Consider the following 208827-nt stretch of genomic DNA (forward strand, 5'->3'; position numbering starts at 1 on the left):
ACGCTGGAGTTCAGGGGGCCGACGACGCCGACGACGGTCTTGTCGCCGATGAACTTGGTGGCGTTCTGCTGGCCGACGGACGGCTGGGCCTGGTCGTCGAGGGGCTGGGTCTTGAACTCGACGCCGGGGACGAGGTTCTGCTTGTTCGCCGTCTGGGCGGCGAGGTCGGCGGAGTTCTTGATGCCCAGGCCGAGGGCGGACAGGTCACCCGTGAGGGGTGCGTCGACGCCTATGACGACGGTCTGCTTCTTGCCGCTGCTGGTGTCGCCGCCTTTGTCGCGCGAACCGCAGGCGGTGAGTGTGAGTGCGCCTGTGGTGAGCACTGTGGTGAGGATGAGCAAGGAACGGTGTCGCACGATGGGTCCTTTCCCTGGCGCGGCCTCCTCGTGTACGAGGTGCCGTGTCGGTCGCCGGGGCGTACTGGGGGGTAGGTGTCGTGCAGCAGTCGCACCCGGCGGCGCGGTGACTGGCCGTGACTCTAAGCGCAGCTGAGGGGGGTGGGGAGCGGCCGGGACAGGATGTGACTTTCTTGTTATGCCAAGGCCAAACCTTGGTGGTGCAGGGCGGACAATTTGTACATTTCGGTGCAGGGTGATTTCTCGCATGATGAGAACGCCCAGTTCCGCTAAGGGGCTTGAGGGGATCATGGTGCTGACAGGCCCTGGTGTGTCCGGAAGTCGGGCAGTGGCCGGGAGGGTGCAAAGGGGTGGCCGGAATTCGCCCTCGCCGCCTCCGGTGCCGATTACGCAGCGTTATGCCGATCCGGACGGGGTGGGCTGCTTCGTCTGGGCCCAAGGGTCGGTCGTCGGGGGCCCGTTGCGGTAGCGCTCGGCGCAACCGCGCTGTGCCCGCTGGTCGATGACCCGGTCGCCGGCGGCCGCGCCGTGGGCCGCGCGTTCGGTGCGGGCCGCGCTCAGCGCCGCCAGGAGGATCTCGTTCTGCCCGTCGGACAGGCCCTTCTCCTGGTAGTCCAGGCCGGAGCCCTGCCCCGCGTCGAGCTCCTGCCGCGCCCAGTACGTGATCAGGTGGACGCAGAGCTGCTCGGGTGAAGTGGCCCCGGGCGAGGGCGAGTTGGCGGCCGAGGCGCTGAGGGTGGCGGTGCCCGCGGGTTCGGAGTGTCCGGAGGTGCAGCCGCCGAGCAGCGACGCCGCGGCGAGCGCGCCCGCCAGGGCGAGGGGAACCCGCGGTCGTCCTGGGAGCCTCATGACTCGACGTTAGGGCGCGGGCCCGCACCTGACAATGGCCGGTGAGTTGTCAACTCACCGGCCGGGAAACGGACTTGACCCGTCCGCGGGGCACCGCGGGAGGGTTCTGGCGGGTCAGCCGTTGAGGCCCTCGGCGTCGCGCAGCAGGCAGGTCAGCCGGGCCGTGCAGACCCGCTTGTCGTGTTCGTCGGTGATGACGATCTCGTACGTCGCTGTGGAGCGCCCGCGGTGCACGGGGGTGGCGACGCCGGTGACCAGGCCGCTGCGCACCCCGCGGTGGTGGGTGCAGTTCAGGTCGACGCCGACGGCGATCTTGGTGCTGCCGCCGTGCAGCATCGAGCCGACCGAGCCGAGCGTCTCGGCGAGGACCGCGGAGGCGCCGCCGTGCAACAGGCCGTAGGGCTGGGTGTTGCCTTCGACGGGCATGGTGCCCACGACCCGGTCCGCCGAGGCCTCCACGATCTGCACGCCCATGCGGTCGCCCAGGTGTCCGGCGGAGAACATCGCGGGCAGGTCGACGCCGAGGGCCGCGTACTCGTCGACGACTTCCTGCGGGAACTTCACGCTGCTCTGTTCGCCCATGGGCTCCGGCTCCGTTCATCTGCGGTCACTGTGCTGTGTCCGCACCGTCATACCAGATGCCTGAGCGAACGCTTAGGATCCAGCTCTCATTCCCGCACCCCGTCCTGCGGGCTCGTCGGCTCGAAGCGCACCACGACCGACTTGCTGGCCGGGGTGTTGCTGACGTCGGCCGTCGCGCCCAGCGGCACCAGGACGTTGGTCTCGGGGTAGTAGGCGGCCGCGCAGCCGCGCGCCGTCGGGTAGTGCACGACGCGGAAGCCGGGTGCGCGGCGCTCCACGCCGTCCTTCCACTCGCTGACCAGATCCGTGTACGAGCCGTCGGCCAGGCCGAGTTCGCGCGCGTCGTCCGGGTTGACCAGGACGATGCGGCGGCCGCCCTTGATGCCGCGGTAGCGGTCGTCGAGGCCGTAGATGGTGGTGTTGTACTGGTCGTGCGAGCGCAGGGTCTGGAGCAGCAGCCGGCCCGCGGGCAGTTCGGGGAACTCGACGGGGGCGGCCGTGAAGTTGGCCTTCCCGGTGGCGGTGGGGAAGCGGCGCTCGTCGCGCGGGGCGTGCGCCAGCTGGAAGCCGCCGGGGCGGGCGACCTTGGCGTTGAAGTCCTCGAAGCCGGGCACGACGCGGGCGATGCGGTCGCGGATGGCGGCGTAGTCGTGCTCGAATCCGGCCCAGTCGACCGCGGACCTGGCGCCGAGGGTCGCCCGGGCCATGCGGGCCACGATGGCCGGCTCGGACAGCAGGTGGGGGCCGGCGGGGGTGAGGTTGCCGCGGGAGGCGTGCACCATGCCCATGGAGTCCTCGACGGTCACGAACTGGCGGCCGCTCTTCTGCACGTCCTTGTCGGTGCGGCCCAGGGTGGGCAGGATCAGGGCGCGCCGGCCGGTCACCGCGTGTGAGCGGTTGAGCTTGGTGGAGACGTGCACGGTGAGCGAGGCCCGGCGCATGGCGGCCTCGGTGACCTCGGTGTCGGGGGTGGCGCCCACGAAGTTGCCGCCCATCGCGAAGAACACCTTGGCCCTGCCGTCGCGCAGCGCCTCGATGGACCGCACGACGTCGTAGCCGTGGTGGCGGGGCGGGGCGAAGCCGAACTCCTTCTCCAGGGCGTCGAGGAAGGCGGGCGCGGGCCGCTCGAAGATGCCCATGGTGCGGTCGCCCTGCACGTTGGAGTGGCCGCGCACCGGGCAGACGCCGGCGCCGGGGCGGCCGATGTTGCCGCGCAGCAGCAGGAAGTTGACGACCTCGCGGATGGTGGGCACGGCGTGCTTGTGCTGGGTCAGGCCCATCGCCCAGCACACGATGGTGCGCCGGGAGGCGAGCACCAGCGACAGGGCCTGCTCGATCTCGGTGCGGCTCAGGCCGGTCGCGGCCAGGGTGCGCTCCCAGTCCGCCTCCAGGGCCGCGGCCTTGAACTCCTCGAATCCGTGGGTGTGTTCGCGGACGAACAGCTCGTCGACGGCGCCCTCGGTCTCCAGGATCAGCTTGTTGAGGAGGCGGAAGAGGGCCTGGTCGCCGCCGATGCGGATCTGCAGGAACAGGTCGGTCAGGGCGGCGCCCTTGATCATGCCCTGCGGGGTCTGCGGGTTCTTGAACTTCTCCAGGCCCGCCTCGGGCAGCGGATTCACCGAGATGATCTTCGCTCCGGCGGCCTTCGCCTTCTCCAGGGCGGACAGCATCCGGGGGTGGTTGGTGCCCGGGTTCTGCCCGGCCACCACGATCAGGTCGGCCTGGTGCAGGTCCTCCAGGGACACGCTGCCCTTGCCGACGCCGAGGGTCTCCGTCAGGGCCGAACCGGACGACTCGTGGCACATGTTGGAGCAGTCGGGCAGGTTGTTGGTGCCGAACTCGCGGGCGAAGAGCTGGAGCAGGAACGCCGCCTCGTTGCTGGTGCGCCCCGAGGTGTAGAAGAGGGCCTCGTCGGGCGAGGCGAGCGCGTTGAGCTCCTCCGCGATGATCTCGAAGGCGCGCTCCCAGGTGACCGCCTCGTACCGCTCGGCGCCCTCGGGCAGGTACATCGGCTGGGTGATGCGGCCCTGCTGGCCCAGCCAGTACCCGCTGCGGGTGGCGAGGTCGGCCAGCGGGTGCGCGGCGAAGAAGTCGGGGGTGACCCGGCGCAGCGTGGCCTCCTCGGCGACGGCCTTCGCGCCGTTCTCGCAGAACTCCGCCGTGTGCCGCTTGTCGCCCTCCGGCCAGGCGCAGCCGGGGCAGTCGAAGCCGTCCTTCTGGTTGACCTTCAGCAGGGTCTGCGCGGTGCGCCGCAGGCCCATCTGCTGCTGGGCCATGAGCAGGGTGTGGCCGATGGCGGGGAGGCCGGCGGCGGCGTGCTTGGGCGCGGCGACCTGCGGCGCGTCCTGGACCGGATCACCTGCGGGCGGCTTGCTGGCCATGGCGCTGCTCCCCTTCGAGCGAACACGAGATGCGTACGCCTTCGATCCTGTCACGCCGTACCGACAGCCGTGCGGTCCAGGCTCCGGCCGGGGACTGGCCGGGATTGTCAGTGGGGCGTGGCAGGATCGTGGGCATGGCTGAGACAGCATCGAAGAAGTCCCCGGACAACCGACCGCGCCTGCTCCTCATGGACGGGCACTCCCTGGCGTACCGGGCGTTCTTCGCGCTGCCCGCGGAGAATTTCACGACCGCGACGGGCCAGCCGACCAACGCGGTGTACGGCTTCATGTCCATGCTGGCGAACACGCTGCGTGACGAGGCGCCCACGCACTTCGCGGTGGCGTTCGACGTGTCCCGCAAGACGTGGCGCTCCACGGAGTTCCCGGACTACAAGGCGAACCGCTCCAAGACCCCGGACGAGTTCAAGGGCCAGGTCGAGCTGATCGGCGAGCTGCTCGACGCGATGCACGTCGACCGGTTCGCGACGGACGGCTTCGAGGCCGACGACGTCATCGCGACGCTGGCCACCCAGGCCGAGGCGGCCGGCTTCGAGGTCCTGATCGTCACGGGCGACCGGGACTCCTTCCAGCTGGTCTCCGAGCACGTCACGGTCCTGTACCCGACGAAGGGCGTGTCCGAGCTGACCCGCTTCACACCGGAGAAGGTCGAGGAGAAGTACGGCCTGACCCCGCAGCAGTACCCGGACTTCGCGGCGCTGCGCGGCGACCCGTCGGACAACCTGCCGGGCATCCCCGGGGTCGGCGAGAAGACGGCCGCGAAGTGGATCAACCAGTTCGGTTCGTTCGCGGAGCTCGTCGAGCGCGCCGACGAGGTCAAGGGCAAGGCCGGGCAGAACCTCCGCGACCATCTGGAGGCGGTGAAGCTGAACCGCCGCCTCACCGAGATGGTCAAGGACGTCGAGCTTCCCAAGGGCCCGGCGGAGCTGGAGCGGGCCGCCTACGACCGCTCGGCGGTGACGGGCGTGCTGGACGTCCTGGAGATCCGCAACCCGTCGTTGCGCGAGCGGCTGCTGGCCGTCGACCCGGGTGCGGGCGAGGCCGAGGCTCCGGCGCCGGCCGCCGGGGTGGAGGTCGACGGCGCGGTGCTCGGCGCGGGCGAGCTCGCCCCGTGGCTCGCCGAGCACGGCGCGCAGCCGCTGGGCGTGGCCACCGTCGACACGTGGGCGCTGGGCTCGGGCAGCGTCACCGAGATCGCGCTGGCCGCGGCGGACGGGGCGGCCGGCTGGTTCGACCCGGCGCTGATCGACGAGGCCGACGAGCGGGCCTTCGCCGCCTGGATCGCGGATCCGTCCCGGCCGAAGGTCATGCACAACGCCAAGGCCGCGATGCGGGTCTTCCCCGAGCACGGCTGGAGCATCGCCGGGGTCGCCATGGACACCGCGCTCGCCGCCTACCTGGTCAAGCCGGGCCGCCGCTCCTTCGCGCTGGACGCGCTGTCGGTCGAGTACCTGGGCCGGGAGCTGGCCCCGGCGGGCGCCGCCGACGGGCAGCTCGCCTTCGGCGCCGACGACGAGGCCGAGGCGGACGCCCTGATGACGCAGGCGCGGGCCGTCCTCGACCTGGGCGGCGCGTTCACGGAGCGGTTGAAGGAGGTCGGCGCGGCCGAGCTGCTGCACGACGTGGAGCTGCCCACCTCCCTCCTGCTCGCCCGCATGGAGCGCTACGGCATCGCGGCCGACCGGGCCCATCTGGAGGCCATGGAGCAGCAGTTCGCGGGCGCCGTGCAGCAAGCTGTGAAGGAGGCGCACGCCTCGGTGGGGCACGAGTTCAACCTGGGCTCGCCCAAGCAGCTCCAGGAAGTCCTCTTCGGCGAGCTGGCCCTGCCCAAGACGAAGAAGACGAAGACGGGCTACACCACGGACGCGGACGCGCTGGCGTGGCTGGCCGCGCAGACCGAGCACGAGCTGCCGGTCATCATGCTGCGCCACCGCGAGCAGGCGAAGCTGCGGGTCACGGTCGAGGGCCTGATCAAGACGATCGCGGCGGACGGCCGCATCCACACCACGTTCAACCAGACCGTCGCGGCGACCGGCCGCCTGTCCTCGACCGACCCCAACCTGCAGAACATCCCGGTGCGGACCGATGAGGGCCGCGCCATCCGGCGGGGCTTCGTGGTCGGTGAGGGCTACGAGTCGCTGCTCACGGCGGACTACAGCCAGATCGAACTGCGCGTGATGGCCCACCTGTCCGAGGACGAGGGCCTCATCGAGGCGTTCACCTCCGGCGAGGACCTGCACACCACGGTCGCCTCCCAGGTCTTCGGCGTCGACAAGTCGAAGGTCGACCCGGAGATGCGGCGCAAGATCAAGGCGATGTCGTACGGCCTGGCGTACGGCCTGTCCGCCTTCGGGCTCTCGCAGCAGCTGAACATCGAGGCGGGCGAGGCGCGCGGCCTGATGGACACGTTCTTCGAGCGCTTCGGCGGGGTGCGGGACTACCTCCAGCGCGCGGTCGAGGAAGCCCGTGCCACGGGCTACACGGAGACCATGCTGGGGCGCCGGCGCTACCTGCCCGACCTCAACAGCGACAACCGCCAGCGCCGCGAGATGGCCGAACGGATGGCGCTCAACGCCCCGATCCAGGGCACGGCGGCGGACATCGTCAAGGTCGCGATGCTCAACGTGGACCGCGCCCTGACGGAGGCGGGCCTGGCCTCGCGCCTCCTGCTCCAGGTGCACGACGAAATCGTCCTGGAGGTAGCGCCGGGCGAGCGCGAGCGGGTGGAGACGCTCGTGCGCCGCGAGATGGCGGGCGCGGTGCAGCTGCGTGCCCCGCTGGACGTCTCGGTGGGCGCGGGCCAGGACTGGGAGTCGGCGGCGCACTAGCCCGTCCCCCCCCGCCGGGCCCGGGCTCGGGTCCGGCGGGGGAGGGGGTGCCCAACCGCCTTGTCCGGCTGGGGAGTCGGGCCTTACGGGCTCGCCCGCTGGGGCCCGCTGTGAGCGGGAGCGGCGGGTTCGGGGGTGGCGGGGTTCTCGGTCCGGCCCAGGCGGCCCGAGCGCCAGGCCCCCGCGTAGACGAGCAGCCCCAGGGCCAGCCCCGTGCCGCCGCCGAAGCACGCGCTCGGGATGAGGCCGAGCACGGAGGCGTCGCCGTAGAAGGCGTACCACCGCAGGCAGCGGTACAGCGCGACCGCCGCCCCGCACCCCGCCAGCAGCACCAGAACCGTCCTGCGCAGGCGCGGGGCGAGGCCGGGCGGGGCCGCCGTCGCGGTGGCGGGGGCCCGGCGCAGCGCGGTCACCGTGAACCAGCCGATTCCCGCCAGCGCCAGCGCCGACCCCCCGTACTGGGCGTACCAGTACAAAGGGAACCCGGCGAGCTCGTCTCCCAGCGCGGGCACCAGCCGCATTCCCCAGCGGTCGAGGTGGGTGAACGCGTCCCACACCACATGGGTGGCCGAGCCGATCGCCGCCGACAGCGCGAACCAGCCCGCCAGGGCCCAGGACCCGGGCCGCCGCCACACCTGACCCCGCGCGAGGGCATGCACCCGGGAGCGCCAGGACGCCCTGGGCAGCAGCGCGATCAGCGGTTCGCGCAGCAGCACCCACCACGCGACCAGGAGGCAGGCCGTCGCGACGTCCACGGTGACGACGGCGAGCGCGGAATGCGTGACCCGGCCGAACGGCATCGCGGCGGGCACGACCGTCGCCACGTAGTACGTCACGTCCGGGGCGAAGGAGCCCGCGACCAGAGCGGAGGCGACCAGCCGGCCGCGGGCCGTGCCGTCCCTCCGGATCCCCGGCAGCACCGCCGCGGCGTGGCTCAGCGTGAACGGCATGCATGTCCTCTCGACCGATCGGCCTGTATGTCAGCAGTTGTCATGGTTCGTCAGTTGTCGGTCGTCGGCCGATAGTGGTTGGCCGCGCGTTAGCCGTTGGCGGTTAGATGGCAGTCGTCACCTGATAGATGGCAGTCGTCACCTGACATCTGATGGCCTGTGACTCGCGGACTCTGTGCCCGGGCTGACGGCAGAGGGCCGATGGTCACTGGCCGACGCCGGACAACCGATGACAGACAGCGGATGACAGACACCGGATGACAGGCGACAGATGACAGATGACCGATTTCAACCGTCGGCTGACGGGCGTCATTTACCCGTCAGCGATCAACAACGTTCGGTATTCGGGACCGGTTCCCCACCACCAGCCGGCAACGCGCAGGTGGCGAATCAGTGAAAACCGGTCAGCCCGCGGTGTCATGGCGCCATGGGTTGCCGTAGTGTCACGGGAGTTCTCGCGCTGGGGAGCGCGGGCAGCCGAGTACGGGGAGGGACTTGACGTATGGCACCGCACATGGGCCGACGACTGCGCAAGGGAGCGGGCACCACGGCGGTGGCCGCGCTGGCGGTGGCGGCGCTTTCCGCATCGCAGGCGCCGGGAGTCGTGCACGCGAGCAGCCCGACCGATCAGGCGGCCTCCGATGTGACGCCGACCCCCACCCCCGACGCCCCCGCGTCCGGCAACTCCCCGTACTACACGGACCTTCCGCCGCTCGTGTCGCCGACGCCGCCGCCGAACGCGTCGGTGGGCCAACTGCCCTCCGGTGACCTGCAGGGCATACCCGCCACCGTGCTCGACGCCTACAAGAAGGCCGAGGCGGCGCTCGCGAAGGACCGGCCGAACTGCCACCTCCCCTGGCAGCTGCTCGGCGGCATCGGCAAGGTCGAGTCGGGGCACGCGAACGGCGGCCGGGTCGACGTCAACGGCACCACGCTGACCCCGATCCTCGGCCCGGTGCTCAACGGGGCCGGGTTCGCCAACATCCCCGACACCGACGGCGGCGCCTACGACGGTGACAAGGTGCACGACCGGGCGGTCGGGCCGATGCAGTTCATCCCGTCGACCTGGGCGACCGCGGGCCAGGACGGCAACGGCGACGGCGTCAAGGACCCGAACAACGTCTACGACGCGGCGCTCGCCGCCGGGTTCTACCTCTGCGGTAACCACCGCGACCTCGCGGTCAAGGACGACCTGGACAAGGCGATCCTGAGCTACAACCAGTCGCAGGAATACCTGACCACCGTCCTGACGTGGTTCGACTTCTACCGGCGCGGCACCCACGAGGTCCCCGACGGCATGGGCTCGCTGCCCGGCCGCCGCAGCGACCAGACCCCCGTCAAGCAGCCGCCGGTCCCCCACGAGGCGCCGCCCAGCAAGAAGCCGGCCCCCAAGCCGACGCCGACCCCGCCCGCCCCGCCGGTCAAGCCGACGGTGCCGCCCACCAAGCCCGACGGCGGCGGCACCCCGACGCCGACCGTGCCGCGGGCGACCACGTTCGAGGGCGTGGGCGCCAAGGAGCTGACGGCGTTCGCCGGCGGCGCGTTCGGCGGGCAGCCCACGGCGCGGGTGAAGGACGCCTCCGGCAAGGCGATGGCGAAGGTGTCGGTCAAGTTCGAGATCGTCGGCGACACCGACACCCGCTTCGCCGACGGTGCCACCACCGCGACCGTGCCCACCGTGGGCGACGGCACGGCCATCGCCCCGGCGCTCAAGGCGGGCGAGAAGACTGGCACGTTCACGGTGCGGGCCACCGTCGCCGAGGCGAGCCTGTCCGCCGTCGAGTGGAAGGCGACGGTCGTCGCCCGGCAGGCCGACGTCCTGACCCGGGGCGAGGTCAAGGAGCCGACGGCCGCGCCCGGCGGCGAGTTCGCCGACCAGGTCTCGGTCAAGGCCACCTACAAGGGCGCCGCCGCCCCCGACGTGGCGGCCTCCGCGACCATGATCGTGACCCCGGCCGCCGGCGCCGACCCGAAGGCCGCGCCCAAGGTCAACGACAAGGGCCCGTACTTCAAGGACGCCAAGGGCAAGCCGGTCCGTGAGCTCACGGACCTGAAGACGGACGCGCACGGCGTCCTGGTCCTGCCGAAGATGTACGCGGACGGCCAGACCGGCACGTTCCTGCTCCGCCTCACCACGGAGGGCGGCGCCGCGCTCACCATCACGCTCAAGGTGGCGGCCGCCTCCTGAGCGGTCCCTGACGCCGCCGTTCCCAGCAGCCCCTCTGCCGCCCGTCGGCAGAGGGGCTGTTCGACGTGTTCTCATCTTCGCCGGGCATTGCTACGGTGCGCACTCCTGACGACCCATCAGCTCCACGGAGGCCGAGCATGCGCGCCCTCATAGCCGCCGCGATCGGGCTGGCCGCCGCCCTCGCCCTCGTTCTGACCGTCTCGGCCATCGGTGCCCCCGCCGGCACGACCTCGCCCAAGCCGCTGCTCACCACTGTGCCCAGCGCCCCCGGGAAGATCATCCAGACCAAGTAGAGGAAGAGCGGGTCCATGCGACGCAAAGCCAGTCTCGTCCTGCTCGCCCTCGCCGTGTTCTTCGGCGCCCTGTCGCCCCTGCTGCGCTGGTACGCCTTCCCCCGCCTGGCCAAGATCCCGCCCAGCCAGTACCAGGAGGCGGTCCTCGAAGCGAAGAACGCCACCCTCATCGACTACGGCACCATGCAGTCCAGGACGGTGCCGAAGGTGACGGTCGTCCAGACGCTGAAGGGCAACGTGGAGGCCGCCAAGGAGATCGGGAAGAGCGCGGGCAAGGACGTCGTGGTGTGGGACACCCTCTCCTACGTCCAGGGCCCCGACGGCAAGATGGTCTCCCAGATACCCGAGCGCTACATCTTCGACGCCCACAGCCAGGCACCCGTCCACGCCACCGGCGAGATGGTCGACGGCGATCCGGTGCAGCGCAAGGGCATCGAGTTCAAGTGGCCGTTCCTGACCGAGAAACGGGACTACGAGTACTTCGACTTCCAGGCCCGCACCTCAGCGCCCATCCACTACAAGGGCACCCAGACGTTCCACGGCCTCGACGTGTACTACTTCGAGCAGACCATCCCGTGGACCAAGGTGCCCTACCCCAAGAAGATGCCGCTGCCCGGGATCGACTCCTCCACCCTGGAGAAGACCACCGGCACCTCCCTCTGGTACACCACCACGCGGAAGTTCTGGGTCGACCCGGTCACCGGCGCCCCGGTCAACGGCGAGGAACTCAACCAGGAGGAGATGCGCGGCGGCACCCTGCTGGGAGGCCGCGACAAGGTCACCGTGTTCGCGGGCGACGTCAAGATGCGTGACGACTACGTCGCCCACACCGTCGACCTCGTCAAGAAGAACCGCGTCCTGATCCTGCTGCTCACCTCCTATCTCCCCTGGGGCTTCCTCGGCCTCGCCCTCGCCCTGCTCGCCCTGTCCCTGTGGCTGGAGGCGCGCGGTCGCCGCCCCAGCGACCCTCCGCCCGCCGTCACTGAGCGCCTCGATCCCGTCGTCGCCTGAACCGCCCCTCCTGCGTGAGCCGAGCCCTACCGTGTGAGCCGCGCCTTCGTGAACCGTGTCGCCTCGGCCGACGTCGGATCCTCCGGCCACGGATGCTTGGGGTAGCGGCCGCGCAGCTCGGCGCGGACCGCCCGGTAGCCCTCGCGCCAGAAGTTCGCAAGGTCCGCGGTGACGGCGGCGGGCCGCCCGGCGGGCGAGAGCAGATGGACCAGGACGGGCACCCCGGCCACCTCCGGCGTGCCGTCCAGGCCGAACATCTCCTGCAACTTGACGGCCAGGACGGGCTGTTCACCCCCGTACTCCACCCGTATCCGCGATCCACTGGGGACCTGGATGCGCTCGGGGGCCAGCTCGTCGAGCCGGGCCGCCTCCCCGGTCGCCCACGGGAGGAGCCGGCCCAGGGCCGCCCCCGCCTCGATCCGGCCGAGGTCGGCCCGGCGCCGGGCCCGCGAGAGCTCGGGCTCCAGCCACTGCGCGGCCCGGTCGAGCAGCGCCTCGTCGCCGACATCGGGCCAGGGCTCCCCGAGCACCCGGTGCAGGAACGCCAGCCGCTCCCGCAGGCCCCGCGCCTCGCGCGTCCAGCGCAGCAGGCCGAGCCCGTCCCGCGCCAGGCCGTCGAGCAGCGCGGCCCGCACGAGCTCCGGATCGGGGCTCTTCAGCGGCCGCACGGACAGCTCGACCGCGCCGAGCCTGGTCACCCGGCGGGCCACCACCTCGCCGTCCTCCCAGTGCACCTCCTCGCCCTCGCGGAGCAGATGGTCCGCGGCGAGGCGGGCGGTCGCCTCGTCGACGACGGCGGCCAGGCGGATACGGGCGGACGCCGCCTGCACGGGCCGGTCCGCGACGGCCACCGCCAGCCAGTCCGCCGTAGCCAGCCCGGAGCCCGCCGCCGCCTCGGCGCCGGTGCCGGACGCCATGAGGAACGCGCCGCCGCCGCGGGCCCGTGCCACCCGCTCGGGAAACGCCAGGGCCGCCACCAGCCCCGCCGCGGCCTCGGCGGAGCCCTTCTCGGGATGGTTCCCGGCGAACGAGGCCAGCCGCCGCACCTCCTGGAGCCAGCGCGCCGCGTACCCGTCGCCGCCCCGGCGGGCCGTGCGCCAGGCCGCCGCGAGGTCGTCCCCGTACTCGCGGGGAGGCTCCTCGCTGAGCAGCGCCACCACTTCGGCGGCCCGCCGGGCGCCCACCTCGGCTGCGCCGTCCACCAGGGCCCGGCCGAGCCGTGGATGCAGGCCCAGCCGGGCCATGCGGGCACCGCGCCCGGTGGCCCGGCCCTGTTCGTCCACGGCGCCGATCGCCGTCAGCACGGACCGGGCCGCGGCCATCGCACCCGTCGGCGGCGCGTCGAGCAGGGCGAGGCCCTCGGCCGACGGGTCGCCCCAGCAGGCGGCCTGGAGGGCGAAGGCGGCCAGGTCGGCCACCTTGATCTCGGGGGCCGGGAAGCGCGGCAGACGGCTGTGCTCCGCCTCGGTCCAGCACCGGTAGACCACGCCCGGCGCCTCGCGCCCGGCCCGGCCCGCGCGCTGGCGGGCCGCCGCCTGCGAGGCCCGCACGGTCGTCAGGGCGCCGAGACCCCGGGCGTGGTCCACCCTCGGCTCGCGGGCCAGACCGCAGTCGACGACCGCCCGCACCCCGGGCACGGTCAGCGAGGACTCGGCGACCGAGGTGGCGAGGACCACGCGCCGGCCCTGCGAACCGGCGAGCACCGCGTCCTGCACGGAGGCCGGGGCCCGCCCGTGCACCTGGAGTACCTCGATGCCCGAAAGCTCGCCCAACTGCCGTGCCACGCGGGCGATTTCTCCCACGCCGGGCAGGAAGCAGAGCACGTCCCCGTCCCGCTCGGCCAGCGCCCGGCGCACGGTGGCCGCCACATGCGCGAGCAGCGCCGGATCCACCCGCAGGCCGTGCGGCGGCCGGACCGGCTGCGCGGGCGGCGCCCACACCACGTCCACCGGGTGGGCCACCCCGGCCGCCTCCACGACCGGCGCGTCCCCCAGGAGCTGGGCCCAGCCCTGCGCGTCCGTGGTCGCGGAGGCCGCCACCAGGCGCAGCTCGGGCCGCAGCGCGGCCCTGACGTCGAGGAGGAAGGCGGCGACCGTGTCCGCGTCGAGATGGCGCTCGTGGCACTCGTCGAGCACGACGACGTCGACCCCGGCCAACTCCTGGTCGCGCTGCAGGCGTTGGAGGAGCACTCCGGTGGTGACGACCTCGACGACGGTGTCGGGGCCGACGGACCGCTCGCCCCGCACGGTGAAGCCGACCCGCCCGCCCGTCCGCTCGCCGAGCAGCCAGGCCATCCGCCGCGCGGCCGCCCTGGCCGCGATCCGGCGCGGCTCGGCGACTATGACCCGCCGCACCGGGCCGCCCCCGACCAGGCCCGCGAGGACCAGCGGCACGAGTGTCGTCTTGCCGGTGCCGGGCGGCGCGCACAGCACCGCCGTCCCGTGCCCGTCGAGCGCGGCGAGCAGCTCGGGCACGGCCTCGCGGACGGGGAGGGCGTCGAGTGCGTCGGTTCGGATCATGCGCTCAGTGTCGTACGTCCCGCCGGGCGGCGTGACGCTCTGTCCACAGGGGCGGTGGGCTTGTATGACTAATCCCGGGTTCGGGGCGCCTGCCCGTCAGCCCGTCCCGTCGCGTTCAGTCCCGTACGCACACGAAGATCGCGGTCCCGGGGATCAGGTTGCCCCGCAGCGGGGACCAGCCGCCCCACTCCTGCGCGTTCCAGGCCGGCCACTCCGGCTCGACCAGGTCCTCCAGTCGGAAGCCGCCCGCGACCACGTCCCGCACCCGGTCGCCCAGGGTGCGGTGGTGCTCCACGTAGACGGCGTGGCCACTCTCGTCCTGCTCGACGTAGGGGGTGCGGTCGAAATAGGAGGCGGCGACGGAGAGGCCCTCGGGGCCCGGCTCGTCCGGGAACGCCCAGCGGATGGGATGGGTGACCGAGAAGACCCAGCGTCCGCCGGGGCGCAGCACCCGGCGCACCTCGCGGAAGACCTTCACCGGGTCGGCCACGAAGGGGACGGCGCCGTAGGCCGAGCAGGCCAGGTCGAAGGAGGCGTCCGCGAAGGGCAGCGCGCCCGCGTCCGCCTCGATCAGCGGAAACGTGCCTCCGTCGATGCGCAGCGCGTGCTGGAGCTGGCGGTGCGAGAGGTCCAGGGCCACCGGGCGGGCGCCCTGGGCGGCCAGCCAGCGCGAGCACTGGGCGGCGCCCGCGCCGATCTCCAGGACGGCGAGACCCTTCAGGGACTCCGCCGGGCCGAGGAGGCGGGCGTCCGCCTCGTCCAGGCCCTCGGGGCCCCAGACGAACCGGTCGTCCCCGAGGAACGCTCCGTGATCGGTCTGGTACTCGTCGGCGTTGCGGTCCCACCAGCCGCGGCTGGCCCGGCTGCTCTCCGTGTCCCCGGCGGCACGCCGGGTCGCCTCGGGGCCGGAATCGGCCCCGCCCTCGGACTCGTACGCTTGGATCTCTTGGCTCATCGTGTCCGTCGTTGTAGTTTGCGCGGGACGCGACCTCGTGTTCTCGAAGGTCTCGAAAAGAGGTCTGCGGGGCCCATCGTGGCCTCGGGGAACCTTAGTTGTGCCGGGAATGCGGGGATCCGCCCCGGGTGTGCGCCTTCGCGCATTGACCGTGTCCGGCTGCCCCCGTATGCTACAAGTTGCGCTGCGAGCCTGCGCACCTCAGACATAGCAGGCGCGCTTCCATCTGTTGTATGTCCCCTCGGTTGTCGAGGCGCCATCCGGACCGACCCGGAGAGGCGCTTCCCAGGCTGTCCGGCTTCTGCAGAGGCGATACGGGCTCTCGGCGTGGCAGTACCTACGACTTTCTGTCCGTAACCGGAGCCCTTTCCCACATGACGAGCAGCACCGAGACCACCGCCACCACCCCGCAGGTTGCGGTCAACGACATCGGTAACGAGGAAGCCTTCCTCGCCGCGATCGACGAGACGATCAAGTACTTCAACGACGGCGACATCGTCGACGGCGTCATCGTGAAGGTCGACCGGGACGAGGTCCTGCTCGACATCGGTTACAAGACCGAAGGTGTCATCCCGAGCCGCGAGCTCTCGATCAAGCACGACGTCGACCCGAACGAGGTCGTCAAGGTCGGCGACGAGATCGAGGCCCTGGTTCTCCAGAAGGAGGACAAGGAAGGCCGCCTGATCCTCTCGAAGAAGCGCGCTCAGTACGAGCGTGCCTGGGGCACCATCGAGAAGATCAAGGAAGAGGACGGCATCGTCACCGGCACCGTCATCGAGGTTGTCAAGGGTGGTCTCATCCTCGACATCGGCCTCCGTGGCTTCCTGCCGGCCTCCCTCGTCGAGATGCGCCGCGTCCGCGACCTCCAGCCCTACGTGGGCAAGGAGCTCGAGGCGAAGATCATCGAGCTGGACAAGAACCGCAACAACGTGGTCCTGTCCCGCCGTGCCTGGCTCGAGCAGACCCAGTCCGAGGTTCGCCAGACGTTCCTCACCACCCTGCAGAAGGGTCAGGTCCGCTCCGGCGTCGTTTCCTCGATCGTCAACTTCGGTGCCTTCGTGGACCTGGGTGGCGTCGACGGTCTCGTCCACGTCTCCGAGCTCTCCTGGAAGCACATCGACCACCCGTCCGAGGTTGTCGAGGTCGGCCAGGAAGTCACCGTCGAGGTCCTCGACGTCGACATGGACCGCGAGCGTGTCTCCCTGTCGCTGAAGGCGACGCAGGAGGACCCGTGGCAGCAGTTCGCCCGTACGCACCAGATCGGGCAGGTCGTCCCCGGTAAGGTCACCAAGCTCGTTCCGTTCGGTGCGTTCGTGCGCGTCGACGAGGGCATCGAGGGCCTGGTCCACATCTCCGAGCTGGCCGAGCGCCACGTGGAGATCCCGGAGCAGGTTGTCCAGGTCAACGACGAGATCTTCGTCAAGGTCATCGACATCGACCTCGAGCGTCGCCGGATCTCGCTGTCCCTGAAGCAGGCCAACGAGTCCTTCGGTGCCGACCCGGCGTCGGTCGAGTTCGACCCGACCCTGTACGGCATGGCCGCGTCCTACGACGACCAGGGCAACTACATCTACCCCGAGGGCTTCGACCCCGAGACCAACGACTGGCTCGAGGGCTACGAGACCCAGCGCGAGGCGTGGGAGGGCCAGTACGCCGAGGCGCAGTCGCGCTTCGAGCAGCACCAGGCCCAGGTCATCAAGTCCCGCGAGGCCGACGAGGCCGCCGCTGCCGAGGGCGCTGCCGCCCCGGCCGGTGCCCCGGCGGGCGTCTCCGGCGGTTCGTACTCCTCGGAGTCGGACGACAACTCCGGCGCCCTGGCGTCGGACGAGGCGCTGGCTGCCCTGCGCGAGAAGCTGGCGGGCGGCCAGAGCTGACGCTCTGACCCCAGCTGGTAGATAGCTGAACGTAAGGCCCGTTCCCCTGGGGAGCGGGCCTTACTGCATGTCCCGGGTGGCCGTCCCCCGGCCCGGGTGTCAACCCGGTTCACCCGAAGCCGAGTTGGCCGGTGTTCCCGCGGCGGCCGGGTGGCGCCCGGCAGACTGGGCGCGTGCCCCGCGACCGTTCACCGGGCCGTGCACGGCTTTCTGTGAAAGCGGCGGGGACGGGAATGCCCGCGTCCTGGCGGTCGTTCTTCCTGATGAACACGAGGAGGAGCGGTAATCGTGCTTGATCCGCAGGATTTGTACGAATGGGAGCCGAAGGGCCTCGCCGTCGTCGACATGGCGCTCGCGCAGGAGTCGGCAGGCCTGGTCATGCTGTACCACTTCGACGGCTACATCGACGCGGGTGAGACCGGCGAGCAGATCGTCGAGAAGCTGCTGGACACGCTGCCCCACCAGGTGGTGGCCCGCTTCGACCACGACCGCCTCGTCGACTACCGCGCCCGGCGCCCGCTGCTGACGTTCCGGCGCGACCGCTGGACCGACTTCGAGGTGCCCGCGCTGGAGGTCCGCCTGGTGCAGGACGCCACGGGCGCGCCCTTCCTGCTGATGTCGGGCCCCGAGCCGGACGTCGAATGGGAGCGCTTCGCGCTGGCCGTGCGCCAGATCGTCGAGCGGCTCGGCGTGCGTCTCTCGGTCAACTTCCACGGCATCCCCATGGGCGTGCCGCACACCCGTCCCGTCGGCATAACGCCGCACGGCAACCGCACGGACCTGATGCCCGGCCACCGCTCGCCGTTCGACGAGGCGCAGGTGCCCGGAAGCGCCGAGTCGCTGATCGAGTACCGCCTGATGGAGTCCGGCCACGACGTCCTGGGAGTGGCCGCCCATGTACCGCACTACGTGGCCCGCTCGGCCTACCCGGACGCGGCGCTGACCGCCCTGGAGGCAGTCACGGCGGCAACGGGCCTGGTCCTGCCCAGCGTTGCGCACGGTCTCCGTACCGAGGCCCAGCGCACCCAGACCGAGATCGAGCGCCAGATCGGCGAGGGCGACGAGGAACTGGTCAGCCTGGTCCAGGGCCTTGAGCACCAGTACGACGCAGTGGCGGGCGCCGAATCGCGCGGCAACCTGGTCGCCGAACCGGCGGACCTGCCCTCGGCGGAGGAGCTGGGCCGCGAGTTCGAGCGCTTCCTGGCCGAACGGGAGGGCGACGCCTAGCGGCGGGCGCCTAAGCTTCCGCTCATGCTGAAGGTGGGCCTGACCGGCGGTATCGGCGCCGGCAAGAGCGAAGTGTCACGGCTGCTCGTCTCCTACGGGGCCGTGCTGATCGACGCGGACAGGATCGCGCGCGAGGTCGTCGAGCCCGGGACCCCGGGCCTGGCGGCCGTGGTCGAGGCGTTCGGCCCCGGCATCCTGTCCGCGGACGGCACCCTGGACCGCCCCAAGCTGGGCGGCATCGTCTTCTCCGACCCGGACAGGCTCGCGATCCTGAACAAGATCGTGCATCCGCTGGTCGGCGCGCGCTCCGCCGAACTGGAGTCGGCGGCGGGTCCCGACGCGGTCGTCGTCCACGACGTACCCCTCCTGACCGAGAACGGCCTGGCGGCGCTGTACGACCTCGTGGTCGTGGTCGACGCGACCCCCGAGACCCAGCTCGACCGGCTGGTGCGGCTGCGCGGCATGAAGCCCGAGGAGGCCCGGGCGCGGATGGCCGCCCAGGCCGACCGCGCCCAGCGGCTGGCCGTCGCCGACCTGGTGGTCGACAACGACGGCCCCCTGGAGGCGCTGGAGCCGCAGGTACGCAAGGTGTGGGCGGAGCTGGTGGAGCGGGCGGGACGGTAGGGGCGAAGCCCTGTCCGGCGGCTCCGAGGCGGAGAGCGGGGCGCGCTCGTCAAGAGCGCCCGGGGCTCCGCTGCCGCGCCCCCGCGCGCCGGGGGAGCGCGAGCCCCACCGCGCCGTCGCACCGGCGCGTATCAAAGCCGTAGGGGATTCGCCCGTCGTGCTGGGTTTCCGCGACTTGGCCCGCCGCAGGTCACCGGGGCGGATTACGATCCGGGCGTGCTCTTCGTACTGGCGGGTTTCACGGTGCTCGGCGGTCTGGTGGCGCTCCTCGCCGGGGCGTACGGGCTGCGGGAGAGTCGGCGGGTCCAGCGGGCCGGCGCGTTCGCCTGGGCGCTCGTGAAACCCGCGCCGCAGGGCGCCGCGCGGCCCCTCCTGCAGTTCGCGACGGATGACGGCCACGTCCTCGAACTTCCCTCCCCGGTCCCGCCCAGCCGCCGCGAGCCGCTCCCGCCGGGCAGCACGGTCCGCGTGTCCTACGATCCGGCCGACCCGCGCACCGTCGTCGTCCTGGGGCGTGAACGCACCGCCGTGGACCGGGCGTTCGTGGCGGCCGGCGCGGCGATCGTGCTGCTGGGGCTGACGCTGGCCGCGGCCGCCCTCTGAGGCGTACGCCACGCGGGCGCGATCGTCTTCGGAGGCGTACGGAATACCCGGGCTGGGCATGGCGTTGTCAACGCCCAGCGAGGGAAAGGACAGGCAGGTGGCGGAGAGCACCCCCGAGACGCACGTCATCGACTACCGCGCGGCCGAGCAACTCCTGGCCGCCCGGGACCCGCGTGGCGCCGTCAAACTTCTCGACTCGGTCATCGCGGCCCACCCCGAGAACACCGCGGCGCGTCTGCTGCGGGCCCGCGCCTTCTTCGCCGCGGCCCAACTCCGCTCCGCCGAGCTGGAGTTCCAGCTGGTCCTGGAGCGAGAGCCGGACAATGCCTTCGCCCACTTCGCCCTGGCCCGCACCTACGAGCGCGAGGCCCGGCCCGACCAGGCCAAGCGCCACTTCCGGCTGGCCGCGGCCCTCGACCCGAAGCCGGAGTACCTGGCGGCGGCGCGCTTCGAGGACGACACCGAGTAGCGGGGCGCACACAGGGCCGGAGTTCACGGCCAGCGGGTGCGCGGCGGCTCGTACGGCGGCACGTCGCGGCCCGGCTGGTAGTGGGGGCCCTGCCGGATGTGGCGGATGATCACGAAGAGGTCGACGACGACCACCGCCGTCAGGGCCGCGCAGGCCGCCATCCACCCCGGCCGACCCTCCAGCGCGAAGCCGACCGTGCCTCCGGCGGCCCAGATCAGGCCCCAGATGCTCAGCCAGAGCCGCATCCGCAGGGGGCTGCGGGCGGTGATCGGTTCGTTACCGGTGCGCAGCATGGTGATCGCCTCTACAGGAGGTGTACCCGCTGGGCCGGAGGTGAAAGCCGCAGGACACGGGGGATCCGGACGGCACGCCGGTGCCGGGCGCGTCCGCGAATGCGGCGGCGCGGGCCGATCCGGGTGGCTAGGGTGGCGCGCATGCTGCTCCTCGACGATCTCCCCGAGACGCTGCTCGACCTCGCCGTACCCCACGAGGACATCAACGAACTGACCTCGCTGTCCGCCCGGTTCGCCGCCGAGCCCGAGCTCGCCGAGCTCCTGGAGCGTTCGGCGCGGATCCTCGTCCACGACATCGGGGCGGTCGGCGTCCACCCCGAACTGTCGGCCCTGCCCGAGGGGTTGGGCGATTTGGAGCGCTGGTTCCCCGTGTACGTCGCGGTCGCCGCGCTGCCGCACGTCAGGGCCTACCACCGCGAGCGGGGCATCCCCGAGGACATCGCCCGCCATACGCTCGCCGACCTCGGTCGGCACATCGCGCTGCACCACCGGCGGCGCGGAGTCGGCGGCCTCGCGGTGCCCGGCTGGCTGCGGTTGCACTTCCGGGGCGAGATCTACCAGCTCGGGCGGCTCCAGTTCCAGCGCTCACGGCTCGGGGAGCGCACGAGCCGGGCCATCGCGGCGGCCGGGCTCGACGTGGAACCGGGCGAGCCCTGCCTGGACCTGCACATTCCGGACTACCGGGGCCCGTTGACGCCCGCCGCGTGTGCGGACTCCATCGACCGGGCCAAGGAGTTCTTCGCCCGCCACTTCCCCGAGGAGCGCTACCGGGTCGGCGCGTGCCACTCCTGGCTGCTCGACGACCAACTGCGCGGCTACCTCCCCGAGCACTCCAACATTCTCGGCTTCCAGGACCTGTTCCGTACCGCCTACAAGGACGACGAGCCGTCCGACCGCGAACCCGTCGGCTTCGTCTTCGGCGACCCGGAACTGCCCGTGGCGGGCCTTCCGCAGGACACCGCCGTGCAGCGGGCCGTCACCCGGCACCTGCTGGAGGGCGGGCACTGGTATCTGGGCCACGGCTGGTTCGAGCTGTAGGCGCAGCCGGGCCGTCCTCGGGCGGGGCGGCTCAGTGCACGAAGCTGAAGCTGCGCCAGGGTGCGGCCTTCGGCGCGACGTTGTTGGCGAGCCTGCTGCCGATGTACGTGGTGTCCTTGCCGGTGCAGTCGGGCGTCCTGTACATGACCATGTCGACCAGCGTGTTGTTGGAGAGCTCGGTCGTGCCGGACGGCGGGAGCCGGTGGCAGCCCCGCACCTTGGGGCTGGTCAGGGTGACGGTCGTCTCGGGACCGATCGAGTAGGAGACGGTGCCGACCGACGTCCGCCCGAGGCTGGAGCAGGCCGTGGTGGCGAGGGCGAGCAGCGCGGCACCGGCGGCGATCCGCGTCCGGCGACGGCGGCGCGCGGGGCGGGCGGGGGACTGGGACGCGGGCACGGACATGAGTGGTCCTCGTCTGTACGGCATGGCTGCGGCGGTCAGTGCCGCCAGCCTGCCTTCTGGCCGCCCTTCCGGCATCCGGTGTGCGCCGCGGCTAGCCCGGCCGGGCGACGGAGTGCCGGAGCCCCACAGTTCCTCTTCGTCTTGTGTGGTGCGCACACATCACCGCTCCGGCCGTGTGCTGCCTAGCGTCTACGCGGACGGGGACAGGGCGTCCGCGGTTCGTCGAGACAAGCCGAGACAGGACAACAGGACAAAGGGGGATGGGGCGTGCGCTACAGACAGCGGACCGGATGGGGAGTGGTCGGCGCCGTCACGGCGGTGCTGGCGGGGCTGCTCGGCGCAGGCGGCGCCGCGAGCGCCGCTGGGGCCGCCGCGTACCCCTCCTACCTCGCGTTGGAGGCGAGTTACGGCGCCGGGACGGTGACCAACGGCTGGGAGAAGGTCGAGCGCTTCCGTGACACCACCGCCGGATTCGCGGCGAGTGCCGCCGAGGGCTATCCGCCGGACGGCCGCGGTGACCAGGACGGCGTGCGCGTGACGTACTTCGGAGGCGTCTCGCGGCCGAGCTCCGACCGGTTCCTGCTGTACTCGGCGCCCGGCTGGAACACCGCCGCCCAGAGCGTTCCCGTGCTGCTCGTGCACGGTGCCAACGACACCGCCGACCGGGCCTGGGCCAATCCGGGGGAGTCCGGCGGCTACGGCTGCGGCGCGCCGTCCTGCCCCTCCACCGGCCTGATGCAGTACCTGTCCGCGCGCGGCCGGCGCGTCTTCGCCATCGGCTTCGCCCACAAGCAGGGCGGCAACCTCATGCAGGCCCAGGCCGTGGGGGACGCCGTCGCCGCCATCAAGGCCAAGCTGGGCGTCGCCAAGGTCGACCTGGTGGGCTGGAGCAAGGGCGAGATGTCGACCCGCGCCTATGTGTCGTCGGTGAAGCCGTCCTGGGGGCGGGCCTACGCCGGTGACGTACGGAAACTGATCACGCTGGGCGGGCCCAACGGCGGCTACGACTACCCCTACGCGCACGGCTGGGCGCACGACTTCTCCATCTGGCCGGAGTGCGGCGGCAAGATCAACGCGCCGTCGCCGCACTCCCGGATGACCTGCTACGGCACGTACACGGCGCACCCCGAGTTCTCCATGACGCCGTCCGGCGGCTACGACGACTACCCCGGGCAGCGCCAGATGCTGGCCCGCTGGGACGGGGTGTACGGCGTCGACCAGTCCGCCCAGGACTGGTACACGACCTACTACGGCGGCCAGGGCTTCTACACCGCGGGGGACGGCATCCAGTCGGCCGTGGACGCGGGCTCACTGGTCGCGCCGTTGCGGCGCGCCGGGGTCCCCACCTCCGTCGCCGCCTATCTGCTGGCGGGAGGCTCGCCGAACGTCGTGGGCATCTTCAACGAGAACCGGGGCCCCAGCGACGGAGTCGTCTTCGTCTCCAGCGCGCTCGACACCACCGGGTTCGCCACCGTCGGCGGCACGGCCACCGTGGCCGGCGCCAACCACCTCGAACTCGGCTGGGACAGCACGTCCGCCGCCCAGGTCGCCGCCTGGCTCGCACTCCCGTGAGGACACCCCGATGCGCACCCTGACCACCCGGCGTGTCCCCACCGCCCGCCTCACTCAGCAGATCCTTCAGGCGGCTCCGGCCCCCGGGGGCTCCGCGGAAACCGTCGTCTTCGTCCACGGCAACGTGTCGTCCTCGGTGTTCTGGCACGACACCCTGCTCCAACTCCCCGATCGCTACCTCGCGTTGGCGGTCGACCTGCGCGGCTTCGGCGGCACCGACCCGCTGCCGGTCGACGCGACCCGGGGACTGCGCGACTACGCGGACGACCTCGCGGCACTGCTCGACGCCCTGCATGTGGACCGCGCACACCTGGTGGGCTGGTCCATGGGGGGAGGCGTGGTGCTGCAGTATCTGCGGGACCGGCCCGCGTCCGTCCGCTCCGTCACCCTGGTCAACCCGGTCTCGCCGTACGGCTTCGGCGGCACCCACGGCGCGGACGGGCGGCTCAACTCGCCCGACGGGGCCGGGTCCGGAGGCGGCACCGCCCACCCCGAGTTCGTACGGCTCCTCGGGGCGGGCGACCGGGGCGACGACTCCCCGCTCTCGCCCCGGCACGTCCTCGCGACCTGCTACGTCAAGCCTCCGGCGCGCCCGGCCCGCGAGGACGAATTGGTCGCGTCGATGCTGACGACCCATGTGGGCGACGACCACTATCCGGGCGACAGCCGTGTCTGTGACACCTGGCCCGGTGTGGCCCCCGGCACCCGCGGAGTGCTCAACTGCCTCGCCCCGACGCACTTCCGCCTCGACGACCTGCACACCCTGCCCGTCCTGCCGCCGGTGACCTGGATCCGGGGCGAGGAGGACGTCATCGTCTCCGACACCTCGCTGTTCGACCTCGCCCACCTCGGCGCGCTCGGCGCGGTGCCGGGCTGGGACGGCACCCCGGCCCAGCCGATGCTCGCCCAGACCCGCCATGTTCTGGCCCTTTACGCCCGGGCCGGCGGCAGGGTACGAGAGATTGCGGTGCCCACAGCCGGGCATGCGGTCCATGTCGAACGTCCCGAGGAATTCGGCGCGGCCCTGCTCGCCACCCTGTCGGAAGGCGCACGAACCTGATGGAACCCATCCGCACGACCCACCAGGGCGCGGTCCGAGGACGGCTCGTCACCGAGGACGTGGCCGCCTTCCTCGGCATCCCGTTCGCCGCGCCCCCCTTCGGGGAGGCACGCTTCCAGGCACCGGGACCGGCCGCCCCCTGGGACGGCGTGCGCGACGCGCTCTCCCGCGGAGCGAGCGTGCCCCGGGCCCGCTACGCGCCGCCCTTCGACGCCCTCATCCCCGACGACGGCCCCCAGGGCGAGGACTGCCTCAACCTCAACGTCTGGACCCCGCACCCGGCGTCCGGCGGCGGCCTCCCGGTGATGGTGTGGATCCACGGCGGTGCCTTCGCCAACGGCTCCGGATCGGTGTCCGCGTACGACGGCAGCACCTTCGCGCGCGACGGCGTGGTGTACGTGAGCATCAACTACCGGCTCGGCGCCGACGGCTTCCTGAGGCTGCCCGACCGGCCGGACAACCGGGGGCTGCTCGATCAGATCGCCGCCCTGGAGTGGGTCCGCGACAACATCGAGGCGTTCGGCGGCGACCCCGGGCAGGTGACCGTCTTCGGCGAGTCGGCGGGCGCCATGAGCATCGGCGCCCTGCTGTCGATGCCCCGCGCCCGGGGCCTGTTCCGGCGCGCCATCCTGCAGAGCGGCGCCGCCCACCACTTCCTGCGGCCCGCCTCCGCCGAACGGATCACGGCCAGGCTCGCCGAGAAGCTCGGCATCGGCGCGACCGCGGAGGAGTTCGCCGCCGTCCCCCTCGAAACACTGCTGCCCGCGCAGGCGGAGCTGAGGGGCGAGATCGGGGCCCGCCCGGACCCGGCTCTGTGGGGCGAGGCGGCGCTCAACATGATGCCGTTCGAGCCCGTCCTCGACGAGCTGCCGCTGCCCGGCGCGGACTGCGGGGTGCAGTTCCTGGTGGGCAGCAACCGCGAGGAGTACCGCCTGTTCCTGGTGCCCACCGAGCGCCTCGACGTGCTGCCGCAGGACAAACTGCGCGCCGCGACGGCCGCGTACGGCCTCGACCCGGACAAGGCGCTGCCCCTGTACGCCGGACACCGCCCGGGCGCGGTGCCCGGCGAACTGTTCGACGCGGTCACCACCGACTGGTTCTACCGGATCCCCGCCCTGCGCGTGGCCGAGTCGGTGCCGGGCTCGTACGTGTACGAGTTCGCCCGGCGCTCCCCGGCTCTCGGCGGCCGGCTCGGCGCCTGCCACGCCTCGGAGCTGGCCTACGTCTTCGACCGGCTCGACGACCCGACGTACGCGGCGATGCTCGGTGAGGGGCCCCCGCAGGCCCTCGCCGACGCGATGCACGGAGCCTGGGTGGCCTTCGCGAAGACCGGCGACCCGGGCTGGGCGCCCTACGACCGGGAGACCCGCGCCACCATGGTCCTCGACACCGTTCCGAGCATCGAGAATGATCTTCGCGGCGAGGAACGTGCCTTGTGGGAGGGGGTGCGCTGAGGTCGCGGGGCCCATTGTCAGACCTCGCCCGTAAGGTCGTAGATCAGTCGCGGACCACGCGGCGATCCTGACCGTGCGGACGAAGGGAGGTGACCGGCCGATGGACCAGCCGACACCTGTGCGCCACCTCGAGCGGGGGCCGGTGGCCTCGCCGGGCGCCGGGCCCGCCTGGCGTGAGCGGCCCGCCCCCGTCTTCGGGACGCCTGCCCTGCGTGGCGCTCCCGCGTCCGCCCATGAAGCCGGTCCGGAGCCAGATCCCCTGCGGTGGCCCGCCGTGTCGACGGCCGCCGTGTTCCTGCCAGCGGGCCTGCCGCGCGACGGGAAGGTCGCCTTCTGGGACCCGGGCCAGGGACCGGTGCCCCCCGGGCCGCCCGGTGCCGAGGTGACGGAGCTGACCGTGGTGCGCCGCCACGGCGCGGGCGCCCGCAGCCGCAAGGTCGCCGCCCTCCTCGTGCCGGTCGCCGAAGCCCTCCCGGTGCTGGTCAGGGCCCGCCGCCACCCCGCCGCCCATCCGGCGGCCGCCTGCTGGGGCGCCGCCGCGCTGCACGCCCTGCACCTCGTCGCGCGCGGCCGCCTGCTGCCCGGCCTCACCGCCACCCAGCACGACGCCTGGCGCGCCGGACCGCTCGACGCCGACGACATCGCCCAGCTGCGCGCCATCGCCGCCGCCATGCCGTACGAGGCGTACGGCGTCCCCGTCCCGGGCCGTGGCGCACTCCGGCTGCCCGAGCCCGAGGCCCTGGTCCGGGCGTTCCTCGACGCCGTCGCCGACACCCTGCCGCGCACCCCGGCCGCCGCCCACGCGGCGGGCGCGCCGTTCGCCGCGGCCGCCGCCCAGCACCTGCCCGCCGCCCGAGCCTGGGCAGCGGAGGCGGCCGCGGGCATGGACGCGGGCGTGCGGGTCTCGCTGCGCCTGGACCTCTCCGGATACGAGCTGTTCGACACCGCGTCCGAAGAGGAGGGCGAGGCCCGGCGCGCGGGCTCGGCCATCGTCCAGGTGCACAGCCTGGCCGACCCCACCCTGGTCGTCGACGCCGGACGCCTGTGGTCGGACGGCGCCACCGAAAGCCGGGGGGCCACGGGAAGCGGGTCCGGACGGCGCAGGACGCGCGCTGCGGAGACCCGTACCGCGACGGAAGCCATGGCCTCAGCGGGCGGGACGGTCGCGGCAGCAGCCGCCACCGGCGGCGCAGTTGAAGCCTTCGGCCCGCGCGCCCGGATCGACGCGCTGCTCGCGCTGCGCCGCGCCGCGCGCGTCTGGCCGCCGCTCGGGCTGCTCCTGGAGCGCAGCGTCCCGGACGTCCTGCCGCTCACCGAGACCGAGCTGTACGAACTGCTCGGCGAGGCGTCGGCGCGGCTGGCCGCGGCGGGCATCGCCGTCCACTGGCCGCGCGAGCTGGCCCGCACCCTCAGCGCCACCGCCGTGGTGCGGCCCGCACCCGGGTCCGCGACCGACGGCACGTCGTTCTTCGACGCCGAGGAACTCCTCACCTTCAACTGGCAGTTGGCGCTCGGCGGCGAACCGCTCAGCAACGCCGAGATGGACGCGCTCGCCGAGGCCCACCGCCCGATCGTGCGCCTGCGCGACCAGTGGGTGGTGGCCGACCCCGAGCTCGTGCGCAAGGCGAGAAAGCGCGACTTGGGCCTGCTCGACCCCGTGGACGCGCTGTCCGTCGCGCTCACCGGCACCGCGGAGGTCGACGGCGAGACGGTCGAGGCCGTCCCCGCCGGAGCGCTCGCGGTGCTCCGTGACCGGCTCCTGGAGGGGCCCGCCACGGCCGAACAACCGCCGGGCCTCGACGCGACCCTGCGCGACTACCAACTGCGCGGCCTCGCCTGGCTGGAGCTGATGACCTCGATGGGTCTCGGCGGCTGCCTCGCCGACGACATGGGGCTCGGTAAGACCATCACCGTGATCGCCCTGCACCTGCGCCGGGCCCGTACCGAGCCCACCCTGGTGGTCTGCCCGGCCTCGCTGCTCGGCAACTGGCAGCGCGAGATCGCCCGGTTCGCGCCGGGCGTCCCGGTGCGCCGCTTCCACGGCAGCAGTCGCAGCCTCGCGGGCAGCGAAGGCGGCTTCGTCCTCACCACGTACGGCACGATGCGCGGCAGCGCGCCCCAACTGGCCGCGCACAGCTGGAACATGGTGGTCGCCGACGAGGCGCAGCACGTCAAGAACCCGTTCTCGGCCACCGCCAAGGCGCTGCGCGCCATCCCGGCCCCCGCCAGGATCGCGCTCACCGGCACCCCGGTGGAGAACAACCTCTCCGAGCTGTGGGCGCTGCTCGACTGGACGACGCCCGGGCTGCTCGGCCCCCTGAAGGCGTTCCGTTCCCGGCACGCCCGGCTGGTGGAGAACGGCGAGGACGAGGACGCCGCGGTCCGCCTGTCGCGCCTGGTCCGTCCCTTCCTCCTGCGCAGGAAGAAGTCCGACCCGGGGATCGTGCCCGAGCTGCCTCCGAAGACGGAGACCGACCACCCCGTGCCGCTCACCCGGGAACAGGCCTCCCTCTACGAGGCGGTGGTCCGCGAGGTGATGGCGGCCGTCGAGGCCTCCGAGGGCATCGCCCGCCGCGCCCAGATCATGAAGCTGCTCACCGCCCTGAAGCAGATCTGCAACCACCCCGCGCAGTACCTCAAAGAGGAGTCGCCACGGCTCCCGGCCCGCTCGGGGAAGCTGGCCCTGCTCGACGAACTCGTGGACACCATCCTCAGCGAGGACGGCTCGGTGCTCGTCTTCACCCAGTACGTCGCCATGGCCCGCCTGCTCTCCACCCACCTCACCGCCCGCGGCGTGCCCTCCCAACTGCTGCACGGGGGAACGCCGGTGAGCGAGCGGGACCGGCTGGTCGACGCCTTCCAGAGCGGTGAGGTGCCCGTGTTCATCCTCTCCCTCAAGGCCGCGGGTACCGGCCTCAACCTCACCCGCGCGGGCCATGTCATCCACTACGACCGGTGGTGGAACCCGGCGGTGGAGGAGCAGGCCACCGACCGCGCCTACCGGATCGGACAGACCCAGCCGGTCCAGGTCCACCGCTTGATCGCGGAGGGCACGGTGGAGGACCGCATCGCCGACATGCTGGAACAGAAACGCCGGCTGGCCGAGGCGGTCCTCGGCTCCGGGGAGAGCGCCCTGACCGAACTCACCGACCGCGAACTGGCGGACCTGATCTCCCTGCGGAGGGCCTCATGAGTCCTCGTGCGCCCATCGGCGCCCCGCGCCACGACGACCGCCGCCGCACCTACCCCGCGCTGGGCGCCCGCTCGCAGCGGACCGGGACCTGGTGGGGCGACGCCTGGGTGGAGGCCCTGGAGGAGCTCGCCCTGGACTCCGCCCGGTTGGCCCGCGGACGCGCCTACGCCGAAGCCGGTCACGTGGACGCGATCACGGTCACGCCGGGCAAAATCACGGCGTACGTCCACGGCTCCCGCCCGCGCCCCTACCGTACGGAGCTGCGGCTGCGCACGCTGCCCGACCAGGCGTGGGAGGACTTCCTCGACACCGCGGCCCGGGCCCCGGCCCACATCGCCGCGCTGCTCGACAAGGACCTTCCGCACGCGCTGGCCGACGAGGCGGCACTGCTGCCCGGTTCGGGCGACCTCATCCCCGACTGCTCCTGCCCCGACGACGGCTACCCGTGCAAGCACGCGGCGGCGCTCTGCTACCAGGCGGCCCGGCTCCTGGACGAGGATCCGTTCGTGCTGCTGCTGATGCGGGGGCGCGGCGAGCAGGAGGTGCTCGCCGCGCTCACCCGGCGCAACGCCGCCCGCATGGCCGTGGAGCGGGTGGCCCCGCTGCCCCAACTGCCCACCGTGCAGGCCCGTACGGCGGTCCAGCCGCGTACGCTGCCGCCCCTGCCGCCGCCGTTCCCCACGCCGCCCCGGCCGGGCCACCCGCCCGCCTTCCCGGAGGTGCACGGCGGCCCCGACCCGCTCTCCCTCGACCTCCTCGCCACCGAGGCGGCCATCCGCGCCCACACGCTCCTGGCCACCGGCGAGGACCCGATCGCCCCGCTGTCCCCGTGGCAGGACGCGGTCCGGCTGGCCGCCGCGCACCCCGGCTCCGGCCTCACCTCGGCGACCCGCGCCCTCTACACCTCCCTGACCCGGGCCACCGACCGCACCCCCACCGACCTGGCCCGGGCGGTGGCCGCCTGGCGGCAGGGCGGCATCGAGGCACTCGCCGTACTCGAAACCCCCTGGGACCCGCCCGCGGGCCCCTTCGACCGGGCCCGCCCGGCACTGAGCGCCGCCGGGTTCCCCGACTTCCGCCCCAGCCGCAACCGCCTCACCACCCCCACCACCCAGCTCCGCTACGGACGCGACGGACTCTGGTACGGCTACGAGTCGGACCCCGGAAGAGAGGACTGGTGGCCCCGCGGCGCCCCGGACCCCGACCCGGTGGGCGCCCTCACAGCCCGCCTCGGCGGCTGACCCGGGGGCGAGGGGTACTGGGGGCACGGCCGCGCTTTCGGGGCACGGGGCCGGTGGTGGCGAAGCCGGTTGGCCCTCGCCGAAGACGTCGGACGATGAGCAGGAAAGGCGGAGCAGAAGCGCAAGCCAGAACCCGCGGGGCTCAGGTGCTCGCCGCCCACTCGGTCAGCCTTTTGAAGTCGGTCTCCCGCAAGCCCCGGCGCGGGTGTACCCGGATCAGCAGGGCTCGCGCGTCGTGGGTGTCGCGCACATAGGTCTCGTCCAGATCGGTGATCATGTCGTCGACCCAGGCGAACGGGCGTCCCGCGGCCCACTTCAGCAGCGGTCTGGTCTTCCAGTACAGGCCGTCCGGGTCGGTGGCGAAGAGTTCGGGCCAGGCGATGAAGGGGAGGTCGGGCGGGAGGCCGATGGCGGGGGCGATCATCTCGTTCGCCTCGTTCATCCACGTGGTGGCCCAGGCCAGTTCGTACGGCAGGGATTGGAGGCGGGGTCCGTGGGCCGGGTTGAGGTAGACGCGCAGTCCGCGCCGGTGCGGGCGGGAGCCCGGGGTCTGGCGGGAGAGCCAGTTCGACGGGTGGAGCCGGTGGGTGCGGTAGCCGCGCAGGCGGGGGAGGCGGGCCGCATACGGGTTGAGGGGGCCGTCCACGTCGAGGAGCAGCAAGGGGCGGTCCTGCGCAGTCGTCATGGGGGAGGGATACCCACGCCGGTGCGCCAAGTGGCGTGAAGCGGAGGGCAGTTGCGGAGGCCCGGCGTCCGCTCGCGTCGCAGGTGAGGGGCGCGTTCCCTCGTGTCGCCCAGCGCTCCCCGGCCGGTCTCGGCCGCCCGAGGTCGTCACCGACGCGACTCCTCCCGCGCCCACGAAGCCAGCACCGCATCGATCGCCGCAGCCACCCGGGCCCGCGCCCGATTGTGCGGGACCCGCGCCATGAGTAGCGCGTCGTACTCCGTGTCGAGATGGCGGACAGAAGCGCGGACGGCGGCCGTCACCGCCGCTTCGTCCAGCGCCCGGCCCGCCGCCGACCGGCCCACCCTGCCGCTGCCGCGCACCGAGGTGTGCTCGGCGATGTCGCGGGCCCGCTCGGCCGGGCAGCCGGGGAAGAGCCGCAGGATCTCGGCGGTCAGCTCGGCGGTGAACCGTACGTCCTGCGCGGCCCGGCGCTCCGCGTCGCGCGCCCGTCTACGGGCCCGGGCCTCCGCGTCGGCCAGGCACGCGGTCTCCGCCGCGGCGAGCGCGGCCTCTTCGACGAAGACGCCCTGGCGTTCGTAGCGCCGTCGGCGCCGGTTGAAGCGGACCACGACGGCGGACAGCGAACTGCCCACGCGGGCGCGGCGGGTGAGTGCGGTGTCGCCGCGCGGCAGGAAGACCAGATGCCCCAGGTCCGCACAGTCCAGGCAGCGCGGCGAACCGGACTCCAGGACGAGCCGTCTGAGCGGACCGCGATCGCATGCGGCGCACCGGTGATGGCGCCGGGGTTCTATGACGAGAATGGCGACAGCCTCCTCCTTGTGCGCGACCCTGCGGACGGTCGCTCGTACGTGCGGAGTCTTGTTCGTGATCGCGCGCGGCCGCGCGTGCCGCCTGCGCGCAGTCGTTCCTGCGACCGGGCCCGTCGGCCGCCCAGGTTCGACCGTGGGGGCCGTCGCTCGGCGTGGCACGGCCGACTGCCGCTCGCGGTAGGCCCGTCAACCCGTCAACCCGTCAACCCGCGGGCCCGCAGACCCATCGACACGCCGTCGCCGGACGCACGGCGCCTTCCGCGCGCCTTCCCCTCTCTCTGCTGTCTCTCTGATGCCCCGCCCAATCGCCCTTCGAACAGCGAGGGTTGGGTGGGAGGGGCTGTCGGCGTGCGAGCTCTCGCGGCCTCGACGGCGGGCCAGAAGACGCGTATGGAGAAGGCACCGCGCATGATGGGGGCGTGCGATTCGAAGCGATCACCTGGGAACGGCTGACCGATGCCCTCGTGGAACGGGCCATGGGCCTGAAGGCCCCCGACGGCGGGTCATGGCTGCGCATCGGCGTCGACGGCGCCCCGGCGGCCCGTCCCGACGAGCTGTCCCAGCGCGTAGCGGAATCGCTCCGCCTGCACGGCAGGTCCGTCCTCGCCGTCTCCACCGAGGGATTCCTGCGCCCCGCCTCGCTGCGGTACGAATTCGGCCGCGAGGACCCGGACACGTACTACGACGGCTGGTTCGACACGGGCGCGCTGTGGCGGGAGGTCTTCGGGCCGCTTGACCCGGGCGGCACCGGGCGCGTGCTGCCCGATCTGTGGGACCCGGCGACCGATCGGGCCACCCGGAGCCCCTACCAACTGCTTCCGGAGGGCGGGGTGTTGCTCGTGCACGGCCCCATGCTCCTGGGTCGCTGGTTCCCCTTCGACTTCACCGTGCACCTCCGCCTGTCACCGTCCGCCCTGCGCCGCCGAACCGACGAGAGTGCGCGGTGGACGCTTCCCGCCTTCGCACGGTACGACGCGGAGGTGCGACCGGCCGAAGCCGCCGATGTGGTGGTACGGGTCGACGACGTTCGGCATCCCGCCTGGGGAGTGACGGAGGGGCGGAGTGACGGAGGTGCGGTGACAAATGGCAAATGACAGATGGGGGATGACGAATGGCGGCCCCGGCTGGCGAATGACGGGCCCGAGATGACGTAAGACGTACGACGGACGGCGAATGACTACTGACGGATGGCCAACGACAGACGGCGGATGACAGGCGGCGGATGACAAAGGGCGGATGACTAACGACGGATGACAGAGGCCAGCTGACAGACTTCGTCGGCGCTCACTCCAAACCCAGCGGCGGCCGTCCTCCCACCACCCCAACGGCCAGAGCCCCTGCCCGGCACCCTGCCTCCGCCGCCTCGGCAGGGGACGCGCCCCCCAGGCGGGCGGCGAGGAAGGCGCCCGTGAAGGCGTCGCCCGCGCCCGTGGAGTCCAGGGCCGTCACCTCCGGTGCGGCGACCCTCGCGATGACCTTCCCGGCGGCCGCCACCAGCGCCCCGGCCGCCCCCAGCGTGACCGCCACCAGCGGGAACCGGCGGCTCAACTTGGCCGCCGCGTCCGCGGGTTCCGGCAGCCCGGTCAGGAAGGCGGCCTCGTCCGCGTTGGGCAGCAGGAGGTCCGCGCCCTCGGTCATGTCCAGGAACCGCTCGATGCCCAGGGCTCCGATGAAGCCGGTCGACGCCGGGTCCAGACTGACGGTGACCCCGGCGCGGCGGGCCGACTCCCTTGCTTTAAGGGCGAGTTGACGGCTCTGGTCGGCGAACAGGAGGTAGCCCGAGAGGTGGAGGTGGGCTATGCCGTCCAGGAGGTCCGGTGACCAGTCGGTGGGGTTCATGCGGTGCACGGCGCCGCTGTCGGTCAAGAACGTGCGCTCCGCCGTCGCCGTGTCGACCAGGGCGATCACGGTCGCGGTGGGCGCGTCGGCGTCCGGGATCAGCAGCGGGCGCACGCCGCAGCGGCGCAGCCGGAGGTCGTGCCAGCCGGCCGCGTCCTGCCCGACCCGGGCGAGCAGCCGCACGTCGGGGCAGCCCGAACGGGCCGCCCAGCAGGCCGCGTTGGCGCCCGCTCCGCCCGGCACCGTACGGATGTCGGCCACGGTGTCCGTGGCCGTGGCGAGCGGGCCGCGGTGGCGGGCGACCACGTCGGTGACCACGTCCCCGACGACGAGTAGCCCACCGCCCGCGCCGCCGAATCCGGCACCGGTCACAGCGCGGCCGCGATGTCCGCGGCCAGCTGGACGTTCCCGCGGACCGCCGCCACGTTCGCCTCCAGGGAGGCCCCGTCCGTGTGCTCGACCAGGTAGTCGAGGAGGAAGGGGGTGACCGCCTGGCCCGTGAGGCCCACGGCACGGCAGGCGGCGAGGCCCGCCGCGAGCACCTCGTCGTGCAGCCGAGGATCGAGCTGCTCGGCCTCGGGGACGGGATTGGCCACGATCACCGCCGAGTCGAGCGCGAGCGAGCGGTGTGCGCGCAGCACGTCCGCGGCCTCGCCGGGCGTGCGCACCGTCCAGTCGACGGGCTCGCCGGAGCTGGCGAGGTAGAACCCGGGGAAATGGTCCGTGCCGTAGCCCAGCACGCCGATGCCGAGCGTCTCCAGGCGCTGGAGCGTGGCCGGTACATCGAGGATGGACTTCACGCCCGCGCACACCACCGCGATCGGCGTCCTGGCGAGCAGTCGCAGGTCCGCCGACTCGTCCTGCGTCTCGGTCCACCCCCGGTGGACGCCGCCGAGGCCGCCGGTCGCGAAGACGCGCAGGCCCGCCCGCGCGGCCAGGAACGCGGTGCCCGACACGGTCGTCGCCCCGCTCGCGCCGGTCGCCAGCGCCATCGGCAGGTCGCGGTGCCCGAGCTTGCGCAGCTCCTCGTTGGCGACCCGCTCCAGCTGCGCCTTGTCGAGACCCACCCGGGGACGCCCGTCGAGCACGGCGATGGTCGCGGGAACGGCACCCCGGGCCCGTACCAGTTGCTCCAGCTCGGTGGCGACCCGCAGATTGCGCGGCCGGGGGAGGCCGTGAGAGATGATCGTCGACTCCAGAGCGACGACCGGTCGGCCCTCGGCCAGCGCCGTCCGCACTTCTTCCGACACCGAGGTCTCATCAGGTACGTCGTCAAAGGGCATGTCCCATCCCTGGCACGCCCGGAAGCCGGGTAAACGTTCTGCCGCACGGGCCGGACCCTCGGGAGGCCGGAACCGCGAAGCACGAACCAGCGGCCCAACTCCGCGCCGGGCGGGACGGTTTGCCCGCTCGGGTACGGGACGCGCTGGACAGACTGTCGCGCCGGAGGGTCCGGACCTGGCCGGACTGTCGGTCAACGTCCGGTCCCGGCCCGGCTAGATTTACCGGCCATGAGCCCCCTGGACCACCCCTCTGTCATGCCCCTCGGCGACGCACCGCTGGGCCGGGCCCCGCTCGGGCCCGCCTCCTTCGCCGTGCGGGTCGGCGACGCCGAACTGGAACCGGAGCCGCTCGCTCCCGAACAGATCGTCTCCGGTGCGCCGGAGGTGACGGGGAAGGTGCTGTGGGAGTCGCCGGACGGGAAGCAGATCCGGGGCATCTGGCAGATCACGCCCGGCGTGGTGACCGACACCGAGGCCGACGAGCTGTTCGTGGTCGTCAGCGGACGCGCCACCGTCGAGGTGGAGGGCGGCGACACCCTGGAGATCGGCCCGGGAGACGCCTGCGTGCTGCGCGCGGGCGACCGCACCACCTGGACCGTCCACGAGACGCTGCGCAAGGCCTACCACATCAGTCTGTAGCGGCGGCCCCGCCCGGCCGTCGCTCCGCGTGCCGCCGGGAGGTGAACAGCCACAGGGCCGCCATCGGCAGCAGCAGCGAGGCACCGGCCGCGTTCAGCCAGCCGTAGCCCGCACGCGCCACGACCAGACCGGCCGCCAGGCCGCCGAACCCCGCCGCCACGTTCATGGTCAGATCGCACAGACCCTGCACGGCGGCGCGGGCAGGCCCCGGCACCGAGTCGGTCAGCAGGGCCGAACCGGACACGAGCCCCGCCGACCAGCCGAGACCGAGCAGGAAGAGCCCGGCCACGGTCTGCCCGTGGCTCCCGCCCGCGGTGCCCGCCAACAGGGCGGCGCAGCACAGCAGTCCGGCCGCCAGACCGATCACGGTCAACCGCCCGAGCCGGTCCGCGAGCCACCCCATCACCGGCGAGAACGCGTACATCCCCGCGATGTGCAGGCTGATGACCAGGCCGATCAGCTCGATGTCCGCGCCGTGCCGGGTCAGCGCGACCGGCGTCATCGACATGATCGACACCATGGCGGTGTGCGACACGGCGACGGTGACGAGCGCCAGGCGGGCCCGCGGCGACTGCCTGACCGCCGTGACCCCGGCCCGCAGCGAGCGGGCCGCGGCGGGCTGCGCGCCGCCGTCCAGCGCGCGGGCGGTGAGCAGCGGGTCCGGCCGCAGCAGCACGCCGACGAGCACGGCCGCCAGCAGGAACACCCCGGCCGCCCACACGAAGGGGCCCGCGGCCGCCGGTATGCCGAAGCGGGCGACACTGCGGCCGGCGGGCGCGGCTATGTTCGGGCCGAGCACGGCACCGATCGTCGTCGCCCACACCACGGTGGAGATGGCCCGCGCGCGCCGCTCGGGCTCGGCGAGGTCGGCGGCGGCGTACCGGGCCTGGAGGTTGCCCAGCGAGCCGGCGCCGAAGACGGCCATGCCGGTCAGCAGCAGCGGGAAACTGGCGAGCACCGCTCCGGTGACCACGACCACGGCGCCGACCGTCGCGAGGAGATAGGCGAGCAGCAGCCCCGGGCGGCGGCCGCGCCGGGTCATCAGCGCGGCCAGCGGCAGCGCGAGCAGCGCGGGCCCGGCCACCATGGATGCCGAGGCGAGTCCCGACAGGGCCTGGCTGCCGCTGACCTCTGCGGCCAGTACGGCGGCCAGCGCGATCCCCGTGCCGTTCGCGAGACCGCCGAGGATCTGGCTCGCGAACAGGACGGCGGTGATGCGGCGCCGCAGCGCGGGCAGGGCCGCCGGATCGGGCGCCGCACAGCCGGTGTCGAAGGCGTCGGGGAGCGCAGTCACCGGCGCAGTGTGCCAGCTCGTACGTCCGTCCGAAATGGGTGGGCCCGGGGAGCTCCGTCGCTCAGAACAGGGGCTGCGGCAGCACTCCTTCGAGTGCGAGCAGTTGCCGCTTGGTCTCCAGTCCGCCGCCGAATCCGCCGAGCCCGCCGCCGCTCTCCACCACGCGGTGGCAGGGCACGACGACCGGCAGCGGGTTGGACCCCATGGCCGCGCCCACGGCCTGGGCCGCCCCGGGCTGGCCGACGCGGCGGGCCAGATCCCCGTACCCCACCACGGTTCCGTAGGGCACGCCCGCTGCCAGCTCGCGCAGGACCTGCCGGTTGAAGCCGGACGACAGCGACCAGTCGAGCGGCAGCGTGAACTCGCGCAGCCCGCCCGCGAAGTAGGCCTCGACCTGGCGTATGGGCTCCTCCAGCGGGCCCGCCCGGCCGGGCACGGCCGGGACGGGCTCGGTGGCGAACCGGGCGGCCAGCGCGCGCACGGCCCGCCCGCGCACCGCCTCATCGGCGTGGAACACCACGTTCACCAGGCCCTGGTCCGTCGCGGCCAGGAGCAGCGGGCCGATGCCGCTCTCGACGACCGACCATTCGACGCACCGCGCATCGCTGTTCATGCCGACCACCGTACGACCCCCCTCTGACAACGCGGCCAACGCGGCCCGCCCGGTCCGGCGGGCTCGCGGAAGGGGCGCCCAAAGCGAACGGATCCACCCAGATGGGAACGGACCGGCCGCCCGGAGTCGATAAATTGCCCGGAAAATGTTTGCCTGTCGCCCAGCGAGCCCTAATGTCGCCCCGAACCAGGGCCGCAAAAACAGCAGGGCCTCTTCAGTCGGTACGGGGTGAAGGGCACACGGGTATGCACGGGACGGTCGACGGATTCAGCTATGGCCTGGTGACGCCGGTGGCGGCGTTCATCATGGCCTGCCTCGGCGGAGCGCTGGGACTGCGCTGCACCGCCCGGTCCGTGCGCAGCGAGCGCTCCTTCAAGGCCGCCTGGCTGGCACTGGGCGCCACCTCCATAGGGTCCGGGATCTGGACCATGCACTTCATCGCGATGATGGGCTTCACGGTCCACGAGGTGCCGCTGGGCTACGACCGGGGCATCACCTTCGCCAGCCTGGCCGTCGCGATCGTGATGGTGGGCATCGGCATCTTCATCGTGGGCTACCGGGGTGCGACCCCGATGGCGCTGGTCACCGGGGGCACGATCACCGGGCTCGGGGTGGCGACCATGCACTACCTGGGCATGGCCGGGATCACGATGAACGGGGAGTTCGAGTACAACACCCTGGTCGTCAGCGTCTCCGTGGTGATCGCGGTGGTCGCCGCCACCGCCGCGCTGTGGGCCGCCGTCTCGGTGCACGGTTTCCTGGCCAGCCTGGGCGCCAGCCTCGTGATGGGCGTCGCGGTCAGCGGCATGCACTACACCGGGATGGCCGCGCTCAGCGTCCAGCTGCACGGCACCGCGGGCACCGCCGTGGCGGGCGGGGAGTCGCCCGCCACCCTGCTCGCGCCCATGCTGATCGGACCCGTCGCCTTCCTGGTCCTGGCCGGGGTGGTGGTGATGTTCGACCCGCTGGTGGTGATGGGCAAGCCGGACTGGGAGAAGCGGCCGCCGCGGGCGATCCCCGCCCCCCGGCACCGCCCGTCCTTCCCGGAGCGCACCAGCTGGGCGGCGTCCGAGACCCCGCGCGAGGGCTCCGCCTCCCCGCACGACTGGTGACCGCGCCCGCGATCGGACCGCGGTTGTCAGTGGCGGGTCGTACGGTGGTTGCATGCGGCCCGTTTCCAAGATCGAACGTACGGTGGCGCCCTTCGAGGTCGTCAGTCCCTACCAGCCCAGCGGCGACCAGCCGGCGGCCATCGCCGAGCTGGAGAAGCGCATCCGCGCAGGTGAGAAGGATGTCGTCCTGCTCGGCGCCACCGGCACCGGAAAGTCGGCGACGACTGCCTGGATGATCGAGAAGCTCCAGCGGCCCACGCTCGTCATGGCGCCGAACAAGACCCTGGCCGCCCAGCTGGCCAACGAGTTCCGCGAGCTGCTGCCGAACAACGCGGTCGAGTACTTCGTGTCGTACTACGACTACTACCAGCCCGAGGCCTACGTCCCGCAGTCGGACACCTACATCGAGAAGGACTCCTCGATCAACGAGGAGGTCGAGCGGCTGCGCCACTCGGCGACCAACTCGCTGCTGACCCGGCGCGACGTGATCGTGGTCGCGTCCGTGTCCTGCATCTACGGCCTGGGCACCCCGCAGGAGTACGTCGACCGGATGGTGCCGCTCAAGGTCGGCGACGAGATCGACCGCGACCAGCTGCTGCGCCGCTTCGTCGACATCCAGTACACCCGCAACGACCTGGCGTTCACCCGCGGCACCTTCCGGGTGCGCGGCGACACCATCGAGATCTTCCCGGTGTACGAGGAACTGGCCGTCCGCATCGAGATGTTCGGGGACGAGATCGAGGCGCTGTCCACGCTGCACCCGATCACCGGCGAGATCATCAGCGAGGACCAGTCGCTCTACGTGTTCCCCGCGAGCCACTACGTGGCGGGCCCGGAGCGCATGGAGAAGGCCGTCAACGGCATCGAGAAGGAGCTGGAGCAGCGCCTGGCCGAGCTGGAGAAGCAGGGCAAGCTCCTGGAGGCCCAGCGGCTGCGCATGCGCACCACGTACGACCTGGAGATGCTCCGCCAGATCGGCAGCTGCTCGGGCGTGGAGAACTACTCGATGCACTTCGACGGCCGCGAGCCCGGCACCGCGCCCAACACCCTGCTCGACTACTTCCCCGAGGACTTCCTGCTGGTCCTCGACGAGTCGCACGTGACCGTGCCGCAGATCGGCGCGATGTACGAGGGCGACGCCTCCCGCAAGCGGACGCTGGTCGACCACGGCTTCCGGCTGCCGTCCGCGCTGGACAACCGGCCGCTGAAGTGGGAGGAGTTCCTCGGCCGCATCGGCCAGACCGTCTACCTGTCGGCCACCCCCGGCAAGTACGAGCTCTCCCGCGGCGACGGCTTCGTGGAGCAGATCATCCGCCCCACCGGCCTGGTCGACCCGGAGGTCGTGGTCAAGCCCACCGAGGGCCAGATCGACGACCTGGTGCACGAGATCCGCAAGCGCACCGAGAAGGACGAGCGCGTCCTGGTCACCACCCTCACCAAGAAGATGGCCGAGGACCTCACCGACTACTTCCTCGAACTGGGCATCCAGGTGCGGTACTTGCACAGCGACGTCGACACGCTGCGCCGCATCGAGCTGCTGCGCGAGCTGCGCGCCGGTGAGTACGACGTGCTGGTCGGCATCAACCTGCTGCGCGAGGGCCTCGACCTGCCCGAGGTCTCCCTGGTGTCGATCCTCGACGCCGACAAGGAGGGCTTCCTGCGCTCGGGCACCTCCCTGATCCAGACCATCGGCCGTGCGGCGCGCAACGTCTCCGGCCAGGTCCACATGTACGCCGACCGCGTCACCCCGGCGATGGAGAAGGCCATCGAGGAGACCAACCGGCGCCGCGAGAAGCAGATCGCGTACAACAAGGAGAAGGGGATCGACCCCCAGCCGCTGCGCAAGAAGATCAACGACATCGTCGCGACCATCGCGCGCGAGGAGGTCGACACCGAGGAGCTGCTCGGCACCGGGTACCGCAAGGGCAAGGACGGCAAGGCGGCCAAGGCGCCCGTGCCCTCGCTCGGCGGCAAGGCGGCCAAGGGCGCCAAGAAGGAGCTCACCGACCGGCCCGCGGCCGAACTGGCGGGAATCATCGAGGAGATGACCGACCGGATGCGGGCCGCGGCGGCGGACCTGCAGTTCGAGGTGGCGGCCCGGCTGCGCGACGAGGTCGGCGAGCTGAAGAAGGAGCTCCGGCAGATGAAGGAGGCGGGGCTCGCCTGACCGGCCGCTCGCGGGGGCGGTGTGTTGCAACACCGCCACAAAATGCCCCCGCACGGCCACCGGCCCCGCCGCGCTGCGTAGGGTCGGGCCCGAGAACGTACAACGACGCAAAGCATGTCAAGAACGACACATGGGGAGAGGGGACAGCGCGTGACGGTCAATCTGTCCAAGGGTCAGGCCATCAGCCTGGAGAAGCAGGGTGGCGGCACCCTGACCGCGGTGCGGATGGGGCTCGGCTGGCAGGCGGCACCGCGCCGGGGCCTGTTCGGCAAGCGGACGCAGGAGATCGACCTGGACGCGTCGGCGGTGCTCTTCGCCGACAAGCAGCCCGTCGACGTGGTCTTCTTCCGCCACCTCGTCAGCGACGACGGCTCGGTGAGGCATACCGGCGACAACCTCGTGGGCGGTGCGGGCCAGGGCGGTGACGACGAGTCGATCCTGGTCGACCTCTCGCGCGTGCCGGTCCACATCGACCAGATCGTCTTCACGGTGAACTCGTTCACCGGCCAGACGTTCCAGGAGGTGCAGAACGCGTTCTGCCGCCTCGTCGACGAGACCAACGGCCAGGAGCTGGCCCGCTACACGCTGGACGGCGGCGGCCAGTACACCGCGCAGATCATGGCCAAGGTGCACCGCGTGGGTGCCGGCTGGCAGATGACGGCGATCGGCAACGCCGCCAATGGCCGCACCTTCCAGGACCTGATGCCGGCGATCCTGCCGCAGCTCTGACCGCGCCGGATCACCGACACCGCAGCTCCCGGAGGCCCGAGGCCGCCGGGAGCTGCACCACAACCGCACAGGCACCACCATCAACTCGACGAGGGGGCAGAGGCGATGACGGTCGAGCTGGTACGGGGACAGAACCATCCCCTGCCCCGGACCCGGCTGGAGATCCGGGTGTCGGCCGGCACGCCCGTCGTGGCCGGAGCCTCGCTCACTGACGAGCAGGGCCGGGTGCACGGGGAGGAGCGGGTCGCCCACCCCGGCTCGCCGACCCTGCCCGGCGTCGAGGTCTCCCGGCAGGCCGCCGCCGACCACCGCCTCGCCGTGGACCTGGAGGCGCTTGCGGAGGACGTGCACCGGGTCGACGTGTTCCTCGCGCTGCCGCTCGGGACGCCCGGGCCCAGCCGGTTCGCCGCCGTGGCCGCGCCCTTCGTCGCCGTGACCGGCCTGGACGGCACGGAGATCGCCAGCTACACCATCACCGGCCTCGGCGCCGAGACCGCGGTCGTGGCCCTGGAGCTCTACCGCCGCCAGGGCCTCTGGAAGATCCGCGCCAACGGGCAGGGGTACGCGGGCGGTCTCGTCGACCTGCTCGCCGACCAGGGCCTGACCGAGGCCCGGCAGCTGTCCGCCGCGATCCAGGACGCGATCGCGCTCGGGGTCTCCCGCTCGGTGGCGGCGCCCCCGCCCCGTACGAGCGACGAGACCCGGGTGCGGGCGGCCGCCGGTGGGCCGGCACCGGGCGACGCCGGGCCGCCCGGCGTCGCGCCCCAGCAGGCGGTCGGTGACGGCGGCCCGATCGACTACGCCCACCCCAGGCGCCGGACCAGCACACCACCGCCCCCCGCCCCGGCCGCACCGGCCACGAACCCCGGCGAGCCCGCGCGGCCCGTCGCGGGCGACGCCACCGGCTGGTCCCTGGACGAGCGGCTCTACAACCAGGTGTGGGGCATGTTCGAGGACCTGGCCCGCGCCGTGGCCGCCTATCGCAGCGCCGTCGACTTCGCGGACTCCCGGATGGAGCAGGAGCTGGACCGCGCCCTGTCCGACCCGCGCGGCCGCCTGGGCGCCGCCGGTGACCAGGCGCGCGAGCGGGCCCGCGCCAAGCGGGAGGAACTGGTCGCCCGGGCCAGGGAGGCCCTCGACCGCGAGCTCGCCCAGCTGACCGCGGAGTCCGACGTCGTCGAGCCCGCCCTGCCGCCCGCGTACGCCCGCTGGGACAACCCCGTATGGCACGCCTACCGCGTCCCCATGGAGCTCCCCATGGCCCTGCGGGTCGGGGATCTCCACCTGCCCGAACAGCCGGAGCTGCGCATTCCGATGCTGGTCAGGCTGCCGCTTGAGCGCGGCCTGTGGATCGACTCGGGCCGCGGCGGGTCCGAGGCGGCCGCGTTCCTGGACACCGAGCAGATCAAGGCACTGGCGATGGACACGGCCGTGGCGGTCGCGGTCCGGCTGCTCGCGGTCTACCCGGCCCATGAGTTCGCCGTCCACGTCATCGATCCGGCGGGTTCGGCCGCGGCCCGGCTCGCCCCGCTGGCTCGGTCCGGGGTGCTGGCCGCACCGCCCGCGGCGGGCGCGGCCGGGGTGGCCGAGGTGCTGGCCCGGCTCACCGAGCGCGTCGACCTCGTACAGATGGCGGTGCGGGGCGGCGCGGGGGCGGACGCGCTGCCGCCGGGCATGGACACCGCCGAACAGCTCCTGATCGTCAACGACTTCCCGCACGGCTTCGACGACCGCGCCCTGAACCAGCTGCGCTACCTCGCCGACGAGGGGCCCTCGGTGGGGGTCCACCTCCTGATGGTCGCCGACCGCGAGGAGGCCAGCGCGTACGGGCCGGTCCTCCAGCCGCTGTGGCGTTCGCTGCTGCGCCTGACCCCGGTGCCCGACGATCACCTCGCCGACCCGTGGGTGGGCCACGCCTGGACGTACGAGCCGCCGCTCGCGCCGCCGGGCAGCCGCATCCTTGAGCAGGTGCTCGGACAGGTCGGCGAGGCCCGCGCGGGGTGGCCCCGCTAGCCGCCGAACGGCGCGGGAGGCTCCTCCGAAAGGACCAGGAGAGCCGCCGCTGACCTGGTCATTTGATTGATCTTTACCAATCTCTTTACCTGCTCTTGGTCATTCGGGTAGGCTCACTCCCAGCGGAGGGGAGTACTCCCGGCTGCGGCGTTCCCGTCAATACGGACCCACGGGACGGGTCCCGGGGCGTCGGCCCGCGGCGCGAGGGAAGGCGCCCGGGTGGAAGAGACCTCCGGCAGCGACGACGCTGATCAGTAGCCGTACGACGCCGGAGGCGCAGTGGACGTTTCAATGACCCTGTGGGTAGTGACCATTCTTGGTCTGTGTGCCCTCATCGCGGCCGACTTCTTCATCGGGCGCAAGCCCCATGACGTGTCGGTCAAGGAAGCCGGCGTCTGGACCGTGGTCTGGATCGTGCTGGCCGCGCTCTTCGGCCTCGGCCTGCTGTTCTTCGGCAACAGCCAGGCGTCGGGCGAGTTCTTCGCGGGCTTCATCACCGAGAAGTCGCTCTCCGTCGACAACCTCTTCGTCTTCATCCTGATCATGGCGAAGTTCTCGGTGCCCTCGCACCTCCAGCAACGGGTGCTGCTCTTCGGCGTGTTGATCGCCTTGGTGCTGCGCGCCATCTTCATCGCGGCCGGTGCCGCGGTGATCGCCAACTTCTCGTGGGTCTTCTACATCTTCGGCGCGTTCCTGATCTACACCGCCTGGAAGCTCATCCAGGAGGCGCGCTCGGGTGAGGAGGAAGAGGAGTTCGAGGAGAACCGCCTCCTGAAGTCCGTCGAGAAGAAGTTCGGTGTCGCCGACAGGTACCACGGCACCAAGCTGTTCGTGGAGAAGAACGGCAAGAAGATCCTGACGCCGCTCATGGTCGTCATGCTCGCCATCGGCACCACCGACGTGCTCTTCGCGATGGACTCGATCCCCGCGATCTTCGGCCTCACCCAGGACCCGTACATCGTCTTCACCGCCAACGCCTTCGCGCTGATGGGCCTGCGCCAGCTGTACTTCCTGATCGGCGGCCTGCTCAAGAAGCTGGTGCACCTCAGCTACGGCCTGTCGGTGATCCTCGGCTTCATCGGCGTGAAGCTGGTCCTGCACGCCCTGCACGAGAACGGGGTGAACGTCCCCGAGATCTCCATCCCGCTCTCGCTGGGCGTGATCTGCGGCGTGCTGGTCATCACCACCGTCACCAGCCTCATAGCCGCCAGGAAGCAGACCGCGGACGAAGAGCCCCAGAAGGACAGCATCGGCGCCTGACGGACGGGCGGCCCCTCACACCGGGGCCGCCTCCGGCTCGGCCCCGGGCTCGTGCCGCACCGCCGACGCGGGACGGGTCTCGGGAAGCAGCGCGAAACAGCCCAGGCTCAGCAGTCCGAGCCCGGTCAGATACGCGGCGACGCCCCACGGCGGACCGTCGCCGCGGGACAGGGCCGTCGCCACGATCGGGGTCAGCGCCCCGCCGAGCACCCCGCCGAGGTTGTAGCCGACCGCGGCGCCCGTGCACCGCACCCTCGGCTCGTAGAGCTCCGGCAGATACGCCGCGATCACCGCGAACATCGAGATGAACGCCAGCATGGCGCCCAGGAACCCGGTGAACATCCAGAGCGGCTCGGCGGTCGAGAGCAGGGCCACCATCGGGAACATCCACACCACCATCGCCGCGCACCCCGCCAGGCAGAGCGGCCGCCGCCCGTAGCGGTCGCCCAGCAGCGCCGCGAACGGCGTCAGCACGCCCATGATCGCGACGGCTCCCATGACGCAGCCGAGCATCACCGTGCGGTCGACCCCCAGCCGCTGCGTCGCGTACGCGAGCGACCAGGTGGACACCGTGTAGAAGACCGCGTACCCGATCGCCAGGGCCCCCGCGGTCAGCAGGACCAACCGGCCGTGCCCGCGCGCCACTTCGAGCAGCGGCAGCCTGGCCGGCTCGCCCATCTCGCGGAACTGCGGCGTCTCGGCGAGCGAGGTCCGCAGCAGCAGCCCGGCCAGCGCGAGCAGCCCCGCACCCCAGAACGGCACCCGCCACCCCCACGCGCGGAACTCGGCGTCGGTCAGTCCGGCGGACAGGGCGAGGACCACCCCGTTGGCCAGCAGGAAGCCCGCGGTGGGCCCGATCTGCGGAAAGCTCGTCCACAGTCCGCGCCGGTGGGCGGGCGCGTGCTCGGCCGTGAGGAGCACCGCGCCGCCCCACTCGCCGCCGAGCCCGAGCCCCTGGAGGAAGCGCAGCACCAGCAGGAGCCAGGGCGCGGCGATGCCGATCGAGGCGTACGAGGGGACGCAGCCGACCGCCACCGTCGCGAACCCGGTCAGGGCGAGCGAGGCGAACATGACCGGGCGGCGCCCGTGGCGGTCGCCGATGTGCCCGAAGACGACCGAGCCCAGGGGGCGGGCGAGGAATCCGGCCCCGAAGGTGCCGAAGGCGGCCAGGGTGCCCGCGAGCGCGGAGAACGTCGGAAAGAACAGCGGGCCGAGCACGAGAGCGGCCGCCGTCCCGTACACGAAGAAGTCGTAGAACTCGATGGCCGTGCCCGCGAGCGAGGCGGCCGCGAGCCGGATCATCGAGGGGGCGGCCGGAGCGGTGGGGGTGCGCATGTCGCGCCAACTACCAGGGGCGATCTTCCGTTACGGGGCGCGCGGAAGCTCACCGGACGGCGGGTGGGCGCACGGGCGGAGCGTCGATTGTCAGTGGCGGATGCCACGATCGAGGCATGGACATCTTCGGCGCTCCGAACGGCCCGGCTCCCTCGGCGGGACCGGCGGCGGATCACGCCGCCGGCCGGCGGCTACCAGCCGCGTGCGTGCCACTCCGGCAGGTGCGGGCGCTCGTCGCCGAGCGTGGTGTCGTTGCCGTGGCCGGGATAGACCCAGGTCTCGTCCGGCAGGGTGTCGAAGAGCTTGGTCTCGACATCGCGGATGAGGCTGGCGAAGGCCTCCGGGTCCTTCCAGGTGTTGCCCACGCCGCCGGGGAAGAGGCAGTCGCCGGTGAACACATGGGGGTGGCCGTGCGGGTCGTCGTAGACCAGCGCGATCGAGCCCGGCGTGTGCCCGACGAGGTGGCGCGCGGTCAGCTCGACGCGGCCGACCCTGATCGTGTCCCCGTCCTCGACCAGGACATCGGTGGGCACCGGGATGCCCTCGGCGTCGAAGCGGCCCGCATAGGTGCGCGCGCCCGTCGCGGCGACGACCTCGGCGAGCGCCTGCCAGTGGTCGCCGTGGCGATGGGTGGTGACGACGGACGCGATGCCGTCGTCACCGATCAGCGTGAGCAGCGTGCCGGGGTCGGCGGCCGCGTCGATGAGCAACTGCTCGCCCGTGCCGCGGCAGCGCAGCAGGTAGGCGTTGTTGCCCATCGCCCCGACCTCGACCTTGGAGATCATCAGGTCCGTCAGCTCGTGCACATCGGCCGGACCGCCGACCTTCACCGCTCCGCTGTACGTCATGGGCTCAGCCTATCGCCGGGATCACAGCGGGGGCAGGGCGGGCAGCGTTCCGCCGGTCACCTTCAGGGCGGCGCCGTCGCGCCGTCCCGCGAGCCAGCCGACGAGGTCGGCGGCCGGGCCGCTCACCTGGACCGGGCCGGCCTCGGCACCGCCGCCGGTGGTCCACGTCCTGCCGGTGTCGTCGCTCAGGGCGATCGCGGGAAGGTCCTTGTGCCCGGCGAAGCGCTCGGCGAGGAAGTCCGTCTCGCGGCTCACGAAGTCCGCGGGGAGGTCCTCCAGCTCATAGCCGATGCCGAGGTCCACGTGGTGCAGCTCGACCTCGACGAGCCGCCGGAAGGGCACCCGGGCCGCGGTGTCCGTCACGCCGTTGCGCAGCTCGACCGTGCGCGACCAGTCGGCGGGCCGCGCGCCCTCCGCCTGGAAGGCGGCCGCACTGTCGCGTACGTCCGCGAGCTGGACGTCCAGCGGACGGGGCGCGTCGCGGTCGATGTCCGCGTCCCGGGCCTCGGGGCTCGGATACATGGGCCGCCCGGCCAGCACGTTGACGAGCGCGTCCGCGTTCCGTGCGATATGGGCCAGTACATGGCCGCGGGTCCAGCCGGGCAGCCGTGACGGCTCGGCCACGGCGGCGTTGTCCAATGCGGCCGCTGCGGTGAGCAGTCGCTCGGTGGCTTCGTGTACAGAGGCCAGGTCGCGTACGTGATCAATCATGGCGCCGACGATAGCCCGGCCACTCGTCCGGGTGAAGGTGGCCGGACGAGTCCGTAAATCGAATGCGCGTGCTATACGCTCGGGAATGGGTTCCCGCCCAGAACCGTTGTGGAACCTGTCCGGATTCATCCAAGAATCAACGACATCCCCGAGGCGCCCCCCATACCCTGGGACGGGGGCTCCTGCAGCTCCCTCGCTCTCTCTAGAAAGGTGCGGACCGGCGTGGCCGACCGTCTCATCGTCCGTGGCGCGCGCGAGCACAATCTCAAGAACGTCTCGCTCGACCTCCCGCGTGACTCCCTCATCGTCTTCACGGGTCTGTCCGGGTCGGGCAAGTCCTCGCTCGCCTTCGACACGATCTTCGCGGAGGGACAGCGGCGGTACGTCGAGTCGCTGTCGTCCTACGCCCGCCAGTTCCTCGGCCAGATGGACAAGCCGGACGTCGACTTCATCGAAGGTCTGTCGCCCGCCGTCTCGATCGACCAGAAGTCGACCTCGCGCAACCCGCGCTCGACGGTCGGCACCATCACCGAGGTCTACGACTACCTGCGTCTGCTCTTCGCGCGCATCGGCAAGCCGCATTGCCCCGAGTGCGCCCGGCCCATCTCGCGCCAGTCGCCGCAGGCCATCGTCGACAAGGTGCTCGAACTGCCAGAGGGCAGCCGCTTCCAGGTGCTCTCGCCGCTGGTGCGCGAGCGCAAGGGCGAGTTCGTCGACCTGTTCGCCGACCTCCAGACCAAGGGCTACAGCCGCGCCCGGGTCGACGGCGAGACCATCCAGCTCGCCGAGCCGCCCAAGCTCAAGAAGCAGGAGAAGCACACCATCGAGGTGGTCATCGACCGCCTCACGGTGAAGGACTCCGCCAAGCGCCGGCTCACCGACTCCGTGGAGACCGCGCTCGGCCTCTCCGGCGGCATGGTCGTGCTCGACTTCGTCGACCTGGCGGCCGACGACCCCGAGCGCGAGCGGATGTACTCGGAGCACCTCTACTGCCCGTACGACGACCTGTCCTTCGAGGAGCTGGAGCCGCGCTCCTTCTCCTTCAACTCGCCGTTCGGCGCCTGCCCCGACTGCACGGGCATCGGCACCCGCATGGAGGTCGACGCCGACCTGATCATCCCGGACGAGGACAAGTCCCTCGACGAGGGCGCGGTCTCGCCGTGGTCGCTCGGCCACACCAAGGACTACTTCGCCCGCCTGGTGGGCGCGCTCGCCGACGAGCTGGGCTTCCGCACCGACATCCCCTGGGCCGGGCTCCCGCAGCGCGCCAAGAAGGCGCTGCTGTACGGCCACAAGACCCAGATCGAGGTCCGCTACCGCAACCGGTACGGCCGTGAGCGGGCGTACACCACCTCCTTCGAGGGCGCGGTGCCGTTCGTCAAGCGGCGCCACTCCGAGGCGGAGAGCGACGGCGCCCGCGAGCGCTTCGAGGGCTACATGCGCGAGGTGCCCTGCCCCACCTGTGAAGGCACGCGCCTGAAGCCGCTGGTTCTCGCGGTCACCGTGATGGAGCGGTCCATCGCCGAGGTCTCCGCGATGTCGATCAGCGACTGCGCGGACTTCCTGGCCGAGCTCAAGCTCAACAACCGCGACAAGAAGATCGCCGAGCGGGTCCTGAAGGAGGTCAACGAGCGGCTGAAGTTCCTCGTCGACGTCGGCCTCGACTACCTCTCGCTCAACCGCGCGGCCGGCACGCTCTCCGGCGGCGAGGCGCAGCGCATCCGCCTCGCCACCCAGATCGGCTCCGGCCTGGTCGGCGTCCTGTACGTGCTGGACGAGCCGTCGATCGGCCTGCACCAGCGCGACAACCACCGCCTGATCGAGACGCTCGTGCGCCTGCGCGACATGGGCAACACCCTGATCGTCGTCGAGCACGACGAGGACACCATCAAGGTGGCCGACTGGGTCGTCGACATCGGCCCCGGCGCCGGCGAGCACGGCGGAAAGGTCGTCCACAGCGGCCCGTTGAAGCAGCTGCTCAGCAACAAGGAGTCGATGACCGGCCAGTACCTGGCGGGCAAGAAGTCGATTCCGCTGCCCGACGTGCGGCGGCCCACGGACCCCACGCGCCGGCTCACGGTGCACGGCGCGAAGGAGAACAACCTCCGCGACATCGACGTCTCGTTCCCGCTCGGTGTGCTGACCGCCGTCACCGGCGTCTCGGGCTCGGGCAAGTCGACGCTGGTCAACGACATCCTGTACACGCACCTGGCCCGGGAGCTGAACGGGGCGCGCAGCGTGCCCGGCCGGCACACCCGGGTCGACGGCGACGACCTGGTCGACAAGGTCGTGCACGTCGACCAGTCGCCCATCGGCCGCACCCCCCGGTCCAACCCGGCGACGTACACGGGCGTCTTCGACCACGTCCGCAAGCTGTTCGCCGAGACGATGGAGGCGAAGGTCCGGGGCTACCTCCCCGGCCGGTTCTCCTTCAACGTCAAGGGCGGCCGCTGCGAGAACTGCTCGGGCGACGGCACCATCAAGATCGAGATGAACTTCCTGCCGGACGTGTACGTCCCGTGCGAGGTCTGCCACGGGGCGCGCTACAACCGGGAGACGCTGGAGGTCCACTACAAGGGCAAGTCCATCGCCGAGGTCCTGGACATGCCGATCGAGGAGGGCCTGGAGTTCTTCGAGGCCGTGCCCACGATCGCGCGTCATCTGCGGACGCTCAACGAGGTCGGGCTCGGGTACGTCCGGCTCGGCCAGTCGGCGCCGACCCTGTCGGGCGGTGAGGCCCAGCGTGTGAAGCTCGCCTCCGAGCTCCAGAAGCGCTCCACGGGGCGGACGGTGTACGTGCTCGACGAGCCCACCACCGGGCTCCACTTCGAGGACATCTCGAAGCTGATCAAGGTGCTCTCCGGGCTGGTCGACAAGGGCAACTCGGTGATCGTCATCGAGCACAACCTGGACGTCATCAAGACGGCGGACTGGGTCGTGGACATGGGCCCGGAGGGCGGCAGCGGCGGCGGTCTCGTGATCGCCGAGGGCACGCCCGAGCAGGTCGCCTCGGTGCCGGCCAGCCACACCGGAAAGTTCCTGCGGGACATCCTGGGGGCGGACCGGATCAGCGACGCCGCGTCCTCGTCGCCGGCGCGGAAGACGGCGAAGAAGGCCCCGGCCAAGAAGGCGGTCTCCGCGGCGAAGGCGGCACCCGCCAAGAAGACGGCCCGGGCTTCGGCCACCGCCAAGAAGGCGGCCCCGGCGAAGAAGACGACGCGGGCTCGCAAGAGCTGAGTTTCCCCCGCGCCCCTTCCCGAGACCCTCCGGGGGGTTGGGAAGGGGCGGGGCGCAGCCCCCTCGGGGTTGCGCCCCTCGCGCCGGTGATTGCGCCCCAAGCCCTCCACACAGTCTCGCCCCAGGCGCTCTGGGCCCTGTCGGGCGGAAGGGGCCGCGCCTCAGCGCCTTCAGGCAGCGCCACCCGCACGGGGCACGCCCCGGATGTCGCCGGGCGGAAGGGGCCGAGCCCAGGCGGCCAGTTCCTTCGCCGTCGGAGGCTGGGCGCCCTCGCGCGTGCAGGTCATGGCCGCTGCCCTCGACGCGTAGCGGAGTACCTCGGGCCAGTTCGCGCGGGCGAGGGCGGAGGCGGTCGGAAGGCGGTGGAGCAGGGCCGCGTTCACCGTGTCGCCCGCACCGATGGTGTCCACCACCTCCACGCGCTCGGCCGGTACGGAGTGTTCGGCGCCCTGCGCCGTGTGGACCGTCAGGCCCGCCGCGCCCCGGGTCAGGACCACCGCTCGGGGACCCGCCGCGAGCCACTGTGTGACCGTGCCGCCCAGCCACTCCGCGTCCTCCTCCGACAGCTTCAGCAGGCAGACGTGGGGCAGCCAGCTCCTGAAGCGGGCCCGGTAGGCGTCCGGGTCCGGAATCAGGCCCGGCCGGATGTTGGGGTCGAGCAGGGTGAGCACACCGCGCGCGGACTCCCTGCGCAGCAGGGCCTCGTACGCGCTCGCTCCCGGTTCGAGCACCAGCGAACAGGTGCCCAGCGCCAACGCGCTCGCGGAAGGCGGCAGTTGAGGGGGGAGTGCGAAGAGACGGTCCGCGGTCCCGTCCGCGTAGAAGCCGTAGCGCGCCGAGCCGTCCGGCGCGAGCGACGCCACGGCGAGCGTCGTCGGTTCCGGACCGCGCTGCACCAGCGACGTGTCCACCCCGGCCGAGTGCAGCCCGGCCAGGAGCGCCTCGCCGAAGCCGTCCGTGGACACGCGGGAACAGAAGGCGGCCCCCGCGCCGAGCCGGCCGAGCGCGACCGCGGTGTTGTACGGGCCGCCACCGGGCCGCGGCGCCAGCGGCCCCAGCGGATCCTCGGGGTACTGCGGCACCAGGTCGATGAGGGACTCTCCGGCGACGACGATCACGGCCCAGAACGTAACCCATCCACCGACCGTGCGGGCAGCCCCGGCGCGGGGCGAGCGATCTGCCCCGGTATCGTCGATGGCGCAACCCGGGTCGGTTGCGACGGCCGGGTCGGTCGCGCAGACGGCCGACCAAGACCAGTGATCCGTGGAGAAGCCATGACCGGCCAGCCCGCCGCCCGTCGCACCGTGCTGAAAGGCGCCGCCCTCGCCGGGGCCGCGGGGGTCGGCGTAGCCGCCTGCTCCACCGAGTCCAAGCTCGGCCACGCCGAGACCCCGACGCCGACCGCCCCCGAACCGCTCGGCTCGCCCGATGCGGTGCCCGTCGGCGGCGCCAAGCTCTACCGCGAGCAGCGGGTCATGGTGTCCTGCCCGGCCAAGGGCGAGTACCAGGCGTTCAGCGCCCAGTGCACGCACGCCGGCTGCCTCCTGGAGAAGATCGAGGACGGCCACGCGAACTGCCCGTGCCACGGCAGCCGCTTCAACGTGATGACCGGCAAGCCCGTCCAGGGCCCGGCCACGGTGCCGCTGCCCAAGGTCCCGGTGAAGCTGAAGGACGGCCAGCTGGTGGCCGGGCCCGACGCGTAACCGAGCAGCACGGATCTCCCCGGACTTTTAGGCCCCGCCCCGACGCGGAACCGGCCCCGGCCGCGCCCTGGACGCCGACCGGGGCGCCGGAGGCCGCACCGCGGTCACCCCTCGCCCCCAGGTTTTCACGCCCCTCACTCCCAGTCCCAGTCGATCCCCAGGATCCCCGGCCGCACCCCCTGCTCCACCAGGTGCACCGAGCGGTGCCGGCCGCTGAGGGTGAGGTCGCTGCGGCCGGAGCGGACGGCGCCCGTCGACGTCTGGGCGAAGCGGCGGCAGCGGGCGGGCAGGGCCCGCTCGTCGAAGCGGACCTGGAGGACGTACTGGCCGCCCGCGAAGCTGAAGCCGCGTACGTACTCCCGGCTCGGCCCGCCCGTCCCGTCCTCGAAGCCGTAGCCGAACAGATACGTCTCGCCGGCCCGCAGCCGGGTGTCGAAGAGGAGCTCGGCGACCAGGACCCCGCTCGACGCGTCCCAGCGGACCCGGCCGGTGCGGCAGTTCTCGCCCGCGCGCACCTCGACCCGGGCCGGATCGCACTCCGCGTCGCCGCGGTGGATGGCCAGATAGCGGTCGATGCCGTCGCGATGGGCCCGTACCACGTGCTGCGAGTCGCGGCCGCGCAGCTCGCGGCCCGCACCGATCCGGACGCGCTCGTGGTGGCCGACGGTGTGCAGACCGCCGTCCACCGGGGACTCCAGCTCGCCGATGAGCTGCTCCACCACCCCCGACGCCGCCACGAGCGAGCGGTAGGAACGTCCCGCGGGCCGCTCCACCTCGGCGGCCGAGGTGTCGTCGAGGAGGCGGAGCAGGGAGTTCGCGGGCAGGCCAAGCACTTCTTCGAGGCCGCGTACCGCGCGCAGGGACTCGGGCCGCTGCGGCCGCCGCGCCCCCTGCTGCCAGTAACTCAGGCTCGTCACGCCGACCTTGATGCCCCGGCCGGCCAGATGGTGCTGGACCCGCTGGAGCGGCAGGCCCCGGACGGACAGCGCGGCGCGCAACGCCAGGTGAAAGGGGCCGGTACGCAGCGCCTGCGTCAGGTCGGCCTCGGTGTGGAGCATGGGGGACTCCTCAGTGAACGTTCACGGTGGGGGGTGGGCGCGAGGTGGCGTCAGGTCGGGGAAAACCTGGTGGTGGGCCGGGAGTTGTTCACTTTCCGGCCACGTCGTTCACACCCGCGTCCCACCCCGCATTGAAGCGCGTTGACCAGTTCTCGACAACGCCCGATGCTCAACGGCAAGCGTCCGGACGCGATCCTCCACCATCCCCAACCCCCCACTCCGCCATGGGAGGAACGCGATGCGCAACGGAAAGAGACGGCTGTCGGCCCTCACCCTCGTGGTGGCGGCCCTGTTCGCCGCCCCCACGGCAACAGCGACCGCCGCCCCGCACAACGACAGGCCGGTGCCCGCCGCAGCCGCCGCGGCGAGCTCCAAACGGCTCGGCATCACCATGCAGTCCCAGCAGAAGAACAACTGGTGCTGGGCGGGCAGCGGAAACACCATCGCCACCTGGTTCGGCCGCAGCTACACCCAGAACCAGTTCTGCAACGCCGCCTTCGGCCGGGCCCAGGGCTACGACTGCCCCAACTGGCAGGCCGACCTGGGCAACGTGCAGAACGCCCTGGACTGGGCCGGTATCAACTCGGGCTCGTACGTGAGCGGTTGGCTGCGCTACTCGACCGTGCAGACCGAGATCAACAACAACCGCCCGATCGAGACCCGCATCCAGTGGTCCAGCGGCGGCGGTCACATGCACGTCCTGTACGGCTACGACGACGCCAACAGCTGGGTGTACTGGGGCGACCCCTGGCCCTCCAGCACCCGCTACAACTGGGCCTCGCACGCCTGGTACGTGGACAACGACTCCTTCTCCTGGACCCACTCGCTGTACCGGATCGGGGCGTGACGACGATGCAGTGGACCCGTCTCGCTCCCGCGGCCGTCGCCGCCGCGCTCATCGGCCTCGCCGCCCCGCAGGCCTTCGCCGACCAGGCGCCCGCCGCCTCCGCCGAGGCCAAAGCCGCGGCCCGCCAGGCCGCGAGCGCTCCCGCCACCCTCGACACGCTCTCCCGCTTCTTCGCCCGGGACGGCAAGGTGGCGCTGAAGGCCGCCGCCCCGCGCATCGAGGGCGACACCGTGCCCGTCTACGCGCTGTCCCCGGCGTTCGTCGCGGGCAGGGCGGGCGCGCCCGTCGCCCAGCTGGAATACCTCGCCTCCACGGCCGTCTCGTCGGACGGCCAGAAGGCCTCCCTGTGGACGGTGCGGCAGGGCTCCGCCTGGCAGGTGGTCAACATAGCCACCGGCGACGACGAGGCCCGGTACGCGGCGGCGGGCGCCGCGAAACTCCCCGGCGGCACCGTCTTCCAGGAGCCGCAGATCAACGCCTGGTACGTGGAGAAGGACACCCGGGTGCTGCCGCTCGACGAGGACGCCGTCAAGGCGATCGGCGCGAACGGCACCACCCTGGCCGCCTACCGGACGCGCGTCGCGCACGCCTACGGGGACAAGCTGCCGGGCTCGGCGTACGACCGGTCGGGCAAGGCCGGCGGCTATGCCGAGACGCCCCAGGAGACCAGGGCCCAGGCCGCGCAGGCGGCCGCCGTCGCCGCGGGGGACGACGGCCCCCTGACGGTGGTCTCCACCGTGGCCGGGGCGGGCGCGCTCCTCGCGCTCGGCCTCACCGGCACGGCGGCCCTGCGCAGGCGCCGCCGCCCGGCCGGGCAGGTGTAGTACCGGGCCGGTGCGGGGCGGCGAGGCGCCCCCGCACCGGCCCGTTCACCGCCCGACCCCATGGGAGAAGCCGCGTTGTCAGCCCCCGCAAGTAGGGTGGTGGCCATGGCAGACCCCTCCAGCTACCGCCCCAAGCCGGGACAGATCCCCGACTCGCCGGGGGTCTACAAATTCCGCGACGAACACCGCCGGGTGATCTACGTCGGGAAGGCGAAGTCCCTGCGCCAGCGGCTCGCCAACTACTTCCAGCCGTTGACGAGTCTGCACCCGCGCACGGCCACGATGGTGACCACCGCCGCCGCCGTGGAGTGGACCGTCGTCGCCACCGAGGTGGAGGCGCTCCAGCTCGAATACTCCTGGATCAAGGAGTTCGACCCCCGCTTCAACGTCAAGTACCGCGACGACAAGAGCTATCCGTACCTCGCGGTGACGATGAACGAGGAGTTCCCGCGCGTCCAGGTCATGCGCGGCGCCAAGAAGAAGGGCGTGCGCTACTTCGGCCCGTACGGGCACGCCTGGGCCATCCGCGAGACCGTCGACCTGATGCTCCGCGTCTTTCCGGTACGCACCTGCTCGGCGGGCGTGTTCAAGCGCTCGGCCCAGATCGGCCGCCCCTGCCTGCTCGGCTACATCGGCAAGTGCGCGGCCCCCTGCGTCGGCCGGGTCACCCCCGAGGAACACCGCGAACTGGCGGAGGACTTCTGCGACTTCATGGCCGGCCGCACCGGCGCCTACCTGCGCCGCATCGAGCAGGAGATGATGGCCGCCGCCGAGGACATGGAGTACGAGCGCGCCGCCCGGCTGCGCGACGACATAGAGGCGCTCAGGAAGGCCCTGGAGAAGAACGCGATCGTCTTCAACGACGCCACCGACGCCGATCTGATCGCGGTCGCCGAGGACGAGCTGGAAGCCGCCGTGCAGATCTTCCACGTCCGCGGCGGCCGGGTGCGCGGCCAGCGCGGCTGGGTCACCGACAAGGTGGAGGCCGTCGACACCGCGGGCCTGGTCGAGCACGCGCTCCAGCAGCTGTACGGCGAGGAGAGCGGCGACGCGGTGCCCAAGGAGGTCCTCGTCCCGGCCCTGCCCGAGGACACCGAGGCGGTGAGCGGCTGGCTCGCGACCCGGCGCGGCTCCAACGTCTCGTTGCGCATCCCGCAGCGCGGCGACAAGAAGGACCTGATGGTCACGGTCGCGCGCAACGCCCAGCAGGCCCTCGCGCTGCACAAGACGAAGCGCGCCTCCGACCTGACGACGCGCTCGCGGGCCCTGGAGGAGATCGCCGCCGCCCTGCAGCTGGACAGCGCGCCGCTGCGCATCGAGTGCTTCGACATCTCGCACCTCCAGGGCGACGACGTCGTGGCGTCCATGGTCGTCTTCGAGGACGGTCTCGCGCGCAAGAGCGAGTACCGGCGCTTCCAGATCAAGGGCTTCGAGGGCCAGGACGACGTCCGGTCCATGCACGAGGTGATCAGCCGCCGCTTCAAGCGCTATCTGGCCGAGAAGGCGCGCACGGGGGAGTGGGTCGAGGAGGAGGACGGCCAGGAGGGCGCCGAGGGGCTCGCGGGCGGGCTGTCCGGGCCGGTGTCCGGCGAGGTCTCCGCGCTCCAGGACGAGGACGGCCGCCCCAAGCGCTTCGCCTACCCGCCGCAGCTGCTCGTGGTCGACGGCGGGCAGCCGCAGGTCGCCGCGGCCAAGCGGGCCCTGGACGAGCTGGGCATCGACGACATCGCGGTGTGCGGGCTCGCCAAGCGGCTCGAAGAGGTCTGGGTGCCCGAGGAGGACGACCCGGTGGTCCTGCCGCGCTCCAGCGAGGGGCTCTACCTCCTCCAGCGGGTGCGTGACGAGGCCCACCGCTTCGCCATCACCTATCAGAGGGCCAAACGGACGAAGCGCTTCAAGGCGGGCCCGCTGGATGCGGTGCCCGGCCTCGGCGACACCCGCAAACAGGCTCTGATCAAGCATTTCGGCTCGGTGAAGAAGCTCCGGTCGGCGACAATCGACGAGATCTGCGAGGTCCCCGGCATAGGCCGCAAGACGGCCGAGACCGTTGCCGCGGCCCTCGCGCAGGCGGTCCCGGCCGCGCCCGCCGTGAACACGGCGACAGGAGAGATCATTGAAGAGGACGACGGGGGCAGCACGACATGACTGAGCAGCACGAAGAAGACCGAGAAGCGGGAGTACACGTGAGTACGGGCACGACGATCGAGGCCGGCGGGGCCGATGCGCCCATCCCCGAGCTGGTGATCATCTCCGGCATGTCCGGCGCCGGGCGCAGCACCGCCGCCAAGTGCCTGGAGGACCTCGGCTGGTTCGTCGTCGACAACCTGCCGCCCGCGCTGATCCCCACCATGGTGGAGCTCGGCGCCCGCTCCCAGGGCAACGTGGCGCGCATCGCCGTCGTCGTCGACGTGCGCGGCCGCAGGTTCTTCGACAACCTCCGCGAGTCGCTCGCCGACCTCGACGCCAAGGAGGTCACCCGGCGGATCGTCTTCCTGGAGTCCTCCGACGACGCGCTGGTGCGCCGCTTCGAGTCGGTGCGCCGCCCTCACCCGCTCCAGGGCGAGGGCCGGATCGTCGACGGCATCGCCGCCGAGCGCGACCTGCTGCGCGAGCTGCGCGGCGACGCCGACCTGGTGATCGACACCTCCAGCCTCAACGTCCACGAGCTGCGCGCCAAGATGGACGCCCAGTTCGCCGGCGACGAGGAGCCGGAGCTGCGCGCCACCGTCATGTCGTTCGGCTACAAGTACGGCCTGCCGGTCGACGCCGACCTGGTGGTCGACTGCCGCTTCCTGCCCAACCCGCACTGGGTGCCGGAGCTGCGTCCGTACACGGGCCTGAACGAGGAGGTGTCGGGCTACGTCTTCAACCAGCCCGGCGCCAAGGAGTTCCTCGACCAGTACAGCGAGCTGCTCCAGCTGATCGCGACGGGCTACCGCCGCGAGGGCAAGCGGTACGTGACGATCGCGGTGGGCTGCACCGGCGGCAAGCACCGCTCGGTGGCCATGTCCGAGAAGCTCGCCGCACGCCTGGCCTCCGAGGGGATCGAGACCGTCGTCGTCCACCGGGACATGGGGCGCGAGTGAAGGTGTACCGCCGGCGCACCGCCGGACCGGTGCTGCGCACCGGCCGCAAGCGGGGCGCCCAGCCCAAGGTCGTCGCGCTCGGCGGCGGCATGGGCCTCTCCGCCTCGCTCGCCGCGCTGCGCCGGATCACCGGGGACCTGACGGCCGTCGTCACCGTGGCCGACGACGGCGGCTCCAGCGGCCGGCTCCGCGCCGAGCTGGGCGTGCTGCCGCCCGGCGACCTGCGCAAGGCGCTGGCCGCCCTGTGCGGCGACGACGACTGGGGCCAGACCTGGTCCCGGGTCATCCAGCACCGCTTCCAGTCCAAGGGCGAGCTGCACGAGCACGCGGTGGGCAACCTGCTGATCGTCGCCCTGTGGGAGCAGCTCGGCGACCATGTGCAGGCGCTCGACCTGGTCGGCAAGCTGCTCGGCGCCCAGGGCCGGGTGCTGCCGATGTCGGCCGTGCCGCTGGAGCTGGAAGCCCTCGTACGGGGGCACGACCCCCGGCGTCCCGACGACGTGGACACCGTGCGCGGCCAGGCCACGGTGGCGCTCACCCCGGGCGAGGTGCTCTCCGTCCAGCTGGTCCCGCACGATCCGCCGGCCGTCCCGGAAGCGGTCGCGGCGGTGCTCGACGCGGACTGGGTCGTGCTCGGCCCGGGCTCGTGGTTCTCCTCGGTCATCCCGCACCTGATGGTGCCCGAGCTGCTCGACGCGCTCACCGAGACCAAGGCCCGCAAGGTCCTCTCGTTGAACCTCGCGCCACAACCGGGTGAAACCGATGGGTTCTCTCCGCAGCGTCATTTGGAGGTTTTGGGACGACACGCCCCTAAACTCGCCTTCGACGTGGTGCTGGCCGACGAGGCCGCCGTGCCCGACCGGGGGAGTCTGACCGAAGCCGCGAAACGGCTCGGAGCCGAGGTCGAGCTGGCGCCCGTGGCCAGGCCCGATGGCTCTCCGAAGCACGATCCGGAGCTGTTGGCCGCCGCGTACGACCGTATTTTCCGGATGCATGGAAGGATCGGCCCATGGCGATGACGCCGGCGGTGAAGGACGAAATTTCCCGGCTGCCCGTCACCCGGACCTGCTGCAGGAAGGCGGAGGTCTCGGCGATTCTTCGGTTCGCGGGCGGGCTGCACCTGGTGAGCGGCCGCATTGTGATCGAGGCGGAGCTGGACACCGCGATGGCGGCACGCCGGCTCAAGCGGGACATTCTGGAGATCTTCGGGCACAGCTCCGAGCTGATCGTGATGGCTCCGGGCGGCCTGCGCAGAGGCTCGCGCTTCGTCGTACGGGTCGTGGCGGGCGGCGACCAGCTGGCCCGCCAGACCGGCCTCGTCGACGGCCGCGGCCGCCCCATCCGCGGCCTGCCGCCACAGGTGGTCTCGGGCGCGACCTGTGACGCGGAGGCGGCCTGGCGCGGCGCGTTCCTGGCGCACGGCTCGCTGACCGAGCCGGGCCGCTCCTCGTCCCTCGAGGTGACCTGCCCGGGCCCGGAGGCGGCCCTCGCCCTGGTCGGTGCCGCGCGGCGGCTCCAGATCGCGGCCAAGGCCCGCGAGGTCCGCGGTGTGGACCGGGTGGTCGTCCGCGACGGCGACGCGATCGGCGCGCTGCTCACCCGGCTCGGCGCGCACGAGTCGGTGCTCGCCTGGGAGGAGCGGCGGATGCGGCGCGAGGTCCGCGCCACCGCCAACCGCCTCGCCAACTTCGACGACGCCAACCTGCGCCGTTCGGCCAGGGCCGCGGTGGCCGCCGGGGCCCGCGTCCAGCGCGCCCTGGAGATCCTCGGCGAGGAGGTCCCCGAGCACCTCGCGGCGGCCGGCCGGCTGCGCATGGAGCACAAGCAGGCCTCCCTCGAGGAGCTGGGCGCGCTCGCGGACCCGCCGCTGACCAAGGACGCGGTCGCGGGCCGGATCCGCCGCCTGCTGGCGATGGCCGACAAGCGGGCCCAGGATCTGGGGATCCCCGGGACCGAGTCCAATCTGACCGAGGAGATGGCGGACGGCCTGGTCGGCTGAGGTTCGCCCGCCGTCCAACCGGCCCCGACCGGCGCCCACTTGGTGGGCGCCGGTTCCGTTTGCGGCGCATGGCCACGGGGCCCTTCGCGGTATTGACATGATCATGAGGTGTCGTGAGCCTGGCGTCTGTCCACTTTCGTGGCAGACAACAGCAAGGGGGGCTCATGAGACGCAGAGCGAGAGCGATCCTCGCCGCCGCATCACTGCTCACGGCCGGACTGGTGGCGGCACCCGTCGCCCAGGCCAGCCAGGGCACAGCGGACGGCGAGGGGATCGTCGTCTGGAACGCCAAGGTCAGCCGTGCACAGCTGCCGCTGCTCCTGGAGGCCGGGGCCGACGCCGAGGAACTGGGCGCGAACCTGCCCGCCAAGGGCTCGGCGGGCGTCGAGCTGTACCTCACCAAGACCCAGGCCGCCAAGCTGCGGGGCAAGGGCGTCGAGCTCACCGAGCACAAGGTCTCCGCCCAGGCCCAGAACCGCCTCAAGGCCGCCGGTGACGGCGTGTTCCGGCCGTACAGCGGCAAGAACGGGCTCAAGCAGGAGATCCTCGACACCGGGAAGGCCAACCCGGCGCTCACCAAGGTCGAGTCGATCGGCAAGACCGTCAACGGCCAGGACATCCTCGCCGTGAAGCTCACCAAGGGCGCCAACAAGTCCAGGGACGGCTCCAAGCCCGCCACGCTGTACCTGTCCAACCAGCACGCCCGGGAGTGGATCACCCCCGAGATGACCCGGCGGCTGATGCACTACTACCTCGACAACTACGGCAAGGACCCGCGGATCACCAAGATCGTGGACTCCACCGAGCTGTGGTTCGTGATCTCCGCCAACCCGGACGGCTACGACTACACGTTCACGCCCGGCCACCGGCTGTGGCGCAAGAACCTCCGCGACAACAACGGCGACGGCAAGATCACGGTCGGGGACGGCGTCGACCCCAACCGCAACTTCCCCTACAAGTGGGGCTACGACAACGAGGGTTCGTCCCCCGATCCGGCGAACGAGACCTACCGCGGCCCGAGCGCGGGCAGCGAGCCCGAGACCAAGGCGCTCGACTCCTTCGAGAAGCGGATCCACTTCAACTACGCCATCAACTACCACTCCGCGGCCGAACTGCTGCTGTACGGAGTGGGCTGGCAGGTCGCCACGCCGACCCCCGACGACGTCATCTACAAGGCGCTCGCGGGCACCCCGGACAAGCCGGCCATCCCCGGCTACCTCTCGGAGGTCTCCTCCGCGCTGTACACCACCAACGGCGAGGCCGACGGCCACGCGGCGAACGTCAACGGCACGATGATGTTCACCCCCGAGATGTCGACGTGCACCACGGCCTCGAACGTGGACCCCAACGACCAGTGGAACGCGGCCGACTGCCCCTCGGACTTCAACTTCCCCGACAGCGAGAAGCTGATCCAGGGCGAGTTCGAGAAGAACATCCCCTTCGCGCTCTCGGTCGCCGAGACCACCGCCCACCCCGACCAGCCCTCCTCCTCGGTCGGCATCGACGCCCCGGACTTCACGCCGGACACCTTCGCCACCTCGTACACGCGGGACGACGACCAGGAGGTCGCCGTCACCGCACGCAAGTCGGTGCGCGACAAGACGCTCAACTACCGCATCAACGGCGGCCGTACGCAGACCGAGGACCTGGAGCCCTGGAAGGGCGGCAAGGTGTTCGGCGGCCACGACAACATCCGCTTCGACCAGTACCGCGCCAAGGTCGAGGACGCGGACGCCGGTGACAAGGTCGAGGTCTGGTTCACCGGGCGGACCGCCGCGGGCAGGAAGACGTCCAGCACGCCGTTCACGTACACCGTGGCCGACCGGCCGAAGGCGGACACCCTGGTGCTCGCCGACGAGGGCGGCACCGCCCCCGCCAAGAACGCCGCGCTCTACACCAAGGCGCTCGCGGACAGCGGCCACAAGGCCGCCGTGTGGGACGTCGCCACTCAGGGCACCCCGAGCGCGCTCGGCGTGCTCAGCCACTTCAAGAACGTCGTCTGGTACACCGGCAGCGCGCAGCCGACGGCCGCCACCACGTTCGCCGTACGCGACTTCGTCAACGAAGGCGGCAAGCTCGTCAATGCGGGCGAACAGGCGGGCGGCAGCGTCGACCTCGGCGGCGGCGCCCTGTCCGACGACTTCTCGCAGTACTACCTCGGCGCCTACAACAAGGCCGGGCTCAAGTCGCCGCCCGCCTTCGCCGGCACCGGAAGGCTCGCCGGCGCCAAGGCCTCCCTCGCCCCGGCTCCCGGCAGTCCGCTGACCGCGGCCGGGGCCTACACCGTCACCTCCGACACCCTGGACCCGAAGCGGTTCCCGCAGTTCACGAGCGCTTCGGGCGGTGACTACCCCGGGGTGCGCACCCCGTTCGAGCCCGCCGAGGGGTCCTGGTTCGCCGCGGCCCGGCACCAGGACAACGCCTACATGCGGCTCGCCCGCACCGTGGACCTGGCCCAGGTGACGGCCGCGCAGAAGCCGAGCCTGGACTTCCAGCTCAGCTACGACACCGAGCCCGGCTACGACCAGGTGATCATCGAGGCCCACACGGTCGGCCAGAACGACTGGACGACCCTGCCGGACCTCAACGGGGGCAGCACCACCAGCGTGCCCAGCCAGTGCGAACAGGGCTTCCTGCTCCAGGCCCACCCCTTCCTGACGCACTACCTGACCCCGGGCTCGCCCGCCTGCAGGGCGACCGGCAGCAGCGGGAGCTGGAACCGCTTCACCGGCTCCTCCAACGGCTGGCAGCAGGTGTCCGTCGGCCTCGGCGCGTACGCGGGCAAGCAGGTCGAGGTCGCGGTCTCCTATGTCTCCGACCCGGGCACTGGGGGCCTCGGCGCCTTCGTCGACGACACCCGGCTGGTCATCGGCGGCACCGCGCAGCAGGCCGAGGGCTTCGAGACCTCGCTCGGTCCCTGGACCGTGCCGGGACCGCCGGCCGGCAGCCCCGGCACCAGCGGCGACTGGGCCCGCTCCCAGGCGCTCTTCCACTCCTCGGCCGCCGTCACCACCCGCGACACCGTCCTCCTCGGCTTCGGCCTGGAGAACGTCCCCTCGCCCGCCGACCGCAAGCAGGTCATCGCCAGGGCGCTCAGCGCACTGCACCGCTGACGCCGGGTAGTGGGGCCGAAGGTCCCGGGGGTCCGTACCCGCAGGTAGGTACGGGCCCCCGGGCCCGCCCGGGCGGCATATCGGAACCATCCGGACGCGCTCGATGTCACCTCGGCGCCCCCGGGGAGGTAGGGTCGTAACCGGTCGGGGACATCCCATACAACTCGCCGGCGTCGAGAAACCCGGCGTACCTAACGAGGAGATCGGTTCGTGACGATCCGCGTAGGCATCAACGGCTTTGGCCGCATCGGGCGCAACTACTTCCGCGCGCTCCTTGAACAGGGTGCAGACATCGAGATCGTGGCTGTCAACGACCTTGGTGACACCGCGACCACTGCCCACCTCCTGAAGTACGACACGATTCTGGGTCGTCTCAAGGCCGAGGTGACCCACACCGCCGACACCATCACGGTCGACGGCCACACCATCAAGGTGCTCTCCGAGCGCAACCCGGCCGACATCCCGTGGGGTCAGCTGGGCGTCGACATCGTCATCGAGTCGACCGGCATCTTCACCAAGAAGGCCGACGCCGAGAAGCACATCGCGGGTGGCGCCAAGAAGGTCCTCATCTCGGCTCCGGCCAAGGACGAGGACATCACCATCGTGATGGGCGTCAACCAGGACAAGTACGAGCCGGCGAACCACCACGTCATCTCCAACGCCTCCTGCACCACCAACTGCGTGGCGCCGATGGCCAAGGTGCTCGACGAGAACTTCGGCATCGTCAAGGGCCTGATGACGACGGTCCACGCGTACACCAACGACCAGCGCATCCTGGACTTCCCGCACTCGGACCTGCGTCGCGCCCGCGCCGCCGCCGAGAACATCATCCCGACCACGACCGGTGCCGCGAAGGCGACCGCCCTGGTCCTCCCGCAGCTCAAGGGCAAGCTCGACGGCATCGCGATGCGCGTGCCGGTCCCGACCGGTTCGGCCACCGACCTCGTCGTGGAGCTGCAGCGCGAGGTCACCAAGGACGAGGTCAACGCCGCGTTCAAGAAGGCCGCCGACGACGGCGACCTCAAGGGCATCCTCTACTACACCGAGGACCCGATCGTGTCCTCGGACATCGTGAGCGACCCGGCCTCCTGCACCTTCGACTCCTCCCTGACCATGGTCCAGGAGGGCAAGTCGGTGAAGATCCTGGGCTGGTACGACAACGAGTGGGGCTACTCCAACCGCCTCGTCGACCTGACCGTCTTCGTCGGCGGCCAGCTCTGACCTCGGTCCGGTAGGCACCTGATGTGAGCTACAGGGCTCGGGCAGCGCAATGACGCGCTGTACGGGCCCTGTCGCCTGTCCAGACCGTCCGTCTCGTACCTTTCAAGGAGTCACCCTTAAATGAAGACGATCGACGAACTTCTCGCCGAAGGGGTCGCCGGCAAGCGGGTATTCGTCCGCGCCGACCTCAACGTGCCGCTGGCCGACGGCCTCATCACCGACGACGGCCGCATCCGCGCGGTGCTGCCCACCGTCAAGGCGCTCGTCGCCGCCGACGCGAAGGTCGTCGTGGCCTCGCACCTGGGCCGCCCCAAGGGTGCCCCGGACCCGCAGTTCTCGCTGCTCCCCGCCGCCGAGCGGCTCGCCGAACTCCTGGGCGCCCCGGTCGCGTTCGCCCAGGACACCGTCGGCCCCGCCGCCCACGACGCGGTCAACGGGCTGCAGCCCGGCCAGGTCGCGGTCATCGAGAACCTGCGCTTCAACGCCGGTGAGACGGCCAAGGACGACGCCGAGCGCGGCGAGTTCGCCGACCAGCTCGCCGCCCTCGCCGACGTGTACGTCGGCGACGGCTTCGGAGCCGTGCACCGCAAGCACGCCTCCGTCTTCGACCTTCCGGCGCGGCTGCCGCACTACGCGGGCTACCTCATCGCCACCGAGGTCGGCGTCCTGAAGAAGCTCACCGAGGACGTCAAGCGCCCTTACACCGTCGTGCTCGGCGGCGCCAAGGTCTCCGACAAGCTCGCCGTCATCGACGAGCTGCTCGGCAAGGCCGACCGCCTGCTGATCGGCGGCGGCATGGCGTACACCTTCCTGAAGGCCCAGGGGCACGAGGTCGGCATCTCCCTCCTCCAGGAGGACCAGATCCCGGTCGTCCAGGAGTACATGAAGCGCGCCGCGGAGACCGGCGTCGAGCTGGTGCTCCCGGTCGACGTGCTCGTCTCCAAGGACTTCCCCGACCTGAAGACCAAGGCCCCGGCCGACTTCGAGACGGTCGACGCGGACAAGATCCCCGCGGACAAGGAGGGCCTGGACATCGGCCCCAAGTCCCGCGAGCTGTTCGCCTCGAAGATCACCGACGCCGAGACCGTCTTCTGGAACGGCCCGGTCGGCGTCGCCGAGCACCCCGACTACGCCGGTGGCACCACCGCCATCGCGCAGGCCCTGCTCGACAGCAAGGGCTTCACCGTGGTCGGCGGTGGCGACTCCGCCGCCGCCGTCCGCAACCTGGGCTTCGACGAGTCGAAGTTCGGTCACATCTCGACCGGTGGCGGCGCGAGCCTCGAGTACCTCGAGGGCAAGACGCTTCCCGGCCTCGCCGCACTGGAGGACTGAACACCCGTGAGCACCCGTACCCCGCTGATGGCGGGCAACTGGAAGATGAACCTCAACCACCTCGAGGCCATCGCGCACGTCCAGAAGCTCGCCTTCGCCCTGGCCGACAAGGACTACGACGCCGTCGAGGTCGCGGTCCTGCCGCCCTTCGTCGACCTGCGTTCCGTGCAGACCCTCGTCGACGGCGACAAGCTCAAGATCAAGTACGGCGCCCAGGACATCTCGGCGCACGAGTCCGGTGCCTACACCGGCGAGATCTCGGGCCCGATGCTGGCCAAGCTGAAGTGCACCTACGTCGCCGTGGGCCACTCCGAGCGCCGGCAGTACCACGCCGAGACCGACGAGATCTGCAACGCCAAGGTGAAGGCCGCCTACCAGCACGGCCTGACGCCGATCCTCTGCATCGGCGAGGGCCTCGACGTCCGCAAGGCCGGCCAGCAGGTCCCCTACACGCTGGCCCAGCTCGACGGCGGCCTCAAGGACGTCCCCGCGGAGCAGGCCGAGTCCATCGTGATCGCGTACGAGCCGGTGTGGGCGATCGGCACCGGTGAGGTCGCCACCCCCGAGGACGCGCAGGAGGTGTGCGGTGCCATCCGCGCGCGCCTGGCCGAGCTGTACTCGCAGGAGCTCGCCGACAAGGTGCGCATCCAGTACGGCGGCTCGGTGAAGTCCGGGAACGTCGCCGCGATCATGGCCCAGCCCGACGTGGACGGCGCCCTGGTCGGCGGTGCCGCACTGGACGCCGACGAGTTCGTCAAGATCGTCCGCTTCCGCGACCAGTAAGTATGCGGTAGCGCGGATCCGTCGTACCCTTGCGGGGGCCGGACAGGGATTGTGCATGTCCCCCCGGCCCCCGTCGCCATATCAGTCCTAGGAAGTTGGTCCAGCCGTGATTGTCGGGTTCTCGATTGCCCTGATCGTCTTCAGCCTGCTGCTGATGCTGCTGGTGCTGATGCACAAGGGAAAGGGTGGCGGCCTCTCCGACATGTTCGGCGGTGGCATGCAGTCCTCCGTCGGCGGCTCCTCGGTCGCCGAGCGCAACCTCGACCGCATCACCATCGTGGTCGGTCTGTTGTGGTTCGCGTGCATTGTCGTACTTGGTCTGCTGATGAAGCTCAAGTAAGCCGTCGTCGTTCGGCGTTTCGGGGGTGGGGTGTAACTCCAATCACTGGACGCGCGTTGGGCCTTACGTAGACTGGGGCATCTTCGAGCACCATCACGCAGGGAGTTACGACCGTGGCAAGTGGCAACGCGATCCGGGGAAGCCGGGTCGGAGCGGGGCCGATGGGGGAGGCCGAGCGGGGCGAGTCCGCGCCGCGCCTCCGCATCTCCTTCTGGTGCTCGAACGGGCACGAGACGCAGCCGAGCTTCGCCAGTGACGCACAGGTTCCGGAGACGTGGGACTGCCCGCGCTGCGGATTCCCCGCAGGACAGGACCGGGACAACCCGCCGGACCCGCCGCGCACCGAGCCGTACAAGACGCACCTGGCGTACGTACGGGAACGGCGCAGCGACGCGGACGGCGAAGCGATCCTCGCCGAGGCGCTCGCCAAGCTCCGGGGCGAGATCTGACAGTTGAAGGGCCCAGAGGGTGAACTCGGTTCATCCACAGGGCCCTTCGGTGCATCCGGGCCCGGCGCCGCCCGCCGTGCGGGGCGCACGGCCGGGCCGGAGGCGATTGTCAGTGGTGCCCTCTACCTTGTGAAGCAGCCGATCACGAGGGGGAGTTGTGGCAGCAGTGCAGGCCCTGGAGGGCGCGTCGGCCACGCCAGCCTGGCGCGGGGGATTCGGCAGGCTGTGGACGGCGGCGGTCGTCAGCCGTTTCGGTGACTCCCTGCGCACCGCCGCCCTGCCCCTCCTCGCCACCGGCCTCACCACCGACCCGCTCCCCATCGCGCTCGTCACCGCCTGCGGATACCTGCCCTGGCTGCTGTTCGGCCTGCTCGGCGGGGCGATCGCCGACCGGGTGGACCAGCGCCGCGCCATGTGGGCCGTGGACCTGGTGCGCGGCGCCCTGGTCGCCGCCTTCGCCCTGGCCGTGGGCGCCGGCCACGCCTCCATGGCCCTGCTCATAGCGCTCGCCTTCGCGCTCACCACCCTCCAGACCCTCTTCGACAACGCGGCCACCGCCCTGCTGCCCTCGCTCGTGCCCAGCGCCGCGCTGGGCAGTGCGAACGCCCGTCTGATGACCGGACAGCAGATAGCGGGCGGATTCCTCGCGGCGCCGCTGGTGCCGGTGCTCCTGGCCCTGTCGGCCGCGGCGCCGTACGGGGTCGACGCGGCCAGCTATGTGCTCGCCGCCGGGCTCGTCGCCTCGCTGCGCGTCGACGCCCCGCGGAGCGCGGCCCGGAAGGCCGGGGCCACGCTGCGGGCGGAGATCGCCGAGGGGCTGCGGGCGCTGTGGGCCGACCGGGCGCTGCGCGGACTGTGCGCGGCCACCACCGTGTGCAACCTCGGCATGGGCGCCCTCATCGCCACCCTGGTCCTGCACGTCACCGGCTGGCTGCACGCCGGGCACGGCGGCTATGCCGCGACCATCACGGCGTACGGGGGCGGGAGCGTGGTCGGCGGGCTGATCGCCCAGCGGTGTGCGCGGCGGCTCGGGCGCATACGTGGCGTGCTGGTCGCCGGGGCCGTCCAGGCCTGCTGCCTGGCGGCCGTGGGCACGGTCCGCGCGCTCGGGGTGACGGTCGCCGCCATGGCGCTCTTCGGGGTCATGGGGATGGTGTGGAACGTGAACCTGACGACGCTGATGCAGGAGCGCGCGCCGGAGGCGATGCTGGGACGGGTGAGCGCGGCGTTCCGCACGCTGGCCGTGGCGGGCGCACCGCTGGGCGCCCTGGCGGGCGGCGCGGCGGCGGCGTCCTGGGGCCTCAACACCCCGGCCCTGCTGGCGTCCGGCTTGTTCCTTGCCGCGGTCGTCGCGCTGATTCCTGCCCGCACCGCCTGATCAATTAGGTTGGAGGGGCAGCGGGGCAGGTACGCAAGTACGAGAAGAAGTGGGCTGATGTCGGAGATGAACGCAGGAAGCCGTACCAGGCTCAACCAGATGCCCGAGTGGATCGCACTGGGCAAGCACCGGGAGCAGTTGGGCGACACCCATCTGCGGGAGCTGTTCGCCGCCGAGCCCGGCCGCGGCACCGATTACACCCTGCAGGTCGGCGATCTCTATCTCGACTACTCCAAGCACCTGGTGACCGGCGAGACCCTCGCGCTCCTGCGCGAGCTGGCCGCGGCCGCCGATGTCGCCGGGCTGCGGGACGCCATGTTCCGCGGCGAGAAGATCAACACCACCGAGGACCGGGCGGTGCTGCACACCGCGCTGCGCGCCCCGCGGGACGCGGTGATCGAGGTCGACGGCGAGAACGTGGTGCCCGAGGTGCACGCCGTCCTCGACAAGATGGCCGGGTTCTCCGAGAAGATCCGCTCGGGCGAGTGGACCGGTCACACCGGCAAGCGCATCAAGAACGTCGTCAACATCGGCATCGGTGGCTCCGACCTCGGTCCCGCGATGGCGTACGAGGTCCTGCGGTCGTTCACCGACCGGGAGTTGACGGTCCGGTTCGTCTCCAACGTGGACGGCGCCGACCTCCACGAGGCGGTCCGTGACCTGGACGCGGCCGAGACGCTGTTCATCATCGCGTCCAAGACGTTCACCACCATCGAGACCATCACCAACGCCACGTCGGCGCGCGACTGGCTGCTCTCGGAGCTGAGGGCCGGTCAGGACGCCGTCGCCAAGCACTTCGTGGCCCTGTCGACCAACGCCGACAAGGTCGCCGAGTTCGGCATCGACACGGCCAACATGTTCGGGTTCTGGGACTGGGTCGGCGGCCGCTACTCGTTCGACTCGGCCATCGGCCTCTCGCTCATGATCGCCGTGGGAGCCGACCGGTTCCGCGAGATGCTGGACGGCTTCCACCTGGTCGACGAGCACTTCCGCACGGCCCCCGCGGAGTCCAACGCGCCTTTGCTGCTCGGCCTGTTGGGCGTGTGGTACGGCGCCTTCTTCGACGCCCAGTCGCACGCGGTGCTGCCGTACTCGCACTACCTGTCCAAGTTCACCGCGTACCTCCAGCAGCTGGACATGGAGTCCAACGGCAAGTCCGTGGACCGCGACGGCAACCCGGTCGAGTGGCAGACGGGGCCGGTCGTGTGGGGCACGCCGGGCACCAACGGGCAGCACGCGTACTACCAGTTGATCCACCAGGGCACCAAGGTCATCCCGGCCGACTTCATCGGCTTCGCCGAGCCGGTCGCCGATCTGCTGCCGGGCCTGGTCGCCCAGCACGACCTCCTGATGGCCAACTTCTTCGCCCAGACGCAGGCGCTGGCCTTCGGCAAGACGCCGGACGAGGTGCGCGCGGAGGGCGTGCCCGAGGAGCTCGTGCCGCACAAGACGTTCCGGGGCAACCACCCCACCACCACGATCCTCGCCAAGGAGCTGACCCCCTCGGTCCTCGGCCAGCTGATCGCCCTGTACGAACACAAGGTGTTCGTCCAGGGAGCCATCTGGAACATCGACTCCTTCGACCAGTGGGGTGTCGAGCTCGGCAAGGTCCTCGCCAAGCGCGTCGAGCCCGCCCTGACCGAGGGTGCGGACGTGCCGGGTCTGGACGCGTCGAGCAAGGCCCTGGTCGCCAAGTACCGGTCGCTGCGCGGCCGTTGATCCCCAGGCGGCGGAAGGCCGCCCTTACAGCACTCCGGCCCGGTCCCACCCCCGAGGGGGCGGGCCGGGCCGGTTGCCGTGGCGGGTGGCGTCAGGGGGACGCCGGGGGGTACAGCGAGCGCGGCAGCTGGGACGCGGCAGCCGCGTCCAGGAGCCACAGGGTGCGGGCCCGGCCGTAGGCGCCGGCCGCCGGGGCCTGCACCTCGCCGGCGCCCGACAGGGCCACCGCCGCGGCGTGCGCCTTGTCCTCGCCCGCCGCGAGCAGCCAGACCTCACGCGCCGCCCGGATGGCCGGGAGGGTGAGCGAGATCCGGGTGGGCGGCGGCTTGGGCGCGCCGTGCACCCCGACGACCATCCGCTCGGTCTCCCGCACCGCGGGCAACTCCGGGAAGAGGGACGCCACATGGGTGTCCGGGCCGACGCCCAGCATCAGCACGTCGAACCTCGGCACGGGGCCGTGGTCCTCGGGCCCCGCCGCCGCGGCGAGCTCCGCCGCGTAGGCGGCGGCCGCCGCGTCCGCGTCGTTGCCGTACGCCCCGCCCGAGGCGGGCATCGCGTGCACCCGCTTCGGGTCCAGCGGCACCGCGTCGAGCAGCGCGGCACGCGCCTGCGTGTAGTTCCGCTCCGGGTCGTCCTCGGGCACGAAACGCTCGTCGCCCCACCACAGGTCCAGGCGCGACCAGTCGATCGCGTCCCGGGCCGGAGAGGAGGCCAGCGCCGCGAGGAGCCCGTTGCCGTTGCGGCCGCCCGTGAGGACCACGGACGCCGAGCCGCGGGCGGCCTGGGCGTCCACGACCTTCGTGATGAGGCGGGCCGCCGCGGCCTGGGCCATCAGCTCCTTGTCGCGGTGGACGACGAGCTGCGGCGTGCTCACTTGGCGGCTGCCTTCTTGGCCGGCGCCGCCTTCTTGGCGGGAGCGGGCTTGGCCTCCGCGTCGGCGTCGGCGGCCGGGGCGGTCTTGGCCTCCACCGACTCGCCGAGCCGGTCCACGCCGAACTTCAGCGCGGACGCGTAGGTGTCGTCCGGGTCGAGGCGGCGCAGTTCCTCCGCGATGAGCTCGGAGGTCTCGCGGCGCTTGAGCGCCACCGCCCGGTCCGGCTGGCCCTGCATGGACAGGGTCGCCAGCGAGCCGTCGGCGCGGTCCAGGACGATCGGGCCGCAGTCCGTCTCCATGCGAACGGCGGTCAGGCCCGGGCCGGTCGACAAGGAGCGCTTGACCGGCACGTTCAGCCGGTCGGCGAGCCACATCCCGAGCAGTTCGCAGCTCGGGTTGAACTCCTCGCCCTCCACCTCGACGCTCGTGACCTTGCAGGCCACCTGGTCGAGGGCCGCGGCCAGCATCGAGCGCCAGGGCGTGATGCGGGTCCACGACAGGTCGGTGTCGCCGGGGGTGTAGGCCTCGGCGCGGGCGGTCAGGTCCCGTATGGGCTGCTCGGCCGCGTAGGTGTCGGTGACGCGGCGCTGGGCGAGCGCGCCCAGCGGGTCCTGCGCCGGGTCGATCGGCGCGTTCACCGGCCACCAGACGACGACCGGCGCGTCCGGCAGGAGCAGCGGCAGGACCACCGACTGGGCGTGGTTGAGCACCTCGCCGTACAGCCGCAGGACCACCGTCTCGCCGGTGCCCGCGTCCGCGCCCACCCGTACCTCGGCGTCGAGGCGCGAGGTGGTGCGGTCGCGGGGCGAGCGCGAGACCCGCTTGATGACCACGAGGGTGCGCGAGGGGTGCTCGCGCGAGGCGTCGCTGGCGGCGCGCAGGGCGTCGTAGGCGTTCTCCTCGTCGGTGACGATGACGAGGGTGAGCACCATGCCGACGGCGGGGGTGCCGATGGCCCGGCGGCCCTGGACCAGCGCCTTGTTGATCTTGCTGGCCGTGGTGTCCGTAAGGTCGATCTTCATGGGCGACGCCAGCTCCGTCCGTCTCGTGCGAGCATTTCGTCCGCCTCGTCCGGGCCCCAGGTCCCCGACGGGTACTGGGCGGGCTTGCCGTGCTTGTCCCAGTACTGCTCGATCGGGTCGAGGATCTTCCAGGACAGCTCGACCTCCTCCACGCGCGGGAAGAGGTTGGAGTCGCCGAGCAGGACGTCCAGGATGAGGCGTTCGTAGGCCTCGGGGCTCGACTCCGTGAACGACTCGCCGTAGGCGAAGTCCATGGAGACGTCCCGGACCTCCATCGAGGTGCCCGGCACCTTCGAGCCGAAGCGCACGGTCACGCCCTCGTCCGGCTGCACCCGGATGACCAGGGCGTTCTGGCCCAGCTCCTCCGTGGCGGTGTGGTCGAAGGGGGAGTGCGGGGCGCGCTGGAAGACCACCGCGATCTCCGTGACGCGCCGGCCGAGGCGCTTGCCGGTGCGCAGGTAGAACGGGACGCCCGCCCAGCGGCGGTTGTCGATCTCCAGCTTGATGGCGGCGTAGGTGTCGGTCTTCGACTTGGGGTCGATGCCGTCTTCCTGGAGGTAGCCGACGGCCTTCTCGCCGCCCTGCCACCCGGCCGCGTACTGGGCGCGGACGGTGTCCTTGCCGAGGTCCTTGGGCAGCCGCACGGCGCCGAGCACCTTGGTCTTCTCGGCCGCGAGCGCGTCCGCGTCGAAGGAGGCGGGCTCCTCCATCGCGGTGAGCGCCATCAGCTGGAGCAGGTGGTTCTGGATGACGTCACGGGCCGCGCCGATGCCGTCGTAGTAGCCGGCCCGGCCGCCGATGCCGATGTCCTCGGCCATCGTGATCTGCACGTGGTCGACGTAGGAGCGGTTCCACAGCGGCTCGAACATGGTGTTCGCGAACCGCAGGGCCAGGATGTTCTGAACGGTCTCCTTGCCCAGGTAGTGGTCGATCCTGAAGACCTCGTTGGGCGGGAAGACCTCGTGGACGACCTGGTTGAGCTCCTTGGCGGAGACCAGGTCGTGGCCGAAGGGCTTCTCGATGACCGCGCGGCGCCAGGAGCCGTTCTTCTGGTCGGCGAGCCCGTGCTTCTTGAGCTGCTGGACGACCTTGGGGAAGAACTTGGGCGGCACCGACAGGTAGAAGGCGAAGTTGCCGCCCGTGCCCTGCGCCTTGTCGAGCTCCTGGATCGTCGACTTCAGCGTCTCGAACGCCTCGTCGTCGTCGAAGTCGCCCTGGACGAAGCGCATCCCCTGGATGAGCTGCTGCCAGACCTCCTCGCGGAACGGCGTACGGGCGTGCGCCTTGACCGCGTCGTGGACCTCCTGTGCGAAGTCCTCGTCCTGCCACTCGCGGCGGGCGAAGCCGATCAACGAAAAGCCCGGCGGAAGCAGACCCCGGTTGGCGAGGTCGTAGACGGCGGGCATCAACTTTTTACGGGACAAATCACCCGTGACGCCGAAAATCACCAGACCCGACGGCCCCGCGATGCGCGGGAGCCGTCGGTCTGCGGCGTCACGAAGCGGGTTCGCTTCGCGAATCGCGGTCAAGATTTACGCCTCCGAGGGTGCGAGGCGCTTGAGCTCCGCCTCGGTGGACTTGAGCAGGTCGTTCCAGGCGCCTTCGAACTTCTCCACGCCCTCGTCCTCGAGGAGCTGCACGACCTCGTCGTAGGAGATCCCCAGCTTCTCGACGGCGTCGAGGTCGGCGCGGGCCTGCTCGTAGGTGCCGGTCACCGTGTCGCCGGTGATCTGCCCGTGGTCGGCCGTGGCCTCCAGGGTGGCTTCCGGCATGGTGTTGACCGTGTTGGGCGCCACCAGGTCGTCCACGTACAGGGTGTCCTTGTACGCCTTGTCCTTGACGCCCGTCGAGGCCCACAGGGGGCGCTGCTTGTTGGCGTGCGCCTTGTCGAGCGCGGCCCAGCGGTCGGAGGCGAAGACCTCCTCGTACGCCTGGTAGGCGAGCCGCGCGTTGGCCAGACCGGCCTTGCCGCGGGCGGCCTTGGCCTCGTCGGTGCCGAGCGCGTCGATCCGCTTGTCGATCTCGGTGTCCACGCGGGACACGAAGAAGGACGCCACGGAGTGGATCTTCGAGAGGTCCAGGCCGCGTTCCTTGGCCTTCTCCAGGCCGGCCAGGTAGGCGTCCATGACCTTGCGGTAGCGGTCGAGGGAGAAGATCAGCGTGACGTTGACGCTGATGCCGAGGCCGATGGTCTCGGTGATCGCCGGCAGGCCCGCCTCGGTGGCCGGGATCTTGATGAGCGTGTTCGGGCGGTCCACCAGCCACGCCAGCTGCTTGGCCTCCGCGACCGTGGCGCGGGTGTTGTGCGCCAGGCGGGGGTCGACCTCGATGGAGACCCGGCCGTCCTGGCCGTCGGTGGCGTCGAAGACCGGGCGCAGGATGTCGGCGGCGTCCCTCACGTCAGCCGTCGTGATCATGCGGATGGCTTCTTCGACGGTCACCTCGCGGGCCGCGAGGTCGGTCAGCTGGGTGTCGTAGCCGTCACCCTGGCTGATCGCCTTCTGGAAGATCGACGGGTTGGTCGTGACGCCCACCACGTGCGACTGGTCGATCAGCTCGGCCAGGTTGCCGGACGTGATCCGCTTGCGCGACAGGTCGTCGAGCCAGATCGCCACGCCTTCGTCGGAGAGGCGCTTGAGTGCGTCTGTCATGAGAATTGCATCTCCTACTAGTTCGTATACCGGCGTCAGCGCGCGGCGGCTTCGAGAGATTCCCGGGCGGCGGCGGCCACGTGGTCGGCGGTGAAGCCGAACTCCTGGAAGAGGACCTTGCCGTCGGCCGAAGCGCCGAAGTGCTCCAGCGAGACGATGCGGCCCGCGTCACCGACGTAGCGGTGCCAGGTCAGACCGATACCGGCCTCGACCGCGACCCGCGCCTTGACCGACGGCGGCAGGACGCTGTCCTTGTACGCCTGGTCCTGCTCCTCGAACCACTCGACGCACGGCATCGAGACCACGCGGGTCGGGATGCCGGCCGCCTGGAGCTGCTCGCGCGCGCCGACGGCGAGCTGGACCTCGGAGCCGGTGCCGATGAGCACGACCTGGGCGTCACCGCCTTCGGCGTCGAACAGGACGTAACCGCCCTTGGCGGCGTCCTCGTTGACCTCGTACGTCGGCACACCCTGGCGGGTCAGCACGAGGCCGTGCGGGGCCCCCTTGCCGAACACCTTGGTGTAGCGCCCGAGGATCTCGCGCCAGGCGATGGCGGTCTCGTTGGCGTCCGCGGGGCGGACGACGTTGAGGCCCGGAATGGCGCGCAGCGAGGCCAGGTGCTCCACCGGCTGGTGGGTGGGGCCGTCCTCGCCGAGACCGATCGAGTCGTGCGTCCACACGTACGTCACCGGCAGGTGCATCAGCGCGGACAGGCGCACCGCGTTGCGCATGTAGTCGGAGAACACCAGGAAGGTGCCGCCGTACACGCGGGTGTGGCCGTGCAGCGCGATGCCGTTCATCTCCGCGGCCATGGAGTGCTCGCGGATGCCGAAGTGCACGGTGCGGCCGTACGGGTCGGCCTCGGGCAGCGGGTTGCCGGCCGGCAGGAACGACGACGTCTTGTCGATGGTCGTGTTGTTCGAGCCCGCGAGGTCGGCGGAGCCGCCCCACAGCTCGGGCATGACCGCGCCGAGCGCCTGGAGGACCTTGCCGGAGGCGGCGCGGGTGGCCACGCCCTTGCCGGTCTCGAAGACCGGGAGGTGCGACTCCCAGCCCTTGGGCAGCTCGCCCGCGGTGATGCGGTCGAACTCGGCGGCGCGCTCCGGGTTGGCGGTGCGCCACGCGGCGAACGACTTCTCCCACTCGGCCTTGGCCTCACGGCCGCGGTCAAGAGCCTCGCGGGTGTGCGCGAGCACCTCGTCGGCGACCTCGAAGGACTTCTCCGGGTCGAAGCCGAGGACGCGCTTGGTGGCGGCCACCTCGTCGTCGCCCAGCGCCGAGCCGTGCGCGGCCTCGGTGTTCTGGGCGTTCGGGGCGGGCCAGGCGATGATCGAGCGCATCGCGATGAACGACGGCTTGTCGGTCACCGCCTTCGCGGCCTCGATCGCGTCGTACAGCGCCTCGGGGTCCAGGTCGCCGTCCGGCTTCGGCGCGACGCGCTGGACGTGCCAGCCGTACGCCTCGTACCGCTTGACGGTGTCCTCGGAGACGGCGGTCTCGGTGTCGCCCTCGATCGAGATGTGGTTGTCGTCCCACAAAAGGACCAGGTTGCCGAGCTTCTGGTGGCCGGCGAGCGAGGACGCCTCGGCGGAGATGCCCTCCTGGAGGCAGCCGTCGCCGGCGATCGCGAACACGAAGTGGTCGAAGGGGGAGGTGCCGGGGGCGGCCTCCGGGTCGAACAGGCCGCGCTCGTAGCGGGCGGCCATCGCCATGCCCACCGCGTTGGCGACACCCTGGCCCAGCGGGCCGGTGGTCGTCTCGACGCCGGTGGTGTGGCCGTACTCCGGGTGGCCGGGGGTCTTGGAACCCCACGTCCGGAACGCCTTCAGGTCATCCAGCTCCAGGCCGAAACCGGCCAGGTACAGCTGGATGTAGAGGGTCAGGGACGAGTGGCCCGCGGAGAGTACGAAGCGGTCGCGTCCGACCCAGTCGGCGTCCGCCGGGTCGTGCCGCATCACCTTCTGGAAGAGGGTGTACGCGGCCGGGGACAGGCTCATGGCCGTACCTGGATGGCCGTTGCCGACCTTCTGTACAGCATCCGCGGCCAGTACGCGGCCGGTGTCTACGGCCCGCTGGTCCAGCTCGGTCCACTCGAGGTCTGTGGTGGTCGGCTTGGTGCTCACCCTGAGTCAGGGCTCCTCTCCACATGTCGAATCCCGGTGACTGAGGGCGCACCGGGCGCTGTCGAGCCTACCCCTGCCGGAACGCTCATTTTTTCGACTGACTGCACGTTGAGACGGACACCTCCAGGGTGCCGGGGGCCGCTGAAATCCGCCTCCCGGCGAACCATCCCCAACACGACCCCACCCCCGGGGAGAACGGCCTATGGGCAACGTCTACAGTGGCGTGGTACGCGCAAGTCTTTACCGGGCCTTCACGTCCGGGAACGTCCCGGACCACCGGGGACTTGCTGGGAATTTCTCTGTCAGGGGTGTGCGTGACGGCCGTCGAGTCCCGACCCGCAGGGGTCATCTTGACTCCCAGCCCGGGGGGCCATCGGCCATTCGGGGCCCGCGTCAAGGCCTTCGTGATGCTGACCAAGCCGCGGATCATCGAACTGCTCCTCATCACCACCATTCCGGTGATGTTCCTGGCCGAGCAGGGCATCCCGCCGCTGTGGCTGGTGTTCGCCACCACACTGGGCGGGTACCTCTCGGCGGGCGGCGCAAACGCGCTGAACATGTACATCGACCGCGACATCGACGCGCTGATGGACCGCACCTCCCAGCGCCCGCTGGTGACCGGGATGGTCTCGCCGCGCGAGTGCCTGGTCTTCGGCATCTCGCTCGCCGTGTTCTCGACGCTCTGGTTCGGGCTCCTGGTCAACTGGCTCTCGGCGGCCCTGTCGTTGGGCGCGCTGCTCTTCTACGTCGTCGTCTACACGATGATCCTCAAGCGCCGGACCTCGCAGAACATCGTGTGGGGCGGCATCGCGGGCTGCCTGCCGGTGCTCATCGGCTGGTCCTCGGTCACGAACTCCATGTCGTGGGCGCCCATCATCCTGTTCCTCGTCATGTTCTTCTGGACGCCGCCGCACTACTACCCGCTGTCCATGAAGGTCAAGGAGGACTACGCGCGGGTCGGTGTGCCGATGCTGCCGGTCGTGGCCTCCAACAAGGTCGTGGCGCGCCACATCGTCCTCTACAGCTGGGTGATGGTCGGGGTCTCGCTGCTGCTGACCCCGCTCGGCTTCACCGGCTGGTTCTACACGGCCGTCGCGGTCCTGGCCGGCGGCTGGTGGCTGTGGGAGGCGCACGCGCTCCAGTCCCGCGCCAAGTCCGAGGCGACCGGGGCCAAGCTGAAGGAGATGCGGCTGTTCCACTGGTCGATCACGTACGTGTCGCTCCTTTTCGTGGCCGTCGCGGTGGACCCGTTCCTGCGCTGAGCGGTCCGCAGACGACGCAGACGTAACAAGAGGGGCCAGTGGCGCAAGCCACTGGCCCCTCTTGTCGCTCCCGGGGCTACCCGCTAGTAGCATCGCGGCATGGCAGACACCCAGGTTGACGAGAAGCAGGACGCCAGGGCCGAACGGCGGGCGCACAAGCTGGCCCGCCAGATCGGCTCCTTCGCCAAGGAGCACGGCGGCGCCGAGGGCCAGGTCGCGTACATCGGGCAGCGCGGCGCGCGTATCGCGCTGGTCGGCGCGGACGGCGGCTGGGGCAACCTCGTGGCCCCGAGCTACGCGATCGCCGTGAGCGCGGTCGAGAAGGCCGGGATCACCGTCCACGACGAGTTCGACGGCGAGTTCGCGGGCAAGGTGACCACCGGCCGGTACGAGTGGACCCGCATGGCCGGAATCCAGCTCGGCGGTCCGAAGAACAGCTGAGCGGCACCCGAGCAACACCGATCCGGGGCTCACCCGTTAGGAGGGGTGGAAGCGCGTCCACCACTGGGAGCCCCGGATGATCGACACCCCGACCCTGGTGGACCAGTACTGCCACGGAGTCCTGCGCACCGAGCTGGGCCTCGGCACCTTCGAGACGGCCCTCGGCCGCACCGGGACGCTGCCCGCCCCCGGCACCACGTTCTTCGACACCCAGACCGGCTTCGCGGTACGCCGCTGGTGCCCCCCGCTGCTCGGCCTTGAGCCGCACTGCGCCCCCGCCCACTACCTGGCCCGCCGCCGTGAACTCGGCGTACTGGAAGCGGGCCGGCGGCTGCTGCGGGGCTCCGGGATCTCCACCTATCTGGTGGACACCGGACTGCCGGGGGACCTCACCGCCCCGCACGAGATCGCCGCGGCGGGCGCGGCCGACGCCCACGAGATCGTCCGCCTCGAACTCCTCGCCGAGCAGGTCGCCGACACCTCGGGCACCGTCGAGTCCTTCCTCGCCAACCTCGCCGAGGCCGTGCACACCGCGGCCGCCTCCGCCGTCGCCTTCGCCTCGGTGGCGGGCGTACGCGAAGGACTCGACCCGGAGCCGCCCGGGCCGGGGGAGGTGCGGGGCGCGGCCGGGCGGTGGCTGGCGGGCCGGCGCAAGCACGGGCGCTTGGAGGACCCCGTGCTCCTGCGCCACCTGCTGTGGAGCGCGGTCGCGGCCGGGCGCCCGCTCCAGCTCCAGGTGGGCATGGCCGACCCGATGCTGCTCGCCGGATTCGCTAGCGCGACGTGCGGGCTCGGCACCGATCTGGTGCTGCTGCACGGCTATCCGTACCACCGCCAGACCGCCCACCTGGCCAGCGTCCACCCGCATGTGTACGCCGACGTGGGGCCCGCGCTGGTGCGTACCGGGGCGCGGGCGGCCGCCGTGCTCGCGGAGATCATGGAGCTGGCCCCGTTCGGGAAGCTGCTCTACTCCAGCGGCGCGCGCGGGCTGCCGGAACTGCACGTGATCGGCGCCCGGCTCTTCTCCGAGGCGCTCACCCGGGTGCTCGGCGGCTGGGTGAGCGACGGCGCCTGGTCGCGTACGGACGCGCAGCGGGTCGCCGGGATGATCGCGGCGGGCAATGCCCGCCGCGTCTACGGGCTGTCAGGCGTGGCTTAGCGCCGAGTCGGCCCGCGCCGGGACCTCGGCGGAGGTCTCCGGGCGCTCGCGCAGCGAGAGCAGCACGCGCAGCACCGCGATCCACACCAGGCAGGAGCCGAGCATGTGCAGCCCGACCAGGATCTCGGGCGTCTTCGTGAAGTACTGCACATAGCCGATCACGCCCTGGCCGAGGAGCACCACGAACAGGTCGCGGGCCCGGGCACGCGGGCCGGGGGGAGCGTCGACGGCCTTCAGGACGAACCAGAGCGCCACGGCCAGCGCGACGACGACCCAGGCGAGGTCCGCGTGCAGCTGCGTGATCATCGTCCAGTCGAGCGGGATGCGCGGCACGTCCTTGGAGTCGCCGGGGTGGCGTCCGGTGCCGGTCACGATGGTGCCGACCGCGATCAGCGCGGCCGAGGCAGCCACCAGGAGCCAGGTCAGCTGCACAACCGCCTTGCCGACCAAGGGCCTTGGGTCGCCGTCGCCCTCCTGGGCGCGCTGCCAGGTGACCACCGCGACCGCGATGAGCGCGCTGGAGAGCAGGAAGTGCGCGGCCACCGTGTACGGGTTGAGGCCGACCAGGACGACGATGCCGCCCAGCACCGCGTTGCCCATGACCACCCAGAACTGCACCCAGCCGAGCCGGGTCAGCGGACGCCGCCAGGGCTTCGCGGAGCGGGCCGCGATGATCGCCCAGCCGACCGCCGCACACAGCACGTAGGTCAGCATCCGGTTGGTGAACTCGATGACGCCGCGGAAGCCCATCTCGCTGGTGACGGTCAGGCTGTCGTCGGTGCACTTGGGCCAGGTGGGGCAGCCGAGTCCGGAGCCCGTGAGCCGGACCGCGCCGCCGGTCACCACGATGGCCACCGACATCACGAGGGCGGCGAGCGCCGCGCGCCGCACGATCCGGGGAGAGGCGGTCCAACGCTCCGCGATGTACAGGAGCGGATTGCGGGCCGCCGCGGTCACATCGGCACGGGTCACTTTCGGCATGCGCCCTATCGTAGGCGCCCGTTTGTGCATGTTTTCACGAGGGGGGTGCGCCCGGCCGTACCGGGAGGAAACTCACTCCCGGCACGGTTCCGGGTCACTCCCAGCGGAAGAACTTCGCGGCCGCGCCCAGCCCGAGCACCGTCCACACCGCGAGGATCCCGAGGTCCCCCCACGGCATCGACGCGCCGTGCTGGAGCACCGCGCGCAGCCCGTCGGAGAGCGCCGAGATGGGGAGCAGGTCCAGCACGGAGCGCGCCCCGGCGGGGAACTTGTCCATCGGCACGATGACGCCGCCCGCGACGAGCAGCAGCAGGAACACCAGGTTGGCCGCGCCCAGCGTCGCCTCGGCCTTCAGGGTGCCCGCCATCAGCAGCCCGAGCCCGGAGAACGCGGCGGTGCCGAGCACCAGCAGGAGCAGCACCGCGAGCGGGTTGCCGTGCGGGGACCAGCCGAGCGCGAAGGCGATCACCGTGAGCAGGACGACCTGGAGCACCTCGGTGACCAGCACGGCCAGCGTCTTCGAGGCCATCAGCGCCCAGCGCGGCAACGGCGTGGCGCCGAGCCGCTTGAGCACCCCGTAGCGCCGCTCGAAGCCGGTCGCGATGGCCTGGCCGGTGAACGCGGTCGACATCACGGCGAGCGCGAGGATGCCCGGCGCGAGGAAGTCCACGGACCTGCCCCGGCCCGTGTCGATGATGTCGACGGTCGAGAACAGCACGAGCAGCAGACTCGGGATGATCACGGTGAGGAGCAGCTGCTCGCCGTTGCGCAGCAGCATCCGCGTCTCCAGCGCGGCCTGCGCCCCGATCATCCGCCCGAGCGGCGCCGCGCCCGGCTTCGGTGCGTACGTACCAGCACTCATGCGCGCAGCTCCCTGCCGGTCAGCTCCAGGAAGACGTCCTCCAGCGTGTGGCGCTCGACCGAGATGCCGTCCGGCATCACACCGTGCTGCGCGCACCAGGAGGTGACGGTGGCGAGCAGCTGGGGGTCGACCGTGCCGGTGATCCGGTACGCGCCCGAGGTCAGCTCGGCCGCGGCGGTGCCGTCGGGCAGGGCCTTGAGCAGCGAGCCGAGGTCGAGGCCGGGGCGGCCGGTGAAGCGGAGCGTGTTCTCGGCGCCGCCCCTGCACAACTGCTCGGGCGAGCCCTGGGCGACGACCCGGCCCGCGTCGACGATGGCCACGTCGTCCGCGAGCGCCTCGGCCTCGTCCATGAAGTGCGTGGTCAGCACCACCGACACCCCGTCGGCGCGCAGCTCGCGCACGAGGTCCCAGGTGGCGCGGCGGGCCTGCGGGTCGAGGCCTGCGGTCGGCTCGTCGAGGAAGACCAGTTCGGGGCGGCCGACGACGGCCATCGCGAGCGCGAGGCGCTGCTGCTGGCCGCCGGAGAGCCGGCGGTAGGTGGTACGACCGCAACTGCCCAGGCCCAGGCGCTCGATGAGGGCGTCCACGTCCAGCGGGTGTGCGTGCAGCCTGGCCATGTGGCGGAGCATCTCGTCGGCGCGGGCGCCGGAGTAGACGCCGCCGGACTGGAGCATCACGCCGATCCGCGGCTTCAGCCGCTCGGCGTCGGCGATCGGGTCGAGGCCGAGGACGCGGACGGTGCCCGCGTCCGGCCTGCGGTAGCCCTCGCAGGTCTCGATGGTGGTGGTCTTGCCGGCGCCGTTGGGGCCGAGGACGGCGGTCACGGTGCCCGCGCCGACCGTGAGGTCGAGGCCGTCCACGGCGGTCTTGGGTCCGTACCGTTTGACCAGGCCCAGCACCTGGACGACGGGCTCGCTCTTCATGAACGGCAAGTCTAGGCCGGGTCCGGGGTCCCTCCGGCGCGGGGGCCCGGGTCCCGAGCAGGGGGCCATTTCCGGCCAACCCGCCCAGGCGTCGGCGGGCGGGACACGCCCGGGGCGATGGCGGATTTCCTCCCAGGGTGCGGGGCGTGCCCCGGGCTCACTCCTCGTGCGGCCGGTGCGTCGGCAGCCACCGCTCGGCTAGGCGACCGCGTCCCGGACCGGGAACAGGCGCGCGGTGGCCGCTCCCACCGCGGCGCGCGCCACGTCCTTGGCCCGGTCCCGCTCGAAGTCGGCGCCGAGCTCGTCGAAGCGGTCGCTCGTGATGGACCGGTCCTGGACGGTGAGCCACCGCCTGCCCCGGCCGGTCGTCGCCGTGAACGAGAACTCCGCCACCGGCCCCGGCACCCGGTACTCGGCGAGGTGGAAGGACGTACAGGAGTCGTAGCCCGCGCCGAGCAGCAGGACCCGGGCCCCGGCCTCCTCCAGGCGGGCCAGCGGGCTGCGCTCGCCGAGGAGGCAGTCCAGCGCGTGGCCCCCGGTGACGCGGGCCGCGGCCGGGCCGATCGCCGCGAAGGAGGTCTGGGGGTGGGCGCTGCGCAGGGCGCCGGGCCAGGTCCGCACGGTCTCCGGGACCACCCCGACGCCCCGGGACGGGGTGATCAGCGGGTCGTAGGCCGGGGTGGTGGCCCGGATCTCCTCCCACCACTCCTCGGGCACCGGGGGACGCCCCCAGTGGGAGGGGTCGGAGTTGTCCCCGGAGTGCGTGGGGACCACGAGGGTGCCCGTTTCGCCCAGCGCGTCGAGAAGAGCCCGGACCACCGTGACGGCCCCTCCGCAGACCCAGCCGAGCGACTTCAGGGAGGAGTGCACCAGGAGGGTCTCGCCGGGCCGCACGCCGAGCGCGCGCAGGTCGGCGGCGAGCGAGTCGCGCGTACACAACGGGCCGGTCACAGGCGGTGTGGGCATGGCTGGCGAGTCTCCCGCACGCTGGTCGCCGGGTCCACCGGATTGTTCGCCGGACGGCCGCCCCGAAGATCGTTTCCGCAGGTCACCTTAGGTTTGCCTAAGTGATGCAGCGCACCGCCGGTGATCCGGACGCGGGTTGTCAGGCTCTGAGGAATTACGCAACAATGGCGTTGTGAAAAACATCGGCGAGGTTCCCCAGGAGGAACTCGCGACCGGTGAGCGGTCCACCCGCAACCGTGTCGCGCGATCCATCCTGGACCACGGACCCTCGACGGTGGCGGACCTCGCCAAGCGCCTCGGCCTCACCCAGGCCGCCGTCCGCCGCCACCTCGACGCGCTCGTGGCCGACGAGGTCGTCGCACCGCGCGAACAGCGCGTCTACGGGGCGCGGACCCGTGGCCGACCGGCCAAGGTCTTCGCACTGACCGACTGCGGCCGGGACGCCTTCGAGCAGTCCTACGACAAGCTCGCCGTGGACGCCCTGCGCTGGATCGAACAGTCCGCCGGGGGCGGCGCGGCCGGCGAGGAAGCCGTCGCGGCGTTCGCCCGGGCCCGGGTCGAGGCTCAAGCAGGGGCGTACCGGAACGCGATCGAGGCCGTGGAGCCTGAGGCGCGGACCCAAGCCCTGGCCAAGGCCTTGAGCGCCGACGGGTACGCTGCTACGGCGCGCAGCGCGCCCCTGCCGCAGCGGGGTGAGCAGCTGTGCCAGCACCACTGCCCGGTCGCCCACGCCGCCGAGCGGTACCCGCAGCTGTGCGAGGCGGAGACCGAGTTCTTCTCCCGCCTCCTGGGAACGCACGTGCAGCGCCTGGCGACCATCGCCCACGGCGACGGCGTCTGCACCACGTTCATCCCGCACGGCGCGCCACCCCAGACCACACACCAGCAAGCATCTGCAAGCACGGCCGGGAGGAACCCCGCATGACTCTCCCCACGGAGACTGCCCACCCTGAGCTCGAAGGCCTGGGCACGTACGAATACGGCTGGGCCGACTCCGACGCGGCCGGCGCCGCTGCCAAGCGCGGTCTCTCCGAGGCGGTCGTGCGCGACATCTCGGAGAAGAAGAACGAGCCCGAGTGGATGCTGAAGCTGCGTCTCAAGGGCCTGCGCCTCTTCGACAAGAAGCCCATGCCGAACTGGGGCTCCGACCTCTCCGGCATCGACTTCGACAACATCAAGTACTTCGTGCGTTCCACCGAGAAGCAGGCCGCGTCCTGGGAGGACCTGCCCTCGGACATCAAGAACACGTACGACAAGCTCGGCATCCCCGAGGCGGAGAAGCAGCGCCTGGTGGCCGGTGTCGCGGCCCAGTACGAGTCCGAGGTCGTCTACCACCAGATCCGTGAGGACCTGGAGGAGCAGGGCGTCATCTTCCTCGACACCGACACCGCCCTGAAGGAGCACCCGGAGCTCTTCCAGGAGTACTTCGGCACCGTCATCCCGGTCGGCGACAACAAGTTCGCGTCGCTGAACACCGCGGTGTGGTCCGGCGGCTCGTTCATCTACGTGCCCAAGGGCGTCCACGTCGACATCCCGCTCCAGGCCTACTTCCGCATCAACACGGAGAACATGGGCCAGTTCGAGCGGACGCTGATCATCGTCGACGAGGACGCGTACGTCCACTACGTCGAGGGCTGCACCGCCCCGATCTACTCCTCGGACTCGCTGCACAGCGCCGTCGTCGAGATCATCGTGAAGAAGGGCGGCCGCTGCCGCTACACGACGATCCAGAACTGGTCGAACAACGTCTACAACCTGGTCACCAAGCGCGCCGTGGCGTACGAGGGCGCGACCATGGAGTGGATCGACGGCAACATCGGCTCCAAGGTCACCATGAAGTACCCGGCCGTCTACCTGATGGGCGAGCACGCCAAGGGCGAGACGCTCTCCATCGCCTTCGCGGGCGAGGGCCAGCACCAGGACGCCGGCTCCAAGATGGTCCACATGGCGCCGAACACCTCCTCCAACATCGTCTCCAAGTCGGTGGCGCGAGGCGGCGGCCGCACCTCCTACCGCGGTCTCGTGGAGATCGGCGAGGGCGCCCACGGCTCCAAGTCGAACGTGCTCTGCGACGCCCTGCTCGTCGACACGATCTCCCGCTCGGACACGTACCCCTACGTGGACGTCCGCGAGGACGACGCCTCCATGGGCCACGAGGCGACCGTCTCCAAGGTCTCCGAGGACCAGCTCTTCTACCTGATGAGCCGCGGTCTGACCGAGTTCGAGGCGATGGCCATGATCGTGCGCGGCTTCGTCGAGCCGATCGCCAAGGAGCTCCCGATGGAGTACGCCCTTGAGCTCAACCGGCTGATCGAGCTGCAGATGGAGGGCTCGGTCGGATAACGACCGTCCCCCGTCCGGCAGTTGAGCAGATTCTGATTCAGGAAGAGAGCACTACGACAGCCATGGCTGAGGCAAACATCCCGGTGGGTTCCACCACCGCCGGCTCGATCGCGGTGGCCGCCGAGTCGACCGTCGCCACCCGCATGAGCGCCCCCCCGTCCTTCGACGTCGCGGACTTCCCGGTCCCGCACGGCCGCGAGGAGGAGTGGCGGTTCACGCCGCTGGAGCGGCTGCGCGGGCTGCACGACGGCACCGCCGTCGCCACGGGTGACGGTGTGAAGGTCGCCGTCGAGGCGCCCGAGGGCGTCACCGTCGAGACGGTGGGCCGCGACGACGCGCGCCTCGGCAGGGCCGGCACTCCGGTGGACCGGATCGCCGCCCAGGCGTACTCGTCCTTCGCCAAGGCCTCCGTCGTGACCGTCCCCAAGGAGACGGTGCTCACCGAGCCGATCCGGATCGCCGTGCACGGCGAGGGCGGCGTGGCCTACGGCCACCAGGTCATCGAGCTCGGCGCCTTCGCCGAGGCCGTCGTGGTCATCGACCACACCGGTGACGCGGTGCTCGCCGCCAACGTCGACTACCTCCTCGGCGACGGCGCCAAGCTGACCGTGGTCTCCGTCCAGGACTGGGACGACAAGGCCGTCCACGTCGCCCAGCACAACGCGCTGGTCGGCCGCGACGCCACCTTCAAGTCGTTCGTGGTCACCTTCGGCGGCGACCTGGTGCGCCTGCACCCGCGGGTCGCCTACGCGGGCACCGGCGGCGAGGCCGAGCTGTTCGGCCTGTACTTCACCGACCAGGGCCAGCACCAGGAGCACCGCCTCCTGGTCGACCACAACACCCCGCACTGCAAGTCCAACGCCGTGTACAAGGGTGCCCTCCAGGGCGAGGACGCGCACGCCGTGTGGATCGGCGACGTCCTCATCCAGGCCGCGGCCGAGGGCACGGACACGTACGAGATGAACCGCAACCTGGTTCTGACCGACGGCGCCCGCGTCGACTCGGTGCCGAACCTGGAGATCGAGACCGGTGAGATCGCCGGTGCAGGTCACGCCTCGGCCACCGGCCGGTTCGACGACGAGCAGCTCTTCTACCTGATGTCCCGCGGCATCCCGGCGACCGAGGCCCGCCGCCTGGTCGTGCGCGGCTTCTTCGCGGAGCTCGTCCAGCAGATCGGTCTGCCGGACGTCGAGGAGCGCCTGCTGGCGAAGATCGAGACGGAGCTGGAGGCTTCCGTCTGATGGCCTTCGTCAAAGCCTGTGCGCTGAGCGAGCTGGAGAGCGACACGCCCAAGCGGGTGGAGATCGACGGCACGCCCGTGTCCCTCGTCAAGACCGAGGGCGAGGTGTTCGCGATCAACGACATCTGCTCGCACGCGAACGTGTCGCTGTCGGAGGGCGAGGTCGAGGACTGCGCCATCGAGTGCTGGCTGCACGGCTCGAGCTTCGACCTGCGCACCGGCAAGCCGTCCGGCCTGCCCGCGACGCGCCCCGTCCCCGTATACCCCGTAAAGATCCAAGGGGACGATGTGCTCGTCTCCGTCACCCAGGAGTCCTGAGTTCCCCATGGCAACGCTTGAAATCCGCGACCTGCACGTCTCCGTCGACACCGAGAACGGTACGAAGGAGATCCTCAAGGGCGTCGACCTGACCGTGAAGCAGGGCGAGACCCACGCCATCATGGGCCCCAACGGCTCCGGCAAGTCGACCCTGGCGTACTCGCTGGCCGGGCACCCCAAGTACACGATCACCAGCGGCACCGTCACGCTCGACGGCGAGGACGTCCTGGAGATGTCCGTCGACGAGCGCGCCCGCGCCGGCGTCTTCCTCGCCATGCAGTACCCGGTCGAGGTCCCCGGCGTCTCGGTCTCCAACTTCCTGCGCACCTCCGCCACGGCGATCCGCGGCGAGGCCCCCAAGCTGCGCACCTGGGTGAAGGAGGTCAAGTCCGCGATGGAGCAGCTCCAGATGGACCCGGCCTTCGCCGAGCGCAACGTGAACGAGGGCTTCTCCGGCGGTGAGAAGAAGCGCCACGAGATCCTCCAGCTGGAGCTCCTCAAGCCGAAGATCGCGATCCTCGACGAGACCGACTCCGGCCTCGACGTCGACGCGCTGCGCCAGGTCTCCGAGGGCATCAACCGCGTCCGTGAGAACGGCGAGGTCGGCACCCTCCTGGTGACCCACTACACGCGCATCCTGCGCTACATCAAGCCCGACTACGTCCACGTCTTCGCGGGCGGCCGCATCGTCGAGTCCGGCGGCGCCGAGCTCGCCGACAAGCTCGAGGCCGAGGGCTACGCGTCGTACACGAAGGGTGGCGCTTCCGAGTGACACAGCTGCCGGGCCTCCTCACCCAGTCCGCTCTCCTGGACGAGGCGATCCGCAAGGACTTCCCCTTGCTGGACCGTGTGGTCCACGACGGGAAGAAGATCGTCTACCTCGACTCGGCGGCGACGTCGCAGAAGCCGCGCCAGGTGCTCGACGCGCTCAACGAGTACTACGAGCGGCACAACGCCAATGTGCACCGCGGCGTGTACCTGGTCGCCGAGGAGGCCACGGCGCTCTACGAGGGCGCCCGTGACAAGGTCGCCCGCTTCATCAACGCGCCGAGCCGCGACGAGGTGATCTTCACCAAGAACGCCTCGGAGTCGCTCAACCTCGTCGCCAACATGCTGGGCTGGGCCGACGAGCCCTACCGCGTGGACAGCGACACCGAGATCGTCATCACGGAGATGGAGCACCACTCCAACATCGTGCCGTGGCAGCTGCTCTCGCAGCGCACGGGCGCGAAGCTGAAGTGGTTCGGCCTGACCGACGACGGCCGGCTCGACCTGTCGAACATCAACGAGATCATCACCGAGAAGACGAAGATCGTCTCCTTCACGCTGGTCTCCAACCTGCTCGGCACCCAGAACCCGGTCGACGCGATCGTCCGCCGGGCGCAGCAGGTCGGCGCCCTCGTCTGCATCGACGCCTCGCAGGCCGCCCCGCACATGCCGCTGGACGTGCAGGCGCTGCAGGCCGACTTCGTGGCCTTCACCGGCCACAAGATGTGCGGCCCGACCGGCATCGGCGTCCTGTGGGGCCGCCAGGAGCTCCTGGAGGACCTGCCGCCCTTCCTCGGCGGCGGCGAGATGATCGAGACGGTCTCGATGCACTCCTCCACGTACGCCCCGGCGCCGCACAAGTTCGAGGCGGGCACGCCCCCGATCGCCGGGGCCGTGGGCCTGGGCGCGGCGGTGGACTACCTGTCCGCGATCGGCATGGACAAGATCGCCGCGCATGAGCACGCGATCACCGAGTACGCGGTCAAGCGCCTCCTGGAGGTGCCCGACCTGCGGATCATCGGCCCCACCACGGCCGAGGACCGCGGCGCGGCGATCTCCTTCACCCTGGGCGACATCCACCCGCACGACGTGGGCCAGGTCCTCGACGAGGAGGGCATCGCGGTCCGCGTCGGCCACCACTGCGCGCGCCCGGTCTGCCTGCGCTACGGAATTCCCGCGACCACGCGAGCGTCTTTCTATCTGTACTCCACGCCCGCCGAGGTCGACGCCCTGGTGGACGGCCTGGAACACGTACGCAACTTCTTCGGCTAGGGGTGCTGCGCTCTCCCGGGGGACACCCCCCCGGGAGAGCGCAGTCCCCGGCCCACAAGGCACGTCACGCAAGGGACGCGAGGACGCGAGGTAATTCGTTGTGAAGCTTGATTCGATGTACCAGGACGTCATCCTGGACCACTACAAGCACCCGCACGGGCGGGGCTTGCGGGACGGTGACGCCGAGGTGCACCACGTGAACCCGACGTGCGGCGACGAGATCACCCTCCGGGTGAAGTACGACGGGTCGCGGATCGAGGACGTCTCGTACGAGGGGCAGGGCTGCTCGATCAGCCAGGCCAGCGCCTCGGTCCTGAACGACCTGCTGGTCGGCAAGGATCTGGCCGAGGCGCAGCGGATCCAGGAGACCTTCCTGGAGCTGATGCAGTCCAAGGGCCAGCTGGAGCCGGACGACGCGATGGAGGAGGTCCTGGAGGACGCGGTGGCCTTCGCCGGCGTCTCCAAGTACCCCGCCCGCGTGAAGTGTGCTCTGCTGAGCTGGATGGCGTGGAAGGACGCGACGGCCCAGGCTCTGGGCGAGCTCGCCGAAAGGAAGACGGCATGACCGAGAACGCACAGGCGGCGATCAAGCCGGCGACCGAAGAAGAGATCCGCGAGGCCCTGTACGACGTCGTCGACCCCGAGCTGGGCATCGACGTCGTCAACCTGGGCCTCATCTACGGCATCCACATCGACGACTCCAACGTCGTCACGCTGGACATGACCCTGACGTCGGCGGCCTGCCCGCTGACCGATGTGATCGAGGACCAGGCGAAGTCGGCGACCGACGGCATCGCCAGCGAGCTGAAGATCAACTGGGTCTGGATGCCGCCGTGGGGCCCGGACAAGATCACGGACGACGGCCGCGAGCAGCTGCGCGCGCTCGGGTTCAACGTCTGAGCGGCACCCGCGCTCCGAGGCCCCCGCACCGATGGTGCCGGGGGCCTCTTCGCGTCGTGCGGCGCCTGATCGGCTGACGTTCGCCCGCCGTACGGATGTTGTACGCCCGCCATTGGCGGAGCGGCCGGAACCTGCTCGACGACACCCCGCCGACGAGAGGCCGCCCCGTGCCGCACCACCCATCGCTTCGCCGTGCCAGGACGGTCGCCGCCGCGTCCGGCGTGCTCGCGCTGTCCCTCCTCTGCCCCAACTCCCTCGCGCATGCCGCGAGTTACGGCACGCCGACCATCTCGCTCTCGGCGTCGTACCTGTCGGGAGCCGTGGGGGCGACCGGCGACCCGGTGGTCACCGTCACCGTCGCGCAGAGCGGGGCCGACGCGGCGGCGCTGACCGTGGCGGCCTCGGCGAGCTCCCGCCCGTCCGTCGCCGGGACGGGGGACGTCACGGTGAGCGGGACCGGGGCTACGCGGCAGCTCCGGGTCGCCGCGCACGCGCGGGGCTACACCGACCTCACCCTCAAGGTCACCGGGCTCGGCGGCAAGAGCGCCACCAGGACGCTGCACTACGCGGCCTCGGCCGCCGTCCAGGGAGCCGCCGACACCCGCTACCTCACCGGGTCGAGCGACGCCTCGGCCGCCGTGGACGTGGGCGGCGGGTATGTGGTCGTCGCCGACGACGAGTCCAACACCCTGCGGATGTACGACCGTTCGGTCTCCGGCGCGCCCGTGCGGACCTGGGACTTCAGCTCGCGGCTCGGTGTCTCCAAGGAGATCGACATCGAGGGCGCGGCCCGCGTCGGAGACACCATCTACTGGACCGGCTCGCTCGGCAACAACAAGGACGGCGTCTACAAGGCCGACCGGAACACCGTCTTCACCACCACCGTCACCGGCTCGGGCGCCGCTACCCAGCTCACGCTCGGCGGCTCGTACAAGAGGCTGCGGGACGACCTCGTCGGCTGGGACCGCGCGAACGGGGACCGCTACGGGTTCGCCGCGGCCACCGCCGCGGGGCAGGCGCCCAAGCAGATCGACGGGTTCAACGTGGAGGGCCTGGAGTTCGCGCCCGGCTCCACGAGCACCGCCTACATAGGGTTCAGGGCACCGCTCGTGCCGCCGCGGAACGGCGGCAAGGCGCTGATCGTGCCCGTCACCAACTTCGACGAGGTGGTCGGCAGCGGGGCGAAGGCCGTCATGGGCACGCCCATCGAGCTCGACCTCGGCGGGCTCAGCATCCGCGACCTCCGCAAGAACGCCGCCGACCAGTACCTGATCGTCGCCGGGTCCTGGGCCGCGGACGACAACTCCGACCCGTACGCGGTCTATTCGTGGGACGGCGTCGCCGGGCACGCCCCCGTCAAGCGGGTCGACCTGCCGACCAGCGACCCGGGCGGCTGGGAGGCCGTGGTGGACGTGCCCGATCTGTCGGTGCCGGGCGCGCGGGCCCAGCTCATCACCGACGACGGCTCCGCCGACCTGTACGGCGACGGCACCGAGGCCAAGGACCTCACCCACCCGGAGTGGAAGAAGTCCCGGGCCACGTGGTTCACGGTGACCGGCTGAACCGCCGCTACCAGGCGCCCACCACGGGCGGCGCCACCGCTGGGACGCCCGCCGCCTCGGCCAGCGAAGGGGCCAGGTTCTCGCGCCGGATGCGCTGGTCGACGTAGAGCAGACCGGTGGCGAGCTGGGGCAGCGTGGTGGTCAGGAACTGGCTGACCACCATGCCGACGAGGTACAGCACCGCGACGATGACGACGGCCGTGACCTTCGGACCGACGGTGTCACCGGTGGAGACGAGCAGCGGCATCGTGGCGAGGACCCCGCCGTAGGTGAACGGCAGTTGGACGAAGTAGCCGATCACGCTGCTGATCATGCCGACGACGAGCAGGATGCCGAACGTCCGCCACCAGGCGCCGTTCACCAGGCGGGCCGAGCGGCGCAGGGCTTCGACGGGCCGCTGGTTCTCCAGGACCGCGGCCGCGGGCGCGAACCCGTAGCGGACCCAGAGCCAGAGGCCGACCGGGATCAGCGCGAGGAAGAGCAGGAGGAACAGGACCATCAGCGCCGCAGGCGGCTCGTGGTGGCGGGAGCCCGACACGATCGTCACCGCCATCAGGGCGACGAACAGGGCCATCGCGGCCAGCACGGCCAGCCACTGGAGGGCCAGCGCGCCGAGCACGGCCGGGAACCGTGACCAGGCCTTGCGCCACACCGGGCCGAAGCCGGCGCGGCGGCCGAGGACCGCGTCCTGGAGCACGGCCGGGACGGCCGCGTACACCAGCGCCATCGCGACGAGCCACATCGCCACCGCGACGACGAGGACGACGACCCCGGCGAGCACCACCGGCCGCACGTCCGCGCCCGCCGGGTCCTCACCGTAAGGGTGGTGGAAGACGGGGTCGAGGTGCGGGTGCACCGAGGCCACCGCGATCGCGACGGTGGCGCCCACGACCAGGGCGGCGGCCCCGTACGCGACGAGGGCCATGCCGAAGAGCTGCTTCCAGTAGCGGCCGAGCGCGGTGAAGGCCCCGCCGAGTACGTCGCCGAGCGTCAGCGGCCCGAGCGGGATCACCCCCGGCTTCGGCGGCGGGGGCATCCAGCCGCCGCCCCAGCCGGGGCCCCACCCCGGAGGCGGTCCCGGAGGTCCGCCCTGAGGGCCCGGGCCCCACCCCGTGTTCTGCGTCACCGCTACCTCGCACTTCCCGTACGTCGCCGTACGTCCCGTCCCCTTGATCGATCGGCTTCACCGTAGAGCCCCCGCGGCGCGCGGGTACGGTCGGGGGCATGCTCTGTGACCAGGCCGGAACGACCGGAGGCCGCTGATGGCCCGCCGCTACGACCCCGACCGGCGGCGGCGCATCATCGACGCGGCGATCCGGGTCGTCGCCGAGCGCGGCATCGCGGGGCTCAGCCACCGCACCGTCGCGGCCGAGGCCGATGTGCCGCTCGGCTCCACCACGTACCACTTCAGGACGCTCGACGAGCTGCTGGTGGCGGCTCTGCGCCAGGCCAACGAGGGGTTCGCCACGGCTGTCCGCGACTGCGCGCGCCTGGAGGAGCCCGGCGCGGACCTGGCGGTCGAACTCGCCCGCCTGATGGGGGAGTGGCTGACGGGGGACCGCGCCCGCGCCGAGTTGGAGTACGAGCTGTACCTCGCCGCCCTGCGCCGCCCGGCCCTTCGCCCCGTCGCCGCCGAGTGGACCGAGTCCGTGGCCGAACTGCTCGCCCGGCACACCGATCCGGTCACCGCGCGCGGCCTCGTCGCCGCGATGGACGGCATCTGCCTCCAGTCGCTGCTCACCGGGGGCGCGTACGACGAGGGCTACGCCCGCGACCTCCTCGGCAGACTGCTGCGCCAGTGCCGCGAGTGAACGGCGGACGTCGGGTCACCGACGTTATGTACGGGCGTACGCAACGGGCGATACCCTGGGCCGCATGCCCTACGTCCTGCTCGCCTGCGCCATCGGCTCGGAGATCGCCGCGACCTCCGCGCTGAAGTACAGCGAGGGTTTCACCAGGCTCTGGCCCTCGCTGATCACCGGTGCCGGGTACCTGCTCGCCTTCTTCCTGCTGTCGCTGACGCTGAGGTCCATGTCCGTGGGCACCGCGTACGCGATCTGGTCCGGCGTGGGCACGGCGGTCATCGCGGCCGTCGGGATGGTCTTCATGGGCGAGGCGATGACCGCCGCCAAGATCGCCGGGATCGCCCTCATCATCGGCGGAGTGGTGCTGCTCAACCTCGGCGGCGCGGCGCACTGACCGCGGGCTCAGCCCCCGGCGGCCCGCGCCGCGAAGAGCGCGGCCCGCACGCTCGCCTCGATGTCGGTGATGGGGTACAGCGCCTCGATCACCGTACGGTCCCGGTCCACCACCAGCGTCAGCCGCTTGAGCCGGCTCACCCCCGCCGTGCGGAAGGTCGGCAGGCGCAGCGCCGCCGTCAGATCCAGGCCCGCGTCCGAGAGCAGCGGGAAGCGCAGCGCCTCCTTGTCGGCGAACGCCCGCTGCTCGTCCGGGCGTTGGGTGGACACCCCGTGCACGGTCGCCCCCGCCGCGGTGAACTCCGCCAGCTGGTCGCGGAAGGTGCAGGACTCCAGGGTGCAGCCGCGCGCACCGGGAATCCCGGCCCAGCCGGGCGGGTAGGACTCGGCGCGGGCGTAGGCGCCGGGGAAGCAGTACAGGACCGTGTACGGCGTCGACGGCGCGACCGGATCCCTCAACTTGCCGTCGAAGTCGGGCAGTTGAAGCTCCGGAACGCGGGTGCCCACCAGCTCCCGCACCCGCTCGGTCTCGCCTGACGTCTCGGTCGAGGTGGCCATCGTCTCTCCTTCTCCCAGCACCCAGGTGTCTCCCCAGTCCTGGAGTGCGATCAGTACGGGCAGCAGGGCCCGGCCGCGCGCGGTGAGCCGGTACTCGTGGCGCACCGGGCGCTCCTGGTACGGCTCGCGCGCCAGGACCCCGCACTCCACGAGCAGCTTCAGCCGCTCGGTGAGGACCTTGCGGGACATGCCGAGCTCCCGCTGGAGCGCGTCGAACCGGTGCACCCCGCGGGCCGCGTCACGCACGATGAGCAGCGTCCACCAGTCGCCGACCACGTCCAGGGCCTGGGCGATCGCACAGTGCTCGTCGTCGAGCCGGGTGCGGTGGGGCATGCGGGTGTCCTTTCGCGGGGTGGGTGCCGGACCGACCGGCCCCTGCCTGTTGACCGGTCGCGATCATGCTGCCATAGTCCGTTCCCTAAGGGAACTTACTCACCTTGTGGGCCCGCAGGAAGCGGGATCTCCGTGCCGTGTTCCTGGCGCAGGTGCCGCCTGATCCTCACGCGGGCGTCGACCTCGGCCGACTGGTCGCGGTCCCGTACCGCCCGGCGGAGCCGTTCGGTGAGGACGGAGCATGATCCGCACCCTTCCGCGCCCTGCGTCGGCATCTCCGCGGGCGGCATCGAGTAGTAGCCGCTCCCGGGTGGTTGGCTCGCGAACATCGCGTGGCTCCCCTCGTCCCAACTCGTCTGTGTACTAGTTCAGTCTTCGGAGTGTTGGAAGCACTCCACAAGGGTGATCAGTGCACTAGGGTGCCGAGTGCCAGGACGGCTCAACTCCCGTGAGGAGAACGGCAGATGGCCGGAGAGAAGACGTTCACGAAGATCGCTGACCACTTCCGCGAACGGATCATGTCAGGGGAGCTCGAACCGGGGGCGAGGCTGCCGACCAACCGGGAAATCGCCGGCAGCTGGCAGACCGCCGCGGCCACGGTGTCGCGAGCGCTCCAGGCGCTCCAGGTGGAGGGGTACATCAGGACCACCCCGCGCGGGACGTTCGTGGAGGACGACCCGGTGTGGACCCTCACGCCGAAGGACCGCCTGGAGCGCGTGAGGCGGGTCAAGAGCATCCTCGCCGAGGGCGAGACCTCGCGCGTGACGGCGGCCGAACTGGTCAAGCCGCCGCTGTACGTCGCGGACATCCTCGACCTCGAGGCCGGGGACCAGGCCGTCCGGCGGGAGTGGCTCGCCGGACGCGGCAAGACCCGCACGGTGTTCGCCGTGACCTGGTACCCGGCCCACTTCGCCGCCCTGGTCCCCGATCTGCTCAACACCTCACCCGGCCGGAACCACGGGCTCACGGCCAGGATCCTGGAGGCGACGGGGCGCACGATTACGCACGCCAGGGACGACATGCATGCCCGCGAGGCCGACGCCCGTGAGGCCAGCGCCCTGGCCCTCCCGGTCGGGGCGCCGGTGCTGGCGGGCGCCCACCGCTGGTCCGACGCCGAGGGCATCATCGAGTACGGGGAGTGGTGCCTCCCGCCACGGTTCACGATCGGCTACGAATACACGCCCTGACGGGGGTGGCGGGGGTCCGGCGGGGGCCCCACCCAGGGGCTTGAACGCGGGCGCGAGCGGCGGGGGCGCGGCGCCTGGGCGGGACGCCGGGCGGGACGCCGGGCGGGGCGGACACGGGACCGTCACTTGAGACCGGTTCGCCCCGGCGGGCCGTCGCCGGTTAGGTTTTCGGTCATGACCGACACGACTACCGCTACGACCGGCGCCGCGGCCGCCGGACTCGCCACCATCGCCGCCGATGGCACCATCCTGGACACCTGGTTCCCCGCCCCCGAGCTCGTGACCGTCGCCGAGCCCGGCCCCGCCGGCACCGAGCGGCTCTCCGCCGAGCGCGCCGCCGAACTCCTCGGCGCGGGCGCGCTGAAGGCCGTCGGCGCCGACGAGCGCCGCGGGGTCGAGGTCGTCGCCGTCCGTACGGTCATCGCCTCGCTCGACGACAAGCCCCTGGACGCGCACGACGCCTACCTGCGCCTGCACCTCCTCTCGCACCGGCTCGTCAAGCCGCACGGCCAGAACCTGGACGGCCTGTTCGGGCTGCTCGCCAACGTCGCGTGGACCTCGCTGGGCCCGGTCGCCGTCGACTCCGTCGAGCAGGTGCGCCTGAACGCGCGCGCCGAGGGGCTCCACCTCCAGGTGACGTCCGTCGACAAGTTCCCCCGCATGACGGACTACGTCGCGCCCAAGGGCGTACGCATCGCCGACGCCGACCGGGTGCGTCTGGGCGCGCACCTCGCCGAGGGCACCACCGTGATGCACGAGGGCTTCGTGAACTTCAACGCGGGCACGCTCGGCACCTCGATGGTCGAGGGCCGCATCTCGGCCGGTGTCGTCGTCGGCGACGGCTCCGACATCGGCGGCGGCGCCTCCACCATGGGCACGCTGTCCGGCGGCGGCAACGTCCGCATCGTCATCGGCGAGCGGTGCCTGGTCGGTGCCGAGGCCGGGGTGGGGATCGCGCTGGGCGACGAGTGCGTCGTCGAGGCGGGCCTGTACGTCACCGCGGGCACCCGTGTCACCATGCCCGACGGGCAGATCGTGAAGGCCCGGGAGCTGTCGGGGGCCTCCAACATCCTGTTCCGGCGGAACTCGGTGACGGGCGCGGTCGAGGCTCGGCCGAACAATGCGGTGTGGGGCGGGTTGAACGAGGTTCTGCACGCGCACAACTAGCCGGGGTCGTCCGGCAGCCGGGGTCACCGGGGCGCCGCCCCGGACCCCGGGGCTCCGGCCCACCCACCCGTGACGGGGGTTGGATGGGCTGACCCCTGGGGCTGCGCCCCAGCCCCCCCCCCCCCCCCCGCGGGGGCTCCGCCCCCTGCACCCCCAACCCCGCCAGGGACCCGGTGCGGTCCGCAGCCGTCCGGTCCGGCGCAACGATTGACCCAGCAGGCATCGCACCCCGCTGAGGGGCGCGGGGAACTGCGCGAGCGGCCCCGCGCGGTCCGCAGCCGTTCGAAAGGGCCGTGTTCCCGTAGTCTCACGCAGCCGGGTCGCACCCTGCCGGGGGCGCGGGGAACTGCGCGAGTGGCCCGTGCGGTCCGCAGCCGAACCAAAGGGCTGTGTCCCCGCAGTCTCACGCAGCCGGGTCGCACTCTGCTGAGGGGCGCGGGGAACTGCGCGAGCGGCCCGCACGGTCCGCAGCCGTTCGAAAGGGCTGTGTCCCCGCAGTCTCACGCAGCCGGGTCGCACCCCGCTGAGGGGCGTGGGGAACTGCGCGAGTGGCCCGCATGGTCCGCAGCCGAAGGGGGGCGCTGCGAGGGCACCCGCCGCCCGCGGCCGACCCGCTTCTCACCCCCTCCCGGGTGACCCGGAGCAGAACGCGCTGTTCAGCGCATCCCGCGCCTCCCGCAGGCGGGCGAGCTCCGGCGGGGACGGGGGCTGCAAGGGGGCTCGGGGTGGGTAGCCGAGGAGGGCCTTCGCGGTCACCGTGCCCGGCAGGCCCGAGGCCATCATCAGCTCCGTGAGCGGGGTGGTCAGGTGGTTGAGGCGGGCCGCCTCGGCCGGCGCACCCGCGTCGTACGCGTCAAGGACCGCCCGCATCTCCCGCGGTGCCACGTTCGCCACCGTGCTCACCCAGCCCGCCCCGCCCACCGCGTACAGCGGAAGGTTCAGCTCCTCGGCACCCGAGTAGTACGCCAGCGACGTGCCGCCGATGACCTTGGTCGAGCCGAGCAGGTCGTACGCGCAGTCCTTCACCGCCACGATGCGCTCATGCTCCGCGAGGCGCAGCATCGTCTCGACCTCGATGCGCGTGCCCGTGCGGCCCGGGATGTCGTACAGCATCACCGGCAGGCCGGTCGCGTCGGCCACCGTGCGGAAGTGGGCCTCGACGGCGGCCTGCGGCGGGCGGCTGTAGTACGGGGTCACCACCAACAGGCCGTCCGCGCCCGCCCGTTCGGCCGCGCGGGCCAGCGCGACGGTGTGCAAGGTCGACGCGCTGCCGACGCCCGCCACGACCGAGGCCCGGTTGCCGACCGCCTCCACCACGGCCCGTACCAGCTCGGTCTTCTCCTCGTCGGAGGTCGTCGGGGACTCCCCGGTCGTGCCGTTCAGGACCAGGCCGTCGCATCCGTTGTCGACCAGGTGCGCGGCCAGCCTCCGGGCCGCCGGGAGGTCGAGCTCCAACGACCGCGTGAACGGCGTGACCATCGCGCACAGGGCTCGTCCGAACGGCCGGAGCGGAGGGAGCACGCCGGGTGGGGGTGATGTCGTCATACGGCAGTCTTGCCCCGGCCGAGAGTTAACGTCCACTTAGACTTTGTGGGAGGTTTCAGTAGGAGTGCTCAAGTCAGGAGTGCGCAGGGGGGGCGGGCGGTTCCTACCAGAGGTTCCGCTTCGACCACGTCGGATCACCCGCGTACGGATGGAACGTGTCCAGGTTGTCCTTCGCCGGGTGGCTGCGCCCCGCCGGGCCCGCGGCGAACGTCCTCAGCAGGTTCTCCGTGACCCGCGACGTGAACTTCGCCGTCGTCGCGTCTATGCCGTGACCGCCGTCCCCCACCGTCGACTGCACCCAGCGCATCGTGCCCGTGTTGAAGACCCCGGCGCCCGAACCCACCGTGTAGTAGGCCGAGTTGGCGTAGGAGTGGACGCCTCGGCAGGTCAGGGGCGAGTGGGAGATCACCTCGATGGGGCGGGGTGTCCCGTCGCCGTTCGCCCGGTCGTACTCCGTGCCCACCAGGCCCGGGAACGCCGACCCCTTCCTGACGCCCGTGCCCTCGAACAGCCAGTGGTTGGGGGAGGTGACCACATAGTCGGCGGTGGTCGGGTTCGACTCGTACAACGTGCCCGTCAGCGCGTTCTCCGGCTCGGCGTGCGGGGGCTCGCGGAAGTTGGTGGTCGGCGGCTCGCCCTCGCGGCGGCCCGGGTCCCTGGCCCAGTCGTTCTTGTAGCAGACCACCAGGCGCTGCTCGCCGAGCGCGGTCTTCTCCAGGCGGATCCGGCGGAAGCAGGCGTTCGCGCCGAGGAAGGCTATGTTCGTGCCCCGGTCGCGCGCGGCGGTGACCCGCTCGCGCATCGACTGCGTCCAGTACTCGTCATGTCCCAGGGACAGTACGGCCGTTGCCCCGTCCAGGAGGTGCGGGTCCCGCTCGATGTCCATGTTCGTCACATAGGCCGGGGCCAGGCCCATCCGCTCCGCGAGGGCCACCACCGGCTGCTCGTAGGTGAGGAACAGGCCGTCGCCGTCCCGGTGGTAGGGGCGGTCGCAGCTCACCGCGCGCGAGCGGTCCGCGTCGTCGCCGGTCGGTCCGTTGTAGAGGCTGTGACCGCCCCATTCGTTGTACGCCTGCCAGGTCGCCACCGCGTTGACGATCACCACACGGCCCTTGGTGGCGGCCGACCTGACGGTGACCGGGACGTAGCGCTGGCCCCCGCTGTCGGCGGTCAGGCGGATCAGGTAGGAGCCCTCGGGCCAGTCCTTGGTGGATACCTCCGGGCCCGCCGGCCACGGGGCGGTGACCGTGTACGTCCCCGGCTCGACCTGCGCGGCGGGCTGCCGGGTCCCTTGCAGCGGGCCCGACTCCCACACCTTGCGGGCCAGCGCGCCCCCGTACCAGCCCATCCGGAACGCCTCGGCGCGGAACGTCCTCGCGGTGGTGTGCACGTGGAGGCGGAAGGGCTCGCCGGAGGCGACGCTCGTGCGGTCCGCGTAGCCCTCGACCTCGTGCTCGGCGCCGCGCCCCTTCAGTCGCCAGTCCGCGTCACCCGGCCGGTCGTTCTCCTTGGCGGGCGGCTTCGGGGCGTCCCCGGAGTGCGCGCCGGGGCCGTTCCCGGCCCGGTCCTCACCGGCTGAGCAGCCCGCCGCGCCCACCGCGGCCGCGGCGCCCGCCACCGCGAGGAAGCCCCTGCGACTGAGTGCCCCGCGCTCCATGCCACAACTCCGCTCCGCCGTTCGGTCCCTGGAGGTCCAGTGTGCGCGAGCGGCGGCCGGGGTTCACTGCGAGGTGGTGCGCTCCGGGCGCACGACCAGGACCACCCGGTGCTCGGCGTCGTCCAGCGGCGTCTCGTACTCCAGGCCGTACCGCTTGGCCAGGACGTCGAAGAAGGCGCCCGTCGGGTCGGGTTCGATGCGCTCCACCGTGCCCCGGACCTCCAGGTAGCGATAGGGCTGATCGGGGTCGTTGACCGAGACGGAGACCTTGGGGTCGGCCATGACGTTCTTGCACTTGCGGCGGGTGGTGGTCGTGGTGAAGCGCAGGAACTCGCCGTCCCACTCCTGCCAGACCGGGTTGACGTGCGGGGTGCCGTTCGGCCCCTTGGTGGCGAGGTGCACGAAGAGGGGGCGGGTCAGCAGGTCGGCGTGGCTCGCGGGGATCACGGAGTCGTCGGCCGCGAGGGCGCCGTCGTTCGAGCTCGTCATCGTCGTCATGGTGCTGAACGTTATCAACGTATTGATGATGCGCAAGGGCTTTATCACTGGCCGTATGCTCGGAGCCATGACCATGCCGCCCGAGGAGCGCCTCGGCCTCGACATCAAGCGCGCCGAGCAGGAGCTGATCGCCGCGAAGAGCGCGGCGGTGAAGGTGGCCGGGCTCACCGTGCCGCAGTACGCCGCCCTGCTCGGGCTCTCCGGCGCGCCCGGCATCTCGGCGGCCGCGCTGGCCCGCGCCTGCCTCGTCAGCCCGCAGGCCATGAACGTCGTCCTGAAGAACCTCGAAGAGCGCGGTCTGGTCGAGCGCACCCCGCACCCCTGGCACCGCAACGTCCTGGAGACCCGGCTCACCGACGACGGGAGCGCGGCGCTGGCCGCCGCCGACGAGCGGGCGATGGCCATCGAGCGCCGCATCGAGCGCGAATTCACCGCCGCCGAAAGGGAGTTGCTGCGCTCCCTGCTCGGCCGGGCCGTCGCCGCGATCCGGGACGCCGGGACCGGGTGACCCCGGCGGCCGGGCGGGGCACTGCCCGCCCGACCGCCCGTGCCGCTACGGGCGGAAGCGGATGACCTGCGGGTCGTGGTCGCTGGTCTGGTTCGCGAACTCCGCGTTGATGTGCACGCTGTCGTAGTCGAAGTCCCGGATGGCGGGGCTGGTCAGCACCTGGTCGAGCACCTGGGTGTTGCCCTGGTACACGTAGGAGTAACGCTCCTTCTTCGGCAGCGACCGGTAGGCCGAGCGCAGCGCGCCGCCGTCCTCCAGGGCCTTGGTCGTGCCCGAGAAGTCGAAGTCGTTGATGTCGCCGACGGCCAGCACCTCCGCGTGCTTGTCGACCGCGAGGAGCTGCTTCACGAAGGCGTTGACGGCCTGCGCCTGCTGGAGCCGCTTGGCCTCCGAGGAGCGCGGCACCGGCTGGTGCTGCGAGACGAGGCTCTCGTCGCCGCCCTTCGACGCGAAGTGGTTGGCGATCACGAACACCGTCCTGCCCTTGAAGACGAACTCGCCCGCGAGCGGCTTGCGGCTGTCCGTCCACGCCGGGTTGGCCGGGTCGACCCGGCCGGGGGAGAGGGTGAGGGCCGGGTGGCCCTTGGTGCCGGTGACGCCGACGGCGGTCTTGTAGTCGCCGCCGGGCCGGTCGGTGAAGGAGACCCGCGCCGGGTTGAACAGGAAGACCTGGCGGATGTTGCCGCCGGGCTCGCCGCCGTCCTTGTCGTTCTCCGGGTCGATGGAGCGCCACTGGTAGGCCGGACCGCCCGCCGCGAGGATCGCGTCCGTGAACTTCTTCACGGTCGCCGAGGCGTCCACCGTGCCGTCGTTCTTCGCGCCGTTGTTGTCCTGGATCTCCTCCAGGGCCACGATGTCCGGCGAGGCGAGGTTGGTCACCACGCCCTGCGCCAGCGCGTCGAACTTCGACTGCGGGTCGCCCGGGTCCAGGTTCTCCACGTTGTACGTGGCGACCGCGAGCTCGCCCGTGCGCTGCTTGCGGGTGATCTCGCGCTTGAGGCCGTTGTCCTTGACCGTGCCGAGGGTGCGCGCGGCGATCGTGTAGCCGCCGAACTGGTTGAAGTCCAGGGGGCCTTCGGTGGTGCCGGTCAGCGTGTCGCCCACGTTCGCGCTGGGGAAGGGCTGCTTGGCGGTCGGGATCAGGCTCTGGATCTGGAGCCGGCCGGTGTTCTGGTCGTGGTACGAGGAGTAGAGCGAGCCGCCGCGCGGCGTCCGGTTCTCCTGCGGCTTCACCGTGACCCACAGCTCCGAGTACGGGTCCGTGGCGCCGACGACCCGCGAGGTGCCGATGCGGACGTTCATGCCCTCCAGGGACTCGTAGTAGTCCGTGGCGTACTTCTTCGGCTGGAGGGTGAGGCCGTTGACGCTGTTCCCGGCCGCCGGGTCTCCGTTCGGCGTGTACCGGTCGGGCACCGAGCGGGCGGTGATGACGACCGGGGCGGGCACCGCGTTGCCCGAGGAGAGCACGGTGACGGTCGGCTTGGAGAGCTGGGTCAGCGACTGGTTGCCCGAGGACACCCCGCCCGGCACGTACTCCGTCACGGTGGCCGAGACCTCCACCGCGTCGCCCACCGCCACGGTCGGGTTCGAGCCGGTGAAGACGAAGATGCCCTCGCTGGTGGCGGGGTTCTTGTCGGGCTTGGTGTCCTGGAACCAGAAGCCCTTGGAGGAGCCGTAGGCGCGCACCCCGGTGACGACACCGGTCACGCCGGTCACCTGCTGGCCCGCCAGCGGGGATATCCGGGTGGTGCCCTGGATGTCATGGATCTTCGCCTGCACGGGAGCGGCGGTGGCCGCCTGCGAGGAGGCGGCGCAGACCAGTCCGGCGGCGAGTGCGGTGGCGACCACGGCGGACACGGCGGCGGTTCTGGGAACGGGCATGCGGGTTCTCCGGGGGTGATGAGGGAATCGCGCCGGGGAAGGACGCGGGCGGCGGTGCGGTTCTACGCGCGTCAATCTCTTGTCTGGGGTGGGGAGTTGTCAAGAGGTTCCGGGTGGACGGGAACCGACGGGGACGTGAACCGTCGGGAGCGGGGCGCGGCGGCGGCGCGGGGCGGGCCGCGTCCGGCGGGGGCGGGCGCCGGGTGCGTGGACCGGCGCGACGGAAGCCGGTGAAATGCGTCTACGCTGGGTGCCGCTCAACCATCGCTGACCCAGCGCGACCCAGAGCGCCCAGACCGTACGGCCGAGGAGTACCCCCAGATGTCCGGAGACCGCCCCACCCTGCCGCCGGTACGGCTGAACTCCGAGGCGGAGCTGGCCCGGGACGCGCTGTCCGCCCCGCTGCTCGCCCGCGCCGTACGGCTGGCCCGCTGGGCCGGACCCGACACCCGGGTCGGCGCCGGCGGCGAACTCGTCGAGGAGCAGCTGCCCGCGGCCGCCGCGGAACTCGGTCTGGGCGACGACCAGGACGGTCCCGCGTACGCGAGCGAGGCCTGGCGGGTCGCGGTCGACACCGGGCTCGTCGAGGTCGAGGACGCTCCGGAGCACCCGGGCGAGGGCGACGAGGGCGACGAGGGCACGGCCTCCGCGGGTGACAACCTCGCGGTGCTCACCTCCGGCTCGCCGCACGACGTGCTCGCCCTCTGGCTCGACGCCTTCGACGTGGTCTTCGCGGACGCCACCGCGCCGATGATCGACGACTTCGCGGACCTGGTCGGCGAGGACGGCGAGATCGACTTCGAGCGCCTGGAATGGGACCCGGAGGAGGAGGCCGACTTCCTGGAAGGCGTCCTCGGCAACCTGTACCTGCTCACCGTCAGCGAGGGCGGCGCCCCCGAAGGACCAGTGCCGCTGCCCGCGCTCGCCGCGTCGATGATCGTCCCGGACGACATGGGGGAGCCCACCGACGACATCCTGGAGCAGGTCTCCGACGCGATGATGCGGCTGGACGACCAGTTCCGGCTCCTGGAGCCGATCGGCCTCGTCGAGTACGAGCCCGTCGACGAGGCCCTGATGGCCGAGGTCGGCGACGAGCCGGCCCCGCCGGTCGACGACGAGGACGTGTCCCGCTACGGCATGGTCCGCCTCACCCCGCTCGGCCTCTACGGCGTGCGGGCCCGGATGCTGGAGGCGGGCGTGGACGCCCCGGCCGTCGGCGACCTGGCCGACAAGGGCGCGGACGCGCTGCTCGACGGCATCGCCTTCTTCCCCGAGCTCTCGGCCCGCGCCGAGACCGAGCAGTGGCTCGCCCGCCGCGAACCGGCCGACGCGGCACGGGAGTTGCTCGGCGCGGCCCGGGGCGGCGACGAGGGCGGCCCGCTGCGCCGACTGCACTGCCAGCAGGCGCTCGCGCTGACCGGGGCCTCCGCCGAGCCCGCCGTGCGCGAGGTGCTGCCCGACCCCGAACTGGGCGGCCTGGCCCGGGTCTGGCTCGCCGAGCGCGGCGCCCCCGACGTGCCGCCGCCGTCCGAGGCGATGATCTTCTGGCTGGCCATCGACACCATCGCCGCGCAGCTGGCGGTGGAGGGCGATCTGGAGGAGCTCCAGGAACTCGTCGAGGGCCTGGTCGGCCAGCACAGCGGGTTCTTCGACGCGGCCTGGCGGGTGGAGCACCCCGCGACCGCGGACGTCCTGGAGGCGATGGGCCGGCTGCACCCGGACAAGTCCACCGCCAAGGAGGCCCGCAAGGCCGCCTTCAAGGCCCGCTCCCGGGCCTGATCCATGGGGGCGGGCGGGGTTGCCTGGCCCACGGGGGCGGGCGCGGCGCCTGATCCACGGGGACCTGTTGGGTGCCTGATCCACGGGGGCGGGCGCGGCGCCTGCTCCACGGGGACGTGCGGGGTGCCTGACGCAGGGGCGGGCGGGGCCCGCGCCTTGGGCCCCGCCCGCCTCAGCCTCCTGACGGGGCATCAAGTGCGCAGATGGGAAGCCCCGTTGAGGTCGAGCACCGCGCCCGAGGTCCACTGGGCGAGTGGTGAGGCCAGCCAGCGCACCGCCTCCGCGATCTCCTCGGCACCGGCGACCCTGCCGAACGGCGACTGCGCCCGGATCGCCTCGCCCTCCGCCCCGCTCAACCGCCCCGCGACCCGCTCCGTCTCGAAGAACCCGGGCGCGACCGAGGCGACCCCGATGCCGTACGGGGCGAGCGAGACGGCGAGCGACTGGCCGAGCGCGTGGACCGCCGCCTTGGTGGCCCCGTAGGCGGGGTGGTCGGGCTCCCCGCGGAAGGCACCGCGCGAGCCGATGTTGACGATCCGGCCCCCTGTGCCCTGCTCGATCATGCGGGACGCGGCGAGATGGCTGAGGTTGGCGGTGGCGAGGAGGTTCACGCCCACGTGCCGCTGCCACAGCTCGGCCCACTCCTCGTACGGGGTGTCGGCGAGCGGGTGGGGGAGGTTCACGGCCGCGTTGTTCACCAGGACATCGATGCCGCCGAGCGCGTCGGCGGCGGCGTCGGCGACGCGACGGGCCCCGGCGGGGTCGATGAGGTCGCCCCCGACCAGCACGTGCCCGTCCCCCTTCAGCGAGTCGAGGGTGGCGCGGGCCTCCTGCTCCCTCGACCCGAAGTGCACGGCCACGCGGTCCCCGTTGGCCGCGAACGCCTGGGCGACGGCGCGGCCGAGCCCACGGGAGGCCCCGCTGACGAGGACGCGACGGTCGGTGGCCGGCAGATTCATGAACTCTCCCCAGGCAGAAGGCGGTTGCCCTGCCGTTATACGGGACCCCCGCCTGGCCCGTTCCCGCGGGCTCCGGTGACGGGGGCCTGTCCGACTCTGCGCAGGGCTGCGCCGTCCGTGGACCCCGGTGACCGGGGCCTGTCCGACTCTGCGTAGGGCTGCGCCGTGGGTCCTGGCGACGTGAGGGCCCGGCGCCTCGGCGGAGGCGGCTGGGGGCTTCCCGCCCCGTGGGCCCCGGCGACCGGATCAACCGGCACGCGGCGTCCGGCCCCGGCCCCGGTGGTGCCGGGGTCCGCCCCGTCTGCCTGGAGGATGTCGTCGGGCCTCAGGCGGTGGCGCGCCGGAGGACCAGGCTCACGTTGTGGCCGCCGAACCCGAAGGAGTTGGCGAGCGCCGCGTCCCAGGAACCCGTGCGGTTGGCGCCCGCCGCCACGTCGAGCTCGACCGCCGGGTCGAGGTTCTCCAGGTTGCGGGTCGCGGGCACGGTGCCGTCGCGCAACGCGAGCAGCGCCACGATCGCGCCCACCGCGCCGGACGCGCCCAGCATGTGGCCGGTCATCGACTTGGTGGCCGTGACCACCGGGTGGGTGCCGATGGCCTTGGCCACCGCCTCCGCCTCGGCGACGTCGCCCGAGGGGGTGGAGGTGGCGTGGGCGTGCACCACACCGATGTCCGAGGGGCCCAACCCGGCGTCCCGCAGCGCCGATTCGATCGCCCGGACCTGCCCGGCCACGTCCGAGGCCGTGATGTGGTCCGCGCTGGAGGTGACGGCCGCCCCGGCCACCGACCCATACACCCGCGCACCGCGGGCCCGCGCGAACTCGGCCCGCTCCAGGACGACCACGCCCGCGCCCTCGCCCATCACGAAGCCGCTGCGGTCCACGTCGAAGGGCCGGGACACCGACGCCGGGTCCTTGTCCTCGGTGGACAACGCCTTCATCTGCGCGAACGCGGCGATGGTGAACGGGTGCAGACAGGCCTCGGTGCCGCCGGCCACCACCACATCGGCCCGCCCCGCGCGGATCAGGTCAAGCCCCATCGCGATCGCCTCGGCGCCGGAGGCGCAGGCACTGACGGGCGTACGGGCGCCGCCCTGCGCGCCGAGCTCCATGGACACCCAGGCGGCCGGACCGTTCGGCATGAGCATCGGCACGGCGTACGGGGAGAGCCGCCGGGCGCCACTCCGCTCGAAGGTGTCGTCCTGGCCCAGGGTGGTCAGCACGCCGCCGGTGCCCGTGCCGATCACCACGGCGAGCCGCTCCGGCGCGACCTCGGGGGCGCCCGCGTCGCGCCAGGCCTCCCGGGAGCTGATCATCGCGAGTTGTTCACAACGGTCAAGCTTGCGCGCCTCGACCCGGGCGAGCAGCGAGAGCGGGTCCACCGCGAGAGCGGCGGCGACCCTGACCGGCAGCCCGACCCCCCACTCCTCCTCGATCAAGCCGACCCCCGAGACTCCGCCCAGCATTCCTTCCCAGGTGGTGGCGGCATCGGCGCCGATCGGGGTGAGGGCGCCGAGCCCGGTGACGAGAACTTCTCCAAGATCGCTCATGCTTCGACCCTGCCAGCACGAGGGGCTCCGCGTGGATGAGGCGGACGCAGCGATTTGTCCTACGGGTGTTGTGGGGTTCATACAGGAGTGGGCCGGGGCGGGCGGGCAGTCCCGACCGACCTCCCTAGAGCGCCTCCGCCCCCGGCTTCACCATGCCGCGGGCCGTGCGGGACTTCGCGAAGGTGCCCAGGGCCGTCATCTCCCACTCGCCGGAGAACTGCTTGATCAGCTTGGCCATCATGACGCCGGTCTGCGGCTCCGCCCCGGTCAGGTCGAAGCGGACCAGTTCCTCGCCGCTCGTCGCGTCGATCAGGCGGCAGTACGCCTTGGCGACCTCCGTGAACTTCTGGCCCGAGAAGGAGTTGACGGTGAAGACCAGGCCCGTGGCCTCGGCGGGGATGCGGCCGAGGTCGACCACGATCACCTCGTCGTCGCCCGCGCCCTCGCCCGTCAGGTTGTCGCCGGAGTGCTTGATGGCGCCGTTCAGGATGGACAGCTTGCCGAAGTAGCAGGTGTCCAGGTGGTTGCGCTGCGGGCCGTAGGCGATCACCGACGCGTCCAGGTCGATGTCCTTGCCCCGGAACGCGGGCTCCCAGCCGAGACCCATCTTGACCTGGGAGAGCAGCGGGCGGCCGCCCTTGACCAGAGAGACGGTCTGGTTCTTCTGGAGGCTGACCCGGCCCTTGTCCAGGTTGACCTTTCCGCTGCCCGAAGGGGCGGGCGCGGCCGCGGCCGGAGCCGGGGCCGCCGGGGCCGGGGCGGCGAGGCGCGGGTCGGCCGGAGGGGCGGTCGGTGCGGGGGGCGCGGCCGGGGCGGCGGGCTCCTCCTCGACCGTCACGCCGAAGTCGGTGGCGATCCCGGCGAGGCCGTTGGCGTACCCCTGGCCGACCGCGCGGGCCTTCCAGGCGCCGCCGCGCAGGTAGATCTCCATGACCACCAGGGCGGTCTCGCTGCCCAGCCGCGGCGGGGTGAAGGAGGCGATCACGCTGCCGTCGTCGCCGTTGCGCACCGTGGTCGTGGGCTCGATGCCCTGGAAGGTCTGGCCCGCCGCGTCCGGACTCGCGGTCACCACGATCTTCTCGATGCCGGGCGGCACGGCCGAGGTGTCCACCACGATCGCGTCCGGCGCCGTGCCGCCGCCCGAGCGGTGGCTGACGCCGGGGCCCTGCGGCTGGTTGTAGAAGATGAAGTCGTCGTCCGAGCGCACCTTGCCGTCGGCGGTGAGCAGCAGGCCCGAGACGTCGAGCCGCACGGGGGCGGCGACGTCCACCGTCACGCGGGTGGTCGGAAGCGGAAGGTTCGAGCCGGGGGTCATTGCGGTCATGTTCCGGGAACGACCGGCGCCGCTTTGCGGTTCCTTGAACCTCCCCCGGATTCGGGGCGCCGTGTTCGTGCGCTCCGCGGCGGGCGCCTCAGTGCGGCCAGACCGGCGGGTCGGTGGTGAAGTGGCCGCCGAGGCAGGCGTGGTCGGGCCTGGCCGGGTCGAGCTCGCCCTGCTCGGCGACGAGCTGGGCGGCGTACCGCTCGGAGTCGTCCCGCGGCTCGTATCCGAGCGCCCGGGCCGACGAAAGGTCCCACCACAGGCGGGTGTTGGCGGACGACCCGTAGACCACGGTGTGCCCGACCCGCTCGGCGCCGAGCGCGGCGTGGAAGAGGCGGGCGCCGTCGCCCGGGCTCATCCAGACCGACAGCATCCGTACGGAGGTGGGCTCCGGGAAGCAGGAGCCGATGCGGACCGAGACGGTCTCCAGGTCGTGCTTGTCCCAGTAGAACTGCGCGAGGTCCTCGCCGAAGGCCTTGGACAGGCCGTAGAAGGTGTCCGGGCGGTGCGGGGCGGTGACCGGGATCAGCGGGTCCGTCCCCTGGGGGCGGGGCGTGAAGCCCACCGCGTGGTTGGAGGAGGCGAACACGATCCGCCGCACGCCCTCTTCGCGCGCCGCCTCGTAGAGGTGGTACGTGCCCTCGATGTTGGCCCGGAGGATCTTGTCGAAGGATGCTTCCAGGGAGATGCCCGCGAGGTGGAGCACCGCGTCCACCCCGCGGACGGCCTCGCGCAGGGCGTCCCGGTCGGCGAGGTCGGCGGTGATCGCGTCCGGTTCGCCGGGGACCGGACGCATGTCCAGGAGCCGAAGCTCGTAGCCGTACGCCGGGAGCAGCCCCCGCATCAGGGTGCCGAGCCCGCCGGCCGCGCCGGTGAGCAGGACGGTGCGGGGAACGGGCATGGGCTCTCCTCGGGGTGCGGGGCGGTTCCGGCGCCGCCTCAGGTCAGCGGGCTGCTTCATCCATGGACATGATTCACATGCGTGGACACGCTAAGGAGCGCGGACGAACGTCGTCAAGGGGCTCGCGCGGGCGCCGAATCCGGCCGCGGGTCAAGGCTGTTCGGCTTGACCGGCCCCGCGGGCCTGGCCTAGCGTGGCGATGTTCAGAAATATGGACGCCAGTCAGAATTGTGCACGACGGTCCTTGCCCAGGGAGCAGCCCGTGACCACAGTCCCGCTCGCCGCCCGTCTCACCCGCGCCGACGGGCCGCTGTTCTTTCCCGTGACCGCGTTCGGACCGGACGGCAGCCTCGGTCTCGACGTCTTCCGCGTCCATGTGCGCAACGGGGTCGAGGCGGGTGCGGCCGCCGTGTTCGCCTGCTGCGGCACCGGGGAGTTCCACGCGCTGACCCCTCAGGAGTTCCGGGCCTGTGTCGCCGCGGCCGTCGAGGAGAGCGCGGGGCGGGTCCCCGTGGTCGCCGGGGCCGGGTACGGTACGGCCCTCGCCGTCCAGTACGCCCGCCTCGCCGAGGAGGCCGGTGCCGACGGGCTGCTCGCGATGCCGCCCTACCTCGTCGCCGCCGACCAGGCGGGACTGCTGCGCCACTACACCGAACTGGCCGCCGCCACCTCCCTGGACGTCATCGTCTACCAGCGCGACAACGCGGTCCTCGCGCCCCGGACCGCCGTCGCGCTCGCCCGCGTCGACGGCGTCATCGGTTTCAAGGACGGCCTCGGCGACCTCGGCCTGCTGCAGCGGATCGTCAGCGCCGTACGGGCGGAGGGCCTCGACCCGCTGTACTTCAACGGGCTGCCCACCGCCGAACTCACCGGCCTCGCCTACCGCGGCCTCGGCATCACCCTCTACTCCTCCGCCGTCTTCTGCTTCGCCCCCGACATCGCGTTGGCCTTCCACCGGGCTCTCGCGTCCGGCGACGACGCGCTGGCCAACCGGCTCCTCGACGGCTTCTTCGTGCCGCTCGTGGAACTGCGCGACCAGGGCCGGGGATACGCCGTTTCGCTGGTCAAGGCGGGGGTGCGGCTCGGCGGCCTGGACGTGGGCGCGGTCCGCCCGCCGCTCAGCGAGCCCGACGCCGACCACATCAAGCAGCTCGCCGTACTCATCGAACAGGGGCGGGCGCTGCTGCCGCCGGGCGAGGGCGGCCCGGACGGCGGGCGTGCGACGGACACGTCCGGGGCGGGCGCGTGAAGGCCTCCGCGTTCCTCTACCCCTGGGACGTGATCGGCGACCCGGACGCCCCGGCCCGCATCGCCGACCTCGGCGTCCGCCAGGTGACGCTGGCCTCCGCCTACCACTCGACCCGGGCCCTGACGCCGCGTCATCCGGGCCACCGCATCGTCACCGCCGAGTACGCGTCCGTGCTGTACCCGCCGAGCGAACCCTATTGGCGGGACCGGGAGTTGAGGCCCCGCCCGGCCGGTTCCTGGGCGCCGGGCGACGCGTACGGCGCCGCCGCCGAGGCGCTCGCGGCGGCCGGACTCGACGTCCACTCCTGGGTGGTGCTCGCGCACAACTCCCGGCTCGGCGCGGAACACCCCGACACGTCCGTGGTGAACGCCTACGGCGACCGCTACCCGTGGGCGCCCTGCATCGCCCAGCCCCGGGTCCGTGCCTACCTCGTCGCCCTCGCGGCGGAGGCGGCGGTGCGGCCGGGCGCCGGTGGTACGGAACTGGAGTCCTGCGGCTGGTACGGCCTCGCGCATCTGCACGCCCACGACAAGATCGCGGGGGTGCCCCTGGAGGACACCGCGCAGTACCTGATGTCGCTCTGCTTCTGCCCCGCCTGCGCGCAGGGCTATCGCGAACTCGGCCTGGACGCATACGAGTTGAGCGTACGGGTGCGGCGGGCGCTGTCGCCGGTGTGGCGGGGCGGGCCGGTGGACGCCTCCGGCGCCGAACTCCTCGCGGCCACGCTGGAGTTCCGCGCCCGCGCGGCCCGCGCGTTGCAGGAGGCGGCCGTCGCGGCGGTACGGGAGCGGGCCCCCGCCGGGTTCCAGGTGCTGCTGCACGCGGATCCGCGGGTGGAGCGGTGCGGGGCCAACGCGGGGGTGGATCCCGGGCACATCCTCGGGGTGGCCGACGGGGTCGTCGTGCCCTGCGCGGGCGGCCCGGACCTTCTCGCGCCCTTCGCGGCGCTGGGTTCCTCGGGGGCGGTGCTGGCCGTGAACGTCCCGGTGGTGGCGGGGTTGGGGGGTCGACCTTCGTTGCTGGGGGAGGTCGTGGACCGGGTGCGGGGGGTGGGGGCGACGGAGCTTCGGCTGTACCACGCGGGGTTGGCGTCGGGGGCGGACCTGGAGTGCGTGCGCGAGTCCGGCGCGCTGGGTTAGCCCCACCCCGCCGGGAAGGGCGTTCCTGGGGCTCCGCCCCAGACCCCCGTATCGCGCCTGAACGGCGCTCGTCCTCAAACGCCGGACGGGCTGAAGACGCTCACGCTGGCCAGTACCGGTACTGCCAAGGGGCGCGGGGAACTGCGCGAGCAACCAAGCACGGTCCGCAGGTGAAGGCGGTTAAGGGGCGCGGGGAACTGCGCGACGAGCCACGCACGGTCCGCGGACAAATGGAGGCTCAAGGGGCGCGGGGAACTGCGCGAGCAACCAAGCGCGGTCCGCAGGTGAAGGAGGTTGAGGGGCGCGGGGAACTGCGCGAGCAGCCGCCCGAGGTCCGCAGAGGGGCACGGGGCTTCGTGACCGGCAGGGCGAGCGCATGGGGCGTGGCGCAGGGTGGGGGGCGGGGGACTACCCGCGGTAGGACACGGTGCGGCAAAGATTTCCGCGTTTCCCCTGGCGAGCCGCATGTGATGCGCGTAGACAATCCCCCATGCACACCCTTACCAAAGCCGCCGCCGCCACCGCCGCGCTCGCCCTCACCGGCGTCGCCTTCTACGGCGTCGGCGCGGCCTCCGCCGACAACGCCGCGCCGAAGTCGGACCGGGAGATACCCAACGTCACCAAGGTCGAAGACAAGATCAACGCGTACTACGGCGGCACGGCCGACGCCTCGGGCAAGTTCCAGGCGTCGCCCACGAGCAACTACGCCAAGCAGGTCGCCGAGATCGAGGCCCGCGCCAAGCGGCAGATCAAGCACGCCGTGGACCACCCGGGGCGGGACGGCCGCAAGCCCGCCATCGTGCTCGACGTCGACGACACGACGCTGCTGACCTACGACTACGAGAAGAAGAACGGCTTCGCCTACAACGACGCCGCCTTCAACGCCTATGTGCAGAGCGCGCAGTCGATCGCCGTGTTCGGCATGCCGGACCTCGTCAACTACGCGGCCAAGAACGGTGTCACGGTCTTCTTCCTCACCGGCCGCGGCGTCTCGCAGCGCGACGCCAGCGCCGCCAACCTCACGAAGGCGGGCTACAACGTGCCCGTCGACGCGGCGCACTTCTTCCTGAAGGACAAGGTCAACCCGCCGGCGTACCTGAGCTGCGGGAAGCCGACCTGGACCTGCTCGACGGTCGACTACAAGGCGGGCACCCGCAAGCACATCGAGTCGCTCGGCTACGACATCGTGGCCAACCTCGGCGACCAGTACACCGACCTCTCGGGCGGCTACGCCGACAAGACGTACAAGATCCCCAACCCGATGTACTTCCTCCCGTAGGGAAGGCACCGCTCCGGTCCGGGGCGCTCGCCGTCCAGAGCGCCCCGGACCGGGCTTCACCGCGAGGTGAGCGCGGCCTTCATCATCGCCTGCGCGACCGGGCCCGCCAGGCCGTTGCCGCTGACCTCGGAGCGCTCGGCGTCGGATTCCTGGATGACGACCGCGACCGCGATCTCCTTGCCGGACTTCGGGTCCTTGGCGAACGAGGTGAACCAGGCGTACGGCTTCTTGGAGTTGTTCACGCCGTGCTGCGCCGTGCCGGTCTTGGCGCCGACCTCCATGCCGTCGATCTTCGCGTTGGTCCCGGTGCCGTCGGTGACCACGGAGATCATCGCGCTGTACATCTGCTGCGCGGTCTTCGAGGACATGATCCTCTTGCCGTCCGAGTCGGCATACGACTGGAGCGTGCCGCCCTTCGCATCCGTCACCTTGGACACCATGTGCGGCGAGGACAGCACACCGTCGTTGGCAATGGCGGCCGACACCATGGCCATCTGCATCGGGGTGGCCGTCACGTCGAACTGGCCGATGCCGGAGAGCGCGGTCGACGGCTTGTCCATGTTCTTCGGATACACACTCGTCGCCGCGCGTACGGGGACGTCCAGCTCGGCGTCGTTGAAGCCGAACTTCTCGGCCATCGCCCGTACCTTGTCCTGACCCAGGTCGACGGCCATCTTGCCGAAGACGTTGTTGCAGGAGTATTCGAGCGCGGTGCGGATCGAGGCGTTCTCGCAGGGCGCGGACGCCGACTCGTTGCGCAGGTCCGTCGTGGTGCCCGGCATGCGGTACGGGTTGGGGCTCGTGGTCTTGTCGTCGATCGAGGAGTAGAGCCCGTTCTCCAGCGCCGCCGACGCCACCACCAGCTTGAAGGTGGAGCCCGGCGCCAGTGGCTGGCGCAGTGCGCGGTTGAGCATCGGCTGGCCCTTGTCATCGGACAGCTGCTTCCACGCGTCGCCGTCCGCCGAGGAGGAGCCCGCGATCTTCGACGGGTCGTACGACGGGGTGGAGACCATGCCGAGGACGCGGCCGGTCTTCGGGTCCATCGCGACGGCCGCGCCCTCCTTGCCGCCGAGCGCCTGGTACCCGGCCTTCTGCACCGCCGGGTCGATCGTGGTCAGGACGTCGCCGCCGGCCGCGCGTTCCCGGGTCAGCGCGTCGAAGGGGTTGCGCATGCGCGGATCGCTGCCGTCGAGGACCTTGGAGTAGATCCCCTCCAGCTGGGTCGATCCGTAGACCTGCGAGGCGTAGCCGGTGACGGGCGCGTACATCGGTCCGTCCTTGTAGCTGCGCTGGTAGGCGAGATCGCCGCTCTTCGTCCTTTCCGATCCGGTGACCGGCGAACCGGCCACGATGATGTCCCCGAGCGGCTGCGAGTACTCCTCGATGGTGTTCCGCCGGTTCAGCTTGTCGTCCGCGAGGGCCTGGCCTTTGTAGAACTGCACATAGGTGGCTCGCCCGAGGAGGGCGAGCACCATCAGCAGACAGAAGACCGAGGCGCGCCTGATTGTCTTGTTCATCCCGTACGCAAGACGGACGGGGCTGAGGGCGGAGTTCCGGTTGTCCCGGTTTCTCAGGAAAACTTCATCGGGGCCGGACGAAGCCCGACTCGTACGCGGCGATCACCGCCTGGGTGCGGTCGCGGGCGCCCGTCTTGGCCAGGACGGCGGCCACATGGGTCTTCACGGTGGCCGGGCCGACCCCCATCCTCCCGGCGATCTCCGCGTTGGTCAGCCCCGTCGTCATCAGCCGCAGCACCTGTGCCTCCCGCTCGGTGAGCCGGGCCGTCCACGCGGGCGCGGCGGCGGGGGCCGACGCGTGCCGGGCGGCCAGCTCGCGGACCTGCGCGGGGAACAGGAGCGAGTCGCTGCGGGCGACCAGGCGGACGGCCTGGATCAGCTCCTCGGCGGCGGCCCGCTTCAGCAGGAACCCGGCGGCGCCCGCGCGCAGCGCGTCGTACACGTAGCTGTCGTTCTCGAAGGTCGTGACCACCACGATCCTCGGCGGCGCCGCGAGCGTGGCCAGGATCTGTTCGGTGGCGCGGATCCCGTCGATCTCGGGCATCCGGACGTCCATCAGGACGACGTCGGGCAGCCGGTCGCGTACGACCGAGACGGCCTCGGCGCCCGTGGTCGCCTCGCCGACGACCTCCAGATCGGGCTCGGCGTCGAGGATCACCCGCAGCGCCGTGCGCACCATCCGCTCGTCGTCGGCGATCACGACCCGGATCGGGCCGTTCACCGCGCACCGCCGAGCGGGAGGCGGGCACCGAGCCGCCAGTGGCCGCCGTCGGGACCCGCCGAGGCGTGCCCGCCGAGCAGCGCGGCCCGCTCGGCGATGCCGCGCAGTCCGCGTCCGCCGCCCGGCCGCACCACCGGCGGGGCTCCGGACAGGGGGTTCTCCATCACGATGGCCAACTCTCCGCCGCCGACGGCGACTCGCAGGGTGACGGGTGAACTCCCGCCGTGGCGAAGGGCGTTGCTCAGCCCCTCCTGGACGATCCGGTACGCCTCCCGCGAGACCAGCTCGGGCACCGCCGCCGGGTCGCCCTCCAGGCAGTACGCCACCTTCAGACCGGTGCGGGACAGCAGGCCCTCCAGGGCGGCGAGGTCCGGGGTGGCGAGCTCGCCGTCGTCCCGGCGCAACAGGCCGAGCACGGCGTCGAGTTCGTCCACGGTGCGCCGGGTGGTCTCCTCGATGGCGGTGAGCGCCTCGCGCACGAACTCGGGGTCCGAGTCCAGGACGCGGCGGGCCGCGCCCGCCTGGAGGGTGACCGCGCTCAGGGCGTGGCCCACCGAGTCGTGCAGCTCGCGGGCGAGCCGGTTGCGCACGGCCAGTTCGGCCGCGCGCTGCTCGGCCGCGCCGAGGCGGTCGGCGGGGGTCGGGCCGAGCAGGACGGGCGCGAGCCGGGCGAGCAGGGCCCCGGCCGCCGCCGAGCAGGCCGCGAGCCCGAGCAGCATCGCGATCCCGGCGACCGGGGCGAGCGCGACGCCCCAGCCGGTGGTGGAGAGCGGGCCGGAGCTGTCGTACGCGCTGTGGCGCAGGCCGGGGAAGGCGGGCAGCGCGATCAGGAACACCGTGAACGGGGGCAGCGCCAGGCTCATCCCGCTGAGGATCCCGCCGAGCGCGAGGTGCAGCGTGTACCAGGCCGAGGCGCGCAGCCGGGCGCCCCGGGAGCGGGCGGGCCCGTCGGCGAGGGCCGCGGGGTCCACCCCGCACAGGGACCGCACGCCGAACACGAGCAGCGGCCGGGCGATCGGCACCAGGCCGGAGACCGCGGCGATCGGCAGCGCGACGGCGAACGTGACGAGCGCCAGCGGGAACGAGGTGAAGGGGCTGGTGCCCCCGGCGAAGGAGCCGACGCCGACGGAGCCCACCAGGAAGTACGGCATCAACAGGGCGCCGCCCAGGACGAGATGGACCCAGCGGTGCCGGGCCCGGACGCCGAACAGCGCGCGCGTCACGCGGCGCGGCCCGGGTGCGGAGAGCGTGCGGACCGAAGACGGGGAGGGCATCCCTTCACCTTCCCGTGCGGGGTTGGGGGGCGCGTCGTGCTGCTGGAGGATTCGGCTCCGCCGCGCGGGGGAGGCCGCGGTGCCGGGGCTTCGCCCCGGTCCCGTTCGCCTCGCGCTTCGGCCGCGGGCCGTGGTGCGCTTGGCGCGCGCTTCCCCGCGCCCCTGGGTGTGCCGGTGGCCCTTGGGGAGCGGGGGCGAGGGGTCAGAGCCGGCGGGTCGCCAGCGTCAGGCGGTCCCGGGCGTCGAACAGGGCGTCCTTCACCGTCTGTTCGTGGGCCGGGGTCAGCCGGGCCACCGGCACCGAGCAGCTGATCGCGTCGCGGGCCGGGGTGCGGTACGGGATCGCGACGCCGAAGCAGCGCAGGCCCAGCGTGTTCTCCTCGCGGTCCACTGCGTAGCCCTGCTCGCGGACGAGGTGCAGCTCCTCGATGAGCTTCTCGCGGTCGGTGATGGTGTGCTCGGTGAGCTGCTGGAGGGTCTCCGGGAGCAGCTTGCGCACCTGCTCGTCGCTGTGGGTGGCGAGCAGCGCCTTGCCGAGCGACGTCGAGTGGGCCGGCAGGCGGCGCCCGACCCGGGTGAAGGGGCGCAGGTAGTGCTGCGACTGGCGGGTGGCGAGGTAGACCACGTTCGTGCCGTCGAGGCGGGCGAGGTGGATGGTCTCGGTGGTGTCGTCCGAGAGCCGGTCCAGGGTGGGGCGGGCCGCCGCCACGACCTCGTCGCCGTCGATGTAGGAGGTGCCCACGAGCAGGGCCCGCACGCCGATGCCGTAGCGGGTGCCCGTCGCGTCGGTCTCCACCCAGCCGAGCTCCACCAGGGTGCGGAGGAGCATGTACAGACTGGACTTCGGGTAGCCCACCGCCTCCTGCACCGCGGCGAGGGAGTGCATTCCGGGCCGCCCTGCGAAATACTCGAGCAACTCGACGGTCCGCACGGCGGACTTGACCTGTGCTCCACCAGAATCGGCAGCCGACATCCAGCACCCCGCTCCTTCTCGCCGAGGCTTCTTGCCAAGGCGGAACGCCCGTTAATAGAGTCCCAGCATATTCAGCATCGGGAACTCTGTTCAGAATACCGAACAAGTCCTGGTGGGTGGCAGAGCGGACCGGCAGTGGAAGGACAACGCGGTGAGCGCAGCAGCACCAGTCTGGAGTGTCGACCCCCGAACGGGGAAGCCGCGTGAAGAGGTCGCGGTCGAAGCCACGCCCGAGGAGGTCGACCAGGCGGTCCGGGCCGCCTGGGCCGTACGCGGGACCCTGGCCGACCTGAGCGTACGCGCCGTCTTCCTGCGGACCGCGGCCGACCTCCTGGACGCATCGGCCGACCACGTCGTGGAGGCCGCCGATGCCGAGACGGCGCTCGGCCCGGTCCGCCTCAGGGGCGAACTCGCCCGCACCAGCGCCCAGTTGAAGGCCTTCGCCGAGGCCGTCGAGGACGGCTCCTTCCTCGACATACGCATCGACCACGCCGACCCCTCCCGCACCCCGCCCTGGCCCGACCTCAGGCGCGTCAAGATCCCCCTCGGCGTCGTCGCGGTCTACTCGGCCTCCAACTTCCCGCTCGCCTTCTCCGTCCCCGGAGGCGACACCGCCAGCGCCCTCGCGGCGGGCTGCCCGGTCGTCGTCAAGGCGCACCCCGACCACCCGGCCACCTCCGAACTCTGTGTGTCGCTGCTGCGCCGCGCCGCGGTCCAGGCCGGACTTCCCGAGGACGTCGTGACGCTGGTCCACGGCTTCACCGCGGGCGTCGAGCTCGTACGCCATCCGCTGGTGGCGGCCGCCGGGTTCACCGGATCGGTGCGCGGCGGGCGGGCCCTGTTCGACGCGGCGGCCGCACGGCCCGTGCCGATCCCCTTCCACGGCGAGCTCGGCTCACTGAACCCCGTGGTGGTGACGGCCGCCGCCGCCGAGGAGCGCGGCGAGCAGATCGGGGCCGGACTCGGCGCTTCGATGACCATGGGCGTCGGCCAGTTCTGCACCAAGCCCGGCTTCGTGCTGGCCCCCCAGGGTGAGGCGGGCGACGCCCTGCTCAAGGCCCTCACGGCGACGGTCTGCGACACCGACCCCGGGGTCATGCTCGACCACCGGATGCGGGACGCGTTCGTGGCGGGGGTCGCCGAGCGGGCCGCGCTGACGGGCGTCGAGGCCCCGGTCACGCCCGGCGCGGGCGGCGAGCACACGGTGAGCGGCGGCTTCCTGACCGTACCGGCGGCCCTGCTCACCGAGGAGGGCGAGCACGACCTGCTCCTGGAGGAGTGCTTCGGCCCGGTCACCGTTATCGCCCGGTACGCCGACGAAGCAGAGATCACCGCCGTGCTCTCCCGCCTCCCGGGCAACCTCACCGCGACCCTCCAGCTCTCCACCGCGGAGGCGGCGGGCGAGGGGCGCGGCGCCCAACTCCTGGCGGAAATAACCCCGTTGGCGGGCCGCGTCCTGGTCGACGGCTGGCCCACCGGGGTCGCGGTCGCCCCCGCCCAGCACCACGGGGGCCCCTACCCGGCGGCCACGTCCACCTCCACCTCGGTCGGCGCCACCGCCGTGGAGCGCTGGCTGCGCCCGGTCACCTACCAGAGCACCCCTCAGGCCCTGCTGCCGCCGGAACTGCGCGACGACAACCCGCTGGGGCTGCCCCGCCGCGTGAACGGCACCCTCGGATGACGGTGCGCCTGCCCGAACTTCCCTTCCCGCTGGAGCCGTACGGTCCGGACGTGCCCTGGACGTACGACGACGGGGTGCTCTCGGTACGGGCCGGAGCCCGCCAGGACCGGTTCGTGCCCCCGGCGGGGGAGAGCCTGGAGCCCGCCGGGGACGCGCCCCGGCTGCTCGGGACCGCCCCGGCGGGCGACTTCCAGCTGATCGCCCGGGCCACCGTCTCCTTCGAGGCGCCCTTCGACGCGGGGGTCCTGTACGTCCACGTGGGCGAGCGGCAGTGGGCCAAGCTCTGTCTGGAGCTCTCGCCGCGGCGGCCGACCATCTGCACGGTCGTCACGCGCGGGCTCTCCGACGACGCGAACTCCTGGGAGGTGGACGGCGACAGCGTCTGGCTGCGGGTCAGCCGGACCGGCAAGGCGTTCGCCTTCCACGCCTCGCTGGACGGCGAGCGCTGGGTCTTCGTCCGGGTCTTCGCGCTCGGCACGGCGGGGGAGAGTGCGGTGGCGCGGGTGGGGTTCCTGGCCCAGTCTCCCGTGGGGGAGGGGTGTGCGGTGGCCTTCGACTCCGTCGAGTTCCGGGGGTTCGCGCCGAAGGATCTGCGGGACGCGAGCTGAGGGGGCGGGGTGGGCTCCTTTCCCCACCCCGCCCCTTCCCGCTGTGACACTCTGCGGCTCCGCCGCGTGGCCTCCGGGGGTATTCGTTCGGCTGCGGCTTGGTCCAGCTGCCTGGGGCTCCGCCCCAGACCCCGTTCGCGCCCGAATGGCGCTCGTCCTCAAGCGCCGGACGGGCTGAGGGTGTCCATGCCGACCAGCACGGGTGCTGTCAGGGGCGCGGGGAACTGCGCGAGCAACCACGCACGGTCCGCAGCCGAGCCGTCTCCCCCGGAGGGTCTGGGGAAGGGGCGGGGTGGGGAGGGAGCCCCGGGGTCACCTCGTGCGCAGGCGCAGGGTGGACAGGGCCGAGAGGGCGAAGAGGGCCGCCGCGATCAGCAGACTCGTCCTCAGGCCCGCCACGAACCCGCCCCCGCCCGCGACCAACGTGCCGAACACCGCGATGCTGAGCGCCCCCGCGACCTGCCGCCCCGCGTTGAGCACCCCCGCCGCCAGCCCCGCCCGCTCCTGCGGCAGCGCCTCCATCATGGCGGCGGTCAGCGCGGGCACCGAGATGCCGCAGCCGAGCGCGAGCGGGACCATCAGGAACGCGGCGAGCAGCGTGGGGGTGTGCTCGTCGGCGAGGAGCAGCACCAACAGGCCGACCAGCGCGAGCAGTTGGCCGAACAGCAGCGGGACCCGGGCGCCGAAGCGGTTCGAGAGCTTCCCGGAGAGCACGTTGACCACCGGGATCAGCGCGGTCATCGGCAGGAACATCAGCCCCGCCGCCAGCGCGGACTCGCCCCGCACCCGCTGGAAGTAGAGGCTGAAGGCGAAGATCACGCCGTAGAAGGCGACACTGGCCGCGGCCCCCGCGCCGATCGCGACGACCACCGTCCGGCTGCGGAACAGGCCGAGCGGCACCACCGGGTGCGCCACCCGGCGCTCGATCAGCCAGAAGGCCACGCCCGCCGCCAGCGCGAGCGCGCCCGCCACGATCCGTACCGCACCCTGCTCGATCACCGCGAAGGCGAGCGCGGCCAGGGCGACGGCCGCCGCCAGCTGGCCCGGCAGGTCGAGCGGCGCGGGGCGGCGCTCGGTGCGCGGGGCGCGGGCGGTCAGGGCGAGGGCCGCGAGGCCGAGCGGCAGGTTGATGAAGAAGATGCCGCGCCAGTCCCAGACCGTGGTCAGGGCGCCGCCCGCGACCGGGCCGAGCGCCACGGCGACCGAGCCCCCGGCCGCCCAGAGCGCCACCGCCCTGGCCCGCCGCTCCGGATCCGGATAGGCCTGGCGCACCAGGGCGAGCGAGGCGGGCAGGACCACGGCGGCCGCCACGCCCTGCACGACGCGGGCGCCGATCAGCACGCCGAGCCCCGGGGCCAGGCCGCAGGCCGCCGAGGCGAGCGTGAAGACGACCGTGCCGAGCGCGTAGGCCTTCGCCGAGCCGATCCGGTCGGCGAAGGCTCCGGTCGAGAGCATCAGCGCGGCGAACGCGAGGGTGTAGGCGTCCACCACCCACTGGAGGCCCGCCATGCCGCCGCCGAGGTCGCTCCCGATCGCTGGCAGCGCCACGTTCACCACGGACGCGTCCAGGGTGATCAGGGCGAAGCCGAGCAGGGAGGCGGCCAGGGTGAGGCCGGGGGAGGTTCCGCGCGGCGGCCTCGGGGTCAACTGGCGTTCGGCGGGCGGGGCTTGGAGTGCGGCGTTCGGTGACATGCCTCCAGCTTGGCGAGGGCGGGCCGCGTACAGTAGTGGCTCGAATGCCATACGTCCGGAGGTTCTGGCCATGTCGCTGCACCGGGTCGCCGTGATCGCGCCCTCGCCCGTCTCGATGTTCAACCTCGCCATCCCCGAGCTGCTCTTCGGCAAGGTCGAGGTGGACGGCGGGCCCGGCTACGAGGTGGTCGTCTGCACCCCCGACCCCGGGCCGATCGCCACGACCGGCGGCCTCGACCTGTACGTGAGCCGGGGCCTCGACGCGGTCGAGGGCGCCGACACGGTCCTCGTCGCCGGGACCGGGCAGCGCTACGAGCCCGATCCGCGCACCGTGGCCGTGGTCGCGAGGGCGGCCGCCGACGGGGTGCGGGTCGCGTCCATCTGCAGCGGCGCCTTCGTGCTGGCCGAGGCCGGACTGCTCGACGGGCGCAGCGCCACCACGTACTGGGAACTCGCCGAGGAGCTGCGCAGGCGCTACCCGGCGCTCGACCTCAAGGGCGACGTCCTGTACGTCCAGGACGGCAACGTCATGACCTCCTCCGGGTACGCGGCCGGGATCGACCTGTGCCTGCACGTCATCCGCACCGACTACGGCGCGGCCGTCGCCAACAGGGTGGCCCGGCAGGCGCTGGTCGCGCCGGTGCGGCCGGGCGGGCAGACCCAGTTCACCCAGACCCCGCTGCCCGCCGAGCGCGGGGTGGTCTGCGCGGACACCCGGGGCTGGGCGATGCGCAACCTCGACAAGCCGCTCACCCTGACCGATCTGGCCCGGCACGCGGGCGTCAGCGTGCGCACCCTGACCCGGCGCTTCCATGCCGAGAGCGGGGTGAGCCCGCTCCAGTGGCTGCTGCACCAGCGCATCGAGCGGGCCAAGGAGCTCCTGGAGACGACCACCCTCGCCATGGACCAGGTCGCCGAGGCCAGCGGCCTGGGCAGCGCGGACTCCCTGCGCGGTCACCTCGTGCGGCGCACCGGGCTCACGCCGAGCGCCTACCGGGCCACTTTCAGCAGGCTGGCCGCGGCGTCCTGAGCCGGGCGGGGCGGCCGGGAATGGGGCGGGCGCCGGACGCGTTGTCGCAAACCGTACGACCTTCAACAAACTGAGAGAAGTGACATGCGCGTCGAGATCTGGAGCGACATCGCCTGCCCGTGGTGCTACATCGGCAAGGCCCGCTTCGAGAAGGGCCTGGCGGAGTTCGCCCACCGCGACGACGTCGAGGTGGTCCACCGCTCCTTCGAGCTCGACCCCGGCCGCCCCAAGGGCGACGTCGGCCCGGTCATCCCGATGCTGGCCAAGAAGTACGGCCGCACCCTCGACGAGGCCCGCGAGATGGAGGCGCACGTCGCCTCCAACGCGCACGCCGAGGGCCTGGGCTACCTGGCCGACGGCCGTGACCACGGCAACACCTTCGACATCCACCGCATCCTGCACCTCGCCAAGGCGCGCGGCCGCCAGAGCGAGCTGCTCGACCTCGCCTACCGGGCCAACTTCGCCGAGGAGCGCTCCGTCTTCGACCCGGAGGTCCTGGTGGAGATCGCGGTCGCGGCCGGCCTGGACGCCGACGAGGTCCGTGCGGTCCTGGCCGACGCGGACGCCTACGCCGACGAGGTGCGCGCCGACGAGCGCGAGGCGGCCGAGCTCGGCGCCAACGCCGTGCCGTTCTTCGTGCTCGACCGCACGTACGGGATCTCCGGCGGCCAGCCCGCCGAGGTCTTCACGCAGGCTCTTGAGCAGGCCTGGCAGGCGCGCACCCCGGCCCTGAAGATCGTCGAGGGCGACGCGGAGGCGTGCGGACCCGAGGGCTGCGAGGTCCCCCGCTGACCCCCGTGTCATAAGACTTGCTTGGGGATATCAGTCAATTTTGCCCAATTGACTTGGGGGTGGCGGGGATTCAGGGTGGAGCCATGGAACTGGACTCCCTCGCGCCCGGCGTGTTCGCGCCACGGACCACCTACCTCAACACCGCGAGCACCGGGCTGCTGCCCGCCCGGACCGTGGCGGCCATGGGCGAAGCCGTGGCCGCATCGGCCGCCGGTCGCCCCACCGACATGTTCGGCGACGTGGAGGCGGCCCGCGCCGCCTACGCCCGGCTCGCCGGCGTCCCGGTCCGGCGCGTGGCGGCCGGCGCGTCCGTCGCCGTCTACACCGGCCTCGTCGCCGCCTCGCTGCCCGAAGGCGCCGAAGTACTCGTCGCCGAGGCCGACTTCAGCTCCGTCGTGAACCCGTTCCACCTGCGCCGCGACCTGAAGGTGCGCACCGTCCCGCTGGACGGGCTGGCCGACGCGGTGCGGCCGGGCACCGCGCTGGTCGCGGTCAGCGCGGTCCAGTCCACCGACGGCCGCATCGCCGACCTCCCGGCGATCCGCGCCGCCGCCCGCGCCCACGGCACGCGCACCCTGGTCGACGTGTCCCAGGGCGCGGGCTGGTTCCCGATCGAGGCCGACGCGTACGACTACACCGTCACCGTCGGCTTCAAATGGCTGGCCACCCCGCGCGGGGTCGCCTTCCTCACCGTGCCCGACGACCTCGGTGGCCTCCACCCCCTCTTCGCGGGCTGGGTGGCGGGCGAGCACCCCTGGGACAGCTGCTACGGGCCCGTTCAGGAACTCGCCCACTCCGCGCGGCGGTTCGACGAGAGCCCCGCCCTCTTCTCGTACGCCGGTGCCCGGCACTCCCTGGCCCTCGTCGAGGAGCTGGGCACCGAGCGCATCCGGGCGCACAACACCGCCCTCGCCGACCGCTTCCGCGCCGGACTGGCCACGCTCGGCCACGAGCCGGTGGCCGCGCCCGGCTCGGCGATCGTCGCGGTGCCCGGACTCGGCCACCGCCAGGAGGAGTTGAGCCGCGCCGGCATCGAGCTCTCCAACCGCGCGGGCAATCTGCGCGCCGCCTTCCACCTCTACACCTCGGCCCAGGACGTGGACCGGCTGCTCGATCTGCTGTCCGCCCGCTGACCGCGTCGAATTCGCTGGTCACGGCCCGGCGGTGCGGGCAGGATCGGGCCGTGACCATGGAGACCAGCAGCCCCGGCCGGGCGCGCGAAGCCGCCCGCAACAACGCCGCGTGGTGCGCCGCGCTCTGCCGCGCGCACGGCATCGTGGGGGAGTCGGGGCCGTACGCCTGGACCAGCCCGCGCAGAACCCCGCCCTACTATCCGGACGCGGTGACGCTCACCCCCGACGCGTCGCCCGGTGACATCGTCGGCCGCATCGACCTCACGTTGCCCGGCGCGTCGGTGAAGGACAGCTTCGCCGTACTTGACCTGAGCGGCCACGGCTTCGAGGTGCTCTTCGAGGCGCGGTGGATCCACCGCCCGGCCCCGGAGGCAACCGGCGAGGTGTGGCAACGGGTGCGCACCGAGGGTGAGTTGGCGCGGTGGGAGCGGGCCTGGTCCGAGGGGGAGAGCGAGGGGCTCTTCCCGCGCGGGCTGCTCGCCGAGCCCGGCCACACCTTCCTGGCGGCGCGTGACGCGCGGGGCGAGGTGGTGGCGGGAGCCGTCGCCAGCCGGAGCGGCGGCGTCGTGGGGATCTCCAACCTGTACGCCGTCGGCGGCGACCAGGACGCGGCCTGGGCCGGCTGCCTCGCCACCGCCGCCCACCTGTGGCCCGGGCTCCCGGTCGTCGGCTACGAGAGCGGCGAGGACCTGGACGCGGCCCTGCGCGCGGGGTTCACCGCGACCGGGCCGCTCAGAGTGTGGCTGCGCCCGAGCTGAGCGGTTCGCCGTACCAGCGCCAGGTGGCCGGGCGCGGCCGCCCCGGCAGGTCCGCCCGGCCCCCGGCCCACAGCAGCACCTGCCAGCGGTCCGGGTCGTCCGGCACGTACCGGAACAGCCGGGCGAGCACCCGGTCGCACAGACCCGCCGGCGGGGCCCAGGTCAGGCCCAGACCCTCGGCCACGTCGTGCGTGTGCAGCAGGGTCTCGACGATCCCCATCGCGCCGAACCCCTCCGGGTCCGAGACGCCGAAGCCGTGGTACGCCCGTACGTCGGGCGAGGCGGTGCGCACCATCGCGGTGAGCAGGGCCCCGCTGGCCTCCAGGGTCTGGAGCAGCCCGGCGGGCCCGGCCGTGCGGTCCGCGTGCACCGCGTTGCGGGGGCCGCCGGGGCGTTTCGCCTCCCACAGGTACGGCACCTCGCCGTCCAGCGGGGGCTGGGCGGGACCGAGCTGCACCGCGTAGGCGAAGAGATCGTCCGAGAGGTGCTCGACGGTCTCCCAGCAGTCCCATTCCAGTGTTCCGGCCTTCACGCTCCAGTCCGCCGCGAGTCCGGCCCGCAGCGCGGTGACGGACAGCCGCACGGAGTGCTCGACGTCGGCGGCGGAGACGGGGGTTCGTGAAGATTCATCGACCATGGACATGGGGGGACCGTACCAACGATCTCTGTGCGCGAGATGAACGCGCCACAGACGCCGGGGGCCCGGGGGCAACCCCCGGACCCCCGGCCGGGGAGGTTCAGCGCACCGGCGTGAAGTCCCTGGCCCCAATGCTGTGTCTGTCCGGGGGCCAACCCCCGGACCCCCGGCCGGGGAAGTTCAGCGCACCGGCGTGAAGTCCCTGGCCCCAATGAACTCGGGGCGGCGGATCGGGGCCGCGAAGGGTTCCTGGGCCGCGTTCTCCACGCTGTTGAACACGATGAAGACGTTGCTGCGCGGATACGGGGTGATGTTGTCCCCCGAACCGTGCATCGCGTTGCAGTCGAACCAGGTCGCCGAGCCCGCCCGGCCGGTGAACAGGCGGATGCCGTGCCGGTCGGCCATCTTCGTGAGGGCCTCGTCGGACGGCGTGCCCGCGTCCTGCATCTGGAGGGACTTCTTGTAGTTGTCCTTCGGGGTGGCACCGGCGCAGCCGAGGAAGTCCCGGTGCGAGCCGGGCATGATCATCAGGCCGCCGTTGGTGTCGTGGTTCTCGGTCAGCGCGATCGAGACCGAGACCGTCCGCATGTTGGGCAGACCGTCCTCGGCGTGCCAGGTCTCGAAGTCCGAGTGCCAGTAGAAGCCCGAGGCGCCGAAGCCCGGCTTCACATTGATCCGCGACTGGTGGACGTACACGTCCGAGCCGAGGATTCGGCGGGCCGTGCCCACCACCCGCTCGTCGCGGACCAGCCGCCCGAAGAGCTCACTGATCCGGTGCACCTCGAAGACCGAACGCACGGACTGCGACTGCGGTTCGATGATCGACCGCTCGTCGGCGCGTACGGCGGGGTCCGCGATCAGTCGCTCGAGTTCCGAGCGGTAGAGCGCCACCTCGTCGTCCGTGAGCAGCTGGTCGATCGCGAGGAAGCCGTCCTGCTCGAAGGATTCGAGTCCGGCGGACGGCCCCCAGACGACCGGGTCCTGGCGGGGCGTGATCACCTCGGCGGCGCCACGCGTGGGGTACAGATCCTGGGCGGTCATGGTCAGCCCTCCTCGGGTTCGGTCAGCAGGGGGTAGACGCCGTTCTCGTCGTGGTCCTCCCGTCCGGTGACGGGCGGGTTGAAGACGCAGACGCAGCGGAAGTCGGTCTTGGGGCGCAGCGTGTGGCGCTCGTGGCCGTTCAGGAGGTACATCGTGCCCGGCTCGATCCAGTGGGTCTCGCCGGTCTCCTCGTTGGTGAGCTCGGCCTCGCCCTCGGTGCACAGGACCGCCTCGATGTGGTTGGCGTACCACATGGAGGTCTCGGTGCCCGCGTACAGGACGGTCTCGTGCAGGGAGAAGCCGACCTTCTCCTTCGCGAGCACGATCCGCTTGCTCTCCCAGGTGCCGGAGGCCGCCTTCACGTGGCGGTCGGTGTTCTCGATGTCCTTGAACGATCGGACGATCACGGTGAGTTGGTGCCTTTCTCTCTGTTCTGCGTACGGCGTGGGGTGCGGGCGTCAGACGGTCGCGGCGACCGCGCGGGCCAGCGAGCGCAGGCCCTCGTCGAGCTCGTCGGGCGTGATGGTCAGCGGCGGCAGCAGCTTGACCACCTCGCTCTTGGGACCCGAGGTCTCCAGGAGCAGGCCCAGCTCGAAGGCGCGGGCGCAGACCTCGGAGGCGCGGGCCGGGTCGGCGAACTCCAGTCCCCACACCAGGCCGCGGCCGCGGTAGCTCGCGCCGAGGCGGGTGTGCTCGGTGCACAGCGCGAGCAGGGCCTGCTCGATCTGCTCGCTGCGCGCCAGGGTGTGCTTCTCCATCTGGCCGTCGGCCCAGTACGCGTTGAGCGCGGCGGTCGCGGTGACGAACGCCGGGTTGTTGCCGCGGAAGGTGCCGTTGTGCTCGCCCGGCTCCCACACGTCGAGCTCGCCCTTGAACAGGCAGAGCGACATGGGCAGGCCGTAGCCGCTGATCGACTTGGAGACGGTGACGATGTCCGGCACGATGCCCGCCTCCTCGAAGGAGAAGAAGGCGCCGGTGCGGCCGCAGCCCATCTGGATGTCGTCGACGATGAGCAGCATGTCGCGGCGCCGGCACAGGTCGGCGAGCGCGCGCAGCCACTCGGGCCGGGCCACGTTGATGCCGCCCTCGCCCTGCACGGTCTCCACGATCACGGCGGCCGGCTTGTTGAGGCCGGAGCCCTGGTCCTCCAGCAGGCGCTCGAACCACAGGAAGTCGGGCACCCGGCCGTCGAGGTAGTTGTCGAACGGCATCGGGGTGCCGTGCACCAGCGGGATCCCGGCCCCGGCCCGCTTGAAGGCGTTGCCGGTCACCGCGAGCGAGCCGAGGGACATGCCGTGGAAGGCGTTGGTGAAGGAGACGATCGACTCGCGGCCCTTCACCTTGCGGGCCAGCTTCAGCGCGGCCTCCACCGCGTTGGTGCCGGTCGGGCCGGGGAACATGACCTTGTACGGCAGGTCGCGCGGGCGCAGGATCACGTTCTGGAACGTCTCAAGGAACGCCCGTTTCGCGGTCGTCGCCATGTCCAGGCCGTGCGTGATGCCGTCCCGCTCGATGTAGTCGAGCAACGCCCGTTTCAGAACGGGGTTGTTGTGGCCGTAGTTGAGCGAGCCGGCCCCGGCGAAGAAGTCCAGGTAGCTGTGGCCGTCCTCGTCGGTGAGGCGGGCACCCTGCGCACGGTCGAACACGGCGGGCCAGCCGCGGCAGTAGCTGCGCACCTCCGATTCGAGCGACTCGAAGACACTGAGGGCGGGCGGGGTGATGGTCACAGCGATTCTCCCTGGGGGTGGAGGGGGCCGATGCGGTAGAGGACTTCGGGCTGGTGCCCGTCGTCGGGGAACAGCCCGGCGTCGAAGAGGAGTTCACGGTCGAGGGCGGCGCCGCGCCGCTTGGCGAACGAGGTGAAGAGCCGGTCGGAAGGGGTGTTGTCCGGCGACACCGTCGTTTCGAGGCGGCTGACCCCGTGCGAGGCGGTCACCTTCGCGGTCAGCGCTTCGAGCAGCAGTCCCGCGAGCCCGTGGCCCCGGTGGGCGCGGTCGACGGCGACCTGCCAGACGACCAGGGTGCCCGGCCGGTCGGGGCGTACGTATCCGGTGACGAACGCGATCGGCTCTCCGTCGCCGTCGCGGGCGACCACGGAGGTCCCGGCGAAGTCCCGGCACCAGAGCAGATAGCTGTACGAGGAGTTGAGGTCGAGCACCTCGGAGTCACGGGCGATGCGCCAGATCGCGGCTCCGTCCTCCAGTCGTGGGCTTTCGATTCGGACTGCTGTTTGCGCGGCGGTCATGCCGAGCGAATTTACCGACCGGAAATTGAAATTGCATTCCCCGCAGGGGGTGCGCGAGGAGAGCGTTCGTGTTATCACGCGAGCATGTGCGCGAGGTGGTTTGTCCGGTAATTACCGGACAAACCGGAACGGTTGTGGAGTCGATCACACCGTTGTGACGGCCCCGGAACCTTGTTGAAACCTTTGCGTTTGAGCTCGGAAAGTCGGGGCAGAAGAAAACGGGAAGCTGCGGTGGATAAGCAGCTTCCCGTTTTACGGAACGTTTTTCGGAATTCAGTTGCGATTTATGCGCCGGGGGATCGCGGGCAAAGTGTCACCAGGTTTCGGAAACAGCCTTGCGGGCAGCTTCCAGGTCCACCGCGATCCCGTACTCGCCGAGCGCCGCCCCCAGCGCCGCGAGCGAGGACTGCACGGCGCCCCGGGTGGCGTCCACGCCGTAGTGGTTGACCCGGATCATCGTCGCCGACAGCGCCCCGCCGCCCGCGATCAGCGGCAGCGAGGGGTCGGAGGCGAGCGCCTTGGTGACCAGTTGGGAGGCGTCGACTCCCTCGGGAGCGCGCAGGGTCGTCGCCACCGGGGCAGCGTCCGCGGCCTCGTGGACGTAGGGGGCGAGCCCGCCGAGCGCGAGCGCGCCCGCCCGGGTGGCGGCCGCGGCCGAGGCGTGCCGGGCCGTCACCGCGTCCAGGCCCTCGGACTCGATGCGCTCCAGGCACGCTTCGAGGGCCAGCATCTCCAGCTGGGCGGGCGCGTGCAGCAGCGCCTTGCGGCCGCCGTCGATCCAGCGCTCCTTCCAGTCCAGGAGCGAGAGGTAGGAGCGGCGCGGCGCCTTCGGGTTGGCGGCGATGCGCTCCCAGGCGCGGGCGCTGACCGAGACCGCCGAGACACCGGCCGGGCCGCCCATCGCCTTCTGCGCGCCGATCACGCACAGGTCCACGCCCCAGGCGTCCGGGCGCAGCGGCTCGGCGGCCACCGACGCCACCGCGTCCAGCATGAACAGGGCGCCGTGCCGACGCACGACCTCGCCGATCTCCGCGATCGGATTGGTGTTGCCGGTCGCCGCCTCGGCGTGGACCAGCGAAACGAAGTCGATCTCCGGGTGGTCGGTGAGCGATCGGTCGATCTGCTCGGCGGTGACCGCCGCGTGGAACGGCACCTCCAGGTCGATCACCTCGGCCCCGCAGTCCCGCAGCCAGTTGCCGAAGGTCTGCCCGTAGGGGCCGGTCACCACGTTGAGCGCGGTCGAACCGGGGTGGGCCGCGCCCCGGATGCAGCCCTCCAGGGGGAGCAGCGCCTCGCCCTGCATGATCACCACGTCCTGCCGGGTGTCGAGCAGGGCGGCCACCCGTCGCTCGATCGCCGCGAAATGGTCGGCGGTCAGCGGGGCCAGGTCCAGGAGCGGGTGCGTCACGGCGGTGCCTTCTTCGGTTCAAGTCGGGTCGTGCATCCTCTGGAGGGAGACTACCGAGCGCCTCGTACAGTGCTGACCATGAGCGATCGCACGGTGCTGCATGTGAAGGGGCGCGTCCTGGCGGGGCCCGAGGACGTACGGGACGAACTGTGGGCGGTCGACGGGCGGATCACCTATGAGCGGCCGCCGGGCGAGAGCGTGACCGTGACCGGCTGGGCGCTGCCGGGCCTGGTCGACGCGCACTGCCACGTGGGTCTCGACCAGCACGGGCCGGTGCCCGACGAGGTCAGCGAGAAGCAGGCCTTCACCGACCGCGACGCCGGGACCCTGCTGGTCCGCGACGCGGGCTCGCCCTCCGACACCCGCTGGATCGATGCCCGCGAGGACCTGCCGAAGATCATCCGGGCGGGCCGGCACATCGCCCGCACCCGCCGCTACATCCGCAACTACGCCCACGAGATCGAGCCCGGTGACCTGGTCGCCTACGTCGCCCGGGAGGCCCGGCGCGGGGACGGCTGGGTCAAGCTGGTCGGCGACTGGATCGACCGGGACGCCGGGGACCTGGCGGCCTGCTGGCCGCGCGGCGAGGTCGAGGCCGCGATCGCCGAGGCCCACCGGCTCGGCGCCCGGGTCACCGCGCACTGCTTCGCCGAGGACTCGCTCAGGGACCTGGTCGAGGCGGGCATCGACTGCATCGAGCACGCGACGGGCCTGACCGAGGACACCATTCCGCTGTTCGCCGAGCGCGGCGTGGCGATCGTCCCGACGCTGGTCAACATCGCCACGTTCCCGCACATGGCCGACGGCGCCGAGGCCAAGTTCCCCGACTGGTCGGCCCACATGCGACGGCTGTACGAGCGCCGCTACGACACCGTGCGCTCGGCCTACGACGCCGGGGTGCCCGTCTTCGTCGGTACGGACGCGGGTGGCTCGCTCGCCCACGGGCTGGTCGCCGCCGAGGTCGCCGAGCTGGTGAAGGCGGGCATCCCGCCGCTCGACGCGCTCTCGGCAACGGCCTGGGGCGCCCGGAGCTGGCTGGGACGCCCCGCCCTGGAGGAGGGCGCCCCGGCCGACCTGGTGGTCTACGACCAGGACCCGCGCGCCGACGTCCGGGTCCTCGCCGCGCCGGGCCGGGTCGTGCTCAACGGCCGGATTGTGGGCTGACGGCCACCAACTCGGCTTCCGGCAGGGTGACTTCGGCCGTACGCCGCCGGGCGGTCAGCTCGGGCAGCAGGCTGAGGGCGCCGAGCGCGGCCAGCGCCGCGCCGAGCCACAGCGGCGCCCGCAGCCCGAAGTGGTTGACGCCGACCCCGCCGAGCGAGGAGCCGATGCCCACGCCGAGGGTGATGAACGAGGAGTGCACGGAGTTCACCAGGGGCCGGGCGTTGGCGATCCGCTGGACGCGGGTGACCATCGCCGGGTTCATGGTGACCCCGACCAGGCCGATGCCCAGCATGAACACCACGGCGGGCAGGGCGAGTCGGGCCAGGAGCGCGAAGCCGGTGAGGAAGAGGAGGTTCAGCACCAGCCCGGCCGCCAGCACGTTTAGGGCGTACCGGTCGGCGAGCCGGCCCACGACGTGGTTGCCGATCACGGTCGCGGCCCCGTACGCGATGAGCAGCACCGGGACGACGCCCGTGCCGAAGCCGGTGACCTCGGTCAGGATCGGGGTGAAGTAGCTGAACGCCGAGAAGGTCGCGCCGATGATGAAGGTGCTGGTGACGAGCGCGAGCCACAGCCTGCGGCGCCGGAAGACGGTCAGCTCCCGACGGATGCCACCGGCGTCATCGGCCCGGTCGAGCCGGGGCACCCCGGCGAGCGTGCACAGCGCGGCGGCGACGGTCAGGGCCGTGATCGCCCAGAACGCCGCGCGCCAGCCCAGGTGTTCGCCTATCAGGGTGGAGAACGGCAGCCCGAGCAGAGTGCCGAGCATCAGCCCGTTGAGCGCGACGGACGTGGCCCGGCCGCGCTGCTCGGGGCGGGTGAGCTGGGCGCAGATCGACAGCGATACGCCGAAGAAGGCCTGCGAGGCGGTGCCGGTGACGACCCGGGCCAGCAGCATGACCGGGTACGTGGTGGCGGTCGCGGCCAGCACGTTGCCCGCCAGGAAGACGCCGAAGAGCACCATCAGCGCCGTCCGCTGCGGCAGTCGCATCACCCCCACGGTCAGGAAGGGACCGCCGAAGGCCATCGCGAGGGCGAACGCCGTGATGAGGTAGCCGATCTGGGGGACGGTGACGTCGAGCCCCTCGGCCATCTGCGGCATCAGCCCGGCGACGACGAACTCGCTGGTGACCATGGCGAAGATCCCCAGGGCCAGGACATATACGGCACGAGGCATGGCAGGTGTGCTCCCGGTGGTGGCGGTCGGCAAAGTTATGGATGGATCAGTACAAAACTTGGGTACGCGTCAACCAGGCCGCATGAGGCGGGAGTTGACGGAAATGGTCAGTGGTTGAGCGCGTCCAGGGCCGTGTCGACGACGGCCTCCAGGGTGGCCCGGTCGGCGCCGCCCTGGCCGGTCACGCGCAACCCGGCGATCACCGAGTTCAGGTAGCGCGCCAGGGTGAGCGGATCGCGGCGGGATGCGATCTCCCCGACGCTCTGGCCGGTCGCCAGGACCGCGCTCAGCGCGTCGAGGCGGCGGGCCAGGTCGCGCTCCAGGAGGTCGGCGGCCCGGGCGTCGCGACGGGCGAGCTCCACGGTGGCGTTGACCGCGAGGCAGCCGATGCTCCGCCCGTCGCGGCGCTCCCTCATCTCGTCGTCGACGACGGTGGCGAACAGGGCCCGGATCCGCTCCAGGGGACTGCGCCGCTCGTCCTGAAGGAGGTCGAGCTGGGCCGTCGTCATCATGTCGACATAGCGGCCCAGCGCCCGCTCGAAGAGGTCGTGCTTGCTGGTGAACGTGTTGTAGATGCTGCTGCGGCCCAGTCCGGTGGCTTCGCACAGGTCCTGGGTCGAGGTGGCCTCGTAGCCGTTCGCCCAGAAGGCGCGCATCGCCGCGTCCAGGGCCCGCTCCTCGTCGAACTGTCTCGGTCGGGCCATGGACGTAACGTAGCACGGTTTTGAATCGACCTGTCCAATACATCGGTGAGTTGACCCGACGTTACGTATGGCGTGGGCGGATCGTTGAAGTCTTTTATGCGCGCGCCGGGGTGGTGGGGCGGCGTACGGGGTGCGGGGTGGTGTCGGGCGTGACGGCTGGGAACGCCTGTGTCGGAGGAATCGAATATGAGCACGGAAACCACCCTTTGGGGTGAACTCGCTTCAGGTGAGCGCCAGTTCACTCTCCGTGCGTAAAGATGCGGTGTCTCAAGTCGCCGGTGCGCCCCTCGATTCGCAGGAGTCCCACGAGTCCCCGTGGCGGGGTGTCCGGTCAGCCATGTCTCCTGTGGGGGTTCCACCATTGTGAACAGCAACAACTTCCGCCTGCCCGCGAGCGGTCCGGCCGTCCGTCGCTCCGCCGCCGTCGCGGCCTGTGTGGCGGTGGCCGCCGGGCCGCTGCTGCTGGCCGCGCCCGCGCGGGCCACGGGCGCCGAAGGCGACGGCGGAGGCCGTGCGAGTGCGGTGGTGCTGCGCACCGGGCTCGACGTCTCCCTGCTCGACAAGACCGTCGACGTGCCGCTCAAGGCCACGCTCAACGAGGTCTCCGCCCCGGCCGGTGCCGAGAAGACCGCGCTGACGGTGAAGCTGGACGGGGTCGGCGGCGGGCAGCCGGTCCACGTGCTGAAGGCGGACGTGGCCACGGCCAGGGCGAGCGCCGACGCGAGGAAGGCGGAGGGGGCCAGTCGGCTCGTCAACGCCCGCCTCCACCTGCCCGGGCTCCCCCTGCTCTCGCTCATCGAGGTGGGGGAGGTGACCTCCAGCGCGGTTTGCGAGGCGGGCCGCGCGCCGGTCGCCACGTCCCAGGTGCTCGGCGCGGTGACCGTGCTCGGCCGCAGGGTCACGCTGTCCGCGAGCGGGACCACGCGGGTGCGGGTGCCGGGGGTCGGCGAGGTCGGCCTCGACCTTTCGAAGACCACGACCACCTCGCGCACCGCCGCGGCCGTCGCGCTCCGGCTCGCCGTCTCGGTCAATCCGCTCCACCTGAACGTCGCCGACGTCAAGGGCGAGGTCACCCTCGCCGAGGCGACCTGTGAGGCGCCCCGGCCGCCCAAGAGCACGGGCGCGACGGGTGACCCGCGCAAGGGGCCCGTCGACGCCGACGTGAAGACGCAGAGCGTCGCCTCGGGCACGGCGCTGGCCCAGACCGGGGGGAGTTCGGCCACGCCCTATTTCGTGGGCGGGGCGGCGGTTCTGCTGGTGGGTGGGGCGGGGGTGCTCGTGCTCAGCCGGCGGCGGGCTGGGCGGGGCTGAGCCTCCGGGACCCTGGGGGCGCGTGCGCGCCGCCCGCCCCCAGGGCCCTTGTGCCACCCCGGGGTCGCGACCCCGGGCCCCCTGCGTCCCTCCGCCCGCGCCGGGTTGCTCGCGCAGTTCCTCGCGCCCCTAAAACCCGTTTTCGTCTGCGGACCGTGCTCGCTTCTCGCGCAGTTCCCCGCGCCCCTCAACCCGTTTTCGTCTGCGGACCGTGGTCGCTCTTCGCGCAGTTCCCCGCGCCCCTTAGCAGTACCGGTGCTGGTCAGCATGGGCAACTCAGCCCGTCCGGCGATTGAGGACGAGCGCCGTTCAGGCGCGAACGGGGGTGTGGGGGCGGAGCCCCCGCCGGGGTTCGAGGGGCGGAGCCCCTCGGCGGGTCCGGGGCGGAGACCCGGGGTTAGGGGTGGGTCAGGGTCAGGGCCTGGTCCAGGGCCTGGAGGAAGCGGTTCGTGGTGGCCCGGTCCCGCACCGCGAGCCGCAACCACTGACCCCCCAGCCCCGGAAACGTGTCACCCCGCCGAGCCGCGAACCCGAGCCCCCGCAGCCGCTCCCTGACGCGCGCCGCCCCCTCGATCCGTACCAGCACGAACGACCCCTCGGCCGCGTCGACCGCCTGGACCTCGTCGAACTCCGCGAGCCCGGCGAGGAGATGGGCCCGGTCCTCGGCGATCCGTACCGCCGCCGCCTCGGCCTCCGCGAGGGCGCGGGGCTCCATGCAGGCGGCGGCGGCGACCAGCGCCGGAGTCGACACCGGCCACAGCGGCTGGGCCCGCTGGAGGGCCGCGACGGTCTCCGGGTCGGCGAGGACGTAGCCGATCCGCAGCCCCGCCAGGCCCCAGGTCTTGGTCAGGCTGCGCAGCACGACCAGGCCGGGCAGGTCCGTGCGGTCCGCCAGGGCCTCGCGCTCGCCCGGCACCGCGTCCATGAACGCCTCGTCGACCACCAGCGTCCGCCCGGGACGGGCGAGCCGGGCCAGGGTGTCGGCGGGGTGCAGGACGGAGGTGGGGTTCGTCGGGTTGCCGACCACCACCAGGTCCGCCTCCTCGGGGACGGCGGCGGGATCCAGCCGGAAGCCGTCCTCGGCCCGCAGCAGCACCCGCCGCACCTCGTGCCCGGCGTCGCGCAGCGCCGCCTCCGGCTCGGTGAACTGCGGGTGGACGACCACGGGGTGACGGAACGTCAGCGCTCTGGCCAGCAGGACGAAGGCCTCGGCGGCGCCCGCGGTCAGCAGTACCCGCTCCACCGGGAGGCCGTGCCGCGCCGCCACCGCCGCGCGGGCCGCCCGCCCGTCCGGATAGGCGGCGAGCCCGGTCAGCGAGTCGGCGATGCGCTCCCGCAGCCAGGCCGGGGGAGTGTCCGAGCGGACGTTCACCGCGAGGTCGGTCAGCTCGACGCCGTCGTCGCGGACCTCGGCGTCGCCGTGGTGGCGCAGGTCGTGCAGGGGCTCGGTGGTGGGGATGGACATGGCTTCGCTCCTGGTGGGGGGTCCGTCGCGGTGGTCGGCGAACGGCCGGAGGTGGGGTCGACGTACGATCGCACACGTCGCCATGGCGGTTCGTCCCGCGGGGTTCGACTTCCGCTTGGGCACCAGCAGTTCACCGCCTCCGGCCAGCGCGGCGGCCTCCGCGACGGAACGGGTTCCGACCGCGGCGAGCGCCGCCTCCGAGCCGTTGGGCACCGGCACGTCCGCGAGCTCACCGGCCGCGTACGCCACGACGGGTACCCCGAGTCGCGCCGCGGCCCCGACGATTCCCGGCTCCGTCGACTTGCCGTCCACGGTGGCCAGTTCGCCGATTCCGTGCGGATCCAGGCCCGCGTCCGCGAGGGCGGCCCCGATGAGGCCGAGGACCTCCTCGGCGGACACGCCCTTCGACGCGCCGACGCCCACGACGAGCGGCGCCCCGGCGGCCTGGGAAGTACGGGCGGCGTCGGGCATGGCGGGGATCCTCTCAGGCCGCTCGCGGGCGGCGGCGGGCCCGGACGTGGACGTGCGGAGTACGGGCCCCGTCGGTTAGCAAGGGCGCATGGCGGTATTCGTCGCGCTCGGCGCGTTCCTGATGACGCTGGTCGGCGGCTGGACCGCCCAGCGGGTCACCGACCGGCGCCACCTGGTGCTCGGGCTCGCGGGCGGACTCATGCTCGGCGTGGTCGGGCTCGACCTGCTGCCGGAGGCCCTGGACGCGGCCGGGGACGACCTCTTCGGAGTGCCCCGGGCGCTGCTCCTGTTCGTCGGCGGCTTCCTCTTCGCGCACGTCGTCGAGCGGGTGCTCGCCGTGCGTCAGGCCGCCCACGGGGCGGGCGGGCACCGGGCTCCGCAGGTCGGCGTCACCGTCGCCTCCGCGATGGTCGGGCACAGCCTGATGGACGGCATCGCGATCGGCGCGGCCTTCCAGGTGGGCGCGGGGATGGGCGTCGCCGTGGCGCTCGCCGTCATCACCCACGACTTCGCCGACGGCTTCAACACGTACACGATCACCAGCCTGTACGGGAACGAGAAGCGCAAGGCGGTGGCGATGCTGTTCGCCGACGCGCTGGCCCCGATGGCGGGGGCCGCATCGACGCTGCTGTTCACTCTTCCGGAGCAGCTGCTCGGCAGCTATCTGGGCTTCTTCGGCGGCGTGCTCCTGTACCTGGCCGCCGCCGAGATCCTCCCCGAGGCCCACCACGAGCACCCCGCCCTGTCGACGTTGCTGTTCACCGTCGCGGGCGTGGGGTTCATCTGGCTGGTGGTGGGCTTCGCCGGCTGAGCGGGTCATCGCGCGCAGGCCCCGGCGAACCTGGCGGCCACCTCGGGGCGGGCCGCCCAGTGCGTGTGCAGATAGCTGGCGTGCACACCGTCCTGTACGAAACCCTCGACGCGGCGCTCCGGGTGCACGATGCCCCACGCGGGGTCGGCGCCCGCGCCCGGCTCGATGACGGTGCGGTGGAACTCGTGGCCGCGCAGCCTCGTCCCGGCGGCGGCCAGGCTGTTGTCCCGCACCGCCACGGCCTCCCGGTACCCGAGGGTGAGCCGCCCCGACATCCGCGCGTCGGCGTCGAGCACCCCGCACATGGGCCGCCCGTCGAGCGAGCGCGCGAGGTAGAGCAGCCCCGCACACTCGGCGGCCACGGGCGCCCCCGAGCGGGCGAGCTCCGCGACCGCCTTGCGCAGCGGTTCGTTGGCGGAGAGCTCGGCCGCGTACACCTCGGGGAACCCGCCGCCTATCACCAACCCGCTTGTGCCGAGCGGGAGTTGCTCGTCGTTGAGCGGGTCGAAGGTGACCACCTCCGCTCCGGCGGCGGTGAGCAGTTCGGTGTGCTCGGCGTAGGAGAAGGTGAACGCCGAGCCGCCCGCGACGGCGATGACCGGCCGCCGCGCGGAGTCAGGGGAGGACTCGAAGCCCGGGGCCCACGCCTCGGTGTCCAGCGGCGGAGCCGACCGCGCCAGGGCCAGCAGCCCCGGCAGATCACAGCCCTGCCGCACCTGCTCGCCCATCGCCGCCACCGCGTCCACCGCCTCGGCCCGCCGCTCGGCGACCGGCACCAGACCCAGGTGCCGGGAGGGGGTGTCGACCTGGGGGGCGCGGCGCAGGGCGCCGAGGACGGGGATGCCCACGTCCTCCATCGCCTCGCGCAGCAGCGCCTCGTGCCGGTCCGAGCCGACCTTGTTGAGGATCACGCCGCCGATCCGCACCTCGGGATCCCAGGAGGCGAAGCCGTGCACCAGCGCGGCCACCGACCGCGACTGCGAGGAGGCGTCCACGACGAGCACCACCGGGGCCCGCAGGAGCTTGGACACCTGGGCGGTGGAGGCGAGCTCGCCCAGCCCGCTCGCCCCGTCGTACAGGCCCATCACGCCCTCGACCACGGCGAGGTCGCAGCCGCGCGCGCCGTGCGCGAACAGCGGGGCCACCAGCTCGGGCCCGCACATGTACGCGTCGAGGTTGCGGCCCGGCCGCCCGGTCGCGAGCGCGTGGTAGCCGGGGTCGATGTAGTCGGGGCCCACCTTGTGCGGGGACACGGCGAGCCCCGAGCGAGCGAACGCGGCCATCAGGCCGGTCGCGACGGTGGTCTTGCCGCTGCCCGACGCGGGGGCGGCGATGACGAGACGTGCTACCACTCGATGCCCCGCTGGCCCTTCTGACCGGCGTCCATCGGGTGCTTGACCTTGGACATGTCCGTCACCAGGTCCGCGAACTCCACGAGCTGTTCGGGCGCGTTGCGGCCGGTGATGACCACGTGCTGGGTGCCCGGCCGGTCGCGCAGCACCGAGACGACCTCGTCGACGTCGACCCAGCCCCAGTGCAGCAGGTAGGCGAACTCGTCGAGCACGTAGAACTTGTACGTCTCGGCGGCCAGGTCGCGCTTGACCTGCTCCCAGCCCTCGCGGGCCTTCTCCTCGTGGGTCGGCTCGCCCTCGGCGGTCTCGCGCTGGATCCAGGACCAGCCCTCGCCCATCTTGTGCCAGTCCACCCGGCCGCCCTCGCCGGACGCCCCGAGCACCTTCAGCGCGTTCTCCTCGCCGACCCTCCACTTCGCCGACTTCACGAACTGGAACACCCCGACCGGCCAGCCCTGGTTCCAGGCGCGCAGCGCCATCCCGAACGCGGCCGTCGACTTCCCCTTCCCGACACCGGTGTGCACCATCACCAGGTGCCTGTTGCGACGCTGACGGGTCGTCAGACCGTCCTCGGGTACGACACTGACCTGTCCCTGCGGCATTAAGCGGCCCTCCTCGAAGTTCCCTGAACGTCCTTGACGAGACCGGCGATCGCGTCCGCCCGCAGCTCGTCCAACGTGACGGCGCTGCCGCCGAGTTCGCGCGCCAGCTCCCCGGCGAGCCCCAGCCGCACCATGCCCGACTCACAGTCCACGACGACCGACGCGGTGCCCTCGGCGGCGTGCAGCCGGGCCGCGCGCCCGGCGAGCACCACCGGCTCGGGGCCGCCCGTCGCCCGGCCGTCGGTGACGACCACGAGCAGCGGCCGCCGCGAGGGATCGCGCAACCGCTCCACGCGCAGCACGTCATGGGCCCTGAGGAGCCCGGCCGCGAGCGGGGTGCGCCCGCCGGTCGGCAGCGATTCGAGCCGGGCCGCGGCCGCGTCCACCGACGAGGTGGGCGGCAGCGCGACCTCGGCCTCCTTGCCGCGGAAGGTGATCAGACCGACCTTGTCGCGGCGCTGGTAGGCGTCGAGGAGCAGCGAGAGCACCGCGCCCTTGACCGCGCTCATCCGCTGCCGGGCCGCCATCGACCCGGACGCGTCCACCACGAAGAGCACGAGGTTGCCCTCGCGGCCCTCGCGGGTGGCCTGGCGCAGGTCGTCACGGCGTACGACGAGGCCGCGGCCCGAGCGGCCGCGCGCCCGCTGGTGCGGCGCCGCGGCCTGCACGGTCGCCGTCAGGTGCAGCTTGGTGAGCGCTCCCTGGGGGCGGCGCGAACCGGTGGTGCGGCCGTGGTCGGTGCGGGCCCGCGAGCGGCGGCCCGCCGCACCCTCGCCGAGCCCCGGCACGCTCAGCATCTTCGTACGGAACGGCTCGGCGGCCTTCACCGCTCCCCGCTCGCCGGGACCGCTCGGCGTGGGCGCGGCGGGCGGCTCCGGGGCGTCGGACGTGTCCGGGGTGGCGTCGGACCCGTCAGGGCTCTCGGGGGAGTCGCCCTGCGGCGGCACCCCGCCGCCTCCGCCACCGCCGCCGGGGCCCTCGGGGCCCGGGTCCGGATCGTCGTCGCCCTCGTTCTCGTCCTGGAATTGCTCCAGGGTCTCGTCGAGCTTGTCCTCGTCGAGGCCCGGCGCGTCGAAGGGGTTGCGCCGGCGGCGGTGCGGCAGCGCGAGCAGCGCGGCCTGGCGGACGTCCTCGCTCGTCACCTCCGTGCGCCCCGCCCAGGCGGCGAGCGCGGTGGCCGTGCGCGCCATCACGATGTCGGCGCGCATGCCGTCCACCTCGAACGCGGCGCAGGTGGCCGCGATCTGGAGCAGCACCGCGTCGCCGAGCACGACCGAGGGCAGCAACTCCCTCGCCGCCACGATCCGTTGGCGCAGCGCGTCCTCCTCCTCGGCCCAGCGCGCGGCGAAGGCGGCCGGGTCGTCGTCGTACGCGAGGCGGCGGCGCACCACCTCGACGCGCTGCTCGGGCTCGCGCGAGGCCGCGACCTCGACGGTCAGGCCGAACCGGTCGAGCAACTGCGGCCGCAGCTCGCCCTCTTCGGGGTTCATGGTGCCGACCAGGAGGAACCGGGCGGCGTGCCGCACCGAGACGCCCTCGCGCTCGACGTAGGAGGACCCCATCGCGGCGGCGTCGAGCAGCAGGTCGATGAGGTGGTCGTGCAGCAGGTTGACCTCGTCGACGTACAGGATGCCGCGGTGCGCGTCCGCGAGCAGACCCGGCTCGAAGGCCTTCACGCCCTCGCCGAGGGCCCGTTCGATGTCGAGGGCGCCCACCAGGCGGTCCTCGGAGGCGCCGACCGGGAGCTCGACCATGCGGGCCGCGCGGGCAGCACCCGGTCCGCTCTCGTGCGGGCCGTCCGGGCACCGCGGGTCGGGCGCGGCCGGGTCGCAGCTGAAGCGGCAGCCCGCCACGACCGCCACCTCGGGCAGCAGATCCGCGAGCGCCCGTACGGCGGTGCTCTTCGCGGTGCCCTTCTCACCCCGCACGAGGACACCGCCCACCGCCGGGCTGACGGCGTTCAGGAGCAGCGCGAGGCGCAGGTCGTCCATGCCGACGACGGCGGTGAACGGATACCGGGTGCTCATGTGCCGATCTCTCCTTCGAGTAGTGCTGTACGCCGCGGCGCGGCCGGGGTGGTCACGGCGCCCCCGGCGGGATGAAGGGCAGCCCGGCGGGCGGGCCCTGCTCGATCAGCCGCAACAGGGCGCCGGTGTCCGCGTGTTCTTCGATCAAGTCGCCGAGCCGGTCCAGCTGCTCCTCGCGCAGCGCCCCGAACGAGGTGTCCGGAGCGGGCACGAACCGGCGGCCCGCGGCCCCGGCGACCTCTTCGAGGAAGCGGCGCCGGAACCCGTCGCTCTCCAGGGAGCCGTGCCAGTGCGTGCCCCACACCGCGCCGACGCGGCAGCCGTCCAGGAACGGCTCCCCGCCCAGGACCTCGGCCACGCCGTGGTGGATCTCGTACCCCTCGACGGGCTCGCCGAGGGCCTCGCCGACGGGCCGGGCCAGGGTCTTGTCGACGGCGAACCGCACCCGTACCGGCAGCAGTCCGAGGCCGGGCACCGAGCCCGCCTTCGACTCGATGTCGTCCTCGATGTGCTCGCCGAGCAGCTGGAAGCCGCCGCAGATGCCGAGCACCGGACGGTCCGCGGCGGCCCGGCGCGCCAGCTCCGCCGCGAGGCCGCGCTCGCGCAGCCACTCCAGGGCGCGCACCGTGCCGCGCGTGCCCGGCACCACCACGAGGTCGGCGTCGGCGAGCTCCTCGGGCCGGTCCACGAAGCGGACGACCACCCCGGGTTCGGCCGCGAGCGCGTCCACGTCGGTGAAGTTGGACATCAACGGCACCGCGCACACCGCGACCCGCAGCACGTCCTCGCCGACCGGCGGCGCCACCACGGACTCGCGCACGGCGCCGCGCATCGACACCCTGAGCCCGTCCTCCTCGTCGATGCCGAGGCCGTGGGCGTACGGCAGGATCCCGTAGGTGTGCCGGCCGGTGAGGCCGCGCAGCATCTCGATGCCGGGCTCCAGGAGCGAGACGTCGCCCCGGAACTTGTTGACGACGTACCCGGCGACCAGCGCCTGGTCCTCGGGGCTCAGCAGCGCCGTCGTCCCGAAGAACGAGGCGAACACCCCGCCGCGGTCGATGTCGCCGACCACCACGACGGGCAGCCGCGCGGCCCGCGCGATGCCCATGTTGACGATGTCGGTGCGCCGCAGATTGATCTCGGCCGGGCTGCCCGCCCCCTCGCAGATCACGGCGTCATACGTGCCCCGGAGCTCCTCCAGGCACTCCAGGACGGTGCCGAGCAGCGCCTCCCGGCCGCCCCCGCGCAGGGCCCGGCCCGAGGACGGGTCGGCGGAGCCGAAGAACCCGCGGGCGCTCAACTCGCCCACCGGCTTCCCCATGAGGACGACCTGGCTCGAGCGGTCGCTCCCGGGCTTGAGCAGCACGGGGTTCATCAGCGCGGTGGGCTCCACGCGCGCCGCCTGTGCCTGCATCGCCTGCGCCCGGCCGATCTCCGCGCCCTCGCGCGTGACGAACGAGTTCAGCGACATGTTCTGGCCCTTGAACGGCGCGACCTTGACGCCCTGCCTGACCAGCCACCGGCAGATCCCGGCCGTGACGACGCTCTTGCCCGCGTCCGAGGTCGTGCCCGCGATCAGCAGCCCGCCACCCATATACGTCCCTTCCTCACAGCGGCCCTCGCCGCGACGGCCGTGGCCAGCGTCAGCCAGCCCACCGTGCGCGAGAGCCGTACCGCCCGTTCGATGTCGGCGACTTCCACGGCCCGCCCCGGGCCGTTCAGGACCGGCCGGTGCTCGACGCGTCCGGCGTAGGAGAGCGTGCCGCCCAGGCGTACGCCGAGAGCGCCCGCGAACGCGGCCTCGACGGGGCCCGCGTTGGGGCTCGGATGCTGGGCGGCATCGGCCCGCCAGGCCCGTACCGCGCCCCTGGTGTCCGGGCCGGCCAGCGCGGCGAGCGCGGCGGTGAGCCGGGCGCCCGGCCAGCCCGCCACGTCGTCAAGGCGCGCCGAGGCCCAGCCGTACCTGCGGTACCTGGCCGACTTGTGCCCGACCATCGCGTCCAGCGTGTTGACGGCCCGGAAGCCCACGAGGCCCGGCACTCCCGCGAGCGCGCCCCACACCAGGGCGCCGACGACGGCGTCCGAGGTGTTCTCGGCGACCGACTCGACGACGGCCCGCGCGATGCCGTCGGCGTCCAGGGACTGCGGGTCGCGCCCGCACAGGTGCGGGAGGCGCTCCCGGGCCACCTCCACGTCGCCCGCGGCGAGCGCGCCGCCGATCGCCCGCGCCTCGCGGCCGAGCGAGGTGCCGCCCACCACGGCCCAGGTGGCGGCGGCGGTCAGCGCGACGGACGCGGCCGGTCGGTTCCGTACGGCGCGGGAGAGGAGGGCCGCGGCGCCCGCGGCGCCGCCCGCGCACAGCAGGGTGTGCAGCGCGCCCCGGCCGCGGTGGTCGCGCCACAGGACGCGCTCGACGGCGCCGGCCGCGCGGCCGAACGCGGCGACCGGATGCCCGCGGCGTGGATCGCCGAGCAGGAGGTCGCCGAGGAGTCCGGCGGTGGCGCCGTAGGCGAAGGTGCGATCGGCCCGCATGCGGTCAGCCCGCCAGGGCGTCGCGGGAAGGTCCGGAAAGTCTCAACTGGCAGGCGCGCATGGCGGTATGTCCTCACTCAGGGTGTCCGCGCCCTGGTTCGACGTGACCGGCGGTGAGAGTTCCTGGCTCACGGGGATCACTCCCCGGTGACAGTGGCGGGACCGCGCCGGATTCGCACCGGCTTCCTCTTCTGCCGCCGTAGCTGGCCGGTGCAGTCCACCACGCTGCGAGAACACCCGTCAACTTGCTGTTGACCTGCGGCGCGAGAGAGTGGGTGGTGCCACAGCGAAGCGCCCCCCGGCACAGGCCGGAGGGCGGCTCGGATGGTGCCTGTGGGTCAGGCGACGATCAGATAGATCCCGTACGCCACGGCCGCCGCGCAGAGCGCGAAGCAGGCGTACGCGCCGGTGCGGGCCACGGCCGGGGCGCCGCTGGCGGTGCCGGATGCCGCCGCCTCGCGCTTGCTGAGGCCGACGATGCCGAGGGTGAACAGGCCCACCAGGCCGACGGTCACCGCGAGGCTGACGCCGAAGACGGAGCCGAGAGCTGCCCAGTCGATGTGCATGAGGATTCCTTAGCTGTGCCGGAGGACCGGGGTCAGACCGTCGCCGGGGTGGGCGGGTCGGCGGGGGTCACCGGGGCCGGGGCCTGGATCGTGGCCTTGAGGTCGGTGGCCGCGACGGCCGCGCCGGTCGGGGGCGGGGTGACCGCGGCGATCGCGGTGGTGACGACGCCGGCGGGCTCGGCCTCGGAGGCCGCGCCGATCTCGTCGGCGGTGACGTTGTGGTGGTCGACCGGCTGGCGGCGCGACAGCTTCCAGATGGTGCCGGAACCGGCGATCAGGAGGATGGCGACGGCGACGATGCCCCAGGGGCCCTGCTTGGTGAGGAACTCGGCACCCGCGCCGACCAGGGCGGCGGCCGGCAGCGTCAGGACCCAGGCGACGGCCATGCGGGTCGCGGTGGACCAGCGGACCACACCGCCCTTGCGGCCGAGGCCCGCGCCCATGACGGAGCCCGAGCAGACCTGGGTGGTGGAGAGCGAGAAGCCGATGTGCGAGGAGGCCAGGATGACGGTGGCGGCACCGGTCTGGGCGGCGAAGCCCTGCGGCGGGCGGAGCTCGGTGAGGCCCTTGCCCATGGTGCGGATGATGCGCCAGCCGCCGATGTAGGTGCCCATCGCGATGGCAAGACCGGCCGACACGATGACCCACAGCGGGGGGTTCGAGCCCGGGTGCAGCACGCCGCCGGTCACCAGGGCGAGGGTGATGATGCCCATCGTCTTCTGGGCGTCGTTGGTGCCGTGGGCGAGCGAGACGAGGCCGGCCGAGGCGATCTGGCCCGCACGGTAGCCCTTGGCGGTGGCCTTCTCGTCGGTGTTCCGGTTGATCCGGTACGTCAGCCGGGTGGCCAGCATCGCGGCGATGCCCGCGACGATCGGGGCGGCGACGGCGGGGAGCAGCACCTTGGTGACGACGGTGGAGCCGTTGACCGAGGACCAGCCGGCCGACATGACCGCGGCGCCGATGAGGCCGCCGAACAGGGCGTGCGAGGAGCTGGACGGCAGCCCGAGCAGCCAGGTCAGCAGGTTCCACAGGATGGCACCGACGAGGGCCGCGAAGATGACCTCGGTTCTGATGCCTTTCTCGTCGATGATCCCGCCGGAGATCGTCTTGGCGACCTCCACCGACAGGAACGCGCCGACCAGGTTGAGCGCGGCGGACATGGCGACCGCCGTCTTGGGCTTCAGGGCGCCGGTCGAGATGGTGGTGGCCATCGCGTTGGCGGTGTCATGGAAACCGTTCGTGAAATCGAACACGAGAGCTGTCACGATCACAATCGCGAGCAGCAGCGTGATGTGTTCCATTTACCCAGGCAATCGTTCGACGTCAGTGGCTGGACGAACGTAAGTAACCTGAGTGAACGGAAGATGAACTGGGGCGGGCGCGATGGTGTCCGTGGCCACTTCTCGCCGCCCGCCGGGCCGGCGAGCCCGTTCACCGCCCGGCCGCGAACCGCCTCAACTGCTCGGACGTGCCGTTGAAGAGATTCTGGTCACCCGGCAGGCTCCCGCTCCCGTTCTCGTACTGCCAGAACGTCCAGTACGACCAGCCCGCCGGCAGCGCGCCCGGCGTGCTCGCGTACCGGGCGAGCCAGAGGGGATGGGCCGCGGCGAAGGCCCGGCTGCGGCCGGTGCAGGCGTTCCACCATCCGGCGGTCGTGTAAATCACCGGCCGCCGTCCCGTGCGCCGCAGCACCTCGTCGCTGAACCCGGCGATCCAGGCGGTCATCGCGGCGGGTTTCAGGCCGTAGCACTTGTCGCCGCTGCCGCCCTTGGCGTCCTTGCCGTACGGGTTGTGCTCCAGGTCGACCGCGGGCGGCAGCGTCCAGCCGTCGGCCGACCAGCCGCCCCCGTTGCGCACGAAGAAGTCGGCCTGAACCCGGCCGGACGACTGGTCGGGCACCGCGAAGTGATAGGCCCCCCGGACCAGCCCCGCCTGCCGGGCGCCGTCGTACTGCTGCCCGAAGTAGGGGTTGCGGTACGAGGTCGACTCGGTCGCCTTCACATAGACGAAGGACGCCCCGCGGCCCTTCGCCGAACCCCAGTCGACGTTCCTCTGGTGCGAGGACACGTCGTGGCCGAGCGGCTTGTCCGCGGCCGACGCACCGGGCAGCGCCGTGAGCGCCGCACAGCCGAGGACGGCCGCGGCCACGGACGCCGTGAGCGCGGCCCGCGCCCGGGGCGGGAACGGATTGCGGTCACGGGCCATGATGTCCCCCCAGAATTGCGGTGTTACGGCACAAAGCACCCAGAGGCTAGTGGAAGATCACGTTTCGGCCCGCGTGCCCCGGCCGCTCCCGCCCTGGCAGGATCGGCCGCATGAGCGACGACGACACGGCGACCGCCGACGCATGGGCCGAACTGGTCGACACCGCGCGCAGGACCGCGGCCGAAGGGCTGGTCGTCGGCACCTCGGGCAACGTGTCGGTCCGGGTGGGCGAGCTGATCCTGGTCACCCCGACGGGCGTCCCCTACGACCTGCTCGGGCCCGCCGACACCGTCGCCGTCGACCTCGAAGGCCGCCAGGTCAGGGGCACGCTCCGGCCCACCAGCGAGACCCCGATGCACCTCGCCGTGTACCGGAACACCGACGCGCGCGCCGTCGTCCACACCCACGCCGTGCACGCCACGGCCGTGTCCACCCTGGTGACCGAGCTGCCCCTCGTCCACTACATGGCCGCCGCCCTCGGCGGCCCGGTCCGGGTCGCCCCCTACGCGCTGTACGGCAGCGAGGAGTTGGCCGAGAACATGCTGGGCGCCCTGCGGGGCCGCACCGGCTGTCTCCTCCAGAACCACGGAACCGTCACCTACGGGAGCGGCCTCGCCCAGGCCTATGACCGCACCGCCCAACTGGAGTGGATGTGCCGGGTCTGGCTCACCGCCGCGGCGCTGCCCGGCCGCGCCCCGAGCCTGCTCAGCCCCGCCCAGCTCGACGAGGTCGCCGAACGGCTGCGCGGCTACGGGCAGCCGTAGCCGGGTCGGCGCCGCCCCGCCGGGCCCCGCCCACTGGCACGTTGGCGCCCCCGCCCCGAGACTGAAGAGGTGCGCCCCGCGACGAAGACGGCAGCGGCCGTCACCACACTCCTCGGCATCGGTGCGGCAGCGGTCGTCGCCGGACGCTACGCCAGCGACGCGGCCCTCAAGGCGCCGCCGGGCAGACCGCTGCCCACCGACCGCACGCTGACCGTGCACGCCACCGCGCCCGGCCGCGTCACCCTGACCCGCTCGCTCGAGGCGCTGCGCCCGGGCAGGTACGGGCTGGAGTCCGAGGACGCGCACGCCGTCGTCGGAGACATCCTCGACGGCGCCCCGCACACCGCCGACACGGTCGTACGCCGTCTGGAGCGGGTCACCCGCGGCGCCCTGGCGGCGGGGGACCGGGTGCGGCTCACCCCGCAGGTGCACCACGGCACCCCGTCCACCGCGCTCGGCATCGACCACCAGGACGTCGAGGTCCCTGGTGAACTCGGGCCGCTGCCCGCCTGGTTGGTGCCCGGCGACCGTGCCACCTGGGTGATTGCCGCGCACGGCCTCGGCACCACCCGCGAACACCCGCTGAACGTCCTGGAGTTCCTGCGACGCCAGCAGCTGCCCGTACTCCTCCTCGCCTACCGGGGCGACGACGGGGCGCCCTCGTCCCCGGACGGCCTCGGCCACCTGGGCGACTCCGAGTGGCGCGACCTCGACGCCGCGATCCGCTACGCCCTGCGGTCCGGGGCCCGGCGGGTCATCCTGCACGGCTGGTCCACCGGCGCCACCATGGCCCTGCGCGCCGCCGCCCACTCGCCCCTGCGCGAGCGCGTCAGCGGCATCGTCCTCGACTCGCCGGTGCTGGACTGGGAGTTCACCCTCAAGGCCCTCGCCTCGGCGCGCCGCACTCCGGGCCCCCTGCTGCCGCTCGCCGTCCGGGCCGCCCAGGGCCGCACCGGCATCCACGGCGACCGCCTCCAGGAAGCCGTCGACCCCAGGGCGCTGAACGTGCCGACGCTGCTCTTCCACGGCCCCGACGACACCCTCGCCCCCTGGGGGCCGTCTCGCGAACTCGCCGCCCGGCGGCCGGAACTGATCACCCTGCACACTGTCGCGCAGGCACCCCACGCCGCCATGTGGAACGCCGACCCGTCCCGCTACGAAGAAGCCCTGCGCCGCTTCCTGACCCCCCTCATGTGAGACCCGGCGACCCCGTCGCGCCGGGATCGGACGGTTCCGTTTCGCCTTTCCGGTGGTGACGGTGGCGTGGCCCTGCGGGAGGCGGTCTCCGGGCACCGGCGGCCCCGGCGGTCTCCGGCGCGGTGGGGCCGGCCGGTTCCGCTTGGTCTTTTCGGGCGCCGGCGGGGCGGTGTTCCCCGGCGGGGCGGTTCCCCGGACCCCCAGCTGTCCCGGCGGCCCCCGGTGTGCCGGGGTCGGCCGGTTCCGTTTGGGCTTTCGGCCGGTGACGGGGAAGACTGCCTGCGTGACGTCCCGGAAGCCTGAAGAGAAGTTGCCGCGCGACTCCAGACTGCGGCTTGTCCGCGCCCCGCACCCGATGCAGGCCCGGCCGCTCGCCGCCGCCCGCAGAGCCGCGACCGACCGGCGCGGGCGGTCGGCTCCCCGGCCGCCCGCCGGCACCCCGGCCGCCGGCGAACTGGCCCGCCACGCCAGGGCGGTGCTCGCCGACGCCGTGCGCGTGGCCCGCTGGATCGACGCCGAGCGCGCCCGCGGCGCCGCTCCCGGACCGGACCGGCCGGGACCGCTGCCCGCCCCGGTCGCCGAGCGGGCCGCCGCCGCACTGGGGCTGACACCGGGTCAGGTGCGGGCCGGCTGGGACCGGGCCCGGCTCGCCGGACTGGTCGAGCTGCACGGCGCGACCGTGCGGCCCGGCTGGCGGCTGCGCGCGTGGGACCGCGACGACGCGGCCGTCCTGCGCGGCTGGGTCGCCCTGTTCGACGCCTGGTCGCTGGTCCATCCCGCCCCGGACGACATCGCCCCCACCGCGGTCGCCGAGGTTGTCGAGGCCGTCCCGCAATTGCTCTCCCTCCTCCAGCTCTCGCACGGGCCCGTCCTCGTGCCGGCCCTGCTCGACCTGCTCGAACAGCGCGTCGCCGAGCTCCGCGAGGAACGCTGCGAGGTCCCCTACGGCCCCCAGCCCGACCCCGTGGCCCTGCCGCCGCTCCTTCCGCACCTCCTCGGCTGGGCCCTGGCCGGTCTCGCCGCGGTCGGCGCGCTCGTCCTCGGTGAGGACCAGGCCACCCTGACCCCGCTCGGCAACTGGGCGGTCTGGGTCAAGCTGGAGCAGATCTGCGTCGCCGCGCAGAGCCCGGCCGGGAACATCGAGCAGTCCGCCGAGGACATGCTGCGCGGCTGCGCGGGCCTCACCCCGGGCCCGGCCCGTGCCGAGTACCGCGCCTGGACCGCCGCGCGCACCGTCGGCAGCGCCGTCACCGAACTGCTCGACGTGGCCCGGGGCGACGACGCCCTGCTGCGCGGGCTCGCCTTCGAGGCGCTGCGGGTCGTGGGCGCGCCCGCCGAGGCCGCCGTGCGCGCCGCCGCCACGGAGACCTGCCTGCGCCCCTACGCCCTGCTCTGGCTCGCCGAGTACGAGGGCGGCGACCCCGAGGACGTGCTGAGCGTCCTCACCCGCGAGGAGTCCACCTGGCTGTGGGTCGACACGGCCGCCGCCGTGGCCGACCACGGCGAGAGCGAACTGCTCGTACGCCACCTCGACTCGGCGGTGCAGGGCACGGTGCCCGCGCTGCTCGACGAGGTGCGCACGGTCGGACACCCCCGCACCGTGCAGGTCCTCGTCGCGCTCGCCGCGGCACACCCCGACCCGGCCCTGGCCAAGGCGGTCCGTCGCGCCGCCTTCCAGGTCCACACTGGTTCCGTATAGCGACGGCGCGACGCGCGTAGCGACAGCCGCCCGCCCCCAAGGGCGGCCCGTCCCGCGCCCTCAACTCGCCCTGTGCGCCGACCGGTTGACCGTGCCCGAGGCGCCCGGCCCCGCCGCCTACTCCGCGCTGCCCGGCGCGTACGTCCCGAAGCTCCACACGTTGCCCTCCGCGTCCCGCGCCATGTAGTCCCGCCCGCCGTAGTCCTGGTCCGTGGGCTCCATCAGGATCTCCACCCCCTGCTCGGCGGCGCGCTTGTGGTGCGCGTCCACATCGCCCACCACCACGTACACCCCCGCCGGGCCCGCGTTCGCCATCGTCCGGTCGAAGAGGCCGCCGCGCCCCTTGGAGCCGACCATCACGACGCCGGTCCCGTAGGACAGCTCGGCGTGCGTCACGCTGCCGCCCTCGCCCTCGTACACGCACACCTCGGTGAAGCCGAAGGCGTCCTTGAGCTGGCGGATCGCCGCTTTCGCGTCCCCGTAGAGAATCGTCGGACATACGCTCATGCCGCTCGCTCCTTCCGCGTCCAAGCCGCTGACTGTGACCTGGATCTCAGTGTTGCACCCGGCACTGACAACGCCCCCGGACGCCCGGTTTCACCGCGCGAAGGTGTCGCAGCGGGCCATGTCGCCCGTCTGGTAACCGGTGTAGAACCACTGCTGGCGCTGCTGCGCCGAGCCGTGCGTCCAGGTCTCCGGGGTGACGCGGCCCTGGAACTTCTGCTGGATCCGGTCGTCGCCGACCGCGGCCGCCGCGTCGAGGCCGTCCTTGATGTCCTGTCCGGTGAGCCGGGAGATGAGCGGGCGGCCGGTCGACTTGTCGGGAGTCGTCGTGGCGTGGTGCGCCCACACCCCGGCGTAGCAGTCGGCCTGCAACTCCACCTTCACCGCGTTGCTGTTGGCGCCCTGCCGCCCGTCCTGCGACTTCTGCAGGGTGCCCATCAGGTTCTGGATGTGGTGGCCGTACTCGTGCGCGACCACGTAGGCCTGCGCGAACGGCCCGCCGCTGGAGCCGAACTTGGTGCGCAGTTCGGTGAAGAAGCCGAGGTCGAGATAGACCTGCCGGTCGCCGGGGCAGTAGAAGGGCCCGACCGCCGAAGTGGCCGCGCCACAGGCGGTGTTGACCCGGTTGGTGAAGAAGACCGTCCGGGCGGGGGAGTATTTGCCGCCGCGTCGGGGGAACTCCTGGCCCCAGTAGTCCTGCACGCTGTTGACCACCGCGACGATCCGGCAGTCCTCCTTGGTGTTGGCGTCCGCACCGGTGCGGCAACTCTGGTTCACCTGGGCCTGCGACGAGGAGCTCGCGCCCGGCGCGGTGTCGCCCGAGGAGAGGCCGAGCTGCTCCGGGCCCACGCCGAAGAACAGGCCGAGGAGCAGCGCGATGAGGCCGACGATCCCGCCTCCGACGGTGGCCCGGCCGCCCGGGATCCGGCTGCCGCGCACATCGTCGACCTCGGACGTGTCCAGATTGGCGTCGTCGTCGAACTGCATGGGCGCACCACTCTCTGTCTCACCCGGGCCGATCCGTCGGGGCGGCCCGCTCAAGGTCACCCTGAGTATCGGCAAAGCCACCCCGAGTATCAATCGGTTCATTGCGCTACGCCCGTTTTATTACGTCGGCCGATACGCTCTGCGCGTCATGGACCGGACCCGTCTCGCGCTGGCCGCCGTCGCCGCCGTACTCGCCCTGCCGCTGGTCACCGCGGCCCAGCACGTCGACCGGGCCCCCTACGGCGACCACTTCGTAGCCCTCGCGGCGACCGGCACGGATCCGTCGGCGGTACGGATCCGGGGCGCGGCCGTCGAGGCGTACGACCCCGGCACCGGGGCCCGCGGATGGACGTACGGGAGGCAGGGCAGCCGGCCGCTCGCCCTGTACCGCGCGCCCGGGCACGCCTTCGCCCTCTGGGCCGACGGCATGGTCACCGACACCGGGGCCCACCGGGTCCGCTGGCACCGGGCGGTGCCCGGCCTCGGCGCCTGGCTGACGGGCCGGCCCGAGCGCGCCGCCGGGGTGCTCCAGCCGCTCGACGCCGACGCGGGCATGCTCGCCGTCGTGACCCCCCGGCGCGTCAGCGCCTTCCGGGCCGCCGACGGCGACCTGCGCTGGCTGCTGCCCGCCCGCGAGGGATGCGCCTTCGACCCCGGACGCACCGCGCACACCGGCGGGGTGCTGCTGCTCGCCCAGCCCTGCCGCGGCCGGGTCGCCTGGAGCCGGGAACTGGCCGCGGTCGACGCTCTCGGCAAGATCACCCCCGGCCGTACCCCGCTGGGCAACGACCTCCCAGGTCAGCGGCGGAGCGACGGCGGCGGAAACCGGGTTGCGCGACCCAGTTAGAATTGGCCTCATGGCAATTCTCCTTGTGCATTAGGCGGCGTAGACCTCCGCGAGCCCCCTCCCGTCCGCCGTCCACACCGCCCTGGAGTCTTTCCGTGATCACCGCCACCGGCATCGAGCTGCGCGCCGGCGCCCGAGTCCTCATCGAGTCCGCGTCCTTCCGCGTCGCCAAGGGCGACCGCATCGGCCTCGTCGGCCGCAACGGAGCAGGCAAGACCACCCTCACCAAGTGCCTGGCCGGCGAGGGCATCCCGGCCGCCGGCACCATCACGAGCTCGGGCGAGGTCGGCTATCTGCCGCAGGACCCGCGCACCGGCGACCTCGACGTGCTCGCCCGCGACCGCATCCTGTCCGCCCGCGGCCTCGACGAAGTCCTGCGCAAGATGCGCGAGAACGAGGACCGCATGGCGAACGGCAAGGGCGCCACCCGCGAGAAGGCGATGAAGAAGTACGAGCGCCTGGAGACCGAGTTCCTCACCAAGGGCGGGTACGCCGCCGAGGCCGAGGCCGCCACCATCGCCGCCGCCCTCGGCCTGCCCGACCGGGTGCTCGGCCAGCCCCTGCACACGCTCTCCGGCGGTCAGCGCCGCCGCATCGAGCTCGCCCGCATCCTCTTCTCGGACGCCGACACCCTGCTCCTCGACGAGCCGACCAACCACCTCGACGCCGACTCGATCGTCTGGCTGCGCGACTACCTCAAGACCTACCGCGGCGGCTTCATCGTGATCTCCCACGACGTCGACCTCGTCGAGACGGTCGTCAACAAGGTGTTCTACCTGGACGCCAACCGCGCCCAGATCGACGTCTACAACATGGGCTGGAAGCTCTACCAGCAGCAGCGCGAGGCCGACGAGAAGCGCCGCAAGCGCGAGCGCCAGAACGCCGAGAAGAAGGCCGCGGCCCTCAACTCGCAGGCCGACAAGATGCGCGCCAAGGCCACCAAGACCGTCGCCGCGCAGAACATGGCCAAGCGCGCCGAGCGGCTGCTCTCCGGCCTGGAGGCGGTCCGCGTCTCGGACAAGGTCGCCAAGCTGCGCTTCCCCGAGCCCGCGCCGTGCGGCAAGACGCCGCTGACCGCCGAGGGCCTGTCGAAGTCGTACGGGTCGCTGGAGATCTTCACCGATGTCGACCTGGCCATCGACAAGGGCTCGCGCGTCGTCATCCTCGGACTGAACGGTGCTGGAAAGACCACCCTGCTGCGGCTGCTCGCCGGGGCCGAGAAGCCGGACACCGGCGAGGTCACCCCGGGCCACGGCCTGAAGATGGGCTACTACGCGCAGGAGCACGAGACGCTCGACCCGGACCGCACGGTCCTGGAGAACATGCGCTCCTCCGCGCCGGACCTGGACCTGGTCGAGGTGCGCAAGACGCTCGGTTCGTTCCTCTTCTCCGGCGACGACGTCGACAAGCCCGCCGGGGTCCTGTCCGGCGGTGAGAAGACCCGTCTGGCGCTCGCCACCCTCGTCGTCTCGTCCGCCAACGTCCTGCTGCTCGACGAGCCCACCAACAACCTCGACCCGGCCAGCCGCGAGGAGATCCTGGGCGCGCTGCGCACCTACAAGGGCGCCGTCGTCCTGGTCACGCACGACGAGGGCGCCGTCGAGGCGCTCCAGCCCGAGCGCATCATCCTGCTGCCGGACGGCGTCGAGGACCTGTGGGGCCCGGACTACGCGGACCTGGTCGCCCTCGCCTGACCGGGGGCTCCGGGGCGGATCGGTGCATGATCCATCCGCTGATCCACTGCGTATGGATCATTCGGCTCACGCGTGATCCTCAATCTGAGTGAGTGCGTCTCGTACCCCGGTGTGTCCTGTGCGGGATCAAGGTTCGCCCCCTGCAGGGCGGGCCTTTTTCCGTGTGTGACCCGGAACACAGCGCTGACCTGGCGCTTCGTCTCGACTTATCGCTCGCGATATGTCCCCGGCCAGCCGGAATGCGATATTCCGGCCCGCTGGGCGGCCGCTCGCGCCCGGAAGCTTGTTGGACGGACCTTGCCGAATGGGTGGCCAGGAAGCCCGGGAGGGGTGATCATGAGAAGTCCAGAGCGCACTTCCCATGAGGAGGCACGGGTGGCCGAGACTCTGAAGAAGGGCAGCCGGGTAACCGGCGCCGCGCGCGACAAGCTCGCGGCAGACCTGAAGAAGAAGTACGACTCCGGTGCGAGCATCCGGGCGCTGGCCGAGGAAACCGGCCGGTCCTACGGATTCGTCCACCGGATGCTCAGCGAGTCCGGGGTCACTCTCCGTGGACGCGGCGGAGCGACACGGGGCAAGAAGGCCGCCTCGGCCTGACGAGGCGGTTCCGGACAGCTCCTGTGGCCCACCGGGTCCGGTGGTGGCCACCCGGTCGGCCCAGCGGTCGACCGGGTGGTTACTGTGCAGTCACTTAATGACCGCCGACGCGGTCATTCACTGACGGCCACTGACCCGGAGGCGCTCCATGGCTACGTCCGCATCCGCACGTGAGGTATTCGACAAGGACGGCGTCCGGCTCTCCGTCGACGACGCGGTCGCCACGGTGACCCTGACCAACCCGGCCAAGCGCAACGCCCAGTCTCCCGCTCTGTGGCGGGCGTTGGCACAGGCCGGTCGGTCGCTCCCGGGCAGCGTTCGTGTCGTCGTGCTGCGCGGCGAGGGCAAGTCCTTCTCCGCGGGCCTCGACCGCCAGGCCTTCACTCCCGAAGGCTTCGACGGCGAGCCGTCGTTCATCGACCTCGCGCGCGGCTCCGACGAGGACCTCGACGCGGAGATCGCCGCGTACCAGGAGGCGTTCACCTGGTGGCGCCGCAACGACATCGTGTCGATCGCGGCCGTCCAGGGGCACGCGATCGGTGCCGGTTTCCAGCTCGCCCTGGCCTGTGACCTGCGGGTCGTCGCCCAGGACGTGCAGTTCGCCATGCGCGAGACCAGCCTCGGGCTCGTCCCCGACCTGACGGGTACGCATCCGCTGGTCGGACTCGTCGGCTACGCCCGCGCGCTCGAAATCTGCGCCACCGGCCGCTTCGTCGGTGCCGAGGAGGCCGAGCGCGTCGGCCTGGCCAACCTCGCCGTGCCCGCCGACGAACTCGACTCCGCCGTACGTGACTTGGCGGGCGCGCTGCTGGCCGCGCCGCGTGACGCCGTGGTCGAGACCAAGGCGCTGCTGCGGGGCGCGAGCGGGCGGGACTACGAGGAGCAGCGGGTGGCCGAGCGCGCGGCCCAGGCCCGTCGGCTGCGGGACCTGGCCGGGCTCTCCGACTGAACCGGTCACCCTCTGGTGGCCGTGGGCGGGCCGAGGCTGTTCGCGGAGCGTCAGCCGGCCCACGTGACCAGCACGGCCACCGAATCCGCCTCCGGCACGGCCCGCGCCACCGCGGCGCGCGCCGCCCTGGCCACCTCCAACGGGTGGCGGGCGGGTCCGGTCGCCAGCTCCACCCGCACATGGCCACCCGTGGTGTCCACCGGCGGGCCCAGCTCGGACGTCAGGTGCGCGACGCCCGGGGTCGCGAGCGCGGCCGCGGCGGCCGCACCCGCGGGAGGCGCGGCAGGGCCGGGCGAAGGACCGCCGGGCGAGGCATCCGGGAGGGCGTCGAGCAGTGCCGTCACCCGGAGGTCGATGTCCGAGACGACCAGGCCGAGCCGTTCGTCCGCCGCCGTGAACAGCGCCTCCCGCAGGCGCGCCGTGAGCTCCGGCAGCGGCTGTCCGCCCAGGGCCGCGAGCTCGGCCGAGACGCGGACCGGTCCCGGCGGCAGGGCCGTCGGCGGCGCCGGGACCACCGGTTCAGCCCCCTCCTCCGGCGCTGCCGGGGCGAGCCGCAGGGACGTCACCGCCAGCCCCGGCAGCGCCGCCGCCGCGGCCCCCAGGACCGAGGCCGCCGCCCGTTCTGTCACCCATACGCCGTCCTGAGGACCACCCAGCGCGAGCAGGCGGCCCAGGCCCAGCCTGCGGCGTACCGCGGAACTCCAGCTGTCACCCGTCATGGCCCCAGCCTGCCGCATCGAGGGCGCGAGTCGGGGCAACCGCACTTAATGTGGGCAATGGAGTCCAAGGTGAAGGGACAACGGTCATGAGTGACACCCCACAGCGCGGTCGGCCCGGCACATCCGTCGGCGATCCGGCGGGCGAAGCGGTCGAGCAGGCCAAGAAGACATCGGTCACCAAGCGGGGCGGCGGCGATCCGGGCGGCCGCGGCCGCACCACCATCGCCGACGGCGTGGTCGAGAAGATCGCCGGCCTCGCGGCCCGCGACGTCATGGGCGTACACGCCATGGGCAGCGGCCTGTCCCGTACGTTCGGGGCGGTCAGGGACCGCGTGCCCGGCGGCAAGTCGGCGGTCACCCGAGGGGTGAAGGCCGAGGTGGGCGAGGTGCAGACCGCGCTCGACCTCGAAATCGTCGTCGAGTACGGCGTGTCCATCGCCGAAGTCGCCCGCGATGTGCGGGAGAACGTCATCTCGGCCGTCGAGCGGATGACGGGCCTGGAAGTCGTCGAGGTCAACATCGCGGTCAGCGATGTGAAGCTGCCCGACGACGAGGACGAGGAGCCGGAGTCCCGGCTCCAGTAGGAAGCACGGCGTTCCCCCGCATCGCAACGTTCGCAACGCATCGGACCGAGGAGCTCAGCATGGGCATGGCGGTGGTCGGCCTGATGGCCGGCATGGCGCTCGGCTTCGCCGGATACTTCGGCGGCTTCGGGGCATTCCTGCTGGTCGCGGCGCTCGGCGCGATCGGCTTCGTGGTGGGCCGGTTCCTGGAGGGCGACCTCGAACCCGGCGACTTCTTCCGCCCCCGTGACCGCGGCGACCGGCGGCGCTGACCCATGGCGGTGGCCGGAGGGATCGAGCCCGCCGAGCGCGGCGCCACCCGTATCGCCGACCGGGTCGTCGCGAAGATCGCCGCGCAGGCGGCCAGGGAGGCGCTCGACGAGATCCCCCAAGGCGGCGCCCCGCCGCACGCGACCGTCACCGTGCACCAGGAATCCGCCCGGGTACGCGTCAGCGTCGAACTCGGCTATCCCGGGGACCTGGGCGGCCAGTGCCGCGCGGTGCGTCACCAAGTCGCCGAGCGGGTAAGGGCGTTGGCGGGGATGGAGGTGCCCGAAGTGGCGGTGCAGATCGAGCGTCTGCACGCGGCCGGCGCGGGCGCGGCGGACCGGGGGAGGATCCGATGAGCCAGCCGCACGAAGGCGACAACAGCACCCAGCGGCTGCCCGTGATCGAGCAGAGCGTCGATTCGGCGGGCGCCTCAGGGCTCGACCAGTCGGCCTCGGCCGCCGACTACGACGCCGTGCCCGTCCTCGCCGAGGGCGAAGGCGGCAGGGCCGGCCGGTTCTGGTCGGTACGCCGGGTGCCCGCCGGACTGCTCGCGGTCGTGGTGCTGGCCGCCTCCGGCCTCTTCCTCTACGACATCGCCGCCGTACGCGCCCACCGTCACGCGATGCGCTGGCGGGTCCGGCTCGCCGACTGGCTGGCGGACCGCCCCGTCGACGACGTGGCCGTGCTCGCGGGCGCGGGCGTGGTGGCCCTGATCGGCCTCTGGCTCATCGTGCTCGCCCTCACGCCGGGGCTGCGGAGCATCCTGCCGATGCGGCGCGAATCGGCTGCCGTGCGCGCCGGACTCGACCGGGACGCGGCGGCGCTCGTGCTGCGCGACCGGGCCATGGAAGTGGCGGGTGTCCAGTCGGTACGGGTGCGCATGGGGCGCGCCCGGGTCGTGGTGCGCGCCCTGTCGCACTTCCGTGAACTCGACGACGTACGGGCCGACTTGGACGCGGCGCTGGGCGCGGGCATCCGGGAGCTGGGCCTTGCCGGGCCGCCCGGGCTCGCGGTCCACGTGAGCCGCCCGGTGCGGAAGGGCTGAGCCATGCTGCGAACCGTCAACCGGGTGGTGCTCGGCCTCCTCGGGCTCGTGCTGTTCCTCGCGGGCGGGGCGGTGCTCGCCGCCGGGCTCGGGCTCGGCGTGCCCTCCTGGTGGCCCTGGCACGGCAGGACCGACGTACTCCTGAGCAGGTCCCGCCGGGACCACTGGAACGACCAGGGCTGGTGGTGGCCGGTGGTCATCGCCGTCCTGGCGCTGATCGTCCTGCTCGCGCTGTGGTGGCTGCTCGCCCAGCTGCGCCGGGCCCGGCTCGCCGAGGTCCTGGTGGACTCCGGGGACGGGGAGGGCGCGCTGCTGCGGGGCCGGGCCCTGGAGGCGGTCCTCGCCGGGGAGGCGGAGGGGCTCGACGGGGTGTCCCGGGCCCAGGTCGTCCTCGTCGGACGCCGGGCCGCTCCCGCCGCGCGGGTCTCGCTGCTCCTGGAGCCGCATGCGCAGCCCGCGGGGGCGCTCGCGCGGCTCTCGGGTGAGGCGCTGGCCCATGCGCGGGACTCCGCGGGGCTGGCGGAGCTGCCTGCCGAGGTTCGCCTCCGGGCGGTCAAACACCGGGCGCGGCGCGTCAGTTGAGCGCGCCTTTTTCCCCACCCCGCCCCTCCCCGAGACCCTCCGGGGGTTGAAGTGCGCTCCTGGGGCTCCGCCCCAGACCCCGTTCGCGCCTAAAGGGCGCTCGTCCTCAAACTCCCCCAAGGCCTTAAGGGCCAGGGGGGACCCCCATGACGGGCTGAGGTTGCTCATGCGGGCCAGCACCGGTGCAGTTAGGGGCGCGGGGAACTGCGCGAGAAGCGAGCACGGTCCGCGGCCGAAGGGGGTTGGGGGCGCGAGGAACTGCGCGAGCAACCATGCACGGTGGGAGGCCGAAGGGGGTTAGGGGCGCGGGGAACTGCGCGAGAAGCGAGCACGGTCCGCGGCCGAAGGGGGTCGGGGCCGCAGCCACGCTCGGGTCGTGGTCAAAAGGGGGCTGGGAGGGCGAGGGAACGGGGCGAGCGGGCGTTCCGTTGGGGGCCCGCAGCGGCCGGGGGAGCTGCCGAAAAGATCAGCCCCCCGGCGCCTGAGGGACGCGGCAGGAAGTCAGAAGCCGTGGCGCGCGCCGCCGTCCACCGGCAGCACGATGCCGGTCAGGTACGACGCCGCGGGGGAGAGCAGGAACGCCGCCGCCCGCCCGAACTCCTCCGGCGTGCCGTAGCGCCGCAGCGGAATGCGGGCCTCGTGCCCCGCACGGGTCGCCTCCGCGTCGCCGGAGAGCTCGTCGAGCTGGCGCACCCGGTCCGTGTCGATGCGGGACGGAGCGAGCCCGACCACCCGGATGCCGCGCGGCCCCAGCTCGTCCGCAAGCGACTTGGCGAAGCCCGCGAGGCCCGGGCGCAGGCCGTTGGAGATGGTGAGCCCGGGGATCGGCTCGTGGACGGAGGCCGAGAGGACGAAGCCGATCACGCCGCCCGCGTCGAGTTCCTCGGCCGCCATCCGGGCGATGCGGACCGCGCCGAGGAAGACCGACTCGAACGCGGACTGCCATTGCTCGTCGGTGTTGTCCGCGACGAAGCCCGGCGCGGGCCCGCCCACGCTGATCAGCACGCCGTCGAAGCGCCCGAAGTGCTCGCGGGCGGCGGCGATCAGCCGGGCCGCCGCCGCGGGGTCGGCGTTGTCGGAGGTCACCGGGAGGGCGCCCGGGCCGAGTGCGGCGGCGGCCTCCTTCAGGGTCTTCTCGTCGCGCCCGGTGATGACGGCCTTCGCCCCGTCCGCGACGAGCGCGGAGGCGGCCGCCAGGCCGAGGCCCCGCGAGGCCCCGGTGACGATGTACACGCGGTCCTTCAGTCCAAGATCCATGCGTCTATCCTGCCCCCTTCTCGCACTCCGGCTCCAGGGCGCAGGCGGTGGCGACGAGCCCGATGTGGCTGAAGGCCTGCGGGAAGTTGCCGAGCTGGCGCCGGGCCAACGGGTCGTACTCCTCGGCGAGCAGCCCCACGTCGTTGCGGAGCGCGAGGAGCCGCTCGAAGAGCTCCCGGGCCTCCTCCTCGCGGCCGGTCAGGCGCAGCGCGTCCGCGAGCCAGAACGAGCACACCAGGAAGGTGCCCTCGTCGCCGGGCAGGCCGTCCACGGTGGTGCCGTCGGTGCTGTAGCGGCGCAGGAAGCCGTGCAGGCCGAGCTCGGCCCGCACCGCGTCGACGGTGCCCACCACCCGCGGGTCGTCCGGCGGCAGGAAGCCGACGCGGGGGATGAGCAGGGTCGCCGCGTCCAGCTCCCGAGAGCCGTACGCCTGGGTGAAGGTGTTGCGGACCGGGTCGAAGCCCTTCTCGCACACCTCCCGGTGCACGTCGTCGCGCATCCTGCGCCAGCGCCCGGCCGCCCCGCGCAGTTTGGGCTCGGCCTCCAGGGTGCGCACCGCGCGGTCCGCGGCGACCCAGGCCATGACCTTCGAGTGGACGAAGTGCCGCCGCGGCCCGCGCACCTCCCACAGCCCCTCGTCCGGCTCGCGCCACCGTGCCTCCAGGAAGCCGAGCAGGCTGAGCTGGAGGTTCCAGGCGTGCCCCTCGCTCTTGAGGCCCGCCTTGCGCGCCAGGTAGAGCGAGTCGATGACCTCGCCGTACACGTCGAGCTGGAGCTGCTCGACGGCGGCGTTGCCGATCCGTACCGGAGTGGACCCCAAGTAGCCCTTCAGCCAAGGGAGTTCGGCCTCGGGGAGCCTGCGCTCTCCCGCGAGCCCGTACATGATCTGGAGGTCGGCCGGGTCGCCCGCGACGGCGCGCAGCAGCCAGTCCCGCCAGTCGGCGGCCTCCTCCAGATAGCCCGCCGACAGGAGCGCTTCGAGGGTGAGGGTGGAGTCGCGCAGCCAGCAGTAGCGGTAGTCCCAGTTGCGTACGCCACCGATCTCCTCGGGCAGCGAGGTCGTGGCGGCCGCCACGATGCCGCCGGTGGGGGCGTAGGTGAGGGCCTTGAGGGTGATCAGGGAGCGGATCACCGCGTCCCGGTAGGGGCCCTGGTAGCGGCAGCGGCCCGCCCACTCCCGCCAGTCGGCGAGCGACTGCTCCAGGGATTCGTACGGGTCCACGAGGTCGGGGCGGGGCTGGTGCGAGGCGTGCCAGGTGAGGACGAACGCCACCCGCTCCCCCTCGTCGACGGTGAACGACGAGCGCGTGCTCATGTGCTGGCCCCACGTCTTGACCTCGGGGTCGCTGCGCAGCCAGGCTGAATCGGGGCCGGCGATCGCCACCCGGTGCCCGTCCGCGCGCCGCATCCAGGGCACCACATGGCCGTAGTCGAAACGCAGCCGCAGGACGGCGTCCATCTCGACGGTCCCGCTGAGGCTCTCCACGATGCGCACGACGTCGGGGGCCCGGTCGCGCTGGGGCATGAAGTCGATGACCTTCACCGTGCCGGTGCGGGTCTCCCAGAACGTCTCCAGGACGAGGGTGTCCTCCACATAGGCGCGCCGGGTGCACCGCCCCGCGGGGCCCGCCTCGGCCGGGGCGATCCGCCAGTGGCCGTTGTTCTCGTCACCGAGCAGCGCCGCGAAGCAGGCCGCGGAGTCGAAGCGGGGCAGACAGAGCCAGTCGATCGATCCGTCGAGCCCGACCAGGGCCGCGGTCTGGAGGTCGCCGATGAGGGCGTAGTCCTCGATGCGTTGAGTACGTGACGTCACGCCATGGCGTGTTCCCGGCCGGGCAATCCGCTAAGCAGCCGCGGGTTCGGGCGCGGCCGCCGGCTGGGCCGCCGCCGCTTCACGGTCCTGCTTCTCGCGCCGTACGAGGATGAACCAGCCGACCGGTACCGCGGCCGAGAAGAGCCACCACTGAACGGCGTACGCCATGTGCGGGCCGATCGAGCTGTCGTCGGGGGCCGGGATCAGCTCGGGGGAGTTGTCGGGGGTCTCGGGGGCGGTCTGTTCGATGTAGCCGCCGAGCACCGTACGGCCCAGCGCCTTGGCCTGCTGGGCGCTGCTGATCAGCATCACCTGGCGCGGCGGCAGGCCCTTGACGTCCTTGATGCCGCTGGCCGCGGTCGTCTGGTCGGCCATCAGCCGGCCGGTGACCGTGACCTTGCCCGCGGGCGGCGGGGGGATCTTCGGGAAGTCCAGCTGGTTGCCGTTGTCGGCGATCCAGCCCCGGTTGATCAGCACGGTCTGGCCGCCGTCCAGGACGAACGGGGTGAGCACGTGGTATCCGACCCGGCCGTCGGCCGCGGTCCTGCGCCGTACGACGACCTCGTGCGCGGGGTCGTAGGTGCCGGTGGCGGTGACCTGGCGCCAGTAGTCCGAACGCGGGACGGTGTGGCCCGGCGAGGTGAGGTCGGTCACCGGGACCGGCTTGGCCTTGAGGTTGTCGGCGATGAGCGTGTTCTGCGCGACCTTGTGCTCGTGGCGGTGCAGCTGCCAGAAGCCGAGCTCGATCATCGTGGGGATGAGAGCGAGGGCCAGGAGGGTGACGAGCACCCACTGCCGGGACAACAGGAAGCGGTACACCCCATGACCGTACAACTCGGGCCATGGGGTGCGCTGAGGGGGGTGGGCCGGGGGAGGGGTCAGACCTTGTCGACGATGCCCGCCTTTCCCTCCGCGCGGGCGCAGTGCGCTCCGCAGTACCACGCGCCCTCGACCTCGACCCCCTGGCCGATGATCTGGACCCGGCAGTGTTCACAGATGGGCGCCATGCGGTGGATGGCGCACGAGAAGCAGTCGAAGACGTGCACCGCGCCCTGCGCGTGCACCTCGAAGGACATCCCGTAGTCGTTTCCGCAGACCTCGCAACGTGCCATGCGCCACAGGGTGAGGGGTGCGCGGCGCACGCGGTGGGCGCCGCGCCCGGCACTCACCCGTCTGCCGGTGCCACGTCCCGCAGCAGCTGGGTGAAGGCGGCCTCGTCGACGACCGGGGTGCCGAAGGACTTCGCCTTGACCGTCTTGGAGGTGGCCGAGTCCGGATCGTTGGTGACGAGCAGACTGGTGAGCCGCGACACACTGGTCGCCACGTGCAGACCCGCCTCGATCGCCCGGTCCTCCAGGAGCTCCCGGTCGACGGAGGTGTCCCCCGAGAAGGCCACCCGCATGCCCTGCTTCAGCGGCCGGTCCGGCTCGTAGCGCCCGGGGTTGGGGTGCGGGCAGGCGGGACGCTTGCGCGAGGCCCGCCAGGTGCCCGAGCCGCCGCGGTAGGAGGCCTGGTAGCCGATGCGGGGCCGCGCGGGTGAGTCCGTCCACTCGGTGAGCGGGCGGCATTCGAGCAGGGGGAGGCGCACCCCGCCGGCCGCGGCCGCGTGCAGGCTCGGGCGGAACGCCTCGGCGAGCACCCGCGCGTCGTCGAGCGCGTGGTGGGCGCGCTGCTGCACGACGCCGTAGTGCGCGGCGAGCGACTCCAGTTTGTGGTTGGGCAGCGGCAGCGCGAGTTCCTTGGACAGGGCGATGGTGCACAGCCGCTGCTTGACCGGCGCGGTGCGCTCGGCCCGCGCGTACTCGCGCGCGATCATCTGCCAGTCGAAGATCGCGTTGTGCGCGACCAGGACGCGGCCGTCGAGCCGGGCCGCGAACTCCTCGGCGATGTCGGGGAAGAGCGGGGCCCCTTCCAGGACGTCACTGGTCAGCCCGTGGATCCACACCGGGCCCGGGTCGCGCTCGGGGTTGACCAGCGTGTACCAGTGGTCCTCGACGTTGCCCTGCGCGTCGAGCCGGTAGACGGCAGCCGAGATTATCCGGTCGTCGCGGGCGAGGCCGGTGGTCTCCACGTCGACGACCGCGTACCCCGGTGGGTAGGCGGCCGGCCACGTCGCTGCTGTCGTCAGGTCGTCGAGCATGGTCACAGAGAATACGGGGCGACACTGACACTCCGGGCCGGGGCCGGGTGCGCGCTCGGGGCCCGGTGGCCGGTCGCCGCCGGGGCGAGGGTGTCAACTGGTCCTGGAATCAACCGGTTCGGGGCCCCCGTGGGGCCCCGGGCGAAGCCACCCCTCCGTGTACCCGGGGCGGCTCCTGTGTTGTCGACCCGGCCAGCAGTCCCGTCACGAGCGCCCGTACCGAGTCCGTGAACAGCCGCTCCTGGTCCACCGGGGCGGCCAGCGCGCGGGCGAGCGCCGGGTCGGGCCCGGCCGCGGCGGGGTCCCACAGCTCGTCCTCGGCCGGGCGCTGGACCGGGGCGCGCTCCCGGTTGCGCTCGACCAGGACGTACCCCACCACCTGGAACTGGACGGCCCGCACCGCCTGGGCGGCCCGGGCGCCGCGCAGGCCCGCCGCGTGCACCTCGTGGACCAGGGCCTGCTGGGCGGGCAGGAACATCCGCTCGGTCAGGCCGCGTTCGTGGACCATCGCGATCAGGTGGGGGCGCGCGCGCAGCTCGCGGCGCAGGGTGCGGGCCACCGACACCACGCGCGCGGCCGGGGTGCGCCCGCGCGGTCTGATCTCGCCGAGCTCCTCGACGGTCCGCTCGACCAGCGCGTCCAGGAGCGACTCGCGGTTGCCGACGTGCCAGTAGATCGAGGTGACCGCGGTGCCGAGTTCGGCGGCGAGTTTGCGCATGGTGAGGGCGCCCGGGCCGTGCTGCCTGACCAGGCCGCCGGCCGCGGCCAGGATCTCCTCGCGGGTGAGCGGTGCACGCGTCGTCATATCTGATGCCCCATCAACTTCGGTGCCTGCAAGCCTCTTTACCCTTCATCGAGTGCGGTGTAACTGTGTTACAGACCCCCGGAAGAGAACAGTCTGCGAAGGGCGGTACGACATGGCACGCGTACGGTACGGAGCGCGCACCGAGGCCGAGATCCAGGCCGCGCGCTCCGCGAGCTCCAAGCTCCCCGACATCTGGTCGACCGGGGTGGTGGCGGTCTGGGAGAGCGACCCCGACGCGGTCGCGGCCGTGCTGCCGCCGCCGCTCAAGCCCGCCGAACGCCCGCTGGTGCGGGCCAACATCAGCAAGGTCGACCTGCCCGGCTATCCGCTCGGGGCGGGCTCGGTGGCGGTCGCCGCGGTGCACGACGGGCAGGAGGGCTGGTATCCGCTCGTCATGCCGATGACGCACGAGCGGGCCCTGATCGGCGGCCGCGAGGTGTTCGGCGAGCCGAAGAAGCTCGGCGAGGTGGTCGTCGAGCGCGACGGCCTGGTCGTACGGGCCTCGCTGGCCCGGCACCAGATCGCGTTCGTGGAGGTGCGGGGCGCCGTCGACGGCCCGCTGCCCCTGCCCGAGCCCACCCGGAAGACCGACTTCTACTTCAAGTTCCTCCCGGCCGTCGACGGCGAGGGCTTCGACGCCGACCCCGTCCTCGTCCACTGCGTACGCAACGAGAAGGTGCGCAAACTGGAGCGGATCACCGGCGACGTGGTGCTGCGCGAGTCGATGTACGACCCCGTCGCCGACCTTCCGGTGCGCCGCGTCGTGGAGATCACCATCGGCGAGAAGACCACCGACCAGAAGGGCACGGTGGTCGAACGGGTCAGCGCGCAGGCTCTGTTGCCGTACATCCACCAGCGCTACGACGACCCCCAGCAGATTCTCGACGGGCCGCCCGAGGGGAGCGTCTGACCATGGAGCTGAGGCAGGGGCAGGTCGCCGTCGTCACCGGGGCGGCGAGCGGGATCGGGCTCGCGATGGCCCGGCGGTTCGCCGCCGAGGGGCTGAAGGTCGTCCTCGCCGACGTCGAGGAGGGCGCCCTGGAGAAGGCCGCGGGGCAGCTGCGCGAGGACGGGGCCGAGGTGCTGGCCAAGACCGTCGACGTCAGCGAGCGGGACTCGGTGCTCGCCCTCGCCGACGCCGCGTACCAGACCTTCGGTGCCGTGCACGTGCTGTGCAACAACGCCGGGGTCGGCTCCGGCGCCGAGGGCCGCATGTGGGAGCACGAGGTCAACGACTGGAAGTGGGCCTTCGCGGTCAACGTGTGGGGCGTCTTCCACGGCATCCAGGCCTTCGTGCCCCGCATGATCGCGGGCGGCGAGCCGGGCCGGATCGTCAACACCTCCTCGTCCGACGGCGGGATCGCCCCGCTGCCGACCGCGTCCGTCTACGCCGTCACCAAGTCGGCGGTCGTCACGATGACCGAGTCCCTGTACGCGCACCTGGTGGCCGAGGGCGTCCCGATCGGCGCCTCGGTGCTCTTCCCGGGACCGCACATGCTGCGCACCGGACTGTGGGAGTCGCACCGCAACCGGCCCGAGCGGTACGCCAAGGAGCGGCCGCGCAGGACCCCGTACCGCAGCCTCGACCAGTGGGAGGCGGCCATGAGGGAGGCCGGTCACGAGATCGAGTTCACCCCGGTCGAGGCCGTCGCCGAGGAGGTCGTCGACGGGATCCGGGCCGACCGGTTCTGGATGCTGCCCGCGAGCGAGCACAGCGACCGGCAGATCAGGGCGCGCTCGCGGTCGATGCTCGACCGGGCGAACCCGGCGTACCTGGAAAGCTTCATTCTGGACTGACGAGGGACCCGCGATGACAGCACCGAACGACCCGTACCTGATCATCTCCTCCGACTGCCACGCCGGGCTGCCCACCGAGGAGTACCGGCCCTATCTGGACGCCCGGTTCCACCGGGACTTCGACGAGTTCCTCGCGGGGCGCGACCGCCGCCGCGAGGAGATGACCCGGCTCGGCGTACGCAACGAGGCCTTCGCCGACCGGTGGTTCAGCGACAACGAGGAAGGCCTGCGCGGCGGTTGGGACGCCGGGCAGCGCCTCAAGGAGCTCGACGGGGACGGCGTGGCCGCCGAGGTCGTCTTCCCCGACGCGGACGCCGTCGACAGCCGCACCGCGGCCCCCTTCGGCGTGGGCCTCGGCCTGTCCGGGGACCAGGACCCCGAGCTCGGCATGGCGGGCGCCCAGGCGCACAACCGCTGGCTGGCCGAGTTCGTCGGCCGGGACGCGCAGAGCGCGGCACGGCACTGCGGGGTCGCCCTGCTGCCCGTCACCGGCGAGGTCGACCGGGTCGTCGCCGAGATCCACCGCGCCAAGGAGTCCGGGCTCGGCGCGCTGATGATCCCTTCGATGTGGGTGGACCGCGCCCCGTACCACGACCGCCGCTACGACCCGGTCTGGGCGGCGGCCGCCGAGACGCAGATGCCGCTGGTGACCCACTCGGGCGCGGCCCCGCGCCACGAGTACGGCGACCACCTCGGGATCTACGTGTCCGAGGTGACGTGGTGGCCCGCCCGCCCCCTCTGGTTCCTGCTGTGGTCCGGCGTCTTCGAGCGGCACCCGGGGCTGCGGTTCGGGGTGGCGGAGTCGGGCTGCTGGTGGCTGCCGAACCTGCTGTGGTTCATGGACCGGCTCTACCTCGGCGCGCACGGCGGCAAGAAGCTGTCGCCGTTCGCCGAGCTGAAGCGGCCGCCGAGCGAGTACCTCGACCGGCAGATGTTCGTCTGCGCCACCAACACCAAGCGCCGCGAACTCGCCCAGCGCTACGAGATCGGCGTCGACAACATCCTGTGGGGCTCCGACTTCCCGCACCCGGAGGGGACCTGGCCGAACACCCGCGAGTGGCTGCGCAACACCTTCCACGACATCCCGGTGGCCGAGACCCGCCGGATGCTGGGCCTGGCCGCGGCCGAGGTCTTCGGCTTCGACACGGAGAAGCTCGCGCCGATCGCCCGGCGGATCGGCCCGACGCCCGCCGAACTCGGCCAGCCCGAGGACCAGTCGGCCGTCGAGGCGTCCTGGGCGCGCTCGCGCGAGGTGGGGCGCCACTGGCTCACGGAACACGACTTCCCGGTCCTGGGGGTGACGAAATGAGCGAGCGCTACACCGTCGTCTCGGCGGACTGCCACGCCGGGGCCGACCTCCTGGACTACCGGCCGTACCTCGAATCCCGGTACCACGACGCCTTCGACGGGTGGGCGGCCACCTACGTCAACCCGTACGAGGACCTGGTCGCCGAGACCGCCGACCGCAACTGGAACTCGGCCCGGCGGATGGCCGAGCTTGAGGCGGACGGGATCGTCGCGGAGGTCATGTTCCCCAACACCATCCCGCCGTTCTTCCCCTCCGCCTCCCTCATGGCGCCCGCGCCCACCCGCGAGGAGTTCGAGCAGCGCTGGGCGGGGCTGCGCGCCCACAACCGCTGGCTGGCCGACTTCTGCTCCGAGGCGCCGGGCCGCCGGGCGGGCGTGGCCCAGATCCTCCTGAACGACGTCGACGCGGCGGTGCGCGAGATCCGCCGGACCAAGGAGGCGGGCCTGACCGGCGGCATCCTGCTGCCCGGCACCCCGCCCGGCTCGGGCGTCCCCGAGCTCCACTCCGCCGTGTACGACCCGATCTGGGCGGTCTGCGCGGAACTGGACGTACCGGTCAACCACCACGGCGGGTCCGCGTCCCCGCCGCTGGGCGAGGAACCGGCGGCGCGGGCCGTGTTCATGGTGGAGACCACCTGGTTCTCGCACCGCGCGCTGTGGCACCTGATCTTCGGCGGCGCCTTCCACCGCCACCCGTCCCTCAGGCTCGTCCTCACCGAACAGGGCTCGGGCTGGATCCCCGGCGTGCTGGACATGCTGGACTACTACCACGACCGCCTCGTGGCGGCCGCGACGAAGGCGTCCACGGCGGAGTCCAAGTTCGGCGCCGGGCTCGCCGGGTCCATGGGCAAGGGGCCCTCGGGGGTCTGGCGGGACAACTGCTTCGTGGGCGCGAGCTTCATGCGGCCGCACGAGGTGCCGCTGCGCGACCGGATAGGCCTCGACAAGATCATGTGGGGCAGCGACTACCCGCACGACGAGGGCACCACCCCCTACTCGCGCGAGGGCCTGCGGATCGCTTACGCGGGTTTGCCGCGCGACGAGGTCGCGGCGATGGTCGGCGGCAACGCGGCCCGCGTCTACGGCTTCGACCTGGCCCTCCTGGACGAGGTCGCGGCCCGGGTCGGCCCGACGGTCGCGGAGATCGCCGAGCCGCTGAAGGAGATACCGGCCGAGGCGTCGAGCCCGGCGTTCGCGCCGGGTGGGTCGCTGCGCGTGTGGTGACGGGCGGGGTGAGACCCTCCCCGCATGAGCAGAACCGACCAGCACGACGAGGCGCACAACGGGGCGCTCGGCTCGCGGCTCAACTGGCTGCGGGCCGCGGTCCTGGGCGCCAACGACGGCATCGTGTCCACCGCCGGTCTCGTCGTGGGCGTGGCCGGCGCGACGGACGACCGCTCGGCCCTCCTGACGGCGGGCCTGGCCGGACTGCTCGCCGGTTCCATGTCCATGGCGGCCGGCGAGTACGTCTCCGTCTCCACCCAGCGGGACTCGGAGAAGGCCGCGCTCGCCATGGAGCGCCGCGAGCTGAAGGAGTCGCCCGAGGCCGAACTGGCCGAACTCACCGGGCTGTTGGCCGCGCGCGGGCTGAGCGAGGAGGTGGCCCGCGAGGCGGCGGTCCAGCTCACCGAACGCGACGCGCTGCGCGCCCACGCCCGTGTCGAGCTGGGGATCGACCCCGACGAACTCACCAACCCCTGGCACGCGGCCTGGGCGAGCTTCTTCGCCTTCACGGCGGGCGCGCTGCTGCCGCTCCTGGCGATCGTGCTGCCCCCGGCCTCCGTCCGCCTCTACGTGACGGTCGGCTCGGTCCTCGCGGCCCTGGCCCTGACCGGCTGGTGGAGCGCCCGCCTGGGCTCGGCCCCGGCGAACCGCGCGGTCCTGCGGAACGTGGGCGGGGGCGCGGTGGCCATGGGGGTCACCTATGCGGCGGGGGCGTTGCTGGGGGCGGTGGGGGCCTGAACCGCCCGCCCTGGTCCAGGCGTGCGCGGGTCGCATGCAAGTGAGTCGGCCCCCTTCGGGGCCAGGGCGGATTTCGCGAGCGTCGAGACTGCCGTACTCGCGAGGCGTAGGTCCCTAACTTCCGTTCCTGGACCGGCAGTTGCCTCCCCCGGAGCGCCATTCGGCGGCAGCGGCGGCCGCCGACCGCCCGTGCCCCATTGGCGGAACTCACCAAAGCCTGCTGACAACCCGTCTCGCATACTTGTCGGTAACAACATCTAGCCGGACCCGCCGCCGCGCCCCTACGGTGCAGGCATGTCGCCGAACCTGCCCGATGTCGTGCTGTGGTCGATACCCGCCTTCGTGCTGCTCACCGTCGTCGAGATGGTGAGCTACCGGCTCCATCCGGACGAGGAGGCCGCCGGGTACGAGACGAAGGACGCCACCACGAGCGTCGGCATGGGGCTCGGCAGTCTGGTCTTCGACGCCCTGTGGAAGATCCCGATCGTCGCCATCTACACCGCGGTGTACGCCCTGACGCCGCTCGCGATCCCGGTGCTGTGGTGGACGGTGCCGCTGATGCTGCTGGGGCAGGACTTCTTCTACTACTGGTCCCACCGGGGCCACCACGTCATCCGGATCCTGTGGGCCTGCCACGTGGTGCACCACTCCAGCCGCAAGTTCAACCTCACCACCGCGCTGCGCCAGCCCTGGACGACCTGGACCGTGTGGCCCTTCTACGTGCCGCTCATCGCCCTCGGCGTGCACCCGGCGGTGCTGGCCTTCTGCTCGTCGGCGAACCTCGTCTACCAGTTCTGGGTGCACACCGAGCGGGTCGGCAAACTGCCCCGGCCGTTCGAGTTCGTGCTCAACACGCCCTCCCACCACCGGGTGCACCACGCCTCCCAGGGCGGCTACCTGGACCGGAACTTCGGCGGGATCCTGATCATCTGGGACCGCGTGTTCGGCTCGTTCACGGCCGAGACCGAGCGGCCCGTCTACGGGCTCACCAAGAACATCTCCACCTTCAACCCGCTGCGCGTCGCCACGCACGAGTACGCCGCCATCGCCCGCGACGTGCGCGCCGCCCGCACCTGGCGCGAACGGGCAGGCCGGATCTTCCGCGGACCCGGCTGGCAGCCGCGCCCCCGGACGGCGCTGCTCGCGGAGCCCGCCGCCGTCGCGGAGCGCGCGGCATGACCCGACCCGGCGCGGACGCCGTACCGCGTGGCCCGGAGGCGGGCCCGCGGGCCCGCCGTGCCGACGCGGCCACCCCGCTCCTCATCGCCTTCGGCCTCGCCTCGGCCCTCGACCTGGTCGCCCTGCTCGCGGGCTGGCACCCCGGGCACCTGGTGGCCAAGCCGCTCCTCATGCCGCTGCTCGCCGGGCACGTGTACGCGCGCGGCGGGCCCCGGCCGCTCGTCGCCGCGCTCCTGTGCGGCTGGGGCGGGGACGTGTTCCTGCTGTCCGGCGCGGACGCCGCCTTCCTGCTCGGCATGGGCTGCTTCGCCGCCGGGCACGTCTGCTACCTCGTGCTGTTCGGGCGCGGCCGCACCCATGCCGGGCTCGGCGCCGCGTACGGGATCGCGCTGGCGGGCACGGTCGCGGCGCTCTGGCCGGACCTGCCGGGCGGGCTGCGCGTCCCGGTCGCGATCTACAGCCTGCTGCTCACCGCCATGGCCTACCGCTCCTCCCGCCTCGGGCCGCTGGTCGGCCTCGGCGGGGCGCTGTTCCTGCTCTCCGACACCCTGATCGCGACCGGCGTCGCCCACTGGCCGCAGCCGCCGCGCCCCGACTTCTGGATCATGCTGACGTATCTCGGCGCGCAGGCCCTTCTCGCACAGGCGTACCGTGAGAGGCCTCGTACCACCCCCTGACCGGCAAGGACCTGCAGCATGCGCGCCACCGTCATCCACGCTCCCCACGACATCCGGGTCGAGGAGGTGCCGGACCCGAAGGTCCAGGTGTCCACCGACGCGGTCGTCCGTGTCCTGCGGGCCTGCATCTGCGGCAGCGACCTGTGGGCCTACCGCGGTGAGTCCGCCCGGCAGCCCGGCCAGCGCATCGGCCACGAGTTCCTCGGCATCGTCGAGGAGGCCGGGCCCGAGGTGCGCGGCTTCGCCAAGGGCGACCTCGTCGTCGCGCCCTTCGTCTGGTCCGACGGCACCTGCGACTTCTGCGCCGAGGGCCTCACCACGTCCTGCCCGCGGGGCGGGTTCTGGGGCTCGGTCGGGTCCGACGGCGGCCAGGGCGAGGCCGTCCGCGTGCCGTTCGCCGACGGCACCCTCGTCAAGCTGCCCGCCGACGCCGTCGGCGACGACCACCTGCTGACCGGTCTGCTCGCGCTGTCCGACGTCATGGGCACCGGCCACCACGCGGCGATCGGGGCCGGCGTGCGGCGCGGCTCTACCGTGGCCGTCGTCGGGGACGGCGCGGTCGGCCTGTGCGGTGTGCTCGCCGCCAAGCGGCTCGGCGCGGAGCGCATCATCGCGCTCGGCCGCCACCAGGCGCGGACCGACATCGCGAAGCTCTTCGGCGCCACCGACGTCGTGGCCGAGCGCGGCGAGGCCGCCGTGGCCGCGGTGCGCGAACTGACCGGCGGCCAGGGCGCGCACGGCGTCATCGAGGCCGTCGGCACCGAGCAGTCCATGCGCACCGCCGTAGAGATCACCCGCGACGGCGGCGCCATCGGCTACGTCGGCGTCCCGCACGGCTCCGGCACCGGCCTCGACCTCGGCGTCATGTTCGACCGCAACATCGCGCTGCGCGGCGGCGTCGCCCCCGTGCGCAGCTACATCCCCGAGCTGCTCGCCGACGTGCTCGACGGCACCATCGACCCGGCCCCGGTCTTCGACCTCACGGTCGGCATCGAGGGCGTGCCCGACGGCTACCGGGCGATGGACGACCGCACCGCCCTGAAGGTCCTCGTCAAGCCGTAGCGCACCCGCCGAAGGGGCCGCCCGGCACGCGGACGGCCCCTCGACTCCCTTGCTACTTCACGGCGTTGAGGGCGTTGGTGATGCCCGCCCCGTAGAAGCCGTTGTAGAACCTCCCGCCCTGGCAGACCGCGTCCACCTTGCCGTCACCGTTGATGTCGTACGGCGTGGTGCACGGCGTCTTGTCCGCCTGGAGCGCGAGCAGCGCCTTGATCTCGAACGCCGAGGCGTGCGGGTGCCGCGACTTCAACAGCGCGGCCACGCCCACCACATGGGGCGTCGCCATGGAGGTGCCGGCCATGTAGGCCCAGGTGCCGCCGGGGACCGGGCCGAGGATCAGCCCGCTGGTGGCCGGGGCCTGCGGCGGCTGGTACGCGGTCGAGTCACCGCCCGGCGCCGCGATGTCGATCACGCCGAGGCCGTAGTTGGAGAACGACGACTTGATGCCCTTGGCGCCGGTCGCGGCGACCGTCACCACACCGGGCAGCTGGGTCGGGATGTCCAGGCACTCGCGCGGGTCGACCACCCGGCTGCCCGGCGTGGAGTCGTTCGGGCTCGCCGGGTCGGTGATCGTGTCGGCCGCGAAGTCGTAGTTCTCGTTGCCTGCCGCGGCCACGTTCACCGTGCCTTTGGACTCGGCGTACTTCGACGCCCGGGTGATCGCCTCGACCAGTGCCTTCTGGTCGGGGTCGTTCTTGCAGTTGAAGTACCAGGGGTCGGTGTAATAGCTGTTGTTCGTCACGTCGATGTGGTGCTCGGCCGCCCAGACGAAGCCGCAGACCACGGCCTCGGTGTAGAAGAAGCTGCCGCCCTGCGTCGACACCTTGATGCCCGCGACCTTCACGCCGGGCGCGACCCCGGTGATGCCCACGCCGTTCTTGGCGCCCGCGATCTCGCCCGCGACATGGGTGCCGTGCGGGGATCCGCCGGTGGTGAAGGGGCGCCAGGCGCCGTCCGTGGTGTCCGGCTTGCCGGTGATGCAGCTGACCGACTTGGCCCGGTCGAAGTTGGGCGCGATGTCCGGATGCGTGTCGTCGACGCCCGTGTCGATCACGCCGACGGTGACCTTGGGGCTGCCCAGCGTCTTCTGGTGCGCCTGGTCCGCCTTGATCGCCTTCAGGTCCCACTGCAGGGGCTCCAGGGGGTCCTCGCCGGGCGCGGCCTCGGCGGCCGTCGCCTCCAGGTCCTCGGCGGTGAGGTGCTTGGGCGTGCCCACATCGGTGGTGGACTGCGCGGGCAGCGGCGCGGTCCTGGTCGCACCCGCCGAATCGACGCCCCTGACCTTGCGGATCGTCTTCGCGAAGTCCGCGTTGGCGGAGTGCACGACGAGCACGCCTATCTGGTCGTACGCCTGGAGCACCGAGCCGCCCGCCTGGGCGACGGCTCTCTGGACGCGGGCCGAATTCCCGTGCCCGGGACGGATGTTGACGATGTAACTGAGCTCGGGCCCGGTCGGCTGCGCCGCCTTCGCGCTCACCGGGCCGCTGTCGGCGGCGGCCGTCGAGGCGGTGCCGGGAAGGAACGCGAGGGCGGCGGCGGTGGCCAGGCCCGCCGAGGCGGCGACGGCTCGGCGCGTACGGGAGATGTGCAACGGCATGGGGTCTCCATGGGGTTGGCGGAACTCTCGATGCGTACGTGGGTGAAGCAACGGGCGACGGGCTGAACAGGTGGGACAGCGGCTCCGGCGGCACCGGCACCGCCCGGCGGGCGCCGCGGCCGGACGGGCGCGTGAGCAGTGAAGCTATCGCCGATCATCTCGGCGGATCAACGGCTTGTGCCGAGTTCGCGAAGAAAGTCGTGTAGTCGGCGCGGGGGCGTGCGAAACCCGCCACATGCCGCGGCAGGACGCGCCACGGAGAAAAATCGGCCGGACTGAACCGAGACGCCCCGCGCTCCGTGCCGTTGTCAGGGGGACCGCATCAGAACCCACCCCAAGGGCTCCCATGTCCGAATGTTCCGTACCCGCCGCATCCGCATCGCGAGGAGATTCCGTGGCCACCGACGCGTCGCCGCCCGAAGCAGGGACGGACCTCCGTCCCGTCCAGCCCAGCACCGAGGCATTCGTCGTCGAGCAGGAGAGCGCGGAATTCGGCGAACTCCGGCGCACCTACCGCTCGTTCGCCTTTCCGCTGACCATCGCCTTCATCGCCTGGTACCTGCTGTACGTGCTGCTGTCCAACTACGCGGGCGGCTTCATGGGCACCAAGGTCATCGGCAACATCAACGTGGCCTTCGTCTTCGGCCTCGCCCAGTTCCTGACCACCTTCCTCATCGCCTGGTTCTACTCGCGGCACGCCGCGGCGAAGCTCGACCCCAAGGCCGAGGCCATCAAGTCCCGTATGGAGGCCGACGCATGAGCCCCGCCCTCGTCACCCTCGCCGCCGCCTCGTCGACCACCGAGCACCGGCCGCTGATCATCACCCTGTTCGCCGTGTTCGTCGCCGCGACCCTCGCCATCACCGTCTGGGCGGGCCGGCAGACCAAGAACGCCTCCGACTTCTACGCGGGCGGCCGCCAGTTCACCGCCTTCCAGAACGGCCTCGCGGTCTCCGGCGACTACATGTCCGCCGCGTCCTTCCTCGGCATCGCCGGAGCCATCGCCCTGTTCGGCTACGACGGCTTCCTGTACTCCATCGGCTTCCTGGTCGCCTGGCTGGTGGCGCTCCTCCTGGTCGCCGAGCCGCTGCGCAACTCCGGCCGCTACACGATGGGCGACGTGCTGGCCTACCGGATGCGCCAGCGCCCGGTGCGCACCGCGGCCGGGGCCTCCACGATCGTCGTCTCGATCTTCTACCTGCTCGCGCAGATGGCCGGCGCGGGCGTGCTGGTCTCGCTCCTGCTCGGCATCACCACCGACGCCGGCAAGATCCTCATCGTGGCCCTGGTCGGCGTCCTGATGATCGTGTACGTCACCATCGGCGGCATGAAGGGCACCACCTGGGTGCAGATGGTCAAGGCGGTCCTGCTCATCGCGGGCGCGATCCTGATGACCTTCCTGGTGCTGCTCAAGTTCCACTTCAACGTCTCCGACCTGCTCGGCAGCGCCGCCGAGAAGAGCGGCAAGGGCGCGGCGTTCCTGGAGCCCGGCCTCAAGTACGGCGCCAACGGGACCTCCAAGCTCGACTTCATCTCGCTCGGCATCGCGCTGGTGCTCGGCACCGCGGGCCTTCCGCACATCCTGATCCGCTTCTACACGGTGCCCACGGCGAAGGCCGCCCGGAAGTCCGTGAACTGGGCGATCGGCATCATCGGCGCCTTCTACCTGATGACGATCGCGCTCGGCTTCGGCGCGGCCGCGCTGGTGGGGCCCGCCGCCATCAAGGCGCAGAACCCGGCGGGCAACACCGCGGCCCCGCAGCTCGCGGAGTACCTGGGCGGCGGTGTCGGCACCACGGGCGGGGCGACCCTGCTCGCGGTGATCTCGGCGGTCGCCTTCGCGACCATCCTCGCCGTCGTCGCCGGTCTCACCCTCGCCTCGTCCTCGTCCTTCGCGCACGACATCTACGCCAACGTCATCCGCAAGGGGAAGGCGACCGAGAAGGAGGAGATGGGCGCCGCACGCTGGGCCACCGTCTTCATCGGCGCGGTCGCGATCGTGCTCGGCGCCTTCGCCCGCGACATGAACGTCGCCGGTCTGGTCGCCCTCGCCTTCGCGGTCGCGGCCTCCGCGAACCTGCCGACGATCCTCTACAGCCTGTTCTGGAAACGCTTCACCACCCAGGGCGCGCTGTGGTCGATCTACGGCGGCCTGTTCAGCTCGGTGTTCCTGGTGCTGTTCTCGCCCGTCGTCTCCGGCAACCCGAAGACCTCGATGTTCAAGGGCGTCGACTTCCACTGGTTCCCGCTGGAGAACCCGGGCCTGATCTCGATCCCGCTCGGCTTCCTGCTCGGCTGGATCGGATCGCTCCTGTCGAAGGAGGAGTCGGACCGGGGCAAGTACGCCGAGCTGGAGGTGAAGTCCCTCACCGGCGTCGGCGCCCACTGACGTACGTCCGCACGGTGCATGGCCGAGACCGTGTCGTAGAGTCCTACGACACGGTCTCGCCACACCTCGTGACAATCGGCCCCTCCGGTTGCCGGAGCTCTCGCGTAGGCTCGGGTGTATACACGCTCGACAGATGTGCGACTGACTTCGACGGACAGGGGAGGGGGCCCACAGTGCTCATCGACACCTACGGCCGGGTGGCCACCGACCTGCGCGTCTCACTCACCGACCGGTGCAATCTGCGGTGCACGTACTGCATGCCGGAAGAGGGTCTGCAGTGGCTGGCCAAGCCCGATCTGCTGACCGACGACGAGATCGTCCGCCTCATCCGCATCGCCGTCACCGACCTCGGCGTCACCGAGGTCCGCTTCACCGGCGGCGAGCCGCTGCTCCGCCCCGGCCTGGTCGGGATCGTCGAGCGCTGCGCCGCCCTGGAGCCGCGCCCCCGGATGTCGATCACCACCAACGGCATCGGCCTCAAGCGCACCGCCGCCGCCCTGAAGGCGGCCGGGCTCGACCGGGTCAACGTCTCCCTGGACACCCTGCGGCCCGACGTGTTCAAGACACTGACCCGCCGCGACCGGCACAAGGACGTCATCGAGGGCATGGAGGCCGCGCGCGAAGCCGGTCTCACCCCGGTCAAGGTCAACGCGGTCCTGATGCCCGGCCTCAACGACGACGAGGCCCCCGACCTGCTGGCCTGGGCGGTCGAGCACGACTACGAGCTCCGCTTCATCGAGCAGATGCCGCTCGACGCCCAGCACGGCTGGAAGCGGGACGGCATGATCACCGCGGGCGACATCCTGACATCGCTGCGTACGCGCTTCACGCTCACCCCCGAGGGAGACGAGGAGCGGGGATCGGCGCCCGCCGAGCGCTGGGTGGTCGACGGCGGCCCGCACACGGTGGGCGTCATCGCCTCGGTGACCCGCCCGTTCTGCCGCGCCTGCGACCGGACCCGGCTCACCGCCGACGGCCAGGTCCGCACCTGCCTGTTCGCCCGCGAGGAGTCCGACCTGCGCGCGGCCCTGCGCTCGGACGCGGGGGACGAGGAGATCGCCCGGCTGTGGAAGCTGGCGATGTGGGGGAAGAAGGCCGGTTCCGGCCTGGACGACCCCTCGTTCCTGCAGCCCGACCGCCCGATGTCAGCGATCGGCGGCTGACCCGGCCGCCTCCCACTCGGCGAGCGTCACGACGTCCTTCAAGAAGCCCCGTACGCCCAGGAATTGGGAGAGGTGCTCGCGGTGTTCCGCACACGCGAGCCACGTCTTGCGCCGCTCCGGCGTGTGGATCTTCGGGTTGTTCCAGGCCAGGACCCAGACGGCGGCCGCACGGCAGCCCTTGGCGGAACAGATGGGGGTCTCGTCAGTCGTCTCGTCACTCACAGAGACATTGTCCGTCATGCCACCCCGTCACAAAGGCGACGCCGAGCAGCCACGGGGGGAGCTGCCCGGCGTCGGTCCGTCGCTCCGACGGGGGATGCGGAGCGCCTACGAAGTATGTCATGGGGGACCCGGTGTGGTGCACCGGAACTTCATGATTGATCTGAGCTTTTCCTGAGCTTGCGGACGGTGACGGATCAGCCTTGATCGTGTGAGCGCCACTCGTGGTCACCGGCCGTCGGTTCCGTCGCGGATTCCGCCGCGCCGCCCACCGGGGCCGCGCCGAGCGCCGGCCGCGACGGGGCCGGAATGAAGGTGGAGGGGAGCGAAGTCACGTTCTCCCGGCCCGCGTTGGCGAACACGACCGCCACATAGGGCAGCAGCGCGCCGAGCACCAGCGTCACGATGGCGACAGGACGCTCCACGTTCCACAGCACCGCGGTCAGCACCACCGAAACGGTGCGGATCGACATCGAGATCACATAGCGGCGCTGCCGGCCGCGGACGTCCTCGGCGAGCCCCTGGCGGGCCCCGGTGATCCGGAAGACCTGGCCGCTGCTCTGCTTCCGCATCACGTTCCACCACCCGAGTTCCCTGGCGGGCTCTCCCCGGCCCGGACTGTTATCACCGTACGCCGGGGCTCCGCCGGGTTCGAGACCGGGGCGGCTCTTACCTGCGCGGATGCCCCGGTACCGGACACGTACGGAGGTGTCCGACATGCGCCGTACGGAGTACGGGCAGAGACTGGCGGGACCTGCTCACGTCGAGCCGTACTAGGGAGGCAGCCATGGGCTGGTTGTGGGCCATCATCGTGGGATTCGTGCTCGGTCTCATCGCCAAGGCGATCATTCCCGGCAAGCAGCACAGTCCGCTCTGGCTGACCACCATCTTCGGCATCATCGGCGGCGTGGTCGGCAACTCGATCGCCCGGGCGATCGGGATCGCCGAGACCAAGGGCATCGACTGGGGCCGGCACGGGCTCCAGATCGCGGCCGCCGTCGTGATCGTCTTCCTCGGCGACATGCTGTACATGGCGCTGCGGGGCAACAAGCAGAGAGCCTGACGGCGAGAGGGGCGGTCCCGCGACGGAACCGCCCCTTTCGCGCGCCTGTGCAGCTCAGGCGCCGGTGACCTCGATGGCCGCCAGGTTCTTCTTGCCGCGGCGCAGCACCAGCCAGCGTCCGTGCAGGAGTTCACCGGCCGTGACGACCGCGTCCTCGGCGGTCACCTTCACGTTGTTCACGTAGGCGCCGCCCTCCTTCACCGTGCGGCGGGCGGCCGACTTGCTGGCCACCAGGCCGACCTCGGCGAACAGGTCGGTGACCAGGCCGAGTTCGGCCACCTGGGCGTGCGGCAGCTCGGACAGCGCGGCGGCGAGCGTCGCCGCGTCCAGCTCGGTGAGCTCGCCCTGACCGAACAGCGCCTTGGACGCGGCGGTGACCGCGGCCGTCTGCTCGGCGCCGTGCACCAGCGTGGTCAGCTCCTCGGCGAGCGCCCGCTGCGCGGCCCGGGCCTGCGGCCGCTCCTCGGTGAGCTTCTCCAGCTCCTCGATCTCCTCGCGGGACTTGAAACTGAAGATCCGCAGGAACTTCGAGATGTCCCGGTCGTCCGCGTTCAGCCAGAACTGGTAGAAGGCGTACGGCGTGGTCTTCTCAGGGTCGAGCCAGACCGTGCCGGACTCCGTCTTGCCGAACTTGGTGCCGTCCGCCTTGGTGATCAGCGGCGTGGCCAGGGCGTGCACGTCGGCGTCGGGCTCGACCCGGTGGATCAGGTCGGTGCCCGCCGTGAGGTTGCCCCACTGGTCGCTGCCGCCGGTCTGCAGCGTGCAGCCGTACCTCCGGTTGAGCTCCAGGAAGTCCATGCCCTGCAGGATCTGGTAGCTGAACTCGGTGTAGCTGATGCCCGCGTCGGAGTTGAGCCGCCGCGAGACGGCCTCCTTCGCGATCATCTTGTTGACCCGGAAGTACTTGCCGACGTCCCGCAGGAAGTCGATCGCCGACAGGCCCGACGTCCAGTCCAGGTTGTTGACCATCGTCGCGGCGTTCGGGCCCTCGAAGTCGAGGAACCGCTCGATCTGGCCGCGCAGCCGCTCGACCCAGCCCGCCACGACCTCCGGCGCGTTCAGCGTGCGCTCCGAGTTGGGCTTCGGGTCGCCGATCAGGCCGGTGGCGCCGCCGACCAGGCCCAGCGGGCGGTTCCCCGCGAGCTGGATCCGGCGCATCGTGAGGATCTGCACCAGGTTGCCCAGGTGCAGGCTGGGCGCGGTCGGGTCGAAGCCGCAATAGAACGTGACGGGACCGTCCGTGAACGCCTTGCGCAATGCGTCCTCGTCAGTGGAGAGGGCGATCAGCCCGCGCCACTGCAGTTCGTCGACGATGTCCGTCACGGGTCTCTTGTCTCCTTCAGACGTGCTTACTGACAGCACCGAGGTTATACGCCCCGGCTGACCGAACTCATATTGAAATCCGGGATGCGCAGCGCGGGCATGGCTGCCCGGGTGAAGTAGTCGCTCCACTCCCTGGGCAGCGTCCTTTCGGTGCGCCCGGCCTCGGTCGCCCGCGACAGCAGGTCCACCGGGGACTCGTTGAAGCGGAAGTTGTTCACCTCGCCGACGACCTCGCCGTTCTCGACGAGGTACACGCCGTCCCGGGTCAGGCCGGTCAGCAGGAGCGTGGCCGGGTCCACCTCGCGGATGTACCACAGGCACGTCACGAGCAGGCCCCGCCCGGTGGCCGCGACCATCTCGTCCAGGGTGCGCTCGCCGCCGCCGTCCAGGATCAGGTTCCCGGCCGCGGGGGCGACCGGCAGTCCGGTGAGCCCGGCACTGTGCCGGGTGGTCACCAGGTGCTCCAGGCGGCCCTCGCGCATCCAGTCCGTCGCGGGGACGGGGAGCCCGTTGTCGAACACCGACTCCGTGTCGCCGGAGGCGTGCGCCACGACGAACGGCGCGTACTCGAGGCCCGGCTCGTTCGGGTCGCTGCGCAGGGTGAGGGGCAGCCCGGAGAGGGTCTCGCCGATGCGGGTGCCCCCGCCCTGCCGGGAGAACACGGTCCGGCCCTCGGCCGCGTCCCGGGCGGCGGCGGACCAGATCTGGTAGATCAGCAGGTCGGCCACGGCGGTCGGCGGCAGCAGCGTCTCGTACCGACCGGCGGGCAGCTCCACCCGCCGCTCGGCCCAGCCGAGCCGGCGGGCCAGCTCCTCGTCGAGGGCGGCGGGGTCGACGTCCTTGAAGTCGGCGGTGGCCCGGCCCGCCCAGGCCGAGCGGGTGCGGTCCGCGGACTTGGCGTTCAGCTCCAGGGTGCCGTTGGGCTGGTCGTGGCGCAGCCGCAGGCCCGTGGACGTACCGAGGTAGGTGGAGCTCAGCTCGTGGTGGGCGAAGCCGTACAGCTCGCGGCCGCCCGCCCCGGCCCGCGCGAAGGCCTCGCCGAGCGCGGGCGCGAAGTCCGCGAACACGGCGGAGGTGGTCTCGGCCGGGGCCTCGGTGAAGTCGGGCGACGCGGGCACCCCACTGACCAGCGGCTGGGCGTCCTCGGCGGGCCCGGCGGCGCGCGCCGCGGCCTCGGCGGCCCGCACCAGCGGCTCCAGGTCGTCGGCGGTGACGGCCGAGCGCGACACGACGCCGGAGGCGGTGCCCTCGGCGCCGTCCACCGTCGCGATCACGGTCAGGGTGCGCCCGCGGGTGACGCCGTTGGTGGTCAGCGCGTTGCGGGCCCAGCGCAGGTTCGCCGAGGAGTGCTCGTCGGCGATGACGACACACCCGTCCGCGGTGGACAGCTCCAGGGCCCGCTCGACGATCTCGTGCGGCTTGACGGTCCTACGGGAGCTCATCGCCCGGCCTCCTGCGTGGTGTTGAGGATGTTGACGCCGCGGAACAGGGCGGAGGGGCAGCCGTGGGAGACCGCGGCGGCCTGGCCCGGCTGGGCCTTGCCGCAGTTGAAGGCGCCGCCCAGGACGTACGTCTGGGGGCCGCCGACCTTCTCCATGGAGCCCCAGAAGTCGGTGGTGGTGGCCTGATAGGCGACGTCGCGGAGCTGGCCGGCGAGGCGGCCGTTCTCGATCCGGAAGAAGCGCTGGCCGGTGAACTGGAAGTTGTAGCGCTGCATGTCGATCGACCAGGACCGGTCGCCGACCACGTAGATGCCGCGCTCGACCCCGCCGATCAGGTCCTCGGTGGACAGCCCGCCCGGATCCGGCTGGAGCGAGACGTTCGCCATCCGCTGGACCGGCACGTGCCCGGGGGAGTCGGCGTAGGCGCAGCCGTTGGAACGGCCGAGACCCGTCAACTTCGCGATGCGGCGGTCGAGTTGGTAGCCGACCAGGGTGCCGTCCCGCACCAGGTCCCAGGACTGCGCCTCGACGCCCTCGTCGTCGTACCCGATGGTCGCGAGCCCGTGCTCGGCGGTCCGGTCGCCGGTCACGTTCATCACCTGCGAGCCGTACGCCAGGGTGCCCAGCTGGTCGAAGGTGGCGAAGGAGGTGCCCGCGTACGCCGCCTCGTAGCCGAGCGCCCGGTCCAGCTCGGTGGCGTGGCCGATCGACTCGTGGATGGTCAGCCACAGGTTGGACGGGTCGACCACCAGGTCGTAGTGGCCGCCCTCGACGCTGGGCGCCCGCATCTTCTCGGCCAGCAGGGAGGGGATCTCCTCCAGCTCCGCGTCCCAGTCCCAGCCGGTGCCGGTCAGGTACTCCCAGCCGCGCCCGACGGGCGGCGCGATGGTGCGCATCGAGTCGAACTCGCCGGTCGTGCGGTCCACCGCGATCGCGGTGAGCTGCGGGTGCAGCCGCACCCGCTGCTGGGTCGTCACCGTGCCCGCCGTGTCCGCGTAGAACTTGTTCTCGTGCACGGTGAGCAGCGAGGCGTCCACGTGCTCGACGCCCTCGGCGCGGAGCAGCCGCGCGCTCCAGTCGGCGAGCAGGGCGCTCTTGTCGGCATCGGGCACCGAGAACGGGTCGATCTCGTACGAGGAGACCCACGTCTTCTCGGCGTGCACCGGCTCGGCCGCGAGCTCGACCCTCTCCTTCGACCCGGCGGCCGCGATGACCCGTGCCGACAGCTTGGCCATGGCCACCGCCTGGGAGGCCACCTTGGCCGCCGCGTCCATCGTCAGATCCACCCCGGAGGCGAAGCCCCAGGCCCCGCCGTGCACGACGCGGACCGCGTAGCCGAGGTCGGTGGTGTCGGAGGAACCGGCGGGCCGCGCGTCGCGCAGACGCCAGGAGGCGCCGCGCACCCGCTCGAACCGGAAGTCGGCGTGGTCGGCGCCGAGCGCGCGGGCCCGCGCGAGCGCCGCGTCGGCGAGCGCCCGCAGGGGCAGCGCCGTGAAGGCTTCGTCGATGGAATGGGTCCCAGATGGCACAGCTGTCTCCCTGTCGTATGAGACCGGTCGCCCCGATCATGTCGCGCCGGCGACCTCGCTGACTACGCCTTTCTGTAGGGACCCGACAGCGCTCGTTCCACGCCACTGTCAGGGCTCGATTCCTCGTAAGTCGGGCGGTACCGATAGTTTGCGTGGAGTACGAATCCGCCTATCGAAAGGGTGATCCGTTGAGCCGCTCGGTTCTCATCACCGGAGGTAACCGGGGCATCGGCCTCGCCATCGCCCACGCTTTTGCCGACAGCGGCGACAAGGTCGCGATCACGTACCGCTCCGGAGAGCCGCCGGCGGCCCTCATGGAACTGGGCTGCCTGGCCGTCAAGTGCGACATCACCGACACCGAGCAGGTGGAGCAGGCCTACAAGGAGATCGAGGACAAGCACGGTCCCGTGGAGGTGCTGGTCGCCAACGCCGGCGTCACCAAGGACCAGCTCCTGATGCGCATGTCCGAGGACGACTTCACGTCCGTCCTCGACACCAACCTCACCGGCACCTTCCGCGTGGTCAAGCGCGCGAACCGCGCCATGCTGCGCGCCAAGAAGGGCCGCGTGGTGCTGATCTCCTCGGTCGTGGGGCTGCTCGGCTCGGCGGGTCAGGCCAACTACGCCGCCTCCAAGGCGGGTCTGGTCGGCTTCGCCCGGTCGCTCGCGCGCGAGCTCGGGTCCCGGAACATCACCTTCAACGTCGTCGCACCCGGTTTCGTCGACACCGACATGACCAAGGTGCTCACCGAGGAGCAGCGCGCGGGCATCGTGTCCCAGGTGCCGCTGGGCCGCTACGCGCAGCCCGAGGAGATCGCCGCCGCGGTGAAGTTCCTCGCCTCCGACGACGCCTCGTACATCACTGGAGCCGTCATCCCGGTTGACGGCGGATTGGGCATGGGTCACTGATCACCATGAGCGGAATTCTCGAGGGCAAGCGCATCCTGATCACGGGTGTGCTGCTGGAGTCCTCCATCGCCTTCCACGCCGCCAAGCTGGCCCAGGAGCAGGGAGCGGAGGTCATCCTGACCGCCTTCCCGCGTCCGACCCTGACCGAGCGCATCGCCAAGAAGCTCCCCAAGCCCGCCAAGGTCATCGAGCTGGACGTGACCAACCAGGAGCACCTGGACCGGCTCGCGGGCCTGGTCAAGGAGGAGCTCGGCGGCCTGGACGGCATCGTCCACTCCATCGGCTTCGCCCCGCAGGACGCGCTCGGCGGCAACTTCCTGAACACCCCGTTCGAGTCGGTCGCCACCGCCATGCACGTCTCGGCCTTCTCGCTGAAGTCCCTGACCATGGCGCTGCGCGAGCTGCTCGGCCCGGGCAGCTCCGTCGTCGGCATGACGTTCGACGCGCAGTACGCCTGGCCGCAGTACGACTGGATGGGTCCGGCCAAGGCTGCCCTGGAGGCGACCTCTCGTTACATGGCCCGTGACCTGGGCAAGGACGACATCCGCTGCAACCTGATCTCGGCCGGCCCGATCGGCTCCATGGCCGCGAAGTCCATCCCGGGCTTCGGCGAGCTCGCCGACGTGTGGAACCACCGCTCCCCGATGGAGTGGGACATGGCCGACCCGGAGCCCGCCGGCAAGGGCATCGTCGCGCTGCTCTCGGACTGGTTCCCGAAGACCACGGGCGAGATCATCCACGTCGACGGCGGTCTGCACGCCGTGGGTGCCTGACCCCGCACAGCACGTTCGCGGCCGCCCACCGGAGCCTTCCGGTGGGCGGCCGCCGTGCGTGGACCGCGACTTGCCCGCAGACTGATCGAAACGGACATGTCGGGCAGTCGGCCGGGGAGGAGGTGGGGGAGTGCGTCCCTCGCGCACGCGCCCTTCGCGGGCACGTCCCCGGTGGGCACGTTCCTCGCGGACGAGTGCTTCGCGGGAGCGCCCCGAGTGGTTCCGTCCCGTGCGGGACCGCCTCGCGCGGCCCCTGCTCGTCCATCCCCTGCGGGTCGGCGAGCGCCGGGCGCTGGCCCTGCTGTTCGTCCTGCTCGCGGCGGCGGCCGGGCTCGCCGCGCCCTCCGTGGTGCGGGCCGCCACCGCCCCCGACGCCCCGCCGGCGGCCGCGAAGCCCGAGCCGTTCGGCGCCGCGTGCCACACCTCCGTGCAGGGCTCGCACGTGACCGCGTACTGCCACAACCCCTACCCCGACGCCGACCGGGTGCGGCTGCACACCGACTGCGCGAACTGGTGGGACCTCGACGCGGACGCGGCGCCCGTGGAGGTGGGCCCCGGGCAGACCGTACGGCTCACCGACCGCTGCTGGAAGGACGTCCGCGCGGTCTGGGTGACGCACCAGAAGGCGACCTGACGCGGCGCCGGTTCAGTGCCCTTCGAGCCGGTCCGGCAGGCAGATGAAGGCGTGGGCGGCGGCCTCCGACGCAGCCGTCTCGGCGTCGCCCGTGCGGATCGCGTCGACCATCCGGCTGTGGTCCATGTGGTGCTCCGGAGTCATGTCGAGCCCCACGTCGTCGCGCAGCCAGTCGCGCAGCAGATGCCCGAGGTCCGCGTACAGCTCGGTCAGCACGTCGTTGTGCGAGGCGGCGACGACCGCCAGGTGCAGGGTGGCGTCGGCCGACACGAAGGCCTCCCGGTCGCCCGACGCCCAGGCCTGCTCGCGCCGTTCGAGCAGCGTGTCCAGCTGCTTGAGCTCGCGCTCGGTGCGCCGCTGGGCGGCCAGCCTCGCCGCCGACGACTCCAGCGTGGACCGCAGCTCGGCCACGTGGCGCGGGTCGGCGTCGGCGAACCGGCGGTGCATCACCCCGGCGAGCTCGCTGGTGGCCACGACGTACGTCCCCGAGCCCTGGCGGATGTCGAGCAGACCGTTGTGCGCGAGGGCGCGGACGGCCTCGCGCACCGTGTTGCGCGCCACCCCCAGCTGCTCGACCAGCTCGGGCTCGGTCGGGATGCGCGAACCGACCGCCCACTCGCCCGAGGTGATCTGGTTGCGCAGCTGCGCGATCACCTGGTCGGAGAGGGCGGACCGCCGGGGGGAGCTCAGGGTCATGGTGTTCCTGTCCGGGAGGGGCCGTGCGAGGGAGCCGGGAAACGATTGGACAACCAATCATCCCATGATTCTATGATGGTGCCATGCCCGACGAAGAGACCACCACGCTGAGCCATCCGCCCACCGCCCCCGCCGAGCCCCTCCAAGTCCCGCCCGACGCGGGCCGGATGCCGTCGTGGACGCGCTGGCTGGTGCCGCTCGCGCTGGTGCTCGCCGCGGTCAACCTGCGCCCCGCCATCACCAGCCTCGGCTCGCTGATGAAGGAGGTCACCGGCGGACTGCACATGAGCGGTGGCATCGCGGGCGTCCTCACCTCGGTGCCCGCCTTCTGCTTCGCCGTCTTCGGCATCACGGCGCCGCGCCTCGCCCGCCGCTTCGGCCCCGGCGCCGTCGTCTTCGCGGGCATGGCCGCCATCACCGCGGGCCTGCTCCTGCGCCCCTTTGCCGGCGGCACCGTCACCTTCCTCGCGGCCAGCGCGCTCGCTCTGATGGGCATAGCCGTCAGCAACGTCCTGATGCCGGTGATCGTCAAGCGCTACTTCCCCGACCGGGTCGGCTCCATGACCGGGCTCTACTCGATGGCGCTCGCCGCGGGCACCTCGCTGGCCGCGGTCACCACGGTGCCCCTCACCGACGCGCTGGGCGGCAGCTGGCGCCGGGGGCTCGGGGTCTGGGCGCTGCTCGCGGTCGTCGCCGTGGCGGCCTGGATCCCGCTGACGCGCGACCGCTCGGGCAGCGCGGCTCCCGCTCTCAGCGCCAAGGAAGAGCCCGCGCCCGCGCTGCGCATCACCCGCAGCGGCACCGCCTGGGCGCTGGCCTGCTTCTTCGGCCTCCAGGCCACCGGCGCCTACATCACGATGGGCTGGATGCCGACCATCTTCCGCGACGCGGGCGTCTCGGCCGGCACGGCGGGGCTGCTGCTCTCCCTCACCATGGTCATGGGCGTGCCGCTCGGCTTCGTCATCCCGTGGCTGGTCAACCGGCTGCGCAGCCAGGGCCCCATCGTCGTCGTGCTCGGTGTCTGCGGACTGGCCGGCTACGCCGGGCTCTACCTCGCACCGGCCGGCGGGGCCTGGGCCTGGGCGCTGCTGCTCGGCATCTCCAACTGCGCCTTTCCGCTGGCCCTCACCATGATCAGCAAGCGCTCGCGGACCGGGGCGGGCGTCGTGCGCCTCTCGGCGTTCGCCCAGTGCGTGGGCTATCTGCTCTCCATCCCGGGCCCGCTCCTGGTCGGCGTCCTGCACGACCGCAGCGGCGGCTGGGACCTGCCCATCGCCCTGATGGCGGGCCTCATGGTGCCCCAGATCGTCGTGGGCGTCCTCGCGGGCCGCGACCGTACGATCGAGGACGAGCTCGGGGCCCGGCGATAGCGGAGCCGACCGGGATGCGACACTTGCCGCATGCCAGTGCTCGAACCCAATCCGCAGAACAGCCACAAGAAGCTCCTGCTCGTGCTCGGCGCGATGCTCGCCGTCACGGTCGTCGTCGCCATCATCGCGACGATCGCCTCCCCCTGACGGCCGCCCGACCGGCACCCCGAAGGGGCCGTGGTGGTGCTGGCCCCACCATCCCCTAGGGGGCCAGGGTCAGGGTCAAGTGGGTGGGTCACCGGATGGGATGACGCCCGCCGGATCCGTAGGTTCTGAGGTACGCGACGAACGCCCCGTTCGGACGCGGCCCTCGAACCCGGAACGCACACGGAGGCGGTCATGTCGGCCCACACCCACCCCAGGTCCCCCCAACCGGCCGCCGGTGGCGTCGACTTCAAACTGCCGTGGTGGGGCGTCGTCCTCCCCGCCGTCGCCTTCTTCGCCCTCCTCGCGCTCCTCGTGGGCTCCGGCGACGCCCATGCCGTGTCCGGCGACGGCACTCTCACGCACCTCGTCGACCGCATCCAGCACAGCCTCTCGCGCTAGGCGGCCAAGGCCCTTGCGACCCCGTCCGTCACCCCCTTGGCGGACCCCTCCGGCACCCTGCGCCGCAGGGCGCGATTCATGCGAAGCTGGGGAGCATGAGCGTCGATACACCCCGCAGGATCGTCCTTCTGAGGCACGCGAAAGCCGACTGGCCCCAGGTGTCCGACCACGACCGGCCGCTGGCCGAACGAGGCAGGGCGGACGCCCCGGTCGCAGGCCGCCGCCTCGCCGAGTCCGGCATCACCTTCGACCTGGCCCTGTGCTCCACCGCGGTCAGGACCCGCGAGACCTGGAAGCTGGCCGTCCAGGAACTGCCGCGGCGCCCCAGGACGGTGTACGAGGAGAGGCTGTACGAGGCCTCGCTCGGCGAACTGATCGCGCTGATCAACGAGACCCCCGACGACGTCTTCGACCTCCTGCTCATCGGCCACAACCCGGGCATGCACGCCCTGGCGGACGCGCTCGCCGGTGACGCCGAGGGCGACGTGCTGCCGCGGATGAACCGCAGCGGCTTCCCGACCTGCGCGTACGCCGTCCTCACGATCGACGGCTCCTGGAAGTCCGTGGAGCACGGAGCGGGCACGCTCGTCGAGTTCTGGGCCCCGCACGCCTGACCACTCGTGACGAAGGCCCCGGCGCGCACCGCGCACCGGGGCCTTCCGTCTTCCCGCCGGGATCAGTCGAGCAGGCCGTCGGCCGCCTCGACCTCCTCGCGGGTGATGCCGAGCAGATACAGCACGGTGTCAAGGAAGGGCACGTTCACCGCGGTGTGCGCGGCCTCCCGGACCACCGGCTTGGCGTTGAACGCGACCCCGAGGCCCGCCGCGTTCAGCATGTCCAGGTCGTTGGCGCCGTCGCCGATCGCCACGGTCTGGGCGAGCGGCACCCCGGCCTCGGCGGCGAACTCCCGCAGCAGCCGCGCCTTGCCGGCCCGGTCGACGATCTCGCCGGTGACCCGCCCGGTGAACCTGCCGTCCTCGATCTCCAGGGTGTTGGCGGAGGCGAAGTCGAGCCCGAGCTGCTCCTTGAGCCCATCGGTGACCTGGGTGAACCCGCCCGACACGACGCCCACTTGGTAGCCGAGGGCCTTGAGCGTACGGACCAGGGTGCGGGCGCCGGGCGTGAGCCGGACCTCGGCCCGCACCTTGTCGACCACCGAGGCGTCCAGGCCCCGCAGCAGCGCGACCCGGGCGTGCAGCGACTGCTCGAAGTCCAGCTCGCCGCGCATCGCGGCGGCGGTGACCTCGGCGACCTCGGCCTCGCACCCGGCGTGCGCGGCGAAGAGCTCGATCACCTCGTCCTGGATCAGCGTGGAGTCCACGTCCATCACGACGAGCCGCTGGGCCCGCCGGTGCAGGCCCGCCGAGACCACGGCCACGTCCACCCCGCGGGCGGCCGCCTCGGTGGCGAGCGCGGTGCGCAGCGGACCGGTCTCGACGCCGGAGACCGCGAACTCCACGGCGGTGACGGGGTACTTGGCGAGCCGGAAGATGCGGTCGATGTTGCCGCCGGTGGCGGCGATCCGGGCCGCTATGGCCGCCGTGGACTCGGCGGTCAGCGGGTGGCCGAGCACAGTGACGTGCGAACGGCCGCTGCCGCGCGGCCTGTTGTCGCCGATGCCGGAGATGATCTCGGCTTCGAGCTTGAGCGATTCGGCCCAGCTGTGCACGGTGGCGCGCAGCTCGCCCGGTGAGGCCACGGTGGGCTCGGTGATCAGGGCGCACAGGACGAGCCGGCCACGCGAGACGACCTGTTCGATGTCCACGACATCGACGGAGTAGGCGGCGAGGGTGTCGAAGAGCCCGGCGGTGATGCCGGGGCGGTCCTTCCCGAAGATCTTGACGAGGAGGGTCGGTACGTCAGAGCTCTGACCGGCGTCGGAGTTCTGGCCGGCGGGGGGCAGGGGCGATGGCGTCATGGTGATCCCACCGTATCCGGCCCCGGCTCACGCCCGGCACGCCGTCCCGCCCTGCGGACAGCGCCCCCTCGGACGGCCCCTCGCCGGGCCCGCCCGCCTCAGCCGCGGCCCCGCGGCGCCCCGGGCGGGGGCGGCGGGCCCTCCTGCGGGGGACGGTAGGGGCGGGGCCTCGCCGGGGGCCGGCCGCGCGGGCCCGGCATCGTGGGGGTGCCGTGCAGCCCCGGCGGCAGCTTCAGATACGGGTTGGTGTCGGGGTTCGGCGGACGGTAGGAGGGCGCCGGGTTGTACGGACCCGGCGCCGCCGTCGCCTCCTCGCGCGGCCCGGGCGGGCCCGCGGCACCCGAGACCCGGGCGAGCACCGCGGCCCGCCGCCCCGCCGCGCCCGCCGTCCACGCGAGCAGCGCGCCCACCGCCCCGGCCGCAAGGCCCCACCCGGCGCCGAGCGCGAGCGCGAGACCCGCGTCGCCGTGCAGCTCGATGCCCGCCCCGAACGCGTCGAAGCCCAGCACCGAAAGCGAGGCGCTCGCGGAGATCCCGGTGAGCCACACCATCAGGGGGAGCGTCACCGCGGTGGCCGCGGCCAGCGACAGCGCGCACCGCCCCGCGAAGGCGCCGAGCGAACGCCCGCCCACCGGCGTACGGGCCGCGGCGAGCACCCCCGCGCACAGCATCAGCAAGCCCGTCGCGACCGCCAACAGCCAGACGCGGTGGTCGAGTTGGGCCAGTCGCGCCAGCGAGACCGACTCGTCGTCCGTCGCGCCGAGGAGCCGGCCGAAGGGGTCCGGCAGGGCGGAGGCGAGCGTGCCGCTCGCATGGCCGTGCCAGGGCACCAGGAGCCCGAGCGGGATCGCGAGCCACACCCCGTTCGGCGTGCCGAGCAGCGCGGCGCCCGCGATCTGCCGCGGCCGGTCGTCGCCGATCCCCGCGTACACCGCGGCCGCGAGCCCCGCCGCCACCGCGACCAGGACCACCGTCACCAGCGCGGACGCGGCGGGCCGCACCGTGCGGTGCAGCGCCGACCAGGCGGGCGGCAGCGGGCCGCGCCGCGAGGCGAGCAGTGCGATCACCAGCACCACGGCGACCCAGCACGCCGCGCCCGCCAGGGACCGGCCGGTGTCCACGCCGAAACCGACCTTCGCCCGGGCGTCCGCGAGGTCGGCGAGCCGGCCGGGCAGCAGCCCGCCCGCGTCACCGAGCCCGGGAATGCCCGGGATGCCGGGCACCTTCACCTGGCCCAGGCCCAGCTGGGAGCCGTCGAGGGTGATCAGGTCGTGGCCCGCCCAGGCGAGCCCGGCGACGACGGCGACGAAGAGCGCGGCCACCGCGGCCGCGCGGGCCGCCAGTTCGGCGCCGGAGATCCAGGCGCCCGCGGCCCGCAGCGAACGCAGGAAGAAGACGCCGAGCAGCAGCGCCCCCGCGAGCCCCACGCCCAGTGGCGTGAAATCGATGGCGGTCCCCGCTTCGGCACCGCTCAGCCCGAACGCCGAGACATCACCGGAAGGGGTGACCGAGCCGCCCGCCCCGAGGACCACCACGGCCGCGGTCATCGGACCGAGCGCACCCGCCGCGTCCGCCCCCAGCAGGTGCAGTCCGAGCGCGGCCGTGCCCGCCATCGCGACCAGCGCCCAGCTCACCGAGGCGATCGAGGCGAGCGCCACGTCGCCCCACCGGATCGCGCCGCGGACCTCGTTGTCGCCCACGCTCATCAGGACCCCCCGGTACGAGCCGACTTGCCCCAATTCATGCGGAGAGAACATGTTCCTCCGCGGCCACGTCATTTATGGGCGGACATCATGATCCGTACGCACTCATGGGTGCTTACTACTCTCGGGGGGTGTTTGGTCCACGTCAACGGGCGCACAGGCGGGGCCTGTTGCAGGACCGGGACCGGACTGTGCACGGTCTGTGCACGTAATTCACAAGGCCCGGGTTTCGGATACGAGCCCGGGCCTGAAATAGTTCCCCCCGATGTTCACCATCCCTAGACTCCCTGTGTCGGGAGTCACAGGCCTCCGGTGCGGGGGTCTTTCGGGGGACGACAAGTGGGGCTGGAGTGCCGGAACTCGTACTGGAATTGAATGGCAGCACCTGGACGCTCGATCCGTCCAGGTCGTACACCCTCGGTCGTGATCCGCAGGGTGACCTGGTGGTCGACGACGCCAGAGTCTCGTGGCGCCACGCCACGATCAGCTGGGGCGGCCGCAGTTGGGTCATCGAGGACCACGGATCGACCAATGGCACCTATGTGCAGGGCCAGCGGATCCACCAGATGGAAATCGGCCCCGGCTCCTCGGTCCACCTCGGCAACGCGACCGATGGTCCGCGGCTGAATCTGACCGGTGCCGCCGCGGCCGCCTACGCGCAGCCCGCCGCCCAGGCGCAGGCGGCCCCGGCCCACCCGCAGCCCCAGCAGGCCCCGCCCCAGCAGGGCGGCTGGGCGCAGCCGCCGCAGCAGGCGCAGGTCCCGCAGCAGCAGTGGCAGCAGCCGCCCCAGCCTCAGCAGCCGCAGGTCCCGCAGCAGCAGGGCGGCCAGGCGGGCGGCCCGCCCGTCTACGGCGACCGCAGCCCGACCACGTTCCACCAAGTGGCGCTCGGCCGCGTCATGCGCATCGGCCGTGCGCTCGAGAACGAGCTGGTGGTCTCCGACCTCCAGGTCTCGCGCCACCACGCCGAGTTCCACGCGACGCCCGACGGCCGGATGGAGATCCGCGACCTCGGCTCGCACAACGGCACGTACGTCAACGGCCAGCCGATCGCCAAGGGCGGCAGCGTCCTGCTCGGTCCGCAGGACATCGTCGGCGTCGGCCACTCGACGTTCCGCATCGTCGGCGACCGGCTCGAGGAGTTCGTCGACACCGGTGACGTCTCCTTCTCCGCGCGCCACCTGACCGTCACGGTCGACGGCGGCAAGGACATCCTCAAGGACGTCTCCTTCGGCGTCCCCGAGAAGTCCCTCATCGCGGTCATCGGCCCCTCGGGCTCCGGAAAGTCCACCCTGCTCAAGGCGCTCACCGGCTACCGGCCCGCCAACAAGGGCGACGTCCTCTACGACAACCGGAACCTCTACAAGCAGTTCGCCGAGCTGCGCCAGCGCATCGGTCTGGTCCCGCAGGACGACATCCTGCACAAGGAGCTGACCGTCAAGAAGGCGCTGAAGTACGCGGCCAAGCTGCGCTTCCCCGCCGACACCACCGAGAGCGAGCGCCAGCAGCGCATCGACGAGGTGCTGCGCGAGCTCAAGCTGGACATCCACAAGGAGAAGAAGGTCACCTCCCTCTCCGGTGGCCAGCGCAAGCGCGTCTCGGTGGCCCTGGAGCTCCTGACCAAGCCGTCGCTGATCTTCCTCGACGAGCCCACCTCGGGCCTCGACCCGGGCATGGACCGCGACGTCATGCAGCTCCTGCGCGGTCTCGCCGACGACGGCCGCACCGTCCTGGTCGTGACCCACTCGGTGGCCGAACTCGCCATCTGCGACAAGCTGCTCGTGATGGCGCCGGGCGGCTCGGTGGCGTACTTCGGTCCGCCCGAGGAGGCGCTGAACTTCTTCGGCTACAGCACCTGGGCCGATGTGTTCTCCGCCTTCGAGAGCTACCGCGACTACGACTGGGCGGGCCGCTGGAAGGGCTCGCAGCACTACCAGATGTACGCCGCGGACATCGACGCCGTCGCACCGCAGTCGGTGCAGATGCCGCCGGCCCAGGCGATGAAGCCGCCGAAGCCGCAGGGCTGGGCCTCCCAGCTGTGGACCCTGATGCGCCGCTACGTGTCGGTCATCGCCTCGGACAAGGGCTTCCTCGCCCTGTCGGTGGCCCTGCCCGCGGTGATCGGCTCGGTCAGCGTCGTCATTCCCGCGAAGTTCGGCCTGGCTGCGCCGACGCCGCCGTCCCGGTTCAACGGGGACGCCGGCACCATCATGCTGATCCTCGCGGTCGGCATGTGCTTCTCCGGCGCGGCCAACTCCGTACGAGAACTGATCAAGGAACGCGTCATCTACGAACGCGAACGGGCCACCGGCCTGTCCCGTTCGGCGTACCTGATGTCCAAGATCCTGGTGCTCGGCGTCATCACGGCCTTCCAGGGCGTGATCCTCTGCGTGATCGGCTTCTCGACCCGCAAGCTGCCCACCGAGGGCCTCGTGATGCCGCCCGCGGTCGAGATGTGCCTGGTCGTGATCGCCCTCGGCTTCACCTCGATGATGTTCGGCCTGATCATCTCCTCGCTGGTGAAGACCTCCGAGAAGACGATGCCGCTGCTGGTCATGTTCGCCATCGTCCAGGTCGTCTTCACCGGCATCCTGTTCAAGGTGTACGACTCGGTAGGCCTGGAGCAGTTCGCCTGGCTGATGCCGTCGCGCTGGGCCATCGCGGGCGTCGGCACGACGCTCGACCTCGCCCACCTGATGGGGCCGATGGACCAGAACGACCCGACCAACCTCGACCCGCTGTGGAAGCACCAGGCGTCGCAGTGGTTCCTCGACATCTCGGTGCTGCTGTTCATCGGCGTCGCCCTCGGCTTCGTGGTCGCGCGCCTGCTGCGCCGCCACGAGCCCGAGGTCATGCGCAAGTAGCCGGCGCCCGACACGCGAGAAGGGCGGCACCCCGTCGGGGGTGCCGCCCTTCTCGTACGTCCGGAGAGGACCAGCCGCCTGAGGCGGTCGGGCTCAGTAGGCGCCGTTGACGTTGTCGATGGAGCCGTACGTCTTCGCCGCGTAGTTGGCGGCGGCGGTGATGTTGGCGACCGGGTCGTAGATGTTCGACGAGGTGCCGGGCACGTGGAAGGCATTGAAGGTCGGCTGGATGACCTGGAGCAGACCCTTGGACGGGACGCCGTTGATGGCGTTGATGTCCCAGCCGTTGATGGCGTTCGGGTTGCCGGTCGACTCGCGCATGATGTTGCGGTGCAGGCCCTCGTAGGTGCCCGGGATGCCGTTGCTCTTCATGATGTCGAGGGCCTGGCGGATCCAGCCGTCGAGGTTGTTGGCGTACACCGGCTTGCGGGCGGCGGAGCGGCTGGCGGCGGCGGCCTCGTCACGCTGCTTCGCCTCGGCCTCGGCCTTCGCCTTGGCATCCGCGTCGGCCTTCGCCTTGGCGGCGGCCTTGGCCTGCTGGTCGGCGGTGACCTGCTGCTTGGAGATGCTCTCCGAGACGGCCTTGGTGCTGACGACGGTCGCCGCGAAGGCGGCGGGCTCGGCGGCTGCGGCGGCGTTGCCCGACTGACCCGTCCCGGGGAAGACCGAGAGGGCGAGAGCGGCGGCGCCGAGGGCGGCGACACCGGCAATCGAGATCTTGTGCGTCTTGTTCAGACGACTATGACCAGGGTTGCTGGACTCGGGCATGGCTGTTGGACCTCTTCCGAATGACGTGGGACGGCGCACCGAAGCGCCGCGGCGTTTGAGCCGCAGCGCTGTGCGACGGGAGTCATTGTTAGCGGCCGCAAAATCCGGTGGCAAAGCTGCCACATACGAAGCCGGATAGTGGATCACGCCCCGGCCGACGGCGCCTCGTACCCACTCTGGCCCCGCTCACACCGACTTTATGTGTCCACTAAACAGCCTCGTAAGTGATGTGCGTCCTATGCCCGGGCTCACATCAACCACGTATCAGTCTCACCAAACGTTGCTGGAGCAATGCGCACGGTGAGGGTTCTCGTCCGGAAGTATGAGGTGGACGTCGCCGAACTCGTGCCACAGGTAGAGCCGGCTCAGCGCCTGGTCGTAGGCGACGGCCAGCGCCTCGCGGCCCGCGATCGCCTCCAGCATCAGCAGATGCGAGGCCTCCGGCTCGTGCAGCCCGGTCAGCAGCCCGTCCACCACCCGCACCCCGCGCTCCGGCGTCACCACGAGATCCGTCCACCCGGCCGCCTCGCGCACCACGCCGTCGGCCCCGGCCGCGGACTCCAGGGCCCGCACCGCGGTGGTCCCCACCGCCACCACGCGCCCGCCGCCCGCCCGGGCCGCGTTCACGACCCCGGCCGTGGCCCGCGGCACCGCGAAGCGCTCCGGGTACGGCGGCTCGTGCGCCTCCGCCGATGCCACCCCGGTGTGCAGCGTGACCGGCGCGAACTGCACGCCCCGCCGCACCAGCTCCGCGACCAGGTCGACGGTGAAGGGCCGCGCCGCGCTCGGCATCTCCGCCGACCCGAGCCCGCCGGGCTGCGGCAGCGCGAACACCGTCTGGTACGCGGCGAGCGGCTGGTCCCGCTCCGTATAGCCGTACCGGATGGGCCGCCCGTGCCGGTGCAGCAGCCCCGGCACGTCGGCCGCCGACACCCGCGCCCACCACAGCCGGTCCGGGCTCAGCGCCTGATCGAGCACCAGCCGCTCCCCGCCGGGCAGCGCCACGACGGCCCCCGCCCGGTCCCCGGTCCGCCGCTCGCTGCTCCCCGACGGCGTGGGTGTGCGCAGCTCCACCGCCCAGCGCCCGTCCGGCCCCCGGGTGGAGAAGTGCACCACCACCGGCCGCCCGCCGGCCGAACCGTCGACCGCGGCGGGCAGCGTCGGCGAGGTGTTGACGACGAGCACGTCACCGGCGCGGAGCTGCCCCGCCAGGTCGCGGAAGGCGTGGTGGGAGACGGCCGTGCCGCGCGACACCATGAGCCGCACGTCGTCGCGGCCCTTGCCGCGCACCTCCGCGGGCACCGAGGCGAGCAGCTCGTCCGGCACCCGCACCACCAGGGGCACGGTCATCGCGTCACCCGCACCAGAGAAGGGGCCGAGTAACGCCCGCTCGCCGGGCGCTCGTCGAGCAGCCGCAGGAACCCCGGCACCACCGTCGAGGGCTCCGGCCGGTCCGTGTCGTCGTCCGTCGGCACCGCCGCCGCGTACAGATCGGTACGCATGTCGCCCGGATCCACCGCCCACACCCGGAGCCCCGGCTCCTCCACCGCGAGCACCGCCGCCAGCTGGTCCAGCGCGGCCTTCGAGGCGCCGTACCCGCCCCAGGTCCCGTACGCCTCGGCCGCCGCGTCCGAGCTGACCGCGACCACCGCGCCCGCGTCCGACCGCCGCAGCAGCGGCAGCGCCTCCTGCACCAGGCCGAGCGCCGCCACCACATTGGTCTCCAGGGCCGCCCGCAGACCCGCGAGGTCCAGCTCCGCCAGGCGCACGAGCGGCTCGGCGCCGAGCGCGGAGGCGTTGTTCACCAGCAGGTCGAGCCCGCCGAGGTCCCACGCCGCCGCCACCAGCTCCGCGCGGTGTCCGGCGTCGGTGACGTCCCCCGGCAGCGCCACCACCTTCGTCCCGTACGCGTCGAGAGCGCGCGCCGTCCCCTCCAGCACCGGGGCGGTTCTCGCATCCAGGACCAGGTCCCAGCCCCGCTCGGCCAGCGCTCCGGCGAGCGCCCGCCCGAGCCCCTTGGAAGCCCCCGTGATGATCGCAACCGGCATGATCTCCGACCCCTCTGTCCGTCGAGCTGTGCGTCGATGGGTTCAGAGTGGGCCGGGTGCGCCCCGGCCGCCTCGGACGCGGGCCCCACCCCGGCAAGGCACTTCGACCTAGGCCCCGCGGCCCAGGCGGCGCTGGCCCACAGGCCGAGGCGCGCGGTCGCGGCCCGCCGGTACGGTGACCCCATGAGCCGTCCCCCGAGCCCCCGTGCCACCGGAGCGGGCCCGTCGCCGAGCGCGGGCCTCGCCGCCGTGAGCACCGCCCTGCTCGCCATGAGCCGGCACCTGGAGGTCCGGGACGTGCTCAAGACGATCACCGCCTCCGCGCGCGAGCTTCTTGACGCGGAGTACGCCGCGCTCGGCGTCCCCGACGACCACGGCGGGTTCGCCCAGTTCGTGGTCGACGGCGTCAGCGACGAGCAGTGGCGGGCGATCGGCCCGCTGCCCCGCCAGCACGGCATCCTCGCCGCGATGCTCCACGAGGAGAAGGCGGAGCGCCTCGCCGACGTCCGCAAGGACCCCCGCTTCGAGGGCTGGCCGAGCGCCCACCCCGACATGTCCGACTTCCTGGGCATGCCGATCCGCGACGGAGAGGAGACGCTCGGCGCCCTCTTCCTCGCCAACAAGCGCTGCCCCAAGCCGGACGGCGCCTGCGGCTTCACCGAGCAGGACGAGGACCTGCTGCGCCTGCTCGCCCAGCACGCCGCGATCGCCCTGACCAACGCCCGCCTGTACGAGCGCAGCCGCGAGCTCACCATCGCCGAGGAGCGCTCCCGGCTCGCCCACGAGCTGCACGACGCGGTCAGCCAGAAGCTCTTCTCGCTGCGGCTCACCGCGCAGGCGGCCGCCGCCCTGGTGGACCGCGACCCGGCCCGCGCCAAGGGCGAGCTCCAGCAGGTCGCGGCCCTGGCGGCCGAGGCGGCCGACGAACTGCGCGCCGCCGTCGTGGAGTTGAGGCCGGCCGCGCTGGACGAGGACGGCCTGGTGCAGACCCTGCGCACCCAGATCCAGGTCCTCGACCGGGCCCACGCGGCCCGCGTCACCTTCGACAACCGCGGGGTGCGGGCGCTGCCCCCGGCCCAGGAGGAGGCTCTGCTCCGGGTCGCCCAGGAAGCCCTGCACAACGCGCTGCGCCACTCCGGCGCCCGCCGGGTCGACGTCGTCCTGGAGCGCGACGGCCAGGGCGCGGTCCTGCGGGTCACCGACGACGGCCGAGGCTTCGAGCCGAGCCGGGTCCGCCGCGCGGGCCGCCACCTGGGCCTGGTGTCGATGCGGCACCGGGCGAGCGGAGTCGGCGGCAGGCTGACCGTGCAATCGGCACCCGGCGCGGGCGCCACGATCGAGATGGAGGTCCCCGGTGGCTGACAAGGTGATCAGGGTCCTGCTCGTGGACGACCACCAGGTGGTCCGCCGAGGACTGCGGACGTTCCTGGAAGTACAGGACGACATAGAGGTGGTGGGGGAGGCCTCCGACGGCGCCGAGGGCGTCGCCCGCGCCCAGGAGCTGAAGCCGGACGTCGTCCTGATGGACGTGAAGATGCCGGGCATGGACGGCATCGAGGCGCTGCGCAAGCTCCGCGAGCTCGCCAACCCGGCGAGGGTCCTCGTCGTCACCAGCTTCACCGAGCAGCGCACCGTGGTCCCGGCCCTGCGCGCCGGCGCGTCCGGCTATGTGTACAAGGACGTCGACCCGGACGCGCTGGCCGGAGCGATCCGCTCGGTGCACGCCGGCCATGTGCTGCTCCAGCCCGAGGTCGCGGGCGCGCTGCTCAGCCAGGACGACGGGCACGGCGGCACCGGGCGCGGCTCGACCCTCACCGAGCGGGAGAAGGAGGTCCTGGCACTGATCGCCGACGGCCGTTCCAACCGGGAGATCGCCCGCCATCTCGTGCTGTCCGAGAAGACGGTCAAGACCCACGTCTCGAACATCCTGATGAAGCTCGACCTCGCCGACCGCACCCAGGCCGCGCTGTGGGCGGTGCGCCATGGTGTGACGGACTGACAAAACGTGAACCGGATCGTCATGCTCCGGCCCAAGATTCATACCGTCGTGTGGATGTCACCCACATAGCGCATCCCCGGGGAGGCCCGGGCGTTCTCCATGGCATGCCGCGGCGGTTGGTCGCGGCGCTGACCAGGAGGATCCAGAACATGAAGCTCAACAAGGCTCTCGCCGTCACCGTGCTCGCCGGCGGCGCCCTCGCCGCCGCGACCGGCGCCGCTTCCGCTCACGGCGGAGCCCAGGCCGACGGCACCGCCGAGCGCTCCCCGGGCGTCGTCTCCGGCAACCTGGTCCAGGTTCCGGTCCACGTCCCGGTGAACGCCACGGGCAACACGGTCAACGTGATCGGCGTCCTCAACCCGGCCTTCGGGAACGAGAGCTCCAACAGCTGACCCGCTCCGCGTCCGAGCGGTGACCTCCGGCCCCCGGGTTCGACCCGGGGGCCGGTCCGCTGTCCGGACCGCCTCAGCCCCGCTCCCGCTCCTCCACATACGCGTTGTACGCCGCGACCCTGGCCCGCCGGGCCACCCGCTCCACCGGGCGCAGCGCCTCGCCCCGCGCCGCGATCTCCGAGGCGCTCACCGCGCCCCCGTGCCCGTTCTCGTACGCCAGCGACACCAGCAGCGCGACCCGCCGGGCCAGTTCCAGCACCCGTACCGCGCGCGGCGGATAACCCGGGGCGAGCACCTCCTCGTCGGGGCCCTCGGCCCGCGCCCGGTACGCGTCGATCGCGGCGGCCGCGGCCGGACCCGACCCCGCCACGTCGAGCCGGGTGAGCACGGCGGTCGCCTCCCGCAGCGCCTCCGCGAGCTCGCGCTCCGCCTCCCCGAGCGAGGGCACGTCGGCGGGCGGGGCCTCGCGCACGGGCAGGCAGTGCCAGACGACCTCGGTGTGCACGTCCCCGGCGGGGCCGGCCTCGTACAGCTCGGGGACGAGACCGTAGGGCGCCCCGAACCCCACCACGGCCTCCTCGGCGTCGAGAGCACGCGCGTTGAACTCCGCGGGTCCGCTGAGCCCCAGCGGATGGCCCGCCGTCGGCAGCGCGACCCGCCAGCCGCTCACCCCGAGGGTGCGCAGCCGGCCGAGCGCCAGCGTGAGCCCCACCGGCGCCGACTCGCCGGGCAGCCCCTCGACCCGGTGCACCGCGTCGTCACCGACGATCGCGAGCGCCGCGTCATCCGGGGAGACATTTCCGGCCAACAGGGCATTTCCCCAAGCGGCCAGCCGACCTGAACGTGGTTCCGAGAACATGCCTCCAACCCTAGAGAAACCGCACCACCGGACCTAGAGGCGGGATCACTTCGCCAGTGGCGTAGGTTTTCCCTGGGGACCGCGCCCACAGGCGCCCCCGGCAAGCACTCGCGAACTCAAGACGATGGCATGGGGAGACAACGCGCTCATGAGCGATGTACTGGAGCTGGTGGACGTATCCGTGGTCCGCGACGGACGCGCTCTGGTGGACGACGTCTCCTGGTCGGTCAAGGAAGGCGAGCGCTGGGTCATCCTCGGCCCCAACGGCGCCGGCAAGACCACCCTCCTCAACATCGCCTCCAGCTACCTCTTCCCGAGCACCGGCACCGCGAAGATCCTCGGTGAACAGCTCGGCAAGGTGGACGTCTTCGAGCTGCGCCCGCGCATCGGCATGGCCGGCGTCGCCATGGCCGACAAGCTCCCCAAGCGCCAGACCGTCCTGCAGACCGTGCTCACCGCCGCGTACGGCATGACCGCCACCTGGCAGGAGGAGTACGACGCCGTCGACGAGGACCGGGCCCGCGCCTTCCTCGACCGGCTCGGCATGACGGACTTCCTCGACCGCAAGTTCGGCACCCTCTCCGAGGGCGAGCGCAAGCGCACCCTCATCGCCCGCGCCATGATGACCGACCCCGAGCTCCTCCTCCTCGACGAGCCCGCCGCCGGCCTCGACCTCGGCGGCCGCGAGGACCTGGTCCGCCGCCTCGGCCGCCTCGCGCGCGACCCGTACGCGCCCTCGATGGTGATGGTCACCCACCACGTCGAGGAGATCGCCCCCGGCTTCACCCACGTCCTCATGATCCGTCAGGGCAAGGTGCTCGCCGCCGGCCCCATGGAGACCGAGCTGACCTCCCGCAACCTCTCCCTCTGCTTCGGCCTCCCGCTCCTCGTCGAGCACCGCGGCGACCGCTACACCGCGACGGGCCTGCCGCTCGGCTAGGCGGCCTCGCGCACTGTCGGTGAGGGGACGCCCGGACCTACCATGACCTTGTGGACATCGAGGCATGGATTTGGTGGCTGATAGCCGCGGCAGGTCTGGGCATCCCCCTCGTACTGACCGCCATGCCCGAGTTCGGCATGATGGCGGTCGGCGCGGCCGCCGCCGCCCTGGGCGCGGGGCTCGGCCTCGGCGCCGTCGCGCAGGTGCTCCTCTTCGTGGCCGTCTCGGTCGCGCTCATCGCCGTCGTCCGCCCCATCGCCGCCCGCCACCGCGCCCAGAGCCCCCGACTCGCCACCGGCACCGAAGCCCTGAAGGGCCGTCAGGCCGTCGTCCTGGAACGGGTCGACGCCGGCGGCGGCCGGATCAAGCTGGCGGGCGAGGTCTGGTCGGCCCGCGCGCTCGACACGGAGCAGGTCTACGAACCCGGACGCCAGGTCGACGTGGTCGAGATCGACGGAGCCACTGCCATCGTCATGTGAACCATGCCAGGATCATCAGGTCCGGAACTATCAACCGACGTTTCCAGGGCCATCCGAGAGCAAGAAGGGCACGGGGTACGCGATGCAACCGATCATCATCGTCCTGATCATCCTGGTGGTGCTGGTCTTCATCGCCCTGATCAAGACCATCCAGGTGATCCCGCAGGCCAGCGCCGCGATCGTGGAGCGCTTCGGCCGCTACACCAGGACGCTGAACGCGGGCCTGAACATCGTCGTCCCGTTCATCGACTCGATCCGCAACCGGATCGACCTCCGCGAGCAGGTCGTCCCCTTCCCGCCCCAGCCGGTGATCACCCAGGACAACCTGGTCGTCAACATCGACACCGTCATCTACTACCAGGTGACCGACGCGCGGGCCGCCACCTACGAAGTCGCCAGCTACATCCAGGCGATCGAGCAGCTCACCGTCACCACGCTCCGCAACATCATCGGCGGCATGGACCTGGAGCGCACCCTCACCTCCCGCGAGGAGATCAACGCGGCCCTGCGCGGCGTCCTCGACGAGGCCACCGGCAAGTGGGGCATCCGCGTCAACCGCGTCGAGCTCAAGGCGATCGAGCCGCCGACCTCCATCCAGGACTCGATGGAGAAGCAGATGCGCGCCGACCGTGACAAGCGCGCCGCGATCCTCCAGGCCGAAGGTGTACGGCAGTCGGAGATCCTGCGCGCCGAGGGTGAGAAGCAGTCCGCGATCCTGCGCGCCGAAGGTGAGGCCAAGGCGGCCGCCCTGCGCGCCGAGGGCGAGGCCCAGGCCATCCGTACGGTCTTCGAGTCCATCCACGCGGGCGACCCCGACCAGAAGCTCCTCTCCTACCAGTACCTCCAGATGCTCCCGAAGATCGCCGAGGGCGACGCCAACAAGCTCTGGATCGTGCCCAGCGAGATCGGCGACGCCCTCAAGGGCCTCTCCGGAGCCTTCGGCAACCTCGGCGGCGGCATGCCGGGCTTCAACACCGGCAACGCCGCGACCGAGCGCCGCGAGCAACCCCCGGTGGACTGAGGGCAGTTGACTGCCCCGTACACCGTTCATGCATGATCAGTGCGGCCCCTCGACCTCCATGGCGGGGAGGCGACTCACTGAATGTGTAAGGAGATGGCCTTGTCCATCTGGGAAGCACTCGCGGTCTTCGCCGCCGGTATCGGCGCGGGCACCATCAACACCATCGTCGGATCCGGCACGCTGTTCACCTTCCCCGTGCTGCTCGCGACCGGCCTGCCGCCGATCACCGCCAACGTGTCCAACGCGCTCGGCCTGGTCCCCGGCTCCATCAGCGGGGCCATCGGCTACCGCCACGAACTGCGCGGCCAGACCCGGCGGGTGCTCCGCCTCGGCGGCGTCGCCCTGGCCGGGGGGCTCGCGGGCGCGATCCTGCTGCTCGCCCTGCCGTCCTCGTCGTTCGACGCGATCGTGCCGGTCCTGGTCGGCGCGGCCCTCGTGCTCGTCGTGCTCCAGCCCCGACTCGCCGCCGCCATCAAGCGCCGCCGCGAGGCCCGCGGCACCGAGGCCCACCCCGAAGGCGGCGTCGCCCTCCTCGTCGGCCTCTTCCTCGCCAGCATGTACGGCGGCTACTTCGGCGCGGCCCAGGGCGTCCTCTACCTCTCCCTGATGGGCCTGCTCCTCCACGACAGCCTTCAGCGCATCAACGCCGTCAAGAACATCCTCGGCGCCGTCGTCAACGGCATCGCGGCCGTCTTCTTCCTCTTCGTCGCCGAGTTCGACTGGACCGCCGTCCTGCTCATCGCCGTCGGCTCGACCCTAGGAGGCCAGATCGGCGCCAAGGTCGGCCGCCGCCTCAAGCCCGCCGTGCTGCGCGGGGTGATCATCGCCGTCGGCGTCGTCGCGATCCTCCAACTGACCCTGAAGTAGCGGCCGTACGCAGACACAGGAGCCCGCCTTCCCTCCGAAGGCGGGCTCTCCCTCAGCGGACCGGCCCCGTCACGCGGCCGTTACGGTGCCCGAAGCCACCACTCGGGCAGCTCGGACCGGTCCCCGGCCGCCATCGCGAGCAGCATCGCATCCGCGGGCGAGGGCACGAACGGCTGGCGCAGCAGCGGCATCCCCGCCTCCTCCGGCGTCCGGTCCGCCTTGCGGTGATTGTCCTCGGCACAGGAGGCCACCGTGTTCAGCCACCCGTCCCGGCCACCCTGCGCCCGCGGCACCACGTGGTCCACGGTCGTCGCGCGCCGCCCGCAGTAGGCGCACCGGTGCTGATCCCTGATCAGCACCCCCCGTCTCGACCACGGCGCCTGTCTTCGGAAGGGCACCCGTACGTATCTGCACAGCCGGATCACCCTCGGCACCGGGATGTCGACGGCGGCGGCACGCATCCGCAGACCGGGATGGGACTGTTCGACCACGGCCTTGTCCTGGAGCACCAGCACCACAGCACGGTTGAGCGTCACCGTCGACAGCGGCTCGAAGCTCGCGTTCAGTACCAGCGTGTCCCGCATCCTGCCCACCTCCGTAGTGCCGGCCCACTCCCTCGCGGGCTTGGATCAACTCTGGCCGGGCTCGCCACGATGGACAACGCAATATCCGCGGCCGCCCGAGCGGTGAACCCGGCCCCGGCAACAGAAAAATGCCCTGCCCTGATCTCTCCAAGACCAGGGCAGGGCAAACGGAAAACGAACGGTCAGCTCTGCTCGGGAGCCGTGTACTCACCGATGAGCTGCGCGCGGCCGAGCGTGTGGAAGCGCAGATTGAAGCCCACCACGGCGGGGGAGGCGTCCGCGTCGGGACCCAGCTTCTCGGTGTCGACCGCGTACACCGTGAAGACGTAGCGGTGCGTCTCACCGGGCGGCGGGGCGGCGCCGCCGAAGTCCTTCGAGCCGTAGTCGTTGCGCACCTGCACCGCTCCCGACGGCAGCCCCTCGAACTTCCCGCTGCCCGCCCCCGCGGGCAGCTCGGTCACCGACGCCGGGATGTCGAACACCGACCAGTGCCAGAACCCGCTGCCCGTGGGCGCGTCCGGATCGAAGCATGTCACCGCGAAGCTCTTCGTCCCGGCGGGGAACCCTTCCCACCGCAGCTGCGGCGAGGTGTTCCCGGCCGCGTAGACCTGGGCGTCCTTCAGCACGGCACCCGGCTCGACGTCCTCGCTCACCACGGTGAACGAGGGCACCTCGGGGTGGAAGTCATGGGGAAGCGGCGGCCTCTTGAGCTCGCTCACGTCGGCACCTCCTGATTCGGCATCAACTGGTGGTTCCGAGCCTAGGGGGTGACCGGCTAGAACCAGTTCCGCCGCCCGCCGACCTCGGCCAGCCACTGGTTCAGGTACGCCGCCCAGTCGGTCCGCCGGAAGTCGTGGAGGCCCACCTCGAACGAGCGGTAGGAGTCGCTGCCCTCGCTGAACAGCCCCGGCTTCTTGTCCATCTCCAGGACCACGTCCATCGCGCGGTCGTCCGCCACGAAGGACAGCTCCACCTCGTTCAGGCCCCGGTACTGCGACGGCGGGTGGAACTCGATCTCCTGGTAGAAGGGCAGCCGCTGCCGCGTCCCGCGAATGTGCCCCTTCTCCAGGTCCGCGCCCTTGAACCGGAACCCCAGCTGGAGGAAGGCGTCGAGGATCGCCTGCTGGGCGGGCAGCGGATGCACGTGGACCGGGTCCAGATCCCCGGAGTCCAGCGCGCGGGCGATCTCCAGCTCGGTCGTCACCCCGATGTGCATGCCCCGCAGCGGCTGCCCGGCGACCGCCGTGACGGGCGTCTCCCAGGGAATCTCCAGGCCGAACGGCACCACGTGGACGGCACCGGCCCTCGCCTCGAACGCCCCGCCGAGCCGCACCTTGGTGAACTCGATGTCCTGCCGGTGCTCGTGCTCGCCGCCCTCGACCTCGACACGCGCCTGCAACCCGACCGAGAGCCCCTCGATCCGCTGATCGACCGAACCGCCCTGGATCCGCACCTCACCCTGGACGACCCCACCCGGCACCACGTTGGTCTCGGTGAGCTCGGTCTCCACCGAAGCCCCGCCGGCCCCCAAGCTCGCCAGCAGCCGCTTGAACCCCATGCCAGTCCTTCCCCTATGTCCTGTCGACCTCGATCCCTACGAACGCGCAACCGTCATGTCCGGTTCCGCCCGCCGTCCACTACCCTCGGACGCCATGATCGCGGCCCCCGAACGTACGCCATTGCCCAGGGAATTCTTCGACCGCTCCGTCCTGGAGGTCGCCCCCGACCTCCTGGGCCGCACGCTGGTACGCCACAGCCCCTCCGGCCCGATCGAACTGCGCCTCACCGAGGTGGAGGCCTACGACGGCCCGAACGACCCGGGCTCCCACGCCTTCCGCGGCCGCACCCCCCGCAACGACGTGATGTTCGGGCCGCCCGGACACGCGTACGTCTACTTCACCTACGGGATGTGGCACTGCCTCAACCTGGTGTGCGGGCCGGAGGGGCAGGCAAGCGGCGTCCTGCTCAGGGCGGGGGAGATCCGGGTGGGCACCGAGCTGGCCCGCAAACGTCGAATCTCGGCCCGTCATGACAAGGAACTGGCCAAAGGCCCGGCCCGCCTGGCCACCGCCCTCGACGTGGACCGCCCCCTGAACGGAGCGGACGTCTGCGCCGGCCCCGAGGCCCCTCTCTCCGTACTGACGGGTACCCCTCCCACGCCCGACCAGGTACGGAGCGGCCCGCGCACCGGCGTCGGCGGCGAGGGCGCGTGGCAGCCCTGGCGGTTCTGGATCGCGGACGACCCCACGGTGAGCCCGTATCGCGCCCATCAGCCGCGCAAGCGCCGAACTTGACTCGGCCTCAAGCGACGCCTAACGTAGCCCGAGCCGCTTGAGACGGGCCCTGCTGTTCAGCAACCCCAGGCGGCCATCCACTACCTACGATCGAACCCCAACGGGTCTGCATTTTGGCATGCCGAAATTCGAACTCGAATGACTCGATTATGAAGAGCCGGGGAAACCCGCTAAAGTAGTGGACACGCCGAAAGGGAAACGCGGAAGCGGGAACCGGAAAGCGAACCCCAATTCGACGGGGAATCGGATACGAAAGAGTCTGATAGAGTCGGAACACGAAATACCGAAGGGAAGCGCCCGGAGGAAAGCCCGAGAGGGTGAGTACGAAGGAAGCGTCCGTTCCT

At 72.1% G+C, this 208827-nt stretch carries 194 protein-coding genes, 1 pseudogene and 1 riboswitch (1 of these 196 running past the window's edge); of the genes and pseudogenes, 108 read left to right on the top strand and 87 right to left on the bottom strand.

Annotated elements, in window-relative coordinates:
- From AC07F3_RS28090 to AC07F3_RS28105, 4 genes are all read right to left on the bottom strand, one after another.
- Positions 1 to 341 carry the beginning of a branched-chain amino acid ABC transporter substrate-binding protein gene (locus tag AC07F3_RS28090; protein WP_479117377.1) on the bottom strand. It extends 874 nt beyond the left edge of the window, so only the first 341 of its 1215 coding nucleotides appear in the window; it begins with the start codon at positions 339 to 341; its stop codon lies off the left edge, out of view.
- Positions 342 to 752: 411 nt separating this feature from the next.
- Positions 753 to 1205 (bottom strand): hypothetical protein, encoded by a 453-nt coding sequence (locus tag AC07F3_RS28095; protein WP_479117211.1) that lies wholly within the window; start codon positions 1203 to 1205, stop codon positions 753 to 755.
- A 114-nt stretch (positions 1206 to 1319) separates the two neighbouring features.
- On the bottom strand, positions 1320 to 1787 hold the full coding sequence (locus tag AC07F3_RS28100; protein ID WP_479117212.1) for a PaaI family thioesterase: 468 nt from the start codon (positions 1785 to 1787) through the stop codon (positions 1320 to 1322).
- An 86-nt stretch (positions 1788 to 1873) separates the two neighbouring features.
- Positions 1874 to 4168, bottom strand: a complete 2295-nt coding sequence (locus AC07F3_RS28105; protein ID WP_479117213.1) for an FdhF/YdeP family oxidoreductase — start codon at positions 4166 to 4168, stop codon at positions 1874 to 1876.
- 134 nt (positions 4169 to 4302) lie between these two features.
- On the opposite strand from AC07F3_RS28105, the gene polA reads away from it, so the two are divergent.
- Positions 4303 to 7014 carry a DNA polymerase I gene (gene polA / locus AC07F3_RS28110; RefSeq protein WP_479117214.1) on the top strand — a complete coding sequence of 904 codons (2712 nt, stop codon included), beginning with the start codon at positions 4303 to 4305 and terminating at the stop codon, positions 7012 to 7014.
- An 83-nt stretch (positions 7015 to 7097) separates the two neighbouring features.
- On the opposite strand, the gene AC07F3_RS28115 is transcribed toward polA, so the two are convergent.
- Positions 7098 to 7964 (bottom strand): DUF4184 family protein, encoded by an 867-nt coding sequence (locus tag AC07F3_RS28115; RefSeq protein ID WP_479117215.1) that lies wholly within the window; start codon positions 7962 to 7964, stop codon positions 7098 to 7100.
- Between the two features lie 502 nt (positions 7965 to 8466).
- Here AC07F3_RS28115 and AC07F3_RS28120 point away from each other — a divergent pair.
- The 3 genes from AC07F3_RS28120 to pgfA all read left to right on the top strand — a co-directional run bounded on the left by AC07F3_RS28120 (position 8467) and on the right by pgfA (position 11456).
- Positions 8467 to 10152, top strand: coding sequence for a lytic transglycosylase domain-containing protein (locus AC07F3_RS28120; protein WP_479117216.1), 1686 nt, complete (start codon positions 8467 to 8469; stop codon positions 10150 to 10152).
- 137 nt (positions 10153 to 10289) lie between these two features.
- Complete coding sequence (locus AC07F3_RS28125; RefSeq protein WP_479117217.1) at positions 10290 to 10445, top strand: SPW_0924 family protein; 156 nt, start codon at positions 10290 to 10292, stop codon at positions 10443 to 10445.
- A gap of 15 nt (positions 10446 to 10460) precedes the next feature.
- Entirely contained in the window at positions 10461 to 11456 is a 996-nt protein-coding gene (gene pgfA / locus AC07F3_RS28130; RefSeq protein ID WP_479117218.1) for a cell envelope lipid trafficking protein PgfA, read from the top strand.
- Positions 11457 to 11482: 26 nt separating this feature from the next.
- Here the strand turns inward: pgfA and hrpB are convergent, their stop codons facing one another.
- Together hrpB and AC07F3_RS28140 are read right to left on the bottom strand one after the other, a co-directional pair.
- On the bottom strand, positions 11483 to 13975 hold the full coding sequence (gene hrpB / locus AC07F3_RS28135) for an ATP-dependent helicase HrpB (protein ID WP_479117219.1): 2493 nt from the start codon (positions 13973 to 13975) through the stop codon (positions 11483 to 11485).
- Between the two features lie 115 nt (positions 13976 to 14090).
- On the bottom strand, positions 14091 to 14930 hold the full coding sequence (locus tag AC07F3_RS28140; protein WP_479117220.1) for a class I SAM-dependent methyltransferase: 840 nt from the start codon (positions 14928 to 14930) through the stop codon (positions 14091 to 14093).
- Between the two features lie 374 nt (positions 14931 to 15304).
- Here AC07F3_RS28140 and rpsA point away from each other — a divergent pair, with 374 nt between their 5' ends.
- The 5 genes from rpsA (at position 15305) to AC07F3_RS28165 (ending at position 19727) form a co-directional block, all read left to right on the top strand.
- Positions 15305 to 16804 carry a 30S ribosomal protein S1 gene (rpsA, locus tag AC07F3_RS28145; protein WP_100574468.1) on the top strand — a complete coding sequence of 500 codons (1500 nt, stop codon included), beginning with the start codon at positions 15305 to 15307 and terminating at the stop codon, positions 16802 to 16804.
- A gap of 288 nt (positions 16805 to 17092) precedes the next feature.
- Positions 17093 to 18031 (top strand): PAC2 family protein, encoded by a 939-nt coding sequence (locus AC07F3_RS28150; protein WP_388975717.1) that lies wholly within the window; start codon positions 17093 to 17095, stop codon positions 18029 to 18031.
- Positions 18032 to 18055: 24 nt separating this feature from the next.
- Positions 18056 to 18655, top strand: coding sequence for a dephospho-CoA kinase (gene coaE, locus AC07F3_RS28155; protein WP_479117221.1), 600 nt, complete (start codon positions 18056 to 18058; stop codon positions 18653 to 18655).
- 216 nt (positions 18656 to 18871) lie between these two features.
- Entirely contained in the window at positions 18872 to 19258 is a 387-nt protein-coding gene (locus AC07F3_RS28160; protein ID WP_479117222.1) for a DUF3592 domain-containing protein, read from the top strand.
- A gap of 58 nt (positions 19259 to 19316) precedes the next feature.
- Positions 19317 to 19727: a tetratricopeptide repeat protein gene (locus AC07F3_RS28165; protein ID WP_479117223.1), complete on the top strand. Its 411-nt coding sequence runs from the start codon at positions 19317 to 19319 to the stop codon at positions 19725 to 19727.
- A 23-nt stretch (positions 19728 to 19750) separates the two neighbouring features.
- On the opposite strand, the gene AC07F3_RS28170 is transcribed toward AC07F3_RS28165, so the two are convergent.
- On the bottom strand, positions 19751 to 20020 hold the full coding sequence (locus AC07F3_RS28170; RefSeq protein WP_479117224.1) for a DUF6343 family protein: 270 nt from the start codon (positions 20018 to 20020) through the stop codon (positions 19751 to 19753).
- Positions 20021 to 20161: 141 nt separating this feature from the next.
- Here AC07F3_RS28170 and AC07F3_RS28175 point away from each other — a divergent pair, with 141 nt between their 5' ends.
- The gene (locus AC07F3_RS28175) at positions 20162 to 21058 is read left to right on the top strand and encodes an acyltransferase domain-containing protein (RefSeq protein WP_479117225.1); all 897 of its coding nucleotides are present in this window, start codon (positions 20162 to 20164) and stop codon (positions 21056 to 21058) included.
- Between the two features lie 31 nt (positions 21059 to 21089).
- On the opposite strand, the gene AC07F3_RS28180 is transcribed toward AC07F3_RS28175, so the two are convergent.
- The gene (locus AC07F3_RS28180; RefSeq protein ID WP_479117226.1) at positions 21090 to 21461 is read right to left on the bottom strand and encodes a hypothetical protein; all 372 of its coding nucleotides are present in this window, start codon (positions 21459 to 21461) and stop codon (positions 21090 to 21092) included.
- 267 nt (positions 21462 to 21728) lie between these two features.
- Between AC07F3_RS28180 and AC07F3_RS28185 the strand changes: the two genes are divergently transcribed.
- The 5 genes from AC07F3_RS28185 (at position 21729) to AC07F3_RS28205 (ending at position 29981) form a co-directional block, all read left to right on the top strand.
- Positions 21729 to 23033, top strand: a complete 1305-nt coding sequence (locus AC07F3_RS28185) for an esterase/lipase family protein (RefSeq protein WP_479117227.1) — start codon at positions 21729 to 21731, stop codon at positions 23031 to 23033.
- Between the two features lie 10 nt (positions 23034 to 23043).
- The gene (locus tag AC07F3_RS28190; protein WP_479117228.1) at positions 23044 to 24093 is read left to right on the top strand and encodes an alpha/beta fold hydrolase; all 1050 of its coding nucleotides are present in this window, start codon (positions 23044 to 23046) and stop codon (positions 24091 to 24093) included.
- Positions 24093 to 25547: a carboxylesterase/lipase family protein gene (locus AC07F3_RS28195; protein WP_479117229.1), complete on the top strand. Its 1455-nt coding sequence runs from the start codon at positions 24093 to 24095 to the stop codon at positions 25545 to 25547. The genes AC07F3_RS28190 and AC07F3_RS28195 overlap by 1 nt, the downstream gene beginning before the upstream one ends.
- A 100-nt stretch (positions 25548 to 25647) precedes the next feature.
- Entirely contained in the window at positions 25648 to 28740 is a 3093-nt protein-coding gene (locus tag AC07F3_RS28200) for a DEAD/DEAH box helicase (protein ID WP_479117230.1), read from the top strand.
- Positions 28737 to 29981 (top strand): SWIM zinc finger family protein, encoded by a 1245-nt coding sequence (locus AC07F3_RS28205; RefSeq protein ID WP_479117231.1) that lies wholly within the window; start codon positions 28737 to 28739, stop codon positions 29979 to 29981. The genes AC07F3_RS28200 and AC07F3_RS28205 overlap by 4 nt, the downstream gene beginning before the upstream one ends.
- A gap of 142 nt (positions 29982 to 30123) precedes the next feature.
- Here AC07F3_RS28205 and AC07F3_RS28210 read toward each other — a convergent pair whose 3' ends face one another.
- Positions 30124 to 30666, bottom strand: coding sequence for an HAD domain-containing protein (locus AC07F3_RS28210; RefSeq protein ID WP_479117232.1), 543 nt, complete (start codon positions 30664 to 30666; stop codon positions 30124 to 30126).
- 146 nt (positions 30667 to 30812) lie between these two features.
- Positions 30813 to 31469, bottom strand: a complete 657-nt coding sequence (locus AC07F3_RS28215) for a DUF2293 domain-containing protein (RefSeq protein WP_479117378.1) — start codon at positions 31467 to 31469, stop codon at positions 30813 to 30815.
- 428 nt (positions 31470 to 31897) lie between these two features.
- On the opposite strand from AC07F3_RS28215, the gene AC07F3_RS28220 reads away from it, so the two are divergent.
- Positions 31898 to 32572: a nucleoside/nucleotide kinase family protein gene (locus AC07F3_RS28220; RefSeq protein ID WP_479117233.1), complete on the top strand. Its 675-nt coding sequence runs from the start codon at positions 31898 to 31900 to the stop codon at positions 32570 to 32572.
- 190 nt (positions 32573 to 32762) lie between these two features.
- Here AC07F3_RS28220 and AC07F3_RS28225 read toward each other — a convergent pair whose 3' ends face one another.
- Together AC07F3_RS28225 and AC07F3_RS28230 are read right to left on the bottom strand one after the other, a co-directional pair.
- Entirely contained in the window at positions 32763 to 33689 is a 927-nt protein-coding gene (locus tag AC07F3_RS28225) for a carbohydrate kinase family protein (RefSeq protein ID WP_479117234.1), read from the bottom strand.
- Positions 33686 to 34600 (bottom strand): pseudouridine-5'-phosphate glycosidase, encoded by a 915-nt coding sequence (locus AC07F3_RS28230; protein ID WP_479117235.1) that lies wholly within the window; start codon positions 34598 to 34600, stop codon positions 33686 to 33688. The genes AC07F3_RS28225 and AC07F3_RS28230 overlap by 4 nt, the downstream gene beginning before the upstream one ends.
- A gap of 255 nt (positions 34601 to 34855) precedes the next feature.
- Between AC07F3_RS28230 and AC07F3_RS28235 the strand changes: the two genes are divergently transcribed.
- The gene (locus AC07F3_RS28235) at positions 34856 to 35239 is read left to right on the top strand and encodes a cupin domain-containing protein (RefSeq protein ID WP_114035848.1); all 384 of its coding nucleotides are present in this window, start codon (positions 34856 to 34858) and stop codon (positions 35237 to 35239) included.
- Here AC07F3_RS28235 and AC07F3_RS28240 read toward each other — a convergent pair.
- Together AC07F3_RS28240 and AC07F3_RS28245 are read right to left on the bottom strand one after the other, a co-directional pair.
- The gene (locus AC07F3_RS28240; protein WP_479117236.1) at positions 35229 to 36533 is read right to left on the bottom strand and encodes an MFS transporter; all 1305 of its coding nucleotides are present in this window, start codon (positions 36531 to 36533) and stop codon (positions 35229 to 35231) included. The genes AC07F3_RS28235 and AC07F3_RS28240 overlap by 11 nt on opposite strands.
- Before the next feature lie 61 nt (positions 36534 to 36594).
- Positions 36595 to 37146: a methylated-DNA--[protein]-cysteine S-methyltransferase gene (locus AC07F3_RS28245; RefSeq protein WP_479117237.1), complete on the bottom strand. Its 552-nt coding sequence runs from the start codon at positions 37144 to 37146 to the stop codon at positions 36595 to 36597.
- 245 nt (positions 37147 to 37391) lie between these two features.
- Here AC07F3_RS28245 and AC07F3_RS28250 point away from each other — a divergent pair, with 245 nt between their 5' ends.
- The 5 genes from AC07F3_RS28250 (at position 37392) to AC07F3_RS28270 (ending at position 44427) form a co-directional block, all read left to right on the top strand.
- Positions 37392 to 38258 carry an MHYT domain-containing protein gene (locus AC07F3_RS28250; protein WP_479117238.1) on the top strand — a complete coding sequence of 289 codons (867 nt, stop codon included), beginning with the start codon at positions 37392 to 37394 and terminating at the stop codon, positions 38256 to 38258.
- Between the two features lie 52 nt (positions 38259 to 38310).
- Entirely contained in the window at positions 38311 to 40425 is a 2115-nt protein-coding gene (gene uvrB, locus AC07F3_RS28255) for an excinuclease ABC subunit UvrB (RefSeq protein WP_479117239.1), read from the top strand.
- A 150-nt stretch (positions 40426 to 40575) separates the two neighbouring features.
- Positions 40576 to 41154 carry a TerD family protein gene (locus tag AC07F3_RS28260; protein WP_479117240.1) on the top strand — a complete coding sequence of 193 codons (579 nt, stop codon included), beginning with the start codon at positions 40576 to 40578 and terminating at the stop codon, positions 41152 to 41154.
- Between the two features lie 105 nt (positions 41155 to 41259).
- Positions 41260 to 43167 carry a TerD family protein gene (locus AC07F3_RS28265; protein WP_479117241.1) on the top strand — a complete coding sequence of 636 codons (1908 nt, stop codon included), beginning with the start codon at positions 41260 to 41262 and terminating at the stop codon, positions 43165 to 43167.
- A gap of 279 nt (positions 43168 to 43446) precedes the next feature.
- A complete protein-coding gene (locus AC07F3_RS28270; RefSeq protein ID WP_479117242.1) occupies positions 43447 to 44427 on the top strand; it encodes a TerC family protein in 981 nt (326 codons plus the stop codon).
- Between the two features lie 15 nt (positions 44428 to 44442).
- On the opposite strand, the gene AC07F3_RS28275 is transcribed toward AC07F3_RS28270, so the two are convergent.
- The 3 genes from AC07F3_RS28275 to AC07F3_RS28285 form a co-directional block, all read right to left on the bottom strand.
- Positions 44443 to 45729, bottom strand: a complete 1287-nt coding sequence (locus tag AC07F3_RS28275) for an MFS transporter (RefSeq protein WP_479117379.1) — start codon at positions 45727 to 45729, stop codon at positions 44443 to 44445.
- Between the two features lie 224 nt (positions 45730 to 45953).
- Entirely contained in the window at positions 45954 to 46610 is a 657-nt protein-coding gene (locus tag AC07F3_RS28280; protein WP_479117243.1) for an MBL fold metallo-hydrolase, read from the bottom strand.
- Between the two features lie 21 nt (positions 46611 to 46631).
- Positions 46632 to 47321 (bottom strand): maleylpyruvate isomerase family mycothiol-dependent enzyme, encoded by a 690-nt coding sequence (locus AC07F3_RS28285; RefSeq protein WP_479117244.1) that lies wholly within the window; start codon positions 47319 to 47321, stop codon positions 46632 to 46634.
- 222 nt (positions 47322 to 47543) lie between these two features.
- On the opposite strand from AC07F3_RS28285, the gene uvrA reads away from it, so the two are divergent.
- Positions 47544 to 50558 (top strand): excinuclease ABC subunit UvrA, encoded by a 3015-nt coding sequence (gene uvrA / locus AC07F3_RS28290; protein WP_479117245.1) that lies wholly within the window; start codon positions 47544 to 47546, stop codon positions 50556 to 50558.
- Positions 50559 to 50728: 170 nt separating this feature from the next.
- Here uvrA and AC07F3_RS28295 read toward each other — a convergent pair whose 3' ends face one another.
- Entirely contained in the window at positions 50729 to 51676 is a 948-nt protein-coding gene (locus AC07F3_RS28295; protein WP_479117246.1) for a carbohydrate kinase family protein, read from the bottom strand.
- Positions 51677 to 51832: 156 nt separating this feature from the next.
- On the opposite strand from AC07F3_RS28295, the gene AC07F3_RS28300 reads away from it, so the two are divergent.
- Positions 51833 to 52261 (top strand): Rieske (2Fe-2S) protein, encoded by a 429-nt coding sequence (locus AC07F3_RS28300; RefSeq protein ID WP_399485201.1) that lies wholly within the window; start codon positions 51833 to 51835, stop codon positions 52259 to 52261.
- 134 nt (positions 52262 to 52395) lie between these two features.
- Here AC07F3_RS28300 and AC07F3_RS28305 read toward each other — a convergent pair whose 3' ends face one another.
- Entirely contained in the window at positions 52396 to 53319 is a 924-nt protein-coding gene (locus AC07F3_RS28305) for a hypothetical protein (RefSeq protein WP_479117247.1), read from the bottom strand.
- A gap of 238 nt (positions 53320 to 53557) precedes the next feature.
- Between AC07F3_RS28305 and AC07F3_RS28310 the strand changes: the two genes are divergently transcribed.
- The 14 genes from AC07F3_RS28310 to pgi all read left to right on the top strand — a co-directional run bounded on the left by AC07F3_RS28310 (position 53558) and on the right by pgi (position 70410).
- Positions 53558 to 54166, top strand: a complete 609-nt coding sequence (locus AC07F3_RS28310) for a papain-like cysteine protease family protein (RefSeq protein ID WP_479117248.1) — start codon at positions 53558 to 53560, stop codon at positions 54164 to 54166.
- 5 nt (positions 54167 to 54171) lie between these two features.
- A complete protein-coding gene (locus tag AC07F3_RS28315) occupies positions 54172 to 54990 on the top strand; it encodes a hypothetical protein (RefSeq protein WP_479117380.1) in 819 nt (272 codons plus the stop codon).
- 105 nt (positions 54991 to 55095) lie between these two features.
- Positions 55096 to 57135: an excinuclease ABC subunit UvrC gene (gene uvrC / locus AC07F3_RS28320; protein WP_479117249.1), complete on the top strand. Its 2040-nt coding sequence runs from the start codon at positions 55096 to 55098 to the stop codon at positions 57133 to 57135.
- The gene (gene rapZ, locus AC07F3_RS28325) at positions 57132 to 58076 is read left to right on the top strand and encodes an RNase adapter RapZ (RefSeq protein WP_479117250.1); all 945 of its coding nucleotides are present in this window, start codon (positions 57132 to 57134) and stop codon (positions 58074 to 58076) included. The genes uvrC and rapZ overlap by 4 nt, the downstream gene beginning before the upstream one ends.
- Positions 58073 to 59095 carry a gluconeogenesis factor YvcK family protein gene (locus AC07F3_RS28330; protein ID WP_479117251.1) on the top strand — a complete coding sequence of 341 codons (1023 nt, stop codon included), beginning with the start codon at positions 58073 to 58075 and terminating at the stop codon, positions 59093 to 59095. The genes rapZ and AC07F3_RS28330 overlap by 4 nt, the downstream gene beginning before the upstream one ends.
- A complete protein-coding gene (gene whiA, locus AC07F3_RS28335; RefSeq protein ID WP_100574436.1) occupies positions 59086 to 60075 on the top strand; it encodes a DNA-binding protein WhiA in 990 nt (329 codons plus the stop codon). The genes AC07F3_RS28330 and whiA overlap by 10 nt, the downstream gene beginning before the upstream one ends.
- A gap of 164 nt (positions 60076 to 60239) precedes the next feature.
- Complete coding sequence (locus tag AC07F3_RS28340; protein ID WP_479117252.1) at positions 60240 to 63188, top strand: M14 family metallopeptidase; 2949 nt, start codon at positions 60240 to 60242, stop codon at positions 63186 to 63188.
- A 210-nt stretch (positions 63189 to 63398) separates the two neighbouring features.
- Complete coding sequence (gene gap, locus AC07F3_RS28345; RefSeq protein ID WP_398876681.1) at positions 63399 to 64409, top strand: type I glyceraldehyde-3-phosphate dehydrogenase; 1011 nt, start codon at positions 63399 to 63401, stop codon at positions 64407 to 64409.
- Between the two features lie 120 nt (positions 64410 to 64529).
- Positions 64530 to 65741, top strand: coding sequence for a phosphoglycerate kinase (locus tag AC07F3_RS28350; RefSeq protein ID WP_479117253.1), 1212 nt, complete (start codon positions 64530 to 64532; stop codon positions 65739 to 65741).
- A gap of 6 nt (positions 65742 to 65747) precedes the next feature.
- Entirely contained in the window at positions 65748 to 66524 is a 777-nt protein-coding gene (gene tpiA, locus AC07F3_RS28355) for a triose-phosphate isomerase (protein ID WP_479117254.1), read from the top strand.
- 106 nt (positions 66525 to 66630) lie between these two features.
- Positions 66631 to 66864, top strand: coding sequence for a preprotein translocase subunit SecG (gene secG, locus AC07F3_RS28360; protein WP_100574431.1), 234 nt, complete (start codon positions 66631 to 66633; stop codon positions 66862 to 66864).
- Positions 66865 to 66977: 113 nt separating this feature from the next.
- A complete protein-coding gene (locus AC07F3_RS28365; RefSeq protein WP_003976875.1) occupies positions 66978 to 67313 on the top strand; it encodes an RNA polymerase-binding protein RbpA in 336 nt (111 codons plus the stop codon).
- 157 nt (positions 67314 to 67470) lie between these two features.
- Complete coding sequence (locus AC07F3_RS28370) at positions 67471 to 68691, top strand: MFS transporter (protein WP_479117255.1); 1221 nt, start codon at positions 67471 to 67473, stop codon at positions 68689 to 68691.
- 66 nt (positions 68692 to 68757) lie between these two features.
- A complete protein-coding gene (gene pgi / locus AC07F3_RS28375) occupies positions 68758 to 70410 on the top strand; it encodes a glucose-6-phosphate isomerase (RefSeq protein ID WP_479117381.1) in 1653 nt (550 codons plus the stop codon).
- A 91-nt stretch (positions 70411 to 70501) separates the two neighbouring features.
- Here the strand turns inward: pgi and pgl are convergent, their stop codons facing one another.
- From pgl to tkt, 5 genes are read right to left on the bottom strand one after another with little or no spacing between them, the layout of a single operon-like run.
- A complete protein-coding gene (pgl, locus tag AC07F3_RS28380; protein ID WP_479117256.1) occupies positions 70502 to 71284 on the bottom strand; it encodes a 6-phosphogluconolactonase in 783 nt (260 codons plus the stop codon).
- Positions 71281 to 72306 carry a glucose-6-phosphate dehydrogenase assembly protein OpcA gene (gene opcA, locus AC07F3_RS28385; protein ID WP_479117257.1) on the bottom strand — a complete coding sequence of 342 codons (1026 nt, stop codon included), beginning with the start codon at positions 72304 to 72306 and terminating at the stop codon, positions 71281 to 71283. The genes pgl and opcA overlap by 4 nt, the downstream gene beginning before the upstream one ends.
- Positions 72303 to 73835, bottom strand: a complete 1533-nt coding sequence (zwf, locus tag AC07F3_RS28390; RefSeq protein ID WP_114035872.1) for a glucose-6-phosphate dehydrogenase — start codon at positions 73833 to 73835, stop codon at positions 72303 to 72305. The genes opcA and zwf overlap by 4 nt, the downstream gene beginning before the upstream one ends.
- Positions 73836 to 73838: 3 nt before the next feature.
- Complete coding sequence (gene tal, locus AC07F3_RS28395; RefSeq protein ID WP_479117258.1) at positions 73839 to 74957, bottom strand: transaldolase; 1119 nt, start codon at positions 74955 to 74957, stop codon at positions 73839 to 73841.
- 35 nt (positions 74958 to 74992) lie between these two features.
- Positions 74993 to 77080 (bottom strand): transketolase, encoded by a 2088-nt coding sequence (gene tkt / locus AC07F3_RS28400; protein WP_479117259.1) that lies wholly within the window; start codon positions 77078 to 77080, stop codon positions 74993 to 74995.
- Between the two features lie 308 nt (positions 77081 to 77388).
- On the opposite strand from tkt, the gene AC07F3_RS28405 reads away from it, so the two are divergent.
- The 3 genes from AC07F3_RS28405 to AC07F3_RS28415 all read left to right on the top strand — a co-directional run bounded on the left by AC07F3_RS28405 (position 77389) and on the right by AC07F3_RS28415 (position 79942).
- Positions 77389 to 78342, top strand: coding sequence for a heme o synthase (locus tag AC07F3_RS28405; RefSeq protein WP_479117382.1), 954 nt, complete (start codon positions 77389 to 77391; stop codon positions 78340 to 78342).
- Between the two features lie 99 nt (positions 78343 to 78441).
- A complete protein-coding gene (locus AC07F3_RS28410) occupies positions 78442 to 78783 on the top strand; it encodes a hypothetical protein (RefSeq protein WP_479117260.1) in 342 nt (113 codons plus the stop codon).
- 76 nt (positions 78784 to 78859) lie between these two features.
- Entirely contained in the window at positions 78860 to 79942 is a 1083-nt protein-coding gene (locus AC07F3_RS28415) for an amidohydrolase (protein ID WP_479117261.1), read from the top strand.
- On the opposite strand, the gene AC07F3_RS28420 is transcribed toward AC07F3_RS28415, so the two are convergent.
- The 4 genes and pseudogenes from AC07F3_RS28420 to AC07F3_RS28435 form a co-directional block, all read right to left on the bottom strand.
- On the bottom strand, positions 79928 to 80932 hold the full coding sequence (locus tag AC07F3_RS28420; protein WP_479117383.1) for a COX15/CtaA family protein: 1005 nt from the start codon (positions 80930 to 80932) through the stop codon (positions 79928 to 79930). The genes AC07F3_RS28415 and AC07F3_RS28420 overlap by 15 nt on opposite strands.
- An 85-nt stretch (positions 80933 to 81017) precedes the next feature.
- Entirely contained in the window at positions 81018 to 81785 is a 768-nt protein-coding gene (locus tag AC07F3_RS28425) for an ABC transporter permease (RefSeq protein WP_479117262.1), read from the bottom strand.
- A complete protein-coding gene (locus AC07F3_RS28430; RefSeq protein WP_479117263.1) occupies positions 81782 to 82708 on the bottom strand; it encodes an ABC transporter ATP-binding protein in 927 nt (308 codons plus the stop codon). The genes AC07F3_RS28425 and AC07F3_RS28430 overlap by 4 nt, the downstream gene beginning before the upstream one ends.
- Before the next feature lie 157 nt (positions 82709 to 82865).
- A pseudogene (locus AC07F3_RS28435) lies at positions 82866 to 83674 on the bottom strand (AAC(3) family N-acetyltransferase).
- Between the two features lie 172 nt (positions 83675 to 83846).
- On the opposite strand from AC07F3_RS28435, the gene AC07F3_RS28440 reads away from it, so the two are divergent.
- From AC07F3_RS28440 to AC07F3_RS28480, 9 genes are all read left to right on the top strand, one after another.
- A complete protein-coding gene (locus AC07F3_RS28440; RefSeq protein ID WP_479117264.1) occupies positions 83847 to 84599 on the top strand; it encodes a helix-turn-helix transcriptional regulator in 753 nt (250 codons plus the stop codon).
- Positions 84596 to 86017 (top strand): Fe-S cluster assembly protein SufB, encoded by a 1422-nt coding sequence (gene sufB, locus AC07F3_RS28445; RefSeq protein ID WP_479117265.1) that lies wholly within the window; start codon positions 84596 to 84598, stop codon positions 86015 to 86017. Before AC07F3_RS28440 ends, sufB begins: the two co-directional genes overlap by 4 nt.
- A gap of 62 nt (positions 86018 to 86079) precedes the next feature.
- Positions 86080 to 87258, top strand: a complete 1179-nt coding sequence (gene sufD / locus AC07F3_RS28450; protein WP_479117266.1) for a Fe-S cluster assembly protein SufD — start codon at positions 86080 to 86082, stop codon at positions 87256 to 87258.
- Complete coding sequence (locus AC07F3_RS28455) at positions 87258 to 87575, top strand: bifunctional 3-phenylpropionate/cinnamic acid dioxygenase ferredoxin subunit (protein WP_114035884.1); 318 nt, start codon at positions 87258 to 87260, stop codon at positions 87573 to 87575. Before sufD ends, AC07F3_RS28455 begins: the two co-directional genes overlap by 1 nt.
- A gap of 7 nt (positions 87576 to 87582) precedes the next feature.
- The gene (gene sufC, locus AC07F3_RS28460; protein WP_469471586.1) at positions 87583 to 88347 is read left to right on the top strand and encodes a Fe-S cluster assembly ATPase SufC; all 765 of its coding nucleotides are present in this window, start codon (positions 87583 to 87585) and stop codon (positions 88345 to 88347) included.
- Positions 88344 to 89615 (top strand): cysteine desulfurase, encoded by a 1272-nt coding sequence (locus AC07F3_RS28465; protein ID WP_479117267.1) that lies wholly within the window; start codon positions 88344 to 88346, stop codon positions 89613 to 89615. Before sufC ends, AC07F3_RS28465 begins: the two co-directional genes overlap by 4 nt.
- Before the next feature lie 100 nt (positions 89616 to 89715).
- Positions 89716 to 90180 (top strand): Fe-S cluster assembly sulfur transfer protein SufU, encoded by a 465-nt coding sequence (gene sufU / locus AC07F3_RS28470; protein WP_479117268.1) that lies wholly within the window; start codon positions 89716 to 89718, stop codon positions 90178 to 90180.
- Positions 90177 to 90515 (top strand): metal-sulfur cluster assembly factor, encoded by a 339-nt coding sequence (locus tag AC07F3_RS28475; RefSeq protein WP_100574411.1) that lies wholly within the window; start codon positions 90177 to 90179, stop codon positions 90513 to 90515. Before sufU ends, AC07F3_RS28475 begins: the two co-directional genes overlap by 4 nt.
- A gap of 167 nt (positions 90516 to 90682) precedes the next feature.
- Entirely contained in the window at positions 90683 to 92077 is a 1395-nt protein-coding gene (locus AC07F3_RS28480; RefSeq protein ID WP_479117269.1) for a hypothetical protein, read from the top strand.
- Between the two features lie 7 nt (positions 92078 to 92084).
- Here the strand turns inward: AC07F3_RS28480 and AC07F3_RS28485 are convergent, their stop codons facing one another.
- On the bottom strand, positions 92085 to 93113 hold the full coding sequence (locus tag AC07F3_RS28485) for a DUF7847 domain-containing protein (RefSeq protein WP_479117270.1): 1029 nt from the start codon (positions 93111 to 93113) through the stop codon (positions 92085 to 92087).
- 226 nt (positions 93114 to 93339) lie between these two features.
- Between AC07F3_RS28485 and AC07F3_RS28490 the strand changes: the two genes are divergently transcribed.
- The gene (locus tag AC07F3_RS28490; protein ID WP_479117271.1) at positions 93340 to 93888 is read left to right on the top strand and encodes a TetR/AcrR family transcriptional regulator; all 549 of its coding nucleotides are present in this window, start codon (positions 93340 to 93342) and stop codon (positions 93886 to 93888) included.
- Between the two features lie 64 nt (positions 93889 to 93952).
- The gene (locus AC07F3_RS28495) at positions 93953 to 94276 is read left to right on the top strand and encodes a DMT family transporter (RefSeq protein WP_344373168.1); all 324 of its coding nucleotides are present in this window, start codon (positions 93953 to 93955) and stop codon (positions 94274 to 94276) included.
- An 8-nt stretch (positions 94277 to 94284) separates the two neighbouring features.
- Here AC07F3_RS28495 and AC07F3_RS28500 read toward each other — a convergent pair whose 3' ends face one another.
- Together AC07F3_RS28500 and AC07F3_RS28505 are read right to left on the bottom strand one after the other, a co-directional pair.
- Positions 94285 to 95166 (bottom strand): winged helix-turn-helix transcriptional regulator, encoded by an 882-nt coding sequence (locus tag AC07F3_RS28500; protein ID WP_479117272.1) that lies wholly within the window; start codon positions 95164 to 95166, stop codon positions 94285 to 94287.
- 95 nt (positions 95167 to 95261) lie between these two features.
- On the bottom strand, positions 95262 to 95495 hold the full coding sequence (locus AC07F3_RS28505) for a hypothetical protein (protein WP_479117273.1): 234 nt from the start codon (positions 95493 to 95495) through the stop codon (positions 95262 to 95264).
- A 135-nt stretch (positions 95496 to 95630) separates the two neighbouring features.
- Here AC07F3_RS28505 and AC07F3_RS28510 point away from each other — a divergent pair, with 135 nt between their 5' ends.
- Positions 95631 to 96353, top strand: coding sequence for a GntR family transcriptional regulator (locus AC07F3_RS28510; protein ID WP_479117274.1), 723 nt, complete (start codon positions 95631 to 95633; stop codon positions 96351 to 96353).
- Between the two features lie 174 nt (positions 96354 to 96527).
- Positions 96528 to 97520, top strand: coding sequence for a 2,3,4,5-tetrahydropyridine-2,6-dicarboxylate N-succinyltransferase (dapD, locus tag AC07F3_RS28515; RefSeq protein WP_479117275.1), 993 nt, complete (start codon positions 96528 to 96530; stop codon positions 97518 to 97520).
- Between the two features lie 618 nt (positions 97521 to 98138).
- Here the strand turns inward: dapD and dapA are convergent.
- From dapA to AC07F3_RS28530, 3 genes are all read right to left on the bottom strand, one after another.
- Positions 98139 to 99065, bottom strand: coding sequence for a 4-hydroxy-tetrahydrodipicolinate synthase (dapA, locus tag AC07F3_RS28520; RefSeq protein ID WP_479117276.1), 927 nt, complete (start codon positions 99063 to 99065; stop codon positions 98139 to 98141).
- Positions 99066 to 99168: 103 nt separating this feature from the next.
- Positions 99169 to 100722 carry a N,N-dimethylformamidase beta subunit family domain-containing protein gene (locus AC07F3_RS28525; RefSeq protein ID WP_479117277.1) on the bottom strand — a complete coding sequence of 518 codons (1554 nt, stop codon included), beginning with the start codon at positions 100720 to 100722 and terminating at the stop codon, positions 99169 to 99171.
- A gap of 63 nt (positions 100723 to 100785) precedes the next feature.
- On the bottom strand, positions 100786 to 101211 hold the full coding sequence (locus AC07F3_RS28530; protein WP_479117278.1) for a PPOX class F420-dependent oxidoreductase: 426 nt from the start codon (positions 101209 to 101211) through the stop codon (positions 100786 to 100788).
- 76 nt (positions 101212 to 101287) lie between these two features.
- On the opposite strand from AC07F3_RS28530, the gene AC07F3_RS28535 reads away from it, so the two are divergent.
- Positions 101288 to 101728: a MarR family winged helix-turn-helix transcriptional regulator gene (locus AC07F3_RS28535; RefSeq protein ID WP_479117279.1), complete on the top strand. Its 441-nt coding sequence runs from the start codon at positions 101288 to 101290 to the stop codon at positions 101726 to 101728.
- A 45-nt stretch (positions 101729 to 101773) separates the two neighbouring features.
- Here the strand turns inward: AC07F3_RS28535 and AC07F3_RS28540 are convergent, their stop codons facing one another.
- Complete coding sequence (locus AC07F3_RS28540) at positions 101774 to 103609, bottom strand: endonuclease/exonuclease/phosphatase family protein (protein ID WP_479117280.1); 1836 nt, start codon at positions 103607 to 103609, stop codon at positions 101774 to 101776.
- A gap of 321 nt (positions 103610 to 103930) precedes the next feature.
- Here AC07F3_RS28540 and AC07F3_RS28545 point away from each other — a divergent pair, with 321 nt between their 5' ends.
- Complete coding sequence (locus tag AC07F3_RS28545; RefSeq protein WP_479117281.1) at positions 103931 to 105388, top strand: hypothetical protein; 1458 nt, start codon at positions 103931 to 103933, stop codon at positions 105386 to 105388.
- 191 nt (positions 105389 to 105579) lie between these two features.
- Here AC07F3_RS28545 and AC07F3_RS28550 read toward each other — a convergent pair whose 3' ends face one another.
- From AC07F3_RS28550 to AC07F3_RS28565, 4 genes are all read right to left on the bottom strand, one after another.
- Positions 105580 to 106347, bottom strand: coding sequence for an SDR family NAD(P)-dependent oxidoreductase (locus AC07F3_RS28550; protein ID WP_479117282.1), 768 nt, complete (start codon positions 106345 to 106347; stop codon positions 105580 to 105582).
- A gap of 325 nt (positions 106348 to 106672) precedes the next feature.
- On the bottom strand, positions 106673 to 107896 hold the full coding sequence (locus AC07F3_RS28555) for a beta-ketoacyl-[acyl-carrier-protein] synthase family protein (protein WP_479117283.1): 1224 nt from the start codon (positions 107894 to 107896) through the stop codon (positions 106673 to 106675).
- A 124-nt stretch (positions 107897 to 108020) separates the two neighbouring features.
- The gene (locus AC07F3_RS28560; protein WP_479117284.1) at positions 108021 to 109220 is read right to left on the bottom strand and encodes a TerD family protein; all 1200 of its coding nucleotides are present in this window, start codon (positions 109218 to 109220) and stop codon (positions 108021 to 108023) included.
- A gap of 88 nt (positions 109221 to 109308) precedes the next feature.
- Positions 109309 to 110118 carry an NAD-dependent epimerase/dehydratase family protein gene (locus tag AC07F3_RS28565; protein WP_479117285.1) on the bottom strand — a complete coding sequence of 270 codons (810 nt, stop codon included), beginning with the start codon at positions 110116 to 110118 and terminating at the stop codon, positions 109309 to 109311.
- A 262-nt stretch (positions 110119 to 110380) separates the two neighbouring features.
- Here AC07F3_RS28565 and AC07F3_RS28570 point away from each other — a divergent pair, with 262 nt between their 5' ends.
- From AC07F3_RS28570 to AC07F3_RS28580, 3 genes are all read left to right on the top strand, one after another.
- Positions 110381 to 111367, top strand: a complete 987-nt coding sequence (locus AC07F3_RS28570) for a 5-dehydro-4-deoxyglucarate dehydratase (RefSeq protein WP_479117286.1) — start codon at positions 110381 to 110383, stop codon at positions 111365 to 111367.
- Positions 111364 to 112506, top strand: a complete 1143-nt coding sequence (locus AC07F3_RS28575; protein WP_479117287.1) for a hypothetical protein — start codon at positions 111364 to 111366, stop codon at positions 112504 to 112506. The genes AC07F3_RS28570 and AC07F3_RS28575 overlap by 4 nt, the downstream gene beginning before the upstream one ends.
- 490 nt (positions 112507 to 112996) lie before the next feature.
- The gene (locus tag AC07F3_RS28580) at positions 112997 to 113785 is read left to right on the top strand and encodes an HAD family acid phosphatase (RefSeq protein ID WP_479117288.1); all 789 of its coding nucleotides are present in this window, start codon (positions 112997 to 112999) and stop codon (positions 113783 to 113785) included.
- A 56-nt stretch (positions 113786 to 113841) separates the two neighbouring features.
- Here the strand turns inward: AC07F3_RS28580 and AC07F3_RS28585 are convergent, their stop codons facing one another.
- The 4 genes from AC07F3_RS28585 to AC07F3_RS28600 all read right to left on the bottom strand — a co-directional run bounded on the left by AC07F3_RS28585 (position 113842) and on the right by AC07F3_RS28600 (position 118270).
- Positions 113842 to 115302 (bottom strand): peptidoglycan D,D-transpeptidase FtsI family protein, encoded by a 1461-nt coding sequence (locus AC07F3_RS28585; RefSeq protein ID WP_479117289.1) that lies wholly within the window; start codon positions 115300 to 115302, stop codon positions 113842 to 113844.
- Positions 115303 to 115366: 64 nt separating this feature from the next.
- Entirely contained in the window at positions 115367 to 115981 is a 615-nt protein-coding gene (locus tag AC07F3_RS28590; RefSeq protein WP_479117384.1) for a response regulator, read from the bottom strand.
- Between the two features lie 38 nt (positions 115982 to 116019).
- Positions 116020 to 117297, bottom strand: coding sequence for a sensor histidine kinase (locus AC07F3_RS28595; protein WP_479117290.1), 1278 nt, complete (start codon positions 117295 to 117297; stop codon positions 116020 to 116022).
- Positions 117298 to 117499: 202 nt separating this feature from the next.
- Entirely contained in the window at positions 117500 to 118270 is a 771-nt protein-coding gene (locus AC07F3_RS28600) for an IclR family transcriptional regulator (RefSeq protein WP_479117291.1), read from the bottom strand.
- Positions 118271 to 118421: 151 nt separating this feature from the next.
- On the opposite strand from AC07F3_RS28600, the gene AC07F3_RS28605 reads away from it, so the two are divergent.
- Together AC07F3_RS28605 and AC07F3_RS28610 are read left to right on the top strand one after the other, a co-directional pair.
- Complete coding sequence (locus AC07F3_RS28605; RefSeq protein WP_479117292.1) at positions 118422 to 119951, top strand: aldehyde dehydrogenase (NADP(+)); 1530 nt, start codon at positions 118422 to 118424, stop codon at positions 119949 to 119951.
- Entirely contained in the window at positions 119948 to 120559 is a 612-nt protein-coding gene (locus tag AC07F3_RS28610) for a DUF1349 domain-containing protein (RefSeq protein WP_479117293.1), read from the top strand. Before AC07F3_RS28605 ends, AC07F3_RS28610 begins: the two co-directional genes overlap by 4 nt.
- Positions 120560 to 120871: 312 nt before the next feature.
- Here AC07F3_RS28610 and AC07F3_RS28615 read toward each other — a convergent pair whose 3' ends face one another.
- Positions 120872 to 122251: an MFS transporter gene (locus AC07F3_RS28615; protein WP_479117294.1), complete on the bottom strand. Its 1380-nt coding sequence runs from the start codon at positions 122249 to 122251 to the stop codon at positions 120872 to 120874.
- A gap of 70 nt (positions 122252 to 122321) precedes the next feature.
- Between AC07F3_RS28615 and AC07F3_RS28620 the strand changes: the two genes are divergently transcribed.
- The 4 genes from AC07F3_RS28620 to AC07F3_RS28635 all read left to right on the top strand — a co-directional run bounded on the left by AC07F3_RS28620 (position 122322) and on the right by AC07F3_RS28635 (position 125964).
- Positions 122322 to 123281, top strand: coding sequence for a GlxA family transcriptional regulator (locus AC07F3_RS28620; RefSeq protein WP_479117295.1), 960 nt, complete (start codon positions 122322 to 122324; stop codon positions 123279 to 123281).
- Between the two features lie 84 nt (positions 123282 to 123365).
- A complete protein-coding gene (locus AC07F3_RS28625; RefSeq protein WP_479117296.1) occupies positions 123366 to 124073 on the top strand; it encodes a DsbA family oxidoreductase in 708 nt (235 codons plus the stop codon).
- 83 nt (positions 124074 to 124156) lie between these two features.
- A complete protein-coding gene (locus tag AC07F3_RS28630) occupies positions 124157 to 125206 on the top strand; it encodes an aminotransferase class V-fold PLP-dependent enzyme (RefSeq protein ID WP_479117297.1) in 1050 nt (349 codons plus the stop codon).
- 56 nt (positions 125207 to 125262) lie between these two features.
- The gene (locus AC07F3_RS28635) at positions 125263 to 125964 is read left to right on the top strand and encodes a hypothetical protein (RefSeq protein WP_479117385.1); all 702 of its coding nucleotides are present in this window, start codon (positions 125263 to 125265) and stop codon (positions 125962 to 125964) included.
- Here AC07F3_RS28635 and AC07F3_RS28640 read toward each other — a convergent pair.
- The 6 genes from AC07F3_RS28640 to AC07F3_RS28665 all read right to left on the bottom strand — a co-directional run bounded on the left by AC07F3_RS28640 (position 125939) and on the right by AC07F3_RS28665 (position 131295).
- Positions 125939 to 126607 carry a hypothetical protein gene (locus AC07F3_RS28640; protein ID WP_479117298.1) on the bottom strand — a complete coding sequence of 223 codons (669 nt, stop codon included), beginning with the start codon at positions 126605 to 126607 and terminating at the stop codon, positions 125939 to 125941. The genes AC07F3_RS28635 and AC07F3_RS28640 overlap by 26 nt on opposite strands.
- A 174-nt stretch (positions 126608 to 126781) precedes the next feature.
- Positions 126782 to 127642, bottom strand: coding sequence for an ectoine hydroxylase (gene thpD, locus AC07F3_RS28645; protein ID WP_479117299.1), 861 nt, complete (start codon positions 127640 to 127642; stop codon positions 126782 to 126784).
- 2 nt (positions 127643 to 127644) lie between these two features.
- Positions 127645 to 128049 (bottom strand): ectoine synthase, encoded by a 405-nt coding sequence (locus AC07F3_RS28650; RefSeq protein ID WP_100574374.1) that lies wholly within the window; start codon positions 128047 to 128049, stop codon positions 127645 to 127647.
- A gap of 51 nt (positions 128050 to 128100) precedes the next feature.
- The gene (gene ectB / locus AC07F3_RS28655) at positions 128101 to 129369 is read right to left on the bottom strand and encodes a diaminobutyrate--2-oxoglutarate transaminase (RefSeq protein ID WP_479117300.1); all 1269 of its coding nucleotides are present in this window, start codon (positions 129367 to 129369) and stop codon (positions 128101 to 128103) included.
- Positions 129366 to 129887: a diaminobutyrate acetyltransferase gene (gene ectA / locus AC07F3_RS28660; RefSeq protein WP_479117301.1), complete on the bottom strand. Its 522-nt coding sequence runs from the start codon at positions 129885 to 129887 to the stop codon at positions 129366 to 129368. Before ectA ends, ectB begins: the two co-directional genes overlap by 4 nt.
- A 313-nt stretch (positions 129888 to 130200) precedes the next feature.
- Positions 130201 to 131295 (bottom strand): pyridoxal-phosphate-dependent aminotransferase family protein, encoded by a 1095-nt coding sequence (locus AC07F3_RS28665; protein ID WP_479117302.1) that lies wholly within the window; start codon positions 131293 to 131295, stop codon positions 130201 to 130203.
- A gap of 78 nt (positions 131296 to 131373) precedes the next feature.
- Between AC07F3_RS28665 and AC07F3_RS28670 the strand changes: the two genes are divergently transcribed.
- Positions 131374 to 132459: an amidohydrolase family protein gene (locus tag AC07F3_RS28670; RefSeq protein WP_479117303.1), complete on the top strand. Its 1086-nt coding sequence runs from the start codon at positions 131374 to 131376 to the stop codon at positions 132457 to 132459.
- Here the strand turns inward: AC07F3_RS28670 and AC07F3_RS28675 are convergent.
- Both AC07F3_RS28675 and AC07F3_RS28680 read right to left on the bottom strand, forming a co-directional pair.
- A complete protein-coding gene (locus AC07F3_RS28675) occupies positions 132437 to 133636 on the bottom strand; it encodes an MFS transporter (RefSeq protein WP_479117304.1) in 1200 nt (399 codons plus the stop codon). The genes AC07F3_RS28670 and AC07F3_RS28675 overlap by 23 nt on opposite strands.
- Positions 133637 to 133743: 107 nt before the next feature.
- Positions 133744 to 134340, bottom strand: a complete 597-nt coding sequence (locus tag AC07F3_RS28680) for a TetR/AcrR family transcriptional regulator (RefSeq protein WP_479117305.1) — start codon at positions 134338 to 134340, stop codon at positions 133744 to 133746.
- A gap of 363 nt (positions 134341 to 134703) precedes the next feature.
- On the opposite strand from AC07F3_RS28680, the gene AC07F3_RS28685 reads away from it, so the two are divergent.
- Positions 134704 to 135651: an SCO1860 family LAETG-anchored protein gene (locus tag AC07F3_RS28685; RefSeq protein ID WP_479117306.1), complete on the top strand. Its 948-nt coding sequence runs from the start codon at positions 134704 to 134706 to the stop codon at positions 135649 to 135651.
- Between the two features lie 397 nt (positions 135652 to 136048).
- On the opposite strand, the gene cobC is transcribed toward AC07F3_RS28685, so the two are convergent.
- The gene (gene cobC, locus AC07F3_RS28690) at positions 136049 to 137587 is read right to left on the bottom strand and encodes an Rv2231c family pyridoxal phosphate-dependent protein CobC (RefSeq protein ID WP_479117307.1); all 1539 of its coding nucleotides are present in this window, start codon (positions 137585 to 137587) and stop codon (positions 136049 to 136051) included.
- An 88-nt stretch (positions 137588 to 137675) separates the two neighbouring features.
- Between cobC and AC07F3_RS28695 the strand changes: the two genes are divergently transcribed.
- Positions 137676 to 138398 (top strand): ZIP family metal transporter, encoded by a 723-nt coding sequence (locus AC07F3_RS28695; RefSeq protein ID WP_479117308.1) that lies wholly within the window; start codon positions 137676 to 137678, stop codon positions 138396 to 138398.
- Positions 138399 to 138403: 5 nt separating this feature from the next.
- On the opposite strand, the gene AC07F3_RS28700 is transcribed toward AC07F3_RS28695, so the two are convergent.
- From AC07F3_RS28700 to AC07F3_RS28735, 8 genes are all read right to left on the bottom strand, one after another.
- The gene (locus tag AC07F3_RS28700; RefSeq protein ID WP_479117309.1) at positions 138404 to 139750 is read right to left on the bottom strand and encodes a cobyrinate a,c-diamide synthase; all 1347 of its coding nucleotides are present in this window, start codon (positions 139748 to 139750) and stop codon (positions 138404 to 138406) included.
- Positions 139744 to 140352 carry a cob(I)yrinic acid a,c-diamide adenosyltransferase gene (cobO, locus tag AC07F3_RS28705; RefSeq protein WP_479117310.1) on the bottom strand — a complete coding sequence of 203 codons (609 nt, stop codon included), beginning with the start codon at positions 140350 to 140352 and terminating at the stop codon, positions 139744 to 139746. Before cobO ends, AC07F3_RS28700 begins: the two co-directional genes overlap by 7 nt.
- Entirely contained in the window at positions 140352 to 142379 is a 2028-nt protein-coding gene (locus tag AC07F3_RS28710) for a putative cobaltochelatase (protein ID WP_479117311.1), read from the bottom strand. The genes cobO and AC07F3_RS28710 overlap by 1 nt, the downstream gene beginning before the upstream one ends.
- Before the next feature lie 52 nt (positions 142380 to 142431).
- A complete protein-coding gene (locus AC07F3_RS28715) occupies positions 142432 to 143973 on the bottom strand; it encodes a cobyric acid synthase (RefSeq protein WP_479117312.1) in 1542 nt (513 codons plus the stop codon).
- The gene (locus AC07F3_RS28720) at positions 143955 to 144911 is read right to left on the bottom strand and encodes a cobalamin biosynthesis protein (RefSeq protein ID WP_479117313.1); all 957 of its coding nucleotides are present in this window, start codon (positions 144909 to 144911) and stop codon (positions 143955 to 143957) included. The genes AC07F3_RS28715 and AC07F3_RS28720 overlap by 19 nt, the downstream gene beginning before the upstream one ends.
- A gap of 98 nt (positions 144912 to 145009) precedes the next feature.
- A riboswitch (cobalamin riboswitch) is annotated at positions 145010 to 145148 on the bottom strand.
- Between the two features lie 101 nt (positions 145149 to 145249).
- A complete protein-coding gene (locus tag AC07F3_RS28725) occupies positions 145250 to 145477 on the bottom strand; it encodes a hypothetical protein (protein WP_479117314.1) in 228 nt (75 codons plus the stop codon).
- Positions 145478 to 145509: 32 nt separating this feature from the next.
- Positions 145510 to 146778: an inorganic phosphate transporter gene (locus AC07F3_RS28730; RefSeq protein ID WP_479117315.1), complete on the bottom strand. Its 1269-nt coding sequence runs from the start codon at positions 146776 to 146778 to the stop codon at positions 145510 to 145512.
- Between the two features lie 130 nt (positions 146779 to 146908).
- Positions 146909 to 147682, bottom strand: coding sequence for a lysozyme (locus tag AC07F3_RS28735; RefSeq protein ID WP_479117316.1), 774 nt, complete (start codon positions 147680 to 147682; stop codon positions 146909 to 146911).
- A gap of 110 nt (positions 147683 to 147792) precedes the next feature.
- On the opposite strand from AC07F3_RS28735, the gene AC07F3_RS28740 reads away from it, so the two are divergent.
- From AC07F3_RS28740 to AC07F3_RS28750, 3 genes are all read left to right on the top strand, one after another.
- Positions 147793 to 148446 carry a class II aldolase/adducin family protein gene (locus AC07F3_RS28740; protein ID WP_479117317.1) on the top strand — a complete coding sequence of 218 codons (654 nt, stop codon included), beginning with the start codon at positions 147793 to 147795 and terminating at the stop codon, positions 148444 to 148446.
- A 69-nt stretch (positions 148447 to 148515) separates the two neighbouring features.
- The gene (locus tag AC07F3_RS28745) at positions 148516 to 149643 is read left to right on the top strand and encodes an alpha/beta hydrolase (protein WP_479117318.1); all 1128 of its coding nucleotides are present in this window, start codon (positions 148516 to 148518) and stop codon (positions 149641 to 149643) included.
- 355 nt (positions 149644 to 149998) lie between these two features.
- Positions 149999 to 151342 (top strand): hypothetical protein, encoded by a 1344-nt coding sequence (locus tag AC07F3_RS28750; protein WP_479117386.1) that lies wholly within the window; start codon positions 149999 to 150001, stop codon positions 151340 to 151342.
- 117 nt (positions 151343 to 151459) lie between these two features.
- Here AC07F3_RS28750 and AC07F3_RS28755 read toward each other — a convergent pair whose 3' ends face one another.
- Together AC07F3_RS28755 and ypfJ are read right to left on the bottom strand one after the other, a co-directional pair.
- Entirely contained in the window at positions 151460 to 151849 is a 390-nt protein-coding gene (locus AC07F3_RS28755; protein WP_479117319.1) for a VOC family protein, read from the bottom strand.
- 90 nt (positions 151850 to 151939) lie between these two features.
- The gene (ypfJ, locus tag AC07F3_RS28760; RefSeq protein ID WP_479117320.1) at positions 151940 to 152833 is read right to left on the bottom strand and encodes a KPN_02809 family neutral zinc metallopeptidase; all 894 of its coding nucleotides are present in this window, start codon (positions 152831 to 152833) and stop codon (positions 151940 to 151942) included.
- Positions 152834 to 152981: 148 nt separating this feature from the next.
- Between ypfJ and AC07F3_RS28765 the strand changes: the two genes are divergently transcribed.
- The 4 genes from AC07F3_RS28765 to AC07F3_RS28780 all read left to right on the top strand — a co-directional run bounded on the left by AC07F3_RS28765 (position 152982) and on the right by AC07F3_RS28780 (position 156920).
- Positions 152982 to 153680 (top strand): hypothetical protein, encoded by a 699-nt coding sequence (locus tag AC07F3_RS28765; protein WP_479117321.1) that lies wholly within the window; start codon positions 152982 to 152984, stop codon positions 153678 to 153680.
- Positions 153681 to 153775: 95 nt separating this feature from the next.
- Complete coding sequence (locus AC07F3_RS28770) at positions 153776 to 155374, top strand: ABC-F family ATP-binding cassette domain-containing protein (RefSeq protein ID WP_114035939.1); 1599 nt, start codon at positions 153776 to 153778, stop codon at positions 155372 to 155374.
- 375 nt (positions 155375 to 155749) lie between these two features.
- Positions 155750 to 155971, top strand: a complete 222-nt coding sequence (locus AC07F3_RS28775) for a helix-turn-helix domain-containing protein (protein WP_006123601.1) — start codon at positions 155750 to 155752, stop codon at positions 155969 to 155971.
- Positions 155972 to 156119: 148 nt separating this feature from the next.
- Positions 156120 to 156920: an enoyl-CoA hydratase/isomerase family protein gene (locus AC07F3_RS28780; protein ID WP_479117322.1), complete on the top strand. Its 801-nt coding sequence runs from the start codon at positions 156120 to 156122 to the stop codon at positions 156918 to 156920.
- 50 nt (positions 156921 to 156970) lie between these two features.
- Here the strand turns inward: AC07F3_RS28780 and AC07F3_RS28785 are convergent, their stop codons facing one another.
- Positions 156971 to 157639 carry a hypothetical protein gene (locus AC07F3_RS28785; RefSeq protein WP_479117323.1) on the bottom strand — a complete coding sequence of 223 codons (669 nt, stop codon included), beginning with the start codon at positions 157637 to 157639 and terminating at the stop codon, positions 156971 to 156973.
- A gap of 86 nt (positions 157640 to 157725) precedes the next feature.
- On the opposite strand from AC07F3_RS28785, the gene AC07F3_RS28790 reads away from it, so the two are divergent.
- Genes AC07F3_RS28790 through amaP form a run of 5 tightly spaced genes read left to right on the top strand, consistent with a single transcriptional unit; the run spans position 157726 to position 160099 of the window.
- A complete protein-coding gene (locus tag AC07F3_RS28790; RefSeq protein WP_479117324.1) occupies positions 157726 to 158223 on the top strand; it encodes an Asp23/Gls24 family envelope stress response protein in 498 nt (165 codons plus the stop codon).
- Positions 158224 to 158282: 59 nt separating this feature from the next.
- On the top strand, positions 158283 to 158474 hold the full coding sequence (locus tag AC07F3_RS28795; RefSeq protein WP_479117325.1) for a hypothetical protein: 192 nt from the start codon (positions 158283 to 158285) through the stop codon (positions 158472 to 158474).
- Between the two features lie 3 nt (positions 158475 to 158477).
- Positions 158478 to 158828, top strand: coding sequence for an Asp23/Gls24 family envelope stress response protein (locus AC07F3_RS28800; RefSeq protein WP_479117326.1), 351 nt, complete (start codon positions 158478 to 158480; stop codon positions 158826 to 158828).
- Positions 158825 to 159517 (top strand): DUF6286 domain-containing protein, encoded by a 693-nt coding sequence (locus tag AC07F3_RS28805; RefSeq protein WP_479117327.1) that lies wholly within the window; start codon positions 158825 to 158827, stop codon positions 159515 to 159517. The genes AC07F3_RS28800 and AC07F3_RS28805 overlap by 4 nt, the downstream gene beginning before the upstream one ends.
- Before the next feature lie 3 nt (positions 159518 to 159520).
- A complete protein-coding gene (gene amaP, locus AC07F3_RS28810; RefSeq protein ID WP_479117328.1) occupies positions 159521 to 160099 on the top strand; it encodes an alkaline shock response membrane anchor protein AmaP in 579 nt (192 codons plus the stop codon).
- A 501-nt stretch (positions 160100 to 160600) separates the two neighbouring features.
- Here the strand turns inward: amaP and AC07F3_RS28815 are convergent.
- The 6 genes from AC07F3_RS28815 to AC07F3_RS28840 all read right to left on the bottom strand — a co-directional run bounded on the left by AC07F3_RS28815 (position 160601) and on the right by AC07F3_RS28840 (position 166114).
- Entirely contained in the window at positions 160601 to 161356 is a 756-nt protein-coding gene (locus tag AC07F3_RS28815) for an SDR family oxidoreductase (RefSeq protein WP_479117329.1), read from the bottom strand.
- 4 nt (positions 161357 to 161360) lie between these two features.
- The gene (locus AC07F3_RS28820; RefSeq protein WP_479117330.1) at positions 161361 to 163169 is read right to left on the bottom strand and encodes a glycoside hydrolase family 15 protein; all 1809 of its coding nucleotides are present in this window, start codon (positions 163167 to 163169) and stop codon (positions 161361 to 161363) included.
- Positions 163170 to 163199: 30 nt separating this feature from the next.
- Positions 163200 to 163988, bottom strand: a complete 789-nt coding sequence (locus AC07F3_RS28825) for an SURF1 family cytochrome oxidase biogenesis protein (protein WP_479117331.1) — start codon at positions 163986 to 163988, stop codon at positions 163200 to 163202.
- 59 nt (positions 163989 to 164047) lie between these two features.
- Positions 164048 to 164281, bottom strand: coding sequence for a hypothetical protein (locus AC07F3_RS28830; RefSeq protein WP_114036065.1), 234 nt, complete (start codon positions 164279 to 164281; stop codon positions 164048 to 164050).
- A 53-nt stretch (positions 164282 to 164334) separates the two neighbouring features.
- Positions 164335 to 165315 carry a DEDDh family exonuclease gene (locus AC07F3_RS28835; RefSeq protein WP_114035950.1) on the bottom strand — a complete coding sequence of 327 codons (981 nt, stop codon included), beginning with the start codon at positions 165313 to 165315 and terminating at the stop codon, positions 164335 to 164337.
- Between the two features lie 103 nt (positions 165316 to 165418).
- The gene (locus AC07F3_RS28840; protein ID WP_479117332.1) at positions 165419 to 166114 is read right to left on the bottom strand and encodes a TetR/AcrR family transcriptional regulator; all 696 of its coding nucleotides are present in this window, start codon (positions 166112 to 166114) and stop codon (positions 165419 to 165421) included.
- A 112-nt stretch (positions 166115 to 166226) separates the two neighbouring features.
- Between AC07F3_RS28840 and AC07F3_RS28845 the strand changes: the two genes are divergently transcribed.
- From AC07F3_RS28845 to AC07F3_RS28880, 8 genes are all read left to right on the top strand, one after another.
- Positions 166227 to 167024 carry an acetoacetate decarboxylase family protein gene (locus AC07F3_RS28845; RefSeq protein WP_479117333.1) on the top strand — a complete coding sequence of 266 codons (798 nt, stop codon included), beginning with the start codon at positions 166227 to 166229 and terminating at the stop codon, positions 167022 to 167024.
- 2 nt (positions 167025 to 167026) lie between these two features.
- Positions 167027 to 167911 (top strand): SDR family NAD(P)-dependent oxidoreductase, encoded by an 885-nt coding sequence (locus AC07F3_RS28850; RefSeq protein ID WP_479117334.1) that lies wholly within the window; start codon positions 167027 to 167029, stop codon positions 167909 to 167911.
- 13 nt (positions 167912 to 167924) lie between these two features.
- A complete protein-coding gene (locus AC07F3_RS28855; protein ID WP_479117335.1) occupies positions 167925 to 169220 on the top strand; it encodes an amidohydrolase family protein in 1296 nt (431 codons plus the stop codon).
- Positions 169217 to 170443, top strand: coding sequence for an amidohydrolase family protein (locus AC07F3_RS28860; protein ID WP_479117336.1), 1227 nt, complete (start codon positions 169217 to 169219; stop codon positions 170441 to 170443). The genes AC07F3_RS28855 and AC07F3_RS28860 overlap by 4 nt, the downstream gene beginning before the upstream one ends.
- A 24-nt stretch (positions 170444 to 170467) precedes the next feature.
- Positions 170468 to 171181: a VIT1/CCC1 transporter family protein gene (locus AC07F3_RS28865; RefSeq protein ID WP_479117337.1), complete on the top strand. Its 714-nt coding sequence runs from the start codon at positions 170468 to 170470 to the stop codon at positions 171179 to 171181.
- A 294-nt stretch (positions 171182 to 171475) separates the two neighbouring features.
- On the top strand, positions 171476 to 172360 hold the full coding sequence (locus AC07F3_RS28870) for a sterol desaturase family protein (protein ID WP_479117338.1): 885 nt from the start codon (positions 171476 to 171478) through the stop codon (positions 172358 to 172360).
- Complete coding sequence (locus AC07F3_RS28875; protein ID WP_479117339.1) at positions 172357 to 173037, top strand: lysoplasmalogenase; 681 nt, start codon at positions 172357 to 172359, stop codon at positions 173035 to 173037. Before AC07F3_RS28870 ends, AC07F3_RS28875 begins: the two co-directional genes overlap by 4 nt.
- Positions 173038 to 173055: 18 nt before the next feature.
- The gene (locus tag AC07F3_RS28880; protein ID WP_479117340.1) at positions 173056 to 174099 is read left to right on the top strand and encodes a zinc-dependent alcohol dehydrogenase family protein; all 1044 of its coding nucleotides are present in this window, start codon (positions 173056 to 173058) and stop codon (positions 174097 to 174099) included.
- Between the two features lie 52 nt (positions 174100 to 174151).
- Here the strand turns inward: AC07F3_RS28880 and AC07F3_RS28885 are convergent, their stop codons facing one another.
- Entirely contained in the window at positions 174152 to 175693 is a 1542-nt protein-coding gene (locus tag AC07F3_RS28885) for a S8 family peptidase (protein ID WP_479117341.1), read from the bottom strand.
- Positions 175694 to 176087: 394 nt separating this feature from the next.
- On the opposite strand from AC07F3_RS28885, the gene AC07F3_RS28890 reads away from it, so the two are divergent.
- The 3 genes from AC07F3_RS28890 (at position 176088) to moaA (ending at position 179244) form a co-directional block, all read left to right on the top strand.
- Complete coding sequence (locus tag AC07F3_RS28890; RefSeq protein ID WP_479117342.1) at positions 176088 to 176453, top strand: DUF485 domain-containing protein; 366 nt, start codon at positions 176088 to 176090, stop codon at positions 176451 to 176453.
- Complete coding sequence (locus tag AC07F3_RS28895; RefSeq protein ID WP_479117343.1) at positions 176450 to 178081, top strand: solute symporter family protein; 1632 nt, start codon at positions 176450 to 176452, stop codon at positions 178079 to 178081. The genes AC07F3_RS28890 and AC07F3_RS28895 overlap by 4 nt, the downstream gene beginning before the upstream one ends.
- Before the next feature lie 173 nt (positions 178082 to 178254).
- On the top strand, positions 178255 to 179244 hold the full coding sequence (gene moaA / locus AC07F3_RS28900; RefSeq protein WP_479117344.1) for a GTP 3',8-cyclase MoaA: 990 nt from the start codon (positions 178255 to 178257) through the stop codon (positions 179242 to 179244).
- On the opposite strand, the gene AC07F3_RS28905 is transcribed toward moaA, so the two are convergent.
- On the bottom strand, positions 179227 to 179466 hold the full coding sequence (locus AC07F3_RS28905; protein ID WP_479117345.1) for a hypothetical protein: 240 nt from the start codon (positions 179464 to 179466) through the stop codon (positions 179227 to 179229). The genes moaA and AC07F3_RS28905 overlap by 18 nt on opposite strands.
- A 194-nt stretch (positions 179467 to 179660) precedes the next feature.
- Positions 179661 to 180035 carry a DUF3099 domain-containing protein gene (locus tag AC07F3_RS28910; RefSeq protein ID WP_479117346.1) on the bottom strand — a complete coding sequence of 125 codons (375 nt, stop codon included), beginning with the start codon at positions 180033 to 180035 and terminating at the stop codon, positions 179661 to 179663.
- Between the two features lie 215 nt (positions 180036 to 180250).
- On the opposite strand from AC07F3_RS28910, the gene AC07F3_RS28915 reads away from it, so the two are divergent.
- Positions 180251 to 180526: a GlsB/YeaQ/YmgE family stress response membrane protein gene (locus tag AC07F3_RS28915; RefSeq protein ID WP_479117347.1), complete on the top strand. Its 276-nt coding sequence runs from the start codon at positions 180251 to 180253 to the stop codon at positions 180524 to 180526.
- Positions 180527 to 180580: 54 nt separating this feature from the next.
- Here AC07F3_RS28915 and tyrS read toward each other — a convergent pair whose 3' ends face one another.
- From tyrS to AC07F3_RS28930, 3 genes are read right to left on the bottom strand one after another with little or no spacing between them, the layout of a single operon-like run.
- Entirely contained in the window at positions 180581 to 181849 is a 1269-nt protein-coding gene (gene tyrS, locus AC07F3_RS28920) for a tyrosine--tRNA ligase (RefSeq protein ID WP_479117348.1), read from the bottom strand.
- Between the two features lie 44 nt (positions 181850 to 181893).
- Positions 181894 to 183291 carry a metallopeptidase TldD-related protein gene (locus AC07F3_RS28925; RefSeq protein WP_479117349.1) on the bottom strand — a complete coding sequence of 466 codons (1398 nt, stop codon included), beginning with the start codon at positions 183289 to 183291 and terminating at the stop codon, positions 181894 to 181896.
- The gene (locus AC07F3_RS28930; RefSeq protein WP_479117387.1) at positions 183288 to 184799 is read right to left on the bottom strand and encodes a TldD/PmbA family protein; all 1512 of its coding nucleotides are present in this window, start codon (positions 184797 to 184799) and stop codon (positions 183288 to 183290) included. The genes AC07F3_RS28925 and AC07F3_RS28930 overlap by 4 nt, the downstream gene beginning before the upstream one ends.
- A 209-nt stretch (positions 184800 to 185008) precedes the next feature.
- Between AC07F3_RS28930 and fabG the strand changes: the two genes are divergently transcribed.
- The 3 genes from fabG (at position 185009) to AC07F3_RS28945 (ending at position 187135) form a co-directional block, all read left to right on the top strand.
- Positions 185009 to 185728, top strand: a complete 720-nt coding sequence (gene fabG / locus AC07F3_RS28935; RefSeq protein ID WP_479117350.1) for a 3-oxoacyl-[acyl-carrier-protein] reductase — start codon at positions 185009 to 185011, stop codon at positions 185726 to 185728.
- Between the two features lie 5 nt (positions 185729 to 185733).
- Positions 185734 to 186501, top strand: coding sequence for an enoyl-ACP reductase FabI (fabI, locus tag AC07F3_RS28940; protein WP_479117351.1), 768 nt, complete (start codon positions 185734 to 185736; stop codon positions 186499 to 186501).
- A gap of 268 nt (positions 186502 to 186769) precedes the next feature.
- Positions 186770 to 187135, top strand: coding sequence for a hypothetical protein (locus AC07F3_RS28945; protein ID WP_479117388.1), 366 nt, complete (start codon positions 186770 to 186772; stop codon positions 187133 to 187135).
- A 12-nt stretch (positions 187136 to 187147) separates the two neighbouring features.
- On the opposite strand, the gene AC07F3_RS28950 is transcribed toward AC07F3_RS28945, so the two are convergent.
- Entirely contained in the window at positions 187148 to 187831 is a 684-nt protein-coding gene (locus tag AC07F3_RS28950; RefSeq protein WP_479117352.1) for a FadR/GntR family transcriptional regulator, read from the bottom strand.
- An 83-nt stretch (positions 187832 to 187914) separates the two neighbouring features.
- Between AC07F3_RS28950 and AC07F3_RS28955 the strand changes: the two genes are divergently transcribed.
- From AC07F3_RS28955 to AC07F3_RS28970, 4 genes are all read left to right on the top strand, one after another.
- Positions 187915 to 189201, top strand: coding sequence for a CynX/NimT family MFS transporter (locus AC07F3_RS28955; protein ID WP_479117353.1), 1287 nt, complete (start codon positions 187915 to 187917; stop codon positions 189199 to 189201).
- Between the two features lie 30 nt (positions 189202 to 189231).
- On the top strand, positions 189232 to 189348 hold the full coding sequence (locus AC07F3_RS28960) for an SGM_5486 family transporter-associated protein (RefSeq protein WP_262985314.1): 117 nt from the start codon (positions 189232 to 189234) through the stop codon (positions 189346 to 189348).
- Between the two features lie 192 nt (positions 189349 to 189540).
- The gene (locus tag AC07F3_RS28965) at positions 189541 to 189747 is read left to right on the top strand and encodes a hypothetical protein (RefSeq protein WP_479117354.1); all 207 of its coding nucleotides are present in this window, start codon (positions 189541 to 189543) and stop codon (positions 189745 to 189747) included.
- Between the two features lie 95 nt (positions 189748 to 189842).
- Positions 189843 to 190361: a SixA phosphatase family protein gene (locus AC07F3_RS28970; RefSeq protein ID WP_479117355.1), complete on the top strand. Its 519-nt coding sequence runs from the start codon at positions 189843 to 189845 to the stop codon at positions 190359 to 190361.
- A 62-nt stretch (positions 190362 to 190423) separates the two neighbouring features.
- On the opposite strand, the gene serB is transcribed toward AC07F3_RS28970, so the two are convergent.
- On the bottom strand, positions 190424 to 191665 hold the full coding sequence (gene serB, locus AC07F3_RS28975) for a phosphoserine phosphatase SerB (RefSeq protein ID WP_479117356.1): 1242 nt from the start codon (positions 191663 to 191665) through the stop codon (positions 190424 to 190426).
- A gap of 98 nt (positions 191666 to 191763) precedes the next feature.
- Positions 191764 to 193371: a streptophobe family protein gene (locus AC07F3_RS28980; RefSeq protein ID WP_479117357.1), complete on the bottom strand. Its 1608-nt coding sequence runs from the start codon at positions 193369 to 193371 to the stop codon at positions 191764 to 191766.
- A 347-nt stretch (positions 193372 to 193718) separates the two neighbouring features.
- Between AC07F3_RS28980 and AC07F3_RS28985 the strand changes: the two genes are divergently transcribed.
- A complete protein-coding gene (locus AC07F3_RS28985) occupies positions 193719 to 196232 on the top strand; it encodes an ABC transporter ATP-binding protein/permease (protein WP_479117358.1) in 2514 nt (837 codons plus the stop codon).
- Between the two features lie 93 nt (positions 196233 to 196325).
- Here the strand turns inward: AC07F3_RS28985 and AC07F3_RS28990 are convergent, their stop codons facing one another.
- From AC07F3_RS28990 to AC07F3_RS29000, 3 genes are all read right to left on the bottom strand, one after another.
- Positions 196326 to 197000, bottom strand: coding sequence for a transglycosylase SLT domain-containing protein (locus tag AC07F3_RS28990; RefSeq protein ID WP_479117359.1), 675 nt, complete (start codon positions 196998 to 197000; stop codon positions 196326 to 196328).
- A 270-nt stretch (positions 197001 to 197270) separates the two neighbouring features.
- Complete coding sequence (locus AC07F3_RS28995; protein ID WP_479117360.1) at positions 197271 to 198350, bottom strand: S-adenosylmethionine:tRNA ribosyltransferase-isomerase; 1080 nt, start codon at positions 198348 to 198350, stop codon at positions 197271 to 197273.
- Positions 198347 to 199048 carry an SDR family NAD(P)-dependent oxidoreductase gene (locus AC07F3_RS29000; protein ID WP_479117361.1) on the bottom strand — a complete coding sequence of 234 codons (702 nt, stop codon included), beginning with the start codon at positions 199046 to 199048 and terminating at the stop codon, positions 198347 to 198349. The genes AC07F3_RS28995 and AC07F3_RS29000 overlap by 4 nt, the downstream gene beginning before the upstream one ends.
- 183 nt (positions 199049 to 199231) lie before the next feature.
- Between AC07F3_RS29000 and AC07F3_RS29005 the strand changes: the two genes are divergently transcribed.
- From AC07F3_RS29005 to AC07F3_RS29015, 3 genes are all read left to right on the top strand, one after another.
- A complete protein-coding gene (locus AC07F3_RS29005) occupies positions 199232 to 200410 on the top strand; it encodes a GAF domain-containing sensor histidine kinase (RefSeq protein ID WP_479117362.1) in 1179 nt (392 codons plus the stop codon).
- A complete protein-coding gene (locus AC07F3_RS29010; RefSeq protein WP_479117363.1) occupies positions 200403 to 201047 on the top strand; it encodes a response regulator in 645 nt (214 codons plus the stop codon). Before AC07F3_RS29005 ends, AC07F3_RS29010 begins: the two co-directional genes overlap by 8 nt.
- Positions 201048 to 201196: 149 nt before the next feature.
- Positions 201197 to 201439: a chaplin gene (locus tag AC07F3_RS29015; RefSeq protein ID WP_479117364.1), complete on the top strand. Its 243-nt coding sequence runs from the start codon at positions 201197 to 201199 to the stop codon at positions 201437 to 201439.
- A gap of 73 nt (positions 201440 to 201512) precedes the next feature.
- Here AC07F3_RS29015 and AC07F3_RS29020 read toward each other — a convergent pair whose 3' ends face one another.
- Complete coding sequence (locus tag AC07F3_RS29020; protein ID WP_479117365.1) at positions 201513 to 202298, bottom strand: hypothetical protein; 786 nt, start codon at positions 202296 to 202298, stop codon at positions 201513 to 201515.
- 148 nt (positions 202299 to 202446) lie between these two features.
- Here AC07F3_RS29020 and AC07F3_RS29025 point away from each other — a divergent pair, with 148 nt between their 5' ends.
- From AC07F3_RS29025 to AC07F3_RS29040, 4 genes are all read left to right on the top strand, one after another.
- On the top strand, positions 202447 to 203238 hold the full coding sequence (locus AC07F3_RS29025; protein WP_114035983.1) for an ABC transporter ATP-binding protein: 792 nt from the start codon (positions 202447 to 202449) through the stop codon (positions 203236 to 203238).
- A gap of 50 nt (positions 203239 to 203288) precedes the next feature.
- Positions 203289 to 203717, top strand: a complete 429-nt coding sequence (locus tag AC07F3_RS29030) for an NfeD family protein (RefSeq protein ID WP_479117366.1) — start codon at positions 203289 to 203291, stop codon at positions 203715 to 203717.
- 82 nt (positions 203718 to 203799) lie between these two features.
- Positions 203800 to 204738 (top strand): SPFH domain-containing protein, encoded by a 939-nt coding sequence (locus AC07F3_RS29035; protein WP_479117367.1) that lies wholly within the window; start codon positions 203800 to 203802, stop codon positions 204736 to 204738.
- Between the two features lie 93 nt (positions 204739 to 204831).
- A complete protein-coding gene (locus AC07F3_RS29040; protein ID WP_469483553.1) occupies positions 204832 to 205605 on the top strand; it encodes a sulfite exporter TauE/SafE family protein in 774 nt (257 codons plus the stop codon).
- Positions 205606 to 205685: 80 nt separating this feature from the next.
- Here the strand turns inward: AC07F3_RS29040 and AC07F3_RS29045 are convergent, their stop codons facing one another.
- The 3 genes from AC07F3_RS29045 to AC07F3_RS29055 all read right to left on the bottom strand — a co-directional run bounded on the left by AC07F3_RS29045 (position 205686) and on the right by AC07F3_RS29055 (position 207747).
- On the bottom strand, positions 205686 to 206189 hold the full coding sequence (locus AC07F3_RS29045; RefSeq protein WP_479117368.1) for an HNH endonuclease: 504 nt from the start codon (positions 206187 to 206189) through the stop codon (positions 205686 to 205688).
- Positions 206190 to 206371: 182 nt separating this feature from the next.
- Positions 206372 to 206908, bottom strand: a complete 537-nt coding sequence (locus AC07F3_RS29050) for a YbhB/YbcL family Raf kinase inhibitor-like protein (RefSeq protein ID WP_469483549.1) — start codon at positions 206906 to 206908, stop codon at positions 206372 to 206374.
- Positions 206909 to 206964: 56 nt separating this feature from the next.
- On the bottom strand, positions 206965 to 207747 hold the full coding sequence (locus AC07F3_RS29055) for a sporulation protein (RefSeq protein WP_479117369.1): 783 nt from the start codon (positions 207745 to 207747) through the stop codon (positions 206965 to 206967).
- A gap of 94 nt (positions 207748 to 207841) precedes the next feature.
- Here AC07F3_RS29055 and AC07F3_RS29060 point away from each other — a divergent pair, with 94 nt between their 5' ends.
- Positions 207842 to 208483 (top strand): DNA-3-methyladenine glycosylase, encoded by a 642-nt coding sequence (locus AC07F3_RS29060; RefSeq protein ID WP_479117370.1) that lies wholly within the window; start codon positions 207842 to 207844, stop codon positions 208481 to 208483.
- Positions 208484 to 208827 lie beyond the last annotated feature (344 nt).

Source organism: Streptomyces sp. NPDC045846, assembly GCF_056431605.1.

Coding starts and splice junctions, on each gene's coding strand:
- AC07F3_RS28245 (WP_479117237.1), bottom strand. CDS start 37,146: ATGAACAGCGATGCGCGGTGCGTCGAATGGTCGGTCGTCGAGAGCGGC.
- AC07F3_RS28415 (WP_479117261.1), top strand. CDS start 78,860: ATGATCGACACCCCGACCCTGGTGGACCAGTACTGCCACGGAGTCCTG.
- AC07F3_RS29025 (WP_114035983.1), top strand. CDS start 202,447: ATGAGCGATGTACTGGAGCTGGTGGACGTATCCGTGGTCCGCGACGGA.
- AC07F3_RS28710 (WP_479117311.1), bottom strand. CDS start 142,379: ATGAGCACCCGGTATCCGTTCACCGCCGTCGTCGGCATGGACGACCTG.
- AC07F3_RS28190 (WP_479117228.1), top strand. CDS start 23,044: ATGCGCACCCTGACCACCCGGCGTGTCCCCACCGCCCGCCTCACTCAG.
- AC07F3_RS28500 (WP_479117272.1), bottom strand. CDS start 95,166: ATGCCCCACCGCACCCGGCTCGACGACGAGCACTGTGCGATCGCCCAG.
- AC07F3_RS28800 (WP_479117326.1), top strand. CDS start 158,478: ATGGCGGTGGCCGGAGGGATCGAGCCCGCCGAGCGCGGCGCCACCCGT.
- AC07F3_RS28875 (WP_479117339.1), top strand. CDS start 172,357: ATGACCCGACCCGGCGCGGACGCCGTACCGCGTGGCCCGGAGGCGGGC.
- AC07F3_RS28630 (WP_479117297.1), top strand. CDS start 124,157: ATGGAACTGGACTCCCTCGCGCCCGGCGTGTTCGCGCCACGGACCACC.
- AC07F3_RS28580 (WP_479117288.1), top strand. CDS start 112,997: ATGCACACCCTTACCAAAGCCGCCGCCGCCACCGCCGCGCTCGCCCTC.
- AC07F3_RS28535 (WP_479117279.1), top strand. CDS start 101,288: ATGACCATGCCGCCCGAGGAGCGCCTCGGCCTCGACATCAAGCGCGCC.
- AC07F3_RS28675 (WP_479117304.1), bottom strand. CDS start 133,636: ATGCCTCGTGCCGTATATGTCCTGGCCCTGGGGATCTTCGCCATGGTC.
- AC07F3_RS28475 (WP_100574411.1), top strand. CDS start 90,177: ATGACCGAGAACGCACAGGCGGCGATCAAGCCGGCGACCGAAGAAGAG.
- AC07F3_RS28285 (WP_479117244.1), bottom strand. CDS start 47,321: ATGATTGATCACGTACGCGACCTGGCCTCTGTACACGAAGCCACCGAG.
- AC07F3_RS28870 (WP_479117338.1), top strand. CDS start 171,476: ATGTCGCCGAACCTGCCCGATGTCGTGCTGTGGTCGATACCCGCCTTC.
- AC07F3_RS28895 (WP_479117343.1), top strand. CDS start 176,450: ATGAGCCCCGCCCTCGTCACCCTCGCCGCCGCCTCGTCGACCACCGAG.
- uvrC (WP_479117249.1), top strand. CDS start 55,096: ATGGCAGACCCCTCCAGCTACCGCCCCAAGCCGGGACAGATCCCCGAC.
- AC07F3_RS28485 (WP_479117270.1), bottom strand. CDS start 93,113: ATGCCCCCGCCGCCGAAGCCGGGGGTGATCCCGCTCGGGCCGCTGACG.
- AC07F3_RS28715 (WP_479117312.1), bottom strand. CDS start 143,973: ATGGGTGGCGGGCTGCTGATCGCGGGCACGACCTCGGACGCGGGCAAG.
- AC07F3_RS28635 (WP_479117385.1), top strand. CDS start 125,263: ATGGAGACCAGCAGCCCCGGCCGGGCGCGCGAAGCCGCCCGCAACAAC.
- AC07F3_RS28805 (WP_479117327.1), top strand. CDS start 158,825: ATGAGCCAGCCGCACGAAGGCGACAACAGCACCCAGCGGCTGCCCGTG.
- AC07F3_RS28560 (WP_479117284.1), bottom strand. CDS start 109,220: ATGACCGCAATGACCCCCGGCTCGAACCTTCCGCTTCCGACCACCCGC.
- AC07F3_RS28755 (WP_479117319.1), bottom strand. CDS start 151,849: ATGAGCGTATGTCCGACGATTCTCTACGGGGACGCGAAAGCGGCGATC.
- AC07F3_RS28125 (WP_479117217.1), top strand. CDS start 10,290: ATGCGCGCCCTCATAGCCGCCGCGATCGGGCTGGCCGCCGCCCTCGCC.
- AC07F3_RS28425 (WP_479117262.1), bottom strand. CDS start 81,785: ATGAGTGCTGGTACGTACGCACCGAAGCCGGGCGCGGCGCCGCTCGGG.
- AC07F3_RS28830 (WP_114036065.1), bottom strand. CDS start 164,281: ATGGCACGTTGCGAGGTCTGCGGAAACGACTACGGGATGTCCTTCGAG.
- AC07F3_RS28120 (WP_479117216.1), top strand. CDS start 8,467: ATGGCACCGCACATGGGCCGACGACTGCGCAAGGGAGCGGGCACCACG.
- AC07F3_RS28960 (WP_262985314.1), top strand. CDS start 189,232: ATGCCAGTGCTCGAACCCAATCCGCAGAACAGCCACAAGAAGCTCCTG.
- AC07F3_RS28610 (WP_479117293.1), top strand. CDS start 119,948: ATGACGGTGCGCCTGCCCGAACTTCCCTTCCCGCTGGAGCCGTACGGT.
- AC07F3_RS29055 (WP_479117369.1), bottom strand. CDS start 207,747: ATGGGGTTCAAGCGGCTGCTGGCGAGCTTGGGGGCCGGCGGGGCTTCG.
- ypfJ (WP_479117320.1), bottom strand. CDS start 152,833: ATGCAGTTCGACGACGACGCCAATCTGGACACGTCCGAGGTCGACGAT.
- cobC (WP_479117307.1), bottom strand. CDS start 137,587: ATGCCCGACGCCGCCCGTACTTCCCAGGCCGCCGGGGCGCCGCTCGTC.
- rapZ (WP_479117250.1), top strand. CDS start 57,132: ATGACTGAGCAGCACGAAGAAGACCGAGAAGCGGGAGTACACGTGAGT.
- ectA (WP_479117301.1), bottom strand. CDS start 129,887: ATGACCGCCGCGCAAACAGCAGTCCGAATCGAAAGCCCACGACTGGAG.
- AC07F3_RS28680 (WP_479117305.1), bottom strand. CDS start 134,340: ATGGCCCGACCGAGACAGTTCGACGAGGAGCGGGCCCTGGACGCGGCG.
- pgi (WP_479117381.1), top strand. CDS start 68,758: ATGAACGCAGGAAGCCGTACCAGGCTCAACCAGATGCCCGAGTGGATC.
- uvrB (WP_479117239.1), top strand. CDS start 38,311: ATGCGGCCCGTTTCCAAGATCGAACGTACGGTGGCGCCCTTCGAGGTC.
- AC07F3_RS29060 (WP_479117370.1), top strand. CDS start 207,842: ATGATCGCGGCCCCCGAACGTACGCCATTGCCCAGGGAATTCTTCGAC.
- AC07F3_RS28620 (WP_479117295.1), top strand. CDS start 122,322: ATGTCGCTGCACCGGGTCGCCGTGATCGCGCCCTCGCCCGTCTCGATG.
- cobO (WP_479117310.1), bottom strand. CDS start 140,352: ATGCCGCAGGGACAGGTCAGTGTCGTACCCGAGGACGGTCTGACGACC.
- serB (WP_479117356.1), bottom strand. CDS start 191,665: ATGACGCCATCGCCCCTGCCCCCCGCCGGCCAGAACTCCGACGCCGGT.
- AC07F3_RS28625 (WP_479117296.1), top strand. CDS start 123,366: ATGCGCGTCGAGATCTGGAGCGACATCGCCTGCCCGTGGTGCTACATC.
- polA (WP_479117214.1), top strand. CDS start 4,303: ATGGCTGAGACAGCATCGAAGAAGTCCCCGGACAACCGACCGCGCCTG.
- AC07F3_RS28180 (WP_479117226.1), bottom strand. CDS start 21,461: ATGTCCGTGCCCGCGTCCCAGTCCCCCGCCCGCCCCGCGCGCCGCCGT.
- fabI (WP_479117351.1), top strand. CDS start 185,734: ATGAGCGGAATTCTCGAGGGCAAGCGCATCCTGATCACGGGTGTGCTG.
- AC07F3_RS28280 (WP_479117243.1), bottom strand. CDS start 46,610: ATGACGTACAGCGGAGCGGTGAAGGTCGGCGGTCCGGCCGATGTGCAC.
- AC07F3_RS28430 (WP_479117263.1), bottom strand. CDS start 82,708: ATGAAGAGCGAGCCCGTCGTCCAGGTGCTGGGCCTGGTCAAACGGTAC.
- AC07F3_RS28865 (WP_479117337.1), top strand. CDS start 170,468: ATGAGCAGAACCGACCAGCACGACGAGGCGCACAACGGGGCGCTCGGC.
- AC07F3_RS29040 (WP_469483553.1), top strand. CDS start 204,832: ATGGCCTTGTCCATCTGGGAAGCACTCGCGGTCTTCGCCGCCGGTATC.
- AC07F3_RS28205 (WP_479117231.1), top strand. CDS start 28,737: ATGAGTCCTCGTGCGCCCATCGGCGCCCCGCGCCACGACGACCGCCGC.
- AC07F3_RS28545 (WP_479117281.1), top strand. CDS start 103,931: ATGTCCGGAGACCGCCCCACCCTGCCGCCGGTACGGCTGAACTCCGAG.
- AC07F3_RS28965 (WP_479117354.1), top strand. CDS start 189,541: ATGTCGGCCCACACCCACCCCAGGTCCCCCCAACCGGCCGCCGGTGGC.
- AC07F3_RS28350 (WP_479117253.1), top strand. CDS start 64,530: ATGAAGACGATCGACGAACTTCTCGCCGAAGGGGTCGCCGGCAAGCGG.
- AC07F3_RS28600 (WP_479117291.1), bottom strand. CDS start 118,270: ATGTCGGCTGCCGATTCTGGTGGAGCACAGGTCAAGTCCGCCGTGCGG.
- AC07F3_RS28980 (WP_479117357.1), bottom strand. CDS start 193,371: ATGAGCGTGGGCGACAACGAGGTCCGCGGCGCGATCCGGTGGGGCGAC.
- AC07F3_RS28720 (WP_479117313.1), bottom strand. CDS start 144,911: ATGCGGGCCGATCGCACCTTCGCCTACGGCGCCACCGCCGGACTCCTC.
- AC07F3_RS28860 (WP_479117336.1), top strand. CDS start 169,217: ATGAGCGAGCGCTACACCGTCGTCTCGGCGGACTGCCACGCCGGGGCC.
- AC07F3_RS28815 (WP_479117329.1), bottom strand. CDS start 161,356: ATGGATCTTGGACTGAAGGACCGCGTGTACATCGTCACCGGGGCCTCG.
- AC07F3_RS28915 (WP_479117347.1), top strand. CDS start 180,251: ATGGGCTGGTTGTGGGCCATCATCGTGGGATTCGTGCTCGGTCTCATC.
- AC07F3_RS28550 (WP_479117282.1), bottom strand. CDS start 106,347: ATGAATCTGCCGGCCACCGACCGTCGCGTCCTCGTCAGCGGGGCCTCC.
- AC07F3_RS28970 (WP_479117355.1), top strand. CDS start 189,843: ATGAGCGTCGATACACCCCGCAGGATCGTCCTTCTGAGGCACGCGAAA.
- AC07F3_RS28780 (WP_479117322.1), top strand. CDS start 156,120: ATGGCTACGTCCGCATCCGCACGTGAGGTATTCGACAAGGACGGCGTC.
- AC07F3_RS28275 (WP_479117379.1), bottom strand. CDS start 45,729: ATGATCCGGCTCGCGGCCGCCTCGCTCGCGGGCACGGCCATCGAGTTC.
- AC07F3_RS28175 (WP_479117225.1), top strand. CDS start 20,162: ATGCTGCTCCTCGACGATCTCCCCGAGACGCTGCTCGACCTCGCCGTA.
- AC07F3_RS28955 (WP_479117353.1), top strand. CDS start 187,915: ATGCCCGACGAAGAGACCACCACGCTGAGCCATCCGCCCACCGCCCCC.
- AC07F3_RS28910 (WP_479117346.1), bottom strand. CDS start 180,035: ATGCGGAAGCAGAGCAGCGGCCAGGTCTTCCGGATCACCGGGGCCCGC.
- AC07F3_RS28590 (WP_479117384.1), bottom strand. CDS start 115,981: ATGGTGCGCACGGCGCTGCGGGTGATCCTCGACGCCGAGCCCGATCTG.
- AC07F3_RS28105 (WP_479117213.1), bottom strand. CDS start 4,168: ATGGCCAGCAAGCCGCCCGCAGGTGATCCGGTCCAGGACGCGCCGCAG.
- pgfA (WP_479117218.1), top strand. CDS start 10,461: ATGCGACGCAAAGCCAGTCTCGTCCTGCTCGCCCTCGCCGTGTTCTTC.
- AC07F3_RS28495 (WP_344373168.1), top strand. CDS start 93,953: ATGCCCTACGTCCTGCTCGCCTGCGCCATCGGCTCGGAGATCGCCGCG.
- AC07F3_RS28725 (WP_479117314.1), bottom strand. CDS start 145,477: ATGCACATCGACTGGGCAGCTCTCGGCTCCGTCTTCGGCGTCAGCCTC.
- AC07F3_RS28235 (WP_114035848.1), top strand. CDS start 34,856: ATGCCCCTCGGCGACGCACCGCTGGGCCGGGCCCCGCTCGGGCCCGCC.
- AC07F3_RS28305 (WP_479117247.1), bottom strand. CDS start 53,319: ATGCTCCACACCGAGGCCGACCTGACGCAGGCGCTGCGTACCGGCCCC.
- AC07F3_RS28585 (WP_479117289.1), bottom strand. CDS start 115,302: ATGAACAAGACAATCAGGCGCGCCTCGGTCTTCTGTCTGCTGATGGTG.
- AC07F3_RS28530 (WP_479117278.1), bottom strand. CDS start 101,211: ATGACGAGCTCGAACGACGGCGCCCTCGCGGCCGACGACTCCGTGATC.
- AC07F3_RS28730 (WP_479117315.1), bottom strand. CDS start 146,778: ATGGAACACATCACGCTGCTGCTCGCGATTGTGATCGTGACAGCTCTC.
- AC07F3_RS29000 (WP_479117361.1), bottom strand. CDS start 199,048: ATGCCGGTTGCGATCATCACGGGGGCTTCCAAGGGGCTCGGGCGGGCG.
- AC07F3_RS28555 (WP_479117283.1), bottom strand. CDS start 107,896: ATGAGCGATCTTGGAGAAGTTCTCGTCACCGGGCTCGGCGCCCTCACC.
- AC07F3_RS28880 (WP_479117340.1), top strand. CDS start 173,056: ATGCGCGCCACCGTCATCCACGCTCCCCACGACATCCGGGTCGAGGAG.
- rpsA (WP_100574468.1), top strand. CDS start 15,305: ATGACGAGCAGCACCGAGACCACCGCCACCACCCCGCAGGTTGCGGTC.
- sufD (WP_479117266.1), top strand. CDS start 86,080: ATGGCTGAGGCAAACATCCCGGTGGGTTCCACCACCGCCGGCTCGATC.
- AC07F3_RS28925 (WP_479117349.1), bottom strand. CDS start 183,291: ATGAGCTCCCGTAGGACCGTCAAGCCGCACGAGATCGTCGAGCGGGCC.
- AC07F3_RS28885 (WP_479117341.1), bottom strand. CDS start 175,693: ATGCCGTTGCACATCTCCCGTACGCGCCGAGCCGTCGCCGCCTCGGCG.
- AC07F3_RS28410 (WP_479117260.1), top strand. CDS start 78,442: ATGGCAGACACCCAGGTTGACGAGAAGCAGGACGCCAGGGCCGAACGG.
- AC07F3_RS28200 (WP_479117230.1), top strand. CDS start 25,648: ATGGACCAGCCGACACCTGTGCGCCACCTCGAGCGGGGGCCGGTGGCC.
- AC07F3_RS28170 (WP_479117224.1), bottom strand. CDS start 20,020: ATGCTGCGCACCGGTAACGAACCGATCACCGCCCGCAGCCCCCTGCGG.
- AC07F3_RS28750 (WP_479117386.1), top strand. CDS start 149,999: ATGCAGGCCCGGCCGCTCGCCGCCGCCCGCAGAGCCGCGACCGACCGG.
- AC07F3_RS28300 (WP_399485201.1), top strand. CDS start 51,833: ATGACCGGCCAGCCCGCCGCCCGTCGCACCGTGCTGAAAGGCGCCGCC.
- AC07F3_RS28310 (WP_479117248.1), top strand. CDS start 53,558: ATGCGCAACGGAAAGAGACGGCTGTCGGCCCTCACCCTCGTGGTGGCG.
- AC07F3_RS28790 (WP_479117324.1), top strand. CDS start 157,726: ATGAGTGACACCCCACAGCGCGGTCGGCCCGGCACATCCGTCGGCGAT.
- AC07F3_RS28510 (WP_479117274.1), top strand. CDS start 95,631: ATGGCCGGAGAGAAGACGTTCACGAAGATCGCTGACCACTTCCGCGAA.
- AC07F3_RS28840 (WP_479117332.1), bottom strand. CDS start 166,114: ATGACGACGCGTGCACCGCTCACCCGCGAGGAGATCCTGGCCGCGGCC.
- AC07F3_RS29005 (WP_479117362.1), top strand. CDS start 199,232: ATGAGCCGTCCCCCGAGCCCCCGTGCCACCGGAGCGGGCCCGTCGCCG.
- AC07F3_RS28315 (WP_479117380.1), top strand. CDS start 54,172: ATGCAGTGGACCCGTCTCGCTCCCGCGGCCGTCGCCGCCGCGCTCATC.
- coaE (WP_479117221.1), top strand. CDS start 18,056: ATGCTGAAGGTGGGCCTGACCGGCGGTATCGGCGCCGGCAAGAGCGAA.
- AC07F3_RS29020 (WP_479117365.1), bottom strand. CDS start 202,298: ATGTTCTCGGAACCACGTTCAGGTCGGCTGGCCGCTTGGGGAAATGCC.
- AC07F3_RS29045 (WP_479117368.1), bottom strand. CDS start 206,189: ATGCGGGACACGCTGGTACTGAACGCGAGCTTCGAGCCGCTGTCGACG.
- AC07F3_RS28195 (WP_479117229.1), top strand. CDS start 24,093: ATGGAACCCATCCGCACGACCCACCAGGGCGCGGTCCGAGGACGGCTC.
- AC07F3_RS28785 (WP_479117323.1), bottom strand. CDS start 157,639: ATGACGGGTGACAGCTGGAGTTCCGCGGTACGCCGCAGGCTGGGCCTG.
- opcA (WP_479117257.1), bottom strand. CDS start 72,306: ATGAAGATCGACCTTACGGACACCACGGCCAGCAAGATCAACAAGGCG.
- AC07F3_RS28995 (WP_479117360.1), bottom strand. CDS start 198,350: ATGACCGTGCCCCTGGTGGTGCGGGTGCCGGACGAGCTGCTCGCCTCG.
- AC07F3_RS28740 (WP_479117317.1), top strand. CDS start 147,793: ATGAGCGACGACGACACGGCGACCGCCGACGCATGGGCCGAACTGGTC.
- AC07F3_RS28670 (WP_479117303.1), top strand. CDS start 131,374: ATGAGCGATCGCACGGTGCTGCATGTGAAGGGGCGCGTCCTGGCGGGG.
- AC07F3_RS28230 (WP_479117235.1), bottom strand. CDS start 34,600: ATGCCCTTTGACGACGTACCTGATGAGACCTCGGTGTCGGAAGAAGTG.
- AC07F3_RS28735 (WP_479117316.1), bottom strand. CDS start 147,682: ATGGCCCGTGACCGCAATCCGTTCCCGCCCCGGGCGCGGGCCGCGCTC.
- tal (WP_479117258.1), bottom strand. CDS start 74,957: ATGACAGACGCACTCAAGCGCCTCTCCGACGAAGGCGTGGCGATCTGG.
- AC07F3_RS28565 (WP_479117285.1), bottom strand. CDS start 110,118: ATGCCCGTTCCCCGCACCGTCCTGCTCACCGGCGCGGCCGGCGGGCTC.
- AC07F3_RS28455 (WP_114035884.1), top strand. CDS start 87,258: ATGGCCTTCGTCAAAGCCTGTGCGCTGAGCGAGCTGGAGAGCGACACG.
- AC07F3_RS28210 (WP_479117232.1), bottom strand. CDS start 30,666: ATGACGACTGCGCAGGACCGCCCCTTGCTGCTCCTCGACGTGGACGGC.
- AC07F3_RS28990 (WP_479117359.1), bottom strand. CDS start 197,000: ATGCCCGAGTCCAGCAACCCTGGTCATAGTCGTCTGAACAAGACGCAC.
- AC07F3_RS28165 (WP_479117223.1), top strand. CDS start 19,317: ATGGCGTTGTCAACGCCCAGCGAGGGAAAGGACAGGCAGGTGGCGGAG.
- thpD (WP_479117299.1), bottom strand. CDS start 127,642: ATGACCGCCCAGGATCTGTACCCCACGCGTGGCGCCGCCGAGGTGATC.
- AC07F3_RS28795 (WP_479117325.1), top strand. CDS start 158,283: ATGGGCATGGCGGTGGTCGGCCTGATGGCCGGCATGGCGCTCGGCTTC.
- AC07F3_RS28250 (WP_479117238.1), top strand. CDS start 37,392: ATGCACGGGACGGTCGACGGATTCAGCTATGGCCTGGTGACGCCGGTG.
- AC07F3_RS28095 (WP_479117211.1), bottom strand. CDS start 1,205: ATGAGGCTCCCAGGACGACCGCGGGTTCCCCTCGCCCTGGCGGGCGCG.
- AC07F3_RS28525 (WP_479117277.1), bottom strand. CDS start 100,722: ATGGAGCGCGGGGCACTCAGTCGCAGGGGCTTCCTCGCGGTGGCGGGC.
- AC07F3_RS28855 (WP_479117335.1), top strand. CDS start 167,925: ATGACAGCACCGAACGACCCGTACCTGATCATCTCCTCCGACTGCCAC.
- AC07F3_RS28950 (WP_479117352.1), bottom strand. CDS start 187,831: ATGACCCTGAGCTCCCCCCGGCGGTCCGCCCTCTCCGACCAGGTGATC.
- AC07F3_RS28265 (WP_479117241.1), top strand. CDS start 41,260: ATGACGGTCGAGCTGGTACGGGGACAGAACCATCCCCTGCCCCGGACC.
- AC07F3_RS29035 (WP_479117367.1), top strand. CDS start 203,800: ATGCAACCGATCATCATCGTCCTGATCATCCTGGTGGTGCTGGTCTTC.
- whiA (WP_100574436.1), top strand. CDS start 59,086: ATGGCGATGACGCCGGCGGTGAAGGACGAAATTTCCCGGCTGCCCGTC.
- AC07F3_RS28115 (WP_479117215.1), bottom strand. CDS start 7,964: ATGCCGTTCACGCTGAGCCACGCCGCGGCGGTGCTGCCGGGGATCCGG.
- AC07F3_RS28340 (WP_479117252.1), top strand. CDS start 60,240: ATGAGACGCAGAGCGAGAGCGATCCTCGCCGCCGCATCACTGCTCACG.
- AC07F3_RS29015 (WP_479117364.1), top strand. CDS start 201,197: ATGAAGCTCAACAAGGCTCTCGCCGTCACCGTGCTCGCCGGCGGCGCC.
- AC07F3_RS28615 (WP_479117294.1), bottom strand. CDS start 122,251: ATGTCACCGAACGCCGCACTCCAAGCCCCGCCCGCCGAACGCCAGTTG.
- AC07F3_RS28845 (WP_479117333.1), top strand. CDS start 166,227: ATGGCACGCGTACGGTACGGAGCGCGCACCGAGGCCGAGATCCAGGCC.
- amaP (WP_479117328.1), top strand. CDS start 159,521: ATGCTGCGAACCGTCAACCGGGTGGTGCTCGGCCTCCTCGGGCTCGTG.
- dapD (WP_479117275.1), top strand. CDS start 96,528: ATGACCGACACGACTACCGCTACGACCGGCGCCGCGGCCGCCGGACTC.
- AC07F3_RS28695 (WP_479117308.1), top strand. CDS start 137,676: ATGGCGGTATTCGTCGCGCTCGGCGCGTTCCTGATGACGCTGGTCGGC.
- hrpB (WP_479117219.1), bottom strand. CDS start 13,975: ATGATCCGAACCGACGCACTCGACGCCCTCCCCGTCCGCGAGGCCGTG.
- AC07F3_RS28100 (WP_479117212.1), bottom strand. CDS start 1,787: ATGGGCGAACAGAGCAGCGTGAAGTTCCCGCAGGAAGTCGTCGACGAG.
- AC07F3_RS28595 (WP_479117290.1), bottom strand. CDS start 117,297: ATGCCCTCCCCGTCTTCGGTCCGCACGCTCTCCGCACCCGGGCCGCGC.
- AC07F3_RS28140 (WP_479117220.1), bottom strand. CDS start 14,930: ATGAGCCAAGAGATCCAAGCGTACGAGTCCGAGGGCGGGGCCGATTCC.
- AC07F3_RS28850 (WP_479117334.1), top strand. CDS start 167,027: ATGGAGCTGAGGCAGGGGCAGGTCGCCGTCGTCACCGGGGCGGCGAGC.
- AC07F3_RS28490 (WP_479117271.1), top strand. CDS start 93,340: ATGGCCCGCCGCTACGACCCCGACCGGCGGCGGCGCATCATCGACGCG.
- AC07F3_RS28540 (WP_479117280.1), bottom strand. CDS start 103,609: ATGCCCGTTCCCAGAACCGCCGCCGTGTCCGCCGTGGTCGCCACCGCA.
- sufC (WP_469471586.1), top strand. CDS start 87,583: ATGGCAACGCTTGAAATCCGCGACCTGCACGTCTCCGTCGACACCGAG.
- sufB (WP_479117265.1), top strand. CDS start 84,596: ATGACTCTCCCCACGGAGACTGCCCACCCTGAGCTCGAAGGCCTGGGC.
- dapA (WP_479117276.1), bottom strand. CDS start 99,065: ATGACGACATCACCCCCACCCGGCGTGCTCCCTCCGCTCCGGCCGTTC.
- AC07F3_RS28640 (WP_479117298.1), bottom strand. CDS start 126,607: ATGTCCATGGTCGATGAATCTTCACGAACCCCCGTCTCCGCCGCCGAC.
- AC07F3_RS28765 (WP_479117321.1), top strand. CDS start 152,982: ATGGACCGGACCCGTCTCGCGCTGGCCGCCGTCGCCGCCGTACTCGCC.
- AC07F3_RS28505 (WP_479117273.1), bottom strand. CDS start 95,495: ATGTTCGCGAGCCAACCACCCGGGAGCGGCTACTACTCGATGCCGCCC.